The 230,686-nt window shown below is 53.2% G+C and carries 213 protein-coding genes, 4 tRNA genes, 3 rRNA genes and 1 riboswitch (2 of these 221 cut by a window edge); of the genes, 77 read left to right on the top strand and 143 right to left on the bottom strand.

What is annotated here, in order from left to right:
• The 5 genes from LG301_RS07115 to LG301_RS07095 form a co-directional block, all read right to left on the bottom strand.
• Nucleotides 1-732, bottom strand: the 5' portion of a protein-coding gene (locus LG301_RS07115) for an OmpA family protein (RefSeq protein WP_404474640.1). Its footprint begins 138 nt before the window's first position; 732 of the gene's 870 nt are visible here — the first part of the coding sequence; it begins with the start codon at nt 730-732; the stop codon falls past the left edge of the window.
• 302 nt (nt 733-1,034) lie between these two features.
• The gene (locus LG301_RS07110) at nt 1,035-1,502 is read right to left on the bottom strand and encodes a DUF2489 domain-containing protein (RefSeq protein ID WP_404474638.1); all 468 of its coding nucleotides are present in this window, start codon (nt 1,500-1,502) and stop codon (nt 1,035-1,037) included.
• 87 nt (nt 1,503-1,589) lie between these two features.
• The gene (locus LG301_RS07105; protein ID WP_404474636.1) at nt 1,590-2,633 is read right to left on the bottom strand and encodes a heme A synthase; all 1,044 of its coding nucleotides are present in this window, start codon (nt 2,631-2,633) and stop codon (nt 1,590-1,592) included.
• A gap of 34 nt (nt 2,634-2,667) precedes the next feature.
• Nucleotides 2,668-3,177: a hypothetical protein gene (locus LG301_RS07100; RefSeq protein WP_404474635.1), complete on the bottom strand. Its 510-nt coding sequence runs from the start codon at nt 3,175-3,177 to the stop codon at nt 2,668-2,670.
• Between the two features lie 15 nt (nt 3,178-3,192).
• The gene (locus tag LG301_RS07095) at nt 3,193-3,882 is read right to left on the bottom strand and encodes an SURF1 family protein (protein WP_404474633.1); all 690 of its coding nucleotides are present in this window, start codon (nt 3,880-3,882) and stop codon (nt 3,193-3,195) included.
• Here LG301_RS07095 and LG301_RS07090 point away from each other — a divergent pair.
• The gene (locus LG301_RS07090) at nt 3,881-4,072 is read left to right on the top strand and encodes a DUF2909 domain-containing protein (RefSeq protein WP_404474632.1); all 192 of its coding nucleotides are present in this window, start codon (nt 3,881-3,883) and stop codon (nt 4,070-4,072) included. The two genes, LG301_RS07095 and LG301_RS07090, sit on opposite strands and share 2 nt — an antisense overlap.
• A gap of 3 nt (nt 4,073-4,075) precedes the next feature.
• On the opposite strand, the gene LG301_RS07085 is transcribed toward LG301_RS07090, so the two are convergent.
• The 5 genes from LG301_RS07085 to LG301_RS07065 all read right to left on the bottom strand — a co-directional run bounded on the left by LG301_RS07085 (nt 4,076) and on the right by LG301_RS07065 (nt 8,659).
• Nucleotides 4,076-4,936: a cytochrome c oxidase subunit 3 gene (locus LG301_RS07085; RefSeq protein WP_404474631.1), complete on the bottom strand. Its 861-nt coding sequence runs from the start codon at nt 4,934-4,936 to the stop codon at nt 4,076-4,078.
• A complete protein-coding gene (locus tag LG301_RS07080) occupies nt 4,933-5,523 on the bottom strand; it encodes a cytochrome c oxidase assembly protein (RefSeq protein ID WP_404474629.1) in 591 nt (196 codons plus the stop codon). Before LG301_RS07080 ends, LG301_RS07085 begins: the two co-directional genes overlap by 4 nt.
• A 27-nt stretch (nt 5,524-5,550) precedes the next feature.
• On the bottom strand, nt 5,551-7,194 hold the full coding sequence (gene ctaD, locus LG301_RS07075; protein ID WP_273681861.1) for a cytochrome c oxidase subunit I: 1,644 nt from the start codon (nt 7,192-7,194) through the stop codon (nt 5,551-5,553).
• 51 nt (nt 7,195-7,245) lie between these two features.
• The gene (gene coxB / locus LG301_RS07070; protein WP_137094075.1) at nt 7,246-8,361 is read right to left on the bottom strand and encodes a cytochrome c oxidase subunit II; all 1,116 of its coding nucleotides are present in this window, start codon (nt 8,359-8,361) and stop codon (nt 7,246-7,248) included.
• A 124-nt stretch (nt 8,362-8,485) separates the two neighbouring features.
• Nucleotides 8,486-8,659: a DUF2970 domain-containing protein gene (locus tag LG301_RS07065; protein ID WP_404474627.1), complete on the bottom strand. Its 174-nt coding sequence runs from the start codon at nt 8,657-8,659 to the stop codon at nt 8,486-8,488.
• 132 nt (nt 8,660-8,791) lie between these two features.
• On the opposite strand from LG301_RS07065, the gene LG301_RS07060 reads away from it, so the two are divergent.
• The 3 genes from LG301_RS07060 to LG301_RS07050 all read left to right on the top strand — a co-directional run bounded on the left by LG301_RS07060 (nt 8,792) and on the right by LG301_RS07050 (nt 12,279).
• On the top strand, nt 8,792-9,151 hold the full coding sequence (locus LG301_RS07060; RefSeq protein WP_404474625.1) for a hypothetical protein: 360 nt from the start codon (nt 8,792-8,794) through the stop codon (nt 9,149-9,151).
• Nucleotides 9,152-9,239: 88 nt separating this feature from the next.
• Nucleotides 9,240-9,446, top strand: coding sequence for a hypothetical protein (locus LG301_RS07055; RefSeq protein ID WP_404474623.1), 207 nt, complete (start codon nt 9,240-9,242; stop codon nt 9,444-9,446).
• Between the two features lie 115 nt (nt 9,447-9,561).
• Entirely contained in the window at nt 9,562-12,279 is a 2,718-nt protein-coding gene (locus tag LG301_RS07050) for a cation-translocating P-type ATPase (protein WP_404474621.1), read from the top strand.
• Here LG301_RS07050 and hrpB read toward each other — a convergent pair.
• The 7 genes from hrpB to LG301_RS07015 form a co-directional block, all read right to left on the bottom strand.
• Nucleotides 12,276-14,405, bottom strand: coding sequence for an ATP-dependent helicase HrpB (gene hrpB, locus LG301_RS07045; protein WP_404474619.1), 2,130 nt, complete (start codon nt 14,403-14,405; stop codon nt 12,276-12,278). The genes LG301_RS07050 and hrpB overlap by 4 nt on opposite strands.
• 313 nt (nt 14,406-14,718) lie before the next feature.
• On the bottom strand, nt 14,719-15,378 hold the full coding sequence (locus LG301_RS07040; protein WP_404474617.1) for a TetR family transcriptional regulator C-terminal domain-containing protein: 660 nt from the start codon (nt 15,376-15,378) through the stop codon (nt 14,719-14,721).
• Nucleotides 15,379-15,843: 465 nt separating this feature from the next.
• Nucleotides 15,844-15,959, bottom strand: a 5S ribosomal RNA gene (gene rrf, locus LG301_RS07035).
• A 132-nt stretch (nt 15,960-16,091) separates the two neighbouring features.
• A 23S ribosomal RNA gene (locus LG301_RS07030) occupies nt 16,092-18,982 on the bottom strand.
• Nucleotides 18,983-19,213: 231 nt separating this feature from the next.
• A tRNA-Ala gene (locus LG301_RS07025) sits at nt 19,214-19,289 on the bottom strand.
• A gap of 111 nt (nt 19,290-19,400) precedes the next feature.
• Nucleotides 19,401-19,477 (bottom strand) — tRNA-Ile (locus tag LG301_RS07020).
• 86 nt (nt 19,478-19,563) lie between these two features.
• A 16S ribosomal RNA gene (locus tag LG301_RS07015) occupies nt 19,564-21,096 on the bottom strand.
• The 16S, 23S and 5S rRNA genes sit together here with 2 tRNA genes alongside, the layout of an rRNA operon.
• A gap of 908 nt (nt 21,097-22,004) precedes the next feature.
• On the opposite strand from LG301_RS07015, the gene LG301_RS07010 reads away from it, so the two are divergent.
• Complete coding sequence (locus tag LG301_RS07010; protein WP_404474615.1) at nt 22,005-22,994, top strand: cytochrome-c peroxidase; 990 nt, start codon at nt 22,005-22,007, stop codon at nt 22,992-22,994.
• A 66-nt stretch (nt 22,995-23,060) separates the two neighbouring features.
• On the opposite strand, the gene LG301_RS07005 is transcribed toward LG301_RS07010, so the two are convergent.
• The 6 genes from LG301_RS07005 to LG301_RS06980 all read right to left on the bottom strand — a co-directional run bounded on the left by LG301_RS07005 (nt 23,061) and on the right by LG301_RS06980 (nt 31,063).
• Nucleotides 23,061-24,053 (bottom strand): adenosine deaminase, encoded by a 993-nt coding sequence (locus tag LG301_RS07005; RefSeq protein WP_404474613.1) that lies wholly within the window; start codon nt 24,051-24,053, stop codon nt 23,061-23,063.
• Nucleotides 24,054-24,073: 20 nt separating this feature from the next.
• Complete coding sequence (gene cydC / locus LG301_RS07000; protein WP_404474611.1) at nt 24,074-25,795, bottom strand: thiol reductant ABC exporter subunit CydC; 1,722 nt, start codon at nt 25,793-25,795, stop codon at nt 24,074-24,076.
• The gene (gene cydD / locus LG301_RS06995) at nt 25,792-27,468 is read right to left on the bottom strand and encodes a thiol reductant ABC exporter subunit CydD (RefSeq protein WP_404474609.1); all 1,677 of its coding nucleotides are present in this window, start codon (nt 27,466-27,468) and stop codon (nt 25,792-25,794) included. Before cydD ends, cydC begins: the two co-directional genes overlap by 4 nt.
• 4 nt (nt 27,469-27,472) lie before the next feature.
• Nucleotides 27,473-28,474, bottom strand: coding sequence for a cytochrome d ubiquinol oxidase subunit II (gene cydB, locus LG301_RS06990; protein WP_404474607.1), 1,002 nt, complete (start codon nt 28,472-28,474; stop codon nt 27,473-27,475).
• 2 nt (nt 28,475-28,476) lie between these two features.
• Complete coding sequence (locus LG301_RS06985) at nt 28,477-29,892, bottom strand: cytochrome ubiquinol oxidase subunit I (protein WP_404474604.1); 1,416 nt, start codon at nt 29,890-29,892, stop codon at nt 28,477-28,479.
• 196 nt (nt 29,893-30,088) lie between these two features.
• Nucleotides 30,089-31,063: a calcium/sodium antiporter gene (locus LG301_RS06980; protein ID WP_404474603.1), complete on the bottom strand. Its 975-nt coding sequence runs from the start codon at nt 31,061-31,063 to the stop codon at nt 30,089-30,091.
• 150 nt (nt 31,064-31,213) lie between these two features.
• Between LG301_RS06980 and LG301_RS06975 the strand changes: the two genes are divergently transcribed.
• From LG301_RS06975 to LG301_RS06935, 9 genes are all read left to right on the top strand, one after another.
• Nucleotides 31,214-32,575 carry a PqiA/YebS family transporter subunit gene (locus tag LG301_RS06975; protein WP_404474601.1) on the top strand — a complete coding sequence of 454 codons (1,362 nt, stop codon included), beginning with the start codon at nt 31,214-31,216 and terminating at the stop codon, nt 32,573-32,575.
• Entirely contained in the window at nt 32,568-34,253 is a 1,686-nt protein-coding gene (pqiB, locus tag LG301_RS06970) for an intermembrane transport protein PqiB (RefSeq protein WP_404474599.1), read from the top strand. The genes LG301_RS06975 and pqiB overlap by 8 nt, the downstream gene beginning before the upstream one ends.
• A 12-nt stretch (nt 34,254-34,265) precedes the next feature.
• Nucleotides 34,266-34,853 carry a membrane integrity-associated transporter subunit PqiC gene (locus LG301_RS06965; protein ID WP_404474597.1) on the top strand — a complete coding sequence of 196 codons (588 nt, stop codon included), beginning with the start codon at nt 34,266-34,268 and terminating at the stop codon, nt 34,851-34,853.
• A 110-nt stretch (nt 34,854-34,963) separates the two neighbouring features.
• Nucleotides 34,964-35,434, top strand: a complete 471-nt coding sequence (locus tag LG301_RS06960) for a helix-hairpin-helix domain-containing protein (RefSeq protein ID WP_404474595.1) — start codon at nt 34,964-34,966, stop codon at nt 35,432-35,434.
• A 263-nt stretch (nt 35,435-35,697) separates the two neighbouring features.
• Nucleotides 35,698-36,951 (top strand): DEAD/DEAH box helicase, encoded by a 1,254-nt coding sequence (locus LG301_RS06955; protein WP_404474593.1) that lies wholly within the window; start codon nt 35,698-35,700, stop codon nt 36,949-36,951.
• A 77-nt stretch (nt 36,952-37,028) separates the two neighbouring features.
• A complete protein-coding gene (locus LG301_RS06950; protein ID WP_404474592.1) occupies nt 37,029-37,532 on the top strand; it encodes a hypothetical protein in 504 nt (167 codons plus the stop codon).
• Nucleotides 37,533-37,541: 9 nt separating this feature from the next.
• A complete protein-coding gene (locus LG301_RS06945; RefSeq protein WP_404474590.1) occupies nt 37,542-38,741 on the top strand; it encodes an MFS transporter in 1,200 nt (399 codons plus the stop codon).
• A gap of 95 nt (nt 38,742-38,836) precedes the next feature.
• Complete coding sequence (locus LG301_RS06940; protein WP_404475199.1) at nt 38,837-39,880, top strand: asparaginase; 1,044 nt, start codon at nt 38,837-38,839, stop codon at nt 39,878-39,880.
• 85 nt (nt 39,881-39,965) lie between these two features.
• Nucleotides 39,966-40,205: a DUF2789 domain-containing protein gene (locus tag LG301_RS06935; RefSeq protein ID WP_404474589.1), complete on the top strand. Its 240-nt coding sequence runs from the start codon at nt 39,966-39,968 to the stop codon at nt 40,203-40,205.
• A 41-nt stretch (nt 40,206-40,246) separates the two neighbouring features.
• Here the strand turns inward: LG301_RS06935 and LG301_RS06930 are convergent, their stop codons facing one another.
• Both LG301_RS06930 and LG301_RS06925 read right to left on the bottom strand, forming a co-directional pair.
• Entirely contained in the window at nt 40,247-40,912 is a 666-nt protein-coding gene (locus LG301_RS06930; protein WP_404474587.1) for a TVP38/TMEM64 family protein, read from the bottom strand.
• On the bottom strand, nt 40,905-41,321 hold the full coding sequence (locus tag LG301_RS06925; RefSeq protein WP_263069112.1) for an SRPBCC family protein: 417 nt from the start codon (nt 41,319-41,321) through the stop codon (nt 40,905-40,907). The genes LG301_RS06930 and LG301_RS06925 overlap by 8 nt, the downstream gene beginning before the upstream one ends.
• Before the next feature lie 203 nt (nt 41,322-41,524).
• On the opposite strand from LG301_RS06925, the gene queC reads away from it, so the two are divergent.
• From queC to LG301_RS06905, 4 genes are read left to right on the top strand one after another with little or no spacing between them, the layout of a single operon-like run.
• The gene (gene queC / locus LG301_RS06920; protein ID WP_404474585.1) at nt 41,525-42,235 is read left to right on the top strand and encodes a 7-cyano-7-deazaguanine synthase QueC; all 711 of its coding nucleotides are present in this window, start codon (nt 41,525-41,527) and stop codon (nt 42,233-42,235) included.
• Nucleotides 42,235-42,879: a 7-carboxy-7-deazaguanine synthase gene (gene queE / locus LG301_RS06915; RefSeq protein ID WP_404474583.1), complete on the top strand. Its 645-nt coding sequence runs from the start codon at nt 42,235-42,237 to the stop codon at nt 42,877-42,879. The genes queC and queE overlap by 1 nt, the downstream gene beginning before the upstream one ends.
• The gene (locus tag LG301_RS06910) at nt 42,879-43,712 is read left to right on the top strand and encodes a 6-carboxytetrahydropterin synthase (RefSeq protein ID WP_404474581.1); all 834 of its coding nucleotides are present in this window, start codon (nt 42,879-42,881) and stop codon (nt 43,710-43,712) included. The genes queE and LG301_RS06910 overlap by 1 nt, the downstream gene beginning before the upstream one ends.
• Nucleotides 43,709-43,990, top strand: coding sequence for a YkgJ family cysteine cluster protein (locus LG301_RS06905; RefSeq protein ID WP_404474579.1), 282 nt, complete (start codon nt 43,709-43,711; stop codon nt 43,988-43,990). Before LG301_RS06910 ends, LG301_RS06905 begins: the two co-directional genes overlap by 4 nt.
• A gap of 28 nt (nt 43,991-44,018) precedes the next feature.
• Here LG301_RS06905 and LG301_RS06900 read toward each other — a convergent pair whose 3' ends face one another.
• Nucleotides 44,019-47,915, bottom strand: coding sequence for an AAA family ATPase (locus LG301_RS06900; protein WP_404474578.1), 3,897 nt, complete (start codon nt 47,913-47,915; stop codon nt 44,019-44,021).
• A gap of 31 nt (nt 47,916-47,946) precedes the next feature.
• Nucleotides 47,947-48,603, bottom strand: a complete 657-nt coding sequence (locus LG301_RS06895; RefSeq protein ID WP_404474576.1) for a tRNA-(ms[2]io[6]A)-hydroxylase — start codon at nt 48,601-48,603, stop codon at nt 47,947-47,949.
• A 520-nt stretch (nt 48,604-49,123) separates the two neighbouring features.
• Between LG301_RS06895 and acnB the strand changes: the two genes are divergently transcribed.
• The 3 genes from acnB to LG301_RS06880 all read left to right on the top strand — a co-directional run bounded on the left by acnB (nt 49,124) and on the right by LG301_RS06880 (nt 54,364).
• Complete coding sequence (acnB, locus tag LG301_RS06890) at nt 49,124-51,727, top strand: bifunctional aconitate hydratase 2/2-methylisocitrate dehydratase (protein WP_404474575.1); 2,604 nt, start codon at nt 49,124-49,126, stop codon at nt 51,725-51,727.
• Nucleotides 51,728-51,919: 192 nt separating this feature from the next.
• Entirely contained in the window at nt 51,920-52,414 is a 495-nt protein-coding gene (gene rraA / locus LG301_RS06885; protein WP_404474574.1) for a ribonuclease E activity regulator RraA, read from the top strand.
• 63 nt (nt 52,415-52,477) lie between these two features.
• Nucleotides 52,478-54,364 (top strand): glycerophosphodiester phosphodiesterase family protein, encoded by a 1,887-nt coding sequence (locus LG301_RS06880; RefSeq protein WP_404475197.1) that lies wholly within the window; start codon nt 52,478-52,480, stop codon nt 54,362-54,364.
• A 75-nt stretch (nt 54,365-54,439) separates the two neighbouring features.
• Here LG301_RS06880 and ggt read toward each other — a convergent pair whose 3' ends face one another.
• Both ggt and ppsA read right to left on the bottom strand, forming a co-directional pair.
• Complete coding sequence (gene ggt / locus LG301_RS06875) at nt 54,440-56,230, bottom strand: gamma-glutamyltransferase (protein WP_404474573.1); 1,791 nt, start codon at nt 56,228-56,230, stop codon at nt 54,440-54,442.
• Nucleotides 56,231-56,454: 224 nt separating this feature from the next.
• Nucleotides 56,455-58,839, bottom strand: a complete 2,385-nt coding sequence (gene ppsA / locus LG301_RS06870; RefSeq protein WP_404474571.1) for a phosphoenolpyruvate synthase — start codon at nt 58,837-58,839, stop codon at nt 56,455-56,457.
• Nucleotides 58,840-59,128: 289 nt separating this feature from the next.
• On the opposite strand from ppsA, the gene LG301_RS06865 reads away from it, so the two are divergent.
• Nucleotides 59,129-59,962 carry a pyruvate, water dikinase regulatory protein gene (locus LG301_RS06865; protein WP_404474570.1) on the top strand — a complete coding sequence of 278 codons (834 nt, stop codon included), beginning with the start codon at nt 59,129-59,131 and terminating at the stop codon, nt 59,960-59,962.
• Between the two features lie 13 nt (nt 59,963-59,975).
• Here LG301_RS06865 and LG301_RS06860 read toward each other — a convergent pair whose 3' ends face one another.
• The 4 genes from LG301_RS06860 to LG301_RS06845 are packed head-to-tail and all read right to left on the bottom strand — an operon-like array spanning nt 59,976 to nt 62,881.
• The gene (locus LG301_RS06860) at nt 59,976-60,554 is read right to left on the bottom strand and encodes a hypoxanthine-guanine phosphoribosyltransferase (protein ID WP_263069130.1); all 579 of its coding nucleotides are present in this window, start codon (nt 60,552-60,554) and stop codon (nt 59,976-59,978) included.
• A gap of 57 nt (nt 60,555-60,611) precedes the next feature.
• Nucleotides 60,612-61,622, bottom strand: coding sequence for a beta-N-acetylhexosaminidase (nagZ, locus tag LG301_RS06855; protein WP_404474569.1), 1,011 nt, complete (start codon nt 61,620-61,622; stop codon nt 60,612-60,614).
• Between the two features lie 40 nt (nt 61,623-61,662).
• Nucleotides 61,663-62,226, bottom strand: coding sequence for a L,D-transpeptidase family protein (locus tag LG301_RS06850; protein ID WP_404474567.1), 564 nt, complete (start codon nt 62,224-62,226; stop codon nt 61,663-61,665).
• The gene (locus LG301_RS06845; protein ID WP_404474565.1) at nt 62,204-62,881 is read right to left on the bottom strand and encodes a TetR/AcrR family transcriptional regulator; all 678 of its coding nucleotides are present in this window, start codon (nt 62,879-62,881) and stop codon (nt 62,204-62,206) included. The genes LG301_RS06850 and LG301_RS06845 overlap by 23 nt, the downstream gene beginning before the upstream one ends.
• A gap of 271 nt (nt 62,882-63,152) precedes the next feature.
• On the opposite strand from LG301_RS06845, the gene lexA reads away from it, so the two are divergent.
• Nucleotides 63,153-63,833, top strand: coding sequence for a transcriptional repressor LexA (gene lexA, locus LG301_RS06840; RefSeq protein ID WP_404474563.1), 681 nt, complete (start codon nt 63,153-63,155; stop codon nt 63,831-63,833).
• 36 nt (nt 63,834-63,869) lie between these two features.
• Here the strand turns inward: lexA and LG301_RS06835 are convergent, their stop codons facing one another.
• Nucleotides 63,870-64,541 (bottom strand): energy-coupling factor ABC transporter permease, encoded by a 672-nt coding sequence (locus tag LG301_RS06835; protein WP_404474561.1) that lies wholly within the window; start codon nt 64,539-64,541, stop codon nt 63,870-63,872.
• 18 nt (nt 64,542-64,559) lie between these two features.
• The gene (gene purU / locus LG301_RS06830; protein ID WP_404474560.1) at nt 64,560-65,414 is read right to left on the bottom strand and encodes a formyltetrahydrofolate deformylase; all 855 of its coding nucleotides are present in this window, start codon (nt 65,412-65,414) and stop codon (nt 64,560-64,562) included.
• Nucleotides 65,415-65,754: 340 nt separating this feature from the next.
• On the opposite strand from purU, the gene LG301_RS06825 reads away from it, so the two are divergent.
• Nucleotides 65,755-67,356: a ribonuclease J gene (locus tag LG301_RS06825; RefSeq protein WP_404475195.1), complete on the top strand. Its 1,602-nt coding sequence runs from the start codon at nt 65,755-65,757 to the stop codon at nt 67,354-67,356.
• Here the strand turns inward: LG301_RS06825 and moaE are convergent.
• The 10 genes from moaE to LG301_RS06775 form a co-directional block, all read right to left on the bottom strand.
• Complete coding sequence (moaE, locus tag LG301_RS06820; protein WP_404474558.1) at nt 67,353-67,832, bottom strand: molybdopterin synthase catalytic subunit MoaE; 480 nt, start codon at nt 67,830-67,832, stop codon at nt 67,353-67,355. The genes LG301_RS06825 and moaE overlap by 4 nt on opposite strands.
• A gap of 4 nt (nt 67,833-67,836) precedes the next feature.
• Nucleotides 67,837-68,634, bottom strand: coding sequence for a cyclic pyranopterin monophosphate synthase MoaC (moaC, locus tag LG301_RS06815; protein WP_404474557.1), 798 nt, complete (start codon nt 68,632-68,634; stop codon nt 67,837-67,839).
• Between the two features lie 13 nt (nt 68,635-68,647).
• Entirely contained in the window at nt 68,648-69,199 is a 552-nt protein-coding gene (gene mobB, locus LG301_RS06810; protein WP_404474555.1) for a molybdopterin-guanine dinucleotide biosynthesis protein B, read from the bottom strand.
• Nucleotides 69,200-69,236: 37 nt separating this feature from the next.
• A complete protein-coding gene (locus tag LG301_RS06805) occupies nt 69,237-70,466 on the bottom strand; it encodes a uracil-xanthine permease family protein (RefSeq protein ID WP_404474553.1) in 1,230 nt (409 codons plus the stop codon).
• An 89-nt stretch (nt 70,467-70,555) separates the two neighbouring features.
• The gene (upp, locus tag LG301_RS06800) at nt 70,556-71,185 is read right to left on the bottom strand and encodes a uracil phosphoribosyltransferase (RefSeq protein ID WP_404474551.1); all 630 of its coding nucleotides are present in this window, start codon (nt 71,183-71,185) and stop codon (nt 70,556-70,558) included.
• 97 nt (nt 71,186-71,282) lie between these two features.
• Nucleotides 71,283-71,966: a uracil-DNA glycosylase gene (gene ung, locus LG301_RS06795; protein WP_404474549.1), complete on the bottom strand. Its 684-nt coding sequence runs from the start codon at nt 71,964-71,966 to the stop codon at nt 71,283-71,285.
• Nucleotide 71,967: 1 nt separating this feature from the next.
• Nucleotides 71,968-72,447 carry a xanthine phosphoribosyltransferase gene (gene gpt, locus LG301_RS06790; RefSeq protein ID WP_009723428.1) on the bottom strand — a complete coding sequence of 160 codons (480 nt, stop codon included), beginning with the start codon at nt 72,445-72,447 and terminating at the stop codon, nt 71,968-71,970.
• 8 nt (nt 72,448-72,455) lie between these two features.
• The gene (locus LG301_RS06785; protein WP_263069155.1) at nt 72,456-73,001 is read right to left on the bottom strand and encodes an adenine phosphoribosyltransferase; all 546 of its coding nucleotides are present in this window, start codon (nt 72,999-73,001) and stop codon (nt 72,456-72,458) included.
• Nucleotides 73,002-73,034: 33 nt separating this feature from the next.
• Nucleotides 73,035-74,333 (bottom strand): NCS2 family permease, encoded by a 1,299-nt coding sequence (locus LG301_RS06780; protein ID WP_404474547.1) that lies wholly within the window; start codon nt 74,331-74,333, stop codon nt 73,035-73,037.
• Between the two features lie 197 nt (nt 74,334-74,530).
• Nucleotides 74,531-75,157: a riboflavin synthase subunit alpha gene (locus LG301_RS06775; protein ID WP_404474545.1), complete on the bottom strand. Its 627-nt coding sequence runs from the start codon at nt 75,155-75,157 to the stop codon at nt 74,531-74,533.
• 461 nt (nt 75,158-75,618) lie between these two features.
• Here LG301_RS06775 and LG301_RS06770 point away from each other — a divergent pair, with 461 nt between their 5' ends.
• The 4 genes from LG301_RS06770 (at nt 75,619) to LG301_RS06755 (ending at nt 78,756) form a co-directional block, all read left to right on the top strand.
• Nucleotides 75,619-76,662, top strand: coding sequence for a methionine ABC transporter ATP-binding protein (locus LG301_RS06770; protein ID WP_404474543.1), 1,044 nt, complete (start codon nt 75,619-75,621; stop codon nt 76,660-76,662).
• Nucleotides 76,643-77,296, top strand: coding sequence for a methionine ABC transporter permease (locus LG301_RS06765; protein WP_263069161.1), 654 nt, complete (start codon nt 76,643-76,645; stop codon nt 77,294-77,296). The genes LG301_RS06770 and LG301_RS06765 overlap by 20 nt, the downstream gene beginning before the upstream one ends.
• 114 nt (nt 77,297-77,410) lie before the next feature.
• The gene (locus tag LG301_RS06760) at nt 77,411-78,202 is read left to right on the top strand and encodes a MetQ/NlpA family ABC transporter substrate-binding protein (RefSeq protein ID WP_404474541.1); all 792 of its coding nucleotides are present in this window, start codon (nt 77,411-77,413) and stop codon (nt 78,200-78,202) included.
• Between the two features lie 80 nt (nt 78,203-78,282).
• A complete protein-coding gene (locus LG301_RS06755; protein ID WP_404474539.1) occupies nt 78,283-78,756 on the top strand; it encodes a GAF domain-containing protein in 474 nt (157 codons plus the stop codon).
• A 45-nt stretch (nt 78,757-78,801) separates the two neighbouring features.
• Here LG301_RS06755 and LG301_RS06750 read toward each other — a convergent pair.
• Nucleotides 78,802-78,878: transfer RNA gene (locus tag LG301_RS06750), tRNA-Val, on the bottom strand.
• A 36-nt stretch (nt 78,879-78,914) separates the two neighbouring features.
• Nucleotides 78,915-78,991 (bottom strand) — tRNA-Val (locus LG301_RS06745).
• A gap of 182 nt (nt 78,992-79,173) precedes the next feature.
• Here LG301_RS06745 and LG301_RS06740 point away from each other — a divergent pair.
• Entirely contained in the window at nt 79,174-80,244 is a 1,071-nt protein-coding gene (locus LG301_RS06740) for an endonuclease/exonuclease/phosphatase family protein (RefSeq protein ID WP_404474537.1), read from the top strand.
• 31 nt (nt 80,245-80,275) lie between these two features.
• On the opposite strand, the gene LG301_RS06735 is transcribed toward LG301_RS06740, so the two are convergent.
• Nucleotides 80,276-81,652, bottom strand: a complete 1,377-nt coding sequence (locus LG301_RS06735) for a class II fumarate hydratase (protein WP_404474535.1) — start codon at nt 81,650-81,652, stop codon at nt 80,276-80,278.
• 348 nt (nt 81,653-82,000) lie between these two features.
• Between LG301_RS06735 and LG301_RS06730 the strand changes: the two genes are divergently transcribed.
• Nucleotides 82,001-82,375, top strand: coding sequence for a phasin family protein (locus LG301_RS06730; RefSeq protein ID WP_263069255.1), 375 nt, complete (start codon nt 82,001-82,003; stop codon nt 82,373-82,375).
• Between the two features lie 75 nt (nt 82,376-82,450).
• Here the strand turns inward: LG301_RS06730 and hda are convergent, their stop codons facing one another.
• A complete protein-coding gene (hda, locus tag LG301_RS06725; RefSeq protein ID WP_404474533.1) occupies nt 82,451-83,155 on the bottom strand; it encodes a DnaA regulatory inactivator Hda in 705 nt (234 codons plus the stop codon).
• Nucleotides 83,152-84,264 carry an AI-2E family transporter gene (locus LG301_RS06720; protein ID WP_404474531.1) on the bottom strand — a complete coding sequence of 371 codons (1,113 nt, stop codon included), beginning with the start codon at nt 84,262-84,264 and terminating at the stop codon, nt 83,152-83,154. The genes hda and LG301_RS06720 overlap by 4 nt, the downstream gene beginning before the upstream one ends.
• 200 nt (nt 84,265-84,464) lie before the next feature.
• Between LG301_RS06720 and purM the strand changes: the two genes are divergently transcribed.
• Both purM and purN read left to right on the top strand, forming a co-directional pair.
• Entirely contained in the window at nt 84,465-85,532 is a 1,068-nt protein-coding gene (gene purM, locus LG301_RS06715) for a phosphoribosylformylglycinamidine cyclo-ligase (protein ID WP_404474529.1), read from the top strand.
• Nucleotides 85,529-86,287, top strand: coding sequence for a phosphoribosylglycinamide formyltransferase (gene purN, locus LG301_RS06710; RefSeq protein WP_404474527.1), 759 nt, complete (start codon nt 85,529-85,531; stop codon nt 86,285-86,287). Before purM ends, purN begins: the two co-directional genes overlap by 4 nt.
• A 79-nt stretch (nt 86,288-86,366) precedes the next feature.
• Here purN and dcd read toward each other — a convergent pair whose 3' ends face one another.
• From dcd to cobA, 4 genes are all read right to left on the bottom strand, one after another.
• Nucleotides 86,367-86,933 (bottom strand): dCTP deaminase, encoded by a 567-nt coding sequence (gene dcd / locus LG301_RS06705; RefSeq protein ID WP_009723443.1) that lies wholly within the window; start codon nt 86,931-86,933, stop codon nt 86,367-86,369.
• Nucleotides 86,934-86,944: 11 nt separating this feature from the next.
• Entirely contained in the window at nt 86,945-87,745 is an 801-nt protein-coding gene (apbC, locus tag LG301_RS06700) for an iron-sulfur cluster carrier protein ApbC (RefSeq protein ID WP_404474525.1), read from the bottom strand.
• 154 nt (nt 87,746-87,899) lie between these two features.
• A complete protein-coding gene (locus tag LG301_RS06695) occupies nt 87,900-89,024 on the bottom strand; it encodes a kinesin (RefSeq protein WP_404474524.1) in 1,125 nt (374 codons plus the stop codon).
• Between the two features lie 171 nt (nt 89,025-89,195).
• A complete protein-coding gene (gene cobA, locus LG301_RS06690; protein WP_404474523.1) occupies nt 89,196-90,029 on the bottom strand; it encodes a uroporphyrinogen-III C-methyltransferase in 834 nt (277 codons plus the stop codon).
• Nucleotides 90,030-90,333: 304 nt separating this feature from the next.
• On the opposite strand from cobA, the gene LG301_RS06685 reads away from it, so the two are divergent.
• The 4 genes from LG301_RS06685 to LG301_RS06670 all read left to right on the top strand — a co-directional run bounded on the left by LG301_RS06685 (nt 90,334) and on the right by LG301_RS06670 (nt 94,507).
• A complete protein-coding gene (locus LG301_RS06685; protein WP_404474521.1) occupies nt 90,334-91,233 on the top strand; it encodes a GGDEF domain-containing protein in 900 nt (299 codons plus the stop codon).
• Between the two features lie 26 nt (nt 91,234-91,259).
• Nucleotides 91,260-91,598: a 4a-hydroxytetrahydrobiopterin dehydratase gene (locus LG301_RS06680; protein ID WP_404474519.1), complete on the top strand. Its 339-nt coding sequence runs from the start codon at nt 91,260-91,262 to the stop codon at nt 91,596-91,598.
• Nucleotides 91,599-92,789, top strand: a complete 1,191-nt coding sequence (locus LG301_RS06675) for an aromatic amino acid transaminase (RefSeq protein ID WP_404474517.1) — start codon at nt 91,599-91,601, stop codon at nt 92,787-92,789.
• A gap of 233 nt (nt 92,790-93,022) precedes the next feature.
• The gene (locus LG301_RS06670) at nt 93,023-94,507 is read left to right on the top strand and encodes an NCS2 family permease (protein ID WP_404474515.1); all 1,485 of its coding nucleotides are present in this window, start codon (nt 93,023-93,025) and stop codon (nt 94,505-94,507) included.
• 8 nt (nt 94,508-94,515) lie between these two features.
• Here LG301_RS06670 and LG301_RS06665 read toward each other — a convergent pair whose 3' ends face one another.
• From LG301_RS06665 to leuC, 18 genes are all read right to left on the bottom strand, one after another.
• Nucleotides 94,516-95,868: an MATE family efflux transporter gene (locus LG301_RS06665; protein ID WP_404474513.1), complete on the bottom strand. Its 1,353-nt coding sequence runs from the start codon at nt 95,866-95,868 to the stop codon at nt 94,516-94,518.
• A gap of 99 nt (nt 95,869-95,967) precedes the next feature.
• On the bottom strand, nt 95,968-96,552 hold the full coding sequence (locus LG301_RS06660; RefSeq protein WP_404474512.1) for a YceI family protein: 585 nt from the start codon (nt 96,550-96,552) through the stop codon (nt 95,968-95,970).
• 85 nt (nt 96,553-96,637) lie between these two features.
• The gene (locus tag LG301_RS06655; protein ID WP_404474510.1) at nt 96,638-97,201 is read right to left on the bottom strand and encodes a cytochrome b; all 564 of its coding nucleotides are present in this window, start codon (nt 97,199-97,201) and stop codon (nt 96,638-96,640) included.
• Nucleotides 97,202-97,432: 231 nt separating this feature from the next.
• Nucleotides 97,433-98,632: an O-succinylhomoserine sulfhydrylase gene (locus LG301_RS06650; RefSeq protein ID WP_404474509.1), complete on the bottom strand. Its 1,200-nt coding sequence runs from the start codon at nt 98,630-98,632 to the stop codon at nt 97,433-97,435.
• Between the two features lie 35 nt (nt 98,633-98,667).
• Complete coding sequence (purF, locus tag LG301_RS06645) at nt 98,668-100,188, bottom strand: amidophosphoribosyltransferase (protein WP_404474508.1); 1,521 nt, start codon at nt 100,186-100,188, stop codon at nt 98,668-98,670.
• 131 nt (nt 100,189-100,319) lie between these two features.
• The gene (locus LG301_RS06640; protein ID WP_404474506.1) at nt 100,320-100,904 is read right to left on the bottom strand and encodes a CvpA family protein; all 585 of its coding nucleotides are present in this window, start codon (nt 100,902-100,904) and stop codon (nt 100,320-100,322) included.
• 3 nt (nt 100,905-100,907) lie between these two features.
• A complete protein-coding gene (locus LG301_RS06635; RefSeq protein ID WP_404474504.1) occupies nt 100,908-101,588 on the bottom strand; it encodes an SPOR domain-containing protein in 681 nt (226 codons plus the stop codon).
• Nucleotides 101,589-101,630: 42 nt separating this feature from the next.
• Nucleotides 101,631-102,971 carry a bifunctional tetrahydrofolate synthase/dihydrofolate synthase gene (gene folC, locus LG301_RS06630; protein ID WP_404474502.1) on the bottom strand — a complete coding sequence of 447 codons (1,341 nt, stop codon included), beginning with the start codon at nt 102,969-102,971 and terminating at the stop codon, nt 101,631-101,633.
• The gene (gene accD / locus LG301_RS06625; protein ID WP_404474500.1) at nt 102,964-103,971 is read right to left on the bottom strand and encodes an acetyl-CoA carboxylase, carboxyltransferase subunit beta; all 1,008 of its coding nucleotides are present in this window, start codon (nt 103,969-103,971) and stop codon (nt 102,964-102,966) included. Before accD ends, folC begins: the two co-directional genes overlap by 8 nt.
• Nucleotides 103,972-104,065: 94 nt before the next feature.
• The gene (gene trpA, locus LG301_RS06620) at nt 104,066-104,869 is read right to left on the bottom strand and encodes a tryptophan synthase subunit alpha (RefSeq protein WP_404474498.1); all 804 of its coding nucleotides are present in this window, start codon (nt 104,867-104,869) and stop codon (nt 104,066-104,068) included.
• A gap of 8 nt (nt 104,870-104,877) precedes the next feature.
• The gene (trpB, locus tag LG301_RS06615) at nt 104,878-106,116 is read right to left on the bottom strand and encodes a tryptophan synthase subunit beta (protein ID WP_404474496.1); all 1,239 of its coding nucleotides are present in this window, start codon (nt 106,114-106,116) and stop codon (nt 104,878-104,880) included.
• Between the two features lie 86 nt (nt 106,117-106,202).
• The gene (locus LG301_RS06610; RefSeq protein WP_404474494.1) at nt 106,203-106,835 is read right to left on the bottom strand and encodes a phosphoribosylanthranilate isomerase; all 633 of its coding nucleotides are present in this window, start codon (nt 106,833-106,835) and stop codon (nt 106,203-106,205) included.
• On the bottom strand, nt 106,832-107,770 hold the full coding sequence (gene truA, locus LG301_RS06605; protein ID WP_404474492.1) for a tRNA pseudouridine(38-40) synthase TruA: 939 nt from the start codon (nt 107,768-107,770) through the stop codon (nt 106,832-106,834). Before truA ends, LG301_RS06610 begins: the two co-directional genes overlap by 4 nt.
• A 29-nt stretch (nt 107,771-107,799) precedes the next feature.
• Entirely contained in the window at nt 107,800-109,800 is a 2,001-nt protein-coding gene (locus LG301_RS06600) for a FimV/HubP family polar landmark protein (RefSeq protein WP_404474489.1), read from the bottom strand.
• A gap of 228 nt (nt 109,801-110,028) precedes the next feature.
• On the bottom strand, nt 110,029-111,141 hold the full coding sequence (gene asd, locus LG301_RS06595; RefSeq protein WP_404474487.1) for an aspartate-semialdehyde dehydrogenase: 1,113 nt from the start codon (nt 111,139-111,141) through the stop codon (nt 110,029-110,031).
• Nucleotides 111,142-111,275: 134 nt separating this feature from the next.
• Nucleotides 111,276-112,358 carry a 3-isopropylmalate dehydrogenase gene (gene leuB / locus LG301_RS06590; RefSeq protein WP_404474485.1) on the bottom strand — a complete coding sequence of 361 codons (1,083 nt, stop codon included), beginning with the start codon at nt 112,356-112,358 and terminating at the stop codon, nt 111,276-111,278.
• A gap of 30 nt (nt 112,359-112,388) precedes the next feature.
• On the bottom strand, nt 112,389-113,036 hold the full coding sequence (leuD, locus tag LG301_RS06585; RefSeq protein WP_404345544.1) for a 3-isopropylmalate dehydratase small subunit: 648 nt from the start codon (nt 113,034-113,036) through the stop codon (nt 112,389-112,391).
• A gap of 3 nt (nt 113,037-113,039) precedes the next feature.
• The gene (gene leuC, locus LG301_RS06580) at nt 113,040-114,491 is read right to left on the bottom strand and encodes a 3-isopropylmalate dehydratase large subunit (RefSeq protein ID WP_404474483.1); all 1,452 of its coding nucleotides are present in this window, start codon (nt 114,489-114,491) and stop codon (nt 113,040-113,042) included.
• Between the two features lie 159 nt (nt 114,492-114,650).
• Between leuC and LG301_RS06575 the strand changes: the two genes are divergently transcribed.
• Nucleotides 114,651-115,535, top strand: coding sequence for a LysR family transcriptional regulator (locus tag LG301_RS06575; RefSeq protein ID WP_404474481.1), 885 nt, complete (start codon nt 114,651-114,653; stop codon nt 115,533-115,535).
• 14 nt (nt 115,536-115,549) lie between these two features.
• Here LG301_RS06575 and LG301_RS06570 read toward each other — a convergent pair whose 3' ends face one another.
• Nucleotides 115,550-116,239 carry an NAD(P)H-binding protein gene (locus LG301_RS06570; RefSeq protein WP_404474479.1) on the bottom strand — a complete coding sequence of 230 codons (690 nt, stop codon included), beginning with the start codon at nt 116,237-116,239 and terminating at the stop codon, nt 115,550-115,552.
• Between the two features lie 108 nt (nt 116,240-116,347).
• On the opposite strand from LG301_RS06570, the gene LG301_RS06565 reads away from it, so the two are divergent.
• The gene (locus LG301_RS06565; protein WP_404474477.1) at nt 116,348-116,569 is read left to right on the top strand and encodes a hypothetical protein; all 222 of its coding nucleotides are present in this window, start codon (nt 116,348-116,350) and stop codon (nt 116,567-116,569) included.
• A complete protein-coding gene (locus LG301_RS06560; protein ID WP_404474476.1) occupies nt 116,535-116,849 on the top strand; it encodes a type II toxin-antitoxin system RelE/ParE family toxin in 315 nt (104 codons plus the stop codon). Before LG301_RS06565 ends, LG301_RS06560 begins: the two co-directional genes overlap by 35 nt.
• A gap of 40 nt (nt 116,850-116,889) precedes the next feature.
• Here LG301_RS06560 and LG301_RS06555 read toward each other — a convergent pair whose 3' ends face one another.
• From LG301_RS06555 to LG301_RS06540, 4 genes are all read right to left on the bottom strand, one after another.
• Nucleotides 116,890-117,300: a thiol-disulfide oxidoreductase DCC family protein gene (locus tag LG301_RS06555; RefSeq protein ID WP_404474474.1), complete on the bottom strand. Its 411-nt coding sequence runs from the start codon at nt 117,298-117,300 to the stop codon at nt 116,890-116,892.
• A 42-nt stretch (nt 117,301-117,342) separates the two neighbouring features.
• Nucleotides 117,343-117,744 (bottom strand): GFA family protein, encoded by a 402-nt coding sequence (locus LG301_RS06550; RefSeq protein ID WP_404474472.1) that lies wholly within the window; start codon nt 117,742-117,744, stop codon nt 117,343-117,345.
• Between the two features lie 106 nt (nt 117,745-117,850).
• On the bottom strand, nt 117,851-118,876 hold the full coding sequence (locus LG301_RS06545) for a Kiwa anti-phage protein KwaB-like domain-containing protein (protein ID WP_404474470.1): 1,026 nt from the start codon (nt 118,874-118,876) through the stop codon (nt 117,851-117,853).
• Complete coding sequence (locus LG301_RS06540; RefSeq protein WP_404474468.1) at nt 118,873-119,502, bottom strand: hypothetical protein; 630 nt, start codon at nt 119,500-119,502, stop codon at nt 118,873-118,875. The genes LG301_RS06545 and LG301_RS06540 overlap by 4 nt, the downstream gene beginning before the upstream one ends.
• A gap of 584 nt (nt 119,503-120,086) precedes the next feature.
• Between LG301_RS06540 and LG301_RS06535 the strand changes: the two genes are divergently transcribed.
• Entirely contained in the window at nt 120,087-121,400 is a 1,314-nt protein-coding gene (locus LG301_RS06535) for a hypothetical protein (protein WP_404474466.1), read from the top strand.
• A 4-nt stretch (nt 121,401-121,404) separates the two neighbouring features.
• Here the strand turns inward: LG301_RS06535 and LG301_RS06530 are convergent, their stop codons facing one another.
• Nucleotides 121,405-121,923 (bottom strand): zinc ribbon-containing protein, encoded by a 519-nt coding sequence (locus LG301_RS06530; RefSeq protein ID WP_404474464.1) that lies wholly within the window; start codon nt 121,921-121,923, stop codon nt 121,405-121,407.
• A 164-nt stretch (nt 121,924-122,087) separates the two neighbouring features.
• Between LG301_RS06530 and leuS the strand changes: the two genes are divergently transcribed.
• The 7 genes from leuS (at nt 122,088) to LG301_RS06495 (ending at nt 129,560) form a co-directional block, all read left to right on the top strand.
• The gene (gene leuS / locus LG301_RS06525) at nt 122,088-124,673 is read left to right on the top strand and encodes a leucine--tRNA ligase (protein ID WP_404474462.1); all 2,586 of its coding nucleotides are present in this window, start codon (nt 122,088-122,090) and stop codon (nt 124,671-124,673) included.
• The gene (lptE, locus tag LG301_RS06520; RefSeq protein ID WP_404474460.1) at nt 124,670-125,179 is read left to right on the top strand and encodes an LPS assembly lipoprotein LptE; all 510 of its coding nucleotides are present in this window, start codon (nt 124,670-124,672) and stop codon (nt 125,177-125,179) included. Before leuS ends, lptE begins: the two co-directional genes overlap by 4 nt.
• The gene (gene holA / locus LG301_RS06515) at nt 125,176-126,243 is read left to right on the top strand and encodes a DNA polymerase III subunit delta (protein WP_404474458.1); all 1,068 of its coding nucleotides are present in this window, start codon (nt 125,176-125,178) and stop codon (nt 126,241-126,243) included. The genes lptE and holA overlap by 4 nt, the downstream gene beginning before the upstream one ends.
• A 97-nt stretch (nt 126,244-126,340) precedes the next feature.
• On the top strand, nt 126,341-126,739 hold the full coding sequence (locus LG301_RS06510; RefSeq protein ID WP_404474456.1) for a PA2779 family protein: 399 nt from the start codon (nt 126,341-126,343) through the stop codon (nt 126,737-126,739).
• A 10-nt stretch (nt 126,740-126,749) separates the two neighbouring features.
• Complete coding sequence (locus LG301_RS06505) at nt 126,750-127,709, top strand: PA2778 family cysteine peptidase (protein WP_404474454.1); 960 nt, start codon at nt 126,750-126,752, stop codon at nt 127,707-127,709.
• Nucleotides 127,710-127,848: 139 nt separating this feature from the next.
• A complete protein-coding gene (locus LG301_RS06500; protein WP_404474452.1) occupies nt 127,849-128,400 on the top strand; it encodes a hypothetical protein in 552 nt (183 codons plus the stop codon).
• On the top strand, nt 128,397-129,560 hold the full coding sequence (locus LG301_RS06495; RefSeq protein WP_404474450.1) for a diguanylate cyclase: 1,164 nt from the start codon (nt 128,397-128,399) through the stop codon (nt 129,558-129,560). The genes LG301_RS06500 and LG301_RS06495 overlap by 4 nt, the downstream gene beginning before the upstream one ends.
• A gap of 17 nt (nt 129,561-129,577) precedes the next feature.
• On the opposite strand, the gene sthA is transcribed toward LG301_RS06495, so the two are convergent.
• From sthA to LG301_RS06450, 9 genes are all read right to left on the bottom strand, one after another.
• Nucleotides 129,578-130,969, bottom strand: coding sequence for a Si-specific NAD(P)(+) transhydrogenase (gene sthA / locus LG301_RS06490; protein ID WP_263069325.1), 1,392 nt, complete (start codon nt 130,967-130,969; stop codon nt 129,578-129,580).
• Nucleotides 130,970-131,075: 106 nt separating this feature from the next.
• Complete coding sequence (gene nqrM / locus LG301_RS06485; protein ID WP_263069326.1) at nt 131,076-131,330, bottom strand: (Na+)-NQR maturation NqrM; 255 nt, start codon at nt 131,328-131,330, stop codon at nt 131,076-131,078.
• 169 nt (nt 131,331-131,499) lie between these two features.
• Complete coding sequence (gene nqrF, locus LG301_RS06480; protein ID WP_404474447.1) at nt 131,500-132,732, bottom strand: NADH:ubiquinone reductase (Na(+)-transporting) subunit F; 1,233 nt, start codon at nt 132,730-132,732, stop codon at nt 131,500-131,502.
• A 69-nt stretch (nt 132,733-132,801) separates the two neighbouring features.
• On the bottom strand, nt 132,802-133,419 hold the full coding sequence (nqrE, locus tag LG301_RS06475; RefSeq protein WP_009723509.1) for an NADH:ubiquinone reductase (Na(+)-transporting) subunit E: 618 nt from the start codon (nt 133,417-133,419) through the stop codon (nt 132,802-132,804).
• Nucleotide 133,420: 1 nt separating this feature from the next.
• Nucleotides 133,421-134,089 carry an NADH:ubiquinone reductase (Na(+)-transporting) subunit D gene (locus LG301_RS06470; protein WP_404474445.1) on the bottom strand — a complete coding sequence of 223 codons (669 nt, stop codon included), beginning with the start codon at nt 134,087-134,089 and terminating at the stop codon, nt 133,421-133,423.
• A 2-nt stretch (nt 134,090-134,091) separates the two neighbouring features.
• The gene (locus LG301_RS06465) at nt 134,092-134,913 is read right to left on the bottom strand and encodes a Na(+)-translocating NADH-quinone reductase subunit C (protein WP_404474443.1); all 822 of its coding nucleotides are present in this window, start codon (nt 134,911-134,913) and stop codon (nt 134,092-134,094) included.
• The gene (locus LG301_RS06460) at nt 134,913-136,139 is read right to left on the bottom strand and encodes an NADH:ubiquinone reductase (Na(+)-transporting) subunit B (RefSeq protein ID WP_404474441.1); all 1,227 of its coding nucleotides are present in this window, start codon (nt 136,137-136,139) and stop codon (nt 134,913-134,915) included. Before LG301_RS06460 ends, LG301_RS06465 begins: the two co-directional genes overlap by 1 nt.
• Complete coding sequence (locus LG301_RS06455) at nt 136,139-137,488, bottom strand: Na(+)-translocating NADH-quinone reductase subunit A (RefSeq protein ID WP_404474439.1); 1,350 nt, start codon at nt 137,486-137,488, stop codon at nt 136,139-136,141. The genes LG301_RS06460 and LG301_RS06455 overlap by 1 nt, the downstream gene beginning before the upstream one ends.
• 335 nt (nt 137,489-137,823) lie before the next feature.
• Nucleotides 137,824-139,287 carry a glyceraldehyde-3-phosphate dehydrogenase gene (locus LG301_RS06450; RefSeq protein ID WP_404474437.1) on the bottom strand — a complete coding sequence of 488 codons (1,464 nt, stop codon included), beginning with the start codon at nt 139,285-139,287 and terminating at the stop codon, nt 137,824-137,826.
• Between the two features lie 276 nt (nt 139,288-139,563).
• Here LG301_RS06450 and mfd point away from each other — a divergent pair, with 276 nt between their 5' ends.
• Nucleotides 139,564-143,013: a transcription-repair coupling factor gene (mfd, locus tag LG301_RS06445; protein WP_404475193.1), complete on the top strand. Its 3,450-nt coding sequence runs from the start codon at nt 139,564-139,566 to the stop codon at nt 143,011-143,013.
• Nucleotides 143,014-143,161: 148 nt separating this feature from the next.
• Complete coding sequence (locus LG301_RS06440) at nt 143,162-144,298, top strand: L,D-transpeptidase family protein (RefSeq protein WP_404474435.1); 1,137 nt, start codon at nt 143,162-143,164, stop codon at nt 144,296-144,298.
• Between the two features lie 101 nt (nt 144,299-144,399).
• On the opposite strand, the gene LG301_RS06435 is transcribed toward LG301_RS06440, so the two are convergent.
• The 6 genes from LG301_RS06435 to LG301_RS06410 form a co-directional block, all read right to left on the bottom strand.
• Nucleotides 144,400-144,663 (bottom strand): Lpp/OprI family alanine-zipper lipoprotein, encoded by a 264-nt coding sequence (locus LG301_RS06435; protein ID WP_018917296.1) that lies wholly within the window; start codon nt 144,661-144,663, stop codon nt 144,400-144,402.
• 224 nt (nt 144,664-144,887) lie between these two features.
• Nucleotides 144,888-145,517, bottom strand: a complete 630-nt coding sequence (locus LG301_RS06430; RefSeq protein WP_404474434.1) for a murein L,D-transpeptidase family protein — start codon at nt 145,515-145,517, stop codon at nt 144,888-144,890.
• A 153-nt stretch (nt 145,518-145,670) separates the two neighbouring features.
• A complete protein-coding gene (locus LG301_RS06425; RefSeq protein ID WP_404474432.1) occupies nt 145,671-146,135 on the bottom strand; it encodes a 2-hydroxyacyl-CoA dehydratase in 465 nt (154 codons plus the stop codon).
• 108 nt (nt 146,136-146,243) lie between these two features.
• Nucleotides 146,244-146,705: a DUF6586 family protein gene (locus LG301_RS06420; RefSeq protein WP_404474430.1), complete on the bottom strand. Its 462-nt coding sequence runs from the start codon at nt 146,703-146,705 to the stop codon at nt 146,244-146,246.
• Nucleotides 146,702-149,329, bottom strand: coding sequence for a type I DNA topoisomerase (topA, locus tag LG301_RS06415; RefSeq protein ID WP_404474428.1), 2,628 nt, complete (start codon nt 149,327-149,329; stop codon nt 146,702-146,704). Before topA ends, LG301_RS06420 begins: the two co-directional genes overlap by 4 nt.
• A 308-nt stretch (nt 149,330-149,637) precedes the next feature.
• A complete protein-coding gene (locus LG301_RS06410) occupies nt 149,638-152,184 on the bottom strand; it encodes a DUF3141 domain-containing protein (protein WP_404474426.1) in 2,547 nt (848 codons plus the stop codon).
• 363 nt (nt 152,185-152,547) lie between these two features.
• On the opposite strand from LG301_RS06410, the gene LG301_RS06405 reads away from it, so the two are divergent.
• Both LG301_RS06405 and lipA read left to right on the top strand, forming a co-directional pair.
• Entirely contained in the window at nt 152,548-153,534 is a 987-nt protein-coding gene (locus LG301_RS06405; RefSeq protein ID WP_404474424.1) for a LysR family transcriptional regulator, read from the top strand.
• Nucleotides 153,535-153,685: 151 nt separating this feature from the next.
• A complete protein-coding gene (lipA, locus tag LG301_RS06400; RefSeq protein WP_404474422.1) occupies nt 153,686-154,738 on the top strand; it encodes a lipoyl synthase in 1,053 nt (350 codons plus the stop codon).
• Between the two features lie 89 nt (nt 154,739-154,827).
• Here the strand turns inward: lipA and lipB are convergent, their stop codons facing one another.
• The 11 genes from lipB to LG301_RS06345 all read right to left on the bottom strand — a co-directional run bounded on the left by lipB (nt 154,828) and on the right by LG301_RS06345 (nt 165,308).
• Nucleotides 154,828-155,475, bottom strand: coding sequence for a lipoyl(octanoyl) transferase LipB (lipB, locus tag LG301_RS06395; RefSeq protein ID WP_404474420.1), 648 nt, complete (start codon nt 155,473-155,475; stop codon nt 154,828-154,830).
• 2 nt (nt 155,476-155,477) lie between these two features.
• Nucleotides 155,478-155,789, bottom strand: coding sequence for a YbeD family protein (locus LG301_RS06390; RefSeq protein WP_404474418.1), 312 nt, complete (start codon nt 155,787-155,789; stop codon nt 155,478-155,480).
• A gap of 100 nt (nt 155,790-155,889) precedes the next feature.
• Nucleotides 155,890-157,089: a D-alanyl-D-alanine carboxypeptidase family protein gene (locus tag LG301_RS06385; RefSeq protein WP_404474417.1), complete on the bottom strand. Its 1,200-nt coding sequence runs from the start codon at nt 157,087-157,089 to the stop codon at nt 155,890-155,892.
• Between the two features lie 70 nt (nt 157,090-157,159).
• A complete protein-coding gene (locus tag LG301_RS06380; RefSeq protein WP_404474415.1) occupies nt 157,160-158,155 on the bottom strand; it encodes a septal ring lytic transglycosylase RlpA family protein in 996 nt (331 codons plus the stop codon).
• A complete protein-coding gene (gene mltB, locus LG301_RS06375) occupies nt 158,152-159,174 on the bottom strand; it encodes a lytic murein transglycosylase B (protein ID WP_404474413.1) in 1,023 nt (340 codons plus the stop codon). The genes LG301_RS06380 and mltB overlap by 4 nt, the downstream gene beginning before the upstream one ends.
• Nucleotides 159,175-159,213: 39 nt before the next feature.
• The gene (gene rodA / locus LG301_RS06370; RefSeq protein ID WP_404474411.1) at nt 159,214-160,377 is read right to left on the bottom strand and encodes a rod shape-determining protein RodA; all 1,164 of its coding nucleotides are present in this window, start codon (nt 160,375-160,377) and stop codon (nt 159,214-159,216) included.
• A complete protein-coding gene (gene mrdA, locus LG301_RS06365; RefSeq protein ID WP_404474409.1) occupies nt 160,377-162,284 on the bottom strand; it encodes a penicillin-binding protein 2 in 1,908 nt (635 codons plus the stop codon). Before mrdA ends, rodA begins: the two co-directional genes overlap by 1 nt.
• A 71-nt stretch (nt 162,285-162,355) precedes the next feature.
• Complete coding sequence (rlmH, locus tag LG301_RS06360) at nt 162,356-162,823, bottom strand: 23S rRNA (pseudouridine(1915)-N(3))-methyltransferase RlmH (RefSeq protein ID WP_404474407.1); 468 nt, start codon at nt 162,821-162,823, stop codon at nt 162,356-162,358.
• Entirely contained in the window at nt 162,820-163,206 is a 387-nt protein-coding gene (gene rsfS / locus LG301_RS06355; RefSeq protein ID WP_404474405.1) for a ribosome silencing factor, read from the bottom strand. The genes rlmH and rsfS overlap by 4 nt, the downstream gene beginning before the upstream one ends.
• A 141-nt stretch (nt 163,207-163,347) precedes the next feature.
• Nucleotides 163,348-164,004: a nicotinate-nucleotide adenylyltransferase gene (nadD, locus tag LG301_RS06350; protein WP_404474403.1), complete on the bottom strand. Its 657-nt coding sequence runs from the start codon at nt 164,002-164,004 to the stop codon at nt 163,348-163,350.
• Entirely contained in the window at nt 164,001-165,308 is a 1,308-nt protein-coding gene (locus tag LG301_RS06345) for a glutamate-5-semialdehyde dehydrogenase (RefSeq protein ID WP_404474401.1), read from the bottom strand. The genes nadD and LG301_RS06345 overlap by 4 nt, the downstream gene beginning before the upstream one ends.
• Before the next feature lie 230 nt (nt 165,309-165,538).
• On the opposite strand from LG301_RS06345, the gene LG301_RS06340 reads away from it, so the two are divergent.
• The 3 genes from LG301_RS06340 to LG301_RS06330 are packed head-to-tail and all read left to right on the top strand — an operon-like array spanning nt 165,539 to nt 168,742.
• Complete coding sequence (locus LG301_RS06340) at nt 165,539-166,393, top strand: hypothetical protein (protein ID WP_404474399.1); 855 nt, start codon at nt 165,539-165,541, stop codon at nt 166,391-166,393.
• Nucleotides 166,390-167,322: a diguanylate cyclase domain-containing protein gene (locus LG301_RS06335; protein WP_404474397.1), complete on the top strand. Its 933-nt coding sequence runs from the start codon at nt 166,390-166,392 to the stop codon at nt 167,320-167,322. The genes LG301_RS06340 and LG301_RS06335 overlap by 4 nt, the downstream gene beginning before the upstream one ends.
• 22 nt (nt 167,323-167,344) lie before the next feature.
• The gene (locus tag LG301_RS06330; protein ID WP_404474395.1) at nt 167,345-168,742 is read left to right on the top strand and encodes a bifunctional DedA family/phosphatase PAP2 family protein; all 1,398 of its coding nucleotides are present in this window, start codon (nt 167,345-167,347) and stop codon (nt 168,740-168,742) included.
• Here LG301_RS06330 and LG301_RS06325 read toward each other — a convergent pair.
• Genes LG301_RS06325 through mpl form a run of 3 tightly spaced genes read right to left on the bottom strand, consistent with a single transcriptional unit; the run spans nt 168,739 to nt 171,424 of the window.
• Nucleotides 168,739-169,359: a LysE family translocator gene (locus LG301_RS06325; RefSeq protein WP_404474393.1), complete on the bottom strand. Its 621-nt coding sequence runs from the start codon at nt 169,357-169,359 to the stop codon at nt 168,739-168,741. The two genes, LG301_RS06330 and LG301_RS06325, sit on opposite strands and share 4 nt — an antisense overlap.
• A gap of 5 nt (nt 169,360-169,364) precedes the next feature.
• Nucleotides 169,365-170,033 (bottom strand): flavin prenyltransferase UbiX, encoded by a 669-nt coding sequence (locus tag LG301_RS06320; protein ID WP_404475191.1) that lies wholly within the window; start codon nt 170,031-170,033, stop codon nt 169,365-169,367.
• 14 nt (nt 170,034-170,047) lie between these two features.
• Entirely contained in the window at nt 170,048-171,424 is a 1,377-nt protein-coding gene (gene mpl / locus LG301_RS06315) for a UDP-N-acetylmuramate:L-alanyl-gamma-D-glutamyl-meso-diaminopimelate ligase (protein ID WP_404474391.1), read from the bottom strand.
• 223 nt (nt 171,425-171,647) lie between these two features.
• Between mpl and LG301_RS06310 the strand changes: the two genes are divergently transcribed.
• The 8 genes from LG301_RS06310 (at nt 171,648) to pepQ (ending at nt 180,466) form a co-directional block, all read left to right on the top strand.
• On the top strand, nt 171,648-172,034 hold the full coding sequence (locus tag LG301_RS06310; RefSeq protein WP_404474389.1) for a glutaredoxin family protein: 387 nt from the start codon (nt 171,648-171,650) through the stop codon (nt 172,032-172,034).
• 274 nt (nt 172,035-172,308) lie between these two features.
• Nucleotides 172,309-173,889 (top strand): ABC transporter substrate-binding protein, encoded by a 1,581-nt coding sequence (locus LG301_RS06305; protein ID WP_404474387.1) that lies wholly within the window; start codon nt 172,309-172,311, stop codon nt 173,887-173,889.
• Nucleotides 173,890-174,098: 209 nt separating this feature from the next.
• The gene (locus LG301_RS06300) at nt 174,099-175,148 is read left to right on the top strand and encodes an ABC transporter permease (RefSeq protein ID WP_404474384.1); all 1,050 of its coding nucleotides are present in this window, start codon (nt 174,099-174,101) and stop codon (nt 175,146-175,148) included.
• A complete protein-coding gene (locus tag LG301_RS06295) occupies nt 175,145-176,101 on the top strand; it encodes an ABC transporter permease (protein WP_404474383.1) in 957 nt (318 codons plus the stop codon). The genes LG301_RS06300 and LG301_RS06295 overlap by 4 nt, the downstream gene beginning before the upstream one ends.
• A 7-nt stretch (nt 176,102-176,108) precedes the next feature.
• Entirely contained in the window at nt 176,109-177,125 is a 1,017-nt protein-coding gene (locus LG301_RS06290; protein ID WP_404474380.1) for an ABC transporter ATP-binding protein, read from the top strand.
• Nucleotides 177,122-178,186: an ABC transporter ATP-binding protein gene (locus tag LG301_RS06285; protein WP_404474378.1), complete on the top strand. Its 1,065-nt coding sequence runs from the start codon at nt 177,122-177,124 to the stop codon at nt 178,184-178,186. Before LG301_RS06290 ends, LG301_RS06285 begins: the two co-directional genes overlap by 4 nt.
• A gap of 49 nt (nt 178,187-178,235) precedes the next feature.
• On the top strand, nt 178,236-179,147 hold the full coding sequence (locus tag LG301_RS06280; protein ID WP_404474376.1) for a LysR family transcriptional regulator: 912 nt from the start codon (nt 178,236-178,238) through the stop codon (nt 179,145-179,147).
• Between the two features lie 14 nt (nt 179,148-179,161).
• Nucleotides 179,162-180,466, top strand: a complete 1,305-nt coding sequence (pepQ, locus tag LG301_RS06275) for a Xaa-Pro dipeptidase (RefSeq protein WP_404474374.1) — start codon at nt 179,162-179,164, stop codon at nt 180,464-180,466.
• Nucleotides 180,467-180,574: 108 nt separating this feature from the next.
• Here pepQ and LG301_RS06270 read toward each other — a convergent pair whose 3' ends face one another.
• The 3 genes from LG301_RS06270 to LG301_RS06260 all read right to left on the bottom strand — a co-directional run bounded on the left by LG301_RS06270 (nt 180,575) and on the right by LG301_RS06260 (nt 184,610).
• Complete coding sequence (locus LG301_RS06270; RefSeq protein ID WP_404474372.1) at nt 180,575-181,183, bottom strand: OmpW family protein; 609 nt, start codon at nt 181,181-181,183, stop codon at nt 180,575-180,577.
• A 516-nt stretch (nt 181,184-181,699) separates the two neighbouring features.
• Nucleotides 181,700-182,764, bottom strand: a complete 1,065-nt coding sequence (locus tag LG301_RS06265; protein WP_404474371.1) for a 2,3-butanediol dehydrogenase — start codon at nt 182,762-182,764, stop codon at nt 181,700-181,702.
• A 31-nt stretch (nt 182,765-182,795) separates the two neighbouring features.
• Nucleotides 182,796-184,610: an NAD(P)/FAD-dependent oxidoreductase gene (locus LG301_RS06260; protein WP_404474370.1), complete on the bottom strand. Its 1,815-nt coding sequence runs from the start codon at nt 184,608-184,610 to the stop codon at nt 182,796-182,798.
• A gap of 293 nt (nt 184,611-184,903) precedes the next feature.
• Between LG301_RS06260 and LG301_RS06255 the strand changes: the two genes are divergently transcribed.
• From LG301_RS06255 to LG301_RS06245, 3 genes are all read left to right on the top strand, one after another.
• A complete protein-coding gene (locus LG301_RS06255) occupies nt 184,904-186,889 on the top strand; it encodes a sigma-54-dependent Fis family transcriptional regulator (RefSeq protein ID WP_404474368.1) in 1,986 nt (661 codons plus the stop codon).
• A gap of 105 nt (nt 186,890-186,994) precedes the next feature.
• The gene (locus LG301_RS06250) at nt 186,995-187,849 is read left to right on the top strand and encodes an AAA family ATPase (protein WP_404474366.1); all 855 of its coding nucleotides are present in this window, start codon (nt 186,995-186,997) and stop codon (nt 187,847-187,849) included.
• Between the two features lie 3 nt (nt 187,850-187,852).
• Entirely contained in the window at nt 187,853-189,031 is a 1,179-nt protein-coding gene (locus LG301_RS06245; protein ID WP_404474364.1) for a VWA domain-containing protein, read from the top strand.
• 71 nt (nt 189,032-189,102) lie between these two features.
• Here LG301_RS06245 and LG301_RS06240 read toward each other — a convergent pair whose 3' ends face one another.
• The 3 genes from LG301_RS06240 to LG301_RS06230 form a co-directional block, all read right to left on the bottom strand.
• Nucleotides 189,103-189,633 (bottom strand): cytochrome b, encoded by a 531-nt coding sequence (locus LG301_RS06240; RefSeq protein ID WP_404474362.1) that lies wholly within the window; start codon nt 189,631-189,633, stop codon nt 189,103-189,105.
• 195 nt (nt 189,634-189,828) lie between these two features.
• Entirely contained in the window at nt 189,829-191,229 is a 1,401-nt protein-coding gene (locus LG301_RS06235; RefSeq protein ID WP_404474361.1) for a xanthine/uracil/vitamin C permease, read from the bottom strand.
• A gap of 321 nt (nt 191,230-191,550) precedes the next feature.
• On the bottom strand, nt 191,551-192,108 hold the full coding sequence (locus LG301_RS06230; RefSeq protein WP_404474360.1) for a hypothetical protein: 558 nt from the start codon (nt 192,106-192,108) through the stop codon (nt 191,551-191,553).
• A 175-nt stretch (nt 192,109-192,283) separates the two neighbouring features.
• Here LG301_RS06230 and LG301_RS06225 point away from each other — a divergent pair, with 175 nt between their 5' ends.
• A complete protein-coding gene (locus LG301_RS06225; protein WP_404474358.1) occupies nt 192,284-192,688 on the top strand; it encodes a RidA family protein in 405 nt (134 codons plus the stop codon).
• A gap of 8 nt (nt 192,689-192,696) precedes the next feature.
• Here the strand turns inward: LG301_RS06225 and LG301_RS06220 are convergent, their stop codons facing one another.
• Entirely contained in the window at nt 192,697-194,142 is a 1,446-nt protein-coding gene (locus tag LG301_RS06220; RefSeq protein WP_404474356.1) for a cobyric acid synthase, read from the bottom strand.
• A gap of 10 nt (nt 194,143-194,152) precedes the next feature.
• On the bottom strand, nt 194,153-196,339 hold the full coding sequence (locus LG301_RS06215; protein ID WP_404474354.1) for a S8 family serine peptidase: 2,187 nt from the start codon (nt 196,337-196,339) through the stop codon (nt 194,153-194,155).
• 460 nt (nt 196,340-196,799) lie between these two features.
• Between LG301_RS06215 and LG301_RS06210 the strand changes: the two genes are divergently transcribed.
• Nucleotides 196,800-197,720: a glutaminase gene (locus LG301_RS06210; RefSeq protein ID WP_404474352.1), complete on the top strand. Its 921-nt coding sequence runs from the start codon at nt 196,800-196,802 to the stop codon at nt 197,718-197,720.
• Here LG301_RS06210 and LG301_RS06205 read toward each other — a convergent pair.
• On the bottom strand, nt 197,717-198,571 hold the full coding sequence (locus tag LG301_RS06205; RefSeq protein WP_404474350.1) for a methylated-DNA--[protein]-cysteine S-methyltransferase: 855 nt from the start codon (nt 198,569-198,571) through the stop codon (nt 197,717-197,719). The two genes, LG301_RS06210 and LG301_RS06205, sit on opposite strands and share 4 nt — an antisense overlap.
• Nucleotides 198,572-198,739: 168 nt before the next feature.
• Here LG301_RS06205 and LG301_RS06200 point away from each other — a divergent pair, with 168 nt between their 5' ends.
• Nucleotides 198,740-199,333: a LysE family translocator gene (locus tag LG301_RS06200; RefSeq protein ID WP_290675262.1), complete on the top strand. Its 594-nt coding sequence runs from the start codon at nt 198,740-198,742 to the stop codon at nt 199,331-199,333.
• Here LG301_RS06200 and LG301_RS06195 read toward each other — a convergent pair.
• Nucleotides 199,319-200,149: a helix-turn-helix domain-containing protein gene (locus LG301_RS06195; RefSeq protein WP_404474348.1), complete on the bottom strand. Its 831-nt coding sequence runs from the start codon at nt 200,147-200,149 to the stop codon at nt 199,319-199,321. The two genes, LG301_RS06200 and LG301_RS06195, sit on opposite strands and share 15 nt — an antisense overlap.
• A 199-nt stretch (nt 200,150-200,348) precedes the next feature.
• Here LG301_RS06195 and LG301_RS06190 point away from each other — a divergent pair, with 199 nt between their 5' ends.
• Together LG301_RS06190 and LG301_RS06185 are read left to right on the top strand one after the other, a co-directional pair.
• Nucleotides 200,349-201,167, top strand: a complete 819-nt coding sequence (locus LG301_RS06190; RefSeq protein ID WP_404474346.1) for a DUF1206 domain-containing protein — start codon at nt 200,349-200,351, stop codon at nt 201,165-201,167.
• A gap of 12 nt (nt 201,168-201,179) precedes the next feature.
• The gene (locus LG301_RS06185) at nt 201,180-201,785 is read left to right on the top strand and encodes a YqaA family protein (protein ID WP_404474344.1); all 606 of its coding nucleotides are present in this window, start codon (nt 201,180-201,182) and stop codon (nt 201,783-201,785) included.
• A 43-nt stretch (nt 201,786-201,828) separates the two neighbouring features.
• On the opposite strand, the gene LG301_RS06180 is transcribed toward LG301_RS06185, so the two are convergent.
• Entirely contained in the window at nt 201,829-202,314 is a 486-nt protein-coding gene (locus tag LG301_RS06180; RefSeq protein ID WP_404474342.1) for an Lrp/AsnC family transcriptional regulator, read from the bottom strand.
• Nucleotides 202,315-202,455: 141 nt separating this feature from the next.
• On the opposite strand from LG301_RS06180, the gene LG301_RS06175 reads away from it, so the two are divergent.
• On the top strand, nt 202,456-203,067 hold the full coding sequence (locus LG301_RS06175; RefSeq protein ID WP_404474340.1) for a LysE family translocator: 612 nt from the start codon (nt 202,456-202,458) through the stop codon (nt 203,065-203,067).
• Between the two features lie 64 nt (nt 203,068-203,131).
• Here LG301_RS06175 and LG301_RS06170 read toward each other — a convergent pair whose 3' ends face one another.
• Both LG301_RS06170 and LG301_RS06165 read right to left on the bottom strand, forming a co-directional pair.
• Complete coding sequence (locus LG301_RS06170; RefSeq protein ID WP_404474338.1) at nt 203,132-203,920, bottom strand: slipin family protein; 789 nt, start codon at nt 203,918-203,920, stop codon at nt 203,132-203,134.
• A gap of 29 nt (nt 203,921-203,949) precedes the next feature.
• On the bottom strand, nt 203,950-205,317 hold the full coding sequence (locus tag LG301_RS06165; RefSeq protein WP_404474336.1) for a nodulation protein NfeD: 1,368 nt from the start codon (nt 205,315-205,317) through the stop codon (nt 203,950-203,952).
• Nucleotides 205,318-205,583: 266 nt separating this feature from the next.
• Between LG301_RS06165 and LG301_RS06160 the strand changes: the two genes are divergently transcribed.
• Nucleotides 205,584-206,225 (top strand): alternative oxidase, encoded by a 642-nt coding sequence (locus LG301_RS06160; protein WP_404474334.1) that lies wholly within the window; start codon nt 205,584-205,586, stop codon nt 206,223-206,225.
• A gap of 186 nt (nt 206,226-206,411) precedes the next feature.
• Here LG301_RS06160 and LG301_RS06155 read toward each other — a convergent pair whose 3' ends face one another.
• Nucleotides 206,412-206,819 (bottom strand): DUF4019 domain-containing protein, encoded by a 408-nt coding sequence (locus tag LG301_RS06155; protein ID WP_404474332.1) that lies wholly within the window; start codon nt 206,817-206,819, stop codon nt 206,412-206,414.
• A gap of 158 nt (nt 206,820-206,977) precedes the next feature.
• Here LG301_RS06155 and LG301_RS06150 point away from each other — a divergent pair, with 158 nt between their 5' ends.
• Nucleotides 206,978-207,733 (top strand): class I SAM-dependent DNA methyltransferase, encoded by a 756-nt coding sequence (locus LG301_RS06150; protein WP_404474330.1) that lies wholly within the window; start codon nt 206,978-206,980, stop codon nt 207,731-207,733.
• On the opposite strand, the gene LG301_RS06145 is transcribed toward LG301_RS06150, so the two are convergent.
• On the bottom strand, nt 207,730-208,200 hold the full coding sequence (locus LG301_RS06145; RefSeq protein WP_188640221.1) for a DUF1456 family protein: 471 nt from the start codon (nt 208,198-208,200) through the stop codon (nt 207,730-207,732). The genes LG301_RS06150 and LG301_RS06145 overlap by 4 nt on opposite strands.
• A gap of 10 nt (nt 208,201-208,210) precedes the next feature.
• Entirely contained in the window at nt 208,211-208,633 is a 423-nt protein-coding gene (locus tag LG301_RS06140) for a tetratricopeptide repeat protein (RefSeq protein WP_404474328.1), read from the bottom strand.
• 231 nt (nt 208,634-208,864) lie between these two features.
• Between LG301_RS06140 and LG301_RS06135 the strand changes: the two genes are divergently transcribed.
• Nucleotides 208,865-210,064, top strand: coding sequence for a DEAD/DEAH box helicase (locus LG301_RS06135; RefSeq protein ID WP_404474326.1), 1,200 nt, complete (start codon nt 208,865-208,867; stop codon nt 210,062-210,064).
• 49 nt (nt 210,065-210,113) lie between these two features.
• Here the strand turns inward: LG301_RS06135 and rho are convergent, their stop codons facing one another.
• The 5 genes from rho to LG301_RS06110 all read right to left on the bottom strand — a co-directional run bounded on the left by rho (nt 210,114) and on the right by LG301_RS06110 (nt 214,713).
• Nucleotides 210,114-211,070: a transcription termination factor Rho gene (gene rho, locus LG301_RS06130; protein ID WP_404474325.1), complete on the bottom strand. Its 957-nt coding sequence runs from the start codon at nt 211,068-211,070 to the stop codon at nt 210,114-210,116.
• Nucleotides 211,071-211,455: 385 nt separating this feature from the next.
• A complete protein-coding gene (locus LG301_RS06125) occupies nt 211,456-213,345 on the bottom strand; it encodes an AAA family ATPase (protein WP_404474323.1) in 1,890 nt (629 codons plus the stop codon).
• Complete coding sequence (locus LG301_RS06120; RefSeq protein ID WP_404474321.1) at nt 213,342-213,857, bottom strand: ABC-three component system middle component 5; 516 nt, start codon at nt 213,855-213,857, stop codon at nt 213,342-213,344. The genes LG301_RS06125 and LG301_RS06120 overlap by 4 nt, the downstream gene beginning before the upstream one ends.
• The gene (locus LG301_RS06115; RefSeq protein WP_404474319.1) at nt 213,851-214,390 is read right to left on the bottom strand and encodes an ABC-three component system protein; all 540 of its coding nucleotides are present in this window, start codon (nt 214,388-214,390) and stop codon (nt 213,851-213,853) included. Before LG301_RS06115 ends, LG301_RS06120 begins: the two co-directional genes overlap by 7 nt.
• Nucleotides 214,391-214,392: 2 nt before the next feature.
• On the bottom strand, nt 214,393-214,713 hold the full coding sequence (locus tag LG301_RS06110; RefSeq protein WP_404474317.1) for a hypothetical protein: 321 nt from the start codon (nt 214,711-214,713) through the stop codon (nt 214,393-214,395).
• 311 nt (nt 214,714-215,024) lie between these two features.
• Here LG301_RS06110 and LG301_RS06105 point away from each other — a divergent pair, with 311 nt between their 5' ends.
• On the top strand, nt 215,025-215,153 hold the full coding sequence (locus LG301_RS06105; RefSeq protein WP_404474316.1) for a hypothetical protein: 129 nt from the start codon (nt 215,025-215,027) through the stop codon (nt 215,151-215,153).
• A gap of 105 nt (nt 215,154-215,258) precedes the next feature.
• Here the strand turns inward: LG301_RS06105 and cobO are convergent, their stop codons facing one another.
• The 7 genes from cobO to LG301_RS06070 form a co-directional block, all read right to left on the bottom strand.
• On the bottom strand, nt 215,259-215,870 hold the full coding sequence (gene cobO, locus LG301_RS06100; protein ID WP_281996987.1) for a cob(I)yrinic acid a,c-diamide adenosyltransferase: 612 nt from the start codon (nt 215,868-215,870) through the stop codon (nt 215,259-215,261).
• Nucleotides 215,871-215,889: 19 nt separating this feature from the next.
• Nucleotides 215,890-216,330 (bottom strand): YtoQ family protein, encoded by a 441-nt coding sequence (locus LG301_RS06095; RefSeq protein WP_263069450.1) that lies wholly within the window; start codon nt 216,328-216,330, stop codon nt 215,890-215,892.
• Nucleotides 216,331-216,413: 83 nt separating this feature from the next.
• Nucleotides 216,414-217,727 carry a cobyrinate a,c-diamide synthase gene (locus LG301_RS06090; RefSeq protein ID WP_404474314.1) on the bottom strand — a complete coding sequence of 438 codons (1,314 nt, stop codon included), beginning with the start codon at nt 217,725-217,727 and terminating at the stop codon, nt 216,414-216,416.
• A gap of 1 nt (nt 217,728) precedes the next feature.
• A complete protein-coding gene (locus LG301_RS06085) occupies nt 217,729-218,532 on the bottom strand; it encodes an ABC transporter ATP-binding protein (protein WP_404474312.1) in 804 nt (267 codons plus the stop codon).
• Nucleotides 218,532-219,455, bottom strand: coding sequence for a FecCD family ABC transporter permease (locus LG301_RS06080; RefSeq protein ID WP_404475190.1), 924 nt, complete (start codon nt 219,453-219,455; stop codon nt 218,532-218,534). The genes LG301_RS06085 and LG301_RS06080 overlap by 1 nt, the downstream gene beginning before the upstream one ends.
• 47 nt (nt 219,456-219,502) lie before the next feature.
• Nucleotides 219,503-220,393 (bottom strand): cobalamin-binding protein, encoded by an 891-nt coding sequence (locus LG301_RS06075; RefSeq protein ID WP_404475188.1) that lies wholly within the window; start codon nt 220,391-220,393, stop codon nt 219,503-219,505.
• 13 nt (nt 220,394-220,406) lie between these two features.
• Nucleotides 220,407-222,221 (bottom strand): TonB-dependent receptor domain-containing protein, encoded by a 1,815-nt coding sequence (locus tag LG301_RS06070; protein WP_404474310.1) that lies wholly within the window; start codon nt 222,219-222,221, stop codon nt 220,407-220,409.
• A 141-nt stretch (nt 222,222-222,362) separates the two neighbouring features.
• Nucleotides 222,363-222,612: riboswitch (cobalamin riboswitch) on the bottom strand.
• Nucleotides 222,613-222,686: 74 nt separating this feature from the next.
• Between LG301_RS06070 and LG301_RS06065 the strand changes: the two genes are divergently transcribed.
• On the top strand, nt 222,687-223,304 hold the full coding sequence (locus tag LG301_RS06065; protein ID WP_404474308.1) for a hypothetical protein: 618 nt from the start codon (nt 222,687-222,689) through the stop codon (nt 223,302-223,304).
• 5 nt (nt 223,305-223,309) lie between these two features.
• Here the strand turns inward: LG301_RS06065 and LG301_RS06060 are convergent, their stop codons facing one another.
• Genes LG301_RS06060 through cobT form a run of 8 tightly spaced genes read right to left on the bottom strand, consistent with a single transcriptional unit; the run spans nt 223,310 to nt 229,502 of the window.
• Nucleotides 223,310-223,735, bottom strand: a complete 426-nt coding sequence (locus LG301_RS06060) for a bifunctional adenosylcobinamide kinase/adenosylcobinamide-phosphate guanylyltransferase (protein WP_404474306.1) — start codon at nt 223,733-223,735, stop codon at nt 223,310-223,312.
• On the bottom strand, nt 223,687-224,340 hold the full coding sequence (locus LG301_RS06055) for a histidine phosphatase family protein (RefSeq protein ID WP_404474305.1): 654 nt from the start codon (nt 224,338-224,340) through the stop codon (nt 223,687-223,689). The genes LG301_RS06060 and LG301_RS06055 overlap by 49 nt, the downstream gene beginning before the upstream one ends.
• Complete coding sequence (gene cobS / locus LG301_RS06050; RefSeq protein WP_404474303.1) at nt 224,277-225,047, bottom strand: adenosylcobinamide-GDP ribazoletransferase; 771 nt, start codon at nt 225,045-225,047, stop codon at nt 224,277-224,279. Before cobS ends, LG301_RS06055 begins: the two co-directional genes overlap by 64 nt.
• On the bottom strand, nt 225,044-225,598 hold the full coding sequence (locus LG301_RS06045; protein WP_404474301.1) for a bifunctional adenosylcobinamide kinase/adenosylcobinamide-phosphate guanylyltransferase: 555 nt from the start codon (nt 225,596-225,598) through the stop codon (nt 225,044-225,046). Before LG301_RS06045 ends, cobS begins: the two co-directional genes overlap by 4 nt.
• Nucleotides 225,582-226,718: a threonine-phosphate decarboxylase CobD gene (gene cobD, locus LG301_RS06040; RefSeq protein ID WP_404474300.1), complete on the bottom strand. Its 1,137-nt coding sequence runs from the start codon at nt 226,716-226,718 to the stop codon at nt 225,582-225,584. The genes LG301_RS06045 and cobD overlap by 17 nt, the downstream gene beginning before the upstream one ends.
• Complete coding sequence (gene cbiB / locus LG301_RS06035; RefSeq protein WP_404474298.1) at nt 226,715-227,716, bottom strand: adenosylcobinamide-phosphate synthase CbiB; 1,002 nt, start codon at nt 227,714-227,716, stop codon at nt 226,715-226,717. Before cbiB ends, cobD begins: the two co-directional genes overlap by 4 nt.
• Nucleotides 227,710-228,426: an adenosylcobinamide amidohydrolase gene (locus LG301_RS06030; RefSeq protein WP_404474296.1), complete on the bottom strand. Its 717-nt coding sequence runs from the start codon at nt 228,424-228,426 to the stop codon at nt 227,710-227,712. Before LG301_RS06030 ends, cbiB begins: the two co-directional genes overlap by 7 nt.
• Nucleotides 228,423-229,502 (bottom strand): nicotinate-nucleotide--dimethylbenzimidazole phosphoribosyltransferase, encoded by a 1,080-nt coding sequence (gene cobT, locus LG301_RS06025; protein WP_404474294.1) that lies wholly within the window; start codon nt 229,500-229,502, stop codon nt 228,423-228,425. The genes LG301_RS06030 and cobT overlap by 4 nt, the downstream gene beginning before the upstream one ends.
• A gap of 273 nt (nt 229,503-229,775) precedes the next feature.
• On the opposite strand from cobT, the gene edd reads away from it, so the two are divergent.
• On the top strand, nt 229,776-230,686 hold the start of the coding sequence (gene edd, locus LG301_RS06020; RefSeq protein WP_404474293.1) for a phosphogluconate dehydratase. Its footprint extends 979 nt past the window's final position; 911 of the gene's 1,890 nt are visible here — the first part of the coding sequence; the start codon lies at nt 229,776-229,778; its stop codon lies beyond the right edge, outside the window.

Raw genomic sequence — 230,686 nt, 5'->3', positions numbered from 1 at the left:
AGCAACTGATTCAGCACGACGCTGAGAAAGGTTCTGGTTGTACTCTGCAGAGCCGCGCGCGTCAGTGTGACCCTCAATGCTTACACGAACGTCAGGGTTATTGACCAGACGCTCGGCAACACCGTTAAGTACTTGTTGGGCGTTAGCTGTGAGTTGAGCAGAGTCAAATTCAAAGTTAACGTCACGCAGGACTAGGCTATCTGGGCAGCCCAGCGCGTTAACCTCAACGCCTGCAGGCGTATTCGGGCACTGGTCACGATAATCCGGAACGCCGTCATTATCAGAATCCAGCGGGCAACCGCGCGCATCTACTTCCACGCCAGCCGGGGTGCCTGGGCACTGATCACGGTAATCCGGCACACCGTCGCCATCGGAGTCCAGCGGGCAGCCTTGCGCATCAACAGCTACACCAGCAGGCACTTCGCCATAGCTTGGGCATTGCGGTGCAACAGGCTCGGGAGTGCGGTCAGCACACAGTAAACCGCCAATAGCAGCACCTGCAGCAGCACCTGTAGCCGCACCACTTTCTTCATCGGAGCTACCACTGGTGGCGTAACCAATGCTGCCACCGATTAAACTGCCAGCTAAACCACAAACCGCTGGGTGCTGGTACCAGCTACGGTCACTGCTAGCGCTAGCCTGCCCAGATGTCTGGGTGGCCGAGCTGGCGCAGCCTGATAAACCTACTACCAGGGCAGAACCGACTAGCAAGCCAGTTGTTGATTTTTTCATGCAAGACTCCTTCTTGATCCAATGCTGAAATGGTCACACGACCAATTCTATCCAATGCTTCTTATTGCGAGAGCATCCTTTTTTCGCCTGCTCAGTATAATGGCGATATAAAACCAACGCTCTGATACTGAACGGTTTGCCTATGATTAACGTTTAGACGCTAGAAGGCAACAATACGAAGATACCAACATCTTGCTAATACCCACTGTTTCAGCATAGCAAAAAGGGCACAGTAAGCGGCAAAAATAGCTCGAACTGTCTCAAAATAGGTATTATTTAACGCTTATTGAGCCCATGCGGCGTTAGTGAAGAGACGCAGGCCCTTTGGAACGCCACTTAATAACCTCTGCTGCTGCTGCTAATACTGCAGGGCGCATTTCATCTTCAACGATCAAACGCTCTTTATCTTCCTGCATCCTCTCCCGAGGGGAAAGCTCCTTCCGAGCAGAGTGGGTTTTCAAGTGCTGAGTACGCTGGTATACCTCAGCAAATGCTTGAAATTCTGGGCGCTCGGTTAAGCTTGGATCGATAATCTCAAGTAACACCTTGCATCGCCAAGAGGCTTCCGTTATGTCTACCTGCTCTTGAACCAGCGCGCTCACAACATAGTCCAGGTTCTCTAAACTGTTTTGGTGCGCGCGACGATCTTCGTCCACTCGATAGGCTTCTCGCCTTTTCACCTCTTTACGTAGGCTAAAAGCATAAGCAGCAAGGCCTACAATGATCGCAACGCCTACCACAAGCAAGATTAACGACGTAGCGGTATCCATAGCACTCCTCAGATAGGCACATAGAATAATTTAACGATAATTGTACACCCTAAAACCATCGTCACACCAATGCCACACACTTTTAATTCACCGTTCGGCGGTAACTGCCGTCAATGAGTGCTGAACAGGCACCGCATCATACCCCTGCCGCCATCGCCACCACGCCCAACCAACGCTTAGTGTCAGCACCACAGCGCCAGCAGTATGCAATAAAGCAAGCCACAAAGGCAGCCAAAGGAGGACATTGGCAATCCCTAACACTACCTGTACGACATAAGCACCCACGACAACCGCTAGCGCGCGCCCAACAAACACTAAACGGCGATACCGCCACCAAAGCACCATTAATACTACGCCTAAAAACAAGGCCCCAATACGGTGGACTACTTGTATCGCGGTACGTGCATCGGCGTGCAACTGACCATGTAAATAGTTAGGCCCGACGGTCTGGGTTAAATGAAATCCTTCGCTGAGATCCATCTCTGGCCACCATTGCGCATTGCAGGTAGGAAATCCTTGGCAGGCAATGCCTGCGTAGTTGCTTGTCACCCAGCCACCAAGTGCTAGCTGCAGCACCAGCAAACCGATCGATGCTGCCCACAATAAATTAACTGGCTGACGCGCTAACATCATATTCTTCAATGAATGACGAACACGCAAATAAAGCCAGAAAAACAGCATTAACACACTCAGCCCACCCAGGAGATGCAAGGTGACCACCTGCGGCCATAACTTCAATGTTACCGTAAATGCGCCAAAGGCACCCTGAATCAGAATAACCACGAGTAACGCCACGCTTACGCGCCAGGGGTAACCTGGGCGGTGACGCAGAGACCAGCCCAACGCAACAACACTAATAACTATTAGCCCTAAAAAACTTGCCACGTAGCGGTGCGCCATCTCCACCCACGCTTTAAAAGGCTCAAGGGGCACATCGGGATGACGCAAAGCGGCATGCTCACTATCAGGAACCAGCAACCGTCCGTAGCAGCCGGGCCAATCGGGGCAGCCCAAACCGGCATCCACTAAACGTGTCCAAGCGCCCACTAAGATGACTAAAGCGGTCAACAACGTTCCTGCCAAGGTGAGGTGCGCCAGCAAGCGTAATCGCTGATCTAATGCGTCTTGCATTCTATTTCCTTACGGCCCCGGGTGCCGACCAGTATTAATGATGGTTTACCTTGAACAAATGCCTTATGTCATCAAGGATATCGCTTGCGTTAGCTTGCTCATTAAACGCTAATGCTGGCACTCCCATTGGGTCCATTAACCAAATAACGCTTTCATTGCGCCATGCTGGCGGTTGTTGCCACTGATTAACCTGCTCTCCCGGCAGAGCTTGAATAGCGCCACCTATTCGCAATCGCTGTAATCGTGGCGCTTCGCGTCCCAAAGCCCGGTGAAGGCGCCACAGCTCATCTTTACGCTTTTCACAATTAACCGTACATTCAAACGCCAGCGTCCAAACGTCATTTGAGCTCTCTAACGGATCGACCAACGCCCACTCATATAAATTGGGCGCCATCACTTCTACTTCGCCATGGGCGGTATGTTGGTTTGGAATGCCGACACCCCACTTAACCATTCCCCATGCAGCCGCCATAGGCGCAGCAAATAAAACAAAAATCATGATTAATTTAAGCCGCTGATAATGAATCGCTTGAACCCGCAGCATTGTCTAATCCTCTTATTATTGTAAGCGATCTTTGCGCATACGATAGCCGCCTAATAACATCACAACGAACGCTGCCAATGTTAATCCCCACCACTGAAAAGCGTAGCCAACGTGCCGACTGGGAGGCATAACATTAGCCTTCCACCAAGGTAAAAAAACACCTTCTCCTTCCACAGCATGTAACCATCCCTGATAACTAAATGGCGCTAGCGTCTTTTCCCACGGTGCCAAGCTCATTTGCTGTAGACGAATGCCTTCTTGATTATCTCCATATAACGGCCCACCAGGACGAGCGGTTTGCCATTCACCCAATATTTCAACATTGCCACCAGGCGTTTGGGCATGAGGAGCGCTGCGGTCTGGACCTGTTTCCATAAAACCACGCTGTATTAACCAAAGCTGCCCATGTATGTCACGGAAAGGCGTAAGCACAGCTACCCCCAGACGACGCTCTAAGACACGGTTGTCTAAAAAAAGCGTATGCTGCGGAAGATACTCTCCTGCTAATCGCACCATTGCGCCATCCTGCGGCATCTCTTGGGGCGCTGTTAACGCAGGAGCTGCTGCACGAGCAGCCAACAAAACACGCTTGTCATTAGCCCGCTCCCACTGCCATAGTCCTAAAAAAAGGCCTAATGTGACTAATAACCCCCAAAAAACACCCCATGCGTAGAAGCGCCTTAACCAGACTGAGGTAGATATCATGTGGTTACAATTTCTTATTGCCCTAGTGTTTATCGCCATGGTGATTAGCCTTGCGGCAGGTGCCGGTTTTTTACTGCGAGACGATGCCACTTCAAAACGATTGCTGATTTCACTGAAGTGGCGCGTTGCCCTGGCATGCATTCTTATGGCAATGTTGGTATTCGGTTTTTGGTCAGGTGAACTGGGCTAACGACTACAAAACGTAAACAAAAATAAACAGCCCAACCCATATCACGTCTACAAAATGCCAATACCAGCATGACGCTTCGAAACCAAAATGATGATCGTTAGCAAAATGGCCTTTACATATTCGGACGAGAATACAGACTAAGATGATCGTGCCGATAATGACATGCAAGCCATGAAAGCCCGTCAGAATAAAGAAAGTCGCGCCGAAAATACCGGCTTCTAGCGTAATACCATAGTGATAATAGGCTTCGTAATACTCGACCCCTTGGATGACGATAAAACAGCATCCCAACAAGACCGTGCCTGCAAGCCAGTTTCGACAGGTAATACGCTCACCAAGCTTTAACGCTTCATGCGCCACCGTTAACGTGATGCTTGAAGTGATAAGTATCAGTGTATTAACAAGCGGCAACTGCCAGGGACTAAAGACTTGGTCGGGGCCTAATACCGAAGAATCGGGCGGGTTAAGAAGAGGCCAATGAGAGACAAACTCTGGCCATAGCAGCGCAGAAACACCTTTTGCACCTTCCCCTCCCAACCAAGGGATAGCGAATGACCTAACGTAAAATAGCGCACCAAAGAAGGCCGCAAAAAACATCAGTTCAGAGAAGATGAACCACCCCATTCCCCACCTGAATGAGCGATCCATCTGTGTATCGTACAACCCACTCATAGATTCGTGAATCACATCTCTGAACCAGAGCCCCATCACTGCGACAACACCAATTACGCCTATCAGCATCAAAGACGTACCAGTGCTATAAACTAGCTGGGAGCCCGCCCCAACCATCATGACACCCAATGCTAAAGAGCCTAGAACGGGCCATTTGCTAGTTGCCGGAACATAGTAGCTGCCGCCGCTCATATCTTATCCCCCACGCTATTGTTGTTATTCATTGAGGAATCCAATGCCATGTTATGCACTGGATACAGGGTATATACCAGCGTGATAGTGTTAATATCCTCCGGTAAATCACGCGCCAACTGAAACACCAGCGGAATGGTTAAACGCTCCCCCCCCTGTAGCTGCTGCTCTTGGAAACAGAAACAGCTAACTTTTCGTAAGTGGGTAGTCGCATTTGAGGGTGAGACACTTGGAATGGCTCTTCCCCAGCTTTCTTCAGCGCTATTATTAGAAAAAGTAAAGTCTACTTCAGCGGTTTGCCCAGGATGTACGCGCATTTGACGCGTTGCGACGCTCATTTGCCAGGGTAAGCCAGCACTGCCCCGAGTAATAAACTGCACCGTGATATAGCGCGACTGATCAACCTCCTCGTGGATGATAGCTTGAGCAGTGGTATCTACCTTGCCGTTAATCCCTGTAACACGACAGAACACGTCATAAAGAGGTACAAGTGCAAACGCAAATGCAAACATACCCATTAACACCGCAAGCGATCGAATGACGGTGCGCCGCACACCCGCGTCCCTGACGACTTCATATTCAGACATATCACTCCCCTTGCCTTATATGAGGCATTATTCGCCGTGTTGTGCACGGTGAAACACGGGAGGCGTTTCGAAGGTATGCAATGGCGCCGGACTAGGGACACTCCACTCAAGATCTTCTGCGCCCTCCCATGCCTTAGCAGGCGCTTTTTTACCCCCTCGGACACACAGCACCACCACCAGCACAAAAATGAGCTGCGAAACCCCGAAGAAAAAGGCACCAATGCTTGAAACGAGGTTAAAGTCTGCGAACTGGAGCGCATAATCGGGGATACGACGTGGCATTCCGGCAAGACCAGCAAAATGCATGGGGAAAAACGTCAGGTTCACGCCCACGATCGAACACCAGAAATGACACTGCGCTAACCGCTCGTGAGGGTAATGCCCCGTCCATTTGGGTAACCAGTAATAAACCCCGGCCATAATGGCAAAGATGGCTCCTGGCACTAGCACATAGTGGAAATGAGCTACCACAAAGTAAGTATCGTGGTATTGAAAGTCGGCAGGAGCAATCGCCAACATAAGCCCCGAGAAGCCACCGATAGTGAATAGAACGACAAAGGCCAGTGCAAACAGCATGGGCGGCTCAAAACTGATTGAGCCTCGAAACAGTGTGGTGATCCAATTAAAGACTTTGACCCCTGTTGGCACTGCAATCAGCATTGTGGAGTACATGAAAAACAGCTCAGCGGCTAATGGCAAGCCAACCACAAACATATGGTGCGCCCACACTAAAAACGACAGTAGCGCAATGGCAGCCGTGGCATAGACCATGGAGGCATAGCCAAACAGGCGTTTACGAGCAAACGTCGGAATGATGGCAGACACAATCCCGAACGCAGGCAGTATCATGATGTAAACTTCGGGATGCCCAAAAAACCAAAAAAGATGCTGAAACAGGACTGGATCTCCTCCTCCTGCTGCATCGAAGAAACTAGTACCAAAGTTGATATCCATTAACATCATGGTAATGACCCCGGCTAGAACGGGCATGACCGCAATCAGTAAGAAAGCCGTGATTAGCCAGGTCCAAACAAACAGCGGCATATCCATCATGCGCATCCCAGGCGCACGCATATTGAGGATGGTCGCGATAATGTTAATAGCACCTAAGATGGAGCTAATACCCGCGATGTGGAGGGCTAGAATAAAAAAGGTAGTTGAAGGCGGAGCATAAGTCGTTGATAGCGGTGCATAGAACGTCCAGCCAAAATTTGGCCCCCCTCCCGGCATCAAAAGCGTGGAAAGTAGCAGCGTAAACGCAATGGGCAGCAGCCAGAAGCTAAAGTTGTTTAGCCGAGGAAGTGCCATGTCTGGTGCGCCAATTTGCAGGGGAATCATCCAATTAGCCAAACCAGTAAACGCAGGCATTACTGCGGCAAAGACCATGATTAATCCATGCATCGTGGTCATTTGGTTGAAAAACTCAGGCTCTACCAGCTGCAAGCCAGGCTGGAATAATTCTGCTCGAACCACAAGCGCAAAGATACCCCCAATAAAAAACATGGTTAATGAAAAGATAAGATACAAAGAGCCAATCTCTTTGTGATTAGTCGTAAGTAGCCAACGCATTATCCCACTCGGGGCCGTGTGATTTGGATGAGAAGCCTGTCCATCTGCCGCTGTGGTAGAGCTATGCTGCAATGAGTGTTGAGGAGGTAGTTTGGGCGCCATAAATCTCTCCGCCTACTTTATTGTTGTGATATCCGATTAACCCGCATGCCTTTAATCAACCAGCCTTTCTGCAATGGATGCAGGCTGAATCACATCCCCCGTGTCATTACCCCACGCATTCCGCGTGTAGGTAACTACAGCAGCAATCTCCACGGGATTTAGCGTATTGCGAAATGCTGGCATAGCAGCGCCCGACACACCGTTCAAAATACGGTCAATATGCCAGTCTAAGTCATTAACTAACTGCTCATTATTGGCAAGCGCCGGGAAGGCAGGCGGTGTGCCTTGGCCGTCGGCCTGATGGCATGAGGCACATATAGCGCGATACACAGGCTCTCCTCGCGCCATTAGCTCATCAAACTCCCACTCCCGATCCACCCCCATCGCTTCTTGCTCTGCTGCCTCTTTGCGCTCCGTTAGCCATGTCTCAAACTCTTCCTCCTCTACAGCGTGCACCACGATCGGCATAAAGCCATGGTTGACCCCACACAGTTCCGCACATTGGCCTCGGTAAATGCCCGGCTCATTAATTTGCACCCAATTCTCATTAATAAAGCCAGGAATTGTATCCTGCTTGACGGCAAGCTCCGGTACCCACCATGAGTGAATAACGTCATCCGAGGTCATGAGAAATCGTACTTTTCGGTTAATGGGAAGTACCAGCGGCTCATCTACATCAAGTAAATAGTGCTCATCACGGGTTGAGTCTCCATCAATTTGCTCCCAAGGCGTACTCATACTGGAGTTAAACGCCACCTCCTCACCGAGATACTCATAGCGCCAACGCCATTGCTGGCCGATGATCATGACATCCAGTTCAGCCTCAGAGGCGTCATACATATTTTTTAACGTCGCCGTGGCGGGTACTGCCATGCCGACTAGAATCAACACTGGTATGGCTGTCCAAAGCACTTCTACTTTGGTGTTTTCGTGAAAATGCGCCGATTTAGCGCCTTGTGAGTTCCGGTAACGGAACAAGGAGTAGAACATCACTCCAAACACGATTAGTCCAATGACCACACATATCCAAAAAATGGTCATGTGCAGCCCGTAAATCTCTTGACTAATCTCCGTCACACCAACGGGCATATTCCACCCGCTAGTTTGCGCTAGGGCAGTACTGGACATTGAACCTAGGGGCAACAGCCATCGCCAGGGTGAGTGCATCGTTACCTCCTTATTATTGTTGTTATTTATGCGTTTTTAATTGGGGTGAGATGATGTGATAAGACTCAGTATAGAAAACATGTGCGATACGTCACGGGCTACCGTGCAAAAGCTGTCAACGCTTTCATTGTGCCGCCATATTAGCTACGGCCACGAGCGCCAATACAAAAATTAGGGTTACGGCGATGGCCGCCACAATAAAGGCGATAGGCTTCTTGCTGGTGAAGTCTTTTTGGCGCTGGGAATCACTCTGGACGCCAATGAGTGCAGCTAGAATCGATTTGATAACCGACCACATAGAGTATCTCCTGCGAAGGGATGAATTTCGTTTCGAAAACGGCACGATTATGCTGCAGTTAGCTATAGTTCAAGGTAGGCAACTTTCAAAAATTATGCCGCTCAGTTTCCACGATTAAAAAAGGAGCTCACTATGGCGACTAACGATACAACCCCGTCCATGCCATGGATGGACAGTACACAGCCCATGCAGGCTTGGTGGCATCAATACTGTCTTTTAAGCGCAATGCCCATGATCCGGCTTCAAATCGCCTGGCTAGAAAACGTGACTCAGACGATGCAGATGGAGGCGCAACTCTTTCAAGCTCTCGCTAAAAGTAGTGAAAAACTAACGCTTTGTCTGACCGACAATCCGCACCAATGTAATGCGGCGGAGCTAACGGAACACTACCATGAGATGGTTAAGACGCTCACCGATGCCAACATGGAACGACTAACAAACGTTTCACAACTTTCCCATGAGTTTCGCCGCTGCCTATGGGAGGAGATCTAGCAATTTACAATTACGCACGTTGCGCCCTATAGTGCCGCTCACTGTTTACTTCAACACGCAGCAGCAACCTCAGGTTATGGAGCCAACTATGCCCAAGTGTCGTAAATTTCGTATGTCTATTCCTTTTATCACTTTAGGGTTGTTGTTGCCTTTAACAGCCTGCACCACTTATACGTGGCCAGACGGCTCGCAAGAAACTGTGCTGGGTGTCGTTCCAGAGGACGACAACCAGCGCTATGAAGAGAGACAGGCAGAGGGCGTTCGCTATCGTCTACCAGGCGATATCCCTGAATAACGTTTCGTTTATCTAGCCTTCCACCATCACACGTAAGCCTTGCCCTCAGTCACTGCACTGCAGCATATCTTTCCTTATACTGTAGCTTGTATTGACACATCACCGGGGGCACGGAATGGCCAAAACACCACTGACGAATGAAACCACTGCTGCATGGCACAGCACTGGTGCAGACGAAGCGATATCATCACTACAATCAAGCACAGCCGGCTTATCCAGCCAAGAAGCTGAATCGCGGCTGAAAACCCATGGCCCTAATAGGCTTCAGCAAGAACAGGCGCGGCCCTGGTACCGGCGCTTTGTAGATCAATTTAATAACATCCTTATGCTTATCCTGATTGTCGCAGCAACTGCCAGTGCTCTGCTGGGGCATCATTTGGATGCCGCTGCCATCCTTGGGGTGGTAGTGATCATTGCGTTAATTGGATTCATTCAAGAAGGTAAAGCTGAGCAGGCCATTCAAAGCATACGCAATATGCTTTCCCCCCAAGCCACAGTGCTACGCAATGGGCAGCGAACGGTTGTCGACGCAGAAACAGTCGTTCCTGGTGATGTGGTACTGATTGAGAGCGGCGATCGCGTGCCTGCTGATCTCAGGTTGATAGAAGTGAAGCGTTTTTGCACTGATGAGGCAGCGCTCACTGGCGAGTCAATACCGGTTGATAAACATATCCTTCCCGTGTCTGCCAACGCCGATTTGGCCGAACGTAGCTCAATGGCTTATGCAAGCACCATTGTGGTTCAAGGCACTGCAAAAGGGTTAGTCGTCGCAACAGGAACCCAGACAGAAATTGGTAAGATTTCCGAGCTAGTCCGCGGTGTTGAGCAACTTAAAACGCCGTTGCTGCGCCAGCTGGATCGTGCGGGTAGCATGCTCGCATTTTTTATATTAGGCGCCGCTGCACTTACTGCAGCCGTGGGAAGTTTTGTTCACAACCAACCTCTCGATGAAATGTTTATGGCTGCAGTGGGCTTGGCGGTAGCTGCCATACCAGAAGGTTTACCCGCCATTGTGACGATTAGTCTCGCTCTCGGCGTTCAGCGCATGGCGAAACGAAAAGCAATTATTCGGCGCCTTCCAGCGGTTGAAACCCTTGGTTCAATTTCGACTATTTTTTCCGATAAAACCGGCACACTCACTCGCAACGAGATGACAGCCACGGCTATTTGGGTAGGTGACGCTCAATACGCCATTGAGGGTACCGGCTTTACCCCCGAAGGCAACATTCGGCCAATAGCGGCTGACTCTCAGTCACAGCCCTCCTCTATTGTTACTGAAGATCATCCAGCATTAAGCCACTTTCTAACGGTAGCTTCACTTTGCAATGACGCAGAACTTTCCCAAAGTGGCGATGCGCACTATGTTGTCGGCGACCCAACGGAAGGAGCTCTTATTGTGGCTGCTGCTAAAGCAGGGTTGGAAATTCAACCTCTTCGCGAGCGCCACCCACGGCTTGATGCGATTCCTTTCGAGTCTGAACATAAATACATGGCAACGGTGAACGAGCTTGATGGTAGTCATAGAGTCTTAGTGAAAGGCGCTCCAGATCGGCTACTTGAAATGTCGAGCCATACGTTGAGCCAAGAAGGGCTAACACCTATCGATCGCCGACAGTGGGAAGAGCGGATTGAAGAACTCTCCTCCCAGGGATTGAGAGTTCTAGCCATCGCAGAGAAGGCGTCAGTCGACTCACCGTCGCTTGATCATCAACACATTCAGCAGGACCTCACCTTTTTAGGCATCATCGGCTTACTCGACCCACCGCGGGAAGAGGCTATCAACGCGGTAAGAGAGTGTCTGCGAGCCGGCATTCGTCCTGTCATGATTACCGGAGACCATGCTGCCACTGCACTTTCCATCGCGAAGCAACTAGGTTTTTCACAGACAGGGCGTGTTGTTACCGGTCGCGAAATCGAAGCCATGAGTGATTCGCAGCTTGAAGAAATAATTACGGATGTCGACGTATTTGCCCGCGCTTCGCCTGAACACAAGTTAAGGCTGGTTAAAGCTATGCAGGCAAAAGGCGGTATATGCGCGATGACAGGGGATGGGGTCAATGATGGCCCAGCGCTTAAGCGTGCTGATGTCGGCGTGGCAATGGGCATTCAAGGCACAGAGGCTGCGAAAGATGCCTCGGAAATGGTGCTCGCAGACGATAACTTTGCCACGATTGTGAATGCGATTGCGGAAGGCAGAAAAGTCTACGACAACATTCGTAAAACGATCACGTTCATCTTGCCTACCAATGGTGCGCAAGGCTTAGCCATCATGGTGGCGGTGCTGGCGGGTACTAACCTGCCGATCACACCGCTTCAAGCGCTCTGGGTCAACATGGTGGTCGCTACTACCCTCGGCTTAGCTCTTGCCTTCGAAGAGAGTGAGCAAGACCTGATGCAGCGCCAACCGCGAGACCCAAAAGCGGCGCTACTCGATATGTTTCTACTGTGGCGAGTCATCTTTGTCTCATTGCTGCTGCTGGGCGGTGTCTTCAGCGTTTTTAGCTGGATTTTAGCCCAGGAAGAAAGCATTGAATTAGCGCGCACGGCCGCCGTCAATATGCTGGTGGTTGGTAGCGCTGCCTATTTAATTAATAGCCGCTTTTTGATTAACAGCACGCTCTCCTTCCACGGCATTTTTAGTAGCCGCATGGTTTGGTCGGCGATTGGCGCTATTATGCTTCTGCAGCTGGCATTCACCTACTGGTCAGTAATGCAGGCTATTTTTGCCAGCGAAGCCTTACATCTGCAACATTGGTTAGCTATTTTGCTGTTAAGTCTCGTCATCTATGCATTAGTTGAAATAGAAAAGGCGGTATGGCGCCGCTTGCGTTAATGCGTTGAGCCACTGCCCTGCTTTGTCTTGGCAGTGGCGTTTGCAGCTAGCGGATCATTCGGCCAAGGGTGCTTCGGATACCGGCCACGCATCTCCTTACGCACCTCTGGGTAGCCATTCAGCCAAAAACTGCGCAAATCTTGAGTCACTTGTAGCGGTCTTTTTGCTGGCGAAAGAAGATAGACGAGCACTACAACATATCCTCTGGCAACAGTAGGAGAGTCTTGCCATCCAAACGCTTCTTGCAGCTTAAGCGCTAGTACTGGCGGGCAGTCATCTAGGCAGGGGGCGTAATCAAGCCTTACCTGACGGCCACTAGGCACAGGCAGCGACTTAGGCGCTAATTGATCAAAAGCAGCCTGCTCTTCCCATGTCAACGATGCCCATAAATGCGTATGAAAAGGCATTTTTTCTAGCTGGCTCATGCGCACCATACCCACTAGATAAGGTGAGAGCCATGTATCTAGCGCACTCATCAACGCTTCATCTGACCAGTCTGGCCACTGATTTGGAAAAAGACGATGGAGCAGCGCCATGCGGCCCTGCAGCTGCTTCACCTCTTTTGTGAACACTATCTCTGGACGTTGTTTCAGCTCTATGAACAAAGCGCGCTGAACAGCCTCCGCGGGAAGCTCTGTAAGTGGACGAGAGGCTAACACCAGCTCTCCATGGCACTGAACGGTTTCGCCAACAAGCCTGCGTTGGGATTCTGACCAATAGATCCGTTCCATCCACCGTTGTGTGCCTGGGAAAAAATGAGTCAATGTTGCTAATGTCATCGACTCTGCCAAGTAAATAGCAGCCTCGCTAGAAGCACTTTCAAGGCTCACTGCTACAAGGTAAGAGGCGTTTGCCAGAGAATGGCCGCTTGGCAACGTGGCTGTTTTTCCATTCGCCAATTTAAACCGGCCGAGTGTTATAAGTTGACCGACGCGATCCGGATAAGCCAGTGCCAGTAACGTGCCCAGAGCCTCATAGCTAACATTACGAGGTAACGTCGTTCCTGCGACTCTAACCAAACGTTCAGCCTCCTTTTGCCACTGAGGGTAACGCGAAGGCTGTGCAAATCGCGGTGCTAAAGCCTCTTGTAAAGGGCCATTTACACGCTCTCTACTCTCTAATAATGCTGCCACTCCACAGGCTAATGGCAGCGCATTGAGTAAAGAAGATTTTTCCAACATAACGGCTGATCGCGGCTCAACCGGCCATCGTGCACTCTGCGTACCCAGCGGCGTAAGCTTGGCTGTAGAGTCAATGATGCCCAGCTGTTCAAGCAGCGCCTGGCCACTTTGCCAAGCGCCCTTTGGCGGCGGAGTCACCCATGCCAGCGCATCCGGTGACTGAACGCCCCAGATCGCAACTTCAAGTACCAGTCTCGATAAATCGGCCTGGGCTATTTCTGGCTCACCATAGGCAACCAGCGGCTGTTCTTTTGGCCATAGCCGAAAACATATGCCTGGCTGCTGCCGTCCAGCCCTTCCTCTGCGCTGGTCAGCGCTGGCGCGATTGACACGCCGTGTAGTTAAACGGGTAAGCCCTGTGCGCGGCTCAAACAGCGGTACTCGCTCTAGACCAGCATCGATTACTACATTGACCCCGTTTACGGTCACACTAGATTCTGCAATAGCGGTGGACACAATCACACGCTGGCATATGGCATGGGGCTGCAAAGCAGCTTTCTGCGCCTCAATGGGCATTCGGCCATGTAATGCACGAACCTCAATATCAGCTATGCCGCTCTCCAGCGCCTGCACTAACCGAACAATCTCAGCCACGCCAGGTAAGATCACCAACACATCGCGGGTATCAGCCAACGCCAGGGCTTCATTGACTACTCGATACGCGGCCATTTCTAACGACTCGCTGTCACGTTTAGGTCGATACTGCGTGTCAACAGGGAATTCTCGCCCGCTGCTCTCAATGACAGGAGTGTCGTATCCCAACACGTTTTTTAAAGCAACGACATCCAGCGTCGCAGACATCACAATCAGCCGCAGGTCTTCGCGAATGCTTTGCTGTATATCCAGCGCAAACGTTAGGCCAAGATCTGCTTCAAGACTGCGCTCGTGAAACTCATCAAAAATAATGCCCGCCACACCTTCAAGGAGCGGGTCATCCTGCAACATGCGTGAGTAACCACTTCTAAGCGGGTTTGTGTACTCACTTTACTGTCACCGCGCATGCGATAACCAATCGTCTGGCCGACCGACTCATTAAGCTGTTCTGCCATATAGCTTGCTGCTAACCGCGCCGCAACACGTCGTGGTTCTAGCAACAAAAGCTTTTGACCCTGCGCCCACGGGCTGCTAAGTAGCGTTACTGGTACACAAGTAGTTTTACCCGCTCCCGGCTGAGCAACCAAAATTAGTCGGTTGCAATCCTCTAATGCGAGCTGCACAGAGGCTAGGTGAGGCTCAATAGGCAAGGTAGACATGATCATTACACGGGGATATTGCTAGACGAGGGTGATTGCCGAATGCCACAACCTTTTAAAATAACCTGCTCTAAAAACTGAGAAATCGACTCAATATCCGCTTCACTAAGTGCATGTTGTCCTAATATACCGCTTACTTGAGCACTATATTCTGTGTAATGCTGGGTAGATGACCAAATCAGAAATATCAGCCAGCGGGGATCAACATCATCCATCTTACCCTGTGACGACCACTGGCGAATAATCGCCGCTCGTGAAGCTACCCACTCTTTTAATTCACCCGACAAGTAGTCACTTAGAAAAGGGGCGCCGGCCAAAATTTCCGCAGCGAATAGTTTTGAACCTTCAGGATAGCTTTGTCCAAGCAGCATTTTTGTGCGAATGAACTCACTCAACACCTGCGCCGGGTCGCTTTCAGGGGTAATATCTTCAAGAACTGCATTCCAGCGACTCATCATACGATTTAGCAATCGTACATAAAGCGCCTGCTTGCTCCCCATGTAGTACAAGATATTGGCTTTGGGCAAACCTGCTTGATCAGCAATCGCCTGAAGGCTCGCGCCGCGGTAACCGTGCTGAGAGAACACCTGTTCTGCAGCACTTAAAATGCTTTGCTCAATGCGGTCACGACTGGCATTTTCGTGATTAGCGGTCTCAGCCGACATGGAGATAGCTCCTGAAATTTTTTAAGGATCGTTGGCATAGATAAAACACCATACTGCACCAGATTGGAAACGCGGTCTGCCAAGCACTTACAAAGCCGCGCTGGAACACGTTTTTAAGAAATACTCACTTTCATCAGGTGCATACAACTTACCGAAGAGTTTAAATCAATGAGCGATAACATCTACATAGGAGATAATACTTTTTAGCAACGCTTTCTCGTCAGATGGTGTTGCAATGGCATGTTCTTCTCTTATGTCGCAACTGCTCTTTAACCTACCCGCTTCTCAGTTATTCTCAACGTATCAACCACTACATAATGCTTAGAAAAAGTTATTTCGTCTTGATAGTACTACACAAAGAGTTATGCATTAGAGATACAAATAACCATCCTATGACTGTTAGATATTTTTTCTAGGCAATAAAAAGCCCCGAGCACGTTGTGCTCGGGGCGTTTCTTAATAAGTGCCTGACGATGACCTACTCTCGCATGGGGAGACCCCACACTACCATCGGCGCTAAGCGGTTTCACTGCTGAGTTCGGCAAGGGATCAGGTGGTTCACGCTCGCTATGGTCGTCAGGCGTAACGGGTAATGTACATCATGCTGGGCGTCATTGACGTGTTTTGTGATCGTCTCTTGTCAGCAAGCGCTTTGGCTCACTGCTGCGTATCCGGTTTTCGTTATCACTGCGACCAGACCCCTTGGGTGTTATAGGGTCAAGCCTCACGGGCCATTAGTACACGTTAGCTCAACGCCTTGCAGCGCTTCCACACCGTGCCTATCAACCAGCTGGTCTCGCTGGGCCCTTTAGGAGGATCAAGTCCTCGGGGATGTCTCATCTTGAAGGGGGCTTCCCGCTTAGATGCTTTCAGCGGTTATCCTGTCCGACCATAGCTACCCGGCAATGCCACTGGCGTGACAACCGGAACACCAGAGGGTCGTCCACTCCGGTCCTCTCGTACTAGGAGCAGCTCTTCTCAAACATCCAACGCCCACGGCAGATAGGGACCGAACTGTCTCACGACGTTCTAAACCCAGCTCGCGTACCACTTTAAATGGCGAACAGCCATACCCTTGGGACCGACTTCAGCCCCAGGATGTGATGAGCCGACATCGAGGTGCCAAACACCGCCGTCGATGTGAACTCTTGGGCGGTATCAGCCTGTTATCCCCGGAGTACCTTTTATCCGTTGAGCGATGGCCCTTCCATACAGAACCACCGGATCACTAGAACCTGCTTTCGCACCTGCTCGACGTGTCTGTCTCGCAGTCAAGCACCCTTATGCTCTTGCACTCATTGCACGATGTCCGACCGTGCTGAGGGTACCTTCGTGCTCCTCCGTTACTCTTTGGGAGGAGACCGCCCCAGTCAAACTACCCACCACACACTGTCCTCGATCCGGATAACGGACCTGAGTGAGAACGCCAATGATGCCAGGCTGGTATTTCAAGGTTGGCTCCACCCGAACTGGCGTCCGGGTTTCAAAGCCTCCCAGCTATCCTACACAGGCAACATCAGCGTCCAGTGTGAAGCTATAGTAAAGGTTCACGGGGTCTTTCCGTCTAGCCGCGGGTACACCGCATCTTCACGGCGATTTCAATTTCACTGAGTCTCGGGTGGAGACAGCGTGGCCATCATTACGCCATTCGTGCAGGTCGGAACTTACCCGACAAGGAATTTCGCTACCTTAGGACCGTTATAGTTACGGCCGCCGTTTACCGGGGCTTCAATCAAGAGCTTCGTCCGAGGACTAACACCATCATTTAACCTTCCGGCACCGGGCAGGCGTCACACCCTATACGTCCTCTTACGAGTTAGCAGAGTGCTGTGTTTTTACTAAACAGTTGCAGCCACCTGGTATCTTCGACCGGTTCGGGCTTAGAGAGCAAGTCTCATCACCCTACGCCGGCGTGCCTTCTCCCGAAGTTACGGCACCATTTTGCCTAGTTCCTTCACCCGAGTTCTCTCAAGCGCCTTGGGATTCTCACCCTGACCACCTGTGTCGGTTTGGGGTACGGTCGCACATGATCTGAAGCTTAGAGGCTTTTCCTGGAAGCGTGGCATCAGTGACTTCCTGACCGTGGTCAGTTCATCTCGTGTCTCGGCTTTAAGGTGCCGGATTTTCCTAGCACCTCGGCCTACTCACTTTCACCAGGACAACCAACGCCTGGCTCACCTAGCCTTCTCCGTCCCCCCATCGCAATCATGTCCGGTACGGGAATATTGACCCGTTTCCCATCGACTACGCCTTTCGGCCTCGCCTTAGGGGCCGACTCACTCTGCTCCGATTAGCGTCGAACAGAAACCCTTGGTCTTCCGGCGAGGGAGTTTTTCACTCCCTTTATCGTTACTCATGTCAGCATTCGCACTCGTGATACCTCCAGCGAACTTCTCAATTCACCTTCATCGGCTTACACGACGCTCCTCTACCGCTCATCCATAGGATGAACCCGTAGCTTCGGTACCTGGTTTAGCCCCGTTACATCTTCCGCGCAGGCCGACTCGACTAGTGAGCTATTACGCTTTCTTTAAAGGATGGCTGCTTCTAAGCCAACCTCCTAGCTGTCTGAGCCTTCCCACATCGTTTCCCACTTAACCAGGATTTGGGGACCTTAGCTGACGGTCTGGGTTGTTTCCCTTTTCACGACGGACGTTAGCACCCGCCGTGTGTCTCCCACGCTCATACTCGCCGGTATTCGGAGTTTGCCTCGGGTTGGTAAGTCGGGATGACCCCCTAGCCGAAACAGTGCTCTACCCCCGGCGGTAATACGTGAGGCGCTACCTAAATAGCTTTCGAGGAGAACCAGCTATCTCCGAGCTTGATTAGCCTTTCACTCCGATCCACAAGTCATCCAAATCTTTTTCAACAGATCCTGGTTCGGGCCTCCAGTTGATGTTACTCAACCTTCACCCTGCTCATGGATAGATCGCTCGGTTTCGGGTCTATATCCAGCGACTGTGTCGCCCAGTTAAGACTCGGTTTCCCTACGGCTCCCCTAAACGGTTAACCTCGCCACTGAATATAAGTCGCTGACCCATTATACAAAAGGTACGCAGTCACAGAACAAGTCTGCTCCTACTGCTTGTACGCACACGGTTTCAGGATCTATTTCACTCCCCTCTCCGGGGTTCTTTTCGCCTTTCCCTCACGGTACTGGTTCACTATCGGTCAGCCAGGAGTATTTAGCCTTGGAGGATGGTCCCCCCGTCTTCAGTCAAGGTTTCTCGTGCCCCGACCTACTCGATTTCACATACGCAGATTTTCGACTACGGGGCTATCACCCGCTACGGCCGTGCTTCCCAGCACGTTCGTCTAATCAGTTGCATGCTTAAGGGCTGCTCCCCGTTCGCTCGCCGCTACTAGGGGAATCTCGGTTGATTTCTTTTCCTCAGGGTACTTAGATGTTTCAGTTCCCCTGGTTCGCCTCCTACACCTATATATTCAGTGCAGGATACTCAGCTTATGCTGAGTGGGTTTCCCCATTCAGAAATGCCCGGGTCACAGGTTGTTTGCCACCTCGCCGAGCCTTATCGCAGGCTACCACGTCTTTCATCGCCTCTGGCTGCCTAGGCATCCACCGTGTGCGCTTCATTGCTTGACCCTATAACCCGAAGGAGTCTGGTATCTCGCAATGATAACGATTGCCGGATACGCTTGAGACGTATCACAAAACAATTACGTATAAACACTTCAAAGAAATGTTTATGTCAGCATGATATACATTGTTAAAGAGCAGCTGTTCAATGAACAGTGATAAGAAGACGTTTAACGTCGTGCTTATCAATGGTCACGAAACAATCACAAACGGGTATTATACTTCACGTTAAGACAATGGTGGAGCCAAGCGGGATCGAACCGCTGACCTCCTGCGTGCAAGGCAGGCGCTCTCCCAGCTGAGCTATGGCCCCATTGTTTTTGCTGACCTTACCTCTTGCCATTAATTTCTGTGAGAAAAGCCAAGATGCAGCAACGTATAGCCTGCTATACGAGGAGCATTTTAACGCAGTATCACAGGAATTTGGTGGGTCTGGGCAGACTTGAACTGCCGACCTCACCCTTATCAGGGGTGCGCTCTAACCAACTGAGCTACAGACCCAAGAGGGGATCGTGCTTAAACCGTTTGCTCTACTATCTGATCAGGTAATTCATTGTGAGCGCTTACCGCGAGAGTGATGCATCGTTTAAGGAGGTGATCCAGCCGCAGGTTCCCCTACGGCTACCTTGTTACGACTTCACCCCAGTCATGAACCACACCGTGGTGATCGCCCTCTTGCGTTAGGCTAACCACTTCTGGTGCAGTCCACTCCCATGGTGTGACGGGCGGTGTGTACAAGGCCCGGGAACGTATTCACCGTGACATTCTGATTCACGATTACTAGCGATTCCGACTTCACGGAGTCGAGTTGCAGACTCCGATCCGGACTGAGACCGGCTTTTCGGGATTAGCTCACTCTCGCGAGTTGGCAACCCTTTGTACCGGCCATTGTAGCACGTGTGTAGCCCTACTCGTAAGGGCCATGATGACTTGACGTCGTCCCCACCTTCCTCCGGTTTGTCACCGGCAGTCTCCTTAGAGTTCCCACCATTACGTGCTGGCAAATAAGGACAAGGGTTGCGCTCGTTACGGGACTTAACCCAACATTTCACAACACGAGCTGACGACAGCCATGCAGCACCTGTCTCTGCGTTCCCGAAGGCACCAAGTGATCTCTCACAAGTTCGCAGGATGTCAAGAGTAGGTAAGGTTCTTCGCGTTGCATCGAATTAAACCACATGCTCCACCGCTTGTGCGGGCCCCCGTCAATTCATTTGAGTTTTAACCTTGCGGCCGTACTCCCCAGGCGGTCGACTTATCGCGTTAACTTCGCCACAAAGTGCGCTAGGCACCCAACGGCTGGTCGACATCGTTTACGGCGTGGACTACCAGGGTATCTAATCCTGTTTGCTACCCACGCTTTCGCACCTCAGTGTCAGTGTCAGTCCAGAAGGCCGCCTTCGCCACTGGTATTCCTCCCGATCTCTACGCATTTCACCGCTACACCGGGAATTCTACCTTCCTCTCCTGCACTCTAGCTTGACAGTTCCGGATGCCGTTCCCAGGTTGAGCCCGGGGCTTTCACAACCGGCTTATCAAGCCACCTACGCGCGCTTTACGCCCAGTAATTCCGATTAACGCTTGCACCCTCCGTATTACCGCGGCTGCTGGCACGGAGTTAGCCGGTGCTTCTTCTGCGAGTGATGTCTTTCCTAATGGGTATTAACCACTAGGCGTTCTTCCTCGCTGAAAGTGCTTTACAACCCGAGGGCCTTCTTCACACACGCGGCATGGCTGGATCAGGCTTGCGCCCATTGTCCAATATTCCCCACTGCTGCCTCCCGTAGGAGTTCGGGCCGTGTCTCAGTCCCGATGTGGCTGATCATCCTCTCAGACCAGCTACGGATCGTTGCCTTGGTGAGCCTTTACCTCACCAACTAGCTAATCCGACATAGGCTCATCCAATAGCGGGAGCCGAAGCCCCCTTTCTCCCGTAGGACGTATGCGGTATTAGCCTGGGTTTCCCCAGGTTATCCCCCACTACCGGGCAGATTCCTATGCATTACTCACCCGTCCGCCGCTCGTCAGCATCTAGCAAGCTAGATCTGTTACCGCTCGACTTGCATGTGTTAGGCCTGCCGCCAGCGTTCAATCTGAGCCATGATCAAACTCTTCAGTTTAAAATCATTGTGATGCTTACTCGTCACCCGAAGGTAACAAAAGCGCATCAAACTTGGCTCAAGGTTCAAACGAATTCATTCAAACTTTCGTTCTCATGACCGCTTGCCTTGATATTTGGTGATTTATCACCCTCATCGGCAAGCGCCCACATGAATTACCTGATCAAATTGTTAAAGAGCTTTCGAAGGCTGCTGCCGTTCGATGTGTGCATATCATACCGGTATTTTTTCTCTGGTCAAGCACATAGCCCAGTTTTTATTACTCGTTTTTACTGACGATGAACCCATGCATCAACGAGCCGTAAAAAGACCACAGCCTACTGCGAGCCTTCATCATCCCCAGCCAGCGCGTCAGCCGAAACGCTGGGCTAAAAGCTATCGTTGCAAAAAATAGCGACAACCCTGGCACAACAGTCCCGCTGTTAACACGCTTAGGCGGAAAAACGATTTTGGCTGTGCACTCACTGCCATAAATTACTCACTGCTCCTCAATAATGTTTTTGAAGATCCATATATTTAGAGAGATAAGCCGCTTATTCACTATGACCTTTGGACATCAGAGTGTCTTGACGCCCTGGCTCGCCGACTCTTCGCTCACTAGCCTGCGGCCAGGTAGATATTGATAACGCGGCATACGCTCACGTGCTGTTAAAGCAGCGAAATCACATTTTCAAACAGGGAATCTCACGTCTCTTTGCCTATCCCCCTCCAGCCCACAACAAATCTTAAGTTTGAGTAATATTTGCGACAAACATTGACCCAGCGCAAGCCGTCCTATTACTCGCCTATTACAATCGATTGAAAATAAGTAATTAAAGCACCTACTTTTATTAAGGGTAGATTAGCGAGCGGTAAGACTAGCCAATATAAGTGCTATTTAGAGTGCTACTCAAGCAGGGGGATCATCCATGAAAATGACGCAAAAAATTCTGCCCAGCATTATTGCCAGCGCAGCTTTAATATCCACTAGCACCGTCGTTGCAGAAGACGGCTTTGAGGATTACCGAGCCCGTTTTGAGGCGCTGCCATATTTACCGCCTATTCCCGAAAGCAACTCACTTAGCGAAGAAAAAGTTGAGCTGGGTAATATGCTGTTTTTTGAACCGCGAATCTCATCTAGTGGCGTCATTAGCTGCGCTACTTGCCATAACCCGGCGCTGGGCTGGGCTGACCGCATTCCTCGTGCAGTGGGCCATGATGGACAGGTAGGAGAGCGCAACACCCCAACCGTGCTGAACAGTGGTTTTTTTGAAGCACAGTTCTGGGATGGCCGTGAACCAGATCTTGAAGGGCAAGCGCTTGGCCCTATCGAAGCCGATGTCGAAATGGCGATGGATCTTGAAATGGCACTGGAACGCTTAACGGACTTTGATTTCTACCAGGAAAAATTTGCTGAAGCCTATCCTGACGACGAAGATCCAATCAGTGCCGACAACCTAGCCAAAGCGCTTGCATCCTTCCAGCGCACACTTAATACACCAAATTCGCCGTTTGACCGCTACTTACGAGGCGACCTAAGCGCCATTAGCGATCAAGCAAAGGATGGCATGGCAGCGTTTGTAAACAATGGCTGTATCGCTTGTCACAGTGGACCAGCGCTGACGGATAGCCGTTTCCATGCAATCCAGGTGCCAGGCTCTACAGACCTAGGCCGCTACGTAGTGACAGGGGAAGAGAGCGACAAGTACCGTTTTAAAACACCTACGCTTAGAAACGTCGCCGTTACCTACCCCTATATGAACAACGGTGCTACTGAAACGCTAGAGCAAGCAGTCGCCACTATGGGAGAAGAGATGTTAGGCCGCGAATTTGATGATGCTACGATTAACGATATCACTGCGTTTTTGCATACGCTCACAGGTGAAATGCCTGACTTTGAGATTCCCGCACTACCCTAGTGCTGACAAGATCATTAACGACACAGCTGCCGGCCTCGCGCCGGCAGTTGCTTCAATGCACATGGTTTATGCGTTCGCTAAACGCTGCATCAATACTTCACGGCGCGTCTCCGTCGTGAATGCTTCTTCGATCGCATGACGGTTTAACGTACGAAAAACATCTTCGCCCCAGCCAAATGCTTCAGCACAAGCTAAGTGGTTAGTAAGTAAACCACCCCCAAAATACGCTGGATCATCTGAACTGATCGTCACTTTTAACCCTTCCGATAGCAACCTAGGGAGCGGGTGGTCGCTTAATTGTTCAACCACTTTTAGGCTAACATTTGAAAGTGGACAGACGGTTAGTACCGTTTGCTGCTCTCGAAGGCGCTGAATTACAGCGTCGCTCTCCAAACAGCGCACGCCATGATCAATACGCTGCACATCAAGCACATCGAGCGCCTCAACAATATAGCTGGCGGGGCCTTCTTCACCCGCATGAGCTACACGCACTAAACCGACATCCTTCGCACGTGCAAAGAGTGTTTGAAACTTGGAGGGTGGGTTATCACGCTCCGCACTGTCTAGACCAATCGCGTCAAGAAACTTCCAGTAAGGAGCAGCCTGCTCAAAAACGTGCAAGGCTTCATCCTCTGGACGATCCCGAAGGAATGCCATGATCATACCGACAGACAAATCTAGCGACTCTTCAGCATCATCTTTAGCTTGCAACAGTCCCGCCATCACAACTTCAAGCGGTACGCCGCGCTGCAAGTGCGCTTGTGGGTCAAAGTGCATATCGATATGCACCACACCCTCTTCTCTTGCTCGTTTAAAGTAATCCATCGCCAAATCATAAAAGTCCTGCTTATTGCGCAGGACATTCATGCCCTGGTAATAAAGATTTAAAAATCCCTGTAGATCATCAAACTGATAAGCCGCTTTGACGTCTTCAATCGTTGCATAAGGCAGCTTAATATTATTCCGCTGCGCAAGCTCAAACATGAGCTCAGGCTCAAGGGAGCCTTCAATATGCAGATGTAGCTCTACTTTTGGCAGCTGGCGTAAAAATTTATGCATATCGAACTCCTGTAGATCGCTTAAGTCACTGAGCTATTGATGCCAGTATCAGTAATTAGCTGACCTTCAGCAAGCCGCCAGTAATATTCAACTCCCGGCAATAACGCTGCATCGTCTATTTGGTGGATAAAATAAATCACTGTTTTTTGGTGAAGCCACTGATCTAAAGCACGCGCTATGTGCCGTGCCGTTTCTGCATCCACACCAGCAAAAGGTTCATCCAGCAACACTACGCTTGGGCTACGCAAAAACAAGCGCGCCAAGGCCACCCGTCGTGCTTGACCACCGGAAAGCTGCTGCCCTTTTTCACCTACCGGAGTTGCCAGCTGTTGTGGTTGTCGCTGTGCCCAGTCGCCTAATGCTACTTGATCCAACGCATTCCATAGCTGCTCATCACTTGCGTTGGGATTAGCAATGCGTAGATTCTCTGCCAATGAGCCATCGAAAAGGTCCACTTGTTGAGACAACATCGCGAAACAGGCTGCACGGCTATCTTCTGTCAGTTCAGAGGGAGCAACACCTGCTAAGCTGACATCACCCGTAGATGGCGACACACGCCCCATTAGCAGCTGTGCAAGTGTTGATTTACCAGCGCCAGAGATGCCTGTGATCACTGCCCGCTTGGCTGCTGGAAGCTCCAATGAAACATCTTTTAAAGCAGGCTCAAGCATGTTGGGATAGCAATACGAAACGCCATTAACGCAAAGTGAATAAGTTTGGTGCTCGTCAGAAAGGACGGTTGACGACGGACTAACGGTATTCGCCGCTAACATGTTCAACCGCTGAACCGCCGCATAGCTTGCCCCTAGCTTAATAAAAGCTGCCGGCAACAGGTTAAATGCTTCATTGATACCCAAAATGATCAACACAACCATCACCATAATTGGCCCGTTGACGCGCCCTTCAACCAAAGCAGTGCTGGCAAGCCACAATACGGCTAATAACAACATGCCGGTCACGAGGGAAACCAATGCACTACCTAACGCCGATTTAAGCGCTAAGCGCCGGTGATTAGCGGCAGCGTACGCTTCATGGTGAGCAATCTTCTGCTGGTGCCAAGCACTCGTGCCGTAACTCATCAGCTCTGAGGAAGCTTGAACTTGATCAAGCACTAAGTGGCGTAGCTCTCTTTGATCGGTAACCTGCTGGTGACTGTTGAAAAATCCAAACCACGCATAGCCCAACGTAATAACCAGCCATAGCAGCCCCAATGAGAAAGCAACCACCAGCGCAACGCCCGGCAACCAAATAGCGATAAAAGCTGACACGGCGAGTAAGCACAACAGCGCAACAAGCGGCGGAATCAGAAGGCGAAGATAAAAGTTATCCAGAGTATCGATATCTGCCGTTAAGCGGCTTAACCAGTCGCTAGCGCGACGGCGACGTAAACTGGCATCGTCAAGGCGCGTCAAATATCCGAACACCCGAAAACGTAGATCCGCCAGCAGCGTTAATACCGTATTGTGGTTATAAAGACGCTCTACGTAACGTGCAACCGTCCGTAACAAGGCGAAAAAGCGAATACCGCCACCGGGCACATAAATATCTAAAGAAGACGGCAGCCCTGCCGCTAATGCGATACCCGCCAGGGCACAGGAAGCTATAAACCACCCCGATAAGCCGAGAAGAGAGAGGCCTGCGAGCAGGGTAATCCAGACCAGCAGAGCGCCAAGCAAAAAGCGTTGACGGCGGCGCAACAAGAGAGCAAGCCAGGGCTTGAACTCACGATAGATAGACTTCATGCGGCCACCTCATCGAGCTTACCTGCTTTACATACGAAGTGCCGAGTAGCCACATTAACGATGGCGGGGTGATGCGTTGCAATCACCAGCGTTTTTCCCTCTCTAGCCCACCCAAGTAGCGCCTGAATGACGACCTTTTCCGTTGAAGCGTCCAAATTCGCCGTCGGCTCATCCAGGACTATTAGCGGCGCTGTACTTAAATAAACACGGGCAAGGGCAAGACGTTGAGCCTGCCCCCCCGAAAGGCCAACCCCCCGCTCACCAATCATGCTTTCAAGCCCGGCAGGTAATGCCCCGAGTAATGCGGTTAACCCAGCCCTGTGCAACGCCGCCACCATCGCTGACTCACTCACGTCTGGATTAGCTAACCTAAGGTTGTCGGCCATACTGCCTTGAATAATGCACGGATTTTGGTCAAGCCACGCCACGTTTGATGACCGACGGCGATACTCCCCACTGGCTGGTGCCATAAACCCTGCTAAAACGGCTAACAACGACGATTTACCGCTCCCCGACGCCCCAGTGATGGCCACAACATCACCATTAACAATGCTCAAATTCACACCTTGCAGTGCAGGTTCTCGCCCGGCATATCCCACACTCACACCGGCTAACTCGCACTCTACGCCTTGCGCCTGGGGTACCGCTATATAATGAGGCACCAACGGTGGCTCATTCAAAATTGCAACAATACTTTCCGCAGCCCCTAACGCTGCCGCACGATCATGATAGTGCTGGGAAAGCGTGCGCAGAGGTTGAAAGAATTCAGGCGCCAGGAGCAGCACTGCCAAACCACTGAACAGTGTAAGCGATGGTGAAGGACCGTAATCGATATAGCCCAGCAAACCAAAACCTACATACATAGCAACAACCGCAATCGCGACAGACGCAAAGAACTCAAGCACTGCAGAAGATAGAAACGCCAGCCGCAACGTGCGCATACTTAAACGGCGATACTCATCTGTGGCATACCACACCGCTTGCTGCGCGGAGCGAGTGTGACCAAAAAGCTGCAACGTCGTCATGCCACGCACACGATCAATAAAATGCGCGGATAAGCGTGAAACTGCCGCAAACTGGTCTCGATTCAGACGCTCAGCCCCCATGCCTACCAGCGCCATAAATAACGGGATAAGCGGCGCCGAAAGGAGCAGGAAAATAGCGACTAAATAATCGAGCCACCCCACCACGCAGGCTATTAGCAGCGGCAAAGCCACCACAATACGCAACTGGGGGTAAAAGCGGGCGAAGTAACCATCCAGTGCATCAATGTGTTCCACGGCCTGAGTAGCCAACGCGCCACTTTGACGCTGAGTCAACCAAACAGGCCCAAGCTTCGCGATGTTCGCTAACAGCTCGGCTCTAGCAAACTGACGAATTCGAAGGCTTGCCTCAGCACTTAATGCTTCTTGCCCCCAAAGGAAAAGAGAGCGAAGCACTACCGCTAAGGCCAACCCGCCAAATAGTGGCAAGAGTTCCGTGAGCGAACGGTGATGAATCACTAGCTGGTCAACGAACCAGGCTAGCCCCACTACCAGCGCCATGGTTTGAATACCGGCTAGAACACCGCAAACGGCTGCCCCCGCTAGCCGGTGGCGCTCTCGTTGAGCGAGTATTTTCAGCCAGTAGCGCGGCGCAATATGTGGCGTTTCACTTTGATCACGATCAGGCATAGGGCTAGTGGTACCCATCACCCACCCTTACCTTGCCGCGGAACACCCAATACGTCCATGCGGTATAAGTGAGAATGATAGGAATAACAAACACCACACCTACCAACAGAAATAGCTGAGACTCAGGCGCCGAGGCAGCGTCCCAAATTGTCAGGTCTGGGGGAACAATAACCGGCCATTTACTAACAATAAGGCCCAGGTAAGTAAATACGTAAATACCTATTGTGGCGATAAACGGAACACTCTCCTTTCGCTGCTTAACCGCCCGATAGACCGTAAAGGCACACAGCAGCGCAAGTACCGGGAACACCCAGATTATTTGTAAATGACCAAACCAACGCTCCCAAACCGCGGGGTCAACAAAGGGGGTCCATAAACTAATAATCGCAAATACGCCCAGCACAAGAGCTAGCAGTAAGGGCGTTATCTTATACGCCCACTCCTGAATGTGGTCTTCGGACTTTAAGATCAGCCACGTGGCGCCCAGCAGTGCATAGCCCGCCATCAAGCCTAAGCCCGTTACAACCGAAAATGGGGTGAGCCAGTCAAAGGCACCGCCGACAAAGGCGAAATTTTCAACGCGAAACCCTTGGATATATGCCCCCACCACAGCTCCTTGGGCAAAAGCGGCAACCGCCGATCCCCAGCAGAACGCCCTATTCCACCAGCGGCGGTTACGACGTGACTTAAAACGAAACTCAAAGGCTACACCGCGAAAAATCAGGCCTGCCAGCATCAGAAAAACCCCAATGTAGAGCGCTGGCAAGAACACCGAATACACCAGTGGAAATGCGCCTAATAAACCCGCCCCACCTAATACTAACCAAGTTTCGTTGCCGTCCCATACAGGCGCCACAGAGTTCATCATAACGTCCCGGGCATCTTCGTCTGGGGCGAAGGGATAGAGTATCCCTAGTCCTAAATCAAACCCATCCATTAAGACGTACATCATGATGCCAAAGCCGATGATGAACGCCCATATTAGCGTTAAATCAAACATTTCCATGTTTAGCTCCTAACCGGATCTACGTCATCGTCAAAGGGTGTATGGGCAGCAGACATGGGGCGCATAGGCCGTTGAAAATTTTCACCTGCTGTTTCACGCTCTTCTTCCGGCAGCATGCCATTGCGTACCACTCGCGTGAGGTAGTAGATACCCGCGTAAAACACCACACCATAGACCAATACGTAGCCAATCAAGGTAAATAGTGCCATCGGGCCTGTTAGCGACGGGGTAACCCCCTCAGCGTGGGTCATCATGCCATACACTAACCAAGGCGAACGGCCTGATTCGGTGACTACCCACCCGGCCAAAACCGCGACAAAAGGCATCGCAATCATGCCCGTTAACGCCTTTAGGAAGACGGCATTGTGATAAATGCCTCCTTTACGACGCAAGATTAAGCCCGCAAACGCCACGGCAATCATTAATAAGCCAATACCCACCATCACGCGGAACGCCCAAAAAACAATGACTACCGGCGGCTGCTCATCAGGTGAGGCTTCTGAAATGCCCGGCACCTCGCCATCTGCTGAATGGGTCAAAATAATGCTCGCCAAATTAGGGATTCCCAAGGCAAAGCGGTTGGTTTGCGCCTCTTGGTCGGGGATAGCAAATAACAGAAGCGGTACATTGGTGGATGTTTCCCAATTCCCTTCCATCGCCGCCACTTTAGTCGGCTGGTGCTCTAGTGTATTTAAGCCATGATAATCACCAACGACAGCTTGAGCGGGCGCCAGGAACAGTAACAGCCACAGGCACATCGAAAGTGCTCGGCGGTTCGCCTCTGGGTCGCGATTTCTCAATAAAAACCACGCGCTAACCCCAGCAACAACAAATCCGCCGGTAAGGAAAGATGCCATGGCCATATGGGCAAAGCGGTAGGGAAAAGAGGGGTTAAAGATAGCTTCCATCCATGACACGACATGGAAGCGGTTATCAATCAGTTCGACTCCTGCCGGCGTGTGCATCCAGCTGTTGGCGGACAGAATCCAAAATGATGAGATAAAGGTGCCAATGGCCACCATAATTGCGGCAAACAGATGCACACCCTGCGGCACTTTTCCTCGACCAAACAGCAATACCCCAAGGAAAGCCGCTTCCAAGAAGAAGGCCGTAACCACCTCATAGCTGAGTACAGGCCCCAAAAAGTTAGATGCTGCCTGGGAGAAGTTGCTCCAGTTCGTTCCGAATTGGAACGACATCACAATACCCGATACTACCCCCATGCCAAACACCACAGCGAAGACCTTTGTCCAAAACAGCGACAAACGGTCCCAAGCTGGGTTCTTGGTTTTAAAATAGAGGCCGTGAAGCAAGGCAATATACGAGGCTAAGCCTATGGTAAACACAGGGAATATAGCGTGAAACGATACAACAAAGGCGAACTGTATCCGCGATAACACCAGGGGGTCGAGTTCCATTACACTCTCCTAAGACCTGAACAATTATCCCATCAAAGGGGTCACACAAGCTTAGTTGAGCCGAGGTGGCACTGCATTTTAGTTATAAGCACTAAGCTTATTCTCTTACTTCCGGTTATCTTACAGGTTCGACAATAGCTATACAGAGAAAGTTTGCCGCTGAACTGTGTCGCATTGACGCAGAGATAAAAACACGTCAGCTAGCGACAACGATACTCACCATATAGCCCGTATATGCAAGAAATAGCGCCAGCAAAAAACCGCCTTCAAACCGGTTAATCCGACGAGGGCGACCGCGCCAGGAGAATGCAAAGAGCACCATCAACAGCGTCATACCCGTCATAACGCTCCAATCGCGCACCAGCACCTCACGCCCCGCTTCAATGGGGTGAATAACCCCAGCCAGCCCCACGACTGCTAAGCTGTTGAATAAATTGGAACCTACGACGTTACCTAGCACCATATCGTGCTCTTTGCGACGCAGTGCACTAATAGAAGATGCCAACTCTGGCAGCGAAGTGCCTATTGCAACCACCGTCAAACCGATAATCAGATCACTGACACCAAAACCCACGGCGATCTCAACCGCTCCCCATACCAATAGACGAGAACTCACAATCAAAAGAATTAAACCCACCAGTGTCCACATAAGCGCTTTGCCACGGGACATAGGCTTACTATCCAACGTCTCTGCAACCTCTTTCACCAGCGGATCATCCGCTTGACTGCGAGAGCGAACGACACTCACGCCGATGAAGAGCACTAGCGCGACCAGCAATACCAGAGCCTCCCAGCGTGAAATCCATCCATCAAACAGCATGACACCGGTTAAAAGCATGACGGCAATTAATAACGGCATCTCTTTACGAATGACGTCTGAATGCACTGCCAATGGCGCAATAAGCGCTACAAAACCCAACACTAGACCGATATTGGCAATATTTGAGCCATACGCATTGCCTACCGCTAACCCCGGATTTCCCTGCATAGCGGCCAGTACCGACACGGTCATTTCAGGCGCAGACGTCCCAAAGCCGATCACAAGCATGCCAATCAGCAATGGAGAAAGCCCAAGCCAGCGTGATGTGGCTGCGGCACCATCAATAAATTTCTCGGCACTCCAAATAAGTAAGATCAACCCCACCAACACAGCCAGATAAGCAAGCAACATTTCAGTTCCTTAATGTCGTAATGTTAGGCACTATCGCGAGTGCATCCTTGTCCAACGCTACACGTGCGTCAAGTAGAGTTTATGCATCGGTTTGACAGCCCGGCCCACCATCGTATTAGCTTTAACTACTTAATGCATTGAGAGTTCCTGTTGACCCAAAGCCCTTTAAAAAGACGCCCGTTGCCGGTTAATACGCCGCTCGTCGACCGTTCGCCGCCTGAAATACGCGTTCAGCGTAGGCGGCTGCGCGCTTGCCATGAGTGTGACTGGGTGTCCGCCCTCCCCCCCCTTAAGTCTGGCGAGAAAGCCACTTGTCCGCGCTGTTCTCATGTACTGGTGAAGCGTAATCGTTATCCTGCCCAGCGCAGCATGGCATTAGCACTCGCTTCACTTATTGCCCTTCTCATCGCGATATCGTTTCCTTTTGTCAGCTTTAACCTAGGAGGCGTGGGCAATCGAATTGAGCTGTCGCAGACCGCGACGACATTGATTACCTTTCATCAACCCGTTGTCGCCATTGCGGTCATCATGACGATTGTCGTGCTACCAGCGATTTATTTGGTGGGTGTTATTTGGCTTCAATATGGGCTTTTACGCGCCAAGCCCATGCCCTTCAGCCGAGATATAGCGCGCTCTCTTGCCCATCTAACTCCTTGGATGATGGCTGATGTCTTTATCATCGGCGCGCTAGTGAGCCTTATTAAAATCGCAGGCATGGCGCAAATTGAGCTGGGTATCTCTTTTTGGTCGTTCTGCATTTTTGCAGTGTTATTACTCAAGACGTCACAGTCCCTTGATGCCGACTGGATGTGGTTTTCGCTGGAGGGCGAACCCCTAGCGCCTGAAGGAACAAAAACCGGCACCACTGGCGCAAGCCAAAGCGTCACCGGGTGCCCTACCTGTGGATTAGTCAATCGCCTTTCATCACAAAGCAAAAACCGGTGTATACGCTGCCATGAGAAGCTTCATCAGCGCTTACCTCACAGCTTACAACGCACCTGGGCACTGCTTTTTGCCGCCACCATTATGTATATCCCGGCTAACGTCTACCCCATCATGACGACCACCAGTCTAGGTCACACAACACCATCCACCATTATTGGCGGGGTAGTGCAGTTGCTACAAATGGGCTCCTGGCCGGTGGCAGCGGTTATCTTTATTGCGAGCGTCATTGTACCGGTAGGTAAGCTAGTCGCCTTGGCATGGCTCTGCCTTGTGATAAAGCGCAGCAACGAACTGAACGCCCAAAGCCGTACCAGGCTTTACAGGCTGACCGAATTTATCGGCCGCTGGTCAATGGTCGATGTGTTTGTCGTCGCCATCTTAGTTGCCCTAATAAGGGCTGGCTCATTAATGTCCATTACCCCCGGACCAGCTGCATTAGCCTTTGGAGCCGTGGTAGTGTTCACCATGTTAGCGGCCATAACCTTTGACCCACGCTTGATCTGGGATGCCCCACCACCCCGCTCTGCTCGCCGTAAAACGGCCACCAAGGAACCTGTTGATGGCTAATAATTCAACCCCGCAACAAAGACCAACACCGCCAGAAGAGAATAACTTGCATAGAGCGAAGTCTTCGCCTCAAACCAGGCTTTCGCCTATCTGGATTGTGCCCATTGTCGCTGTCATTATTGGAATGTGGCTGGTATACGACAACTACTCAAGCCGCGGCATGCTGGTCACGCTCAATATGGAAAATGCCGAGGGCATTGAGGCGGGCAGTACATTAATTCGTAGCCGTAACGTTGAAATAGGCCGGGTACAAAGCGTGCGGTTATCCGACGACCTTTCACACGCGGTATTGACTGCCCGCATTCAACCTGAAGCCGAGGCGATGCTTCGCGAAGACAGTCGTTTTTGGGTCGTCAAACCGCGCATTGGCCGAGAAGGGATCAGTGGCCTTGGCACCGTGCTTTCCGGTGCCTATATTCAGCTTGAGCCAGGCAGATCGGAGGAGCCACGCCGAGAATTTCAGGTCAGCGACGTTCCACCGGTCGCGCCTGCTGGCCAGGCAGGCCTGCAAATCCGCTTAGTCAGCCAGTTGGGCAATTCACTGCGCGTAGGCGACCCGGTCTCTTTCCAAGGCTATACCGTAGGTCGTGTTGAAGACACCCGCTTTGAGCCTGAATCTCGTACTATGCACCATCAGGTCTTCATAGAAGAGCCCTATGCGCAGCTTGTAACGGACAGCACCCGTTTTTGGACCTCCAGCGGCGTTGATTTTCGACTAGATGCTGACGGCGTGCGTGTCAATGTGGAGTCCCTGGAAGCCCTCTTGGGCGGCGGAGTTACCTTCGGCGTTCCCGAAGACCTTCCCATGGGTCGACCGGTAGAAGCCAATGCCAGCTTTAGCCTCTATGCGGATGAAGACAGCGCCCGCGAAGGAACCTTTAACCGCTATCTCGAATACGTGTTACTGGTTGAGGATACGGTACGCGGTCTCTCTAAGGGAGCACCTGTAGAGTTTCGTGGGGTTCGCTTGGGCACCGTTGCTGCGGTTCCCTGGAATTTTACCGCCCCGCAACCCGATTCAAGAGCCCAATTTGCCATACCTGTCCTCATCCGGATTGAACCGCAACGTCTAGGGATTGAAAACGAAGACATCGATTTAGAAATGTGGGAGGAACGCTTTCAGCGTATGTTCGGCATGGGCCTGCGCGCTTCATTAAAAAATGGCAACTTGCTAACAGGCGCTCTCTTTGTGGACCTTAATTTCCAGCGTGATTTAGCAGAACCGTATTTGGCTGAGACCTTCTCAGAACGCACGGTTTTCCCCACCGTGGCAGGCGGTTTCGCACAAATCCAAGCACAGTTAACCAACTTACTGGATAAGCTCAACGCGCTAGAAGTAGAGCCACTGCTCGCTGGCCTGGATCGTAATCTGCAGGTGTCTGAGAGCGTACTCAACGAAGTTCGTGAGGTTACCGCCTCAATGAACCAGCTGTTAAATGACCCAGACACTCAAGCCATTGGTGGCAACCTTAACGCTACACTTGATGAACTACGCAGCACGTTACAAGGCGTTTCGCCCTCATCGCCTGCCTATCAGGAGCTAACCACCGCGATTCAACGCTTAGACCGTTTAATGCGTGACTTACAGCCCCTCACCCGCACCTTAAATGAAAACCCCAGGGCGCTGCTGTTCGATAATCTGGATACCCAGGACCCAATACCCCGTGCTCCACGCTAACAAGGAGTTGTCATGCGCTACCTAGCGAACATTTTACCGCTGCTCAGCCTAAGCCTTTTGCTGTCGGCTTGTGCCAGCAGCGTTACCCCACCCGCTCGTTACATGCTACCCAGTAGCCCGGCGGTAGACGCCCCCGCCCTGCCCCAAGGTACACTGCATGTACGCTCGCTGCGGCTAGCACACTATTTAGACGTTGACGGTATTGTGATGCAGTTAGATGACATTACCCTCCATGAAGCGCGGGAGCACCAATGGGCGGAAAGCCTCGTCCGCCAGCTAGAGCGCTCTCTACGGGCACACCTGGCGCATGAGCTACCTACGATCCAGGTCGTCCGAGAAGAGAGCAATGCATCCAACGCTCTCACGTTGCAACTGGAAATTGACCAGTTCCAGGGCAGATATGATGGCATTGCGGTAGCCAGTGGCCAGTGGCAACTCAGAAGTGCCAGCAATGAATTGCTGGCATTGAAGAGCTTTAACGTTAAAACAGAACTCAATGAAGATGGCTACCCAGCACTCGTGCGCGCGCTCAGCTCCAGCTGGGCTAACAGTGCCGCTCAGATTGCGAACCAGCTGCAACAAGGCAACTATTTTGAATAGCGTCCCCAACGTCCTGTAAACGTGCAAATGCATAACGTTTATTTGGTTTTTTAAAAAACGTTCTTAAACTAAGACTCAGGCTACTTAAAAAACCCGAACAAGGATGCGTTATGAATAGTGACGGCAATACCTTTGACGTTGAGGCGCTGTGCAACCATCTTGCAAGCTTAACGCACTCTCTTGAAGCATGGCTTACAGGTGACTTATCACTCTCGTTACTGGAAAAAGCCCAACACAGCCATGAGGCGCTCACTGACGTGCTCATTACTCAAGGCGTGTCGACTGAGACCCTCGCATCCCTGGAGCGCATCGAACGCTTCATTGCTGAACAAGCTCTTGCACTATACAGCGCGCCCTGTTCTGCCCAGCAGCAAGCACATATTCTCGAAAACTTTACCGGCCCGCTGATGACGCTAGACGGCATTGGACCTGCTACGGCGACACAACTGTTTGACGCGGGTATAGCACACCCCAACCAACTCTTTGAGCTTAACGCCGAGGAAGTGGCGGCATTGCCTTTGCCTGCTGCCAGTCATGCACGGGTTACCACGCTTTATACCCAGCACGTTGACCATCAATAACCGCGTTGCAAGGCGCCGCCAGCCCACATTCGTGATACACTAAAACAATGTATTACCGTTATCTTTCAGCTTCACCCCGTCACCCCCGTAAAAACCTTGCGTCACGCACTGGTTTTTTATGACTAAATAAATATCGTTTGCGGCTGCATACACTGTTTGGCAGACGTTGCTGCCGCGACGGTGAATCACCCTCGCTTTTTGAACATGACGCTTAGCAACCCGCCGCATGCCGGCGTTGCTTGCTAGGTGATTGCGGAGAACGCATGAGCTTTTCTGAACTTGGTCTGCACGATGACCTACTGCGCGCGGTTACCGCGCAGGGCTATACCCAGCCAACCCCTATTCAATTAAAGGCTATCCCCGTTGTATTAGAGGGACGAGACCTACTTGCCAGCGCCCAAACCGGCACGGGTAAAACAGCTGGCTTTACACTGCCTATGCTGCAGCGGCTGGCTAACGGCAAGCGCCCCGCTAAGCGCCAAGTAAGAGCTCTAGTGCTCACGCCAACGCGTGAGTTAGCCGCACAGGTAGGTGAAAGCGTTTCGGCTTACGGCCAACACCTTGCGCTTCGCTCTCACATTATTTTTGGCGGCGTCGGCCAGCAGCCCCAGGTAGATGCCTTAAAAGCAGGCTTGGATGTTTTGGTTGCCACCCCAGGCAGGCTACTGGACCTTCATCAGCAAGGCCATGTCGATTTGTCAGCGGTTGAAATTCTGGTCCTTGATGAAGCCGATCGCATGCTCGACATGGGCTTTATTCATGACATTAAGCGGATACTGCGCCTAGTGCCTAAGAAGCGTCAAAACCTGCTGTTTTCTGCGACGTTTTCTAATGAAATACAGGCACTCGCCCAGCAACTGCTCGATAATCCCGCGCTGATTGAAGTTGCACCGCGCAACACCACAGCCGAAAGAATCGAACAGGCCATTTACCGCGTTGATCGTGACAAAAAGCGCGAATTGCTTGCTCATTTGATCCAGCAGCATAACTGGTTTCAGGTATTGGTATTTACACGCACCAAGCATGGCGCCAACCGCCTAGCAGAACAGCTCTCAAAGCAAGACATTCCTGCGATGGCCATCCATGGCAATAAAAGCCAGGGCGCCAGGACTCGAGCATTAGGCGCTTTCAAAAGTGGGGATCTACAAGTGTTAGTGGCTACCGATATCGCCGCACGCGGGCTGGATATCAATGAGCTTCCTCATGTAGTGAACTTTGACCTGCCAAATGTAGCGGAAGACTATGTGCATCGCATTGGTCGCACGGGGCGTGCCGGCAGTAATGGTGAAGCCATATCATTGGTATGTGTTGATGAGCATGGCTTGCTCAGCGGCATCGAGCGGTTGATCAAGCAGACACTTCCCAAACGTATCGAGCCCGGTTTCGAACCTGACCCCAATGTTAAACCTGAGCCCATAGAAAACGGACGCCGTGGCCAGCGACAACCCCGCGCCAAACGTAAGCCTGACGGGCAGTCCGCGCCGTCAGGCGGCGAACGCCGTCGCGCCCGCCGCTAGCCTGCCGAGAAGGAATATGCGAAGGTTAACGCCTTGCATATTCCGGTATTACCGCTGAATTGATTCATGGAGTGATTATGGCGACGAAGCAACTAATTAATGAATACCGTCAGTGGCTTACCTTTCAGCATCAAGAACAGTTGAGCCGCGAACATCAAGGTATATCACAGCGCCTTGAAGACGCACGCGCTTCTTCGGCACAAGTGCTTCAAGCCTATCGCAGCATGGCAGAAAAGGCATCGATCGAAGGCGCCTGCTACCGTACGCTTTTTTTACGCGAGCGCGACAGCAATGACGCGCTCCCCTGCGAAGGCTGGCTCTTCGTACGGCGTGTACTCAGCGAAGGCAACAGCACGCGGGTGCGTGTGACCCTGCTAGAAACGTTTACCCTTGAAGAGGGCATTATCGCGCCTGGCGATAAACCGGCACGCAAGCTGACCCTCGAAATCTATGATAAATTAGATATTAATAAAGGAATGCGCACCCAGGTTCGGGTAGATTGTTTGGATACTCCTCAAGATTATCACTTCATTACTCTACTCGATGCCGTGCGTGGTGATTTACGCCCACACCTTCAATAAGCACCCGCTATGGTCTCTCGTCGTGCCCTAACGTTCATCTTACTGATGTTCGTAGTTGGGCTTAATTTACGCCCTGCTATGTCGTCGGTTGCGCCGTTGCTCAACCGCTTACAAGAAACCGCCGGTTTAACGCCGGCGGCGGCGGGCATCCTCACCACGTTACCGGTGCTTTTTTTGGGCCTAGCAGCCCCACTTGCACCGCTATTGGCTCACCGGTTTGGCAGTGAACGTGCGTTAAGCGGCGCGCTTTTATTATTAGCCAGTGGACTAACACTGAGGGGGCTACCGCTGCCCGGCAGTCTGTTTATTGGCTCGGCAATGGCGGGCGCCGCAATCGGCATTAGCGGCACGCTGCTGCCCGCCCTAGTGAAACGCGAGCTACCCGAAAGTGCCGACTTACTCACGGGGCTTTACACCATGGCGCTCTGCTTTGGGGGAGCACTGGGTGCTGGCCTTAGCGTTCCGCTTATGCAGTGGCTAGGCAGTTGGCAGTTGAGTTTAATGAGTTGGTCACTGTTGGCGCTTGTGGCACTTATTCTTTGGATCGCAAAAGCCCCCGTGGCCCAGCGCTCAGAACAACCCGCCGCATCAAAAGCCCCGCTCTTACATTTACTGCGCAAACCGCTGACATGGCACGTGATGCTGTTTATGGGCATCCAGTCCTCAATGGCCTATATCGTGTTCGGCTGGCTGCCCACCTTGTTGGTATACCGCGGATATAGTGAAGCAGCGGCGGGCTGGACAATGGCTATTTCCATTATGTGTCAGTTAGGTGCTGCCCTTGCCGCCCCTTGGTTAGCACGCCTGGGTAAAGACCAGCGCCCCGCGCTGCTATTGGTACTGTTCAGCACTGCACTTGGCCTATGGATGCTGCTCATCGCACCGCTTGCCTGGAAGTGGCCGGGTGCAGCACTGCTGGGTATTGGCCAAGGCGGCAGTTTCAGCCTAGCGCTTAGCCTTTTAGTATTGAGAACCGCTACGTCACGTTTAGCCGGTCAGCTATCAGGTCTCGTTCAAGGTGGAGGTTACACCCTTGCAGCCCTTGGGCCATTTGGCGTGGGTTTGATGCTCCAAGCAGGGGCTAACATTGCCGACATCGCTTGGCTACTTATTTTATTGATACTAGTCTGCTGCGGTTTTGCGCTACTCGCTGGCCGTAAACGTCAGCTAGACGATCAATCGGGCGAGCTGTTAGTACATAACAACTAAATGACTCACGATGCTAGCCAGTAACAGCGACTCATGAGTGCAGCCGTCAAACACTTTAGGATAGAACTGTGAGTACGATTTCAACTTTAACGTCTATGGCGCCGACTAAAGATCGCCTGCTGGTTATTTATACCGGTGGCACCATTGGTATGTTGCAACAAGCCAATGGCTTGGCTCCTGGCGGCAATTTTAGTGAACGCTTACACCAGGCATTAAACACGCTTCCCCTGGCACAGCAGCAAAGCCTGCCCGCTTTTGATGTCATCAGCTACGCATCGCTAATTGACTCAAGTACTGCCACGCCGCTTAACTGGCAGCAGTTGGCGAAAGACATCGCCGACAACATAAACGCGTATCGTGGCTTTGTGATTATTCATGGCACGGATACCTTAAGCTGGACAGCGTCCAGCCTTGCCTATCAATTACAGGGAATAGACCGCCCTGTGGTTCTGACAGGCGCCATGCAGCCGCTAGAAGCCTCGAATAGCGACGCGTTAGACAATCTATACGGCGCGTTTCGCTTTGCCGCTCAACCAGCGCTGCAAGAAGTCGCCATCTATTTTGCAAACCGACTGTTACGAGGCGCGCGCTCCGTTAAGCAGCATAGCGAGGCAGCCGATGCCTTCTCCTCGCCCAACTATCCTCTACTTGGCGAACGAATAGGGGAAGACTTTATACACTACCCTAGCCGGGGGCTGGTCCACCAACAGCGTGGCGCTCCGCGATTTGAGCTCGTTGACTATCGGCCACTGGCCCAGGGAGAAGTCGCAAGAGTGATTCTATGGCCTGGCATTAGCCCCTGGCAACTCAAGGCGACGCTGGGAGATTCGCGGTGCAAAGGTGCGCTTATACAGCTATGGGGAGCAGGCAACCTTCCCAGCAACCCAGAACTGCTTGCCCTGATCGCCGAAGCCAGCGGGGAAGGAAAACTGATCGCCGCGATTAGTCAATGTCCGCAAGGAAGCATTCATCTTGGCGCCTATGCAGCGGGCGATGGCCTTGCAGACGCTGGCGTACTATCAGGCGATGATATGACGCCCGAAGCAGCCTACACCAAGCTAGTACATCTGCTTGCGCAGCCGCTCTCGCTAGAAGACCAACGCCACCGCTTCTTAACGCCCCTTGTGGGCGAACGCTAACGCGCCGTTGAGAAAAGAGACTGGCATAGCCGCTCATTCACGCTATGTTTAAGTGTACGTTAACCACTGGAAAGGAAAGCAAAATATGGAACAACCCGTACACCATTTTAGCGAACTTTTTGAGCAGCTCGGCCTACCATCAGACGCTCAATCTATTGAGCGATTTATTCAGCGCCACTCTCCACTACCTGAAGAGATGGCCTTAGCGGATGCTCCCTGCTGGAATGAGGGTCAAGCGGAGTTTTTACGCGAAGCCGTTGATGAGGATGCCGACTGGGCTGAAGTCGTCGACCATTTAGATGCTTCAATGCACAAAAATTCCTAATTTACGGTATTGCATACAGCAGTGTGACATCCAACAGAATGCTAAAACCTTCGCGCCGCTTCAACGCGGCGCCTGAACCAGCTTCCTACCAGCAGTAGTACCGCTAGCGCCAGAAGAGGAAATATAACGTCAAGCTGAAGCGCATTCTCCTCTTCAATCGCTTCCAGCGCGCCATAAATAGCACTGCTGTAAACTGCCCATTTCACCGATAAACCAAGCGCTGCCGCGAGTAAATAACGGCTCAGCGCGATGCGCCGCAAACCGGCTGCAAAGTTGATTACCGAATGGGGAAAGCCCGGCAAGACACGCAGCGCGCACTGGGTAAGAAGATCGCTACGCGCCTCTAACGTGTTCATAACCTTGAGCGTCAATCCTTTTGGGTTCCAGCGGTCGCCCGCGTTCGCCGCTAACAGGTAGGCCCCCCATGCGCCAGCAACACTGCTAATCGTCAACATAAATGTCGCAATCAACGGCGAATAAAAGGGAGCGATTAACCACAGGCCAATGCTGCCTGGCAGCCCGATGGCTAACGTTACCGCCATTGTCACCATGACACCCACGATCACAACAGGATGATGAGACATCGTGGCTGCCCAGCGTTTTACCGCTAGTAGATCTGGGGAGTACCATAACCACACGTAAGCGAACATCGCCACAACCGCGAAGCCAGCGGCCCACCGCCATGAGTAGCGTGTAAAATTATTCATGCAGACGGGCTTCAACCCGTTCGAGTATTTGGCGGCTAACTTTACCAACTAGCGGCTTGGCCGCTTTATTAACCGCTTTTTCCATTAAACGATTACGGATTTCATAGCGTAGCGTTAACTCTACCTTCGTACCTTCGGGCACCGCGCGCAGCTGGTAGCGTCCCTGATTCTTGACCCCTTCCAAGGACTCCCATGCCAACACATGAGGAGGCTGAATCTCTGTCACTTCCACATCGAACGACCAGTCCATTCCGACCGCCCGCACATGCCAGCGGTAACGGTCGTTGCCAAGCGTATCGATTGAGCGAATTAGGTCAGAGTAGTCCGCAAAATCTTCAACACGACGCAATAACTCAAATACACGCTCTGGGGACGCTTTGATAATCTCACTATGTTCTATGGTGGCCATGAGCTTGTCTCTAACAGCTGGAATAAATAGCTTAACATGCCAAACCATACCGACATACTCAACGACATAGCACCCCCCAAAGCTTCTCTACTGGTCATAACACACCACATTGCGTACACTGCCGCACTTCCGGACCGGACCCCGGAACACTGCCTTGCCAAGCGGCAAGCACACGATAAATTCTCCGACAATGAGCATCTTGTATGTCACCTACCGCTACACATGGCGCTAGCGCGTCAACCACCGTCGTGATCTACTCAGGCGGTATGGACTCCTACACTGTACTGCACCGCGCCTTAAAAGAAGGCCTCACCGTTCATGCTCTCTCGTTTGATTATGGGCAGCGCCACGCACGAGAATTGATAACAGCACAGAACGTATGCCAACAGCTAAAAGTGCCTCATCAAGTCGTCGATATACGTGCCATTCACGGTCTGATCGATAACTCAGCACTAACCAACGACACCTTCGCCATGCCAGAAGGCGACTATGCGGCAGACAACCTGCGCGCCACGGTCGTTCCAAACCGCAACATGATCCTCCTCTCGCTTGCTATTGCTAAAGCGGTCAATATTGGTGCCCAACGGGTCGATTATGGCGCCCATGGAGGAGACCACGTCCTCTATCCCGACTGTCGTCCTGAATTTGTTCAGGCAATGAACCACGTGTCTGGTATCGCTAATTTTGAACCCGTCACGATCCACGCCCCTTACCTTCAATCTACCAAGGCGGAGATTTTACGTGACGGGCTCGCTATGGGGCTGGACTATCGCGACACCTGGACCTGCTATGAAGGGCGCGAACTCGCCTGCGGGAAATGTGGAAGCTGTCGCGAACGCTTGGCCGCTTTTGCCGCTAACCAAGCCATCGACCCACTTGCATATACAAACGACGATTCGCAAGAGGTACGCTGATGTACCAGGTGAAAGAGGCGTTTTATACGCTCCAGGGCGAAGGCGCCCAAGCAGGCCGTGCCAGTGTATTTTGCCGCTTCAGCGGCTGTAACCTCTGGTCAGGCCGAGAGATTGACCGTGCTAACGCCCAGTGCACATTTTGCGATACTGACTTTGTCGGCACTAACGGTATTAATGGCGGTAAGTTTGCCACGGCAAACGCTCTGGCCGAGCATATCCATGCACTTTGGCCCCAAAGTACCAGCCGGGCAACGCCCTATGTTGTCTTCACGGGGGGAGAGCCACTTTTACAGCTTAATGCCGAGCTGATAGCAGCATTGCACAGCCGTGGGTTCGACGTGGCAGTGGAAACCAACGGCACCGTCCTTCCTCCGCCAGGTATCGATTGGTTATGCGTTAGCCCCAAGGGCGCTAATCCCCTTGCCGTCACCCAGGGGGACGAGCTAAAGCTGGTTTACCCCCAGCCCGACGCGCCACCAGAAAACTTTACCTCATTAGACTTTGGCCATTTCTTTTTACAGCCTATGGATCGCGGCAGTGAGCAGCTCAATACACAGACGGTTCAATCAACAACCGCTTACTGCATGGCTAATCCACAGTGGCGTCTTTCGCTGCAAACGCACAAAATCGCAGGATTTGAGTAATGTCGCTATTTGTTAACCACCTGACCCATATTGATGTCTCTCTTTGGTGCCCGGAAAAAGGCTTGAAGGGGTGCAGCTGGCAAGTGGATGCCCTACTGGACGGAGAGCTGGGTGAAGACGGTATGCTGTTTGACTTTGGTGAAGTGAAGCCTTGGATCAAACGCACCCTCGACAGTGGCCTAGACCATACACTGCTAATCCCCCTTAAAGCGCAAGGCGTTGAGGTCAGTGAGTGCCCTGAAGGCGTTTGCGTTCGAACGACGACTCCCTACAAACTGGAAGTACGCGGCCCCGCCGAAGCATTTACGCTACTCCCCTGGGAGACGATTACCATTGAAAATGTCGCGGATTTGCTAAGTAGCACTCTCACGTCGCAGCGGCCAGATAACGTGCACTATGTAAAGCTAAGCTTAAGCGATGAAGCAATTGAAGGCGCAGCTTACGGCTATAGCCATGGGCTAAAACGCCACTTAGGTAACTGCCAACGCATTGCCCATGGACATCGCTCACGGCTCTATATCTGGCAAGAGGGTGAACGCCAAACAACACTAGAACAGCACTGGGCCGACTGGTTAGACAACCGTTATTTGCTTGAAGAGGCCGATATCACGCGCCAGGATGACACCACGCTCACCTGCCGCTATATAGCTGCCCAAGGAGAATTTTCACTCACTCTCCCTAAGGCTCGCTGCTGCATATTGCCTAAGCCGACGACCGTCGAAAATATTGCCTCATGGTTAGCCGACCAAATATCCGTACAGAGCGGAAAGTCATCTTCAGTACAGGCATTTGAAGGGATTAACAAAGGCGCGATGGCTGACGTATTAACATGAGCAGTAAGGTCATTGCGAAGCAGCCGGCAGCGTGCCGTATCGGCTGCGGGGCATGCTGCATCGCCCCCTCCATCACATCCCCTATACCGGGGATGCCTCACGGCAAACCCGCTGGGGTGAGATGTGCTCAATTAAGCGAGGACAACCTATGTAAGTTGTTTGGCCATCCCACTCGCCCGGCGGTGTGCAGGCAGTTCGAGTTTGATAGCCAGGTGTGTGGCGAGCACCGCGAACAGGCGATCGCCACACTCACGTGGCTTGAAAAAACAACCGCCTAGATAGCGCGCTTCTTTAAGTAAGCCAACATCAGCTCTCCACACTTGTCGCATGGGAACGACGGTCTAGCAGGCTCATCCAACGCACTAAAACGGGCGCATCGCTGTGGCTAATTTCGCCTAACAAGCACCTAAATGCCTCTCTAGCCTGCTGGTCGCTAGGCGCAATACGCGTTAACCAAAACTCCAGCGCCGCTAACTCCTGGTGACGATTACCGTGCTCGCGAGATTGATGAACCGCCATTTCCGCGAGCGCTTTTACCTCATTGGCTGGATGCCCGAGTAAATCGCGCACTTTAGCCAGCTGGGTAGCAAGCTCAGGCAAAAACAGCGTGGTTCGCTCACGCGCAATAACTAAACACTGATCGAGATAATCCTCAGCCTCAGTCAGCTCTCCAAGCTCAATACAGGCATCTGAGTACCACAACACCGGGCGCTGATAACGATCGCGGCCATTGAGCTCAGCCATTTGATCTAAGCTCTGACGTATTTGCGCCAATCCACCTTGATCGCCTGCCAAGGCACGTTGCCACCCCAGCACACCCTGGGCAGAGATCTGCCAAAGCTGTAAGTCCGGCGTTTCCGTCATTGCCGCCGCACGCTCAGCATGACGTGCAGCAAGGTGCACATGACCCAGCTGGCGATAAAGCGCAGCAGCAAACATTAACGCCATCGCTAACGTGCCAGGATGCCCGATTTTCTCAGCTAGCCGAATAGCGGATGAGACATGCCGTTCAGCACGCTGATAATCTCCCCGCAAACAGAGCGCCCACCCCTGGAAACACGCAGCCGTTACCTGCGGGTGATCTGAGAACGGTAGCCACTCAATCATCATCTGGGCGTTAAGTGGATCGATCTCATCGAGATGGTCGTGGGCCTGCTGAATTCGACCCGCCCAATACTCGCACTGCGCCCTGGCATAGTCGGCCAACCGTTGATAGCGGGGGTCTTCCAAGCGCTCAGCAATATCAGACAGAGTAGATGCCAAAGAAAAAGCATCCGCATGGGCATAGCGCTGGCTACGCCCCACCCATAAACCCCATTTGACGAGGAAAATTTGTTCGAGATCTTCTGGCTCATCAGAGGCTTCACCACACGGGTGACGCAACAGCTCTCGGGCACGCACAAAACTCTCATGCGCAGTTGGCGAGCCATGCCCCTCAAGCGCGAAAGCAGCCTGTCCACGCACCGTCAGCAGACTCACTTCCCGCTCTACTGGGTGTTCTACATGGCGCAGACTCGCTAACCCAAAATCTGCCATACGCAGCGCCGTTCGATTGGCGCTCACTTTTAACGCCTCGCGAGCGGCGAGCTCAAAGTAACGAGCGCCACGGGCATAGTGACCGCTGCGGCGCAAATGCGTAGCGAAGTCGCCAGGATGCCTACTAATCCACACCGGGAAGCGCTCTTCAATCAGCGTTACCACTTGCTGGTGTAACTTAACCCGAACATCTCTAGGGCATGAAAGGTAGGCGGCCTCCTGAAGAAGCTGATGACTAAACTGGAACTCGTGTTCACCGCTCTCTTTTTCAACGGACTCAATAATTTCCAGCCGTCGCATATGCTCAACGGCCTGGGTAAGACGCGCCTTGTCCCAACCGCTACACTCAAGCAAAAAGTCCAACCTAAACCGCTTACCTAGCACTGCTGCCACATGGGCTATTTCGCGGTCGCTTTCAAGTTGATCGATACGGCTAGCCAAAAGGCCTAATAATCCCTTGGGCAACTCGTCGAACTGCACGCTGCGACCTTCCCGGCGATCCATATCCAAACGGCGGCAAATTTCTTGCATATACAGCGGCACGCCATCGCAACGCTCAATAATTTGATTGCGCAACCGCGGGCTTAAGTGAATTCTATAGCGTCTTGAAAGTTGAGACAGCAAGCGAGATGACTGCAGTGCATCCAGTTTACTGAGCGAAATTTGCTGGTCCCAATGTAGCTTCACAGGGAGGGGCTCACGGCCGTGGTGACTCGCCACCAGCATAAAGGCCGTGTTGATAGGCAACCGCGCCTGAAGCCCTGCCAATACTTTAAAGGAGGGTTCATCTAGCCACTGCAGGTCATCAATCATCAGCACCAGCGTTTTAGCCCCAGACTGCTGATCGACTAAGCGGTGCAGCAGACGAACTACCAGCTCGACGGCTTCACCATTTTGGGTAAGCTGAGTAATCTCCTGGACATCTCGGACACCAAGCGCCTCTTCAAGCAATTGCTGGCGCTGCTCGTCCAAGGGTTCTATTTCCAGCTGAGCCTGTAACTGACGGATAGCGTCGCAGGTGGGCGCTGCTTCTAAGAACCACGCCACTAAGGTACGTGCAACGCCATAAGGTTCCAGCACCGAAAGGCGCGTGGTGGGTTGCCAACAGATAGCGGCATCGCGGCTAAGCTCTAACTGACGAAACCCCACCATCAACGCGGATTTCCCCATTCCTGAAGCGCCACGTACCAGCACACTCTGACGTAACCCAATACCGGCCCGAGCGAGGGCATCGCGCAACGTACGCAGCGAGGTCTCGCGGCCCACTAGACTTGGCGGCAATGCATCACGACCGCCCTCATTTTGGCCTAACACCAGGGCGCGTAGACGCACACGGCCATCGCTGGCGACCAAGCGCGACACAAGCCTAGGCTGAAGATCAAGCGCAGGCGGCATATGCTGGCTCGACTCTTGGGAAATGACTAGCTCACTACCTTCTGCTGCGCTCATCAGCTCCAAGGAAACCTGAGTAACCTGGCCAAGTGGATCTGCTAGTTGGCGCTCAGGCAGGTACACAACGCGACCACTATGAAGCCCTGCAGCCAGTTCAAACTTGGGCGGTTCGCCCTCTCCGGTCCAGTGCCGTGCCGACTCCTGTGGCAGCGCTTGGCGGCAGTGCTCATATAGAGCCACAAGCTCGGCCAGCTGGTGCGCAGGCCCATGAGTACCAAAACAGGCGAGCCCCAAGCCACCCGTTGCTCCCGGCAACCAGAATCCCCCTAGATGGTGACACTGCTGCTCTAACCAGCGTAGTAGTTCAAGTTGCAGCGCTAAGCAGTTGCGCGTTGCAGCACGCTCTTGCCAATCCCCTTGTAGCCTTAGGCGGATCGCCATGACAGAGAGCTGACGCAGCTCAATCTCATCTTCCCTAAGCGGCTTGCTATCCGCTGCTAACGCGCGAGAAAACGCCCCCTGAGGGCTCATCGCACGCGGGTCATGATGGCCGTCTGACCAGTAAGTGGCTAACTGTAAGAAGCTCGGTTCGGGCTGCTGTCCAGAAAGGGCCAGGAGCTGCAAATAACTGTTGAATTGCTCATGAGCCGCCGCCATTTGATTCTTTTCAGCCAGCTGGCGCACTAAACGCTCGTGGAAAGGCCCATAGCCTGAAAAGCGACTGACCAATCCTTCTAGCATGGGATCAGGCACATCGGCATGGGCTTCTAACACCTGCTCAGCAAAGCGAATCACGCGTTGACGCCACTCATTTCTTACCTGAACCAGCCAGCGCTGGAACTCACTACAGTTAGCAAGCTGCAGCTCTTCAATCAAATCGCCTTGATAACACGCCATTACCGCCTCGAGCGTGGCTAAATCCCGCGGCCCTTCCAACAGTTGCTGTAATTCGTGTAGATCCACCTGCCAATGGTTGGGCAGCTGGAAAGCGATCGTTTGGCGAGATACGTTCAGCACGTGCTCAGCATTATCGCCCATGGACTGACGAAGACAGTGCAGCGCGTGGCGCAGATTGGTTCTGCCGGATGAGAGACCTTGGTCGGGCCAAAGCAATTCAGCAAGCGCAGCGCGATTAACCGGCTGGCGGTGCAACAACAAATAAACCAAAAGGGCTTTAACTTTGTCGTAGCTGAAATGTGTCAGCACATCTTCGCCTTGGGTTAGCGAAAAGTGGCCAAAAAGAGTCAGCTGGTCTGTCGGTTGAGCATCGCGCATGATACACATCCTGCCTGAGGCTAGCGGTGGCTTAAGCTGGCACGCCACTATGAAAACGAAAAGCCGTATCTGGCGAAGTTATCAGCTCCGCTTCACGCGCCACGAAAAAGGCGATTCGATCATCTAACGAATCATCAGTTTGCTGCCGTGCAAGCAATAAATAATCTTCAAAATGGCGCCCTTCCGACTTCACTAGCGTACGGTAAAAGCGCGCTAGCTCTGCATCTAGATATGGAATTAGACGAGCAAAACGCTCACAGCTACGCGCTTCTATTAATGCACCAATGATAAGTACGTCAATTAGCCGTTCAGGGTCGTTGCTGCGTAAATGCTTGCGCAACCCTTCAGCATAGCGAGACGCAGTGAGGTGCTGATAGGCCACGCCCCGTTTTTCCATCAACCCTACCACCTGCTCGAAATGCAGCAGCTCTTCACGGGCAAGTTGTGACATTTTACTGAGCAAAACGGGCTGATCGACATAACGATAGAGCAAGCTCATTGCCGTAGAAGCCGCTTTCTTTTCGCATTGCGCATGGTCAATTAGCAGCGTTTCGGGATTCGCTAACGCCCACTGTAGCCACACATCCGGCGTTGGGCATGCCAGAAAAGATTCAAGACTTTCCGGCAATAGATCATCTGCTTGTAGCCCATGATCCACCGGTTTCAGCGCACTTAGTTGTATCGACATAACACCATTACCAATTTCTTATCACACTATTGTACAACATATTAACGCCACATGGCGTTGTTCCCTTTATAACCGCGTGTGTTTTAACGCCAAATAACAACAGGAAAAGAGGTTATCAGCCGCTATTGAGCGAACCACACGCACGCTTATTTGCGACGTTATTTGCCCAAATGGTGCGACTTTTTCAGCACGCTTTTCACTTCATCAGCAGAAGGTATGGTAACGCGACAGCACCATAATCACACCCGCACGTGGCATGATTCACTCTCCGTAGGTAAAAAACTTACAGTGTATTGGCCTAAAATTTTAAATCGGCCCGTTCAAGAAACTAAATATCAGCTCATCAACATAAAGTACAACGCGCCCAGCCGCTTGTCTCCTTAACATTGTCGACAGTTTGCCGTAGAATCTCAGCCATCCACCAGACGCTGTTTGTCAAGCGTATGTCATGTGTACGGGCGTATATTCAATACCGTGTGAGTATGCGTTCGCCACCACTAGAAGATGAGAGGGCCCCAACGTGCTTGAAGCTTACCGCCAACATGTCGAGGAACGCGCTGCTGAGGGCGTCCCGCCCAAGCCCCTAAATGCTGAGCAAGTCGCTTCCTTAATTGAGCTGCTGAAAAATCCGCCAGCGGGTGAAGAAGAAGTCATTCTTGACTTGATCACCAACCGTGTGCCGCCAGGCGTTGATGAAGCTGCTTATGTTAAAGCAGGTTTCTTAACCGCGATTGCCAAAGGGGAAGCTACCTCTCCGCTAATCGACAAAATTCACGCCGTCAAACTTCTCGGCACCATGCAAGGCGGTTACAACATCGTCTCTATGGTTGAGCTGCTGGACAATGAAGAGCTGGCTCGTGAAGCTGGTGAGCAGCTCAAGCACACCCTGCTGATGTTTGATGCCTTCCACGATGTTGAAGAGCGCGCTAAAAACGGCAACGCCGTTGCTAAAGACGTGATTCAATCCTGGGCTGACGCAGAGTGGTTCCTTTCCAAGCCTGCTTTAGAAGAAAAAATCACGCTGACGGTGTTCAAGGTACCGGGCGAAACCAATACCGATGACCTCTCCCCCGCCCCGGATGCGTGGTCGCGCCCTGATATTCCGCTGCATGCTAACGCAATGCTCAAAAATGAGCGCGAAGGCATCGAGCCGGAAGTCCAAGGCACCACGGGTCCGCTGAAGCAGATCGAAGACGTCAAAGCGAAAGGCTTCCCAGTTGCCTACGTGGGCGACGTCGTTGGTACCGGCTCTTCGCGTAAGTCAGCCACTAACTCCGTACTCTGGTTCTTCGGCGACGACATTCCTTACGTCCCGAACAAGCGCGCTGGCGGCTTCTGCTTCGGCGGCAAAATTGCGCCTATCTTCTTTAATACGATGGAAGATTCCGGTGCGCTGCCGGTAGAAATGGACGTTTCCAAGCTGGAAATGGGCGATGTCATCGACGTTTACCCCTACGCAGGCAAAGTGTGTAAGCACGGCACTGACGAAGTCGTTTCTACTTTTGAGCTGAAAACACAGTTAATTCTGGATGAAGTACGTGCAGGTGGCCGTATTCCGCTGATCATCGGTCGCGGACTCACCGGCAAAGCGCGTGAATCATTAGGTCTTGAGCCATCCGACGTATTCCGCCTGCCTGACCAGCCAAAAGACACCGGCAAAGGCTTTACGCTCGCTCAGAAAATGGTCGGTAAGGCGTGCGGTTTGGACGGCGTGCGTCCAGGCATGTACTGCGAACCCAAAATGACCACGGTTGGTTCTCAGGACACCACGGGGCCAATGACGCGTGATGAGCTAAAAGACTTGGCGTGCCTGGGCTTCCAAGCCGATCTGGTTATGCAGTCTTTCTGCCATACTGCGGCTTACCCCAAGCCGGTTGACGTTGATACGCACCACACTCTGCCCGACTTCATTATGAACCGCGGCGGCGTATCACTGCGCCCCGGTGATGGCATCATTCACAGCTGGCTTAACCGCATGCTGCTGCCTGACACCGTAGGCACCGGGGGTGATTCCCACACCCGTTTCCCGCTGGGCATCTCGTTCCCAGCCGGTTCAGGCTTGGTAGCATTCGCCGCAGCCACCGGCGTTATGCCGCTGGATATGCCGGAGTCTGTACTGGTGCGCTTTAAAGGCGAACGCCAGCCAGGCGTTACCCTGCGCGACCTGGTTCACGCTATCCCGCTTTATGCCATTAAAAAGGGTCTTCTCACCGTTGAAAAATCCGGTAAGAAAAACGCTTTCTCTGGCCGCGTACTAGAAATTGAAGGCCTTGAAGAGCTGACCGTTGAGCAAGCTTTTGAGCTTTCTGATGCGTCTGCCGAGCGTAGCGCTGCGGGTTGTACCATTACGCTGTCTGAAGAGAGCGTTACTGAATACCTGAAATCCAACATCACACTGTTGAAGTGGATGATTGCGAATGGTTACGGCGACGAGCGTACCATTAGCCGCCGCATCGAAGGTATGGAAGCATGGCTTGCTAACCCGAGCCTGATGCGTGCTGATAAAGATGCAGAATACGCCGAGGTTATTGAAATCGACCTCAGCGAGATTAAAGAGCCGGTGCTTTGCGCCCCGAACGACCCAGACGATGCGCGCTTATTGTCTGACGTTGCGGGCCAGAAGATCGATGAAGTGTTCATCGGCTCGTGCATGACCAACATCGGTCACTTCCGCGCTGCCGGTAAGCTGCTTGAGAAACAGCCCGCAGGCAGCCTGAAGACCCGTCTATGGCTGGCGCCGCCCACCAAGATGGACCAGCACCAGCTGACCGAAGAGGGTTACTACGGCATTTATGGCCGTGCAGGTGCCCGCATGGAAATGCCGGGATGTTCATTGTGTATGGGTAACCAGGCACGCGTTGCTGCGAAAAGCACCGTGGTGTCTACGTCTACACGTAACTTCCCGAACCGTTTAGGCGATGGTGCCAATGTCTACCTCGCCTCGGCGGAACTGGCAGCGGTCGCCGCTGTAGAAGGCCGCCTACCAAGCGTTGAAGAGTACCAGCGCTACATGAGCGAATTTGACGCTATGGCGGGAGAGATATATCGTTACATGAACTTCCACGAAATCGAGGAGTATCAAAAAATCGCCTCGAACGTGATTCCGGTTGCCCAAGAAGCTTAAGATCCTTGTTGCAACCGATCTATCGCCGATGCTCGCACCATCGCAGAACAGGTAACAACTACCTTTTTCTGAGTCGATGACCGAACGCCCCGCCCTGCTTACAGGTCGGGGCGTTTTTTATCGCTGAGTCTGTCGCCAAGCCTTAACAAGCAATTTATTAACAAGCTAACTATTGATAGAAAGGAGCATATAATGTCCGCAACAACGATCGTGACCCCGGATTTATGCGATGCCTATCCTGACGTAACTGTTCTTGAACCTATGTTTGCCAACTTTGGCGGCGTCGACAGCTTTTATGGCCCTATTCGCACGGTGAAATGCTTTGAAGATAACTCCATGGTGAAGCAGGCCGTAGCCGAACCTGGCGAGGGCGCGGTGCTAGTCGTTGATGCAGGAGGCTCACATCGTTGTGCCATGCTAGGTGACATGCTGGCCGAGCAAGCCGCTAAAAACGGTTGGGCAGGCGTTGTCATGTTTGGCTGTGTGCGGGATGTCGATATCTTGGCAACGCTGCCCTTGGGAGTACAGGCAATGGGTAGTCATCCACGAAAAAGTGAAAAACGCGGTGAAGGCCAGCGAGATATTGCCGTGACCTTTGCTGGTGCCACCCTGCGACCAGGCCAATGGCTCTATGCTGATAATAACGGCATTATTATTGCGGAGAAGGCGCTCGACCTAGCTGAATAGCGTACCTTGCCAGGCGTGGCAGATAGTGCCACCCTGGTGTCTCACTTTGACATTTTTGTGACCATGCAGCCGTTAAATCAATTAGGTTACGCGTTATTAAAAACCCTTCGTGATCATCTTCGTCCTCTGATTGCGTATCATCTACTCTTTACACTACTCGCCACCGCGCTCTTGGTGCCCTTGATTGCATGGGCGGCTCGGGCCGTGCTGGCTCAGCTTAATCGTGTGGTGATTACTAATGATGCGCTGATTAGCTTGCTGTTTAGCCCTTTAGGCTTAATAGCTATGCTGGTGGGGCTTGGATTTACCTTCTTGCTGATCTATTGGCAGCAAGCAGGGATGTTAATGGTGGCCGTAAAGCCTAAAGACAATCACTACCAGCTTGCGTTTGAAGCACTGTGGCACTGCACAAGACGTTTACACGCCCTAGCCGGCTTAGTCGTCTTACAAGTCGGTACGCATCTACTGCTACTAGCTCCTTTTATGGCTGGCCTTGCTTGGTTGTATGATTTTTGGCTGAGTGGGTTCGACCTCTACTACTTGCAGAAGGCACGCCCCCCGGCATTTTGGTACTTTATAGTCAGTGCGCTTCCTTTGTTAGTTGGCTGGGTAGCCCTTGCCGCATGGCTCTACTTGCGCTGGCTGCTGGCCCTGCCACTAGTCGCGCTAGAGCGCTATAGCCCCTACCAGGCGCTCAAACGAAGCGTTGTATTAACCCGTGGATGGCACCGCTCTATCGGCATAGCGGTATTGACCCTCTTGGCCATTATTATTGGCCTACCTTTCATTGCTACCTGGCTGTTTGACCTGGTCTTTACGCCTCTTCTTTGGTGGTTACCTGAACGTAGCGCGGTACTCATTCCCGCGATGCTTGCGTATTTAACAGGCTATATATTAGTAACACTTACCCTTACTTTTTTAGGTATAGCTACCAACGCACTGCTGTCTGGCTGCCTCTATTTACAGCTAGCGTATCGCGAAGAGCGCCCCTCTCCTCGTTCTGAACAAGCACATCCGGGACGCTGGGCCTGGGCAATCGAACTCAGCGTGATATTAATAGCGGCACTTCAAGCTTGGTGGATTCTCAATAGCTTCGAGATAAGGGATCAAGTAACAGTTATTGCCCATCGTGGCAGCTCCATGGTGGCCCCGGAAAACACTCTGGCTGCTGTAGAGCAAGCATTAACAGACCGCGCTGACTATGTGGAGCTTGATGTACGCCTTAGCGCTGACAATCATGTGCTGCTCTACCATGACCGCACTCTAGCGCGCTTAACCGGAGATTCCCGCGAATTCGGCGATTTAACGCGAGAAGAGCTAAGCCATTTCGACGTGGGCAGTTGGTTTGGCGATGCCTATCAAAATGAAAAAATTGCAGGCTTGGATGAAACCCTGGCGCTAGTACGCGGCCGGGCAGGTTTGATGATTGATATGAAACCCATACCCGGCCAAGAGCGGGCGCTGGCTCGCGCTGTATTGGAAACCTTGGACGCAGAAACGGATATTCGATACCACTGCTGGGCCTCTCAAGAGAGCACATTAATGGCGGTCGCTAACTGCGGGTTACCCAACGCCCTGATGGATATGCGTATAGCCACTATGTCGCCAGACACGGTTAGCTATATCCAACAGCAGACCCCCGAACTACGAGTCACGCTGCTCGCCCAGCTGATACTGCCCGGCAATCTTGATCGCCGAAGCTTTGATGCACTAGGACTCAGGCATAACCGCATAAATCGACGGGAAATCAGCCTAGCCGCGCATTACGGTTACGAAATACACGCATGGACGGTTAATGATACTGCGCGCATGTCGACGTTAATTGATCTCGATGTTGATGCCATCATTACCGACTATCCCAATCGGCTGCGTGCCTTAATGGAAGAGCGCCGCACGTTAAGCGACGGTGGGCTTATGCTCGTGAAACTACGTAATTGGCTGCGAGAGTAGCTGGGGGTAACGAACCACCCAGCTAGCGCTCTACAAGCGGCGGCCTTAAACCGCCGTTTATTCTCTAACTTCCCATTAATCTCCCATCACCACCCCTTCTCGGCGAGGATCTGCACCTCCAAATAACGTTCCGTCGTCTAAGCGCATAATCGCCTGCAGACCACTAGTTAGCTCTCGCTCAGTAACCGTATGCCCGCGCTCGCGTAAATCCTCTATCGTTTCGGCAGGAAAGCGCCCTTGCTCAACAAACACATCGCCACCTAAGGTAATCGCATGAGGTAAATTCAGCGCGGCTTGCGCGTTTTGCCCCCAGTCACGCATGGCCACAAGCGTACGGGCCGTATAATGAATAATAGCGGCCCCGCCGGGGGAGCCTAAACTGGCGACTAACTCGCCGCTCTCTTGGTCAAAAACCAGCGTCGGGGCCATGCTAGAGCGGGGACGCTTACCCGGCTCAACGCGGTTAGCCACCCGTTCTCCATCAATTTCAGGCACGAATGAGAAATCAGTTAGCTCGTTATTGAGCATATAACCGCCGGGAAGCCCCGTCCCACCGTCAGCCAGCATCCGTGAGCCAAAGGCCTGCTCTATAGAGGTTGTCATCGCAATGGCATTACCTTCTGCATCGACAATACTCATATGGCTAGTGCCATACTCGGGCTGCTCAGGCTGGCTTGCAAAGCTAACCGTTTGCTCTCCTGGATTACCCGGCTCAGCGCTGTCGCCCATACTTTCTGACTCAATTAAGGCACTACGACTGGCAAGATATTCCGGCGCTAACATTGATGACCAGTCGCCCCCAGGTGCCTCGACAAATGTGGGATCAGCGATATAACGACCACGATCTGCGAACGCTAAGCGAGACGATTCCAAAAACTGGTGCAACCAGCCGCTGCTGGCAGCAGCATTATCTAACGGGGCTTCTAAGAGAGGCTGTTGATCCAGCATGCCTAGAATCTGCATGACGGTGATATGCCCAGAGGAAGGCGGAGGAAAACCGCATACCTCCCACTGCTGCCAAGGCGTGCACAAAGGCTCACGCTCTAACGCCTGATACTCGCTTAAATCATCGAGCGTCATTGCACCAGGGCGTGCAGGGTGCGTTTGGACACGACTGACTAAGTTTTCAGCAATATCGCCCTCGTACAGCGCTACGCTCCCTTCGCTGGCAATGCGCTGTAAAATAGCCGCTAAGGCGGGGTTCGTCAGTGTCTCTCCTATCGCGATAGGCTCGCCGCTGGCATCGTAATAATAGGCCTTTGCGATCGCATCCTGGCGCAGCGCTTCATCGTTAGCCAAGCTGGTATGCAGACGTTGACTCACGGCAAAGCCCTCCTCAGCCAAGGTAATGGCCGGCTTAAAAAGCACCTCCCACGGAAGCTGACCATGCTCTGCATGAGCTTTTTCAAGCATTTTAAGCGTGCCCGGCACCCCGACGGAAAGGCCACTTGCCACGGCATCCATAAAAGCAAGCGGTTTGCCATCCTCTATAAATAGCTCACCGGTAACCGCTGCGGGGGCCGTTTCTCGGCCATCGTAAGCCTGAACGCGTGCGCCATCGTAGTGCATCAGAAAAGCACCGCCACCGATCCCGCTGGACTGAGGCTCCACCAAGGTAAGCACCATCTGAACCGCCACCGCTGCGTCAACGGCATTGCCACCTGCTCTTAATACTTGATAACCCGCATCGGTTGCCAACGGGTTGGCTGCAGCCACTGCAAAAGACGATGTCGCCCAACCCGGCTTTTCTTCGTATCCTGAACCCACCTCAGGTGTCACAGAGGGAGCTTCGTAGCTAAACCCATAGCTATACAGCGGCAATAGCAATAAACCTGTTAGCGTCACATTTGACTTAATGAACGACATAACTTTACTCCCTGTTAAAACGTCTGGCAGCCCCCGATCAGCACCTTGTGTTTTGCATACCCCTATCTACTTTGATACCGCAAGTACTATGCGTGCCGCGTAGTATTTTAAGCCAGAACACTGAAACGGCTTGCTGTCCAAACCACTAATGAATAGTAGCCTATTAAACGCCTGCGCCCGGCACAATGGCCGGGCGCAGCAGCACTTAGCAGGTTTAGTGGCGTCTAAGCAATCGTTTCTCCCGCCAGCATAAACCACGTCTCCAGTACCGCATCAGGATTTAAAGAAACGGAATCAATACCCTGTTCCATCAACCATTTGGCTAAATCAGGGTGGTCCGAAGGCCCTTGCCCACAAATGCCTACGTATTTTCCTTGCGCTTTACACGCTTGAATGGCCATAGCAAGCAGCTTTTTAACGGCAGGATTCCGTTCATCAAATAGGTGCGCCACAATGCCTGAGTCACGATCCAGACCCAGAGTTAGCTGCGTAAGGTCGTTTGAGCCTATGGAGAACCCGTCAAAGTACTCGAGAAACTCATCAGCCAACAGCGCGTTAGCAGGCAGCTCGCACATCATGATGACTTTGAGGCCATCGGGATTCTCGGGCCCGCCCCGCTTCAGCCCATTAGCGGCGAGCAGCTCAACCACTTCACGCGCCTCATCAGGTGTACGTACAAAGGGCACCATGATTTCGACGTTGTCGAAGCCCATCTCTTCACGCACACGCTTTAGCGCCCGACACTCCAGCTCAAAGCAGGGGCGGAAAGCCTCTGAAATGTAACGAGACGCCCCCCGGAAACCGAGCATGGGGTTCTCTTCGCCAGGCTCATACAGCTTGCCGCCGATAAGATTTTCGTACTCATTCGATTTAAAATCCGACAGCCGCACAATTACCCGCTGAGGATGGAACGCCGCTGCTAGCGTCGAAATACCCTCCACCAGCTTATCAACGTAGAAGCTGACAGGGTCTGCGTAGCCAGCCGTGCGCAAGTCAATGACTTGCTGAAGATCAGCAGGCAACGTGTCGTACTCAAGCAGCGCTTTAGGGTGCACGCCGATCATACGGTTGATAATAAACTCAAGTCGGGCTAGGCCCACACCCGCATGGGGCAGGCTAGCAAAGCCAAAAGCGCGATCTGGATTACCGACGTTCATCATAATCTTAAAGGGAATTTCTGGCATGGCGTCGACACTCGACACCTTACAGTCAAATGCCAGCAGCCCTTCATACACGTGGCCAGTATCACCCTCGGCACACGACACGGTCACATCGATGCCTTCTCTAAGCTGTGTCGTTGCATCACCACAGCCAACTACAGCCGGAATGCCCAGTTCTCGCGCAATAATCGCCGCGTGACAGGTACGCCCACCGCGATTGGTCACAATGGCCGAGGCGCGCTTCATGATCGGCTCCCAATCCGGATCCGTCATGTCGGTAACAAGGACATCCCCCTCTTGGATTTTGTCCATCTCATCGGGAGTAAGCACAATTTTCACGGCACCGCGGCCAATGCGCTGCCCAATGGCTCGGCCGGTAATCAGCGTGCGTCCTTTCTCGCGCAGGTGGAACCGCTCAAGCTTGCCCCCCTCCTGCTGAGAGACCACGGTTTCAGGGCGTGCCTGAACGATATAGAGCTTGCCATCATCGCCATCAAGCGCCCATTCGATATCCATAGGGCGCTGGTAGTGTTGCTCAATGGTCATCGCCTGACGCGCAAGATCCATCACTTGCGAATCACTAATGCAGAAGCGGCCGCGGTCTTTTAAAGGTACATCTACTGTTTCGACCGATTTGCCTGCACTTGCATCCTGACCATAAACCATTTTAATGAGCTTTGAGCCAAGCGTGCGACGCAACACGGCGGGGCGCCCTGCGGCTAGAGTCGGTTTATGTACATAGAATTCGTCAGGATTGACCGCCCCCTGGACCACCGTTTCACCCAGCCCCCAGGAAGCGGTAACAAAGACCGCGTCACGGTAACCAGACTCAGTGTCTAGGGTAAATAGAACGCCCGATGCACCCGTTTCGGAGCGCACCATTTTTTGCACACCCGCCGACAACGCAACGTTCTCGTGGGCATAGCCCCGGTGTACCCGGTAAGAAATAGCACGGTCGTTAAACAGCGACGCAAAAACTTCATGTACCGCATGTTTGATGTTGTTGAAGCCTTCAATGTTCAGGAAGGTTTCCTGCTGACCCGCAAAGGACGCATCCGGTAAATCTTCGGCCGTGGCCGAACTGCGCACCGCAACTTTTAAATTCGGGTGCTGGTTTTGTAGCTCTTCATAAGCACTGCGCAGTGCTTTTTCAAACGCAGGGGGCAAAGGCGTATCGATAATCCACTGGCGGATCATGCTACCCGCCTTGGCTAGTGCTTTAACGTCATCGACGTCTAAGCGCGCCAAGGTGGCGTTAATGCGGTCATTCAGCCCTTCATGGGATAGAAACTCGCGATAGGCATGCGCGGTTGTGGCAAAACCACCCGGCACCGTCACGCCGACACCCGACAAATTGGAGATCATTTCGCCAAGCGAGGCGTTTTTACCACCCACGCGTTCGACGTCTGCCATGCCAAGCTGATCGAACCACAGAATGTACTCTTCCACGCTACCCCCTCGCTTTTAGACTTCTTGGCGACCAAGCGGCCGACACTGAATGACCGTGCCACCCTAGCACTGCGGCGGGGTATTCGCCATTGGTCTAACAGCGAAGGAGGTGGAGGATTTTTACAACAAAGGCGCTTTAAACGCGCTTTCTGTAGTTAAGAACATGTGCTGAGCGCGCCTGCTTACATCGTCAATAGCAGCAATTGCCCACCAGCCGTTGTGCTGCTTCGCTGCCCAGCTCACAATGGTGACCTTCAATAACGACTTTCATTCTTTGGTGGATTTCAACATGAAGCGGACAGCTTTTTTTATTTCTGACGGTACCGGTATCACCGCTGAAAGCCTTGGGCGTAGCTTGCTTGCGCAGTTCAGCGATATCGACATTGAAATGTTTACCAAGCCCTATATTGATACCGTTGAAAAAGCCCAGGCCCTGGCAGAGATCATTGAGTCCACCGCCATACGCAACGGCCAGCGTCCCATCATTATCGATACGATTGTCGATCAGCAGATTCGCGATGTCATTCGCAAAGCCAGCGGCTTCAAAGTTGATATTTTTTCAACCTTTCTGAAGCCTTTAGAGCAGGAGCTAGAAACCCACTCCTCATACAGTGTGGGTAGAACCCACTCTATCGGTAGCGATGCCGTCTATATGGACCGTATCCACTCGGTGCACTTTGCGCTAGATAATGATGATGGCGCCCGCACCCATCAGTACGATAAAGCAGATATTATCTTGGTCGGCGTATCACGTTGCGGTAAAACGCCAACGTCACTTTATCTAGCGCTTCAGTTTGGCATTCGCGCCGCTAACTACCCACTAACCGAAGATGATCTTGACGAGGATGGCAGCTTAAAGCTACCTAAAGTGCTAGCACCCCATCGCCACAAGCTGTTTGGGTTAACCATTGATGCGCGCAGGCTTGCGGCTATTCGAAACGAACGCCGGCCCAACAGCCGCTACAGCTCGATGGACCAGTGTTTACAGGAAGTGGAACAGGCGGAGTCGCTTTACCGCTCACTGAGCATTCCGTTTATTGATACAACGCGCTTTTCCGTTGAAGAAATTTCCACACGGATGATTGCAGAAACAGGCCTAGCGAGGCGCTTTTCGCCCCGCTAGCCTTCGATCACGCTCACATGCCCTTGGGAGCGAAAATCCCGGGGGCGTTACGCCAGTAACCTTTGTAATCCATGCCAAAGCCAAAGACATAACGATCCGCCACTTCAAGACTGCAGTAGTCGGCTTTCAAGCCCGGCACGGCCTTTCTATCGTGCTGCTTATCGACAAGCACTGCCGTTGTTACACTGGCCGCCTGGGCTTCTTCGCAGTATGCAAGAATGGCTGCCAATGTCGCGCCTTCATCGAGAATGTCATCGACAATTACCACATGCCGACCCGCCATGGGAATTTCCGGCGATACCCGCCAGAATAATTCTCCCCCACGCAGTTCGTTGCGATAACGCGTGGCATGCAAGTAATCCACTTCTAACGGAAAACCTAGCCGGGTTAAAAGATGCCCGGTGGTGATTAACCCGCCATTCATGACACAGTAAAAAACCGGCAATTTATCGCCCAAATCTTTGGTAATCGCCTCAGCCATGCGATCTAAAGCGCGCTCTACTTTTTCCTGAGAAATCAGGCAGTCAGCGTTATCCATCAGCTCACGCATCGAATCTAGCGACTCAAGCGTTTCTTTATCCAATTTGGACATTAAATTACTCCAAAACAACGTAAACAGTAACGGGTTATCTACTTTAAACAGCGATGATTAATTAGCGAGTGCTTCTAATTGGGCATGCGTACGCCGCCACCGGCCTAATGCCGATAGCGCATCGAGGTCGGGTCTAGCGCGCCCATAGCGCAACTTGGCGGGGCGCTTGCTTTGCAAGCCCCGACAAGCATCAACCACCTCAAGCGCGGCGGCTCGATCATTACATACCAACAGCATGTCGCAACCTGCCGTTAAAGCGGCGCTTGCCCGCGCCTTCGGGTCTCCTGCCGCATGGGCTCCCGCCATGCTTAAGTCGTCTGAAAATATGCACCCTTTAAAGCCCAGCGACTCCCTCAGCATGCCAAGCCAGTTTGGCGAGAACCCCGCAGGCCGAGTATCAAACGCGCTATAGATGACGTGGGCAGGCATCACCCCATCAAGCTGGCTTGCAAGCTTTGCAAAAGGCACCAGATCGCGCTGCTTAATTAGTTCCAGAGAGCGGTCATCCACAGGGAGTGCCACGTGGGAGTCCGCAGCAACACCGCCATGGCCGGGAAAGTGTTTACCCACGGCCGCCATTCCAGCATCATGCAAACCTTCAATAAACTTATGGCCTAATGCCGCGACATGGGAGGGATCACTGCTGAAGCTACGGTCGCCAATAACGCTTGAAATCCCGCTCTCTACGTCTAATACCGGAGCGAAACTCATGTCTAGCCCGCAGGCGGCCATCTCCATCCCCAGCAGCCAGCCTGCGTCTTTGGCTAATGCTATACCCGCTTCTTGGTCACTGCAGAATAGGTCGCCAATACGCGCCATGGCGGGCATCCTTGTAACACCTTGTTTTAGCCGCTGAACACGTCCACCTTCTTGGTCGATGGCTAGCAGCAGATCCGTGCGCACCCGCCGGATATCGCTGCATAGCTGACGCGTCTGATAGGCATTCTCTACGTTACGCGCAAACAGGATGACCCCGCCCACCGCAGGCTCCCGCAACAGCTGTTTTTCAGCTTTGGTCAATTGCGGCCCTTCAAGGTCGAGCATGACCGGGCCTAGGGATTGAGTCATTGTGATGGATCCAACAAGGAGGGGTGGCAATTTTAGACGATCAATGAGGCGTGTCAAAATTATCAGAGGCATAAACGCAAGCATCGCCTCCATGCAGCCAAACCGACGTACCGGGTCGTGCAAAATGAAAAACCGCTAACAAATCGTCATTGCGTAATCGAATACAGCCATGAGAGGCAGGCACTCCCATCGGCTGATCCGGCGGCGTACCGTGTAAATAAATATAGCGCCGCTGGGAATCCACCTCACCGCCACGGTTTTTGCCCACTTCTAAACCGCATAGCCATAAAATCCGCGTCAATATCCAGTCACGGGTGGGGTGGGTTTCCGCTAGCTCAGCGGTGTACACCTCACGAGTCCATCGACGGCCGCGAAACACCGCATTTTCTGGCAGGCCATCGCCAATCGCTGCCCGTACATAGTGCCAGCCCTGGGGCGTTTGGCCACTACCCTCCTGCTGGCCGACACCAGCTTCCCCCGTTGAAACAGCGCATTCATGGCTCAGTACTCGCCCCTTCCAACAGCGCAGTTGCTGTCTCTGCGTGTCAATCTCTAGCCAGTTATCGTCTAAAGGCGGTAGCTCAGCTAACGTGGGCGTTCTCATACGATCCTTCTTCTGGCGCAGGGGGTAGCGGTGCATGCATCGCAGCCACCACCACTGGGCGTAAACGTCTTACTAGGTCTCTAACGGTGACCTGCTCGTTATAGTCTTTAGCAGCGATATCGCGCAGTGCATCAAGACCCGACAGGGTGAAAATGACTGTACCTAACATGAAGTGTAGCCGCCAAAAGCGCTCGGCATCAGGTAAATCAGGGGTGGCTTGGCGTACCAGCTCAGTGAAGCGAGTAAAGACATCGCCATACTCCTGCTGAATATAGCGCCGTAGATGCCCTTGCGCCTGGCTGTATGCTAAGCCTAGCAAACGCATGAATACCTTTAAGCTATTCCTCTCTGCAGGCACTGCCAGCACCGTTGATGCCATGGTTTCAAGCAGTACCTCCAACGGTATAGGCGCGCCTTGGTAGCGTGTCTCCAGATCATCTAGCGCGGTATGAAACCGTTGTGAAAAAGGCTCCAGGTACCGCGCAAAAACGGCTTGGATAAGCGCTTTCTTAGAGCCAAAGTGGTAGTTGACCGCCGCTAGGTTAACCCGCGCCTTGCTTGTGATATTGCGCAGCGAGGTTTCGGCAAAACCGCGCTCTGCAAATAGCACCTCTGCGGTATCTAAAATACGCGTTACCGTATCAGACTGCGCCATCGCGCCCTCCAAAAAACAGGTGTTTAAAACATCGCAAAATACTATGTCATTAATTCACTTGTCTCAATCCTTTATGTTCAGTCAATCATTCACCAGCAGCCACTATTTTCCTCAAAAATTCAAACGCTAGGGCTGTTTCTCACTTACATCAGCAAACCCTACATCTAGATAAAGCTCAACCATGTACTGGACAGAGGAACATACTGTATACTTAAACACATACTGATTAGCCGACATGTCGCTACTGTCTTTTCATTTTTTGGAGTTTGTTATGTCGCGTCCACTCACAGCACGTCAGCAGCACGTATTTGATTTCATCGTTAAAACGATGGGTGAATTTGGCTACCCGCCTACGCGGGCAGAAATTGCTAAGGCGCTGGGGTTCCGCTCTCCCAACGCAGCGGAAGAGCACCTGCGCGCGTTAGAACGCAAAGGTGCCATCCGGATTATCCGCAATACATCACGGGGTATCCGCTTGCCTAACCAGGACGCTTCAGAGGTGGCGGAAACTGCCTCACCAACGCCTTCAGCGACCAGTGTAGATACCCAACTCATCGGGCTACCGGTCATTGGAGAGGTCGCTGCAGGTAGCCCTATTTTGGCAGCCGAGCACATTGACCGTTACTGCCCGCTGCCCGCAGAGTATTTCACGCCAAAAGCGGACTACCTGCTGCGCGTACGTGGATTATCGATGAAAGACGTAGGCATTCTGGAAGGTGATTTACTAGCGGTACATCGCACTGATCGCGTTCGCGATGGGCAAATAGTCGTTGCAAGGCTGGAAGATGAAGTCACCGTTAAACGCTTTAAGCGCCAAGGCCATCAAGTGACCCTAGTGGCTGAAAATGCCGACTTTGCCCCGATTGAGATTGATTTACGCACGCAGCATTTAGACATTGAAGGGGTCGGCGTTGGAGTCATACGGGGCGGCAACGGGCAGGCATTAGGTTAGCCCCCAAGCTATGGCTATACGGCCACACCTGCACGCTTATTGAGAATCGATATAGCGGTGGTCATTGAACGTGGCCACCCAGCTAGGATGATAAACCAGCAAAATGCTTAACAGCATGCCGGTTAGAAATGCTTCAGAGGGCATCAGAAGCGGCAGGAACCGAGCATACTCCTGGGCGAGGTAAACCGCCTCAGGATCTGTACCCGCCGCTACAATCAAAAGTACGGTAACGAGCCCAGCCCCCAGCGTGGCTAACGCAGCACCGAAAAAACCGCATGCAAACATAAATATCATCAAGTTATCAGGCAACCGTCGGTCAACCAGGCGCCAAACCACACCAATGATAAACGCGGGCACGATCCCCGTTATCATGACGTTAGCTCCCCAAAGCACCCAATCATTACGCCCTATCACCACCATCGCAATATTGATCATTGCGTTACTTAGAAGCGCCAGCGGAATTCTAAATACCAGGGTCATTAACACAGTAAAAACTAGGTGAAGCGTGAGCCAATCGACCGCTTGAGCACGCAACTGCCACATCAACATGACTGCCAGGGTGGCACCCAACCAGCGATGCTGAAGCGCAATATCACTGCTCAACACTTGCCAGGGGCGCTGCCATATCACCCAGGCCAACACGCCCAGTGATATGAACCAGGTAAGCACCAGCGCCCAGGGTGCGAGAACACTTTGTGCAAATGACATGGAGGCCCCTAACTGTGGTTAACTAAAAACGACCGTCTTATTACCGTGAATCAGCACGCGATCCTCAAGATGCCAACGTAACCCTCTTGCCAACACCGCTTTCTCAACATCTCGGCCAAAACGCACTAAATCAGTCGGTGTGTGGCAGTGGCTTACGCGATGAATATCCTGCTCGATGATAGGCCCTGCATCCAGTTCTTCGGTGACATAATGACACGTGGCCCCAATAAGTTTGACACCTCGCTCGTAAGCTTGGTGATAAGGTTTTGCGCCAGCAAACGAGGGCAGAAAACTATGATGAATATTAATCACTCGCCCAGCATACCGCTCGCACAGCGCAGGGGGGAGGATTTGCATATAGCGAGCTAAGACAACGCAATCAGCGCGTACGCTATCAATTTGTGCCTGCACTTTCTCAAACGATGCCTGCTTGTTTGCCGCATCGACCGGCACATGGTGATAAGGAATGCCGTACCACTCCGTCAGCGAACGCATATCTTCATGGTTAGAAATCACACCCACAATATCGCAATCAAGCTCACCAGCCTGCCAGCGATATAACAAGTCCACTAAGCAGTGCGACTCCCGCGACACCATTAACACAACGCGACGACGCTTTTGGGTATCCATTAACGACCACTGCATATTGAACGCGTCTGCTACGGGTTCAAAAGCAGTGCGTAGCGCCTCAGCAGACATCCCCAGCGAATCCGCTAAAATTTCATAACGCATAAAAAACCGGCCTGTTTCAAGGTCGGAGTGCTGGCTTGCTTCAGTAATTGACCCCCCCTGCTCGGCAATAAAACTGGAAACACGCGCCACAATGCCCACTTGGTCAGGGCAGGAAACAACAAGACGATAATAGTGCGACATAAATAGCTATCTCTTAATAGGTACTTTTAAAAGGGGCTTTGATGGATGCTTTTCTAATAGGTAGTTTTGATTGGCACACGTAACTTATTTCAATGGCACGCTTGCGCTTCATTAGCTGGTGCTATGAGCACCGCTTCCACCGCTCTAGTGTACCGGAAGCCCTCAAGGTAAGCACCGGGCGGAGGTCATGATGATTGTTAGCCGCCCCTGCCTTCCCGTATAGTTAAGGTCTTACTTTTTAGGCTTTTCGTGACTAATGCATCCAACACGCGCTCTACTTCGTCCCCGTCGTCGCCCACCACTGCGCCTGCTTCCGCTGGGCGGGTGCGGTGAAATTGGAATGAATTTGACGCTGTATGGATACGACGATCAATGGATCGCTGTCGACTGCGGCATGATGATTCGTCAAGATTTACCCAATGCCCCTTTGCAAGTGCCGAATACGGATACCCTGGAAACGTTAGGCATCAAGCCGCAGGCACTTTTTATTACCCATGGGCATGAAGATCACATCGGCGCCGTTGCGTGGTTATGGCCTAAGTGGAACTGCCCTATTTATGCAACGCCACTGGCAGCGGGCTTGCTGCGTCTGAAATTTGCAGAGCGTCAGTTAAGCAGTGGGGCTATCCACGTCATTGAGCCGGGCGATGCCATGCAGCACGGGCCATTTACGCTGCGCTACCTATTGCTTACGCACTCCATTCCGGAAAGCTGCGCCATTATGATGATGGCGGGCGAATACCGTGTTCTGCATAGCGGTGACTGGAAGCTGGACCCTGAGCCGTTAATCGGCCCGCCGGTAAATGCGGCGAATTTCCGAGCCTTAGCGCCGATTGATTTGCTAGTGGGCGATTCGACTAACGCCCCAATGCCCGGCCACTCGGGAAGCGAAGGCGATGTGGCCAGAGCACTGGTCAAAACCCTCGAAAAGTGTACCGGCCGCGTTGTGGTCTCATGTTTTGCCAGTAATTTGGCGAGGGTGTTGGCTATCGGCCTTGCCGCCCAACGCTGCGGTCGTCGTGTCAGCCTGATGGGGCGTTCGATGGAGCGTATGGTCAGTGTTGCTAAGGGCTTGGGCTACTTAGATGACTTTCCACCGCTGGTCCCCCCCCACGACCTTGGCTATCTGCCGCCTGATGAAGTCGTGGTGATTGCAACAGGCAGTCAGGGGGAGCCGCGGGCTGCCTTACAGCGCTTAGCCCAGGGACGGCATCCCTTTATGGATTTAGCGCCAGGCGATAGCGTTATTTTTTCCGCCAAGGCAATACCGGGAAACGAGCGGCCCATTGAGCAGCTTAAAAGACGCCTCTCTCAAATCGGCGTGACCCTGTTTGATGAAATGAATCATCCAGAACTGCATGCCACTGGCCACCCTGCCCAGGAAGAGCTGAAAAAGTTCTATCAGTGGGTAAGGCCAAAATCACTCTTGCCCGTGCACGGCGAGGCACGCCACCAAGAGGCGCACCAAGCAATTGCCGCCTCTCTTGGCATCAGCGCCCCGCTGGCACCGACAAACGGTGATATGATCGTTTTTGACAACCAAGGCTTGCGCTGCGAGCAGCGCTACCCGCAACTACCCTGCATTGTTAATCAAAATAGCGTCATACCTCACCCTGGCCTCGACACTTCGTCCTCAAAAGCACGGCGTGGCAGCCTCTTCCTTGCGTTACCCGTCACGGCAAGCGAAACCGGCTGGTGGCGGATAGGCCGCTTAATGCTTGATGCCAGCAGTGCAAGCCCCCTTGACGAAGAGAGCTTTAGCGATTGGCTGGATACTCAGTTAGAGGACATTAAAGCCGACACGCTAGCCGATTTACGCTTGGCGCTTCAGCCACGTCTTATTCAGTGGTTGGCAGACCACTGCCAACATATGCCAGACGTACATTTGCAAATAATGGCTGCCGAAATGCCCTCCGCCGAGGGGCTTAATAGCTCGCCTTAAGGGCCGGGTGCCCAGCGGTCGGCATCCTGCTGATCGCTATGGCGCTCTTTGACCCAGTAAGCCCCCTCACGGGAGTGCTCTTTTTTCCAAAACGGTGCTTGGGTTTTCAAATAATCCATAATGAAATCGCAGGCGTTAAACGCATCTCGTCGATGAGCACTGGCAACGAGCACTCGAACAATCGGGTCGCCTGGCGCTAAATGCCCCACCCGATGAATAATCCGCACGGCTTGCAGTGACCAACGCTCCCACGCCTGCTCGCCAATTTCGGCCAGCGTCCGCTCCGTCATCCCCGGGTAATGCTCAAGCGTTAGCCCCGTCACATCAGGGGTTTCGTTGAAATCCCTTACCAAGCCCGTAAAACTAACGATGGCCCCAATGTCCGTACGCTGTTGAAGCGTTGTCCCATAGCCATAATCCATTGAGAACGGCGCTGACTGTACCTCAACCTTAATATCCAAGACCGCTTCAGCCATAGGGCTAGCCTCCCGTTACTGGCGGAAAGAAGGCAACTTCATCATCATCGGTGATACGCGATGTATCATTGGCCATCACTTGATTGATCGCACAGAGCGCCCGCTGATCAGACAGCACGCTAAAGCGCGTATCCCGCTCGGCTAAAGCAGCTTTCAAACCCGCTACATCTCGGCTCGCCAACTGGTCAAGGTTGATCGTGATATCGCTCTGACCTACTCGCTCACGCAGCTCCGCTAAAAATTTGACTCGCACACAGGGAGACATGCAGCGCTCGCCTAAACGCACCTCACCTGCCGCGCCTTCACCGGTCACAATGGGCGCAGCGGCAGATACACGCTGGTAGTCACCGCGCACACCACCGCGTTTACTCTCAAGTTGAACGGCCTCGATACGCATCTCTTTGTCCACGGCCTTACACATATCGTAAAGCGTTAGACAGGCCACCGAGACCGCGGTAAGCGCCTCCATTTCAACCCCTGTCCGGCCATTGAGCCGACACAGTGCCGACACACTTACCCAGCCGTTGACATGGTCAACGTCAAAGTCAACCGACACTTTAGAAAGCGCCAGCGCATGGCAGAGCGGAATTAGCTCATGGGTCCGTTTTGCTGCCTGAATACCCGCGATTCGTGCCGTTGCCAGCACATCGCCCTTCGGCAGTGCGCCATCACTTAACAGCTGAAGAGTTTCTGGCTGCATCACTATGCGGCCAGAGGCTACCGCTTCGCGGCGCGTTTCATGCTTATCACCGACGTCTACCATATTGGCTTCGCCGTGGGTATTGAGGTGAGTTAGCTGCATAACATTACCTTTTTTAAAAAGCCACGGTGTGAGATTGATCATTCACCCAGCCAATCACCCACTGAGCCACCGCTTCAATGTCATCGAGGTTAAGATGCACGACCGTTGCGCCTAATACCACAGGTGATGGCCCGTTAGTGGCCACCGCCTGCACCCACTCATCGCTTACAATAGCCGAGTCGCCAATCCCCTCACGATAGAGCACAAGCTTGGGGATGGGCCAGGCTTTGAAACCTTCAACGATCACAAGATCAGGCCGATGAGGGGTCATCAATGCCAGCAGTTGGCTCAAGTCGGGTTCTTCTTGACCCGGGGTTTCTTGCATTAAAGCGAAACGTTGCCGGGAAGCAATCAGCATAGGCGCAGCACCGGCTTGGCGCAGCTGATAGCTATCCTTACCGGGCTTATCTATGTCAAAACTGTGGTGGGCATGCTTAATCACGCCCACTACTAACCCATCTGCACGCAAACGCGGTAGCAGCTGGGCTAATAGCGTGGTTTTGCCCGTGCCGCTCCACGCCGCAACGCCTAATACTGGAAACGGGCTATCGATTAAGGTTCTCATTACCGGCACCGTTGTCTTGTCTAGCGTTTCAATAAGGCTATTCACCCTCTTTTTCAGCAGGTAGCAGCCAGTTTAACGCAATGCCCACCAGTGCCGCCAAACTAACGCCTTGCAAGGTAAATTGCCCCCCGCCGAACTGCATCCCACCAATACCAAATACTAAAATTAACGACACGACGACCAAGTTGCGAGCTGCCGTTAGCGACTGACCGGCCCTAACCAGCGTGTTCATCCCTACTACCGCGATAGAGCCAAAGAGGAGCGTCATGATCCCCCCCATCACAGGGCCGGGAATGGTTTGCAAAAATGCGCCCAATTTGGCTACAAATGCCAGAACAATGGCAATAACGGCCGCAACCACCATATAACGAGGATTAAACGCCCGCGTAAGCGTGACGGCACCGGTCACTTCCGAGTAAGTCGTGTTAGGCGGCCCACCCAATAAAGCGGCCGTGGTGGTCGCAAGGCCATCGCCAAGAAGTGTGCGATGCAAGCCGGGTTTTTCTAAATAATTCTTACGGGTTACCGAGCCAATCGCCACCATATCACCAATGTGCTCTACCGCTGGTGCAATCGCCACTGGAATCATGAAAAGAATCGCGGCCCAGTGAAAGCTGGGAGCGGTAAAACTAGGCAGCGCCACCCAAGCCGCATTATGCACCGGGGAAAAATCCACCACGCCCATTATCAATGCCAAGATATACCCCGTGGCAATACCCCCCATGATAGGCACGAGGCGCAGTATTCCACGCCCAAACACTGCTAGCACCAGAGTAACCAATAGGCTTGCCATTGATAGAAAAAGCGCCTGACCATACCCAATATTATCGCTGGTTTCGCCCGTGGCCATGCTCACTGCCACCGGTGCCAAGGCAAGGCCAATCACCATAATCACAGGCCCCACCACCACAGGCGGAAGCAACCGGTGTAGCCAGGCCGTTCCCTTCAAACGTACCGCCTGTGAGATAACCACATACACCAACCCCGCTGCCATCAAGCCCCCCATTGTTGCGGGCACCCCAAAGCTGGCTATCGAGCCTTGAATCGGTGCAATAAACGCAAAAGAGGAGGCGAGAAAAACAGGAACGGTCTGCTTGGTAACGCCATGGAACACAAGCGTTCCCACCCCGGCTGTAAAAAGTGCAACGCTTGGATCCAGGCCCGTTAATAGCGGCACCAACACAAGTGCACCAAACGCTACAAACAGCATTTGCGCACCGGTTAGCAGCGTCTTAGGCCATGACTCAGGATTAGCAGTGTTACTCATTTTAAAGTTCCCAATGATCAATTATGTGTAGTAACGGCCAAAAAAATGCCCCTAACGCAAAGCGCAAGGGGCAATGTAGGTCAGCGCGCTTAGCGCGTTCCAAATATCTTGTCGCCAGCATCTCCCAAGCCGGGCACGATGTAGCCATTCTCATCGAGCCGGTCATCTACTGACGCGGTATAGATCTCAATGTCAGGGTAAGCATCTTGAACCCGCTTAATGCCCTCAGGAGCTGCCACCAATACAATCACCTTCATATGCTCGCAGCCACGTTCACGCAGCATATCCAGAGTGGCAACCATTGAGCCACCGGTCGCTAGCATCGGGTCGATGACAATCGCCATGCGCTCTTCAATATCATTGGCGAATTTGGCAAAGTACGGCACCGGCTGGAGTGTTTCTTCGTCCCTGTAAAGACCCACTACGCTGACTCGGGCACTGGGAATAAGGTCGGTGACACCCTCTAGCATCCCTAAGCCTGCGCGCAGAATAGGAACAATCGTCACTTTTTTACCTTTCAAACGGCGCGTTGCAATCGGCTCATTGTTCCAGCCTTGAATCTCATGATCTTCAAGCTCTAACCCCTTGGTTGCTTCATAGGTCAGAAGCTTTGCCACTTCACCTGCTAGTTCACGGAAGCTCTTGGTGCTTAAATCGGCTTCACGCATCAGTCCCAGTTTGTGTTGAACAAGCGGATGATTAATGGCGTAGACACTCATGGGACTTCCTCACTGCAGGAGTTTCAGGATGACGACCTTCGTCGCATCGACAGGCTTACAAAATTGCGCGCCATTCTACCCGCAACTCACCGTCAGGTTAAGGGGTTTCTGGCAATTGCCATTCAATCGGGGAGCGTCCTTTCTCCACTAGAAATTGATTTGCACGTGAAAAATGCCGATTACCAAAAAAACCGCGATGTGCTGAAAGCGGCGAAGGGTGCGGGGATTCCAACACCAAGTGGCGCGCTTGATCAATTAGGGCCTTCTTCTGACGCGCATGGCTACCCCATAACAGGAACACACACGGCTCTGCATGTCGGCTGACGGTTTCAATCGCGCAATCGGTAAAGTGCTCCCACCCTTTACCACGGTGTGAAGCAGCATTTCCCTGCTCAACCGTTAATGCGGTGTTAAGTAGCAACACACCCTGCTTTGCCCACGGCTCTAAAAAACCGTGACGCACAGGGGTAAACCCCACGTCAGACGCTAGTTCTTTGTAAATATTGACCAAAGAAGGGGGCACCTGGATACCCGGCTGCACCGAAAAACATAACCCATGAGCTTGATTAGGGCCGTGATAAGGATCTTGTCCTAAAATAACCACTTTCACAGAGGCTAAAGGCGTCAGCTCGAACGCACGGAACCAGTGCGATGAGTGCGGGTAAATCACCTTTTTAGCTGATTTTTCTTGAGCCAAGAATGCTTTCAGGGCTGACATATAGTCAGCCTGAAATTCTTGCCCAAGCCATTGATTCCAATCGTCGGGTAGCGGGTTAGCCATACTACTTCTTCAGCTGATCTGCCAGCGGCTCAACGTAAGCAATGCCCATATCCCAGGGGAACTGAATCCAGCACTGCTGAGCCACTTCGGTAAGGTATTGATCCACCAGCGGGCGACCTTCGGGTTTAGCATACATTGTTACAAAATGCGCCTTCGGCAGCATCTCGCGAACAGCACGAGCGGTTTTACCTGTATCGACCAAGTCATCTACCAGCAACCAACCATCACCGTCATGGTCGACGCCTTTCATAATGTCCAGTCCACCTTGATCCATATGATCATAGCTTTTAATACAAACGGTATCGATCAAGCGGATATTCAACTCACGGGCGATAAGCGCTGCAGGTATTAATCCACCGCGGGTAATCGCAACGATACCCTTGAAATCGCGCTCGATTAATTGATGGCACAACTGACGTACATCACGGTGCAATTGATCCCAGGAAATGGTGAAGTGCTGATGATAGCGTTCGCTGCTCATAGGGGGTGTTACTCGTCTTCGGTGAATGAACATACCGCGAATACGCTATAGCCAGCATCGCGAATTTTCTGGGAACCGCCCAGCTCAGGCAGATCGATGATGGTTGAGGTTTCCACCACGTGCCCACCGGAACGTTGAATTAGATTCGCGGCAGCTAGCATGGTACCGCCAGTGGCAATCAAATCATCCATCAGCAAAATGCGATCGTTTTCCTGAAACGCATCAGAATGAAGCTCCACTTCGGAGTGGCCGTACTCAAGCGTGTACGTTTCACTGATCGTCTTGAAGGGCAGCTTCCCCTTCTTGCGAACGGGAACAAAGCTACAGCCCAACTCGTAGGCCAAGGGCGCACCGATAATAAAGCCACGGGCATCGATAGCCGCGATGGCATCTAAGTTCATTTCCTGGTAGCGATGCACAAAGCTATCGATCAGCTTACGAAAGGCAGCACTATTTTGCAGTAGCGGTGTGATATCACGAAAATTTACGCCCTGCTCTGGCCAGTCAGGAACCGTGCGAATAACGGACTTAATGTAGTCGCCGTAGATGCTCATCGCGTCTCTCATTGATTAAAGATAAAGCGGGTATTAACCCAGGAAAAGAAACTTTGCTGCGAACAGCAGTGCTAGCACTATAACGGCAGGGTTCAAATCGCTGAACCGCCCCGAGAGCACCTTGATCGCCACATAGCTAATAAAACCAAGCGCGATTCCCTCCGCAATTGAGAAAGTTAGCGGCATCGCCAGAGCAGCAATCAGTACAGGCGCCGCATCGGTAGGATCTTCCCAATTGGCGTGGGCTAAGCTGCCCGCCATTAAAACGGCCACATAAAGAAGAGCTCCGGCCGTTGCATAAGCAGGAATAGAACCTGCTAACGGTGCAAAGAAAAGGCTAATCAAAAACAGCAGGCCGACCACAACGGCCGTTAAACCTGTACGGCCACCGGATGCGATACCTGCCGTTGATTCAATGTAGCTGGTGGTTGTGGAAGTACCCAATGCAGCCCCCGCCATAGACGCGGTGCTGTCGGCCATCATGGCGCGACCAATACGCGGCAGTTTGCCATTTTCATCTAACAGCTTGCCGCGATGCGCTACCCCTACCAGCGTACCTGATGTATCAAACAGGTCCACAAACAAGAAGGCAAAAATGACGCTTAGCATGGCCACATCCAGTGCACCCACTAGATCCATTGCCATAAAGGTAGGCGCAATCGAAGGCGGCATCGACATAATGCCGCCGTACTGGTTATGGCCGAACAGCATTGCAAGAACTGTAACCCCTAAAATACCGATCATCACCGCACCCGTCACGCGCAGGTAAGAAAGCGCCGTGATAACAAAAAAGCCCAACAAGGCATACAATGCAGGCGGTTGCGACAGGTCACCCAGCGCCACATAAGTCGCTGGATTGGCGACTACAATACCGGCATTTTTAAGCGCGATCATCGCAAGGAACAGGCCAATACCCGCGGCGATACCTAAACGCAATGAGAGCGGAATTGAGTTAATGATCCATTCACGGACTTTAAAAATACTCAGTAAAAAAAACGCAAAGCCCGAGAAGAACACAGCGCCTAATGCTGCTTCCCAGGTATAGCCCATACCCAGCACCACACCGTAGGTGAAGAAGGCATTCAGCCCCATGCCCGGTGCTTGCGCGATGGGATAGTTTGCCCAAAGCCCCATGACAAAACAGCCAATGGCCGCAGCGACACAGGTCGCAACAAACACCGCGCCGTAATCCATCCCCGCTTCCGAGAGAATGCTCGGATTGACGAAAATGATATAAGCCATTGTAAGAAACGTGGTGAACCCTGCGATCACCTCGGTCTTTACACTGGTCTTCTGCTCGGTGAGCTTGAAGTAGTTGTCCAGAAGTTTCATGTCGTTTTTATCCTTCGCGCTTACGCTGAATGCGTCCCTTGATGCGAGAAAAGCCGCACATACTACCTAAAGGCTCTGCGCGTTGCGAGTGCCCCGTGTGCCGCTAACGTTAGTGAGAATACCCCACCATCTATTATGAATAGCAAACTTCGGGCCATGAGCTAACCGATCGGTCAACGGTAAGACAAAATATTCGACTATCGATGAGTCGCCAACACCCTTTCAACCGTCTCAACAATGACCTGGGTTTGCGGATCAATTTCGATATTCACCCAATCGCCTAACAGCCGATCTTTTAAAACAGTGCGCGCCAGCGTCTCTGGTATCAGGTTGACACTGAACTCAACCCCAGCACCATCGACTGCGGGGCGTACGTCACCTACCGTCAAGCTAATACCGTCAACCCCAATGTACCCCTTCTCAAAAACAAACTTCGCGACTTTCTCAGGTAGTGAAAACCAAAGTCGACGATTGTTGGGCGCTTCTTCTATTGCCACCACATTGGCCATACAAATGATGTGACCCGACATAGAGTGTCCGCCAATCTCATCCCCAAAGCGCGCCGCACGCTCTATGTTGACGCACTGCCCTGGTGCAACTGCACCAAGATTCGTCAAGCGCAACGTTTCACGCATCAGATCAAAGCTGACATTTTCACCGTCTATCTCAGTTACCGTCAGGCAAACACCATTATGAGCTACCGACGCACCGATAGTGAGTCCTTGGCGCAGCGCCTCTGGCAGCGCGACGACATGAGTACGAAACTCTTCCAGTTCTTTAACAGCGACAACTTCAGCCACACCTTGCACGATGCCAGTAAACATATTGCTATGTCCTCTTTCTCTATGTTTTAAAGACAGAACAGGTACTAAAATTTTCGTGCAAGCTTACTACTAATACACAGGCCTTGTGCAGCTAGAAGCTTTGACACAAGCGTTGAAACGGTTTTTTTCTGATAATGAGCCGTTATAACGGCACCGGTCAGAATGAAACACTGGCAAATAGCAGTACATCAGGCAATAAACCTAATCGATAGCATCAAAACATCAAATAGAACGGTACTGATTGACAACCCCTCCATCACTCTTTAGACTTTCGCCGCAAATGTAATGACGCCGATTTGTACCCAGATTGCGGGCGTCCACTGAGCCAACGGCTTGGTGAAGTGCAGCTAAAAGGGTGTGTCCAGCGTTGATGGCCACCCGCAAGGGTGGCCTTTTTTTATTTCCCGCCCTACGCTTGCTCCCTCGCACTCCGTCTTCGGCCTACCAGCAAGGCAGACGCTATGATCGAAATTAGCAACGTTAGTAAAACCTACGGCACTGGCAGTAGTGCCGTCCATGCCCTAAAAGACGTCAATTTAACGATTCCCAAAGGTACTATTCACGGCGTTATTGGCCTTTCAGGCGCAGGCAAATCAACCCTTATTCGCTGCGTGAACCTGCTTGAACGACCAAGCACCGGTAGCGTGTCCGTCGATGGTCAGGAAATGACCCGCCTTAGCCGCGGCGAACTAAACCGTGCCAGACACCGCATCGGCATGATTTTCCAACACTTCAACCTGCTCACAACGCGCACAGTCTTTGATAATGTCGCCCTGCCCCTTGAGTTAATGGGCGAAAGCCGCAGCGCTATAAAGGAGCGCGTATTACCGCTACTGGAGCTAGTGGGCTTATCTGATAAAGCAAAACAGTACCCGGCTCAGCTTTCTGGTGGCCAAAAGCAGCGTGTCGCCATCGCCCGCGCACTGGCCAGCAAACCCAACGTATTACTGTGCGATGAAGCGACCTCGGCGCTTGACCCCCAGACCACCAGCTCGATCCTTGAACTGCTCAGAGAAATTAACCAGCAGCTCGGCATTACCATTTTGCTGATCACGCATGAAATGGAAGTTGTAAAATCCATTTGCCACCGAGTAAGCCTTATCTCCGACGGAGAGTTAGTCGAAGACGCAGAGGTTGGTGACTTCTTCACTGCGCCTAACACCCAGCTAGGCCGAGAGTTTCTGAATGACTTTTTGCAGCTAAGCCCACCCAAAGAGCTGATCGAGCGTTTAAACGACACTCCCAGCGAGCACACACACCCCGTTGTTCGGTTAACCTTTTCTGGCGACGCCGTTTCGACGCCCCTTATTTCACGCTTAGCGCGGGAGTGCAGTGTTGACGTCAGCATACTCCAGGCAAAGGTCGAGTCTATTCAAGACCGCACGCTAGGGCTGATGATCGCCGAACTGCTCGGCAGCCCTGCACAAACTCAGGAAGCAATGGCGTATTTAGAGGCACATCAACTACAGGTAGAGGTATTAGGTCATGTCCAGCGCAATGTTTGATCTTATTTTACAAGCCACGCTGGATACGCTTTACATGGTGGCCATTTCAGGTGTGATCGCCACCCTACTGGGCCTACCGCTTGGCGTCATGCTTTACGTGACTCGCCCTCGGCAAATACTCGCGATGCCCGTACTAAATCAAGTGCTAGGCATTGTTACCAATATTGGCCGCTCCATCCCCTTTATCATTTTGATGGTGGCGATTATCCCGTTCACGCGCATGCTGGTAGGCACTTCTATCGGCATTAATGCCGCCTCAGTGCCGCTGACCATTGCCGCCATCCCTTTTGTGGCGCGCCTAATCGAAGGGGCACTTAACGAAATCTCCCCGGGGCTTATAGAGTCCGCGCAATCAATGGGTGCGACCCCCTGGCAAATCATTACCAAAGTGCTGATTCCTGAAGCAAGGGGCGGCATCATCACAGGGTTAACGATTACCCTAGTGACACTGGTCAGTTACTCTGCCATGGCGGGCGCTGTCGGTGGCGGTGGTCTTGGTGATTTAGGCATTCGCTATGGCTATAACCGCTTCAATCCCACCATTATGTTGATTACCGTTGTTATTCTGGTGGTAATGGTTCAGGGCTTTCAAAGCCTGGGTGACTATTTGGTGCGCAAAAGTGACCGCAAGTGATCATAGCTTGCGCCTTTTATCGCTATAGCCGAATATAACCAAAACGCATTAGAATTTTGTTTCTTATTGCCGCATAATCACATCCAACATCGACTGTGCCACAGGAGTGACACCATGCAAAAACTACTTATCGGCAGCCTGACTGCCTTAGCCCTGGCAGTAAACGTTGCCAACGCAGAAACACGCACTATCAAAATGGGGACGGTCGCAGGCCCAGAAACCGAAGTCATGGAAGTGGCAGCTCGGATTGCGAAAGAAGAGTATGACCTAAACGTAGAGATCATTGAGTTTACCGACTACGTTACCCCTAACGCTGCACTCGCTGATGGCAGCTTAGACGCCAACGCCTACCAGCACGAACCCTACCTACAGGCGATGGTCAATGACCGCGGCTATGACCTTGCCATTGCGGGTTACACCTTTGTTTACCCGATTGGCGCTTACTCTGAAAAATATGACAGCATCGAAGAGCTGCCGGACGGCGCTCAAATTGCACTGCCCAACGACCCGTCTAATGAAGGGCGCGCACTTATTCTGATGCACAATCAGGGCCTAATCACACTGAATGATCCGAGCAACCTGGAAGCCACCCCTATCGATATCGCTGAAAATCCGCGCAACTTCCGTTTCCGCGAAATCGAGGCAGCACAGCTCCCCCGCGTACTACCCGACGTGGACATGGCCTTCATTAACAATACCTTCGCCCAACCGGCTGGCCTGAGCCTTGATGACGCACTCATCAAGGAAGGCCCCGAATCGCCCTACGTCAACTTGATTGCAGTCCGGGGCGGCGATGAAGAGCGCGAAGATATTCGTCAACTGGTTGACGCTTACCAGCGCGATGAAGTCATCGAAAAAGCAGAAGAGCTGTTTAAGGGTGCCGCCGTTCCTGGCTGGATTGAATAAACAGCACAGGCGTGCTTTAGCCATTTCATCAGGCCAGCCTAAGAGCTGGCCTGATCTGTTTAACTGCATGAGGAATTTCTATGCATAGCGTGGATTATGCGCTGCTGAACCGGCAGCTTAACGCCCTGCTAGATACACGTGACTGGCTAACCAACAGCGCACAAACCTGCGCGTTTATCTACCACGCGCTAGATGACTTGAATTGGGTGGGGGTTTATCTCCAGCGCCAGCCCAACCAGCTCTGTCTTGGCCCTTTTCAGGGCAAGCCTGCGTGCCACCCAATCCCCTTCAGCAAAGGCGTGTGCGGAGCTGCAGCTCGCCAACAGGCCACTCAGCGCGTTGATGACGTACACGCTATTGCCGACCATATTGCCTGCGATGCCGACTCACGCTCAGAACTCGTGGTTCCCATCGTGATTGATGGCCACCTTTGGGGTGTCCTTGATTTAGACAGCCCCCAACACGCGCGTTTTAGCCAAGAAGATCAGGCGGGAATTGAGGCACTGGTGGCAACATTTATCCGCCAGACAGACCTACCACGCTTTATCAGCTAACAACAAAAAACCCCATGCTAAGCAGCATGGGGTTTTTTAAGCGTCTGGTAGGACCAGGCGGATTTGAACCGCCGACCTCCACGATGTCAACGTGGCGCTCTAACCAACTGAGCTATGGTCCTAGATATATATCTAAAAATAACGGCATGCAGATAAAATGGTAGGACCAGGCGGATTTGAACCGCCGACCTCCACGATGTCAACGTGGCGCTCTAACCAACTGAGCTATGGTCCTGCTGCACAACGGATGCGTATTCTACGGCTTTATAGCTGAATTGCAAGTAGTTTCCATCTCTTCGAGAGAGGGAAAAAGAAAGCACTCTTGTCAATTGCACGCTCCGATCGACACTTATCTCCACTAACCGCTAAGCTGAACAAAGAACAACCATTGCCAACGGTTAGACCAGGAGGTAAACCTTGCTAGGGCCTTTGCTAGGATGCATCGCCATCTCACTATTACTCTCGACGCTGATTGCCCGCGTTCCCATGCGCTGGTGGTGGGTGCGCAGTTTTGAATTTCCCCGGCTACAAATCGCCATACTGGCGTTGGTATGCGGCTTAGCAAGCCTGTGGCTACTGGACGCAGGACCTTGGCGTATTGTAGCGGTTGCTGTTTCACTCGCTACGCTGATACTGCAACTGCGTTACATCTTGCCGTGGACAAAGCTCTGGCCTGTGCAGGTTCAAACCGCCCATAACGCTCCTGAAGAGCAGATGATTACGCTATTGATCGCCAATGTACTGACTCCAAACCGTCAGTCAAACACGCTCTTGAAGATGATAACCCACCACCAGCCCGATATAATTCTCACGTTAGAGTCGGATCAGTGGTGGCAAGATCAGCTTGACCCAGCCCTCGATGAGCAGTGGCCTCATAGCGTTAAGATCCCTCTGGATAACCTGTATGGCATGCACCTCTATTCACGCCTGGCGCTAAAAGATACCGAGATCAAGTGGCTGATTCAGGACGACATACCCTCGATTCATACCCAAGTCGAACTTAAAAGCGGTCAGCACATTCGCTTATTTGCCGTTCACCCTCGGCCGCCAGCACCCAGTGAAAGCGAAAAGTCGCTATGGCGTGACGCAGAACTTTTATCTATTGGAAAAGAAATCCACCAAACCCCGAAAGCCACGCTTGTCGCCGGCGACCTAAATGATGTCGCCTGGTCTCGCACCACGCGACGCTTTTGCCGCATAGGGGGAATGCTTGACCCGCGTCGCGGTCGCGGCATGTACAGCACGTTCCATGCTAATTACCCTATTTTGCGTTGGCCGCTTGACCACGTTTTTGTGTCAGAACATTTCACTCTGGTAAACATGAAGCGCTTAGACAAGTTTGGATCTGACCACTTCCCTATATTGGCCACCTTCTGCTATCGGCCTTCTCGCCAGGATGAGCATGAGACACCCGATGCCAGCGCAGAAGAGCACCAAGAGGCGAAGGAGACCATTCAACAGGGCAAAGCGGAAACGCAAGAAACGTAGCGGCCAGCCCTGTTAACAGCTTAAAGCGAGGCTATTCTGGTATGCCACCTTTTGTTAGTAGAGCAGGATCTAATAATCGTTCAAGGGTTGCGCGATCCAAGTCAGTTTCTTCTTCTGCGACGTCGATGATGGGCCGCCCAGTCTGATAGGCTATTTTTGCCACTGCCGCCGCCGCGTTATAGCCGATCACACTATTCAATGCAGTCACTAAAATAGGGTTTCGTGCCAGCGCCCCCTGTAAATTATCGTCCCGTACGCTGAATGTGGCGATCGCGCGCTCTGCCAACAGCGTGGCGGTATTACTCATCAATGTGATGGATGTAAGTAGATTTGACGCCACCAACGGCAGCATGACGTTGAGCTGGAAGTTACCACTTTGACCAGCGACCGTTACGGCGGCATCCAGGCCGATGACGTGCGCTGCCGCTTGCGCCGCCGACTCAGGAATCACAGGATTCACCTTACCCGGCATAATGGAGCTACCCGGCTGCAGTGCCTCAAGCTCAATCTCACCCAATCCAGCCAGCGGTCCTGAGTTCATCCAGCGCAAATCGTTAGCGATCTTCATAACCACACACGCCAACCCTTTCAGCTGCCCCGATAACTCCACGGCTGCATCCTGGGATGCCAAACTGGCAAAAAAGCTGTCGTTAGGCACAAAAGGGAGGCCCGTTTGCTGACTTAAGTCGCGAGCCATTAGCTCAGCAAACCCTTCAGGGGCGTTAATCCCGGTGCCCACTGCCGTGCCGCCTTGCGCTAATCGGCAAAGCCTTATCATGGCACTATCAAAACGCTCAATGGCCTGCCCTACTTGGCTCGACCACGCGCCTAGCTCTTGATCCATACGCAGCGGCATGGCGTCCATCAGGTGGGTTCGCCCTGTTTTGACGACATGGGCCAATTCACTCGCCCGACGATCGATTGTTGCCTGCAGCGCGACTAATGCAGGGCGCAGCGTTTCATTGACAGCTATCGCGGCCGACAGATGAATGGCGGTCGGTATAACGTCATTACTCGACTGCCCCATATTCACGTGGTCATTGGGGGTTACTTCGACCCCCTCACGGCTTGCAAGCGTGGCAAGCACTTCATTCACGTTCATGTTGGTCGACGTGCCCGACCCTGTCTGAAAAACATCAATCGGAAAATGTGCGTCATGCTGGCCCTCAATGACCGCCTCAGCAGCGTTTATAATCGCATCCGCACGGCGCTTATCCAGCAAACCTAACTGGCAATTACTGCGCGCAGCGGCAAGCTTTATACGCGCCACAGCATGAATAAAAGCCGAGGGCATGGGGGTATGCGAAACAGGAAAGTTGTTGATAGCACGCTGGGTTTGCGCGCCATAAAGTGCCTTTGCAGGCACTTCAAGCTCGCCCATGCTATCCCGTTCAATACGTGTGTCCATCCTGGCACTCCTTTTAACAACGACATCGCAGACGCCCACTTACATCGCTAACGTCTTGCCTTCCAATGATTGATTAGTGATAACGCTTACCCATACGTTCAAGCCTAGCCCTACCAATGCGTTTGGTAAATTCGTGCGTATCCTCCACTCCTGCAGGGGACTTTCACGTTTTATAGCTTCACCCCACCCACATGTTGCACTGCACAAAAACCCCTGCTATGCTGCAACGCAAGATACAGAGATATCAGCTGCGGTGGATGCTTAACAAAACCGTTGCTGATCAACCAACACTAACGGCAACATCAAACAATGGGCCGACTAGTGAGCAATGGAACAGGAGTGTTTACCATGCAAACATTTAACACCAATGAAATGACTCAGCAGTTCGACAACATGTTTATGGCACCTGTACGCGCCTACATGACCCTAAGCATCGACTACTCTGAGAAAATGCTGAACGCACAGCTAGATGCCAACAAATCCTACGTAGATACCGGTATCGCTCAAATGCGTCAGCTGATGAGCGTTAAAGACGCTAGCGGCTTGCGTAGCTACATGGAAGGCCAGCAGAAAGTGGCTAAAGAACTGGCTGAGCGTGTTAAAGGCGATGCAGATAAAGTCGTTGCTCTTCAGCAAGACTTTTTGCAGAAAGGCCAAAAGCTGACAGAAGATAACGTTAAGCAAGCACAAGCTGCTGCTAGCAAAATGAGCAAAACCGCTTAATTCATTACGGTTATTGACTTGTTTTCATTAAAACGCCCCTGCCAGACAACTGGCAGGGGCGTTTTATATGGTGCTTTACCAATTAAGAGCAGACTTGACGAACGGGATCGTCAATTTACGCTTGGCAGAGAGCGACGCCTGATCCAGCGTCTCAAGGGCACGACACAGCTCCCCCAACTCCCGCGGCCCACGGTGCATAATATAGCGCCCTACATCATCAGGTAGCTGCATCCCGCGTACATTAGCGCGCAGTTTTAACGCCGCCAACCGTTCGTTATCATCCAGGGGGTGCAGATGAAACGTGACTCCCCAGGTAAGCCGTGATGCCAAGTCAGGCAGGGCGACGTCTAATTGACGAGGCGACGTATTAGCGGCAATTACCAAGGCTTTACCTGCATCACGCAGCCGATTAAAGGCATGAAACAGCGCTTCTTCCCAACGCTTTCGCCCTATCACATACTCAAGATCATCAATGGCGACGAGATCCAGGCGCTCAATATCTTCCAGCATTAGCGGGGGAAAGTGCCCCAAGTCCGCCAATGGGAGATAAAGGGCCCGCTTATCTGCATCCGAGGCAGCGTGACACGCCGCCTGTAAAAGATGGCTACGACCACTCCCCGGCGCGCCCCATAAATATAAGAACGGCTCAGTATCAGACTTAAGCTGTCGACTTAAGTACTCTGTTAATGAAGCATTTGCTGGTGAGGCATAGTAATTATTAAACGTCGCGTCGTCCCGCAACCCTACCCCAAGCGGTAGCTGTGCCGGTAATCGGCTCATGGTGACTCCCTTTCGTCGTGACGACCCAGTCCATCGTTGTGATGTTGCTGTTCTATAGGACGTTGCTCGGCATCATAGAGAGAACTGCCTTTATAACGATCTTTAATTTCCCTTAAAAGCACCATAATAACGGCTGCTGCAGGCAGTGCTAATAATACGCCCGTTAGGCCGAAAAGATGCCCACCTGCCAGTACCGCAAAGATAACCGCAACAGGATGCAAACCGATCTTATCGCCTAACAGCTTGGGCTGAAGTATGACACTTTCTGCCGCTTGACCGATACTAAATACCGCAATCACACCCAGCACAGCCCACCACGTATCAAACTGGAAAAGCGCAACGATAAGTGCCACCACTAATCCCACGATAAAGCCCAGGAACGGCACAATACTAACAAGCCCGGACACAACACCAATCAGCAAACCAAAATTAAGCCCCATCAACGTTAGACCAGCCGCATAAATAATACCTAAACACAGCATCACCAGTAACTGGCCACGCAGGAAAGCTGACAGAACCTCATCACAGCGCTTCGCCAGCCGGGAAACATCGTTTGTCCACTGGCGGGGAATCAAGTCAGCAAGGCTAGAGATTAGCCTGTCCCAATCAAGCAATAAATAGAATGTCACCACAGGGATCAAGGCAACGTAGGTAATCCAGGAGACGAAGGCCATACCGGAGCGGCCAATTTGACTTAATGCCTGAGCGGCATAGCTGCCCGCATCCCGCCAGTTTTCAATCAGTGTTTCTCTAACGTTGGATAGCTCACCCCCTAAGTCATAACCTGTCCACTCCTGCACTTGCGGTGCCAGTATATTTTCAACCCAGTTGAAGACACTCGGCAACGCCTCTCCCAGCTGTTTTGTCTGCTGCACCACCAGCGGAATCAAAATTAGCAGACTTAAAATAAGGATCAGCAACAGAACTAAAAATACGCTACTCACCGCCCAAGCCCGATTCATGCCCAGACGCTGGAAATAATTAGTGAGCGGGTCAGCCAAGTAAGCCAAAATTAAACCCGCGATAAATGGCATCAATACCGCATCTAATAAGTAAAGGCAGCCTATCAACACCACCAAAAACACAACGCCCCACCATGAATGTCGCATGCTTTTTATATCCCTCCTGGAAAGATGGTTAGCGCCCCTAGCGTACTGAATAGTAACAAAAGTAGCGTAATGAACATCGGTTAACGCCGCACATCGATGCGGCTTACGTCTCTGGGTGTTACAATCCGTTCCGTTATCGCCCCAGCACTGGCCAATTCGCCAGCACTACCCGTACTGCTATAGGCTTCACAGGATCTGTCATGACCGATACCTCCACTTCTCAGGCTACTCCTTCACTCAGCTATAAAGACGCAGGTGTCGATATTGATGCCGGCAACGCGCTGGTTGACCGCATCAAACACGTTGCCAAACGCACGACACGCCCTGAAGTTATGGGTGGCCTTGGCGGGTTTGGCGCACTGTGTGAGCTTCCCGCCGGTTATAAGCAGCCCGTACTCGTATCAGGTACAGATGGCGTCGGCACCAAGCTGCGCCTTGCCATGGATCTGGGCAAACACGACACTATCGGCATTGACTTGGTCGCTATGTGTGTAAACGATTTGATCGTTGCCGGCGCTGAACCGCTGCTCTTCCTGGACTACTATGCCACGGGTAAGCTGGATGTGGATATCGCTGCGGATGTCGTGACCGGGATTGGCGCTGGTTGCGAACAGGCGGGTTGCGCACTCGTCGGCGGCGAAACTGCCGAAATGCCTGGCATGTACGAAGGCAATGACTACGACTTAGCGGGCTTCTGCGTGGGCGTTGTTGAAAAGGCCGATATTTTAGACGGCAGCAAGGTAGCCGAAGGCGATGTGCTGCTGGGACTGGCCTCTTCCGGCCCGCACTCCAACGGTTATTCGCTGATTCGCAAAATTCTCGACGTTAGCAACACATCACTCAACGAGACGGTGGATGGTCAGCCCCTTGGCGACGCATTAATGGCGCCAACCCGTATTTATGTGAAGTCGCTGCTGTCGATGATGCGCGGCACGGATATTCCCGTTCACGCGCTCTCCCATATCACGGGAGGTGGTTTATTGGAAAATATTCCCCGCGTCCTGCCGGACACCCTCGCCGCCCACGTTGATCTCTCTACTTGGCAGCGCCCAGAAGTATTCAACTGGCTGCAAGCTAAGGGCAATGTTAGCGAAACGGAAATGCACCGCGTGCTGAACTGTGGCATCGGCATGGTTGTCGTCGTGCCCCAAGCCCAGGCTGAAAACGCCATGGCACACCTGCAAGCCCAGGGCGAGACCGTTTATCAAATTGGTCAGATTGTGCAGCGCCAGGAGGAAGCCGTCGTATTGGAGAACCTTCGCGCATGAGCAGCACCGACCACACTAGCGAACCGTTCAACGACACCATCAACGACATGACGCCTGAACCAACAGCGGCGCGACGTATTGTGGTGTTGATTTCCGGCAGTGGCAGTAACTTACAAGCGCTGATTGATGCACAACATCATGACCGACTTGGTGGCGAAATCGTCGCTGTTATTTCCAACGAGCCAGATGCTTATGGCTTGAAGCGCGCCTTGGAAGCGGGCATTGAAGCTGTTGCGCTACCGCATCGTGAATATGACAGCCGCGATGCGTATGACGGAGCGCTGATAAAAGTCATCGAACGCCATGAGCCTGACTTAATTGTTTTAGCTGGCTTTATGCGCATTCTAACGCCACGCTTTGTGCAGCGTTTTTTAGGCAAAATGCTCAACATCCACCCCTCTTTGCTGCCAGCTTATCAGGGGCTAAACACCCACGCTCGGGCATTGGCAGACGGTGCCAAACAGCATGGATGTAGCGTGCATTTTGTCACTGAAGAACTGGATGGCGGGCCTGTTGTGCTGCAAGCAGAACTGAACGTCACGAGTGACGATAGCGTGGAGACGCTAAAAGAGAAGGTTCACGCGCGTGAACACCTCATCTTCCCCATTGCCGTCCAATGGTTTTTGCAAGGGCGCCTTCAATATAGCGCTGAACACGCCACGATGGATGGCCATCCACTTCCGCCCTATGGGATGCGCCTTTCCCATACAGATGCAGCAGAAGAGCTAGACGAAGAAGTGGACGAAAACACCTAAACGTCGTTGGTTTGACCATAAAAAAACGCCTTACCGCATTCGCGCGTAAGGCGTTTTTCGTTTAGCTTGCGAGCGAATACTAAGTGCGAGGCAAGGTCACGCCGCGCTGCCCCATGTATTTGCCACCACGATCTTTATACGACGTTTCACAGACCTCGTCAGATTCAAGGAACAGCATCTGAGCTACCCCCTCATGCGCATAAATCTTGGCCGGCAGATTCGTCGTATTTGAGAACTCAAGGGTCACGTGCCCCTCCCACTCTGGCTCAAGGGGCGTTACATTGACAATAATGCCGCAGCGCGCGTAGGTGGATTTTCCAAGGCAAATCGTCAGCACACTGCGCGGAATACGAAAATACTCAACCGTACGGGCAAGTGCGAACGAATTCGGCGGAATAATACACACATCGCCCTTAATATCGACAAAACTTTTGTCATCAAACGCTTTAGGGTCGACAATAGCAGAGTGTATGTTGGTAAATACTTTAAATTCATCAGCACAGCGGACGTCATAGCCGTAGCTCGACGTGCCATAAGAAATAACACGCTGATCATTTACATAGCGCACCTGCTCAGCTTCAAACGGTTCAATCATGGCATCGCTTTGCGCCATGCGACGAATCCATTTATCAGATTTAATGCTCATTTGTTACGTTATCACTCGCTAAATGAAATAGTCGGGCCGCCGCTTTGGCTGGCACTTACCGATTGCGCCACCTGTTTGGCAATATCTGCAAAGGTGAGGCTCACTGAGCTATCAGGCTCTGAGATTACGCTGGGCCGACCAGAATCAGCTAACTCACGAATAGATAGGGTTAGCGGTAACCGTCCTAGGACTGCCGTATCGTACTCTTCTGCGATGCGCTCACCGCCTCCCGTACCAAAAATGGCCGCTTCATGACCGCACTTTTCACAGTGGTAAAGGCTCATGTTCTCTACAACCCCCAGCACTGGTACGTTAACCTTGCGGAACATCTCGATGCCTTTACGGGCATCCAGCAGCGCAATGTCTTGGGGCGTAGTGACAATCACAGCGCCGGCAACAGGCACTTTTTGTGCCAGTGTCAATTGTATATCGCCGGTGCCTGGCGGCATATCAATCAGCAAGAAATCCAGATTATCCCACTGAGTTTGTGTCAGCATTTGCTGAAACGCGCCTACCACCATGGGGCCACGCCATACCATTGCCTCACGGGTGTTAACCATAAAAGCCATCGACATCGCTTGAAGCCCGTGCGCCTCTAGCGGCAGAAACTTGTTGTCATCTGTCGCCTGCGGCCTTACCCCTTCCTTAACCCCCAGCATTTGCGCTTGGCTTGGGCCATAAATATCGGCATCCAGTACACCCACACGATAGCCCTGAGCCGAAAGCGCAAGTGCTAAATTAACCGTCACGGTCGATTTTCCGACCCCACCTTTTCCTGATGCCACTGCTACTATATGTTTTACACCGTCCATCAATGGCACTCCTATCTTTTTGCGACCGATCATTCCGTGGTTCGAATGATACTCCTAGGCGACCTATTTCTAAACCAACATATAAAAGCGGATGCAGGGGTTGCCTACATCCGCTTCTTTGCGCGAGCCATCAACACACGCTTACGTGTATTGATCAGTTGCTGCTCTGTTGATCCTGATCTTCTGAACTGGCGTCTTCAGCTTGCTCTGTACCATTTTCATCAGCGCTATCACTCTGCTCATCAGCCAAGGTAGGTACCTCGTCATTTGCCGTATCACTTACATGTAAACGGCTCTCCAACGACGATAGCTCTTCACGCCAATCAGCCAGCTGGGCTTCCAACCGTGCAAGCTGCTCTTCACGAGCTTCAATGTCACTTTCAACATTCGCCACTTCTTCACGGCCAATATCTAGCGCAACCATGAGATCATCCATCTCGGTACGCACTTGGTCGAGGCTCCGCTGCTCCTCTTCACGCAGCTCAGTTAACGAATCAACCTCGCGTTGCAACTCATCGCGCTCGCTCGTAATGGCATCGCGTTCGCTGTTTAAGCTCTCCAGCTCACTTTGAACGGATGAAATTTCTTCCTCAATACTGGCCAGCTGTTCATTAGCGTCACTCACCTGAGACTCTACGCCCGACAGCTCTTCTTGGGCAGCATTAAGCTCTTCGACGGCTTCCTGGCGCTCTTGTTCAGCTTGTTGACGGGCTGACTCGGCTTCCTGACGGGCTTCTTCGGCGCTTTGACGAGCTTCTTCTACTTCCTGACGAGCAGACTCAGCTTCATCACGCGCGCTGACCACTTGATCACGCTCTTCTTTCAGCGCTTCCAGCTCAGCTTCAGCGCTCTCTACTTGTTCGCTTAGCGTATCAACTTCCTGCTGAAGCGCGTCACGCTGGGCTTCTAGCTCTTCAAGACGCGATTGCACCGCACTGGTATCACGCTGCGCCGTCTCAAGCTCACTTGCCGTTTGGGCCTGCTGCTCTTCCAGCGTCGCCATTTCTTCACGCATTGCGTTCAAGTCGGTTTCCGCTTGCTCCACTTCTGCAATACGTTGGCTAAGTTGATTATTCTCTTGCTCAACGTTAGCTAGCTGGCCTTCTAAGGTCTCAACCCGCTCCTGCCGAGTGCCTGCGTTAGATTGCGCCATAATGGCCCAAATAACCGCAATCGCGGCGATGCCTGCAATGCCTTTGACACGGTTATCTTTAAACAGGGTTTTCATGTCCGCTTTGTTGGCCGGTGATTGATGATCCGAGTGGTTTGCTTCTGACATACTGCGTCCCTCTCTTTTTTTACAGGCTACCGATTTCAGCAGCGGTAATGGACATTTACAGCGCGTTCACTATGAAAAGCATCCTTACTAGCATACACAGCTGACAGCATCTAGCCAGTCGATGCGCAAACTCAATCGTCCATAACGACGAGGCAGCCCGTATAAAGGTAGCTACTCAAGAGCGCTAGTCGTATGCTTACCTTCATCAAAGCCTACCGCACAGCCCTGCTGAGACTCAAACCATGCAAGCGTTTCATGCAACTGCACAACACCACCTATCACCAATAAGGTTGGAGGTTTAATCTCTCCGGCGTGAAACGTCTGGGGCAGCTGCTGCAGAGAACCGATATGGGTCTTCTGTTGCTGAGTTGTCCCCTGCTCAATCAGTGCTAATGGTGTTGAAGGCTCCAGGCCATGTTTGATCAGCGCTTGGCAAATAGTGACTAAATTGCTCAACCCCATATAAAACACTAACGTCTGGCCGGGCTGTGCCAAGGTAGGCCAGTCCAGCGTATTCTCACCCTGTTGCAAATGACCGGTAACGAAACGCACCGACTGCGCATGATCACGGTGGGTTAAGGGAATGCCCGCGTATGCGGTACACCCAGAGGCTGCCGTAATACCGGGAATTACCTCAACTTTAATCTGGGCAGCTACTAGCGCCTCAAGCTCCTCCCCGCCACGTCCAAAAATAAACGGATCCCCCCCTTTCAGGCGCACCACTTGCTTTCCTTGCTGCGCCCAGGCAACTAATGCTTGATTAATATCGCTCTGAGGCACGCTGTGGGAAGAACGCGCCTTACCCACATAAAAGCGAGCTGCCTGAGCAGGCAGCATCGCCAATATTTCGCTGCTTACTAGCCGATCGTAAAGCACCACCTCTGCAGATTGGAGGCGTTTGTATGCTTTAAGGGTCAATAGCTCCGGATCACCTGGGCCAGCTCCCACCAAACTGACCATACCCTCGTGCTTGCTCGCACGGGCTTTATGGATGCTTGCCTCCATAGCTTCCCTGCTGCCCTCAGGATTAACAGCATGTGCATTCACAACGTTCAAGGGGAAACTCCAGCTATAAAAAAACAAATTTATATGCGAAAAAGTAATAAAATTTGCGCCAACGTGCCAATACTTCTCTGTTCAGTGCTTATATCCTGAACGATTAAAAACATTGGGCTATAAAAAATAAACTTTTAAGACGAATAAATTATCAAAAACCGCACAATTGTAAGCAATGGCTTACATCTTTGCTTTGCGTTTAGAGCTAACCTATCTGATTAATTTAAATAGACATTTTCTTGGAGATTCACGCATGCCCGTGGATGACGTCATTTCTGCACCCCAGAGTGCCGATCTCCTGATCCCTTTGATACCTGGGGTCGTTTTTCAGTTTCACCGTTCTCACTCCGGGAAAATGCGTTTTTCGTACCTGGAAGGCGGCGGCGAATCGCTACAACATATCGACCGACAGCAATTAACAGCAGATGCCAATCCGCTTATCAAACAGCTGACCGATAGCGATTATCCCAAAATCATGTCAGCCATAGAACGCTCAGCCAGATGGATGCTGCCACTTTCAACGCGCTTTCGGCTACCTTTTCCCAAAGATAAGCCACGCTGGATTGCCGTCAGTGCAAAGCCTGCATCAGCCGCAGATGGCGTTATCTGGAGTGGGATCATGATGGATATTACCGAGCAAGTCTCGGAAGAGCAGCGACTGCGAAGGCTATGCGATACGGACCCGTTGACCAGCCTACCCAACCGACGAAAATTGATGCTACATCTTAACCACTTATCGTCGCTCAGTGCCCGACACGGCACCCCTTTTTCAATAATGATTGCAGACATTGACCACTTTAAGCAGATTAATGACCGCTGGGGGCACTTAGAAGGTGACAGCATACTGAAACAACTGGCTACGCGAGCTCAGGCTTTATTGCGCTGTGAAGACATGGTCGCCAGGCTAGGTGGTGAAGAGTTTATGGTCGTGTTGCCGCTTACCCCGCTGCAACAATGCCATAAGCTTGCTAACCGCTTACGCGATGCGATTGCCAACTATGATTTCGGCATCGGTGCTGGACAAGTAACGCTCAGTATTGGCGTAGCCGAATATCGCTGCGGAGAACCGCTCGATAGCTTAATTACAAGGGCCGACCAAGCCTTATACAGCGCTAAAGATATTGGCCGCGACTGCGTCTGCCTTCTACCCTAAGGAGAGGAAATCAACCGGAGTACATCATGTCGAATCTCTCCCAAACGTCTTGCGAACCCTGTGGTGGCGATGCCGCACCGCTCTCTCCCCAAGCGTGCCAACAGCATCTTCAGGCACTTCCAGAGTGGCAGATTGTGGAGCACGATGGCATCATGAAGCTAACGAAACCCTTTTCGTTTCGTAATTTTGCTGATGCGCTTGCGTTTACCCAGCGCGTTGGCGATTTAGCAGAGCAGGCTGGGCATCACCCTGTGATTGTTACCCAATGGGGTAGTACCACCGTTACATGGTGGTCCCATGAAATCAAAGGCCTGCATCTTAATGACTTCATTCTTGCCGCCAGAACCGACGAGGTAGCCGAATAAATGTTTGAGCATATTGAGCGAGTCCCTGGAGATGCCATTCTCGGGCTGATCGAAGCTTTCAAAAAAGATACCAATCCACAAAAGGTTGACCTAGGGGTTGGTGTATACCGCGATGATGCAGGCAACACCCCGGTCATGCGCGCTGTCAAAGAAGCTGAAGCTCGCCTGCTCAAGAATGAAACCACCAAAACCTACATTGGTTCTCACGGTGCCCCTGCCTATGGGGAAGCCGTTCTTCCCATGGTGCTGGGTGAAGACTCACCGGTACTAAAAAGCAAGCGTGCCAGCGCCACTCAATCTCCTGGTGGTACCGGCGCGCTGCGTTTAGCGGCTGACTTTGTGGCAAGCCAGTTACCTGGCAAAGGCATTTGGGTAAGCGACCCTACTTGGCCAAATCATCACGGTATCTTTACCGCTGCGGGCATTGAACTGCATAAGTATCCGTATGTTGACGCTGACAACCGCCTTGATTTCGACGGTATGCTGGCTGCGCTGAAAAAAATCCCGGAAGGCGATGTCGTAGTACTGCACGCATGCTGCCACAACCCTACTGGCTTTGACCTCTCTAAAGAGCAGTGGCAGGAAGTGTTGGCCGTGTTGCGCGAGCGTCAGCTGTTACCGCTGGTTGATTTTGCCTACCAAGGGTTTGGGCAAGGACTAGACGAAGACGCTTATGGCGTACGTCTACTGGCGGAAAACTTAGATGAAGTCATCATCACAAGCTCCTGCTCAAAAAACTTTGGCATTTATTGCGAGCGTACTGGCTGCTTAATTACAGTAGCCAAAGATAACGAACAGATGGAAAACGTGCGTTCTCAAATCGCTATTGTCGCTCGTGAAAATTACTCTAACCCCCCCGCTCATGGCGGCGCCATCGTTAGCGAAATTCTTCACGATGCTGAACTGACCGCTATGTGGCGTGATGAGCTCACCGAAATGCGCGACCGTATTAACACCTTACGTCGTGACTTTGTCGAAGCTCTCAAGCCTTACGGACTAGATCAGAAGTATGCCTGTGTGGCGGAACAGCAGGGCATGTTCTCCTACACCGGTTTAACACCCGAGCAGGTAGACCGCCTACGCGATGAGTTTGGTATTTATATGGTGCGTTCAGGACGAGCCAACGTGGCAGGTTTCTCCCATGAGAACCTTCCCTACCTGGCCAAGGCCATTGCAGCCGTTAACGAATAATCGCTAACGCCCGCCCTACCACGCCCAGGCCTGCCGCCTGGGCGTTTTCTTTTGTATTTTACAATCTTACCCCCTGAATTCTAAGCCATAACTTGTGTACAATTGCGCGCTTGCCGCCAGAGCCTGGGGCGCCCGTGCGGCGTTCTGTGCAAAGCAACGCTTGACCGATTAGTCAAAACTTCGGCAAACTCAGCGTAGCCTTGCATACAACCACTATAACCAAGAGGCCTAACATGGCGGCTGCCAGCACCCACTATCCGTGGTACAAAAAAGAAGATACCGACGCGTTCTTCGCACTATTTCAAAACAATATTGCCAACTTCGTTATCATTGCCATTACGATGTTAGGAATGGGCTTCCCCAGCTCCATCGTTTATGGACAGGTTCTCCCTGGTGCCGCCATTGCAGTCATGGTTGGCAACTTTTATTACGCGTGGAGCGCTTCGCGTCTTGCCCGCAAAGAGAACCGTAGTGATGTTACGGCGCTCTCCTACGGCATCTCAACACCGGTCATGTTTGTGTTTCTGTTTGGCGTATTGCTCCCAGCCAAACAGTTAACTGGCGATGCTGAACTCGCCTGGAAAGTAGCGGTTGCAGCCTGTTTTATCAGCGGGGCGATTGAAGCGTTGATTAGCGTTATTGGCCGCTGGGTGCAGTATCATTTGCCACGTGCGGCAATGCTTGGCGCCGTCGCTGGGGTGGCACTCACCTTTATCGCTGGCGAGATGCTGTTTAAAACGTTAGAAATGCCGGTCATCGGCCTTGTGGTACTCGGCATTATCATCGTAGGTTTGGTGGCCCGCGTCAGCATGCCCTTCAAGTTGCCGACATCACTGTTTGCCATTGTAGTGGGTACCGTCATGGCCTACCTGATTGGCGACGCAGACAGCGGACGCTTTAGCGATGCTTTCACGCATCTAGGCTTTTATCCGTTACTCCCCAACCTCGCTTGGTTCGAAGGACTTGGCCTGCTGTTTACTGGCATGCTGGCCGTTTTAACCGTGGTGCTGCCCATTACGCTCTATAACGCTATTGAAACGATGAATAATGTCGAAGCCATGGAAGCGGCAGGCGACAAATACGATGTGCGAGAGTGCCAAGCGGTGGATGGCGCGGGCACCATGATCGGCGCGCTGTTTGGAGGGGTATTTCCCACGACGGTCTATATTGCAACCGTCGGCGCTAAATGGATGGGCGCTGGCCGGGGGTATAGCATTTTAAACGGCGCCGTCTACGCGCTGGCGACGATGTTTGGCCTGATTGCCGCCCTCGCCGCTATTATTCCCGTGTCCGTCGTCGCACCTATTTTAGTATTTGTCGGCATGTCGATGATTGCCACCGCCTTCCAAGCCAACGATACGCGCTACTATCCGGCTATTGCACTGGCGATGCTACCCTATTTCGCCAACTACGTGATGACGCGCTTTAATCGGGGTGCAGGCGAAGTAGTCAGCGATATTTCCAGTGCCATTGTGGTGATGGGCCAGGGTGCTATGTTTATGGCTATTTTCTTAGGCGCCATGACCGTTTCTGCTATCGACCATCAGTTTCGTCGCGCAGCTGCCTTTGCGTTAATTGCCGCTGGGTTCTCGTTTGTAGGCCTGATGCATGCACCTGAGTTAGCTTTTAACGCAGCACCTGAATTTGTAATGGGTTATTTAGCGATGGCGCTCTTGTTTGCTTATTTCTCTTTCCAAGAAGCTCCCCACTCTAAATAGCACGACCATTAAGAGGTATATCCCGCCTGCCGGTGCGGGCGGGATAAGATACGCCGAAGCAATACCCAGGCGACGATACCTGCAGCTATATTACCCAACGCTGCACCGGCGGCTAACCCAACCCACCCGTATAAGTAAGCGCCTAACCACAAGCAGGGCAGATAGCAGATAAAAAGCCGCGCACTTGAAAGTAGCATGGCACGCAGCGGCCACCCCAGCGCGTTACCGGCTGACACAACTAACATGCAAACGCCAAGGGCCGCGTAGCTTGGCAGCAAAAAGCGGATGACCATCGCCAACTCATCCTGCACTTCAGGATTCCCCGCCAAAGCCATTGCCACCCAGGGTGACGCCAATGCCAATAACACACCCAAGCTAAGCTGCCATATAACAGCCACTTTTATCGCTAGGCGCATCAATTGTTGAATCTGCGCCCAATCCCCAGCGCCATAGCACCGCCCAAGCCACGGCGGCAGCGACATTGTCATCGCTAAAATCACCATTAAAGAGAGCGTTTCTAAACGGCTAGCCAGCCCCCAAGCGGCAACATAGGTATCTCCCAGGCCAGCCACCGCTGTAATAGCAAGCATGGCAGCTAGGGGTGGCATTAGCTGGCTCACCATGGCTGGCGCTGCAATACCCGTAAATAGCCGCCAAGAGCGACGACACTCCTGCCAAATATCCTTGCTTGTTAACCACTGACAGCGCGCAAGGGTGCTACTTGTCAATAAAAGCCCAACGGAAAAAGCGATGGCCGTTGCCCACGCCGCCCCAGGCAGCCCTAAGCCAGACCAAGGGCCAACCCCGAAAATAAGCAGCGGATCAAGCGCAAGGTTAATCAGACTGCTTAACACCATCATTTTACCGGGGGTACGAGTGTCGCCGTGGGCGCGGAACACGCTATAAATAAAATACAGCAGCGCCCCCAGCCACGCTGAAAATAACTGAGGCCCCCAGTAACTACGAATATATTCCAGGGCGATTTCATCGGCGCCTAGCAGCCTAAAAACAGGTACTTGAATCAGCCATAAAGCGACAACCAACGCACCAATAACCGCACCGCCAGCGATGAGGACCAAACTACTTAGCCGTTTAGCTCGCGCTTGCTCACCCGCCCCCAGTGCCCTGGAAATAAGCGCGGCGATGGCAATCCCCATCCCCACCTGGATACCAATGATCAAAAAAGAGAGCGGGAAGGTAAACGACTGCGCGGCAAGCGGCGATGTGCCCAAACGTGCAATAAACGCACTGTCTACAAGTTGAAAACCCAATAGCGCCAGCACACCAATCGCCATCGGCCAGGTTTGCCGCCATAGGGTTATAGCCAACTCACGCTGTTGCATTGTTGCTGCCAAACACATGCCCCTGTTCGATAAAAATGATAAGAAAACTGCTAGCGCAGCGCATACAAAAGCGCCACTGCCCCCATTGGGGCAGTGGCGCTTCCCGTTAAGCGAAACTTACTGACGAATGCCTTCAAACGTCACGTAAAGCTCCAACTCATGCATCATCTCAGGAAAATCGCTCATGTCGATGCCGAAATCACTCAGCGTCAACATCGTGCGGCCTTCAAAACCTGCACGGTAGTTGCCCCAAGGATCGTCACCTTCGCCCATTAACGTAACCGGCATTTCGATTTCTTGGGTTTCACCATGCAGCGTTAAGTCACCCGTTACCACACCTTCGTTATCGCCGGTTGATTCAAAACCCGTCGATGTAAAGGTTGCGGTTGGATATTCGCTCGCGTCCAGAAAATCACTGCTTAGGAAGTGGCGATCACGCTCAGCGTGATTAGTGTTAAGGCTGTTAACCTGCACTTCCATCTCAACCGATGAAGCATCCAGGTCGTCTGCATCGTAATAGAACTGACCGTCAAACTCCTCAAACGTACCCAGAATATAGGAGAAGCCTAAATGGTTAATTTTAAACTGTACAAAAGCGTGCTGGCCTTCGATATCAATCTGATAATCCGCAGCCTGCGCCTGGCTTAGTGGCACCAGCGCAGCCGCAGCGATGGCAGTAGCAACAGCAGTTTTCTTCAACATATTACCTGTCTCCTCTCTTTCCTTAAGAATAACTACGGCAGGAACGCCCTACCCTAGCAACGTAAAAACTGAATCGCTAAGCTGATTAATGAGCATTATTTTTTGAACGATGGCTCGGGTTAATCATTCGCACTAGGGTAGCATGGCGATCAAGCCAATGATGCTTGAAAGCGGCAAGCGCATGTCCAGCGGCTATCAGCATTAACGCAAGCGCACTGTACCAATGAATATCACCCGCCAGACTAGCTTGATTGGGCAATCCATGCAGTAACGCAGGCATTTCAAACCAACCAAATACACTGATTCCCCTGCCATTAGCGGTAGAAATCAAATAGCCGCTGACCATCACAATAAGTAATAATAAATAAAGTGCGATGTGCCCAGCGTGAGCCGCAAATCTTTCAATGCGACTCCCTTCTGCCTTAGGTGTTGGTTGCACTAAACGCCAAGCAATACGTAGCGCCGTCGCCAGTAATAGCAAGATACCAATAGAGCGGTGAACCCATGGCCCTTGGTTATACCACGGATCATAGTAGCCTAGCCCCGTCATCCACCACCCTAAAATAAATAGGCCGATGATAGTAAGGGCGCTCAACCAATGAAATAGAATACTGATGACACCCCAACCATGTTGCGTGTTCCGCCACATTTGACTTAACCCCGTCTCAAACCACTAATATGATAGTTTGCCTGTTGATGCCTTACTAATACGTTTATTTACTTTTTATTAATATTAGAAGCATAACGGATATGACAAAAAAAGACCGCTGAAAAAAGCAGAATACTTCATTCGTAAAAACCGTTGATAGCCGGAAACCGGGGTGAAACGCCAATAAAAAACCGGCCAACGACGGCCGGTTTAATTCATCAATTAAAACAGCTAGCGAGTTTCAAGAGCATCCAAACCACGCGCTAGATCACGCTGGATATCCGCCTGACTCTCCAAGCCAACCGCTACGCGGACAAGCCCGGGAGTAATTCCCGCAGCCACTTTCTGATCCTCCGAAAGACGTCCGTGGGTCGTGGTAGCCGGGTGGGTAATCGTGGTTTTAACATCTCCCAAATTACCGGTAATAGACAGCATGCGCGTGGCGTCTATCACTTGCCACGCCCCCGCTTGCCCTCCCTTCACTTCAAAGCCCAACACTGCCCCAAAGCCTCGCTGCTGTTGCTTAGCAAGCGCATGCTGCGGGTGCGCTTCCAAACCGCTGTAGTAAACCTTATTTACAGCCGGGTGCTGGTCCAGCCAGCGCGCCAGCGTCATGGCATTCTCGCAGTGGGCGTTCATACGTAGCGAGAGGGTTTCCAGCCCTTTGGTAAAAATCCAGGCGTTAAAGGGACTCATGCACGGGCCACAGGTACGTACAACGCCAAATACCTCTTCTAGCACGTCATGCTTACCCACTACCGCGCCACCAACCGCACGCCCCTGGCCATCCAAATACTTGGTCGCCGAGTGAATCACCAAGTCGGCGCCAAGCGCTATGGGCTGTTGCAAGGCAGGTGTTAAAAAGCAGTTATCAATCGCCAGCAATGCCCCGCAGCGTTTGGCGAGCGCTGCCAGTGCCGGAATATCCGCCACTTCCGACAAAGGGTTAGAGGGCGTTTCCGCAAACAGCAGCTTGGTCGCTGGGCTGACAGCCTCCTCCCAAGCGGCGATGTTAGATAGCTCAACGTAGCGAGTGGTAATGCCAAATTTACCTAAGTATTTATCAAACAGGCTTACGGTCGAGCCAAACAAAGAGCGGGAAGCAACGATTTCATCCCCAGCGGATAACAGTGCAAGCGCCGTCGAAAGGATGGCCGACATCCCCGAGCTGGTCGCGACACAGCGCTCCCCACCTTCCAGCGCCGCTAAACGACGCTCAAAGGTGTGCACCGTGGGATTGGTAAAGCGGGAATAGACGTTGCCTGCCTCCTGCCCGCCAAACTTACGCGCCGCTTCCGCAGCGCTTTCGTAAACAAAGCTAGAGGTTGGAAAAATCGGTTCCGAATGCTCTTGCTCAAACGTTCGCTGGTGGCCTGCGCGAATCGCTAAGGTCTCTAACGACCACTCATCCTGCTGGCTATCATCGTGCATGGCTTAGCCCCTTGGTAAAGAGATCATATACGTGGCTAGTCGTCAAAATCATCGTCTTGGTTATGCATGTCTACCAAGGCATGGTCACCCGCACTTTGATCTTTTGCCGAATCGCTGCGACTGGCTTCCAAAATGGCTAAATAAGCATCATCGATGTCGCCGGTTATGTAGTTGCCGTCGAATACTGAGCAGTCAAACGTTTCCATTTCAGGATTAACTTCCCGGCAGGCGTCTTTCAAGTCTTCCAGGTCTTGGTAGAAAATTCGATCAGCACCAATCAGTTGGCCAACTTCCTCTTCTGTACGACCATGGGCAATCAGCTCCGAGGCCACCGGCATATCAATGCCGTACACGTTGGGGTAACGCACCGGCGGCGCCGCGGAGGCAAAGTAGACGTTCTGGGCGCCCGCATCCCGCGCCATCTGGATAATCTGCTTACAGGTGGTGCCACGCACAATGGAGTCGTCGACCAGCAGAACATTCTTACCTCTGAACTCAACATCAATGGCATTGAGCTTCTGGCGTACCGACTTTTTACGCTGGGTTTGGCCCGGCATAATAAAGGTGCGGCCAATATAGCGATTCTTCATAAACCCTTCACGATAGGTCACCCCAAGGTGCTGGGCCATTTCCAGGGCAGAGGTGCGTGATGTGTCGGGGATAGGAATCACCACGTCGATGTCGTGATCGGGCCACTCATTAAGAATACGATCGCCAAGCTTGCGGCCCATTTGCATGCGCGTGCCATAAACATACGCGCCATCCAGCAGCGAATCAGGGCGCGCCAGGTAAACATGCTCAAAAATGCACGAGTGCAGCTGCGGACGATCTGCACATACCTGGGTATGCACCTGCCCTTGCATATCGACAAAAATCGCTTCGCCTGGCGCCAGATCACGCTCCAGCTCAAAACCACCCACGTCTAGCGCCACAGATTCAGAGGCAATCATTACCTCTTGGCCGTTATCATCTTGACGCGTACCGAACACCACTGGGCGAATGCCAAAGGGGTCACGGAATGCCACCATACCAAAGCCATTGATAATCGCGACCGCCGCGTAGCCGCCTTTGCAGCGCCGGTGCACTCTACGAACCGCATCAAAAATATCTTCTGCTTCTAGATGAAGCCCCTGCTTGCCTAGCTCATGGGCAAAAACATTAAGCAAAACTTCAGAATCTGAGCTGGTGTTGATATGACGCAAATCGGTAGAGAAAAGCTCCTGCTTTAGCTGCTCGGAGTTGGTCAAATTTCCGTTGTGCGCGAGCGCGATGCCATAGGGAGAGTTGACGTAGAACGGCTGGGATTCTGCTTCGCTTGAAGAACCTGCGGTGGGATAACGTACGTGCCCAATGCCCAGGTTACCTTTAAGACGAGCCATGTGCCGGGTGTGAAATACATCACGCACCAGCCCATTGCTTTTGCGCAGTAAGAAGCGTCCCTCGCTCCAAGTCATCATGCCGGCAGCGTCCTGGCCCCGATGCTGAAGTACGGTCAGGGCATCGTAGATTCCCTGATTTACCGCCTGCTTGGCCAGAAGGCCCACAATACCGCACATTCCAGTTACCTCGCTTTAATGCCATGGCTTACCGGGGCAAGCCCGTACGTTCATCAACTTATATGCACCCGCGCCGTATACAGCAGCACAGGCGCTTCTTTAAAAAGGGTTACCGCTAAACAATGCGAAGGCTACTCGTCATCCGCAGGAAGGCCAAGGCGCTGCTCGGCAGGCGTCTGCCTGGTACGGATATCTGGAAGCGATATATCTCGCAACGACTCAGGCGCCTGGGGAAGTTCTCGCTCCCATTGATCTAATTGGCTAACGGCCCAATCTCTAAGCTCAATAAATGTTGGCCGCAGCGTCGCCTCCTGCCATGCCTGAAGTCCACTGAGTGGCGTAAGGGTAATCAAGACAGTGGCGATCAATAGTATAACCGCGCCCCGCGCAACACCGAAGGCTGCCCCTGCAAAGCGATTTAGCAACCCCATGCCTACCCACTCAACGGCCGCATGCACCAGGCGAATAACAATGCCGCATAACAAAATGACTGCAAAAATCACCAAGATAAATGCCAGCACTAAGCGAGCATCAAAGCTTTCAATGAAGCCGCTCATCAACTCGGCGACCGGTTCGGCAAGCACGCGCGCCACCATCAGTGCCACCACCCATGCGGCAAGGCCTAATGCCTCTCTCACAAAACCACGGACAAAGCCTGCCAGCATGGAAAGCGCTAGCACTGCCAGAAAAAGCGCATCTATCCACGTAAGCGTCATTACTTAATCTCTAACTCTAACTAGCAAGCCCTGAACATTGGCACGCTGTTTAATCAGCGCCATGGCGGTTTCGCCATCGTCAGAGGTGGCATAGGGGCCAACGTAAACGGTAGTGAGGTTATTATCTCGCTCCCGCCGGTAGGTAGTAAAACCCTCTTCAGACAGCTGCTCGCTTAGACGCTGGGCATTGGACACGTCACCGAAACTGCCTACCTGGATGGCCCATTCACCCTGCTGGGTAACCGCAGGCGCTGACGAGGCTGAAGAAGCGTTACTAGAAGTGCGACTGTTACTGGCCATTAATTCAGCAATCGGGTCACTGTCAGGCTGACGCTCTTCCACAGGTTCTTGAGACGCTGAAGCGGCTTCACTGGGCGGGGCGGCTTCACTGGGTGGGGCTACTTCGCCTGTGTCCGGCTGACGCGGCTCAGCCACAATAGGCGTGTTGATAACCGAAGACTCCTCTTCCTGTGGCGCAGAAGCAGGCAAAGGAGTAATGGTGGACGGCATCTCAGGTGCAGGAACATCCTGACGCACGACTTGAACAGGCTGTTCAATAACGAACGTCGGCTGTGGCCGCTCTTCCCGTGGAGCAGGGTCACTCATCAGCCACGGCACAATGATCGCCAGTAGCGCGAGCAAAATCACAATACCACTGATGCGTTCCGTTTTACCGTATTTCATATCCTTCTCCATCAGGCTAAGCGGGCACCACGGTTAGGCCTGTTAAGCTTGCGGCAGCGGGTTTGCCAACAGCGCCGCCACGGTAAAAAACGACCCCGTCGCCAACACGCGATCCTGGGGAGTAAGCCGTTCAGCAATGGCGGACACGCCCTCTTCTGGGGAGGCCGCACAATAATGCACCTGCCCACCTCGCGAGGTAATGCGCTCCGCTAATTCAGCCGCTGGGCGCCCGCGTTCCCCTTCAAGGGTAACGCATACCCAATCGGTAATTCGTGGCATCAGCGCATCAATCACGCCGTCGGCATCTTTATCGTTCAACATACCGATTAACGCCCACTGTCTACCGCCTGCCAGGGGCATGGGGAGCCGACGAGCTAGATACTCCGCGGCATGGGGGTTATGACCGACATCCAGGCACCACTGACCCTGCCACTGCATACGCCCTGGCAGCCTGACTGTTTTCAGCGCCTCGCGACAGTGGCTGATGGACAACCGCACACCGCAAACCGCCAACGCCTGTAGAGCGGTAGCGGCATTATCAATTGGAAGCCCCGGATCAGGAAGCCCATCGAATGAAACGGCCTCCCCCTTCGCGGTTAAACCGTGCCAGCTCCATGCAGCGCCAGCATCTGTTGTTCGCCGATGAGAGCTTGCATCCGGCACTTGCTTGCCGGTGCTATCTTCATTACTGGGGCTAAACGCTGCGTGGTGAAACGCAGACCCTAACCGGTAAACCGGTGCAGATATATTATCCGCCGTTTCAGCAACGCTTGACGGCAGTGCCTGACTGCCCAGCACGGCGGGCTTCAACGGTCGGAAAATACCCGCTTTCTCGCGGCCAATTTGATCAATATCTGTGCCTAAAAAATGGGCATGATCTTGGGCAATCGTCGTTACCACACCTACATCAGCATCAATGATATTCACCGCATCCAAGCGCCCACCTAAGCCTACCTCCAGTAGCGCTACGTCGAGATTAGCTTGGGCCAAGCACCACAGCGCACAAAGCGTACCGGCTTCAAAATACGTTAGGCTAATAGCCGGCGACTGCAGCCTAGCGGACTCTACTTGCTGAAAACCCGTGACTAACAGCGAATCTTGAGCGTCTTGCCCATCAATAGTGACGCGTTCGTTGTAGCGTAACAGGTGAGGAGACGTGTAGGTGCCCGTCCGCAGGCCATGGGCACGAGCAATGGCATCCATCATGGCAAGGGTCGACCCCTTGCCATTGGTACCTGCAACCGTAATGACACGCGGCGCGATAGGGCTTTCTAGCAGCCCCATACGCTTAGCCACCTGCGATACGCGCTCCAGCCCCATATCGATTCCTACGGGATGCAGCGTTTCAAGGTGATGTAGCCACTCAGCTAAAGACTTAGGCATTGCGTGTCGCGTCATCGCTCTTGGATGAACTGGGTTCGCTATTCGCCTCCTTGGGGGCGTCAGCCGCTTCTGCCACACGCTCTTCATCTAACAGCGGTTCAACGATTTCAACATCGTCAAGCGCACCCGCTTCCACAACCGACGCGCTATTGTGAGTGAGTTTACGCAGCACGCTTCCCACGCGGTCACGCATCTCATGGCGATGGACAATCATATCTACCGTGCCGTGCTCTAACAGAAACTCACTGCGCTGGAACCCTTCGGGCAGGGTTTCACGCACGGTTTGCTCGATAACTCGCGGACCAGCAAAACCAATCAGTGCGTTAGGTTCGGCAATATTAAGATCACCCAGCATCGCAAGCGACGCCGATACGCCACCAAACACGGGATCCGTTAACACAGAGATGTACGGCACACCTTCCTGCTTGAGCTTTTCAAGCGCTGCCGAGGTCTTAGCCATTTGCATTAGCGAAAACAGCGCTTCTTGCATACGCGCGCCGCCTGAGGCAGCAAAACAGACCAGCGGAATACGCGCTTCCAGAGCCACTGTCGCCGCGCGAACGAATTTCTCGCCGACCACTGCGCCCATCGAGCCGCCCATAAACGTAAACTCAAAGGCCACAGCGACCACGGGCAAACCATCCAGCTCACCGCGCATGGCTACCAGGGCGTCTTTTTCGCCAGTGTCTTTCTGCGCGGCCACAAGACGGTCTTTGTACTTCTTGGAGTCACGGAATTTGAGGCGGTCGTTCGGCTCAATCTCAGCGGCGATCTCTTCACGACCCTGTTTATCCAGGAACCAATCCAGGCGCTTGCGGGCTGTCAAGCGTAAGTGATGCTCACACTTGGGGCATACGCTGTGATGTTTCTCTAACTCGGGAAGGTAGAGAACAGCCTCACACTTGGGACATTTACGCCAGAGGCCATCGGGCACGCTGGCACGACGGTCTTTACGCTGGATACGCCCCATGGAGGGCACGATTTTATCTAACCAGCTCATATCAAAAAGGCTTCCATATATACGTCAATGCCTGGCACCGCCAAGCTTGATGAGTGTCGTCAGTCAATTCAGTGTAGACGATGAGGGAACGCGCTTAGGCATCCATCGCGGTGCGCATTTCAGCCAATACGCTTTTAAGCTGTCCGGCGATGGTTTCAGGTGCATCAACGCTGTCAGCGATGCGGTTAACCAGCGCGCTGCCTACGATGACGCCGTCGGCCACTTTCGCCACTTCCGCGGCTGTCACGCCATCGCGAATGCCGAAGCCAACGCATAGCGGTAAGTCGGTCATTTCACGCAGCGGTGCTAGGTGATTCGCCACATCCTCGGCATTTAGCGTCGCCGCACCGGTAACGCCTTTAAGCGAAACATAATATAGGTAGCCCTCACCGTGGGCGCATATTGTAGCGGCACGAGCATGGGAAGTGGTAGGCGCAACCAGGAAAATCGCCGCTAAATCACGCGCCTTTAACAGTGGGCCAAACTCTTCAGCCTCTTCTGGCGGCATGTCGACCACCAGCACCCCATCAACCCCTACGCTGGCTGCTTTGTCAGCGAACACGTCGTAGCCGATGCGCTCAATAGGGTTTAGGTACCCCATTAAGACAACGGGCGTCGTGGTATCGGCTTGACGAAATTCAGCCACCATCTCAAGCAGGTCGACTAAACGAGTGCCCTGCTTCAGCGCCCGTTCACAGGCTTTTTGAATGACCGGGCCGTCGGCCATCGGGTCTGAAAACGGCACGCCAAGTTCAATAACATCAGCACCCGCCTCAACCAAGGCATGCATAAAGCCAACGGTGTATTGCGGGGCAGGATCACCTGCCGTGATATAGGGAATCAACGCCTTGCGGCCCTGCTGTTTTAACTCTGAAAAACGCTGGTCAATACGATTCATGCTTGCCCTTAAAACTCAATGCCGTCGATGTTAGCCACGGTCATGATGTCTTTATCACCACGACCCGAGAGGTTGACCACAATATGCTGGTCAGGGCGCATTGTGGGAGCTAACACTTTCGCGTGCGCCAGCGCATGGGCAGACTCAAGTGCTGGCATAATGCCTTCCATGTGAGTGAGCTCACGAAACGCTTCTAGCACTTCTTTATCGTTTGCCGCCACATAGTTAACCCGGCCAACGTCTTTCCAGAGCGCATGCTCCGGGCCAACGCCTGGGTAGTCCAGCCCGGCAGAAATGGAGTGGGTGTCTGATACCTGGCCCGCTTCATCAGACATCAAGTAGGTACGGTTACCGTGTAATACGCCTCGCGGGGCGTTAGAGGAGAGCGGCGCTGCATGGCGACCTGTCTCGACCCCATCGCCACCGGCTTCCACGCCGTACATCGCGACCGCGTCATCTTCCACGAACGGGTAGAAAAGCCCCAAAGCATTTGAGCCACCGCCCACACAGGCGATGAGCGCGTCGGGCAAGCGGCCAATTTGCGCCAATGATTGTTGGCGCGCCTCACGGCCAACCACTGAATTGAAATCCCGCACCAGCTGCGGATACGGGTGGGGGCCAGCGACGGTACCAATGATGTAAAACGTGTTATCAACGTTGGTTACCCAGTCGCGCAGCGCTTCGTTCATGGCATCTTTGAGCGTACGCGTGCCGGACTCCACCGGAATAACCCGCGCGCCCAAAAGACGCATACGGTAAACGTTCAGCTTCTGACGCTGAACATCGGCAGCGCCCATATACACATCGCACTCAAGGCCCAAGCGCGCCGCAACGGTAGCCGTGGCAACACCGTGCTGACCAGCGCCGGTTTCCGCAATCACGCGCGGTTTCCCGGTTTTTTTAGCCAGTAACGCTTGGCCGATCGTGTTGTTAACTTTGTGGGCGCCGGTGTGGTTCAGGTCTTCACGCTTTAACCAAATCTGCGCGCCGCCTAGCGACTGTGACCAACGCTCTGCGTGATAAAGCGGTGATGGACGCCCGACATAGTGGGCTAGATCACGGTCAAACTCTGCCTGAAAGGCTGGGTCATCGCGCAGACTCAAGTAAGTCTGCTCAAGCTCTTCCAGAGCAAAGCTCAAGGTTTCTGACACAAACCGGCCGCCGTAGGGGCCAAAATGACCACGGGCATCCGGCATTCGGGTCAGGTCGCTGAACTTGGTTTCAGATACTGAGACAGTCACAGGCATACCTCACAAGATCGCCAGAACAGGCAAATAATGAATGAACTAACGTTGACGATGGCCGCCTATCAGGCGACCACACAATGTACTTATTAAGCGCTGGCTAATGACACGTGCTTAACAAAAGACGCCATTAACGCGACGCTTTTAACGCCGGGCGACGCCTCAATACCGCCTGAGACATCAACCGCGTAAGGCGTAACTTGATCAATGGCCGCACCAATGTTCTCAGCCGTTAACCCACCGGCGAGGATAACAGGTTTTTCCAGGGCTGCGGGGATTCTAGACCAATCAAACGTCTCCCCAGTTCCGCCCGGCACCCCAGGGCTGTAGGCATCTAACAGCAGTGCCTGAGCCTGCGAATACTCCGCCGCTGCGCGATGAAGGTCGATGCCGTCGCGCATGCGCAGGGCCTTAATCCAAGGCCGATCAAACTGCTGGCAAAATGAGGCTGGCTCATCTCCGTGAAACTGAATCACATCCAAATAGGGCAGGCACTGCTCGATCAGTTCAACGGGCTGGTTAACAAAGAGCCCTACCCGCGTCGCAAAGGCAGGCACCTGCAGTGAAAGTGCCCGCAGCTTTTCCGGTGTAATGCCGCGAGCACTCTTAGGCCACATGACAAAGCCCAGCGCATCAACACCGAGCAACGCGGCTTGCTCAACATCCTGCGCCCGGGTGAGGCCGCAAAACTTGATCCGCGTACGTGCATAATGAGTCTTCACGGGGTTGTCTCCTGCTGCTCCGATGCGGCTTTATTCTTGAAAGTAAGCTTTCGCCTCGCGGCAATGCGCGGATTATCCGGAAGCGGCCGCTCGCCCGTCCACTCTCCGGTAAACGCCAGCAGGTTGGGGCCTAGCGGCTCTTTGGGCAGCGCAAAACGCTCGTCATAAATCGAATCAACAAAATGCAGCCCGCAGGCAGGGGCAGTGACATCCCCTTTTCGGCGATTCTTCAGCGCCAGAAGGCGCTCAATATGCCCTTCATCCTGCGCGCCGCGACCTACGCTTGCCAACGCACCCGCGATATTGCGAATCATATGATGTAAAAACGCATTGCCCTGAATATCAATCACCACGATGGGTCCATAGCGCTTCACTTCCACAAAATGCATTTGCCGCCAAGGTGTTTTCGACTGACAGCCTGCTGCGCGGAAACTGCTGAAATCGTGTTCGCCCACTAATGCCTGCGCTGCCCGATGCATCGCCTCGGCATCCAACGGGTCACGGCACCACGTCACGTTAGCGCGCTCCAGAACGGGGCGGCTAATTTGGTTCAAGAAAATATAGCGATAGCGGCGGCCCAACGCCCCTAGGCGTGAGTGAAAGTCATCTGACACTGGCTTTACCCAGCGTACTGCTACATCCCTGGGAAGGTTCGTATTGGCACCGAAAATCCAGGCTTTTTCAGAGCGCTGAACCGGCGGGTCAAAATGAATGACCTGACGCGTGGCATGTACACCAGAGTCCGTGCGCCCGCTGGCGTGAATTTGAATCGGCGCACCCGCCACCTTCGCTAAGGCATCTTCTACCGATGCCTGAACCGAAGCCGCGTGTTTTAAACGTTGGAAGCCACAAAAGCGCGAGCCATCGTACTCAATGCCCATCGCAAGGCGGCCAGCCAGCGGTTGTGTTTCATCAAAGTGATAGAACAGCGTCATTAAGCCACGTCATTTAGAGAGGTTAAAAGTTAGCTATTATCCCGACGTCGCGGCTCGAATGCCACCTCTTCGATTTCCCACTCATCTTCGGGCACTCGCCGCGTGTGATTCGTTCTCTTAGGCGAGGTTGTCGTGCCACTGTTCAGCCCATCGTTATAAGCGCCCTCCTCACCCGTTTCCTCTTGTTTTAGTGATGGGGGGTTATAGTCAATGTAGTAATCCAGTGGCTGAGAGCGCTGATCCTCATCAGGCGGCGACATCTCGTCCTCCACGCGCTCCTTTGGGCTTTCCTGCTCATCGGCATGGGATAAGTCATCGAGCGCACTGGTTTCCTGTTTCACCGTCGAAGGCGCCAGTGACAACTGCTCTTGGCTATCCGGTTTATGCTGCTGACGCTGTGCAGCTAATCCCGATGCTTGACTGCGTGTAAACACGTCATCGTCGTCCGCTTCCCACTCTTTTGGTGCTTCGCTGTCACTAACCGTTGGCGGCGGCTCATTTGGCGCAGCCATGCCGGACTTCATTACCGGCGCCTCATCAAACGCTGCGGCCTCTAACTCTGGCTCAGCAGCCTGCGATTCAAAAGGGGCTGAAGCCGCAGGCGGGAAATCAGTAACCGGCTCTGCATTAGCGGGCTCGGCGAGAGGGGCCTCTGCTTGGCGCGACTCATTAGGGGCAGCATGGGTAGGCTCCGCGACATGCGGCTCCGTGCGCCCTGAGGCTGTCGCAGCAGACGCCGGCGGAGGCGTTACGGAACGCGCGGTTACCGGTGCATCTTCCCACTGACGCTCTCGGCGCTTGCGCGACCAGACCAACCCTGCCAACAACAGCACGAGGGCAGCACTGGCCAGCGGCCACCGATACTCAGCCAGCGGCGCTAACACACTCCCCTGATTGGCAGTAGGTTCAGGTGAAGCGCCCTGGCCTTGCTCACGCCCCGCGCCTACCAAAGGCCCCGTTGCGACGGCATTAGCCGCGCGGCTCTCCTGCTGAGAGGCATTCAGCGCCTCGGTTAACGCAGCAACCTCCTGGCGTAGTTCAGCCAGCTCTATACGCAGCTGGGCTCGCTCTTCAAGCACTTGTTGGAGCATGGCTTGGCTTTCAGCCAGCTGCTCTATGACGTCCTCTAAGGTAAGGCCAGCCAGCGCGCTTTCAGGATTTTGCGCCTGCTCAGCATCAAGTGGCTCTGCCGCTGACTCTGCGGCAGAAGCGCTATCACCGGCGGCCTGATCCGGCTCTTCCTGCGCGATTTCTGCCGCCGCTTCGGCAGGCGGCGACTGATTTGTCCGCCGCATTGCTTGTACCGCACGCGCTGCCTCACCGGGAGAGCGTGCCATCACCTGCTCCCGGCTCGGCACCGCCAACGTTTGGCCAGCGCGCAGGCTATTGATATTGCCAGAGGGAAAAACGCTCGGATTAGCATCAACCAGCGCCACTATCATCTGCTGTACGCTAGCATTATCTGGCTTAACCCGGTCGGCCACACTCCACAGCGTATCGCCGCTTGCCACATAAGCGGTGTTATTCGCTGTGGCAGTGCTACCGCCGCTTGGCACGCCAGGGGCTGCAGAAGCGGCAGGCGGGCGATTGGGTAGAGCGATTTCCTGCTGCTCACGCGATGGACTGCGTGCATTCACCATGTTGGGCGGGTCAAATAGCAGGGTAAATGCTCGGCTGGCTTCCCCCTCGGGGGAGTCGATCGTTAGTAAAACATCGAGCCAAGGATCATCAACCGCCTGCGAAGAGCTAAGGACCAACTGGCGTCCATCAGCCTGCTCACGCAGTTGGACGCGCAGCGATGAAGCCAGCGGCGTCCACTCTAACCCTGCTGCTGTAAAATCCGCTTCATCAGCAACGGAGACTCGCAGTTCGTCCAACGCATATTGGCTAGCGTCTAGTACCGGCACGGTCGCGTTCAAGGGTGCATTCATCGGTGAACTCACCGACGCCGGGCCTAAACCGACGGCCAGCGCCAGCGAACTAACGGCACTAAGCGGTAGCCACAATAACCATGTGTGCGTCTGTTTCATTCGAGCCCCTGCTGCCTGCGCACTTAAGCGATGCAATCGCATCTAACTGAGCGCGATCATCATTATGTTTGGGTTCTTTTTATCATAACTTACCGTTCATACACATACTTTCGGTAGGTTGGCATATGACCTTTCTACACCGTAGCGGCAAAAAAGAAGGGAAGCTGCGGACAGCTTCCCATCGTGAACTACGTTCGCGCTACTAAGAAAACCAGCGCATAGTCGCTTTTACTGCTCGCGCAGAATCTTCAGCATGCGCTTGAGCGGCTCGGCAGCGCCCCACAGCAGCTGGTCACCCACGCTGAACGCCGATAGGTACTCACCGCCCATATTGAGCTTGCGCAGGCGGCCTACCGGTACTTGCAGCGTGCCCGTGGCAGCGGCAGGCGTTAAACCGGCAATGGTGGCGTCTTTATCGTTGGGGATCAGCTTGACCCACTCGTTATGCTTGGCGATACGCTCTTCAATCTCATCCAGCGGCACATCTTGCTTCAGCTTGATGGTGAACGCCTGGCTGTGAGAGCGCATGGCACCGATGCGTACACAAAGGCCATCAATGGGAATCGGGTTATTCTCAAGCCCCAGAATCTTGTTGGTCTCAACGCTGCCCTTCCACTCTTCACGGCTCTGGCCGTTATCGAGTTTAGTGTCAATCCACGGCAGAAGGCTGCCTGCCAAGGGAGCAGCAAAGTTATCAGTGGGGAAGTCGCCGCTGCGCATCGCCTCGGTAACCTTACGGTCGATATCGAGAATCGCGCTAGAGGTGTCTTTTAGCTCTTCGCCTACGCTATCACGCAGCTGACCCATCTGGTTCAGCAGCTCACGCATGTGCTTGGCACCGGAGCCAGACGCCGCCTGGTAGGTCATGGAGGTCATCCACTCGACCATGTTGGCTTCAAACAAGCCACCCAAGCCCATCAGCATCAGGCTAACGGTGCAGTTACCGCCTACAAACGTTTTCGCACCCTTGGCAAGCTGGGCGTCGATAACGTTGCGGTTTACCGGATCAAGAATAATGGTCGCTTCATCTTCCATACGCAGCGTGCTGGCAGCGTCAATCCAGTAGCCTTTCCAGCCGGCTTCGCGCAGATCTTTGTAAACCGGCTTGGTGTAATCACCGCCTTGGCAGGTAATCACTACGTCAAGGGCCTTCAGCGCCTCGATATCAAACGCGTCTTTCAGCGGAGGTACGTCCACGCCGATGTCGGGCCCTGGCTGGCCTACTTGGGAAGTGGTGAAAAACACCGGCTCAATGCCGTTAAAATCACCGTCTTCCTGCATGCGCTGCATCAGCACTGAGCCCACCATGCCACGCCATCCTACGAAACCGACTTTCAACATGTGAAGTCCTCCAACTAAGAATGAGAGCTACATTATACACAAATATTAGACACAACGTCGGCCACCCCCGAGGGCGGCCGACTGGGCTGTACAACTAAGCGCTGAATCGAATCAACGAGTTAACGCGTTTCTAATCACTGCGCGCTGGCAAATGCGGCGAGCACCGCATCGCCCATCTCCACGGTGGAGACACGACGCGTGCCTTCTGATGCGATGTCAGCGGTGCGCAGGCCGTCATCCAGCACGCGGCCTACGGCGGCTTCAATACGCTCGGCCATCGCTGTTTCATTCAGCGAGTAGCGCAGCATCATCGCCACAGAAAGCATCATCGCCAGCGGGTTCGCGATGTTTTGGCCCGCGATGTCCGGCGCGCTGCCGTGGCACGGCTCGTACATACCCTGCCCGCTTTCGTTAAGCGAGGCAGACGGCAGCATACCGATGGAGCCAGTGAGCATGGCGGCGGCATCTGACAAGATATCGCCAAACATGTTGCCGGTCACTACCACATCGAACTGCTTCGGTGCGCGCACAAGCTGCATGGCAGCATTATCCACGTACATGTGAGAAAGCTCGACGTCCGGATACTCAGGCGCTAAGCGCTCCATCACTTCACGCCACAGAATGGTGACTTCCAGCACGTTGGCTTTATCTACCGAACAGAGCTTTTTGCCCCGCTTTTGAGCCATTTCAAAGGCAACGCGGCCAATGCGCTCAATTTCGCTTTCGGAGTAGATATAGGTGTTAAACCCAACGCGCTCGCCGTTACGCACTTCGATACCGCGGGGTTGGCCGAAGTAGATGCCGCCAGTCAGCTCGCGCACAATCATAATATCCAGCCCGGCCACCAGTTCAGGCTTGAGGCTTGAAGCGCTTGCCAACTGCGGGTAGAGCATCGCCGGGCGCAGGTTGCCGAACAGGCCCAGGTTCTTACGCAGCCCCAGCAGACCTTTTTCAGGGCGCTTGGAAAGGTCTTCAAGCTTATCCCACTTGGGGCCACCCACCGCGCCTAACAGAATAGCGCTAGCAGCTTTGGCTTTTTCCAGAGTTTCAGCGGGCAGCGGCTCGCCGTGGACGTCGTAGGCAGAACCACCTACCAAACCCTCTTCTACTTCAATATCCAAGCCCGCTTCTTGGCAGGCTTTCAACAAACGCGCCGCCTGGGCCGCGATTTCCGGGCCGATACCATCACCGGGCAGCAGTAACACTTTATGAGTCATGCTCAATCCTTAGCACTTATAATTGAATACTTAAGCAGGCTGACGGAACAGCCAAGGGCGCTGCTGACGGTGCTTCTCTTCAAAGCTGCGAATGGCGTCTTCGTCTTGCAGAGTGATGCCGATATCGTCCAGGCCGTTGAGCAGGCAGTGCTTACGGAACTCATCCACGTCGAACTCAAGAATCTCGCCACTGGGCGTAATCACCCGCTGGTGCTCAAGATCCACATCAAGCTGATAGCCTTCATTGGCTTCCACCTCGGCAAACAGGCGATCCACTTCTTCTTCCGCCAGCGTGACCAGCAGAATGCCGTTTTTAAACGCGTTGTTGTAGAAAATATCGGCAAAGCTAGGCGCAATCACGACTTTAAAACCGAAATCTTCCAGCGCCCAAGGGGCGTGCTCGCGGGAGCTGCCGCAGCCGAAGTTACGGCGCGCCAGCAGCACTTCAGCTCCCTGGTAGCGCGGTTGGTTCAATACAAACTCGTTGTTCAACGGGCGCTGGGAGCAGTCCTGGCCCGGCTGGCCTTCGTCTAAGTAGCGCAGCTCATCAAACAGGTTCACGCCGAAACCGGTACGTTTGATAGATTTCAAAAACTGCTTCGGAATGATCAGGTCGGTATCGACATTAGCGCGATCTAACGGTGCGACCACGCCTTCAAAACGTTCGAACTTTTTCATGGCTTAGGCCTCCTGCGCGTGGGTAGCGTCGTTAGCGGGTAAGGTACGTACATCAACAAAGTGGCCGGCAATCGCCGCCGCCGCTGCCATGGCAGGGCTAACCAAGTGGGTACGACCGCCGTAGCCCTGGCGACCCTCGAAGTTACGGTTAGAGGTAGACGCACAGTGCTCACCCGCGCCCAGCTTATCGGCGTTCATGGCCAAACACATGGAGCAACCCGGCTCGCGCCACTCAAAGCCCGCCTCAACAAAGATTTTGTCCAAGCCTTCCGCCTCCGCTTGGCGCTTCACCAAACCGGAACCCGGCACCACCATGGCCAGCTTGATGGAATCGGCCACTTTATTGCCTTTGGCGACTTTGGCCGCTTCGCGCAGGTCTTCAATGCGCGAGTTGGTGCAGGAGCCGATAAAGACTTTATCCAACTTGATATCGGTAATCTTCTGGTTCGCCTGCAGGCCCATGTACTCCAACGCGCGGGCGTGGCTGCGCTGAACGGTTTCATCCAGGGCGGCTTGCGGGTCCGGCACTTGGCCTGAAATACCGGTGACCATTTCCGGGCTGGTGCCCCAGCTCACCTGCGGCTCGATCTCTTCGGCTTTCAGCGTGACTACTTTATCGAAGTTAGCATCCGCATCGGACACCAGGTTGCGCCAATCCGCAACGGCGGCTTCCCACTGCGCTTCCGTAGGTGCGAAGGGGCGTTTGGCGAGGTAATTGATGGTGGTGTCGTCGACCGCGATCAGGCCCACGCGAGCACCGGCTTCAATCGCCATGTTGCACACGGTCATACGGCCTTCCATGGAGAGCGACTCGATGGCACTGCCCGCAAACTCGATGGCGTAGCCTGTGCCGCCTGCGGTGCCAATTTTGCCGATAATCGCCAGCACCACGTCTTTGGCGGTCACGCCCAAACCCAGCTCGCCTTCCACGCGCACCTGCATATTTTTCATCTTCTGCGCCAGCAAGCACTGGGTGGCCAATACATGCTCCACTTCCGAGGTGCCGATACCGTGAGCCAAGGCACCAAATGCGCCGTGGGTGGCGGTGTGGGAGTCACCGCAGACTACGGTCATACCGGGAAGTGTTGCGCCCTGCTCGGGGCCTACGACGTGCACGATGCCCTGGCGCGGGTCGTTGATTTTGAACTCTTCGATCCCGTACTCGACACAGTTATCATCCAGGGTTTGTACCTGAATCAGCGACACCGGGTCTTTAATCCCGCTGTTGCCTTCGGCACGCTCCTTTGTGGTGGTCGGCACGTTGTGGTCCGGCGTTGCCAGGTTGGCATCCAAACGCCAGGGCTTACGCTTAGCCAAACGCAGGCCTTCAAACGCCTGTGGCGAGGTCACTTCGTGGAGCAGCTGGCGGTCGATGTAAATAAGCGCCGTGCCGTCATCGCGCTGTTTCACCAAGTGCTGGTTCCAGAGTTTGTCGTAAAGGGTTTGACCTGACATATGGCTCTCCTGGGCAGTGCCCTGCTAGTTCGGTGTGGCAGCCTCTGCGTGCTGCTTAATGATCAATGGCTAGGAGTGTTACGCGACTCGCGCATAAAAGCAATTCATGTTATTCATACTTTAGATTCCAAACAGGAATACATATTCAGGGAGTCACTCGTGGATACTCAAAGCCTGCAAGCGTTTTTGGCAGTTGCCGAAGCCCAAAGTTTCTCCCGCGCCGCCGAGCAGCTCCATCTCACGCAGCCTGCGGTAAGCAAACGCATTGCCACGCTGGAAGACTTGCTCGGCACGCGGCTTTTCGACCGCATTGGCAGGCGCATCGCCCTAACCGAAGCGGGCAACCTTCTGCTACCTCGCGCCCAGCGCATTCTGTTTACCGTGGAAGACAGCCGCCGAGCGCTGGCCAACCTTTCCGGCCAAGTGGGCGGTAAGCTAACGCTTGCTACCAGCCACCACATTGGCCTGCACCGGCTACCGCCACTGTTAAAGCAGTACACCCAGCGCCACCCCGAAGTCGCGCTAGACCTGCATTTCCTGGATTCCGAACTGGCTTACCAGGGCGTGATGGACGGCACGCTGGAAATGGCGATTGTGACCCTCGCCCCGCACCCCATTGAGCAGCTTCAGGTGGTAGAACTATGGCGGGACCGGCTCTGCTTTGTGTGCGCCGCCGACCACCCTTTAGCCGAGCGCGCTCGCCAACACGCCAAGGCGCTTAGCTTACAGGAGCTGTGCGATTTCCACTGCGTGCTGCCCGGCGCTAAAACCTTCACCCGCACGCTGATTGGCCAGCGCTTTGAGGAAGCTGGCCTGACCCTGCCCGTGAGTATGTCGACCAACTATTTGGAGACGCTGAAGATGATGTGCGGTGTGGGGTTAGGCTGGAGCCTACTGCCCGAAAAAATGATCGACAGCGAGCTAGTTGAACTAAGCGTAGACACTGCCCCCATCCACCGGCCTTTGGGCTACCTTGTTCACACCAACCGCACGCTGTCTAACGCGGCGAAAAAGATGATTGAGGAATTGGAAAACACCCGCTAAGTGCCGCCCACTGATTAATGCTTAGCGGGTTCGCGCTGATGCATTTGGGCATTGGTTAACACGAATGAAGCCTTTTCGCTCGCACCACCCAACGCCGCATTCATCATCGCCGCCGCTACACGGCTTACCTCAATCGGACGCACCGAGCGCGGCAACACGTGCGCCGCCGGGGCCAGCAACGCACTCGCCCACTTCTCCGCCAGTCGGCCATCATCAGGCCGCCCCAATAGCAGCGAAGGCCGCACAAAAAATACGCAGGGCAACCCCAGCGCCTGAATATCCTGCTCCACCTCGCCTTTCACCTGGTTATAAAATATTTTGGAATGTGCATTGGCCCCGTGGGCAGTCACCACGCCGAGCCTACTCACCCCCGCCGCTTTACACGCCCGCGCAAACGCCAGCACCAACCCATAATCCACACGGCGAAACGCCTCTTTACTCCCCGCCTGCTTTTTCGTGGTGCCAAACGCCACAAAGGCTACGGCACCTGCGGGCATACACTCCGCGGCTTGGGCTTCTAACTGTTCAAAATCGAGCAGCGCAGGCTGGATTTTGGAAACGATAGCGTTGGGAAATTCACGGGTAAGATCCAGCTCACGGCGAGTAATCACGATGACGCTTTCCACTTCATCCCGCCGGGCAAGCTGAGTAACGAGCTGCTGACCAATAGCGCCAGTGGCACCAAGAACGATGGCAGTGGGCATGGGTGACCTCAGAGAAATGGTGAAGACTTGACCTAGTGAAAATGAAGCGACTTGCTACCTCTGTAGCGTCACGCTACAATTTTTCTCAGGACTACACAGGAGCTAATCATGTCAACTTCGAGCATACGCCTAGATCAAGAACTGGTGGATAAAGCCGCTATTATGGCGAAAGCATTACACCGCACAACACCTAAGCAAATAGAGCACTGGGCAAAAATCGGCGAGATGATGGAAGACAATCCAGATTTATCTTATGACTTTGTCCGCCAAGCTATCATCGCACAGGCAGAACGAGATGCTGGAAAGCTGGAGGCCTACGATTTTGGTTAGAGCCACTAGCGTATTACAGACACCTACATTCAAAAAAGCGGTGAAAAAGCTAAAGCCCAACCAAAAAAAAGACCTTGATTCTGCCATTAAAGAGCTGATAGCTGATCCCTTTATCGGAGAACAGAAAAAAGGTGACTTGGCCTTCTTGCGAGTATATAAATTCAAAATGAACAGGCAGCTGACTTTATTGGGCTATAGCTTTAACGATGGTGCTCTTGTGCTTGAACTGATGGCGCTAGGTTCACACGAAAACTTCTACCGCGATATCAAACGGCAGTAGCGTGCGGTAACGAGCGATTAGCACAGCCCGGCATAGCAAGCTATGTATCAACACCCATAAACCGAGACTTCACGTCCTCTGTCGGCACCATGCAAGCATCCCGCTTTCCAAAAAGCTTATAGCGATTCCGAGCGAACAATTTATAAGCCGCGTCTCTGATCGGCCTGGGCACTACCTTGAATGCATAACAGAACCGCCACGGCCCTTTTAGCTCTTTGGCAATCTCAAGGGCCGCATCTGAAAGGACGTAACACTCACCAGCTTTGATAAGCACCAAGGTGTCCATACCCACATCGGGGACGTTTAAACGCTCCGTTAGCTCCTGCGCCAACTCGCTCTGCATTGGGGTGAATGCAAAAACGCCCTTGGGGTCTCGCTTGATGATGAAATTCACTGCACCATTGCAGAAGTTGCAAACACCATCGAATATGACGATATGGGGGTTGTTCATAGGCTCCGTGTCTCGCTGATCGCTTGGTCATGCACGCTTAGTTTACTCTGGAAGCCCCTCGAACTCTGGCACGTCGCTCATCGCCTCCTCCCAAGCTGCCCTTCTCGATGTGAAGATATGCGCTGTTGGTAGCACAGAGACCTCCGTATCCAAACACCCAGCAGGAATGGCGAGCAGACCGGCCTCTTGAAAGCTTGGCAGTGCTGAACCACATAACTTACAGAAACTTTTCTTGTGGCGAGTGCTGGGAAGCGTATAGGTAGTCACAGAGTCTGAGCCTGACAACCAAGTTAATTTGGCTGACTTTGAAAATAAATTGGCTGCATAAGCAGACCCGGTGTCTTTTTGGCAATACTGACAATGACAAAGGTAAAGGCTGTCGAGGTCACCTTGCACTTCAAATTTTGTATTGCCACACAGGCAAGAACCAAAATAATCGGCCATCAGTTTTCGCTCTGTTGCTTGCGGCTTGGGCGTGTATAAAGTCTAAATTAAGCGGCGCCGAGTAGCAGCGCAGCGTAGCTTTTTGTGGTCCGAGTTTATGGCATTGTTATGCATTACTTTCTACGGGAGCAATAATTTGTCCGCTATTGGTGCCATAGTACTTTCCACTCACCACACCTTGCTTATAATAGTCATTTAAAAGTTTCACAAAGTAACTAACATCATCTGCGTTCTCGAGAACCACTTTTCCATCAGCGGACAACTTTAGCTCCCTTCCTTCAAATGTATGTAACGCATCTTTCATTTTAGTTATCTCATCATTATCAAACGAATTGTGAGTGCCCTTTTTTCCGATATTCGATAGCGTTTTTAACAACGAGCGTTTCTCTTTGATAGCGGCTTCTAGTAGCTCAACCCCTTCAACCAACTCTGTTCTAGCAATCGTTTCAATGACACCTGTGGCCGCTTCCGTAAACTCTTCTTCAAGCCCTACTATTTGTTCAAACCCCTTTTTCCTTAGGATTAAGAATTCTTCATTGCTATACAAACAATCAAGCTTATCATCGAAGCTAATAGTTTCCGTTATTACGGCCTTTAGTTCGGCATCATCTGTATCAAATAAAGCGGAAATTCGCTCTAGTTTTGTTCTTGGTTCATCAGTAGCCACCTTTCCTTTGGATGCTTTTCTAAAGGTATATACTGTCTTCTCTCCATGATTGAATCGTATAGAGTATGCCCACAAATCATTTTTTATTTCGGAAAGTGAAGCAATGCTTGGGCAATTACCTTGGAGCATTTGATTGCTAATAACATCAGAAAAGGAAAGGGCATTATTCAAGGCATAGGTGTAAATCTTATCCCCTAGGTCGTCCCCAATTACTGCATACTCTTCTAGTTCATAATCATCATCCCCAACCATTCTGCCTATTTGCTTCTTCGCGATACCAACAAAGAACTCATTTAGATCTTTTGACAAGTCCACTGTACGAGCCTGAAAGCTATACTTATCTATGACTTTAGCGGTCTTTTTAACACCGTCTTTTATGTGCCGCGTGATCATGTATAACTTTACTGAGACGGCATCTTCGTTAATTATTTCCAGTGCTTCGGTTAACTTATGCTTAGCGCTCACGACTCCCCTCCAAGATCCGTTGAAAAGTATAGGCGATGACCAAGCCTCTTTAGCTTGACATGATCATGTTCTTCTAAATATTTATCTCTTGACAGGATCATTCCTTTTTTCTTCTTTTCCGTACCATGCTCGATGTATTCGATTTGATAAAGCGAATACCACATGCTGATCGTTGGATTAATTAATAGCATTGATGAGTTTGTATATATCAGGAATGTAACCACAAGAAGTACCGATACTGACAAAACACTTATAGGGTCTGATAAATCTTGAAACACGAATGGTATTACATAGGTAAATAAATACGAAATGGATTCACTGTTTTTGTTTTCTATGTCGATTATCGTGACAGCATCACCGCTTAATTGTGCGCGTCTACTTACGTTTCTGATTAAAAGCCAAAGCCCAATTAAACCAAGTAGACTGGCAGTCGTAAGAACAGATACCGCCCCAAAGTACTTTACAAAACGAAAAACAGATTCTGAGTCTAGGCCGCCCCACCTAAGATATTCACTGTATTTATACAGTTGCTGAATTATCAGAATCAGGAAGAGTGGCACATATGACACTAAGAAAAGAGCCAATCGTGCCCCGCCCTTTAGCCCTTGTCGTCTAGTATCTACCATCAGCCCTTGTCCTTATTGATTTGCATAACAGTGGTTATATAGCCCGCTACATAACCCCAATAACTGAGCGATCACAGTCATTGATGTTATACAGCCCCAAAACCACCTAGCCCATTTATTTTAAATAACATTCCCTTGGCTAAGGCTACATATCCGCTATTATCGCGCCCGCTCATTTTGCCCGCTTAATCATACTCTATTCATAAAATTTGCTTAGGTCACGTGCCTAGCGAAAATTTTTCGCGGCCTGCGTGGCGGTATCGGCACCGCGTTGCGGTGCTTCGCGGGTGCCTCACTTCGTTCGTTACGCCGCGCTACGGGATCGGTGGCGTTATCGTTGGCTTGGTGGCTTTATCATCGCGCGCTGAAGCGCCCTCCCACACCGGCCATTTATCACTCCTACCATCTCCTACATCTTCCATCTCCTACATCTTCCATCTCTCACACCTTCCATCTTTCAACTCTGTCACCTCCCACATCTGCCATCTATCACACCTTTCATCTCACTGACCCCGTCGCTTCTTGCTACTGGCCTTCTCTCGCAAACCCGATTAGCCTGCTAACTCAACCAGTAAGGGATTGAGATGCAAGAGACAACGACGCAACAGCGCTTGGCGGGGGTTTTGATTCTGCTCGGGCTGTTGGCACAAATTATTGGTTTTACCGGCGCGGTGCCGACCGCGCAGGCGGTGAGCTATTTGTTGTGGGCGGCAGTGGCGCTGCTGTGGCGGGATATTCCCAAGCGTTCGCGCCTTCAGTCTGGGGTGTTGATGGCGCTAGGTCTGTTAATGCTGGTGGTAGCGCAAACGGTGTATGGCGTGGCGGTGCGCTGGCCTGCCGTGCTGCAGGGCAATGTGTTTGTGGTCAGCATGCTGGTAGGCGTGAGCTTTATTTCGCTGATGGGCACCCAGGGCAATAAGCGCCCGCCCGGTAAACGGGTAACAGGGGCGGATGGGGTGCTGCGTACCTGGCTGGGGGTGCATTTTCTCGGCACGATTTTAAATCTTTCCACGGTGTTTATGGTGGGCGACCGCTTGGCCCGCCGTGCGCCGTTAACCACACCGCAACTATTGGCGCTGAACCGGGGGCTTTCTAGCGCGGCATTGTGGTCGCCCTTCTTTGCCTCTATGGCGGTGGTGATCGCGCTGGTGCCTTCGGTGCAGTATGTCCAGATTGCCGTGGTGGGTTTTCCTATCGCCATGCTCTCAGGGCTATTAACCACACTAGAACTGCGGCGGCGGTTTGATTTAACCGAGGTGGATGGCTTTTCGCTTTCGCCCCGTAGCCTGCTCATGCCTGCAGGCATGGCGGCGCTGGTGATGCTGTTTCACTTCTGGATCACGCCGTCGCTTACTATCGTCAGCATTATTACCTTTTTACTGCCGGGGGTGGCGCTGCTGAGCAACCTGCGGGAAGGCCCGCGTTTTACCCTGCGGCGCCTGTGTCAGCATACCGTTACTCGCCTGCCTGCCATGCGCGGGGAAATCTCGCTGTTTTTAGCGGCGGGGTTATTAACACTGGGGCTTTCAACGCTGGTAACAGCGGCGGCAGGCGATGAGTGGACGCTGTTTGCCCGCTTTGGCACGTGGCAGGCCATGGTCAGTTTTGCGGCTATTACGCTGAGCGCGCTGGTGGGGCTTCACCCGATTATTGGGGTGTCGGTGTTGGCGTCGGTGCTTAATCTGAACGGCGCTGAACAGACCCTGTTTGCCTTTGTGGCACTTAGCGCCTGGGCGGTGGGCACCAGCGTGGGGCCGCTTTCGGGTATTAACCTGTCGTTGCAGGGGCGTTACGGGGTCAGCGGTTATCAGATGATGAAAAATAACCTGCCTTACGCGGCGATGATGAGCCTGCTCTCGCTGGGCGCGATCGCAGGCTTGAGCGTTTGGCTAGGTTAGATGCTTAGGTTTCGACGATTTTGCTCGGAAAGCGGTAGAAGTAGCGGTGGCCGCACTGGTGGCAGGGTTCTATCCGCGCGACATCGTTAAACATGACCTGAGCATCGCAGTGGGTGCAGGCCATTAAGCCCGGGGCGGCGATTTCGCCTTCGCAGTAGTCGGCGCGGGCGGCTTCTAGGTCATCCTCGAAACGTTCGCGGTCTACCACGCTACGGTCGGCAATGGAAAGCAGCGATTCCGCGACCCGGCGGGAAAGCTGGTCGATGTCGATTCCTAGCCAGCTGGCAACCTGCTTGCCGGTATCCGCCATGTAGTAGCGCATGTCTTTCAGGTCGCGCTCTACCCAGGCACGCAGCAGCGCCAGCTCGTCTTTGGTGTACTCCTCAAGCTCAGCTTCAAAGGCAACGGCGTTGTCTAAGTCCTTTTGTAGGTTGTCCCAGGTGAGCTCGTTGGCGCCATCCTGCATGCGTTCCAATAGGCGCTCGTAGCCTTCGCGAAGGCGGTGATCATTGTGTTTTTCCATGGGTCCTCTCCTTTTGTTGCCACAGGTGATGCCTATCATCGGCTAGCCGTTCAAGGATACACCCGCATAGGATACAATCGACGCTACTTATCTGACACCCGTCATCTACTATTCACTTTGCGCCCTGAACAGGGGCGAATTATCCCAAGGCATTGAAAACACCGATGGACGCACAATACAGCCCCCGTGAGATCGAACGTGACGCTCAACAGTACTGGGACAAACACCAGTGCTTTAAAGCCGTAGAGGACGCCAACCGCGAAAAGTTCTACTGCCTATCCATGTTCCCCTACCCCAGCGGCAAGCTGCACATGGGCCACGTGCGTAACTACACTATCGGCGACGTTGTCTCACGTTTCCAGCGCATGCAGGGTAAAAATGTCATGCAGCCCATGGGCTGGGACGCGTTCGGTATGCCGGCGGAGAATGCCGCGATCCAAAACCAGGTGCCGCCCGCCAAGTGGACCTACCAAAACATCGATTACATGCGCAACCAGCTGAAGGCATTGGGTTTTGCCTACGACTGGAGCCGCGAGTTCGCCACCTGCGATACCAGCTACTACCGCTGGGAGCAGTGGTTCTTCACCAAGCTGGTCGAAAAAGGCTTGGTGTACAAGAAAATGTCCACGGTGAACTGGGACCCGGTCGACCAAACCGTACTCGCCAATGAGCAGGTCATTGACGGCTGCGGCTGGCGTTCTGGCGCGCCGGTTGAGCGCAAAGAAATCCCGCTGTGGTTCTTGAAAATTACCGACTACGCCGATGAACTGCTGGCGGACTTGGAAAACGTCGAGTGGCCAGAGCAGGTCAAAACCATGCAGCGCAACTGGATTGGTAAATCCCGTGGCGTTGAGATGACCTTTGATATTCAGGCGGAAGACGGCAGCGCCTGCGAGCCGCTGGCGGTGTACACCACCCGCCCGGATACGCTGATGGGCGTGACCTACGTGGCCGTGGCCGCTGGCCATCCGCTGGCCAAACAGGCCGCTGCGCACAACAGCGAATTGGCGGCGTTCTGCGACGAGTGCGCCAAAGGCGGCACCTCTGAAGCGGAAATGGCCACCAAAGAGAAGCTGGGCATGCTCACTGGTCACAAAGCCATTCACCCGTTAAGCGGTGAAGAGGTGCCGGTGTTCGTGGCTAACTTCGTACTCATGGAGTTCGGCACCGGCGCGGTCATGGCGGTGCCCGCCCACGACCAGCGCGACTGGGAATTTGCCACCAAGTACGGCGTTGAGCTGAAGCCCGTCGTGGCCGATGAGCACGGCAACTCGCCGGATATCTCCGAAGGCGCATTTGTCGAGCACGGCACGCTGATTAACTCCGGCGAGTTTGACGGCCTGGAATTCCAGGCGGCATTTGATGCCATTGCCGCCAAACTGGCCGAGCTGGGCCGTGGCGAAGTAAAAACCAACTACCGCCTGCGCGACTGGGGCATTGCCCGCCAGCGCTACTGGGGCGCGCCGATTCCGGTGAAGTACGGCCCGGAAGGCCAAACCGTGCCGCTCTCTGATGACGAGCTGCCCGTGGCGCTGCCCATGGAAGTCACCGTGGATGCTTCCGGCTCGCCGCTGAAGAAGATGCCGGAATTCTCCGAGCTGGGCGATGGCTGGGTGCGTGAAACGGACACCTTCGACACCTTTATGGAATCCTCCTGGTATTTCGCCCGCTTCTGCTGTGCGGATAACCACGAAGCCATGCTGGATGAACGCGCTAACTACTGGCTGCCGGTGGATCTCTACATTGGCGGTATCGAACACGCCATTCTGCACCTGCTCTACGCCCGCTTCTTCCACAAGCTGCTGCGCGACTTCGGCATGGTCGATTCCGACGAGCCGTTCCAGCAGCTGCTCACCCAGGGCATGGTGATCGCGGAAACCTTCTATCGTTTTAAAGATAACGGCGGCAAAGAGTGGTTTAACCCCGCCGATGTGGAAGTGAAACGCGATGAAAAAGGCCGCCCGCTGAGCGCCATTTTATTGAGCGATGGTCAGCCCGTTGAGATGGGCGGCATCGAGAAGATGTCCAAGTCAAAAAACAACGGCGTGGACCCGCAGTCGATGATCGACAAGTTCGGTGCCGACACCGTGCGCCTATTTATGATGTTTGCTGCACCGCCTGAGCAGTCGCTTGAGTGGTCAGACTCTGGCGTTGAAGGCGCGCACCGCTTCTTGAAACGGATTTGGCGTCAGGTTACCGAGCATTTAGCCGCGGGCACGCCTGGTACGCTGAACGTGGATGCGTTGAACGACGACCAAAAAGCGCTACGCCGTAAAACCCACGAGACTATCAAGAAAGCCAGCGACGACATTGGCCGCCGCACCACCTTCAACACCGCCATTGCCGCTGTCATGGAACTTTCCAACGCGGTGGCTAAGTTTGACGACACGTCGGAACTGGGCCTTGCGGTTAGCCGAGAAGCGCTGGAAGCCTGCGTACTGCTGCTGGCGCCGATTACCCCGCACCTGTGCCACACCCTGTGGCAGCAGTTGGGCCATGAGCAGCCCGCCATTGAAGCCCAGTGGCCAACAGTAGACGAAGCCGCCCTAACCCGCGATAGCATCGAGCTGGTGGTTCAGGTGAACGGTAAACTGCGCGCCCGCCTTGAAGCGCCAGCCAGCGCCGATAAAGCCGCCATCGAGCAACTGGCGATGGAAAACGAAAACGTCCAGCGCCATTTGGAAGGTAAAACGGTACGTAAAGTGATCGTGGTGCCCGGCAAGCTGGTTAATATTGTGGTGAGCGGATGAAGCAAACCAACGTACTAACGCGCCGTCGTTTTCTGGCCACAAGCACCGCCTTCGCGGCGGTGCTGCTTAGCGGCTGCGGGTTTCGCCTACGCGGCACGGAATCGATGCCTCAACTGCCGCCGCTAAGCATTGAGGGCGATGAGAATAGCGCCCTCGCTCAGCAGCTTCGCACGCGGCTACAGCAGCTAGGCACAGAGGTACGCCCCGGCGCCCCCTGGCGGGTAACGCTGGGGACGCCTGCCCTTCAAGATAGGCGCATTGGCGGGGAAAGCCGCTCCAGCCGCGAGCACGAGCTAACGCTCAGTACCACGCTCTCGGTTCAGCAGCGGACAACCAACGCCTACGCACTGAACAACGCCGCGCTTTCCACCCGCACGCAAATTCGCGTCAATGATGACGACCTGCTAAACCGGGAGACGCTGTTCCAAGAGGCCGAGCAAGCGCTCACCCGCCAACTGGCTCAGCGTATTGTGGAACGCCTTGCCAACCTTGAGGCGCTGAGGTGAAGGTATTTGCCGACCAGCTGCCTGCTGCACTGGCCAAAAAACTGCCCAAAGCGGTGATTGTAGCGGGCGACGAGCCGCTACAGCACCGCGATGCCTGCGATGCAGTGCGCGCCGCCGCCCGCCAAGCGGGTATTGAAGAGCGCGAAGTGCTGGATGTAGAGCCTAACTTTGCCTGGGGGCGGCTCTTGGAAACCGCTAGCAACCTTTCGCTGTTTGCGACCAGCAAACTGTTAGAGCTGCGCTTAGGCACCCAAAAGTTAGGGCAAGAAGGCAGTAAGGCGCTGGCTCAGTACGCGGAAATGATGGATGGCAGCGATGACCTACTCTTGGTCAGCATGGGCAAGGTGGATGCTAAGCAGCAGAAAAGCGCCTGGTTCAAAGCACTAGATAAGCAGGGAATTTTTGTTCCCGTGTGGCCGGTCGATGCTTCACGGCTGGGTTACTGGCTGCGAGACCGAGCCTCGCTGCACGGCCTGCAAATTGACCTGGAAGCCGCTCGGCTGCTGGGCGAGCGCACCGAAGGTAATCTACTGGCGGCTGACCAGGAGCTGCAAAAGCTGGCGCTCATTCACCCGCCCAACACCCGGCTTAACGTCGAGAGCATTGCGCAAGGTGTTGAAGATAGCACCCGTTTTGATGTCTTCAACCTGGCGGATGCGTGCTTAAAAGGCGAGCCTAGCCGCGCTTCGCGCATTGTGAACGGCCTGAAAAGCGAAGGCGTGGAAGCACCGATTGTATTGTGGGCACTGACCCGTGAACTGCGCACGCTGCTGTCGCTGCATCAGCATTTGGATCAGGGCCAAAGCTTTGAGCACGCCTGCAAAACCCAAAAGCCGATGATTTTTGATAAGCGCCGCCCGGCCTACCAAAAAGCCATTAGCCGCCTTTCCATGAAGCGGTTGCATAAGCTGCTGCTGATGGCACAGCGCCTGGATTTAGCGGTCAAAGGGGCTTCTCATGTCCCCCTGTGGCCGGGGCTACACGATCTCGCCATGACCATGGCAGGGGCAAAAGGCATTCTTGCCGAAACGCCTTGGACTTACCGCATTAGTGCAAATAATTAGCACTTTGCCATTTGGCCTTAAACCCCAAGTCATTTATTTCTATACTATTGGTCCAAGCCATAAAAACCGTTCCCTGACGAGTCTAAGGATGAAGACGATGAAAACAGTGCGAGCTTACCTTTCGATGCTACTGATTGCCGCTTTAGTGATCACTAGCCTACCCGTTGCGGCGGCCCCAACGGCACCGCACTCTATGGACTTAGTGACGACGCAATCTGCTTTATCTGCTGACCGTGCCGGTGCCGACCGCGAGCGTATTTATAACGTTCTGGCGCGAGCCGATGTGCAAGACCAGCTGCTAAAGCAGGGTGTGGATCCTGCCGATGTTGAAGCGCGTGTTGCCGCTTTAAGCGATACTGAGGCCCAGCAAATGGCTGAACAACTGGAGCAGCTGCCTGCCGGCGCCGGTGTTATTGGCGCTCTGTTTGCCGTGTTTATCATTCTGCTGATTACCGATATTCTCGGTCTGACCGACGTTTATCCGTTTACTCGCTAAGATGCATAGCATGATCACACTGCGTCTAAACGCCCGCTCTGCGGGCGTTTTACTGTTAAGCCTGCTGCTGCTTCTACTCGCTGGCTGCGCCCGTAGCCCGGTGCTACTTGAGAGCACCAAAGCAGACCTCACCCCACAAACCGAACTGACCGCAGTGCCGTTTTTCGCTCAAACCGAATACCAATGCGGCCCTGCCACCCTGGCCATGGTGCTGAACCATCAAGGCGCGGATGCCACCCTTGATGAACTTATTCCTCAAGTGTTTTTGCCAGGGCGTGACGGCAGCGTGCAGCCGGAAATGCTGGCCACGGTGCGCCGTTACAAGCGGTTGGCAATTCCCATTCGTGGCACCATGGATACGTTGCTATCGCACCTGGATGCTGGCGACCCAGTGGTGGTCATGCAGAACCTCGCCCTGCCCGCCTTCCCCATGTGGCACTACGCGGTAGCCATTGGCTTTGATTTGCCCAACGAGACGCTGATACTACGCAGTGGAGAAATTGAGCGCCACGCTATGCCGTTCAGCCGTTTTGATGCCACCTGGGCACGTGCTGAACGCTGGGGGTTTGTGGTGAGCGAACCGGGCAACCTGCCAACAGGCGTTACCGCTCGCAATACCTTAGAAGCCATTAGCGCTTACGAAGAACTGCATGGCAGTCAAGCGGCGCTCAGTAGCTGGCAAGCCTTTGACAAACGCTTCCCGACTAACGCACTGGGTCAGTTTGCTTTAGGCAATGCGCTATACGCCGATGAACAGCCCGAAGCAGCTCTTGCCGCATTTGAATCGGCTACGCAGTTAGATCCCACGATGGGTGCCGCATGGCTCAACCTGGCGATTCTACAGTTGCAGCAAGAGAACAGCGCCGCCGCCAGGGAATCGCTGCGCCAAGCCGCATCATTAGAGGGCGAATGGCAGCCGCAGGCTATCAACGCATTGAAAGCTCTAAGTCCTTCATTTCCTGAGAACTAAGTAGATAAGGTGAGTCTTTACGCTTAATCATTCTTTAAAATCATTCTTAGAAAGGATGGCAATCGCAACAAACTTTGTTTAAGTTTGACTATATACCTCTAACCGCATGGTCAAACTTGGCACCCAATGGAGCCTACTTATGTCTGTCAGCTCGCGCGTGGCACAGATTCAATGGTTTCGTTTTGCTCTTTTCGCAGGCTGTATTAGCTTACTCACCTATGGAATGCAGCCTTCATCTCTATATGCGGGTGGCGTCATTACCACGAGCCAGTACCCTCCTTCTCAAAACCAAAAGCTCGTGATGCTTGTCACTCACGGCTACGACCAACACTGGCTATCCCTCGCCGATATTGAAACGCTGCCTCTTTTCGATATTGAAATGACGCACCCTGAAGGACTTAGCGGTATTTTCACAGGGGTGTGGCTAAATGACGTTATCGAGCAGCAGGGTATAGCCGCTGATCAACGTGTCCGTCTCATTGCGCTAGATAATTATTCAACGTTTCTCGATGGGGAAGAGCGCGCACAAACACGCTATCTTTTAGTGACACGGCTTGATGGTGAACCCATTGCGATTGATAAAATGGGGCCATTAATGCTCATTGCCCCTGATAATCTTGCAGCGGTACGCGCTGGAACAATGCCACTAACTCGCTGGATCTGGTCTATCAAAGAGTTACGACAGCAATGAAAACGCCTCGCCGCCACTCCATCCCCTGGCGATTGGCCACGATGCTGGCGGTTGGTGTTAGCGTTTGTGCCTTATTGATTGCGAGCTACGTTTATAACGCACGGCAGCAGCTTGGTGCCGACTATACGGCGCTGGTTGGGGATATTGTGCGCGCCCAACAGAGTATCCCTCATCTACAAATTGCCCTGGAAGGCTTTATAAACCAGCCCGAAGGGATTCATCTACGTCAAATTAACCATAGTGTATGGCTGTCTCGCCAATATCTGAATCACGTGAAAAACGGTTTAGCACAATACCCGCAGCTCTCTCGGCGCGCCGACTACTTAACCGCTGATTTGGAAGCGCTGCCTGATCAATTCGATGCGCTGGAGGAGAGTGCCCAAAGCGCGGTGGATACACCTACCCAACTCGTGAAGCTTCAGCGCATCGCCAATGATTTAGAAGCCAATATGGCATGGATATATTTTGAGCTTAATGACGTCGTAAGTACCGCTGCTGGGCAGCAGCGTTTGGTCATGCAGCGCCTTTCGATTGCCGTTGGTTTACTTGTATCGATGGTCATGCTGATCGCGCTGATACTCCTCTTCGCCGTTGTTCGCTTACAAAACCAAAGAAGCACGCTCAAAAAGCTAATGCTCACCGACGAACTAACGGGGCTTTATAATCGTCGTCATTTTGTAAAAACAGCGCACGGCCAGCTAGCCAATGCCCAGCGTCAGCAGCAGCCACTAAGTTTTTTACTGATCGACTTGGACTACTTTAAACAGGTAAACGACTCGCTTGGCCACCCGGTGGGCGACGAAGTGCTGCGCATAATCAGTGCCTGTATGGAACAGCTTAAACGCCAAGGCGATACGCTTGCCCGTATTGGCGGTGAAGAGTTTTGCCTTCTGATGCCCAACACATCTCACCAAGCCGCCTTGCGGGTAGCGGAAAGAATCCGTCATGACGTTGCCCATCTATCCTTCCGCCACCTTGCTGAACTGAATGAGCAGACCGTTAGCATTGGCGTTACCTGCGCTCCCAAAGGCAACCTCACCTTCGAGCAGATGTACTCGCTGGCCGACCAAGCGTTATACAGTGCCAAAGATAGGGGGCGTAATAGAGTTGAGAGCCTGCTGCCCCCTGAGCCAGCGCCGCACCATGCGGCGCTGAGCTAAACGGTAACTAAACGGGCTTAAAAAACGCGATTTAAGCCATTTTGTGCGGCCACCCGGTAAGCTTCTGCCATGGTCGGGTAATTGAACGTCGTATTAACAAAATATTTTAATGAATTGGCCTCTCCCTCCTGCTGCATAATCGCCTGGCCGATATGCAAAATTTCTGACGCTTGGTCGCCAAAACAGTGAATGCCGAGTATCTCCAACGTATCCTGATGGAAGAGAATTTTCAGCATGCCCACCGTATCACCGGTAATCTGCGCACGCGCGGTATCCTTAAAAAACGCCTTGCCTACTTCGTAGGGTATTTTGGCTTCGGTTAACTCGCGCTCATTGGGGCCAAAGGAGCTGATTTCAGGAATGGTATAAATACCGGTGGGTACATCGCTAACAAAGCGATACTCCTTTTCCAACAGCTCATTACAGGAGTTTAAGCCCTGATCATAGGCAGCACTGGCAAGACTGGGCCAGCCAATTACATCCCCCGCAGCATAAATCGTCGGAATCTCCGTGCGGTAGTGCTCGTCTACACTGAGCTGGCCACGGCTGTTGGCCTCTAAACCGATGTTTTCAAGCCCTAAGCTGTCGGTGTTACCGGTGCGCCCATTAGCCCATAAAAAGGCATCCGCACGGATTTTTTTACCGGACTTTAAGTAAACAACAACGCCGGATTCGTCCCCTTCAACGCTCGCATACTCTTCATTGTGGCGAATTAAAACGCCATGTTTGCGTAGGTGGTACGACAACGCATCGCTGATCTCATCATCCAGGAAGGAAAGCAGACTATCGCGATTATTAATCAAATCTACCTTAACGCCCAATCCCGAAAAGATGGAGGCGTATTCACACCCGATAACACCGGCGCCAAAAATCACCAGCGTGCGGGGCGTATGAGAGAGGCTTAGAATCGTATCAGAACAGTAAATACGCGGATGACGGAAGTTAATATCGGCCGGACGGTAGGGTCGCGAACCCGTGGCGATCACGATTTTTTTGGCGACCAGCTCCTCCATTCCTTCCTGGCGATCCCTCACCAGCACTGTATGGTCATCTTTGAAACGAGCTACACCGTGGAACAGGTCGATACGGTTACGCGCATAAAACGTTGTACGCATCTCAACCTGCTTATCAATGGTGCTGCGCGAACGCTCCATTACCTTAGGAAACGAAAACCAGCGAGGTTCACCAATATCACGAAACATACGGTTGGTGTTGAACGCCATGATCTGCTTGACTTGATGGCGCAGTGCTTTTGACGGGATTGTGCCCCAATGAGTGCAGTTGCCACCCACCTGGGCCTGTTTCTCAACAATTGCCACGCGCATGCCGTGTTTCGCAGCGTTGATCGCCGCGCTTTCCCCGGCGGGGCCAGTACCAATAACCACAACATCGTAATTGTGAACCGCCATACGCTTTGGATCTCCTTGTACCTTTTACATCATTTACCAGCACATACGTAAACGCCCGCGATTAAGCGAGCGTTTAATGTCATTGAACATGTGGCATCGTTAACGTTTAGCGACGTGTGGCGTCATAGCCAAGATCCGCCCCACGGCTTTCATCGCTACGGCGGCGCACGCTTCCGCGCTTGCGGTTCTCTTCTTCGCACACTTCATCTTTGCCGCCACAGATATCACAGCCCTCTTTAAGACCAAGCTGATTTAAGCCACCGCAAGAGCCTGCAATGGGCTTACGGCCCATCAAGACCCCAACCGCCATGGCGGTCATTACTAACGCCATAAAACCAAAGACCAGTAGCCAAATTGCCATATTACTCTCCCGACATTGCATTAACTGCTCACCTGCCGACAACGCTAAAGCCAGTAAGTGCCGTAGATTATGTGCTTATTGTACCTCAGCTACTCCAAAAATGATCAGGCATAAAACAAACGGGGCTGACCCAAAGGCCAGCCCCGCATGCAGATCATATACCGGGTTATTAACCGCCGAAGTCATCCAGCAGAATATTTTCCGGCTCAACGCCCATATCAAGCAGTAGCTTAATAACAGACGCATTCATCATGGGCGGCCCACACATGTAGTACTCACAATCTTCAGGCGCGGGGTGATCCTTCAGATAGTTTTCGTACAGCACGTTATGGATAAAGCCTGTCGGCCCTTCCCAGTTATCTTCTGGCTGCGGATCCGAAAGGGCTAGGTGCCACTCAAAGTTCGGGAACTCTTCTGCCAACTGGTCGTACTCTTCGTTATAGAAGGTTTCACGCCAAGAGCGCGCACCGTACCAGAACGAGATTTTACGATCAGACTTCAGACGCTTGAGCTGGTCGAAGATGTGGCTGCGCATCGGCGCCATACCCGCACCACCGCCGATGAAGATCATTTCAGCGTCAGTGTCTCTGGCAAAGAACTCACCAAACGGCCCCATTACGGTTACCTTGTCACCCGGTTTCAGGTTAAAGACATAGGTAGACATAAGGCCCGGCGGATGATCAGTACCCGGAGGCGGCGTTGCAATACGGATATTAAACTTGAGGAGGCCTTTCTCTTCCGGGTAGTTCGCCATGGAGTAGGCGCGGATGACTTCCTCATCGTTCTTATGGGAAATTTTGTAGAGGTCAAACTTTTCCCAGTCGCCACGATACTCTTCCTCGATATCAAAATCGGAGAACTTAATATCGTAAGGCGGTGCTACCAGCTGAACGTAACCACCGGCACGGAAGGCAACTTCTTCACCTTCAGGCAGCTTCAGGTTCAGCTCTTTGATAAACGTAGCGACGTTAGGGTTCGCAGTAACCTCTGTTTCCCACTTCTTAACGCCAAAGACCTCTTCAGGCACTTCAACTTTCATGTCCTGCTTTACGGGTACTTGGCAAGAAAGACGCCAGCCGTCTTTCTTCTCACGCATGGTAAAGTGTGACTCTTCAGTGGGCAGAATAGAACCGCCGCCCTCTTCTACCCGGCACTTACACTGGGCACACGAGCCGCCGCCACCACAGGCAGAGGAAAGAAAAATACCGTTGGCAGCTAGCGTATTTAACAGCTTGCCACCCGCCTGAGTCGTCAAGGTGTGCTCGGGGTCGCCGTTGACTTCAATCGTCACGTCCCCGCTACTCACTAGCTTGCTGCGCGCTGCCAGAATGATCGCCGTTAAGCTAATAACGATGACCGTGAACATGACAACACCGAGCAAGATGACTGATGTATCAACCATGTCGGTTTCCTATTGCTGAGGGTTTTCTGTACCTCGGCAGCCTAAGCTGCCGAGAAAAACCAGCTCCGATTAAAGCTGAATGCCTGAGAAAGACATAAAGCCCAGAGACATTAAGCCAACGGTGATAAACGTGATGCCAAGCCCCTGCAAACCGCCAGGCACGTCACTGTACTTCAGCTTCTCACGGATACCGGCCAGGGCAGTAATTGCCAACGCCCAACCAACACCGGAGCCGAAACCGTAGATAACGGACTCACCGAAGTTATAGTTACGCTCAACCATGAACAGTACACCACCAAGGATGGCGCAGTTTACGGTAATTAGCGGGAGGAACACGCCTAGAGCGTTGTACAGCGCAGGCACGTACTTATCCAGGAACATTTCGAGGATCTGTACTAAAGCGGCAATAACACCGATGTAGCTCAATAGACCCAGGAACGAAAGGTCAATGTTCTCCGCACCACTGATTCCAGTCCAGGAAAGTGCACCTTCAGCAAGAAGAAGGTTAAACACCAGGTTGTTAACGGGTACTGAAATCGTTAGTACCACGATAACGGCGATACCCAAACCAAAAGCAGCAGATACCTTCTTTGATACCGCTAGGAACGTACACATCCCCAAGAAGAAGGCCAGCGCCAAGTTCTCAACAAATACCGAAGCAACGAAAAGGCTTAAATAGTGTTCCATGTTACACGGCCTCCTTCGGCTTGGTGTTGTGCTTCATTTTGAACTCGTTATCTTCCACCTGCTCCGGGTTCACTGAACGCAGTACCCAGATCAGCAGACCAATGATAAAGAAGGCAGAGGGCGGCAGAAGCATCATGCCGTTAGGCACGTACCAGCCACCGTTTTGTACCGTGGGCAGAATAGTAAAACCGAATACGCTACCAGCACCCAGCAGCTCACGGAAGAAACCGACCACCATCAGGACAAAGCCATAGCCTAAACCATTACCGATGCCATCGAGGAACGACATGCCCGGCGAATTGGTCATCGCAAAGCCTTCCGCACGACCCATTACGATACAGTTAGTGATGATTAGACCCACAAATACCGACAGCTGCTTAGACATTTCATAAGCGTAAGCTTTGAGAATCTGGTCAACCACAATAACCAGCGACGCAATAATCGTCATCTGCACAATGATACGAATCGAAGAAGGAATATGATTCCGGATCAACGAGACGAACAAATTCGAAAAAGCCGTTACAAAGATTACCGCTAGCGCCATGACCAGCGACACGCTCATACTGGTCGTTACCGCCAAGGCAGAACAAATACCCAAAATCTGAAGCGCTATGGGGTTGTTCTTAAAAATGGGCGCCGTTAAGACGCTTTTTGCGTTTGCATCCGCCATGATCAGGCCCCCTCAACGTCGTCGAAGTTGGTGTCGGTATCTTCGGCGTCTTCTGGCTCAGTTCCGCTACGGAACTTCGCCAAATACGAGCCGAAACCTTCTTCGCTGAACCAGAACTGCAGCATGTTAGTCACGCCGTTACTTGTCAGCGTTGCACCCGATAGCGCATCAACCTCATACTCGTTGCTCGCGCCGCCTTTGGTCAGGTGAATTTCCGGTGAGAGGTCGCCCTCTTCATCGTAAATCTTTTTACCTTCCCACTGAGCTTGCCAGCGCGGATTGTTCACCTCAGCACCAAGACCCGGCGTTTCGCTATGGTCGTAGTAGGTGATACTTACGATGGTGTTGCCATCTCCTTCAACCGCGAGAAAGCCCATCATGCGACCCCAAAGTCCTTGACCACGAATGGGTAGAACAATTTGGTCAGGGTTTTCAGCATCGCCGACGAGGTAAACAGTCGCGTAGTTCTCAACGCGAGACAGGCCCGCAATGTCACGATCACCGGAAAGCGTGCGACCCGTCGCCGGGTCACGAGACGCTTCAAAACCATCGAAGGTGTCGGGGTCGAACTGATCGCTATATTCACCCGTGTCCAGCTCTACCACACGCGCGGTGATTTGGGTGCGGAACGCATCCTCAACATCCATTCCGGGTTCGTAAAGCCGAGCCACGTTAAGAATATTGGTTTTACGATCTAGCTCCTGGTTTAACTGCTGCGCAGGGCGCAGCGCTACAGCAGCTGTCGACACAATTACCGAGCACACAATGCACAGCGAAAATGCAACGATCAGGACTTTCTTGATGGAGTTGTTACCTTGTGCCATTAGGCAGTCTCCTCGGCCGGAACGCCAGTCCGCTTAAGACGGCGCTTAATATTGGCCTGGACGAACATGTGGTCAATCAGCGGCGCAAACAGGTTAGCAAACAAGATGGCCAGCATGATGCCTTCCGGGAAGGCCGGGTTGACTACGCGAATCAGCACGGTCATCACACCAATTAGCGCACCAAACACGAAGCGCCCTTGGTTGGTCATGGAAGCAGACACAGGATCTGTTGCCATAAACACCATACCGAATGCAAAACCACCAATCACTAGATGCCAGTACCACGGCATATCGAACATTGGGTTGCTGTCAGAGCCGATAATGTTGAACAGGGTGCTGGTAATTACCATACCCAGGAACACACCTAGCATGATCCGCCACGAAGCAATTCGGGTCCACAGCAGTACCGCGGCGCCGATAAAGATCGCCAGCGTTGACACCTCACCCACTGACCCCGGCACAAAGCCTAAGAAGGCGTCCCACCAAGTGAAGGTGTTCGTCAAGGCAGTCATACCGTCTTGGAACGCCATTGAGAGTGCAGTCGCCCCGGTATAACCGTCAGCGGCCACCCACACTGCATCACCAGAAATTTGCGCTGGATACGCAAAGTAAAGGAATGCACGGCCAGTTAACGCAGGGTTTAAGAAGTTTTTACCCGTACCGCCAAAGATCTCTTTGCCGATAACGACACCAAAGGTGATACCCAAGGCAACCTGCCACAGCGGAATCGTTGCAGGCAGAATCAGCGCGAACAGTACGGAGGTCACGAAGAAGCCTTCGTTCACTTCATGGCCGCGCTTGATGGCAAACATAACTTCCCAGAAGCCACCTACCGCGAATGTCACGAGGTAGATAGGTAAGAAGTACGTAGCACCCAGCACAAAGTTGGCCCACAGGCTGCTGGGGTCATGCCCACCGGCCAGGGTCATCATAATGGCTTCGCGCCAACCGCCCATCGAGGCGTAGCCCGCTTCAATGGCAGTATTGGCTTGCCAACCTGCATTCCACATGCCAAAGAACATTGCCGGGAAGGTACACATCCAGACAGTGATCATGATGCGCTTGAGGTCAATACCGTCGCGCACGTGGGCAGTGGTCTTTGCCACACTGGGCGGTGAGTAGAAAACGGTATCTATCGCTTCATAGAGCGGGTAGAACTTTTCGTACTTACCACCTTTGTGGAAGTGCGGCTCGAAATTATCGAGTGTTTGTCGAATACCCATCATCAGGCCTCTTTCTCGATCATGGTGAGATTGTCACGCAGGATAGGGCCGTACTCGTATTTGCCAGGGCACACATACGTGCAAAGCGCCAAATCTTCTTCGTCTAACTCAAGACACCCAAGTTGCATGGCAACTTCAATGTCGCCCACGATCAGCGAACGCAACAGCTGCGTTGGCATTACATCCAAAGGCATAATGGTCTCATACGCGCCTACCGGCACCATGGCACGTTCAGAGCCATTGGTTGATGTCGTCGGTGCGTAATTATGCAGGCCTTTAAGCTTAGAAATATAAATGCCAAGTACTGAGTGACGGTTCGCGCCAGGAGATAGCCATCCCATAAAGGTGCGCTTGTTGCCTTCTTCCAGCATGCTCACCTGATTATGGAAACGCCCCAGGAAGGTCAGCTTACCCTCGGCGGCAAAGCCCGAGAATACAGAACCTGAAATTACACGGGTGTCTTCCGGTTTGATAACTTCACCTGCGAAGAGTTCATCGGTGCTGGCGCCCACACGGGTACGCAGCAAACGAGGATTCTCCGCACGCGGGCCACCCACCGCTATAACACGGGTCATATCGAGCTGCCCTTCAACAAACAGCTTGCCGAACGCGATCACGTCCTGATAGCCGATGTGCCACACTTTTTTGTGCAGTGCGACAGGCGAAAGGTGGTGGATATGCGTCCCTACTAAGCCCGCAGGATGCGGCCCAGCAAAACTTTCCGTTGTTACACCGCTAACATCACTTCCTGGCAGGGAAGCGTCAGCACCCGTGCACAGAAAAACGTTGCCCTCGGTCAGGCGGGTTAGCACCTTGAGGCCGTCTTCAAATGCTTGGGCATTTTCGTTGATGATTAAGGCGGGGTCAGCGCTTAGCGGATGCGTATCCACAGCGGTGACAAAGATATCGGAAGGTGTACTGTCGATAGCTGGCGTACGTGAGAACGGACGGGTGCGCAAGGCAGTCCAGAGTCCAGACTCAACCAGCTGGTCGACAACGACCTGACGCTCTAGCTGTCCTAAAGCACCACGATCATGAGACGCGAATGTCATCGCTTCTTCATGTTCATCGACTTTAATTACGACAGACAGTAAACGACGTTTTTCGCCACGGTTAATTGCTACAACTTCACCGCTGGCGGGCGCTGTAAAGCGTACACCATCAATTTTCTTATCGGTGAAGAGCAATTGGCCTAGTTTGACCTTATCCCCTTCCTGAACTTCCATCGTTGGCTTCATGCCAACGTAGTCGGTGCCCAGGATTGCCACGTGGCGCACACGCCGCGCATCTTCAATACGCTGCTCGGGCGCTCCCGTGATGGGGAGATCCAGGCCTTTTTTGACTTCGATCATAGTCTCGCCCAGTTGATGGATCGGATATACGAAGGTAAGGGGTTCGAATGCTTATTTTCTGCTCAGTGAATTCTTGTTTTTCTGTTCAGATTGTTACCAGTCAGGCCCAAGCACGCTTGAACCACCCCGAAAAATCTAACGTATTATAAAGATAAGCGCGGCCAATGACCACATCCCTGAGGGCCTCCAAAGGTGCTATATGCTTTTCAGGTAGGTTTGTTTCTGATAACAAAACGCCACCCGAAGGTGGCGTTGATAGCAATAGCTTAAAGAGCGAGCAAAACCGTGCTCTTTCCTTTCCTGTCAAGGGAAAGCGCTTATGCTGGGCGTACTTATCAACCTACTTGACGAGGCAGCTTCACGAATTGCACATTCGACATTTGCTGAAGAATCCGAATGACCTGGCAGCTATAACCAAACTCGTTATCGTACCAAACATAAACGACAGCATGGTTACCGTTAGCAATGGTCGCTTTAGCATCCACGATGCCCGCATGGCGGTTGCCAACAAAATCAGAGGAAACCACTTCCGCTGAGTCAACAAAATCGATCTGCTTCTGATAGGCCGAATCAATCGACATACGACGCAGGTAGTCGTTCAGCGCTTCCGCATCGGTGCCTTTCTCTAGCGTGAGGTTCAAAATCGCCATGGAAACGTTGGGCGTTGGCACACGAATGGCATTGCCCGTCAGCTTACCTTCAAGCTCCGGCAGCGCTTTAGCGACTGCTTTTGCCGCGCCCGTCTCGGTCAACACCATGTTAAGGGCTGCGCTACGGCCACGTCGGTCGCCCTTATGGTAGTTATCGATCAGGTTTTGGTCGTTGGTGTAAGCATGCACCGTTTCAACATGACCGGTTACCACGCCGTACTCATCGTTGAGCACTTTAAGCACAGGCACAATGGCATTAGTGGTACAAGACGCCGCCGAAACGATGCGGTCTTGATCACTAATGGTATTGTGGTTAATCCCGAAGACAATATTTTTAATATCGCCTTTGCCCGGTGCCGTGAGTAGCGCCTTAGCTGCACCTTTACACTCCAGGTGCTGACCTAGACCGGCCTCATCACGCCAAATACCCGTATTGTCTACGATCACCGCATTATTAATGTCATACGCGGTGTAATCGATTTCACTGGGCGAATCAGCATAGATTACTTGTACGACGTTACCGTTTACGATGAGCGTACGCGCATCAACATCAATTGAAATGGTGCCTTCGAAGGGCCCATGAACGGAGTCGCGGCGGAGCAAGCTGGCACGCTTTTCAAGATCCTTGGCAACATCGCCACGGCCACGTACCACAATTGCACGCAGGCGCAATAAATTGCCGCCACCCGCCTTTTCAACCAACACGCGGGCCAGCAAACGGCCAATGCGCCCAAAGCCATAAAGCACGACGTCTTGCGGCTCGCCAGTGCTTGCGCCTGGCGTATAGCCATTGATGATGCCGCTTAACTCATCGCGAAGAAAAGCGTCCAGGTCGCCACCATTTTGGCGCTTAAAATTGACAGCCAACTTACCCACATCTACATGTGCAGGCCCTAGATTTAGCTCACTCATCGCTTTAACGATGGGGAACGTATCTTCCACAGACAGCTCAGTACCTTCGATCTTACGCACAAAGCGATGATCTTTAAGAATACGAATAACCGACCGTTTGATCAGCGAACGTCCGAACATGGTGGCAACAACGTTGTTCTGACGATATAGCTGTCCGACAAGCGGAATCATCTGCTCTGCCAAGGCTTCGTTGTGTTGCCAATCCTGAAAAACGTTTTCGAGAGCTTGCTGACTCACGTGCGGCCTCATTGGGTAGTGAAAACAGGGTCATAAAGAAAAAAACCAGTGTGCATTATCCTGGGCTTAAGGCTCAGTAGCAATCAAAGGTTAGTCGCACAGCATGTAGGGGGATTACAGAACTCGGCCGCTGACTACAAACTCCCAATAATAGCGAAGCATTTAAACGCACCGGCTGGGCATCACCACTCACACTGACCCATCAGGGTCTCTAACTAAAAGTATCGATCGTGTATGATTCAGATTCCGTTTCATCGCAAAAACGATACCGTACCTATGCCTTCTTTCTCTCTGCTCGAACCGCCCCAGCCTCAAGGGACTCGCGACACGCTCTATCTAACAGCGCCGCCGGGCAGTGCGACTGCCCTGGCACTCGCCCAGATAGCATCCAGCGCGCCACTGCTGGTCATTACCCCCAGCACCGCCAGCGCCCAGCGCCTGGAGCAAGATTTAGCGTTCTATAGCACCGTACCTGTTCTCCCCTTCCCGGACTGGGAAACACTGCCATACGACAGTTTTTCACCCCACCAGGATATTATTTCTGCGCGCTTACGCACTCTTAAGCAGCTTCAGGATGGGGTACGCGGAATTGTACTGGTTCCCATCAACACATTAATGCAACGCTTGCCGCCGGTAGAATACATCGCCGGCAGGGTGATGACGTTACAAACAGGCGCCAAGCTTAATCGTGAAACGTTTAGGGAATCGCTCTCCCGAGCGGGCTATCGTGCGGTGGAAACCGTGTATGAGCCAGGTGAGTACGCCATGCGCGGTGCGATTATCGACCTTTTTGCCATGGGTATGGATGAACCCATTCGTATAGACCTGTTTGATGATGAAATTGATACGCTGCGTCATTTCGACCCAGGCAACCAGCGCTCCACCGACAAACTAGATCGTCTTGAGCTGCTTCCGGCCCACGAATACTCATTAAGCCGTAGTGCCATTGCCTGCTTTAGAGAACAGTTTGAAACCCTGTTTGACGTCGATCCACGTCAAAGCCCACTTTATAACGACGCGCTTAAGGGAATACCTTCACCGGGTCTTGAGCACTATCTACCGCTATTCTTCGAACAAACCGCATCGCTGTTTGACCATGTGACTGACGACACACGCATAGCGCTGCTGCCCGATGTATACCCGGCAGCCGAGCAGCACTGGCAAGCTATCGAATCACGTTACGACAACCTTGGGGTTGACCCAACACGGCCTTTAATACCGCCCCATCGTGCGTTCTTTCCCGTCAGCGAGGTCTTCTCAGCGATAAAAGCGTGTCCTCGCATAGAGCTTACCGAAGAGGAGGCGCATCGCCACGCGCTAACACCCAACGCACAAGCACTGCCTTCTTTGGCGATTAATGCGCGAGCAAAGCAGCCGCTTAGCGCGCTAAGCGACTTTTTGAACTCTCAGCCCCAGACGCGGATTCTCTTTGCGGCTGAATCCAGAGGGCGCAGAGAAGCGCTAGAGGAAATTCTAGCGCCACTGCAACTGCAGCTGCCCCACGCGGAAAGCTTCCACGCCTTCCTACACAGCCAGCACACAATGGCCATCACGGAAAGCCAAGTCGGCAGCGGGCTATGGCTTACTGAACCTAATGTCGCAGTCATCAGCGAAACAGAGCTGTTTGGCGACGTGGTGCGCCAAAGCCGCCGCCGAGAAAAAGCGACTGATGATAACGAATTGGCGGTTCGGCACTTATCAGAACTAAAGGAAGGCGCCCCCGTTGTTCACCAAGCCCATGGCGTTGGCCGCTACATAGGACTCGAAACGCTAGAGGCAGGCGGGCAAGCCAACGAGTTTTTGGCGCTCTCTTATGCCGATGGCGCAAAGCTCTATGTCCCTGTGGATAGCCTGCATCTAATTTCACGCTACAGCGGGGCAGACGATGAACTCGCCCCCCTGCACAAGCTAGGCTCTGATCAGTGGGAAAAAGCACGCCGCAAAGCCGCTGAAAAAATCCGCGATACGGCGGCCGAGCTGCTCGATATTTACGCCCGTCGCGAAGCCCAACAAGGCGTTGTGTATGACATGCCGGCTGACGAATACAGCCGCTTTTCAGCCAGTTTCCCGTTTGAAGAAACCCCAGACCAGCAGGCCGCTATTGAGGCGGTCATCAGCGATATGACCTCCCCTCAACCCATGGATCGCGTGGTATGTGGTGACGTCGGCTTTGGCAAAACCGAAGTCGCTATGCGCGCAGCGTTTTTGGCCGTGCAGTCGGGCCGTCAGGTAGTGGTATTGGTACCCACTACGCTGCTGGCCCGCCAACACTTTGAAAACTTCCGCGACCGCTTTGCTGATACCGCTGTCAATATCAGCCTGATTTCTCGCTTTACAGCGGGAAAAGAGATGACCCAAACGCTAGAAAGCATTAAAGAGGGTCGCACAGATATTGTCATAGGCACCCATAAGCTGCTTTCAAAAAGCGTTAAGCTACCTAAAATGGGGCTTTTGATTATTGATGAAGAGCACCGCTTTGGGGTTGCTCAAAAGGAAAAGCTCAAGACGCTGCGCGCAGAAATCGATATTTTGACGCTGACTGCCACGCCTATTCCGCGCACCTTAAACATGGCGATGAGCGGCATTCGCGACCTTTCGATTATCGCCACCCCCCCGGCCCGCCGCCTGTCGGTCAAAACGTTTGTACAGCAACGCGACGACAGCATTATTAAAGAAGCGCTCTTACGCGAAATTCTTCGTGGCGGCCAAGTCTATTTTCTCCATAACGAAGTCAAAACCATTGAGAATGCTGCCGAAAAGATCCGAGAGCTAATACCGGAAGCCCGCGTCGCCGTCGCCCACGGCCAGCTGCCTGAACGCAGCCTAGAGCGGGTAATGTCAGACTTCTACCATCGGCGATTTAACGTGCTGGTGTGCTCCACGATTATAGAAACGGGCATTGACGTACCCAGCGCTAACACCATTTTAATCGAGCGCGCCGATAAATTTGGTTTGGCACAGCTGCATCAGCTCAGAGGCCGCGTAGGTCGCAGCCACCACCAAGCCTATGCCTACCTGCTAACACCGCCCCCGAAGGCGATGACAAGAGACGCCGTTAAGCGCCTAGAGGCGATCAGTGCCTCTGATGATCTAGGCGCTGGCTTTACCCTGGCAAGTCACGACATGGAAATACGCGGCGCCGGCGAGCTGCTAGGTGATGAGCAGAGCGGCCAGATGGAAACGATTGGCTACACGCTGTATATGGAAATGCTCGACCGCGCCGTAAAAGCCATTCGTGCGGGCAAAACCCCTAATATCGACGCCCCCTTTAATAACGGCGTGGAAATTAGCCTTAATTTACCGGCCTTAATACCCGACGACTACATTCATGACGTACAACAGCGGCTCGTGATGTATAAGCGTATTGCCAACACTCAAAGCGACGCTGAACTCAAAGAGCTTCAGGTAGAGCTGATCGACCGGTTTGGCCTGCTTCCTGCCCCGTTAAAAAACTTAATCCGGCAAACCAAATTACGCCAACGGGCTGAACAGCTTGGCGTAGCGCGCATTGAAGCAGGCGATAGCAAAGGGAGGGTGCTGTTCAACAGCACGACACAGGTAGATCCCTTAACGCTGGTAACACTGATTCAGAAATCTCCTCAGCACTACCGGTTAGATGGCTCAGACACCTTACGATTTGAATTTTCAATGGAAACGATCGAGCAGCGTTTTGAAAAGGTAGAAACTCTATTGACCACACTGAATCAAAAAGTAGCGGCGGCGTAGACCTTGGGGCAAACTTATACCTAAGCAGCATATTGGAAACGCCAAGAAGCCAAAGCGACTTACAAACAGGGGTGTTCCACCCGGGCAACAGCGATTTTGCATTACCTGATTTGCCTTACCTCAACTGCATTCACGATTAGGATTGACCATGAACACTCGCCATCTTTTCAACTTATGGGGCCCTACTAGCCTGGCGGTACTGCTAGCGGCCAGCCTTTCTGGGCCAACCTACGCCCAGTCCTTAGGCGAGCAGCAGAACGCTGACGGTTCCGCGGAGGTTAGTGACATCGCTGTGGTTGCCGCCGAGCAAGTAGAAGATCACCGCGAACTGCCCCGCGGCCATTTTCGTTTACCCGAAAATGGCGATATCGTTGGCGAGTACTACACCATCACCGTTGAGGATCAGGAAGAGACCCTCATCGATATCGCCCGTCGACATAATATCGGCTTCGAAGAGATCCGCATGGCTAACCCAGACGTCAGTTTATGGGTTCCCGGCAAAGGCACAGACGTTGTTATCCCCACTCGCTATATATTGCCACCAGCTCCTCGTGAAGGCGTCGTCATCAACCTTTCTGAACTGCGGCTGTATTACTACCCTGCCGATAATCCCGGCATCGTAGAAACGTATCCCGTAAGCGTTGGCCGCGACGGCTTTGCCACACCAGTAGGCATTACACGCACCACAATTAAGGTGAAAGACCCCGCCTGGGCTCCCCCCGCCTCAATGCGCCGCGAAGCGGCTGCGCGCGGCGAACCAGCCCCCGCCATCGTCCCCCCTGGCCCAGACAACCCCCTTGGCCGTCACGCCATTTTATTAGATATGCCTAGCTATCTCATTCATGGCACTAACCGCCCAGATGGTGTGGGTATGCGCGCTAGCCGCGGCTGCATTCGCATGTATCCGGAAGACATTGAATCACTCTATGAGCGCCTCCCCAGCGGAACTAAAGTAAACTTGATGGACGCCCCTTTTAAGGCCGGCTGGGCGGACGACGGCACGTTATTCGTGCAAACCTTCCCGCAGCTTGAAGAGAATATTGATGACTCTGAGCCGCTGCAGGACGCTTTAGCGCGACTCAACGACTTGGTTCAAGATCAGGTTGATGTTAGCGAAGAGCAAGTGAAACATGCGATCGAAAACCCGGATGGCCGTTTTATAGCGCTTTACGGCCCGCAAGCGCCTGAAGAGGAACCCGAGCAAACACCCCTTAAGCTAGAGGGCTTGCTTGAAGAAGTGGAAGTAGAGGTGAGCACGGCTGTACGCATTGACGGCGAAGCCTAACGTTGTAGCATTATGAACATAAAAAAACCCCGCCGAAGCGGGGTTTTTTCACATCTACAGCAACTACTGAGCCGAATAGATGCTCAGTAGCCCAAGCAGAATTACTTCTGCATGGAGCGCTGGAACATGCGGTTCATTTCTTCACGGTTCTGCTCAGACATCTGCAGAGCAGCTTGCGCGTCACGCTGAGCTTGGTTAGCAGTGTTCAGCGCTTGTGAAGCCATGCTGCGTGCTTCTGCAGCGTCAGCCTGTGCAGATTCTGCAGTCATGCGAACTTCTTCCAGAGCGCTGGTAGAAGCACAACCAGCCAGGATTGCCAGAGAAGCGGCAGCGGCAGTCATCTTCAGAGTAGTCTTCAGAGTCATAGTGTTCTCCTTGAGTCTTCCTTGGGTACTACGTTAAGGGTATGACAAAAAGTAAGGCTAAAATATTAGCTTAAATTTGTCTACCTGCGGTGCAGGTTCTTTACAGCGACCAGTGCTGAGAATAATCTTCTAAGCACACAAGTCAAACGCTGTTTTATAATAGACCACAGCGGTTGTCTATAGCCACTTGCTTAAAACCTCGAACTTCCTTCAACGACATAAGCCTAGCGGATCACCACGCGAGTGCCAACACTTACTAATCCAGCTACTCGCTCGATTTCTTCATTAGTGACTGCCACACACCCTTGTGTCCAGTGGTAGCGGCCATGAATATCTGGGTCTCCCCCACCAATACCATGAATACCAATTGCGCCACCTAAAGCAGTGGTTTGCGGCGGATAGCCATGGCGCCGGTAGTAATCGAAGTAGGCCTCATAATCTTCTTGAGAATAAATACCTTTCTCAAGCGCCATTCGAGCATGCGGTGGCGTAGGATAATCGATCCCTATGAAAATATGCCACTGACTTTGATAATTAAATCGATTGACACGAAACTCACCGAGCGGTGTAACGTTATCGCCACGAACGCGCTGTGTTTTTGCACCCGCACGGCCCAATGAAATTGGCGCAATACGCTCAACCAAGGTATTTCCACGAAAAACGCTCAACGAGGCCTCTTTATCGTCAATAAGCAGCCAAAGCTCATTGCTATGACGTGGGATGTGGGCTCGTGAAAGCAGCGTTTCGATGAGATCCGTTGGCTGATAATCACTTACAGAACTGATGGTCGTTGCGTTGGCAATTACCGGCCAGCTCAGTGCTAGCGCCAAAAATCTGCGGCGGTTTAAAGGCATCGTTATGGCTCTCACTTTAGGCCAGCATTACAGGCCAAATAAGGCATTTATGAGGGCTTTTATACCTTATAAACGCTGCCACTGTCAGCGATTTCACTGCACAAAACCATTTTTTCCTCACGGTGAGTCTCGTCAACTCATTTTTAACGCTGGTTAAATATCTTCAAACTCCTGCATGCTAGTCACTAACTTGCGTGCCTCAGCATTATGCCCTGCTGCTAATGCCTTAAAGAACTCTTCTTCAGGCTCTATTTTAGAGCGTGAGGCACGGTGCTCATAAAGGTCCTGCAAATTACGATGAGACTCTGCTGCAGTTAGCATTATTTCATCCACTGAACCTGCTATCGAGCGATCAGCCAGTGCTTCTAATAAAGGAGGCTGCGGAAAGTCACCGGATTCATCAAACCATAGCTCAAGCACTTCACGCTGATCATTGCCATCGTGGAAAAGCGCTTCCAACCCGGTTTTCATTTTTAACTCGCTAGAGGCGAGGTAGGATAGCGCCATCGCGAGACGTTGATTCTCCGTCTGCTCAGCAGCCTCAGTATACTGGCGCGCCATGCGCGCATGATAGCCAGCCGCCCACTCTATTAAATCTTTGACTTGGTTGTAGCGCATCCGTGTCTCCTCTGTCGTTATCTAAACAGCCTTGGGGCAAATCGGCACATTTCAACAGCTAGTGAATAGCGCCGATTCATTCAACCCCATGCCAGCGACAAGCGCAGCCTACCACTCCTCGCTCGTCTCACGCAGCGAAGCAATCTCTTGCTTGGCGGCTTCTAGGTTTTCCAACAGTTGCTCCGCCAGCGAACGCTGGCTGCCAACGGCAATCATGGCAGGGTTGTGTACGGTACGGCGTGCAGCCCCTTCGTCGCTGTGCAGCTTATCAAGCTGCCCAACCAGCCAGTGAAGCCAGTGTTCAGGCTGGTGCATGGCATCGCGCAGGCGCTGAAGCTCGGCTACATCGGGACCATCGCTGGCAAGCAGCGCGCGCCACTCGTGGTTCGTTAGCCGTGCGTGCTCGGTCACCTCTTTGAGCAGTGACCCCAGTGCCAGCTCGAACAGCGCCAGCGCGCTCTCTTCGATGGCCATTTGGCGGGCTGGGCTGTGCTCGTCATCGCCTACTGGCAAGCCCACCAGCAGTTCGGCTTGATACAGCAGTTGATTGGTGCGGGAACGGGGGCTCACTTGCGCTTATCCTCCACATGCCATTTGCCGCCTTCAAAGGTCGCTTTCCAACCAGTCGCTTTACCCTCTTCGTCGGTCATTACAAACTGCTCTTTATTTTTACGCGAGAAACGGATTTGTGCTGGGCGTCCGTCTGGATCTTCACTCGGCGCTTTCAAAATAAAGTGATACTTCTCTGGCAGTTCGTCGGCGTGGGCCTTCAACTCTTTGACCAGGGGGGGCCGCGTCTCGCGGTTTTTGGGGAACTTGCTGGCTGCCAAGAATAAGCCGCTGGCACCGTCGCGCAGTACATAATGATCATCCACCTTTTGGCACGCCAGTTCCGGCATAGGAATAGGGTCCATCTTGGGCGGCGCCACCTCACCACTTTTCAACAGCTTACGGGTATTTTTACACTCACTATTCGTACAGCCAAAATATTTACCAAAACGGCCAGACTTAAGCTGCATTTCAGAGCCGCACTTATCACATTCAATGATGGGCCCATCGTAACCTTTGATTTTGAACTTACCCGCTTCGATGTCATACCCATCGCAATCGGGGCTATTACCACAGATATGCAGCTTACGCGTTTCATCAATTAGGTAGCTGTCCATCGCCGTACCGCACTTCTCGCAGCGATGTTTGGCACGCAAAGCATTCGTTTCTGCTTCCTCACCGGCATCTTCCGCCACGGCTTCTTCACCTGGAATCAGGTCAATCGTCGTTTTACAGCGCTCTTTAGGTGGCAAGTTATAGCCACTGCAACCAAGGAACACCCCGGTTGACGCCGTACGAATCTGCATTTTACGACCACAGCTTGGGCAGTCGATGTCGGTCGGCACCGGCTGATTGGGACGCATACCGTCTTCACTTTCAGCCTTGCTTAACTCTCCGCGGAACTCTTCGTAAAAAGCATCCAACAACGCTTGCCAGTTACGCTCGCCTTCAGCCACTTCATCTAGGCTATCTTCCATGCGCGCCGTAAAAGAGTAGTCCATAAGGTCAGGGAAGGACTCTTTCAAACGCTCGGTAACGATATCGCCCAGTTTTTCAGCATAAAAACGGCGGCTTTCTAGTTTTACATAACCACGATCCTGAATCGTCGAAATAATAGACGCATAAGTAGATGGTCGGCCAATCCCCTGTTTCTCCAACTCTTTTACCAAACTTGCTTCCGTATAGCGCGGGGCAGGCTTAGTAAAATGCTGCTGGGGATTAAGCGATTCAAGACCCATCGGCGTACCTTTGGGCAAATCTGGCAGGCTTTGATCTTCATTTTTACCGCTGGGCCTCATGACCCGGGTATAGCCGTCAAACTTAAGGACTCGCCCTTTAGCGCGCAGGTCGTAGCCGTCGACTTCTACACTCAACGTGCTGGAAAGGTATTCAGCAGGTGTCATTTGGCACGCCACGAATTGCCGCCAAATAAGCTCGTAGAGGCGTTCTGCGTCTCGCTCCATACCGGAGAGATCCGTTGCTTTGCGTTCTACGCTAGAGGGACGGATCGCCTCATGGGCTTCCTGGGCACTCTCTTTACTGCTGTAACGGTTAGGCGCCTCAGGCAAATAACGCGCTCCATACTCTTCACCAATAAACGAACGAACACTCTCCACTGCATCTTTCGACAGATTCGTAGAGTCAGTACGCATATAGGTTATGTAGCCTGCCTCATAGAGACGCTGGGCCATGGTCATGGTCTTTTTAACCGAAAACCCTAACCTGCCGCTGGCTGCTTGCTGAAGCGTTGAGGTAATGAACGGTGCCGTGGGCTTCGAGCTGGTAGGCTTATCTTCCCGAGAGGTAATGGACAGCTTGGCTTTGCGCAGCTGGGCAATGCGATCCATTGTCTCTTTTTCAGCGGTGGGCCGGAACGGTTTGCCATCCTGGCGGGCCAGCGCAAAACGAACCAGCTCACCTTCAGGTGACACGAGATCCGCGTGGACATCCCAAAACTCTTCGGGAATGAATGCACGAATCTCTCGCTCGCGCTCGACAATGAGACGCACCGCCACCGACTGCACACGACCGGCCGAAAGGCCACGGGCAATTTTGGCCCACAGCAGTGGCGAGAGCATAAAACCTACCACGCGGTCGAGAAAGCGGCGCGCCTGCTGGGCTTCGACACGTGGAATATTGAGCGTCCCAGGTGCTTTAAAGGCATCTTGGATAGCGTTCTTGGTAATTTCGTTAAACACCACGCGCTTGTAGCGGCTGTCATCACCGCCAATCGTCTCACGAAGGTGCCACGCAATCGCCTCCCCTTCGCGGTCCAAATCCGTTGCGAGATACACGGCATCGGCTTTCTCTGCGAGCTTTTTAAGCTCAGCGACCACCTTTTCTTTGCCAGGAAGCACTTCATAGTGAGCTTCCCAACCGTTATCAGGGTCAATGCCCATGCGCCGGATCAACTGGTCGTGGGCCTTGCGCTTCTTATACTCAGCCTTCTCTTCCACGGACATCTTACGCGTTGCCGCGGCCTGGCGAGCGCGCTCCTTCGGGTCGGAGGCTGCCTTACCTGAGCCGCTGGTCGGTAGATCACGTATGTGACCCACGCTCGACTTGACGATGAAATCGTTGCCGAGGTACTTATTTATCGTCTTCGCTTTCGCTGGCGATTCGACGATGACCAGTGACTTGCCCATAGTGCTCCACTTTCCTATTGCTTAGGCTATCCGCCTATGCTCTGAATACGGCGCCGCATCAATTAACATTAGCGACTGCGTGAAAAATGCGCCTACCCTACCCCAGCACTTCGCTAAGCGCTAGTGGCAACCAAGGCGTAGGACACCACACTGAACGTGACGAGGGCGATGCTGATGCCCATAATTTTTTTACCACAAAGTAGCTAGACACTAGACTGCCACTACGTAGACGGCAACCCAAATAGATACAAACAAACAAAACGCCCCTGCTTTTGAGCAGGGGCGTAAGGCGTTATCAGACCCGTTTCTTAACGCTTGCGGGGTGTTTTACGTCGCGAAACAGAGGCGAGTTTTGGCTTTTCTCCCTCGTTAGCCTTTCCCGGCGCTGCCTCCTGCTTATCGTCAGCTGAAGAAGGCACATCATCTGCTGCCGGCGTTAGCTCATCGCTAGTTTTAACAGCGGACTCAGAGGCATCTTCAACATTATGATCAGCCACCTTCAGCTCTTCTTTTTGGGCGGGCTTCTCAGGCACCTCGGCTGCTGATGCTTTTTTAACAGGCGTTGGGGTAGCCGACTGTTTAGCCACAGCAGGTTTGGGTTTTGCTGGACGCGCTTTGTCAAACAGAGCTTTTACCTGATCGAAGCGCTCAGCGGCATGCTCTGACAACTCGCCACTAGCTGCAAACACGTGCTCTAAGTGTTTAACTTGACTATCGATTTCCTCATTACTTTGCCCTTTGAGAAGATCCGGCAATGTATTGAGCGCCTGCGCACGATCCATTTTTAGGATAAAGAACTGCTCACGCACCAAGCGTTTAAAATCAAAAAGAGACGTGGTCGGCTCAAGCTCGGCGCGAGAAGCGCGTAGCCGCTTAAAGTTACGCTCATCCGTAGCTGGCGCGCCGCCTAGCACATAAATAATCGAGCGCATGGCAGCTTCATGAGCACCGCCGTGGGAGAACTTTTCACGCAGCTCATTTTTGCGGCTCTCAAGAAAACGCCTGTGTTCAGGCTCTGCGCCGGGACGACGACGATGCACATGCGCATCCCCATACAAGCCAACCGCCGCCTGCAGCAGCGGCTGACCATAAATGTCCATAAATAGGCGTTCAGTCGAGCTGTCGCGCAGATCGCGCCAAGCATTTAGCCCCGCCGTAATTTGGTCAGAAGTCATCGTCTCCAGGGCTTTGAAGAGGTTATCCTGACCTATCTCCTGGCGATTGCGGCGAACGGTTTCTGCCATTACCGGTAATGGCACCGTTAATGGATTGCGATCAGAAAGCAGCTTGTAACCCAGACGAATCGGGTGCATGCGGCGAGTCCAGCGCGCCGCTTCCGGCGTCATTACCGCACGTAACCAAGGCTGCATAAAGAGACGGTAAAAACCTAGATTTATCTCTGAAATGCGGGCAACCGTTGCGAAACGCCGATCGTCCTCGGGCTTATGCATCACGTCACGATCTAACTCTTCAAAGTTACGCGGAGTAAACTCTAGCAGGTAATCCCGCTCGATCAGCTCAGCATCGTCGCGCTCACTGGCATGGGATACCGTCGTTTCGTAAAGCCCTGGGGGCATTACATCGATGTAGTCCATGTTCGCTGTAAACTCTGAGTGCTCTTTACGAGAGACACTGCCAGAAACGAAGATTCCAAGATGCCCAGTGGTATCATGCAGGCAGTACACAATGGTCTGCTCGTTAGCGATGATATCTTCTTCGCCTTCGTACAGATCACGAATCCAGCCAAGCGCTTGAGGAGGCGGCGTAATGTCATCGCCGCGTGAACAAAACACGACAACCGGGGAGCGAACGTTGCGCAAGTCAATACGACGCCCATCCCGAGTGACGAGCTGCGCCGTAGAAAGACGGTTTCCAACGAAGAGGTTATCCACGATGTACTGAATTTCTTCGCCACCTAAAACTACGTGACCGCCCCACCAGCGTTCAAACTCTAGATACCGCTCTTTTTCGGTATCGATATTGGAATAGAGGTGGAACTGTTTTTTCCAATACGTATTTGCCGGGTTGAGGCGCTCAAAATTTTGCACCAACCACGCGCCATCAAAGAGGCCGTTACCTAAATCACTAGTTAACGCCGTAATCCAGCTTCCTCCGGTCATGCCGCCGGTATAACGCATAGGCGCCTTACCGTGCTCGCCTGCCCAGTATGAGAGCGGCGCGCCAGCTATTAAAATAGGGCCAAATACGTCTGGCTCTAACGCAGCGGCCATCATTATTTGCCAACCTGCCTGACAATTGCCTACCACCATCGGCTTTTCAACCGTATCAGGGTGTAACGCAATAACGTGACGCAGGAAGGCAATCTCTGCTTCAACCACGTCTTCAACGGTTTGCCCAGGCTCGGGGAAAGGTAAAAACCCAATAAAATAGCAAGGGTGGCCTGCTTTTAAGGCGACTCCAAGCTCACTATCCGGCTTGAAGCCGCCGATGCCAGGGCCGTGCCCAGCGCGCGGGTCTACGACTACGAAGGGCCGCTTCTGGGGGTCAATTTGTGTATTGGCAGGGGGAAGAACACGCAAAAGTTCGTAGTTCGTTGGATGGGGCAGCGTGCGCCCATCGAGCAATACCTCAGTATCGAAACCAAGCACATTGGGCTTGGTTTGCTCCATATGTTCTAGGTATTGATTGCCGCGCTCACGCATCGTATCCCAATAGAGAATGTTGCGCTCAACACTATCGCGCCAGTAAGACATGGCGGCACGCCCAAATCCAAAAGGATCAATGACGCTAGCAAGGGCTTCCCCGCCGGGTAGCGCTGTTAAATCATTCGTTGCTCCTGACCAAGCGTTACTGAGCCCTTGGCCAGGTAATAAAGGATTAGCGAGAAAGTTCATAGATCCTCCCATTGGATTGATGCGGGGCATCAATCCCGAAGCAATGATGCTGCAATGCAATATAGTTTAGGCTACTCTGCGCTTGACGTCGATGACTCCCTTAATCTATTCACACAACAGTCTATTCACACAGCAAAGCGCTAAAGACGGCTGACGGCTTCAGTGGTAGCATCACCTTACTAGCACAGTAGTTAAAAGCTGCCTTTTATTAAAAAATGCTTTCATAAGCGCTTTCTACTGCGCTCTTAATAGCTGCCACGTATAGCTAAGCACACGGCAGCGGCTGCAAAATAATAGAGTTACTGGGCAACTTATTGTCACAGCGGTCATGATCGCTGGAGGGTGTTACCGAGAGGTTGTTTTATGTCGTCCCCTACGCTGCTAAACCGCCTGACCTTTCGTCAACTCCAAGTATTTCAGGAAGTGCATCGCCAGCGCTCCTACTCCCGTGCGGCTGAGCAGCTCGGCCTTACCCAACCCGCCGTTAGCGCCCAGATTCGCCAGCTTGAGCAGGCAGTCGGTCAACCGCTGTTTAAATACGCGGGCAAAACCCTACATGTATTGCCCGCAGCAGACACGTTGGCACTTTCCACGCGGGAAATTATTGGACAGCTGTCACGGCTGCAGATGAACCTTTCAGACATCAACGGCAAAATTAGCGGCGAACTTAACATTACGGCGGTTTCGTCCGCCCAATATGTTGTCCCGTTTTTACTTGCTCGCTTTCGAGCGCGCTACCCTGATGTTCGGATACGCTTAAAAGTGTGTAACCGTAGCCAAGCGCTTGAGAGGCTTGCGCAGCAGAAAGATGACGTAGTGATTATGGCGATGGTGCCTGACAACGACGACTTAGTGGTGATGCCTCTTTTAGATAATGAGCTAATCGCTGTGGTGTGGCCCGATCACCCGCTACTTCACTCCTCGGCACCCTCTCTCGCGGACTTTGCCCGCCACTACGTTTTAATGCGCGAGCCGGGGTCAGGGGTACGCAATGCGTTTGAACAGCTGGCAGCTGACCAAGAAGTAGGGCTACCCCATCGGATAGAGCTAGGCAGCAATGAAGCGATTAAACAAGGCATCATGGCTCACTTGGGCATCGCCGTACTCCCTCGCTTAGCCGTTCAGCTTGAGTTGGAGCAGGGCCTACTCGCATCGCTAGCGCTGCCCAGCTTTCCTATCCGCCGATCTTGGTGTGCCGTTCACCGTCGCGACCACTTCCCAACGCCCGTTGCCGAACTCTTTTTACGCTTCACTCGAGAACATCTCGATGAGTATCGGCGCTACTTTCAAACACCTTCAAGCCCGCTGCCTAGCCACGGTGTTTCGTGCCTGCCTATGCTGCCTGTATAGACAGCGTCTAGCGCGTGCCAAGAGTGTCTTGTTCTCTATGAGATATGTTACATTACCCTACTACCTACGTATGATTTAGCGTATCCAGGGCTGGGTCAGTGCTAACGCAAGCGTGATACTGCCCTGCCGCACAGTAGAGAGGCTCTTTTCTATGAGCAATAACCCCTCACAGCGCGTGCCCAGCGGTGAAAAATTCCGCAACGAACACGGCATGTCGGTAATCAAGGATGGCATGAAGCAGCGCAAAGCGCAGGTGGATGCCCCGTCTCTTGAGCGCAAACCCAAGTGGTTACGCGCTCAGATTCCTGGTGGCGAGCGCTTTGAAGCCGTTAAGAAAAATGTCGCTACGCACCGCCTCAGCACCGTATGTGCCGAGTCGCATTGCCCCAACATGGGTGAGTGCTGGAGCAACGGCACCGCTACCATTATGTTGATGGGTTCAGTATGCACCCGCGCGTGCCGCTTTTGTGCGGTTGACACGGGCAACCCGAAAGGCTGGCTGGACACAGAAGAACCTGAAAACACCGCCAAGTCCGTTGAGTTGATGGGGCTGCGCTATATTGTACTTACCTCCGTTGACCGCGATGACTTGGACGACGGCGGTGCGACGCATTATGCCAACTGCATTCGGGCTATTAAGGCGCGCACGCCCGAGGTAGTAGTAGAAGCGTTAACTCCCGACTTTGATGGGCAAAAAGATGCCATTGAACGGGTAGTCGATTCTGGACTTGAGGTGTTTGCGCAGAATGTCGAAACAGTTGAGCGTCTAACCCAAAAAGTACGTGACCCACGCGCGGGCTATCGCAAAACGTTAGATGTTCTGGCCCATGCCAAGCAGCATCGACCGGATATTATTACCAAAACCAGCTTGATGCTTGGCTTAGGTGAGACTGACGACGAGATATTACAAACCTTCGATGATTTGCGTGAGATTGGCGTCGATATCGTAACGCTTGGTCAATACCTGCGCCCGACCAAAAATCACTTGGCCGTAGAGCGCTGGGTAACCCCAGAAGAGTTTGATCGCTACCGTGAACTTGGCCTAGAAAAGGGCTTCATGGAAGTGCCGTCAGGGCCTTTGGTACGCTCTAGCTATCGTGCTGACCGCGTATTTGAGAAAAACAACCTTGGCCTTGCCTCACCGGCCGCCGTGCCTGGTCAAGAAACTGACACCAGTCGCATTCCCGCCTTGAACGTCGGCTGATCAAGCCAATGCCGCTGTAAATAAGAGACTACTTCCTTTATTTACAGCGGCACCTCTTCTGCTGATACCGTCATGTTACGGGTCAACCATTATGCGATATTGACAAGGTCTCGCTTTAGCTCTGCCGCCAACGCGAACGCTAATTGCTCTCCCACCTTTTGATTGTCAGGCGTGATCGCTACCAAATCTGCTAGACGGGTTACCGGCATACCGGCATAACCACAGGGATTGATACGCGCAAAAGGGGATAAATCTGCATCTACGTTGAGTGCGACGCCGTGATAGCTAGCCCCGCGCCTAATGCGCAATCCCAGCGAAGCAATCTTTGCCTCCCCTGCCGCCGTATCAACATATACACCGGGAGCGTCTGGCCGAGCGCGCGCACTCACGCCATACTCGCTCAGTACGGCAATCACTGATTTTTCAAGAGCGGTAACCAAATCACGGACACCAATCTTGCCCCGTCGAATATCTAACAGTGGGTAGAGCACTACCTGACCTGGGCCGTGGTAAGTAACTTGGCCACCACGGTCCGTCTGCACCACCGGTATATCACCCGTCATTAGCAAGTGCTCCGGCTTCCCTGCCTGCCCCTGGGTAAAAACAGGGTCGTGCTCAACGAGCCAAAACTGATCGGCCGTTGCTTCACTGCGCGTGTCGGTGAGTGACCGCATTGATTCCCATACGGGCAAGTAAGCACTGCGACCAAGGCGGTGCAGTTGGATGGGCGCTTTCATTGCTACACCACCATATGCACACGGCCAGTGGCTTTTAGGTCGTCAAATAACTGACTAAGCTGCTGCTCGCCGGTTGCTTTGATCACAATGCGCACCGACTGAAAACGCCCATTGCGACTATCCACTACCTGGATGATGCTCTCATCAAAGCCGGGAGCATGCCTATGCACCACTTGACACACACACGCGGCAAAGTCTTCAGCCGCATCGCCGACTACTTTTAACGAGTAATCACAAGGAAAGGTAATTTTCGGGGGCGCGCTGGCGGCTGGCTGCCGCAAATCACGAAGCCCTTTTTTCGCGTCCTGTTTCATAATCTACCTTCAATTACCAAATAACAGAGCGGGCTGAGTTCATGCGACCGTTCCCCAGCCCTCTAACGTTTGTGCCGTTGATCAGCGAACACCAAATGGACTAGCTGGTGAAATTACTCACTAACCCGCTGAAAAAGCGTCTAACCTGATCAAACAATCGCTTAAACAGCCCACCCTCTTCAACATTCTCAAGGGCTATGAGTTGACGCTCACCCACCATTTCCTCGCCAAGATACACTTCTAAGGTACCCACCTCATCGCCTACTGCCACAGGCGCTTGAAGATCCTGCTTAAGGTTAAGACGCGCGCGCAGCTCTTCATTGCGGTTACGCGGCAGTGTCATGAAAACTTCTTCGTTAACCCCTACGCGCAGTTCGTTAACGTCGCCACCCCATACCCGCGGCGTTGCAAGCACCGCGCCACGCTCATAAAGCTTCATGGTTTCATAAAAGCGAAACCCGTAGCTGAGCAGTTTCTGCGTCTCTTGAGCACGCGCTTCTTCTGAATTAGTGCCCATTACAACGGATACCAGGCGCATATCATCACGCTTAGCTGAGGCTACCAAGCCGTAACCCGCTTCCGTTGTCCAACCGGTTTTCAAGCCATCAACGGTGGGGTCGCGCCATAGCAATCGGTTACGGTTTGGCTGGTCGATGCCACTGAATGAGAAGGTGCGCTGGGAATAGATCTCATAGTGCTCGGGATAGTCGTTAATAATGTATTGTGAAAGCAGCGCCATATCGCGGGCACTTGAGTAGTGATTATCACCCGGCAGCCCGGTGGCATTTTGAAAGTTTGTATTATGCATACCTAACCGCGTGGCATGCTGGTTCATCAAATCTGCAAAGGGCGCTTCGCCGCCGGCCAAGTGTTCGGCCATGGCCACACTGGCATCGTTACCTGAGACGATAATGATGCCATGCAGTAGATCATCGACTGATACGCGATCACCTACTTCAATAAACATTTTAGAGCCACCGGTGCGCCATGCTCTCTCGCTAATGTTCACCATGTCGGTAAGGCTAATAGTGCCTCGATCCAGTTCACGCTCGACAAGGTAAGCCGTCATTAGTTTAGTAAGGCTCGCCGGCGGCAAACGCTCGTCTGAGTTATGCTCGGCAAGTACCCGGCCGCTGTGGGCATCCATCAATATCCAGGAACTCGCCGCAAGCTGAGGCGCAGAAGGAATAATCGTCTGCGGCTGAGGAACTGATTGGGCCAACGCAGGTAGCGCGACAACTGTCATTGCCGCAAATAAGCAGAGCTGTGCTGAACGACGAAACGACATTACTATATTCATGACTAACTTCTCACTACATGGAAAGTAACGTGACTGAGCACGTTATTTAGGTTCAATAAAAAAAGGCGACTTATTTAACAACAAACACTTGCGGGAACCCTGCATGGCGTAATGCTTCACGCGCTTGCGCCTCTTGGGCAGGGATCACCGGCCCTACTTGCACACGATGAACATCCGCATCACTCATTACGCGTACCGCGTGTGAAAGCTCCCCCTGTAATCGACGCTGTAGCTGCTCAGCTCCCTCTGCACTTCCTAACGCCGCAATTTGCAGGTAGACCGCATTGCCCTGCACAGACTCTCCAGATACTTGGGGTTGAGCAGAGGAACGCCGCGGTGTGGCATCTGATGTGGTGGTCGCTGTGGCTGTTGCTGCTTGCACCGTTGTCGAACTGGCTGCTGGCGCACCACTCCCATCTCGCTCTGCAAGCCACTGGGCAGGGTCAATGGCTTCTACGCGGACCTGACCTGTGCCATTCTCTAGAAACCCTAAACGTGCAGCCGCGGCATAGGACAGGTCGATTTCACGATCACTGTGGAATGGCCCGCGATCATTCACTCGAACAATAACCGATTCCCCATTATTCAAACTGGTGACTCGGGCAAAAGTTGGCAATGGTAAGGAACGGTGAGCCGCCGACATTTTATACATGTCGTAAATCTCGCCGTTGGACGTAGCATAACCATGGAATTTCTCACCATACCAAGAGGCGGTTCCCTGCCGAGTGTAGCCTTTTGCATCGGGCAACACGCTGTAGGTTTCTCCCCACACTTCATAGGTTGGCCGATTACCTGCCCGCGATAGAGGCTCAACACGCGGCTCCGCATCTGGAACTGTACTAACATCCGGTGGCTCAAGCGGGTAAGCATCGCCGGTCATTGCGTAACGCCCACCGCTGCTGCCCGCATTGCTTGAACTACTCGCACTACCCGGCGCTGAAGCATTTTCGCTAAGAGGGGTACCGACACTGGCACGCTGGGCTTCTTGGCTAGCACAGCCGCTTATTAGGGCCACAATAGCGACAGCACCTGCCACGCCTCGGGCATCTGCTAACACTTTGTTCATCCTTGATCCTCAATCCGCTGCTCGATAGCGTCGGATAATTCTGCCACCGCCATCGCATAGAGATGGCTATGGTTGTATCGAGTAATAACGTAGAAATTATACTCACCCAACCGGTAGAGGTTGCTGCCGTCGGCAAGCTCTAACACCAACGGAACGACCTGAAGCGTTGGTTCAAGGGCAACCCCAGGCTCAATACCCGCGCTTGTTGCCTCCGCTACGGTAACTGTCGGTGAACGTGTTTGATTAAATGTCAGCCCCTCTGGTGGTGACGTGGGGCCACTCGCTGGGTGATAAATCGCACTATCACGCTGCCAACCATGCTCAGCAAAATAATTGGCCACGCTGCCTATCGCATCAACAGGGTTTTCCCATAAATCGCGAATACCGTCACCGTCGAAATCAACGGCATAGGCCTGATAACTGGTGGGAATAAATTGCGGATAGCCCATCGCTCCGGCATAGGAGCCATACAGCGATGTTGGTTCAACACGCTGCTCGTGAGCAATCTGCAGAAAGGCAGCTAGCTCACCGCGGAAGAAATCACCCCGCACCGGATGGTGAAATGCCAGTGTGGCCAGCGAGTCGAGCACTCGATGGCGACCTTTATGGCGCCCATAATAGGTTTCCACACCAATAATGGCAGCAATGACCTCGCTAGGAACGCCATAGACCTCTTCAGCGCGAGCGAGCGTATCCACATGCTCTTGAACAAAAGCAGCCCCCTCTTCAATGCGCTGCTCGGTCATGAATATGGCGCTGTACTCATGCCAGCTTAAGCGACGTTCAGCCGCACCCTCCATAGCATCTAGCACACCCTGGTTAAACTTCGCTTGATTGAAGGTTTCGGTTAACCAGGCCTCTGGTAACCCTTCAGCCATTAATTCATCAACCAATTGCTGGGTACGCTCGTGGTTCTGCGGGTTAAAATGCGCTTGCTCCTCAGCCCATACGGCAGGGGTCGAGCATGCCATTACGACAGCCATCAAGTAACTACCTGCGTTGTTTCGGGCCCTATTCATTAACTCACCACTCCTGTGAAAACCATCATGCTTCAACCCTCAGCGCGGTAACAAGCGACGATGCGCATGAATCGACATGAGAATACCGAACCCAGCCAATAAGGTCACGCTTGAGGTGCCACCGAAACTCACCAAAGGCAGCGGCACACCCACCACTGGCAGAATCCCGCTGACCATACCGACATTAACGAAAACATAAATGAAAAACGTCAGGATAATGCTGCCCGCCACTAACCGCCCAAAGGTATCCTGAGAAGCAGTGGCTAGCCACAAACCTCGCCCCACTATCATGACATAGAGCGCTAACAGCAATAACATCCCCACAAGACCAAACTCTTCGCCCAACACTGCAATAATGAAATCCGTATGGCGCTCGGGAAGAAATTCAAGCTGAGACTGAGTGCCATCCAGCCAGCCTTTTCCCCATAATCCACCGCTACCAATCGCCGTAGTGGACTGAATAATATTCCAGCCTGAACCTAACGGATCACTTTCTGGGTCGAGAAACGTCAGCACCCGTTGGCGCTGATAGTTATGCATGTTCATCCACAGAAGCGGCAACCCGGCCGCCATCAGCGCCCCGATAGCGCCAATCAAGCGCCAAGAAAGGCCTGCCAACAGCACCACAATAATCGCCGCGCTGGCGACAAGTAACGAGGTGCCCAAATCAGGCTGAATAGCCGTCAGCACGACAGGCACCCCGATAATGATAGCGCACACCGCAATATCGCGTAGGCGGGGGGGTAGCTGGCAGCGGTTCAGGTACGCGGCCACCATCAATGGCACAGCGAGCTTCATCATTTCAGAAGGTTGAAAACGAATAACCCCAGGGATGACCAACCAACGCTTAGCCCCCATACCCACATCGCCAACGAGCTCTACCGCAAGCAGCATGGCGAGCCCTACCCCATAGGCAACCGGCGCCCAGCGTAGAAACGTTGAGGGCGAGAACTGCGCAATAATCACCATACCGGTCAGAGCAATTCCGAACCGGACAGCTTGAGCAATGACCGTTTCAATACGCTGACCCGATGCACTGTAGAGAACAAACAGCCCGGCTACCATTAACATCAGCAGCATGCCTATCAACCAAGGGTCGAGATGAATGCGCTCCCAGATGCTTTTGCGTCGCGCAATACCGCTACTGGGAGGCCGGACAGGGTAGCGGCGAAAAGAACGAGAGAGCATTTCCCAAACTGCCATTAGTTGCCCTCCACCCTGGCGGTATCTTCTTCTAGCACTTCACGCACTTCATCCACTTCTGGAGCGCTCTCTTTTAGTAGCCAGGCATCGGTCATTGCTCGTGCAAGGTGGGCCGCATGGGTACTGCCCCCACCCGCATTTTCTACAATCACTGATACTGCAATTTGCGGGTCTTCAAGCGGCGCAAACGCCATAAAAAGCGCGTGGTCGCGTAGACGCTCTTCAAGCTCCTCTGCGTTGTAACGCTGATCTTGCCCCAGCGAAAACACCTGTGCAGTTCCCGACTTACCTCCCATTCGGTAATCAAGCCCCACCCCAGTACGCCGAGCGGTGCCTTCACTACCGGTGAGCACTTTTTCCATGCCGCTAAAGACCCGATTCCACCAGGTGTCGTTATCCAGCTCAATATTTGGCAACGTATCCGGAAGATCTCGGGGTAACGGCTGCTCACCTACTTCTCGAACAAGCCGGGGTTTTACCCACTGCCCCCGATTCGCCAAGACAGCCGTCGCACTGGCTAACTGCAGTGGGGTCACCTGCCAATACCCCTGACCAATACCCACCGAGAGCGTTTCCCCCGGATACCAGGGCTGGTTAAAACGGGCACGTTTCCAGTCGCGCGACGGCATCAACCCCGTGCTTTCACCTTGCACATCATGGGCAACTCGCTGCCCAAAACCGAAGTTGCTCATCTGCTCATGCAGCTTGTCGATACCCAGGTCGTGCGCCAGCGAATAGTAGTAAGTGTTGTTGGAAACAGCGATCGAGCGCTCCATATCAACCCGCCCATGCCCCCAGCGCAGCCAGTTGCGGTAGCGCCGAGTGTCGTTGGGTAATTGATAAAATCCCGGATCACTGATCGTGCTGTCAGGAGTAATCGCCCCCTCCACTAAGCCCGCGAGAGCAAGGAACGGCTTGATGGTGGAGCCAGGCGGATAGTGCCCTCGGATAGCGCGATTAAATAACGGCAAATCAAGATCTTCTTGCAGCGCCCGATACGAGGGAACATCGATACCGGTTACGAACTGATTACTATCAAAACCAGGCGTTGACACCATCGCCAGAATTTCTCCAGTATCCGGCACCACCGCCACAATCGAACCGCGTCGTCCATCCATCAGCTCGTAGGCCAACATCTGCAGCGATTTGTCTAATGTGAGAGTCAGGTTTTCACCGGGAACGGGGTCGGTACGCCCAAGCTCCCTTAACACGCGGCCGCGAGCATTGGTTTCTACTTTGCGTAATCCGGCTTGGCCGTGGAGCTGAGCTTCATAAAACCGCTCTACACCGGTTTTACCAATAAAGTGTGTACCGGCATACCGACCGGTATCCAAAGACTGCATTTCATCAGCATTAATGCGCCCCACATACCCTAACGCATGCGCCATCACCTCTGCATCGGGGTAGTAACGCAGCAGCTGGGCTTCTACTTCAACACCGGGTAACCGGTGACGATTTACCGCTAAGCGAGCAATTTGGTTTTCGCTTAAGTCACTCATCAAGAGCGCTGGCTGGAACGGACGCTGGCGCTGGCGCGAGCGAACATTAAACGCATCGATTTCTTCTTCGGGTAGTTCTAGAAGTTCCACTAGCAGCGCCAGCGTGTCGTCTAAATCGTCGACACGCTCACGCACGAGTGTCAGGTTGTAGGTAGGGCGATTTTCAGCAAGCAGGATACCGTTACGGTCATAGATAAGCCCTCGGGTGGGCGGCAACGGCTCAACACGCACGCGGTTTTTTTCTGAGCGAGTGCTGTAAAGATCATGTTGAGTAATCTGCAAATAGGCAAGACGCCCTGTCAGTAAGCTGGTCAACACAATAACAACCAGTACGGCAAGCAGCGCCCTCATACGGAAAATACGCAGCTCTTGCTCGGAGTTTTTTAGCGTATCAAGGCGCTGGGGCATGGCAACAGATGACTCTCAAATCTAACAAACGACGCAACGGTAGCCATGGTGATGGCCCGATTTTCGCACGCCTAGCGATGATAGGGATGACCAATTAACAGCGTCCACGCACGGTACAACTGCTCGGCGAGCATGATGCGCACCAGCGGATGCGGTAGCGTAAGCGCAGAAAGCGACCAAGATTTGTCCGCCAACGCGGAAAGCGAAGGCTCCAAACCATCCGGGCCACCCACAAGAAGTACAACATCTCGCCCCGTCATGCGCCAAGCATCGGCCTCCTGGGCCAGCTGCTCGGTACTCCACGTTTTGCCTTTCACCTCTAACGCCACGATATACTCGTCACCACGCAGCTTTTCACGGATACGCTGAGCTTCTTGGGCACGCGCTTTGGCGATATCGGCATTTTTGCCCCGTTGCCCAAGGGGGATCTCTTCAATTTCTAAATTGAAGTCGCGAGGCAACCGTTTGCGGTAGGTTTCAACGCCTTCTTCTACCCATCCAGGCATTTTCGTTCCCACCGCTAACAGCCGTATTCTCATGGCATAGTGACCCGCTCTTCTAGGCGTTTGAGCGATTCACCAATCGCACCAGCGTCGTTCGGCAGGTCTGCCCATAGCCGCTCAAGGTCATACAGCGCGCGCGCTTCGGGCAGCATGATGTGAACTACGATGTCGCCCAAGTCCACCAGCACCCAATCCGAGTTATCGCCACCTTCTACACCGCGGGGCTTAAGACCGGACGCTTTGGCTTTTTCAACAACGTTTTGGGCAAGCGCGGAGACGTGACGTGTTGAGGTTCCGCTGGCAATCACCATGAGATCGGTGACTTCGGTTAGCTTAGAAACATCCAGCTGGGTAATATCGCGTGCTTTTAGCTCTTCTAGCGCGTCAATCGCTAGGATTTTCAGTGTATCGATGTGCATGGCTCCTGAAGGCAACCCCTTGTGATAAGGCTAAGTAGTAAGGCTAGAAATAAAAACGGCTGTTAGCTGTGCGTTAAAGCCAGTATCAATCTGCCGCCGTTAAGCGGGCCATTGTAACGGCTTCTTTGATGACTGCCAGCGCTATTCGTGCGTTTGATAAAACCCCTGTTGCAAAATACTCTGCTCCACTGCTTCCGGGAGCAGATAACGCACGCTCTCCCCTGATTTTAGGCGCTCTCTTACGTAAGTCGCAGAAATCGCCATCATTGAGGGCAGCGTGAGCGATAACATTGAACCGCAAGGGCGCCGCATGAGCGCTGCCACACTATCGACTTCACGATTGCCCACCAGTTCCTTCAGAGCTAAAGGCCAAGGCGTTTGATAGCCGGGCCGGGCGATCACTACAAGGTGCGCCAAGGTAAATATATCGTCCGCTTTGCGCCACTTTGTTAGCCGTAAAAACGCATCAAAGCCAATAATCATGGCTAGCGGCACGTCTTCGCCGTACTCCGTGCGCAGCTCAGCGAGTGTATCAACGCTGTAGGAAGGCCCTTCCCGACGCAGCTCGCGCCCATCGGCAATAATGCCTGGCGTATCGGCTATACCTTTCTTGAGTAGCTCTAAGCGCTGCTCGGGCGGCACCTGCGGCGTATCTCGCAGAGGAGGCTGAGGCGCGGGAATCATATGTAGCCAATCCAGCCCCAACGCCTCGCGCACCTCCACCGCACTGCGCAAATGACCCAAATGAACGGGGTCAAAGGTTCCGCCCAGCATGCCGACCTTTAACGTATGACTCATTGACGAACCTGACCATCCCCGAACACGACGTACTTTTGTGTTGTCAGCCCTTGCAGTCCAACGGGTCCCCTTGCATGCAGCTTGTCGGTGGATATGCCAATTTCTGCCCCGAGTCCATACTCGAAGCCGTCCGCAAAGCGGGTAGACGCATTGACAATTACTGAACTGGAATCCACTTCTGCCATGAAGCGGCGGGCAAGCGAGTAGTCCTGGGTCACGATTGCATCCGTATGGTGAGATCCGTATTTCTCAATATGCTCAATCGCCTCGTCCATACCCTCAACTACCTTGATCGCCAATACGGGAGCCAAATACTCCGCATGCCAGTCCTCTTCTGTCGCCTCAAGCGCTTGCGGCAGCAATGCCCGCGTGCGCTCGCATCCACGAAGCTCTACTTCGTACTGAGCGTAGGCACGCGCTAGCTCGGGCAATACGATATCGGCAATCGGTGCATCCACCAATAAGGTCTCCATGGTGTTGCACGTTCCGTAGCGATGGGTTTTAGCGTTAACAGCGATGGCCATTGCTTTTGCTGGGTCAGCCGTTGTGTCAATGTACACATGACAAACACCGTCTAAGTGCTTAATAACAGGCACTTTCGCCTCACGGGAGATACGCTCAATCAACGATTTACCGCCACGGGGAATAATCACATCAACATACTCAGGCATACTGATCATCGCACCTACCGCAGCGCGGTCGGTGGTCGCCACTACCTGAACAGCCCCCGCAGAAAACCCTACATCCGCTAAGCCTTGCTGAATACAGTGGCTAATAGCGGCGTTGGAGGCGCTCGCTTCTGAACCTCCACGAAGTAAACAGGCATTGCCAGATTTTAAGCAAAGGCTCGCCGCTTCAAGGGTGACATTAGGCCGCGATTCATAAATGATCCCCACCACACCCAGCGGCACGCGCATCTTACCTACTTGAATGCCACTGGGACGATAATTCATCTCGTCGATTTCACCCACAGGATCCGCTAGTCCGGCCACCTGGCGCAGCCCTTCAATCATAGCGTCTATTCGGCTATCGGAAAGCGCTAGGCGATCCAGCAATGCAGGGTCTAAACCGTTTTGCTGACCGCGCTGCATATCAAGCGCATTTGCTTCTAAAAGCACCGTTCTAGAGGCTGCTAGGCGTGCTGCCATTGCTTCAAGCGCCCGGTTTTTTAGGCCGGTATCTGCGCGACGCAGTTCGACAGCAGCTGCCCGGGCACCCTGCCCAAGCGCCTGCATATAAGCGGGCACATCCCCAGCAGCCAAGTGGCGTTGGGCTTGATCCTGGAACGTGGTAGAACCGCTCATATTGTCTCCCTGAGTAGTGACATAACAAGTAGGATGGTTGTCAGCAAATACTATGTGTAATGGTTGTATAGAAGCTATGGTGCCCGTGGCACTAAATGCTTAACGGTATCTTACGCCATTTGGGCGTTATACTGGGGTATGAGATCTTAATTTTGACACGGCAGCGTTATCAAACAGCACTTCAATACCGTGAATAAGCCTCCGTTATTAAGGGTGAATAGTAAGCCACCATGCAAAGTAAGTACAAAATACGCCTACTGAGAGCTAACTTATTCGCCGCCGCTGTGGTGCTGGCACTCTGGACGCCTGCTGCTCCACCGGTTGCCGCGCTAGTACTGTGGCTTTCGGTCGGATGGCTTTTCATCACCGCACTGCTGTTAGATTTTAGCCACCGACGAGCCAGGGGGTTCCCCTGGCAAATGCTGGCTGGCGGCTTGCTACTTTGCTTAATTGCCGCTGCACCCGAACGCCACAGCATGCTGATATGGGTTTTCGCAGCGGTTTGCATGCTGCCACAGAAGCCTATGGCTATTGCCTTCAATGCCAGCGCCGCCCTGTTAAGCTGGATCATGATCGCTCCCTTTCTTAGCAGGCCAGAATGGTTATTGCTTCTATCGTCACTCACAATTTTAGGGTTATTAGCCGTCTCGCGGACACGCCAACTGATTGATATAAATGGTGCGATCCAGCAGCGCTTACGGCTCATCCCGGGGCTGAACTTATGGGCGGGCGAGCAACTGCTGCGCGACCTCGCCCGGGAGCAAATACGCTCTGAACGTGAGGCAATTTACGCTGAAATAATCGTCATAAACGTCAAACGTCACCAGCTCTGGGCCTCAGCACAAAAACTCTGCGAACTCACTTATGACTTTGAAAACGTATACCGGCTAAATGGTACGACGTTAGTTTTATTACTACTGTCTCGCTCGCCAAAGGAGGGAGCGCAACGCCGAGAGCTGATTTGCAGCGCTTTACCTGAGAAGCTGCTCTACCACCACTCACCGCTGATGGATGTGGAGCTTTCAACGCTTACCTTAGAAACGCTGCATACGTTGCCTGCACAGACGCTTGGGAGTACGCCATGACGGAGCATCAGTTATCAGGGCGGTTAATGACTCTAGCCTATAGTGGCAGTGTTTTCATGATGGCGGCTTATACATTGTGGCTATACGCCATGGGCGACTACCGCGACCTGTTAATCCCCATGTTTGTTACCCTGCTGCTTCTCACCGCACTGCTGATGCACTACAGCCAGGATTTGGCCCCCGCCATACCACGCATCATTTTACTCGTAAGCACTTATGTTGTGGTTTTAGCCGCCCTATATTATCAACCCAGCACACCGCTTATCTGGGTGGGCTTACCGATTACCGCCTCTTTTTTGCTGTTGCCACTTTGGGGCGCACTTTTATTAAACATAGTTTGTTCGCCGATTTGGTGGCTTCTACCCAGCGCAAATGACATCACCCCCTCCGTTGTGCTGGGCTATTCAGCCCTTATCTTACTCTCAGCACTCCCCCCTTGGGAGCATGCCCGCAGGCGGGCACTACTCAGAGCAACAGATCCAAACGACAGCGACTGCAACGCTTATCATATCGACACCCTAAAAGAGCGCCTACACAATGAGTATCAGCGCGCAGCGATGCTTAACAAGCGTTTGGCCGTGCTGGTACTCCACTTACCACAGCTGGACATGGCAGAAGAGCAGTTTGGGCAGCGCGCCCAGCTGGCACTGCTAGGCACGCTCTGTAGCGAGGTTAATAGCCGCTGTCGTGACCATGATTTGCTAGGCCGAGCAGGCAACGCCACCTTTTGGCTGGTGCTTCCAGACACGAGTGAAAGCGGTGCTTTATTAGTTCGCGAACGGCTGCAGCGCGCATTATCACGCTGCGTGCTCGTTGAAACAGGACATTTAGATACGCGTATTAGCGTGTGTTTGCCGTGCCAGGGCGAGAGCTTTGAACGTTATGTACAGCGCTTGGAAGCGCGAGCACAGGCATTAGTTGACGCCTAACCCTTTATCTATGGAGCTCCCTTTGTCTCTGGCTGATTCACTCTTTGCGATTTCGATGTCGCCCACCATACTGCTGGCACTGGTCTTGCTCATCGCGCTGGTCGAATCTTTAGCGCTGGTAGGTTTATTGGTTCCTGGAGTGGTATTGATCACGGCAGCCGCTTCGGTTGCCGGGCACCAGTCCCTTGGCCTGCCCTGGCTTGTCGGCGCTGCGTTCATTGGTGCCGTGCTAGGCGATGGTATTAGCTATAAGTTGGGCTACCATCACCGCGAGCAGGTGACTCAGCGCTGGCCGCTGGTACACCACCCCGAATGGTTAGGTCGTGGTGCGCGCTTCTTTGAACGCTATGGGATCTATTCGGTATTTATTGGCCGCTTTGTAGGGCCGGTTCGTCCTATTATTCCGTTAATTGCAGGTATGATGCGCATGCCCGCTCGCACGTTTTTATGGGCCAATGTTGCATCGGCAACGCTATGGGCGCCTGCTTATGTGTTGCCGGGCTATTTATTGGGCCGTACCTGGCAGCAGCGGCTTGACTTGCCACCTAATGTGGAAGCTGCCGCCATGATGATGGCTGCTAGCATAGTGGTGCTGGCAGTCATATTTTCATGGGGAAGAGCGCAGGTGGGCCGCCACGGCTGGGCGTACTTGGCCATTGCAAAAGTTATTCGCCGCACTCCTTTCATGCGCAGGCCATGGCTTTCGATGAGCCGATCCGGCGAGGTACCCCTCGCATCGCTTCTGCTGCTTGTGGTGGCGCTAGCCAGCGTTTCTGCCTGGACCCTACTGGTCATGCAGCATAACGGCCCCTTGATTATCGACCTCCAGGCCCAACGGCTGTTCAGATGGCTAAGCAATGACGCGCTGGTTACCTCTAGTCTAGTACTAGCAGACATTGGGGATACGCTCGGCATTGCCGCCCTCCTTACGCCCTGGGGGCTGTGGCTTTTGGTACACAAGCGCTGGGATGCCTTTTGCCACTGGGGCGCCGCGGTGGGGGGCATTGCCCTACTAAACACCTTGGGCAAGGCTGTTTTTGGACGTGAACGGCCTTTTACCCCTGATCACCTAACGGGTTCACTCGCTTACCCTAGCGCTCACACCTCTACATCGGTAGTGGTGATCGGGCTTGCCGCCGCTTTTCTAGTGGCCGGACTGCCGCGTAGACGGCACGTTTGGGTGTATTGGTTAGCCATTATTCTGGCCACCACGATGGCACTATCCCGCTTAGTGATAGGCGTGCACTGGTTAAGTGACTTGATTGGAGGCGCGCTGCTTGGCTTGGTAGTGTGCGCGCTGGTCAGGCTGAGCTGGCAACGGCGCTACCGAGCGCCCTTGCCGCCCTGCCCGCGGCTACTGCTCGGCAGCGCATCGCTCATGTTAGTCACTTTGCGTGTCATCTACATGCCAGCTTTTTAACCCAGCGCCAACCAAGCGCCTACCCCCAACATCAGCGTCCCCGCAATGCGGTTAAGTAATCGCACGTTGCCGCTTTTACCCAACACTTTTCGCAGCGTTTTCCCGCCCGTTGCGTAAACCAGCATGCTGACAAACTCAATGCTAAGAATAACTGCAATTAGCACGCTAAGCTGAGGCGCTAGAGGGCGGCTGCTATCTAAAAACGGTGGCAGCAATACCATAAAAAACGCCCAGCCTTTAGGGTTTGCAACCGCGGTGACAAGCCCCTGCATGGCCAGTTGCCAACGCCCTGCTGCGGGACCCGCATCCAGTTCACTGGGGATCGCCATGCGTCCCCGAGAGCGCCACATCATAATCCCCAAGTAGGCAAGATACGCACCGCCCGCCCATTTAAAGGCAGTAAACAGCTCGGGCTGGCGAAGCATCAAAGCAGCCACACCCGCGCCAGCAGCGGCTGCCACAAAGCCAACGCCGACTAACTCTCCCACCATCATCCAAAGCGTACGCTTAACACCCTGGGTCATGCCCAATACCATGGCAAGGGTCATACACATGCCCGGCGTAAGCGAAACAAACAAAAACGTTGGCACAAACACTGACAACATGGCCCAGGACATCACCGTTACAAATCCTTATGTTGTGTATCACTGGATGTCGGGTGCGCTTCTCCCCAACGCGGCATCAAGCGGTGGGTAATACCCAACTGATTGAGTATTCGAGCGACAATAAAATCAACAAGGTCTTCAATGGTTTGCGGCTGATGATAAAACCCTGGCGCGGCAGGAAGAATCACTACGCCTAGGCGGCTAAGCGCCAGCATATGCTCTAAGTGAATGGGCGAAAAAGGGCTTTCCCGGGGCACCATTACTAAAGTTCGACGCTCTTTGATAGCGACATCGGCCGCACGCTCGATTAAATTATTGCTAGCGCCAGTGGCCACTGCAGAGAGCGTTCCCGTAGAGCAAGGGCACACCACCATTGCTGAAGGCGCTCCAGACCCTGACGCCACCGGTGCCATCCAGTCTTCACGACCGAAACAGCGGATTTGGCCTGGCTCAGCACCGCTGCGCTGGCTTAGCGCCTCAACTAAACGCGCCGGTTGCGCGGGTAACGAAATATCTGTTTCCGTGGCGATCACCATGTGTGCCGCTTTAGAGATCATCACCCAGACCTCGTGACCTGCTTCTACCAACACATCGATTAAGCGTAAGCCATATTGCGCGCCGGATGCACCGGTTAAGGCCACGGTCACCGGTGGCTTAAAAGTAGAGCTTGGAATATTGGAACTCATCGTTGCCACGCTGGTTACTCCTTAAGAGCTAATGCGGTTAATAGGCGTTCGTGGATACCCTCGAAGCCACCGTTTGACATGACAACAATACGGTCTTGCGGTGATGCTTGGGCGACAACGGCTTCGACCAGCGCCTTGATATCGCTAAATAACTGAGCGCGCTCGCCCTGCTCTGCCACCAACGCGTCCATAGACCAATCCAGACCTGCGGGTTGAAACCAGAACACGGCATCCGCATCGGCAACGCTATCCTTTAAGCGCTCACGCAGAGCGCCTAAGCGCATCGTGTTGGAGCGAGGCTCAATGACGGCCAGCAGGCGGCCCCTGGTGGTGGCCGCGCGTAGGCCTTGTAACGTGGCGGCAATTGCCGTTGGATGATGGGCGAAATCATCGATAACCTGCACCCCACCCACCTCACCGCGCACTTCTTGACGGCGTCGAGGCGTCTGAAAACGTGACAGGGCAGCACAGGCTCGGGGTAAATCAACCCCACAGCGATGCGCCGCCGCCAGCGCTGCTAGCGCATTACGGGCATTATGCTCACCGGTTAACGACCACTCGACAACACCGTCCTCTTCCCCGTTAGCGCCGCGGTAAAGCACCTGAAAGCGACTGCCATCTGGCCGCTCCAAGCTAAGTTGCCACTCGCTGGTAGCAAAGCAGCCAAAGTGCTCAACAGGCGTCCAGGCGCCCATCTTAAGTACCCGCTCCAAGGCAGGCTGCTGGTCGGCCACAAGCAGTTGCCCGTTACCGGGCACTGTGCGCACCAGATGATGAAACTGCCGTTCGATTGCTGCTAGGTCGGGGAAAATATCTGCATGATCAAACTCAAGATTATTCAGCACAGCAATAGCGGGCCGGTAATGCACAAATTTAGAGCGCTTATCAAAAAAAGCCGTGTCGTACTCATCCGCCTCAACCACAAATGGCGCATCGAGGCTACCTAGCTGAGCGGACACACCAAAATTACGTGGCACACCGCCAATTAAAAAACCTGGGGTTTGGCCTGCACTCTCCAGGAGCCATGCCAGCAGACTTGCTGTGGTCGTTTTACCGTGGGTACCGGCAACCGCAATCACTTGCCGATTAGGCAGTACATAGTCGGCAAGCCACTGCGCTCCGGAGGTGTAGTGCAGCTTACTATTCAGTAGCGCCTCCACCTCAGGATTGCCACGAGAGAGCGCATTACCCACCACCACCATATCGATGGTCGCTGACAAATTTTCAGCCCGGTAGCCCTCCATTAGCGTAATCCCTGCCTGTTCAAGCTGGGTGCTCATGGGGGGGTAAACATTAGCATCAGAACCGCTGACCTGGTGCCCCAGCTCTCGCGCGAGCAGCGCCAAGCTACCCATAAAGGTGCCACAAATACCGATAATATGGAGATGCATGGGGTAGTTCCTTATCTTTGCCGTATAAAGGCGACACAACATTTAGAAAATAGCCGCTGAGATTAGCACGCTAAGCCAAACTGCTCATCCCATCATCATTGCGGCTTCACGCCACGGAGCTAGAAAGTGACAAATTCTGCGTATTGTTGCAGGATGCGCCCACCCTGTTAATAAACCACTTACTCATATCGTCTAACCACTAGGCGGGCAAGAGGAACTCACTATGCGCATCCTGATTCGTTACTTTTTTAAAGGCGTTCGGTTTTTGCTGGCGCCAGTCATGCTGATCTCAGAAAAACTGTCTACGCCCAAGTCGGTAGAACGCACCCCAGAAGAGCAGGAGAAGGTGGATCTAGCATGCAAAAGCCTGGCGCTGTATCAATTTCGCACCTGCCCATTTTGTATCAAAGTGCGTAAGGAAATTGCTCGACTGGGGCTGAATATTGAAACAAGAGACGCTCAGTTAGATCCTGAGCATAAAAAAGCCCTGCAAGAAGGCGGCGGAAAAGTGAAAGTCCCCTGCCTGAAAATTACCCATGAAGATGGTCGGCACGAATGGCTTTACGAGTCAGATGCAATTAATCGCTTATTACACCAGCGTTTTGGTTAATAGCCGCTTTAGGCAGGCCAGCCGGCCTGCTTGCTCACCCCCTTTAGCACCAACTTTCGTCTAAGCACCTTGCGCCACCCCGCCGCATTTAGCCATCTCATGCGGCATATGAATGATACGTCTCATTATTTCGATTGTATGACGTAACGGGCACTCTCTATGTTAACTAAAGAGCTTACGAGCTGACCGTGTCTGTTTTACAGGTCACCTATGAATAACAACGTCGTGACCAATGCGTAAAACGAACAATAAACTATCATTCATAGGAACAATTATGACGTTCAAGAAAACGCTACTCGCGTCCGTTATTGGCGCTGCGGTTGCAGGCACTGCCATGCTCCCCATGGCAGCAAGTGCAGAAACACTACGTATTGGCTACTCCGCTGATCCCGAAACTCTCGATTTACATGAGCAGCTTTCTGGCGGCGTACTGCGCTTCTCTCACATGGCATTTGATCCGCTGGTTCGCTGGACTAAGAGTTTTGAGTTTGAACCGCGCTTAGCCACCGAGTGGGAGCAAGTAGACGAAACCACCATGCGCATGACGCTGCGCGAAGGCGTTACCTTCCACTCTGGTAACGAATTCACCGCCAAAGACGTGGTATGGACGATTGAGCGTCTGAAAGAGAGTCCTGACTATCGCGCTATTTTTGAGCCGGTAGCCAGCGCCGAAGCCGTTGACGACTACACCGTTGAGATTGTCACCCACGAGCCTTACCCGCTGCTACTCAACCTCGCTACCTACATCTTCCCGATGGATAGCGAGTTCTACACCGGTGAAACCGAAGGCGGCAACGACAAAGGCGAGATCGTTAAAGCAGGCAACTCCTTTGCTTCACGCAACGTATCCGGTACGGGGCCATTCATGGTGACTGACCGTCGCCAGGGCGTTCGCGTAGATTTTGAGCGCTTTGAAGAGTACTGGGATACCGAAACAGAAGGCAATGTGTCGCGCATTGTGCTGACCCCCATCGCTGAGAACGCCTCACGGGTTGCCGCCCTGCTCTCTGGCGGTGTCGACTTTATTGATGCCGTGCCACCCAATGATCTGGATCGCGTGCGTGGAGCCAATGGCGTTAATCTAATCGAGGTTGATGGTACACGCATTATCGGCTTCCAAATGAACGAAGAGCGCGTCGAAGCTTTCCAAGATGTACGCGTCCGTCAAGCCGTTGATTTGGCTATTAATCAAGAAGGCATTGCCGACCGTTTGATGCGTGGCTTTGCAAATCCAGCAGGGCAATTCTCGCCAGAGGGTTACTCAGGTCATAACCCGGATTTAACGCCACGTTATGACATTGAGCGTGCCAAGGAGCTGATGGCCGAAGCAGGCTATGAAGAGGGCTTCAGCATTGAGATGATTGCCCCCAACAACCGCTACGTGAACGATGCCCAGATCGCCCAAGCGGTGGCCAACATGCTGGCGCAAATCAATATTGATGTTGACCTACGCACGATGCCCCTAGCGCAGTACTGGCCTGAGTACGATACCCGCCAATCCGATATGGCAATGATTGGCTGGCACGCGGATACCGAAGATACCGCTAACTTCTTCCAGTACCTCTCTTTCTGTTTTGATGAGGAAACCGGGGCTGGTCAGTACAACTACGGTGGCTACTGCAACGAAGAGATCGATGCGCTCGTTACGGAAGCCGATAGCGAAACCGACCTTGAAAAACGCAACGAAATGCTGCGTGAAGTAGAAGCCATGCTCTATGAAGACGTTGGCTATATCACACTGCATTGGCAGAACCTTGCCTACGCAGCCGCCGAAGGGGTTGAAATAGAGCCAGTGGTTAACGCGCTTGACTTCCCTTACCTGGGTGACTTGGTGATTAATCGCAGCGACGATTAAGCGCTAAAAGCGCTGATTGATTCAATGCTTAGCATTAAATCAAACGCGTCTCTTCAGCGTTAACAGCCAGCACGTAAACCGCAAGGATGCTTCGCTCCCTAAGTATTTTGGGGGCGAAGCCCTTTTAGTTCACGGTTCAAGGCTGAGAGAACGCTGCTTAACATGCCCCTACTCCCTTTGATGAACCCTTCACATAGGTGGCGTACGCCATGATTGCCTTTTTAATCAAGCGGCTGATGCACGCGATTTTGGTGATGTTTGTCATCAGCGTATTGGCCTTCGCCATCCAGGATAACCTGGGTGACCCCGTACAACAGATGGTTGGCCAGTCAGTGCCTGAAAGCGAGCGCGCAGAAATCCGCGAGCGCTTAGGCCTCAATGACCCCTTTCTGGTGCAGTACGTTCGTTTTGCCAAAAACGCCGTACAAGGTAATTTTGGCTACTCGTACTTCTACCGCGAACCGGCGTTAGAAGTGATTGCCCGTCACTTACCTGCCACTTTAGAGCTGGTATTTGCCGCCACGTTGATTATTGTGCTGTTTTCCGTCCCCATTGGGGTGTATAGCGCTATCAAACCGCGCTCACCGATATCACGCCTGTTTATGGGCATATCGATTATTGGTATTTCGATTCCGGTGTTCTTAACCGCGATCGTACTCATTCAAATCTTCGCTATCGGCGTCACCGTCACGCTGTTCCCTGAAAGTACCGGCTGGGGCGCGTGGCTGAACGCCTTTTTCTCCACCGAAGGCAACATGCCCTCCTTCGGCCGTGGCTATGACCTCGTTAACGTGGTGGGCCACTGGGATACCAACTTGGCGACCTGGAACGGGTTACAGCACTTAGTGCTACCGGCGGTCTCACTGGCCTCGATTATGCTGCCGCTGTTTATCCGCTTGATCCGCGCCGAGATGATGGAAGTCCTTCAATCGGAGTACGTGAAGTACGCCCGTGCTAAAGGGATCTCAATGCGCCGGGTTTATTTTGTCCACGCCCTTAAAAACACCATGCTGCCAGTGATTACCGTCGGCGGCGTACAGATCGGCACCATGGTGGCGTACACCATTTTGACCGAAACCGTTTTCCAATGGCCGGGCATGGGATTGATGTTTTTGGATGCGATCAACCGCGCTGACATACCGCTGATTGTGACGTACCTGATGATTGTCGGCGTGATTTTTGTCGTCACTAACACCATCGTGGATCTGATCTACGGCCTGGTGAACCCCACCGTTAAACTGACTGGGAAGCCCGCATGAGTACACCAACTAACTCCTCCCCCGCGAGCGCTCCACCCAGTCGCTGGGAGCGCGCGCGCGACTCGTATATGTGGTACAGCTTCAAGCGCGACTACACCGCACAACTCTGTTTGGCCGTGTTCGTTTGTATGGTCATTGCCGCTTTTGCCTCACCGCTACTGGCACCGACCGATCCTTACGATCTCGCGCAGATCGATATCATGTCATCGGAGCTGCCGCCCTTTTGGGTTGACGGCGCCGATGAGCGTTACGCGCTAGGTACCGATGCCCAGGGCCGCGATTTGTGGTCGATTGTGCTGTATGGCACCCGCGTCTCACTACTGATTGGTTTCGGTGCCGTTATTCTGCAGGCGCTATTAGGCGTCACGTTTGGCCTAATGGCTGGCTATCTGGGCGGTCGCGTCGACACGATATTGATGCGCCTGGCGGATATTCAGCTCTCTTTCTCGACGCTAATGGTCGCAATCGTGGTGGGTGCCTTGGTCAAAGCGACCATGGGCAGCGCCTTCTATAGCCAGTACGCGGTAATGATGCTGATCCTAATTATTGGCTTGGCTGAATGGCCTCAGTATGCACGCACCGTGCGCGCCTCAGTGCTGGCAGAAAAGAATAAAGAGTACGTTGACGCCGCCCGCGTAATGGGGCTGCGTAGCAAGCGGATTATGTTCCGCCACGTGCTGCCCAATACGATGTCACCGATATTCGTTATCTCTACGGTACAGATCGCCAACGCAATTATCTCAGAAGCGGCGCTGTCGTTTCTGGGGCTGGGAATGCCAGAAACCCACCCTTCGCTTGGCTCTCTGATTAAATCAGGCTTTGACTACATTCAGTCAGGCTCCTGGTGGATCACCCTAATCCCCGGTGCCGTGCTGGTAGTGCTGGTGCTGTCAATCAATCTGCTCGGCGATTGGCTGCGTGATGTCATGAACCCACGACTCTATAAAGGCTGAGGACACCATGGCACTACTTGAAGTGAACAACCTCGATGTACGCTTTGCACTAAGGCAAGGTGATGTACACGCCCTACGTGATATCTGTTTCAGCCTTGAGCGCGGTGAGCGCCTGGGTATTGTCGGCGAGTCCGGCGCGGGCAAGTCGGTTGCCGCGTTTTCGCTGCTCAACTTAATTGCCAAACCGGGCTTTATCGCTGGCGGCACGGTGACCTTTGACGGTCAGGTGCTTAACCACATGTCCGAGCGGGCCTTGCGTAAAGTCCGCGGCAATCGCATTTCGATGATTTTCCAAGATCCAATGATGACCCTGAACCCGGTGCTCTCCATTGGCGAACAGATGGTTGAGTGCTTAAAGGCACACCGGCGTATTTCCTCCAAAGAGGCTCGCGCCATCGCCTTGGACAAACTGCGTCAGGTACAAATACCCTCCCCGGATACGCGCCTGGATCAGTACCCCCATGAGCTTTCCGGCGGGATGCGCCAGCGCATAATTATTGCCATTGCGCTGCTGCTCGACCCGGATATTATTATTGCCGACGAGCCCACCACGGCGCTCGACGTGACCATTCAAGCGGAGATCATGGCGCTGCTGCTGGAACTCTGCGAGCAGCACAATGTGGGGCTTATCCTAATTACCCACGACCTGGGTGTCGTCAGCCAGGTTACCCAGCGCATGCTGGTCATGTATGCGGGTCGAGTCATTGAACAAGGCCCAACGCGGGAGATCATTAATGATCCCCAGCATCCTTATACCCAAGGCTTAATCAACGCCCTGCCGCAGATGGCCACCCCGGGTGAAAAGCTCAATCAGATTCGTGGCAGCATGCCGTCACTCTCTAACCTGCCCAGCGGCTGCGCCTTTCATCCGCGCTGCGATTTCATCAATCGCGCCGATGGCCAGCCTCGCCCCGCCTGCACTCAGCAAGTGCCTGAATTTGTGGAATCTGGCAACTGTCGCGTGGCCTGCCACATGGTGGCTGAAATGCTCGAAGATCGCCGCTTAAAGGAGGACACCCCATGAGTGCGCAGGTAGAAACCCTTGGCGCGACGACGCCCACGCAAAACGAAGAGAGCAGCGAGTCATTGCTGCAAATTCGAGGGCTTAAGAAACGCTTTTCGCTATCCGGCGATTTTTTAGACCAGCTACGTTTTAAAGGCGGCAAACTGATTCGCCACCAAGAATACGTGCATGCCATTAACGGCGTTAATTTAGACATCAAACGCGGTGAAGCGCTCTGCGTAGTGGGTGAGTCGGGCTGTGGCAAATCGACGGTAGCACGAACGGTGATGGGGCTGATTACGCCTTCAGAAGGCGAGATACGCTACGACGGCCAACGCATCGATAACCTGGGTTCGCGCCAGCTACTGCCTTATCGCAAACGCATGCAGATGATTTTCCAGAATCCTTATGCATCGCTAAACCCACGCATGACGATACAGCAAACGCTGGAAGAGCCTCTTCGCCTGCACCACCCAGACTGGAGCCGTGAAAAAATTCTCAGCAAGGTTCAAGACGTTATGGGCTCAGTCGGCATTGACCCTGACTGGGGTAAGCGCTTTGGACACGAGTTTTCTGGCGGTCAGCGCCAGCGCATTGCCATTGCGAGGGCTTTAGCGGTTGACCCTGAATTTATCGTCGCCGATGAGCCTATATCCGCGCTAGATGTCTCCATTCAGGCTCAGGTACTTAACCTATTAATGGATGCCCAGCGCGATCGCAACCTGACTTACCTATTCATTACCCATGATTTAGCCGTGGTGGAACATTTTGGCACCCGGGTAGCGGTAATGTACCTAGGAACGGTATGCGAAGTAGCCACAACGGCGACGCTTTTTGCCAAGCCTCGCCACCCTTATACCCAGGCACTGCTTTCCGCCATTCCGCGCTTGGAAGATGATCGGCCGCAGCACATTCGCCTCACCGGCGAGGTGCCTACCCCGGTCAACTTACCTAGTGGCTGCGTGTTCCATGGTCGCTGCCCCTACGCTAATGCCCGCTGCAAGCAAGAGATTCCCATGTTGCAAACCCAGGATGACGGCACTCGCGTTGCATGCCACGCTGTGGAGGAAGGCCGCCTATGAAGGTGGCCTGCAATAACGCAACTCGCCTGAAAGCACTACGAGGTAAGGCATGGAACTTCGCTGGCTAGAAGACTTTATTGCCCTGGCCAGAACGCGACACTTCTCCCGCGCCGCCGACGAGCAACACGTGACACAGCCCACGTTCTCTCGGCGCATTAAGCTGCTGGAAGAGGAGATGGGCGTCACGCTGATTAATCGGCAAACACTGCCGCTGTCACTCACTCCTGCGGGAGAAGAGTTTCTAACGCTATGCGAACAGGTGACTGACCGTGTTCGCCTAACCCGCGACCGGGTGCGAGAAATCAGCGCTGGGCAGCAGCGGCGAATCATGGTGGCCGCGCCCCAAAGCCTACTGTCACACTTCTTGCCTGAATGGTTAGCCAAAACGGGCTGGCAGGAGCGGATACAACCCTACCTCCGTGCTACCGGATGGGTCGCTAGTGACTACTTTCAGGCACTTGCCAGAGCAGAGTGCGACTTGGCCATGTGTTATTGGCCTATAGAACGCTGCGATTTAGACCTGGACACCAGCGCATGTACCTATCAGGTCATAGGTCACGAGCGCTTGATTCCGGTTACTGGGTTAACTGGCCAAGGAGAGCCTTGCGCTCTTCTACCCGGCACGCGACAACAGCCGACTCCCTGGCTTGCCTACCCCAAGCGCGGCCTGCTGGGCTCCGCTGTAAAAGCCCATCTTGCCCGCATGCCGCAAAGCACCTATTTGACGGCACAGAGTGAAAACCTCTATGCCGCAGGCATTAAAGAGCTCGTACTGCTTGGATACGGCATGAGCTGGCTACCAGAACGCAATGTTGCCGCCGAGCTAGCCCAAGGCACCTTGGTGAGAGCTGGGGATAGCCGCTGGGATGTGCCTATGGAGCTGCGCTTATATCGCTACCAAGGCCAGCATCATGCCGAACTGGATGGGCTATGGAGTGAACTCACTTCACCACGACATTGAAAGGACACCGCGTTATGTCAACCACTCTGTTTAAGTTACAGCAAGACCATTTAGCGCATTTGCAGCGCGCCTATAGCGATATTTTGATAGCACAAGGCATAGACAGCCTGGCTATTTACAGCGGCCATGCCAACGCCCATTTCGCCGATGACCAAACGCCCACATTTCAAGCCTATGGCCACTTTCTGCACTGGGTAGGGCTTGCTGATGTGCAGCATAGCTGGCTAGTTATACAGCCCGGTAAACGTCCGCAGCTTTATCTATATGCCCCGGCGGACTTTTGGCATCTGCCCACTAGCCTTCCTGAAGAGCCCTGGGTAGCCGAGCTTGATATCCACCTTTGCAATGACAAAATCACGCCGCCGCTCACCGGTCGTGCTGCGGTGATTGGCGATGTTCAACACCTAGACACCAACACACAACAAAGCATTCATGCAGAGTATCAGCCCTGCGAACTCATCCACGCACTGGACGAGCTACGGCTGTTCAAAACGCCCTACGAAGTAGCTTGCCTGCGGGAGGCAAACCGCCTCGCGGTCGCCGGACACCAAGCCGCTCAAGCGGCGTTTGTCGGCGCTTCTGGGGAGCTGGATATTCAGCTGGCTTATCTCGGCGCCAGTCGTCAACGTGAATCTGACGTGCCGTATCAAAATATTATTGGTCTCAATAGCCACGCGGGTGTGTTGCACTACCAACACTATGACCTGCACACCCCTAAGCAGCGTCATAGCCTGTTGGTAGACGCAGGTCGCCGCTTTCGCGGTTACTGTGCAGATATGACAAGAACCCACGCCGGCCCTGATGCACCCAGCATTTTTGGCGAGTTAATTACCGCGATGCACGGCCTTAAAGACGTGCTTATTGAGCATATTGCTCCTGGCGTTGAGTTTGTGGCGCTGCATGAGCAAATGCACCGGCGTCTAGGCGAGATGTTAATCGCCCACGATCTCTTCAAAGGCAGCGTAGAAGAAGCGGTTGATAAAGGCGTCACGCGTGCTTTTTGCCCCCACGGACTGGGGCACTCGTTGGGGCTTCAGGTACACGACGTAGCAGGACTGCGCCATCCCGACGGAACACCTGCTCCAGCACCTGAAGATCATCCGGCACTGCGTCTCACCCGAACATTGCGTACAGGTATGGTTGTGACCATTGAGCCTGGACTCTACTTTATCCCGATGTTGCTCGCACCGCTGCGTAACACGTCACTACCGATTAATTGGGAACTGGTAGATGCCTTAACGCCTTGCGGCGGTATTCGCATTGAAGACAACGTGCTTGTTACCGAAAGCGGCTACGATAACCTAACACCAGCGCCGTAATGTTTCAGAAAAAACGCCCGGCGAGTGCCGGGCGCTTTTAGCAAGATGCTGTCGCAATAGGTGCCGAGCAGCTCTTAATCTATTGGCTGTTAACACATGGCCGCATGATTAAAAACGATAAGTCACGCCGCCACCTACGGTAACCGGATCAATATTTACCTTACCAATAGTATCTCCATTGGCATCAATGTCAGCACTCACGTCTGCATAGTTGATAAAGCCGTTAAGCATCATGTTGCGTGTGACTGCTAGGTCGATGCCTGCCTGTCCCACTAGTCCGTAGCTTTCATCAATGTTTAGGCCGGCGGACTCCCCCGAGAAGCGAGTGTAATTTACACCGGCCCCCACGTAGGGCTGAACGTGAGAGTTCAGGCCACCCAACGGGTAGTAGTTAATGATAAAGTTAACAGGCAAGCGGTCGACACTGCCCACGTCGCCCCCAGGTGTAACGTCTAAATCATGCTCGAATTTTTCTGAGCTGTTTAGCTCCATCCCTACCTTGTCAGAAAAGAGGTAGCCAGCACCAAAGGTTAAGCCACGGGCGCTTTGCACATTCAGTGATGCATTACCGACGTTACCGTTACCCGAGCCGGTATCCGTTTGGGCCACACCAATGCGAACGAGTCTATCGCCTGCTTCATAGGCAAACGCCGTTTGTCCCGCCATCAGGGTGCCGGCTGAAATAACGGCAGCAGAAATTAGTGTAATGTTGCGCATTAGGTCAATCCTCTTGCATTCAACCCAGGGGGATGCCGGGAGACCGGCTTCTGCTTATCAATTACTGATACTAGCTAGCTATACAATATATACTATACCTCTGCGTTTAAAATGTTTTGTGTAATTTTAATATAAGTTTTTCCTCAACGCTGTGCTTTAAGCAAGAGCTCAGGGTAATAGGCAAAAAAAAAGTCCCCCGAAGGGGACTAGGTGGAGCACGCCAGCTCACTCGGTGTATCGCAAAACGGACAATTGCCGTAGCGACTTGGCAAAGAAGGGAGAAGGTCTTCTCAAGTGCTTTTAACGATCCCTCTATTCATTTGCCACTCACCTAACATAGTGCGAGCTGCGTGCCATATTTTTAATAACCACCATTAAACAATCACTTAAATCAACGTCATTCTTTTTTCAATGATTTTGAACGCACTGCAACAAACAAAATGCACCAGCACCGCACATTTTTGAGCATCTCTGCTTCACAATGCGTCAAGTGGCGTGATTAACGCCGCTCCTGGTTTAAGGCGTGACGATGATTTTCACCTGCGCCTTGTCATTTAGCAGTGCTTCAAACCCCTCCTCGACAATATCCGCTAGCGGGATACGCTGAGTCACCATATCTTCTGCGCGGAAGTAGCCACGCTGCATGAGCGCCATCACCGCTGGATACACATGGCGATAGGCAATAATCCCTTTCATGGTGCGCTCTTTAATGACGAGATCGTTGGGTTGGAAGCTCGCCTCCCCTTCCCAAATACTCACCACGATCACCTCACCGCCTTCATGAGTGCTGTGCAGTGACTGATTCAGCACGGCCGGAATCCCCGTCACCTCGAACGCCACGTCAACGCCACCGTTGCTCAACGTTTGCAGTTTCTCCACAGCGTCTTCTTGCTGCGGGTCCACTACGATAGCACCCAACGCTTCGGCCTTGGCTTTACGTGAAGGTGCTACCTCAACGGCATAGATGTGAGCGGCACCCGCCGCTTTCAGCGCTTCAATGGTCATTAACCCAATCGGGCCTGCACCAAAGACTGCCGCGCTATCCCCTGCTTTCAAACTGCTTTGGCGCACCGCATGCAAAGCAACCGCCGCTGGTTCTACCAATGCCCCTTGCTCAAAGCTGAGATCATCCGGCAGCTTGTGCACCATGTGCTCCCCCATCACGGTGAACTCCGAGAAGCCACCGCCACCGCCGGAAAGGCCATGGAAGCCTAATAGCGGCGTGAGGTTATAGCGCTCCATTTGATAAGCGCCATCCTTATTGGGCGAAAGAATCGGCTCGATGGCAACGCGATCCCCCACCTTCACCCGTGTTACTTTGTCGCCTACCTCAACCACTTCACCGGCGAATTCATGCCCCATGATAATCGGGGCTTGCTCGCCGCTAATGGGGTGCGGTTTATCAACCGGAATAAAAATCGGCCCGGCAGCGTACTCATGCAAATCGCTGCCACAAATACCGCACGCCGCTACCTTAACCTTTACCTCATGGGGGTCATTAATCGTCGGTATCGGCATTTGCTCAACGCGAAGATCTTTCGCTGCGTACCAAACCGCCGCTTGCATCGTTGACTGGCTCATTCGTTGCTCCTTGGTTCCACACTCTGTGGCTTTATGCTCTGTGATGAACGGGCTGCAGGCCGTAAACAGGGGTGTCTAGCCCTTCCATGCGTGCTTTTAACTGCAGCGCCAAATAACGTGAATAGTGCCGCGACTGGTGTAGGTTGCCGCCATGGAACCACAGCGCCTCTTGCTGAGTGGGTTTCCACATATTGCGCAGCTCGCCTTCCCATGGGCCGGGGTCTTTGGTGGTGTCGGAACCTAATCCCCAGCACTTGCCCACTTTATCGGCCACTTCTTGAGAAATAAGCCGCGCCGCCCAGCCATTCATCGAACCGTAGCCGGTGGCATAGATGATCAGGTCAGCCTCAAGCTCGCTGCCATCCGTCAGCGTGATGGAGTGGGGGTTAATGTGCTCAATACCCACGCCGCTGCGCAGTTTGATATCGCCACTGGCCACTAAGTCGCAGGCGCCTACATCGATGTAATAACCCGAACCGCGGCGCAGATACTTCAAAAACAGCCCCGATTCGTCATCACCGAAATCGAGCATAAAGCCTGCGTTCTCAAGCTTTTGGTAAAACTCGGCGTCGCGCTTTTTAATCGCCTCAAAAGCGGGGCGCTGGAAATCTGGCAGCACCTTGTAAGGAATCGAGGCAAACACTAGATCTGCTTTTTCATGGGTTAGCCCACTTGCTACCGCCTCTTCCGAATAAAGTGGCCCTAACACCTCTTCCATCAGCGAGTCCGATTTCACAATATGGGTCGATGAGCGCTGCAGCATGGTGACATCGGCATCGTGCTCCCATAGCGCAGCGGCAATGTCGTGGGCCGAGTTATTCGAGCCTACGATGACGCACTTTTTACCTTGATAGGCATCCGGCCCCGGGTGCTGGCTAGAGTGCTGCTGCTCGCCTTCAAAGTTCTCCGCCCCTGGAAATTTCGGCACATTGGGCATGCCCGACATGCCAGTCGCCATTACAAGTTGCTTGGGTCGTAACGTAACCTCTTCGCCGTTGCGCTTAACCTTAACCACCCACTCCCCTGCGGCCTCGTCATAACGAGCATTCTGACACTCGGTGGAACTCCAATAATTGAGTTCCATCACTTTTGTGTACATCTCAAGCCAATCACCCACTTTGTCTTTGGGGGCGAATACCGGCCAGTTGTCAGGAAAAGGAATATAGGGAAGGTGGTCGTACCAAACGGGATCATGCAAGCAGAGTGATTTGTAGCGGTTACGCCAGGAATCTCCCGCACGCTCGTTTCGCTCAATGATGATCGTTGGCACACCCAACTGCCTTAGCCGTGCGCCTAAGCCAATACCGCCTTGGCCGCCGCCAATAATCACGCAGTAAGGCTGCTGGGTGTAGCCAAGCTCCGCTTCTTCACGCTGCCGTGACTCTAACCAGGTTTCACGCTGCTTGTTGGCACCGTGCTCAGCCCCTTTCGGGCGATGATGATTGCACTGTTCAGGATAGTCATTCAGCGCTTGCATGGTGGTTAACAACGTCCAGCACTTGCCTTCTTTTAGGCGCAAATAGCCTTTACCGCTGGCAACCGCTGTTTTGAAAGTAAACCACGCATCGTAGATATCGCCATTTTCAGTGGCATCGCCGTCTAACTGCCAATCCGTAGGCTGTGCGTTATTAAGCGTGGCATTGAGCATGGCCTGAATTTCATCTTTGCCTTCGCAGGTTTTTAAATTCCAGGTGAAGGTAAGAAAGTCACGCCAGTAGCACTCGTCTCCAAACAGAGACAACACGCGCTCAATATCCTGGGCCTGGAGGGCCGTATCAAAATCGTGCAGCCACGCTTGAACAGTCGCCGTAGGGGTTTGCGGGTCTCGTGCCGTTATCGTTGACATGGCGGATACTCCATATGCATTTGTTATTGTTGCGTTCACTGTGATGCACTCAATACATAGCAGCCGCCGTGCCAAACCAACCATATAAAAAATAAGCAATTGAAAAATATAAAATTTATTCACATACAGACAAATAGATAAGACAGCGAAAGTGCCGTACACCTGTCACGCCGTTTACAGCTAAACGTTACAGGTGTAACGCACGACTAACGGCGTAAGCAACCCACGTTGACTCTGGGGGCAAAGCGCATAGGCTAAAAGAACAATAACAACAGCGCTCAATGAGTAACGCCATGCTGCATCACACGCCCTTACCCACACGGCTTCAATCTGAACAGCGTCGACATATCGAGCATATTTTTCAGCTCGGTGAAGGGCTAGAGGCTCCCTGCTTGCCTGCCCAGGCCACCATTCGTCGCTCATGGCTGCGATGCCTAAATGACTATCAGCTAGACCCCACTCACCCACGCCCAGCGCGCGTGGTTCCTCAGCAAACGCTGATTGAGCACCGCGAGTCTGTTGACGAGTTACTGCATGTCGCCCGTGCCGGGGTCGATCAGCTTTATGGGCAAATAGCGCAGCTTGGCTACGTACTACTCGTCACCGACCATCGCGGCATTACCGTTGAGTTTCGCGGTGATCCCAACCAGGACCAGCAATTACGCAAAGCAGGCCTCTATCTGGGGGCTGATTGGGATGAACGCTTTGCGGGCACCTGCGCCGTCGGCACCTGTTTACATGATCGCCAGGCCATCATCTGCCACCGCCAGGAGCACTTCGATGCTTCCCATATTTCGCTGACATGCACCGCCGCGCCTATTGCTGACCCTCAGGGTAATGTGATGGCCGTGTTAGATATCTCCGCGCTGCAGTCGCCTACCCAGCACGAAAGCCAGAATTTCAGCCTATCGCTGGTAACGCTTTATGCACGCATGATTGAGGATGCCTATTTTCTTCAGCGCTACCGCGACTGCCTGATGGTGCGTCTAGATACCTCGCGGGAATTCGTGCACGTCAACGGGCGTGGTTTAATCGCTATTGAAGAGAATGGACAGGTGATCGCCGCCAACGCCGTAGGCCGCGAGCTGATCGCCAAACACCAGCACCGCTGGCCACCGTGGTCTGCAAATCACACTCCAATGCTGAGTGAACTATTTGAGTGTGAGATCGCCGATATACTCAGCATTAATAGCGGCACTGATGATCAGCTGCGCGCCTTCCGCGCTCGCGCCAGCAACACCATCCACTTTATTAGCCTACTGGAACCCCGCCGTCCCCGCATGGCTCAACGGGCAACACCCCTTACTTCCGAACTGCCGGAACCCTTAGCTCGGCTGGGTGCCGACGACCCTGCGATGCGCAAAGTACAAAAACTGGCCGACCGCTTGCGTAATGAAGCTAACGTGAACGTGCTGATTAGCGGCGAAACCGGCACTGGTAAAGAGGTGGTTGCACGGGCGCTGCACGAAAGCGGCAACCGAGCCAAACAACCGTTTATTGCCGTCAACTGTGCGGCCATTCCCGAGTCACTGATTGAAAGCGAACTGTTTGGCTACGAACCTGGCGCCTTTACCGGCGGCCGCTCAAAAGGGATGCGCGGGCTTATTCCTCAGGCCCATGGAGGCACGCTGTTTTTAGACGAAATCGGCGATATGCCGTTATCACTACAAACTAGGCTGTTGCGCGTGCTGGCCGAACGGGAAGTGATGCCGCTAGCGGCGAACACACCGGTAAAGATCGATATCCGAGTTATTACGGCCACCCATCGCCATATCGAAGAAATGATCCAGCAAGGGGAATTCCGCGAAGACCTCTATTACCGGTTAAACGGTGCTCAGCTGCGCTTACCCGCGCTACGCGAACGTGCCGATAAACTCTTTGTTATTCGCCGCGTGTTTGAAGACGTCGCCGCCGAACGCGCCACGCAAATATCACCGCGTCTACGCGCAGATGCCATCAGTGCACTACTCGCCTACTCCTGGCCCGGCAATATTCGTCAGCTTAAAAATGCTCTTGCCTTTGCCCTGGCCACCTCGGAAAGCGACGAAATCACCGTTCACGATCTGCCGGAGCAGTGCCTTAGTCAGCGTATTACCCGCAACGCGGTGGCCCAACTTGAAACGAACGCCAGTGAAGCCCTTTCAGGCTCACTTGCCGACCTGCTCAAGCAACACCACTGGAATATCAGCGCGGTTGCCCGCGAGCTGGGCGTTTCACGTCCCACGGTGTACCGGCAAATGCAGCGCCAGGGGATTGTGCCTCCTAACTGGCAGGGCTGATAGCCAATTGCTCTATCCACTAGTTGGCCATGGGGTTTACCCTCACGTACACTTGTTTGAATCTATTTTTAAACAACGCGTTTCGACAAGCCGAGGCACTTCCCCATGGCGTTTGATTCAACCTCTACTTACATCGCAACGGATGCACTCAAACAGGCGGTCAATGCCGCGGTTGTGCTACAGCGTCCGCTACTCATCAAAGGTGAACCCGGTACCGGTAAAACACTGCTGGCCGAGGAACTCGCTGAATCCTTGGGCACGAAGCTGATTACTTGGCATATCAAGTCCAGCACCAAAGCCGCCCAAGGGCTTTATGAGTATGATGCGGTCAGCCGCCTGCGCGATTCACAGCTAGGCGTTGAGGGCGTAGAAAACGTCGGTAACTACATTAAACCCGGCAAACTGTGGGAAGCGTTTACCGCCGATGAACGGGTGGTGCTGCTGATCGATGAAATCGACAAAGCGGATATCGAGTTTCCCAACGACCTGCTGCAAGAGCTGGATCGTATGGAGTTTCATGTGTATGAAACCGGCGAAACCATTCGCGCCGAGCAGCGCCCGATTATCGTAATCACCTCGAATAACGAAAAAGAGCTGCCCGACGCCTTCCTACGTCGCTGCTTTTTCCACTACATTGAGTTCCCCGACCGCGAGACCATGCAGGCGATTGTGGATGTCCACTTTCCGGATATCGCGCCCAGATTGGTCGGCGAAGCCTTGGAGGTATTTTTCGACCTACGTAATGCCCCAGGGCTCAAGAAAAAGCCCTCCACTTCGGAGCTGGTGGATTGGCTTAAGCTACTAATGGCCGACGAACTGGCCCAGGAAGCGCTGTATAACCGCGACCCGGCCAAAGCGTTGCCCCCCATGGCGGGCGCGCTGGTTAAAAACGAGCAGGATACTCATCTGCTAGAACGCCTGGCGTTTATGATGCGTCGCCAAAAGAGTACGGGGCGCTAAGCCATGTTTATTGGTCTGTTTGATGCCCTCAAACGTGCCGGTGTGCCCGTTTCTCTGCGCGAATTGCTCGATCTTCACGCGGTGGTCGAACGTGGCGTCGTGTTTGCCGATATGGAAGCGTTCTATCAAGTGGCGCGTACTGTCATGGTCAAAGACGAGCGCTACTTTGACCGTTTTGACCGCGCCTTTGCCGCCTGGTTTAAAGGCATTGAAGACATAGATTCGGCTATCGAGGCGCTGATTCCCGATGAGTGGCTGCGGCGCGAATTTGAAAAACAGCTCAGCGACGAAGAGAAAGCCAAAATTGAGTCGCTAGGTGGTCTTGAAGAGCTGATTGAGACCTTTAAAAAGCGCCTGGAAGAGCAAAAAGAGCGCCATGCGGGCGGCAACAAGTGGATTGGCACCGGCGGCACCAGCCCCTTTGGTGCCTACGGCTACAACCCAGAAGGCATTCGCATTGGCCAGGATGGCTCCCGTCACCGCCGTGCCACCAAAGTGTGGGATGAGCGACGCTTTCGCGATTACGATGACTCGCTAGAACTCGGCACCCGCAACATCAAAATGGCGCTACGGCGGCTGCGCAAGTTTGCCCGGCAAGGGGCACTTGAAGAGTTCGACGTAGACAGCACCATCCGCGAAACCGCCAAGGATGGCGGGCTACTCAACGTGCAGATGCGCCCAGAGCGCCACAACGCGGTAAAAGTGCTGCTGTTTTTAGATGTGGGCGGCTCTATGGATGACCATATTCGCGTGTGTGAAGAGCTCTTCTCAGCGGCACGCTCAGAGTTCAAACACCTTGAGCACTACTATTTTCATAACTGCTTATACGAAGGCGTTTGGCGCAATAACCAACGCCGCGGTAACGAACGCATTCCCACTATGGATGTATTGCACACCTACGGCGCCGATTATCAGGTCGTGATTGTGGGGGATGCGGCTATGTCACCTTATGAGGTCACCCATCGTGGCGGCAGCGTAGAACACTTTAACGACGAAGCTGGCGGCGTATGGCTTAAGCGCCTAACCGATAAGTTTCCGCGACTGGCGTGGCTTAACCCTATGCCGCCCCGCGCCTGGGAGTACACGTACTCAACTCAGCTGATCCGCGAAATCATTGAAGACCGCATGTACCCGATGACGATGGAAGGCCTAGAAACCGCCATGCGCCAGTTGGCTAAGTAGATAGAGAAGTCTAAAAAAACGCGCCCCGCTTAAGAGCGGAGCGCGCCTCCCCTAAGCAGATAGAAAGCGAACTACACCATACGCTTTAACACATCGTGATTGGTTAGCCTGCGGTGCATCACTGCCATCACGATATGGCCGGTAATCAGCGCTAACATTGCCCAGCCTAGCTCGCCGTGTAGCAAGCCACCGAGGTCTGTCATCCAGGCGATTTTCTCACCCTCAAAGCCCGGCATTAGGTTAATGCCTAAAACGTCTAGCGAACGGCCTGAACCGTATTGGCGGATGAGTGCAATAGTGGGTACTGCAATCATCAAACCATACAGTGCCAAATGACCCAGTTTAGCCATTACACTGATTGACGGGGGACGCCGCGATACGTTTACCAGCGCCCAGACAGCTCGCAAAACAACCAGCACCAGGAGCACAACGCCCAGTTGGCTGTGGGTACCCCATAAAAAAGACTCAAGCGCCGTGCCTTCAAAGAAAACGCGCGCCGCTGCAGTGCTGAACTGCCATACAAACAGCAGTGCCATTCCCCAATGCAGCATCCTACTTACCAAACCATAGCGGGAGTGAGTATCCCTCATTGCCGACCCCATGCTCGTCTACCTCGTAATGAACGGTTAACACGCTTACATTTTACCGGGCTAAGCAGACAACATCGTGACAACAATGCGTATTTTTGTTGCTTAAAATGGAACACCTTGTTGCAACGAAAACCGGCCAGTTTTGCAACCAGCCGGTGTTTAAACAGCCTCTTTTAAACCGATTTTTTAAACCATTACCTTACTGCACTAGCTAACCGGCTTTTCTTCTGCTTCAACGGGCATATCCTCTTCTACGTGAATAGGCTCATCGGCTTCATCTTCCGCATGGCTGCGCGAACGATGCTCAATCATAAAATAGAGAATGACTCCAATACCTAAGCCCCATGCTGCGCCGTGCGTGGCCAACACCACTCCCATAATGCCAGCGACCCCCATGGCCGTTGCGTTCTTGATCTGCTCTACGGCAACCGCAATACACAGATAGCCGGTAATCAGTAGAGTAATCGACAGCGCAATGGGCAGTACCGGGCGGAATAGCGTTACCAGCGGCAGTAAAAACAGCGCCAAAAAGCCCACTATCCAGAACACCGACGCACCCGAATAGATCGTATCCATTGCGCCACGGCCATACCGGTAGCGCTCAGCAATGGTGGCCATCGCACCGGTAAAAAGCGGCCCTGCTAAGCCTGGGTAAGGGGCGAATAGAGAGTGCATCAGGTTTCGCAAGCCGGTAATCAGGTGAACACGATCAACGTTGACCTCGATTTTTTCATCCGGCCGCAAATGGTCCACGCGCTTGATCAAGCTCTGACCCACAATGATGTCACCAAAGGCGATAATGTAAGCGATAATCGCGGTGGGAATAGCCGCCACTAGCAGATCAATACCGGGCGCACCGATGGTAAACGGCAAGTAGGCCCAAATACCGCCAAAGTCAGGAATTGCAATGCCCCACTCCACCGTCGGCATCGGGTATTCCGCTACCCCCCAGCCAATCGCCATAGTGATTAACATCCCGGGCACCATGCCATAGGCGGCAATATTACGCGCCCAGCGGAATTTTTCAGTCAGGTCGCGAAACGAAAGTGAGAACAAGACATAAAGGGTAATTAAACCACCAATACCCAGTGAAATAGGCGTTTCGTACAGCCTTCCGCCAACACTGATTTCGCCACTGATTGCCGCGATACCCGCGCCTAACAAAATGCCCGCCTTGATGGAATCCGGCACGCTGTTGACCAGCTTCGTGCCTAAGCGCGTCACTGCCATAAACAAGAAAATCGCCGTGACCATTAGCTGCAGCGCCACCATCGCGCGGATAGCGTCTGGCCCGGGCTCAAACTGGCCAATAAACAGCAGCACCACGGGAATAGCGGGGGTGATCCACCCCGCCACAAAAGGCACCCCAAGCAGGGGAGGAAGAATAAAACCGATACCACACACCACGACGTATGCAAGCGCTACTTCATAAGGGAGTCCTAAGTACTGCTCTAACAGCGGAATCATCCCCAGCCCGATAACAAACATGACCAGCGCTTGAATGGTCTCAGGTATTTCCCAGCGGAAATGAATAAAAGGCAGGCGAACTTTGAAAGGGCCAACAGGCCAGTAGGGATGTTCTTCCCCATATTTGCGTTTGAGTAGCACAGCGTTTCCTCACGGTGTCTGGTTATTCATTATTAATATCCTTGAGTTTTGTTGTTGTTAGGTACGTGCTTTTTACTCAGCTATTAATCAAGATAACATTCGACCTTTCGTGCATGGCGTTGCCAACAAAACGCCGGACCATGAAACAACGGCAAACGTATAACCGCTTAATAAGCAGCAAATATCACTAAAATCGGCTAAAACTTGTTAAGTTATCGCTTATTTGGAAACAAATCTCCTGCGTCAAACGACGTTGACGTAAACGTTATCTTTTAGTCTTATAAAGAAAAAGCCGCCTGGATTAACCCGGCGGCCTTAGGCTCAAAGCGTGCTAGGGAAGTTATTCAAACCCAGCAGAAACGCTTCCTTAGCGTCAGAAAACGCGCTGGGATCATGCTTAAAACGGCGCAAAATTAGCGCCTCGTCCCACAGCAGCGTAGGCGCTAACTCGTCGAGGCTTTTAGCAGGATGGCGTGCGCCTAAACCAATTCGCTTACCCTCGCCATCAAACCAGCGCTTAAAGCCACACTGCTGATAAAATGCCTCTTCTTCAGTCGTATCCACCTCGACACGCAGCGGTGCCTTTAAGCTAAGCTCGCTGATTAACCGCGCTTTTGAGCCCTGTTTAAACTCACAGGCGTGAGTGACCGTCATCCCCTGACCTGTTTCATCCAGCACTAGTAGGGCAAGGGCTAGTGGTTTACCTTCACCATCAACGCCTGCCATTAAACGTGCCGCCTCTTGGGTAAACAAAACGTTTTTTGTGCCTGTAAAGACCACCAGTGGCGTTAGCCCCGCCTGCTGCCCATACACCTTGGCACATAGTGTAGCCAAGCTCGCATCGCGCTTAGCGCTCTGATTAATATGAACTACCTTCATTACGCTCTCTCTTTGCGCTTGAACGTGACGCCAAAACGACTCTGGCGCGTTTTAAAAGCTCGCCAGCCTAGAGCAAAGGCATCGCAAGCACCACCCCATTAATAAAAGGGAACCACATTCAACAACCATAGTCGCATGAAGGGCGAAACGGCTATTTTGTCGTTAAGGAGAACGAATGCCACAGTTTAATAACGATTCCACGCTTCCCAAGCCCAGCTTTCCTGGCAGCCACATGGTCATTGATGACCACTATGTGTTTATTTCAGGCCTCACCGTTGCCGACATTTCTAACGCACAAGCGACCCTTGGCAACGTCAAAGAGGAAACACAGCTAGTGATGCACAAGCTTGAGCGCATGCTAGAGCAAGAGGGCGGCAGCTTAGCGGATGTGGTGAGAGTCGATATACATTTAGCCGATTTAAAACAGATCAACGCGCTGGACAGTGTCTATGCGGAGTTTTTCAAGCCTGGGCGTTATCCCGCACGCACCTGCACGGAATCACCACACCTTTGCGGCGGTAGCTCTGTAGAAATTACGCTAATGGCGCAGCGACCTAAAAAAGACACCGCAGCGGAATAGCCCTACTATCATTTTAACCATGCCAACACCGCGTCAATATCCAGATGCTCTTCTAGCGTATCGGCCAATCGCTCCAGGGCCTGTTCGCGGTGGGTGTTGTAATCGACGCGCCCTGCTTCGGCTAACCCAAGCTTGGTAAGCAGCGCCTGGCAGGCCTCGGGGTGGTCAAACAAGCCGTGTAAGTATGAGCCCATTACTTGGCTATCTTCGCTGACGGCACCCTCTAGATGGGTGCCTAAATCAAATAGCGGCCTGCTCAAGGCCGGGCCAGCGCTAACGCCATTGTGAATCTCGTACCCCTCAACCTTTGCGCCTTCCGGCACTAGGGCGCCACTAACGTTGCGAAGCTGCTTGCCGGGCACCATCCGGGTGGTAAGTGGTAAAAGCCCCAACCCGGCGATTTTTCCGGGCGCGCCTTCCAGCCCCTCGGGGTCATCCACCCACTCCCCCAGCATTTGAAAGCCGCCGCAAATGCCCAGCAATTTGCCGCCGTAGCGCAAGTGGCGAGTGATCGCTGCGTCCCAGCCCTGGCACTTTAACCAGGCTAAGTCGCTGGCGGTGCTTTTACTGCCGGGAAGTACGATGACATCAGCGGGGGGAATGGGCTGGTCGGGGCCGATAAAGCTAAGCGATACCTGCGGATGCAGGCGCAGCGGGTCGAAATCGGTGTGGTTACTGATACGCGGCAGTGCGGGCACGATGACCTTGAGTGTTTGACTCGCTTTTTCAGCCTGCACGGTGCCGATGCTATCTTCGGCATCCAGCAGCAGCCCTTGTAGATACGGCAGCGTGCCCAGCACCGGCTTTTGAGTGTGCGCTTCCAACCACTCTAGCCCTGGCTCCAGCAGCGCAATATCGCCCCGAAAGCGGTTAATGATAAAGCCTTTGGTGCGGGCCTGTTCGCTGTCACTCAGCAGCGCCAGCGTGCCTACCAGCTGAGCAAACACGCCGCCGCGGTCAATATCGCCCACCAGCAGTACCGGGCAGTCAGCGGCCTCGGCAAAGCCCATATTGGCAATATCGCCTTTGCGCAGGTTGATTTCCGCCGGGCTGCCTGCCCCTTCAGCAATAATCACATCGAACCGCTGCTCTAGGGCTTGCCACGCCGCCATCACGCTCTCTTGGGCCGTACGCTTGAAGGCGTGGTAGTCCAACGCGTCCATGTGGCCATACACCTTGCCACGCAGAATCACTTGGGCACCCCGGTTGGTTTCCGGCTTTAGCAGTACCGGGTTCATATCGCTATGGGGAGTAACGCCCGCCGCCTGGGCCTGTAGCGCGGTGGAGCGGCCAATCTCGCCGCCATCGCTAGTCACCGCACTGTTTAGCGCCATGTTTTGCGGCTTAAACGGGGCCACCGAGATACCCCGGCGCTTGAGAACGCGGCAAAGCCCAGCCACCACGGTGCTTTTACCCGCATCCGAAGTGGTACCTTGAATCATTAATGTGGTCATGACACACCTATTACCAAGCGTAGGTGTAGTTTATCATGGCCGCTGTGTCGCTCGATGCGTCAGCATCGTGGCCCGGCTCTCGGGTATGCAGCAGGTTGAACTGCCACTGGCTGCGCTCACTGGTAGCAAACCCATAGCCCAGCTCGATATCAAGCTGACGGCCAGACGGCTCCAGAGACGCGCTTCGCGTTTCACGCACCACGCTGCCATCCAAGCGGCGCCCTACGGGCACATCGAAGCTCGCCGTGGCGCTGTCTATGCGCAGCGGCTGGCGCAGGGTAAGCGCCCAGCGCTCGGCGCGCTCGCCTTCCCCTTGCCACTGTAGCCCCAGGGCCATTTGCTGAGCACGCATGCCGTCCACACTTGTCATCAGGCCGTTGCCCGACGCGCTGCCCTGCCCCTGCTCAAATTCGACAAAACCACGGAAGCCATCTAATTGCGCCTGCAGGCTAACGCCCGTAAAGCGCATCTGATTATCGTCGCCCAACCCCAGTGCGCCACTACCGCTAGCGCCCAATAGGCCCTGCTGTTCGGTCAACTGGCCAACGTAGCTGTCAATACTCAGCCCTGGGGCAATTTGCCATGCAAGCCCTACGTCCGAGCGCTGCGCCTGATAGTCGCTAGCCGCATCGTCGGCAACACTCCCGGCCCAATGGGACGCCGTCATACTCAGCCGTTCCCCCAAGGCATAGCGGGTTTCCATGCCATCGACGCGCTCGAAGGCCTGGGTGAGCGCCGAGCCCGCCTGGAACGAGATCATTGGCATCACGCCTAGCTCTGCGTAGTTGCCCATCGGGCTAGGCTGGTCGCCCGAAAAACGAAAGGCGCTGAGCTGGGCGTTACCAAAGGTGCCATCGAAACGGCTGGCCAACAGCTCACCGAAGGCCGTGCTGCTGGTAGAAAAACGATAGTTGCCTTCAATAGCCGTCTGAGGAGTGACGTGCGATGGGGAGGCGCTAGCCATCTGCTGCATCTGATCGCGAAGCTGCGTGGCCCGCGTGGTGCGGGGCTGCGTATTGTGCCCTAAATCAATGGCGTAATCTCGCCCCAGCGCGTCAAAGGCCACCACGTTCTCTAACACTCCAGACGCTGCGACCGCATCGCCATAAGCGTCGGAAAGCTGCAGGTAAGAGGCATCAGCTAGCGCACCGCCATCGTCCACTCGCTGGCTTTGGCTGACGAGCAGATCGCCTTCCGGCGCTAAGGCCGCGTCAATATCGGCAATGCCTTGGCCCAAATAGAAGGCGCCACAGTTTAACGTGCCGCTCGCGCCGCAGTTATTCTGCTGAAACAACGCGCTCTGCTGGCTTGCCGTATCTAACAGCCGCTGGCTCGCCTGCTGAGCCGTTAAATGCGGCCACTGGCCCACAATTCCTGCGGCGTACTCTGAAATCCGTGCAGCGGAAATCGACGTGCCCTGGGCGCCAACCTGACGGTTAACGAAGTCGGTTCCAATGGCGCGCGCTTGCAATCGAGCATCGTCCCCTGGGTAGCTACTTGATGGGTGAATATTGCCATTCGCCGTGGTACCGACGGCGATTAGCATCATCTCGTAAAGCCCAGGTTGGCTGGTGTAAATAGGGTTGCCTTGGGTGTCGATAGCGCGGCCGGCATTACCGGCGCTCACCACGTAAATTGCACCTTTACCGCCATTGGCATTAACAACGCGCTGATAGGAGGCCGCTGAGGTCACCCCATTAAAGGAGAGCCTGGGATCGCTGGCCTCTAAGCGGCGGGAAAAACTGGCGTTAATTACCCTGGCACCGCGACTGGCCGCTTCACCAATAGCGTAATCGAGTGCATTACTGAAGGTGTTACCTAGGCTATCTTCTACTTTCAGCAGGTCTAAGCGGGCATTACCCAAATTCCCGCTAGTAATCGCGGAGGAAACGGCGTTGCCGTGCCATTCATCAAAACCGCGAACATCTGACGTGCCGGTATGGACATCTAAGCTTTCAATCACGCGCTCGCTATTAATGATAGCAGCTACATCAAACGCACTATCCGCCACCGCCACTCTTACCAAACCAGGCGAAAGCGGTACCGGAGCTTGGCTGGCCCCCACACCAGAGGAAAAACCGCTGGGCGTATGCATATCCTGGCTGCCACCACCGCCACCGCTGGAGCTACATCCTGATAATGACAGCGTGCTGAGCGCAATCCCTACCGCTAAGAAGAGAGGATGGCGCTCAAACATAATGAACGCCTAGGTATTTAATAAAAGCAAACATGAGATTCGTTACCCGTTTCGATGCAGGGGATGAGATGCCGAAGCATTAAATACTGAGAAAAATAACGAATCAAGTTAATAAAAGTATGAAAATACTCATCAAACAAAAAACACAACAAAATTAAAAACAGCTGATAAATATTATAATAATGGATAAATCTACTAATTAAGCTATAGTTTATTTTAACTATTACTTGTTTAAAAGCGACGAGCCGCTTCTTAAAACAATAAGAAAGAGTGCCACCAAAAATGCCATATCGCGCTTGAATAACTTAGAGGTTATGCCTAGAGCCTATGCGGCGCTTTTTTACATCAATGTCACTCGAAATGGGCATTATGTCGTGTTGAAGGGGCACACATCAGCAGACAGCCTCAGCATTTTCCGCTAGGGTAGCGGCCCCCACGCTGCCATACGACGATGGATTTCATGCAAGAGTTGCTTAACGATATCGCCACCCAACTTGCCCTTGAAACTGAGCGGGGCAAAGTAGCGGACTACATCCCCCAGCTAGCCCATGTCGACCCAAACCAGTTTGCCATTAGCTTGGCCACTATAGACGGCCAGCGCTTTTCTGCAGGCTGCGCCACTACGCCGTTCTCAATTCAGAGTATTTCCAAAGTATTTACACTGACTATCGCTCTGGGCAAATGGGGCGATGGGCTGTGGTCTAAGCTTGGACGCGAGCCTTCTGGCGACCCGTTTAACTCGATTGTTCAGCTAGAGCATGAGGGAGGAAAACCGCGTAACCCGTTCATTAACGCTGGGGCCATTGCGGTAGTGGATGCCATTATGATGGGCCACGAACCCAAAGAGACCCTCGCCGAAATATTGAGCTTTGTACGCTACATTGCTGACGACAACAGTATCTGCTTTGACCATCAGGTTGCAGCTTCGGAAATGCAACACAAAGACCGCAACGCATCGCTTGCCCACTTTATGAAGGCCTTTGGCCATCTACGCCACGATGTCGATAAAGTGCTGGGCACTTACTTCCACCAGTGCGCTATCGCCATGAGCTGCGAGCAGCTTGCTCATGCGGGACTGTTCTTGGCCTCAGACGGCGTTAACCGCCCTAGCAACCTAAGAGTGGTATCACCCCAGCGTGCGCGGCGGATCAACTCGCTAATGATGATGTGCGGCCACTACGATGCATCGGGGGAGTTTGCCTTCCGCGTCGGCCTACCCGGCAAAAGTGGCGTAGGCGGCGGCATTTTAGCGGTTGCCCCTGGTCGCGGCTCGCTGGCCGTATGGTCGCCAGGCTTGGATAAATACGGTAATAGCCTGCTGGGCACACGCGCCCTGGAAATGTTTGTCCAAGACACCGGCTGGTCCGTATTTGGGCACTAGCACAGCGTATGTTCCAGCGGTTTAACGTGCTGGGCGACTTCCCAAGCTTGCACCATCTGTTTTTTCGCTACGCCCCAGCGGTAGCCACCTAGCGCGCCGCTTTGTTGAATCACTCGGTGGCAGGGAATCCATAGCGCGATGGGGTTAGCGCCCACCGCATTGCCCACCGCACGGGAAGATTTCGGCGACCCCAGCGCCTGCGCAACATGGGAGTAGCTGGCAAGCTGCCCATCAGGAATCATCAGCAGCGCTCGCCAAACGTTAATTTGGAAGTTCGTTCCGCTAACGTGCAGCGACAGCGCCCCCGGCGCGGCGTTGTGTTGTGGCTCAAACAGCGCCTCGACCGCATAACGGGTGGCGTCTGGCTGTTGGCGCAACGTGCAGCGAGGCCAATCGGCAGCCAACTGAGCGAGCATCTCCTGCTTCGGTGTGGCGGCAAGAAACCCCATGCGACAAATGCCCCTGGGGGTGGTGGCCACCAGCACTTCCCCAAACGGTGTGGGGTGAATGCCATAAGCAATCTCAACGCCCTGCCCTTGACGCTTAAACTCTCCAGGTGTCACCGCTTCCAGCGTGACAAAATGATCGTAAAGCCGCGAGCCGCCGCTTAGCCCCAGCGCCTGGGCAGTATCGGTAAGGCTCTGGGCAGACGCGATCAGCTGTTTACCCCGCGCCAGTGTCAGCGCCTGCAAAAAGCGCTTGGGGCTCACACCTGCATAGCGGCAAAACAGCCGTTGGAAATGGAACGCGCTCAAATGAACCTGCGCCGCCACTGTTTCCAAACTCGGCTGCTGGGCAGCATTCGCCACCATAAAGGCCATGGCTTTTTCAATCCGGGCGTAGTCGTTCATCGCTTCATTCTCACGGGCCACATTGCGGAGTAGTGCTTATGTACGCTCCAGCTTACCCAGCAAAGGCGCCAAACCCCACCCGAATCTTGCGCAAGTCATGCATCAGTTTTGTGCAATACGCCGACAGCGCTCTCTCGCAAACTGCCACCTCCCTTCAGGAGGAACATTATGAACACATCGCTACTGTTACCCATGTCGGCGTTTGCCCTGGCGGCGTCTATTTCACCAGGGCCAGTTAATATCGTTTGTTTAAGCAGCGGCACCCACTACCCCATTCATAAAGGTTTCATCTTCGTGACGGGGGCGACGCTGGGCTTTCTCGTGCTGTTTCTTGGTATTGGCGCAGGCCTCTACTCGCTGCTAAATGTGATGCCCTGGCTGGAGGAGGCGCTAAAATGGGCAGGTATCGTGTTCTTACTCTATCTAAGCGTTCGTTTGCTCCAGCACGATGGCCATGTAGGGGAACACACCCCACATAAAGCTCCTGGCTTTTTCACTGGGGCTGCCATGCAGTGGCTAAACCCCAAAGCGTGGCTGGCCTCGGCAGCGGGCATTGGCGCGTACACCAATGGTAACGACCCTTATCTGATTGGCCTATTTGCCCTTCTATATCTACCAATCTGTTGGCTTTCCCTGGCAAGCTGGGTTTACGCGGGGGTATTTCTAAAACGCTATATGCACCGCTCCGTGGTGCTACTAACGATCAATCGCTGCCTGGCAGCAGGCTTGGCAGGCAGCGCGTTATTTCTACTTTTTGAATAAGGGTGCGCGGTATTGATTTGGCGTAGCAGCTACCAGCCGCTTGAACGTACGTTGAAAATGGGGCTGATCGTTAAACCCCGCCGTTAGTGCCGCCTCAACAATCGGTTGGCCTTGCCTTAACGCCGCTTGTCCTAGCTGAATGCGTTGGTTGATCAGATAGGCATGAGGCGTTAAGCCATAGTGCTGCTTGAACGAACGAATCAGGTGCCCCGCGCTGTATCCCGTTTGCTGGGATAAATCATCCAGCGAAATATCGCGTGCGCAGTGTTCGTTCAGATAATGCGCCACCTGCGCCAGCAGTTTAGGCGTTGGCGGTTGCGCCAGCGGCGGCTCTTCTGCCAGTTCAATCATCAGTGTCGTTAGATAAGCTGTTAATGCCTGCTGTTTGTGGTCAATCGTGCCTTGCTCATCCAATAAGCAATCGGCCATTACGCAAAACTGGGTATAGAGAAGAGGCTGGCGGATGACCGCCGTGGCGATGTCTTGCCACTCTAAGGAGGGCAGCAGACCAAGTTGATAACGCAGTTCACTCAACCAACAGCTGTCGACATAGAGCATCAAATACGCCCAAGGTTGATCAGCGACTGGGTTGCAGGCATGCACCCAGTGTGGGTTCATCATGACCAAGTCACCGGCGCTAATCTGATGCGATGCATCCCGATATAGAAAGGTGCTGACACCGGCTGTCACCGCCCCCAGCGACCAGTGCGCATGACTATGTGGTGCATAACACACCTGCCGCGCATCCATTATCTTGCGCAGCTCGACATGTGGCATATGCTCATCACGCCAAAAAATAGGCAATACATGATTCATCCGCTTATCGGACTCCCTAATATACTGAAGGCGAATGTCATCGCATTTGGCCCTGCACCGGGTGAACATACCCTTCAAATTGCAGCATAGTCTAAGCTGGACAATAGCACAGCACGCACACAGTATGAGCCGCCAGACAGGCTCTAGATAAGCCAGATTGCATAGGAATTCGCAATGCCATTAACGTCAGGAGGACACTATGGCCAGTCGTATGAATAACCCAGATCACCGTGATGCGATTACCCTGTTTGCTCGCATGGGCTACGCCTCACGGGGCATCGTTTATGTATTGGTGGGTGGCCTTGCCGCTCTGGCAGCCTTTGGGCAAGGCGGCCAAACTGAAGGCAGCCGGGGCGCCTTAGAACGTGTGCTCACCGCCCCATTTGGTAAAATCATGTTATGTATCATTGCTGTCGGTTTAGTCGGCTACGCTATGTGGCGCACGATTCAAGCCGTTAAAGACGCCGACCATCACGGTAATGACGCCAAAGGGTTAGCTATTCGCGCGGGCTTATTGGCAAGTGCTATTACGCATATTCTATTGGCTTTTTTTGCCGCGACGCTGATCTTCCAATTCGCGGGGTCTTCCGGGGATTCAGGCGGTGGCTCACAAGGCATGGCGGGGTGGTTGATGCAGCTGCCTTTTGGGCGCTGGCTGGTGGGGGGAGTTGGCTTAGTCATGATAGGCGTAGGTATTGCCCACGCGTTCAAAGGCTATCAGGCCAAATTCGACAAACACTTTGCGATGCCACCACAAACGCAACGATGGGCTTACCCTATCTGCCGATTCGGCTTAGTGATTCGCGGTCTCGTCTTTTTAATCGTAGGTAGCTTTTTTATCATCGCGGCCTACCAAATTAATCCCAATCAAGCAGGCGGCATAGGGGAAGTCTTCAGCACGCTGCGCAGCCAACCTTTTGGACAGTGGTTGCTGGCCTTTGTCGCCCTAGGGCTCTTTGCGTTTGGTCTCTACAGCCTTTTAGCGGCCGTCTATCGCCGTATAAATACTGAAATGTAGAGAGCCAAACTAATGCTTTCAACAACGCGAACGAAACAGTGGTTCGAGCGTATTAACGGCTCGAAGCACATGCTGTGGCTACTCGGCACGCTCTCTTTTTTAGAAACCATTATTTTGCCAATTCCCATTGAGCTGGTATTGATCCCGCTCATGGCGATGAACAAGCAGCGCATTTGGGCAATAGCCACCGCGACGACCCTTGGCTGTCTGATAGCGTCCATTGTCGGCTATGCCGTGGGTATGGTGCTGTATCAATCCATAGGGACTTGGTTTATTGAATTTATGGGAATGGAGCAAAGCTATCAGGCATTTCAGGACGTCTTTAATCAGTACGGTTTTGCCGCCATTTTGGCGATTGGCATTTTGCCCATTCCATTTCAGGTAGCGATGATTACCGCCGGGCTTTCTGGCTATCCTATTGTGCTCTTTGCCCTAGCGGCGTTCATTGCACGCGGGCTTCGCTATTACGGACTTGCCTGGCTGGTACACCGCTTTGGCCACCGAGTAGAAAGCATGTGGAAGCGCCATGCGCTTAAAACCAGCCTGGCGCTTGGCATGGTGGTTCTGGTGGTGGTTGTCGGGCTTCAGACGCTAGCGGGGGTAGTGATGTCGCGTTAATCGAAAACCAAATATCTCCCGCCCCCACCTTTTGACTGCTCGGCTAGGCCTGATTGCTATTATCCAACGGTAAGGTCCCATACTCTTTTACCGGCTGTATCGCAAAGTTGCTGCGAATATCGCTTACGCCCGGTAAGCGCAGCAACGTCCCCGTTAAAAACGCCTCGTATGCTGCCAAGCTAGGCACGACCACCTGTAGCAGAAAATCAGACTCACCAGACACCAGGTGCGCAGTCACCACTTCCGGCAGTTTGACCACTGCTTCTCGAAAGGCATTGGCCTGCTCTTCATGGTGGCGTTCTACCTTGATGCCTACAAACACCGTTAACTCCAGCCCGACGCTCCGGCGGTCAAGCTCTGCGTGGTAGCCACGAATAATGCCGCTTGCTTCCAAGCGTCGCACTCGGCGTAAACAGGGAGACGGCGACAAATTCACTTTCTCCGCAAGCTCCACATTGGTTAAGCGAGCATCCCCCTGCAGCAACGCAAGAATACGTCGGTCGGTCGCATCTAACTGATCACTTGGCATAAGCAGGTATTTTCCTACTGCTAGTTGGCATAAAACACTAATAACAACATTTTTATGAGTGTAAATGGCAAGAAATCACTCATGCACTTAACGGTATCATGCCTCTTATAAAGCCACCACGTGCATTTAGAGGGAACGGCCATGGAAATCAGTCTTTTTATTAGCGCTTTAGCCATTGTTTACCTGATTCCAGGGCCAGATATGCTGTTAGTGCTGCATACCAGTAGCACGCTGAGCCGCAAACATGGGCTAGCGACAGCGTTAGGCTTAGCCATCGCTCGGGGGCTGCATGTGGCGTTAGCGGGCTTGGGCTTAGCGGCCCTGTTTGTCGCTGCCCCATGGCTTTTTGATACCGTTCGGTACCTTGGCGCTGCCTACTTGGTTTGGGTGGGCGTACAGCTAATTCGTCCCCATCAGGGCGTTGATATCCAACACTCCCACGCATCGCTTACCGGGAGCTATTACCTGGCTTGGAGACGAGGCTTTTTAACCAACCTGCTGAACCCAAAATCGCTGCTTTTTTGTTCGGTGCTATTACCCCAGTTTGTTCACACACAACACGGTGGCGTTGCGCTTCAGTTCACTTTACTGGGGATTGTACTGGTGGGCGTGGGGCTTTTGTATGATGCGCTATATGCCTGTTTGGGCGCACAAATGCAGCGCTGGTTTGCCAACCATCAAAAAAGGCAAACCATACAGCGCTGGGTATTTGGGACACTCATCATCGGCTTTGCCGTGCGGTTAGCATCTTGATAGCCGGCTTGATTAGCCAACGCGCTATGTTTGCACATACTAAGCAGCCAGCTGGCAGCAAGCATTATGCACCGTTTTGTTGATTATCCGGCGCTGACGCCTGATGCTTCGCCTTCATATCTTTAAACGCTTCCATAATGTCCATAGGTAGCGGGAACACAATGGTTGAAGCATTTTTATTGCTCATATCACTCATGGTTTGCAGGTAACGTAGCTGGAGTGCGGCGGAGTTTTCCTGCATCACATTGGCGGCTTCCACGAGTTTTTTCGATGCCTGTAGTTCACCCTCTGCGTGAATTACCTTGGCGCGACGTTCACGTTCCGCCTCTGCTTGGCGAGCAATGGCGCGAATCATACTTTCATCCAGATCGACATGTTTAATCTCAACGTTCGCAACCTTGATGCCCCATGCTTCCGTCTGGGTATCAATGATCTCTTGAATATCATCGTTCAGCTTATCCCGCTCAGAAAGCATCTCATCAAGGTCGTGTTTACCCAGCACGGAGCGAAGAGTCGTTTGCGCCAGCTGGCTGGTCGCCTGGGTAAAGTTCTCTACCTGAATAATCGCCCTCTCAGGGTCGACTACGCGAAAGTACAGCACGGCATTCACTTTTACCGTCACGTTATCTTGAGAGATCACGTCCTGCTCGGGCACATCCATCGTGATGACGCGTAAGTCCACTACTTCCATCTTCTGAACGCCAGGAATCACAATCACCAGCCCTGGCCCTTTCACCTTTTGGTATCGCCCCAGAAAGAACACTACCCCGCGCTTATACTCGGGCAAGATACGGATAGAGGCAGCAAATAGCATTACTACCAACACAACGGGAACAAAATAAGAAAGCATCATTGCACACCTCGTCTAGCCGTTGGTTTTGGTTAATAGGGCGCCACATGGACGGTGAGACCATCAAGCCCCACTACCTTTAAGGTATCTCCTTGCTTAACGGGCACCTCACACACTGCGTTCCACCGCTCTCCGTGCAGGCGCACATGGCCCCGTGTATGAAAGTCTTCTAGCGCCAACGCTTGAGCACCCATAAGCTGCTCTGCCCCCGTGTGTGCGGGGCGCCTGCGTAACGTGGCAAATCGAGTGAGTGTCCACAGCATCAAACTGGCTGAAATCAGCGCTACCCCGCCAATCAGGGGTAACGAAATAGCGAGGTATTCCGCGTCCATCAGCATTACAGAGCCTAAAACAAAGGCGACGACGCCACCCACCCCTAATATGCCAAAACTGGGGAGTAGCGTTTCTCCCACCATGAGCGCCAGCCCCACCACCACCAACGCTAGTCCCGCGTAATTGATAGGCAGTACCTGGAAGGCAAAAAGTGCTAGTAAAAGCGAAATAACGCCGATGGTGCCTGGGAATAGGCTACCGGGACTTGATAGCTCAAAAATGAGCCCGTAAAAGCCAATAATCATCAAAAAGTAGGCAATATTGGGGTTCGTGATCAGCGACAACAGCTGGGTACGCCAATCTGGATCAAAACGCTCGACGATCAGATTTTCTGTCGCTAACGTCATCTCTCCTTGCTCCATTACCACCGTCATGCCGTCCAGCTGCGCTAAGAGGTCATCGATGTCTCGTGTGACGACATCGATCACATTTTGCTCCAGTGCTTGGTTAGCCGTGAGGTTAACCGCATCACGAACCGCCTCTTCTGCCCACTCAGCATTACGCCCATGACGCTCTGCCAAGCCACGAATAAAGCTAACGGCGTCCTCCAGCACCTTTCGCTCCATCGCAGTGCCTTCACGCTCTGCCGTATTTGAGGCGTCGTCGTTTTCTTCCGCATTATCCTCACTGCCCGGCAAGCCCGAGCCACCCATTTGTACCGGGGTGGCTGAGCCTAAATGGGTCGAAGGCGCCATAGCTGCCACGTGGCTACCGTACAATAGATAAGTGCCAGCGCTTGCCGCGCGTGCGCCGCTGGGGGACACATACATGGCCACGGGGATCTCGGAATTAAGCATGGCTTGAATCATGTCGCGGGTCGTTTCAACCAGCCCGCCGGGAGTATTAAGCTCAACAATCACCAGCTGACTATCGTGCTCTTCAGCGCGACGAAGCCCCCGCTCAAAATAGTCTTTTGTGGCTGGGCCAATGGCACCCTCAACATTAAGCACTAACGCGCTAGCACCGCTGCTTTGCGCCGCTGCCTGCCACGTAAATGACAATGCCGTCATCATTACGCCCACCAGCATTACCCACAGCCAATGCGATTTGAGAGGAAAGGCGTGCATATTCGCTCCCGCGCTTCGCGCCAGTGTCTAAGTCCTACAACAGTGACCTCTACAGCACCACTTGGCTTCACAAAACCTGTACAACTCCTAGAAACCAAAAAGCAGCTGTTAATATCAAAACCTCTTGTTAACGTAGCAACCCCTGGGTGTGCTCGCCATAAAATAAGCAAAAGTAAGCACTAACTCTTGCATTGTTTACCCTTCCTGCGTGAACCAGACTCTTATACAGAAGTCGTACCACTAGAACATTTCAGATAAGGAAGATAATGATGCGCACCACTAACGACCGTTCAACCGAAAGTGATACAAAGCAGACCCACTATCAACCACGCGGACTTTCTGACCGCATTGCTTATCGGTTAGTACGCTTCATGCGCTTTTTTGCAGATGCGTTTTTTGCAGGCCGCTATGGCCATCGAGCGGTCATTTTAGAAACGGTGGCCGCGGTGCCCGGCATGGTCGGAGGCGCCATCCAGCATTTACATGCCCTGCGGCGTATTAAAGATGACGACGGCTGGATTCGTACGCTGCTGGATGAAGCTGAAAATGAGCGTATGCACTTAATGACGTTTATCAAAGTGGCCAAACCCAACCGCTTTGAGCGTTTCATTATTATGTTGGCGCAAGGTATTTTCTTTAACCTGTTTTTCTTGCTTTACCTCTGCTCCAGCAAAACCGCCCACCGAGTAGTGGGTTACTTAGAAGAGGAAGCCGTTTATAGCTATACCGAGTACCTAGAGGGAATTGATCGCGGCGAATACGAAAACATCCCTGCTCCGCAAATCGCTATCGACTACTGGAACTTGCCGCAGGATGCCCGGCTGCGTGAGGTGGTGGTTGCGGTAAGGGCTGATGAAGCAGGCCACCGTGACACCAACCATGATTTTGCTGATCAGCTCTCTCAATAACTTTTTCAATAACTTGCTCAATAACTTGCTCAATAACTTGCTCAATAACTTTCTCGATAACTCTTCCAATAGCGCTGTCTAGGCAGTTCTATTTCAATCGTAGTACTCAGTCACTTCCACTACTGGTTGAGTTGGCGCCGCTGGTTCGGCGGCACTGTTGTATCTTCCGCCACGTCTGCCCTGTCCTTATTCAATATAATAGCCGCTCACGCGCCACGTACCGTTTTCAAGATGGGGCGTTACTACCTCCATTACCCTGGGATTGTTTTCAAAACGCGTTTGAAACGTAAATTCCTTATAGTCCCCCTGCGGTGCGCCGGGCATCGACGTGTACTGCGACACGCGCACGCGACGCCGCGCTTGCGCTGCGCCAAGATCCCGCCGCGACAGCGAAATAGTGCGCTGAAGCATAGCCGAGGAAAGTGGTGCTTTTAACAGCGGCGATGCATCTTCCCACGCCTGCTGGTATTCACCGTTATCTACCGCCGCTAACCACGCCAGCACCGCCGCTTCAGCCGCCTGCACAGAAGCCTTGGCATAAGTCGGAAGAGTGAGCAGTAGAGTAGTAAGACAAAGGGCACGTAATTTGCGCATAGCGGACTCTTGTGGCGACGTTAGGATTTACTACATTAAGGTGTTATCGGGAAGTAGACAGATTTCTTTAGCCGTCATCCCGCCCTCACTTCTCAAACCCCAACCGCTCGTTTACTATGCGCCACCCAATTTATTTCAGCCCTCACCATTAGGCCACTATGTCCGTCAACGCACTCTACACCGACCTTTCTGGCTACTACGATTTGATGTGCGTCGACATCGACTACCAGGCCCAAAGCAACGCCATTCATCGCCTGCACCAAATTTTTGGTAACGCAGGTAAACGCCATCTGGACGTAGCCTGCGGCACCGGCCCTCACGTGCGTCATTTTCTGGATGCTGGCTATACCAGCAGCGGGTTGGACATTAACCAACCGATGCTGGATATCGCCGCCCAACGGTGCCCAGAGGCGCACTTCTCACTGCAGGATATGGGCAGCTTTGAGGTCGACGAACCGCTAGATCTCATCACCTGCTTTCTGTACTCCATCCACTACAGCGATGGCCTAGAGAAACTAAGCGCCTGCATTGCCAGCGCCCACCGTGCTTTGAACGAAGGCGGCGTGTTCTGCTTTAACGCCGTGAACAAGCAGCGCATTAACAACGCGCTATCCGCCAAACATACTGCCCAGCAGGCAGGCGCCACGTTCTCATTCTGTTCAGGCTGGCACTACAGCGGGCAAGGGGCACGGCAGTCGTTACGGCTGAGCATTGAGAAAACAGAGGCAGGCGCAACGCAGGTGTGGAACGACGAGCACCCCATGGTGGCGGTCAGCTTTAGCGAGCTTATCGCCCTGCTGGAGCCTACCTTCGAGGTGCACGTGTTTGAGCATGATTACCAGACCATCACGCCCTGGGATAACGTCTCAGGCAATGCGATCTTCGTGTGTGTGAAGCGCGAGGGCCTTGCTTAGCCTTTATCGTTCGGGCGCAGCTGAAGCTGAATGCCCATCAGGAAATTACGTAGCATTTGGTCTTTACACTCACGGTAGTTCTTATGGCTCGGCTTGCGGAAAAACGCGCTGAGCTCATGGTGGCTTAGCGGCAGCCCCACCTGCTCAAACACTTCCAGCACATCGTCGGCCTTCATGTTCAGCGCAATGCGCAGCTTCTGGAACACCATATTGTTGTTCAGCTGCGATTCTGGCGCAGGCTGCGGGCCTTCACGCTTGCCGCGCTTAAAGCTGATGAAACCGTTCAAGAACGCAGCCAGCTCCCGGTTTTTCATCGTCACGAAGGCGTCGTCTTCGTCTTTCTTCAGCCACGCGGTGACCTGCGGCTGGGTAACGGGCACTTCTGCCAGCGCGAAGATATCCACGATGGTGTTGTCTTTTAAATCAAAGGTGTAGCGGATACGGCGAAAAATATCGTTATTGGTCAAAATCAGATTCCTAACCGGTAGTTAATGTTGCCAGCAGCTCATCAATTTCTGCTTTGAGTTCGTTATCTTCAATAGTGTGGGCACTGGCCTGGGCCTGCTGCAAGCGTTCAATCGCCGCCTGGTTGTCGCCCAGTTCCACTTGCAGTGCCGCCATGGAGAAACCAATCGAGGCAATGTGGTCGTTCAACTGCTTGGCCACCGCTTTATCCAGCGCTTTTTGGTAGATCGGCAGCGCGTCTTCTAGCTCTTCGGTGAAGTCGGCCAGGGTTTCCCACTGCTCCGGGTGGTCTTTCTCGGTGTTCTCGTGCTCGGTGCAGATCGCCTGCAGCTCGGCATACAACGCTTCAAAAGTGGCGCGGTCATCTTTGGCAGCGGCCTTCATCAGCTTTTCGGCGAGTTCGTACACTGCCTTGTAAATTTTGGTGTTAATCATGAACCACTCCCCCTATTGCTCAGTAACAGATGACGCAAAACAGACTGATAACAAACCCGGCAAGCGTGAGCTTCTGGGTGAATGGGGGGATTATACCTTGTGGGGATGGGGGTACGGGGGAAAGGTTGGATGGAAATAAACGCGTAATCGAGCAACGAACGGTTGATTTTACGCTATGCTGCACCACTTTTTATTTTCGACACCCCTTACGACACTCTGTCAGAGCTTCTCATGCCCTTTGCAAAACTAGGCTTATCCAGCCCTCTCGTTCAGGCGATTACCGAACTCGGTTACCAGACGCCAACGCCCATCCAAGAACAAGCGATTCCTGCCATTCTGTCGGGTAAAGACTTAATCGCCACCGCACAAACCGGCACGGGCAAAACCGCCGCCTTTGTGCTGCCGCTGCTGGAACAGTTCAGCAAAGCCGCAGAGCCGCTGCGCGGTAAACGCATTCGTGCGCTGATCCTTGTGCCCACCCGCGAGCTGGCGGTTCAAGTGGAAGCCAGCGTGGCGCAATACGCCAAGCATACCGCGCTCACCTCGATGGCCGCGTATGGCGGCGTGGATACCGCGCCGCAAAAAGAGCGCTTGATCGAAGGGTTGGATATTCTGGTCGCCACACCGGGCAGGCTGCTGGATTTGGCGCATCAGCGTGCGCTGCACTTCGATGAACTGCAAGTCATGGTGCTGGACGAAGCGGACAGAATGGTCGATATGGGCTTTGTCGATGACATCCATAAAATCATCGTGCGCCTGCCGGAGAACCGACAGAACCTGCTGTTCACGGCCACCATGACCAACGACGTGCGCGCCATCGCCCACGCGTTTTCAGACAGCAAAATGACCGACATGGCGGCGAACATCTCCATTACTCCTAACGTGCACGCCGCCGCCACCATCAAACAGTGGCTGATCACAGTCGACAAAGACACCAAGTCCGCCCTGTTGAGCCACCTGATCACCGAGCAAGCGTGGGATCAGGCGCTAATTTTTGTCGAGAAAAAGCACAGCGCGGCCAAGCTAGTGGCTCAGCTGGAAAAGCGCGGTATTCAAGCGGATTCCATCCATGGCGGCAGAAGCCAAGCCATGCGTGAAAAGGTGTTGGATCAGTTCAAATCGGGCGAACTGAAGTACCTGGTAGCTACGGGCGTGGCCGCTCGGGGGTTGGATATTGGCGAACTCAGCCGTGTGGTGAATTACGATTTACCCTTCCAGCCGGAAGAGTACATCCACCGCATTGGCCGCACCGGCCGCGCGGGAGCTACTGGTGAAGCCATCTCGCTGGTCGATATCAGCGACTTTAAAAATCTGTGCGCGATTGAAAGGCGCTTGAAAAACACCATTGAGCGCAAAGAAGTGGAAGGCTTTTCGGTCAAAAAAGCCGTGCCCGCGTCTAATTTGAACCACATTAAAAAAAGCAGCCGTTAAGCGTTCACCAAGAAGCTCACCTTTAAGAATACAAGGGTGAGCTTCACCGCTACTCAGCGGGCGAAAAAGCATCCAACAGCTCAGTATTCGTGGGGTATTTCTCCAACAGCGCAAGCAGCTTCTGCGCGCCTTCGACGGGCTTAAGCGGTGTTAACGCTCTGCGCAGGGTGCGTACTTTTTCAATATCTTTCGCTTCGATCAATAGCTCTTCTCGGCGGGTACTGCTTTTGGCAATATCAATCGCCGGGAAAATTCGCTGATTAGCCACGTCCCGTGATAACACCAGCTCCATATTGCCCGTGCCCTTAAACTCCTCAAAAATCACCTGATCCATACGGCTTCCCGTATCCACCAGCACGGTGGCCAGAATGGTAAGCGAGCCGCCGTTTTCGATCTTTCGCGCCGCGCCAAACAGTTTGCGGGGTATTTCCATCGCCCGAGCATCCAGCCCACCCGACATGGTACGCCCATTGCCCCGCTGCTCGGCATTATGAACCCGAGAAAGCCTGGTGAGTGAATCGATCACGATCATCACATCGTGCCCCTCGCCTGCCTGCTTACGCGCCGTATCCAGCAGCTGATCAGCCATCCGCACATGGTGCGCATAGCTTTCATCGGACGATGAGGCATGCACTTCAGCCGAGACGCTGCGCTTAAAATCGGTCACTTCTTCCGGGCGCTCATCAATCAGCAAGGCATACAGCTTTATCTCCGGGTAAGCCTCTGCCACCGCTTGGCAGATATGCTTTAACAGCGTCGTTTTGCCAGAGCCGGGCGGTGCCACAATCAAGCCCCGCTGCCCCATGCCGATGGGCGTAATCAAATCCATCGCCCGCACGGTAAGTGGCTGATCACTCGGCGCTAAATAGAGGCGTGGGGAGGGATGGATGGCGGTGCCGTTTAGGAAGCGTGTTATGGGGTCGTTGATGGTTTGTTCTTCGACTTCGTTGGTGGGTTTGGTGTCTGTCTGTCTTTTCACCTTCAAGCCTAGTGTTTTTCTCGTCATAATATTGATGGATCGCCTTGAATAAACTGAATTTATAGAATAGCTGCATCATAGCCAGCGACTGGGCGTATCGTTAGGTACTTGGCATGGAAAATGGGTAAGTCTAAATTATGCTCAATCAGATAATACACCGCGTGCGCAAAGGTACTGGGTTGGAGCAGCTCTTAGTAGTAGTTGGTCACCACCATGGCTTTCTGATCGTGGTTATAGGGCTTTAAGCTTGGCATGCTGACCACTCCTCGTCTGTTTTTCCCGATCCTACAAAAACCTAGCCGTCAAAGGGGTTTTCTACAGCCTCAACATAAAGCTGAAACGCTCCGGTTTTCGGTATCGCTTTTGAGCTTTGCTATGTATTTTTAAGGCCATAATGCCAAATATCAATTTTCTAAAACTCTAGTGTATGCATACCTTTTTCATACATTGGTCCTACGCAAAACTTAGTGTCATTTAAATCAGGTGCGATCATTGAAGTTGTGAATATTAACTGGTAATTCTTTTTTAGTTTTTTGCATTCAGAAATAATCAGGTGCTGAAAATTGTGGCTACGCTCATCAACCATCCCTTTATCTTCAATATTATCCATAATCATAAAATTCGGCAATCGCGCATACTTGTCTTCTACTGCATGTAAAAATATAGCTAATCGTATACTGTTTTTCATAATAACCATTGAACTCGCAGAGAATTTACTACGCCCATTAACAAACATTTTATCTTTAGAAAAATCAAAACTTACTTCTTCAACATTATCAAAACTAGGCTCATAACCACCATCTTGAGATAACAAATTTCCAGCGGTGGCTTCAATAGAATCATAAACTAGATTATATCTATCTGCTTGTTGAGCATTTATTGCATCCAGCTTATCTTTAATATTCAGGATGCTTTTATTTATCTTTTCCTTAGTGTTACGCATGGACTCAACTTTGTTAACGTTCTCCCTCCGATCTTCTAGCGCTATCATTTGACTTTTACAAAAACCCATTTCTGAAGATATTTCAGATATTATTGCGTCTTTAGCGTTAACACTTACCTTTAGCTCCTGATATTCAAACCTAGCTTCCTCAATACGTCTAGTTATCCTAGGGAGTTGACTAGCAATAGAATCCATTTCCTCTCGAAATTCGTTAATTAAATCATTACTTTCCCTCAATTGAAAATTCAACTCATTTAACATTTGCACATACGCAACATCACGCTCACCATCTCTTGCTTCTGTTTTACATAAGCAACAACTAGATCGCCCTTGATCAAGGACAGGTTCTAAGCAAGCAGGGCAATATTTAAATTGGATCTCACCCAAAGAAGAGAATGCAACTCTAGATTGCTCCAGCGCCATCTTTCTTTCATTTAAAGAAATGACAAACAGTTCAGTGTCAGTTAGTTCAATCGAAACTTCATATTTGTCTGATTCTAGTTTCTTCTTTCTTTCAAAAAGCTCTTCTATTTCTACTTGTAAAGTTAAAGCCTTTTCTGCTACAAGCTTATCCTCTTCTCCTGAATAATCGTGAAGAACTTCCCTCTTGCGTTTCTTTAAATAACCTACTTTTAGTTCTAACTCAGAAATTTCGTTGTTAAGCGCTTGCTCATTTATCTGTGAAACTTCATTACCAAAAAGCCGATATATTGCATTGAGCTCACCATTAAGCCTTTCGAATTTTTTGTTTTCTGATAGCAAGTCTTGCCTTAAATTGTGGGCTTCAAGATCATCAATACCTAGCAAATAATCGCCAATGGCTCGCCTAAAAGTAGCGTTGTCCCATTCCTTATCCTCTTTTAAGAGCTTGGTAGTTGCTGACAGCTGATCTACATACATAAGGCGGAGAATTTGATGTAGTGTCAAATTCTTTGAGTCATCAGTTTTATGTCTTGGCATGCCCAACAATTCAAATATTTGCTGAGAAAAGCTGTGCCTCTCGTTACTTCGGCGCATTGAGTATTGTGTCCATGCTGCGACCGAGTTTAAAGCATCTTCAAACTTCCCTTCAAAGATATCCATTTTTGCTTGGCCACTTTCAGTAATATCTCTCCTTAAGCAAAAAATATTACCATTCAAAACCACTTCCACAATAACCCAATCACAACTAAGCTGTTCTTTGGTCCATTCAGTTAGAACTGCACCCAATGCATAGGACATCAAATCAACAACAGTTGATTTACCAGTACCATTAACGCCACGTATTATATTGACGCCATTATGAAATTTTTGATTATATACAAAAAACCCAGATTTATTGACAGCAAAGCGACTTACAAGCAGATTAGACTGACTCATACCCCCTCCAAATCATACCTAAACTCCATCAAGCCAGTCCTCATCTTCAACCCTTTTTTTCCGCTAAAGTTAACCAGAGGTAGCTCGTTAGCAATTATTCTAAACCATTCTTCACTTACATTTTTCGCTTCATTTATTGCCACTGAAATACTTTCTGGAAGAATTTCATCAGTTCTTTTTACCTTTTTATCTTTAAAGCTGTCAAAATCAATCAGTTTCTTAGCAAGAAGGTTATGAAGAGCAACACTTTGCAATGACTCCAATTCATGAATAATTCGCTTCGTATTAAGCATTGACTCAAACGGATCTGGAATTTCTTCAATCAATCGTTTATATTCTCTTAACTCTATCGGCAATGGTTTTATTTTTTTTAATAAGTGAGGAAACAGTATATAGAAATCCAACAATCTATAAAGTTCTATGTCTATTTCATCATGAACAGAATGTTCTAGGAGCAACAATGTCCTAAAAACGCAGTGATTGGCATCCTGAAAGGGATGATAAATTAGCATTCTTCCCCCCAAACAAGATGACACTTTCCAGTTAAAAAATAAAGCATTCCATTAACTGTTTCAGACGTAACCGTAATATCAAATCTAACAATTGCTTGATGAATTGGCTTTATTATTTCCTCATATATTAGCTTATCGACTTCATCATTAGATGCCCCATCTATAATTTTAGGGTTAATGCTGTTATACCAAGTTGTATTAATGGCTGACAGTACTTGAATATAGATTTGCTGTTCAGCAATTGACATTTGATTTTTCGCGACTCGCCGAGAAAATTTATTTTTTAGACGTCGTGCTCTCTTAAACAAGTCATTTCTCTCTCCATTTTCAAGCTTCTTCTCTAAACCAATAATTTCTCGATCTGGATGTTTAGTTATTAACTCTGTTAAATCCTCTATTAGGTCGACTAACTTTTCATCACCGCGACAAGCTTTCTTGATCTGTTCAACCGCAGTTTCCAAGTGCGTTAATGAGACGAAATTATTGTCTCCAATATGCTGAGCTTTATCTTGATAGTTTGCACTACTATTCATAACTAAAAATTGTTATCCCCGTTATGCTTGGCTCTATTTCGATAAGTTACTTTAGGACCTTTATAATCTTTTTCTTTATCATCCTCGTCGACCTCACTTTCCTCACTTCTCCTAACAGTTTTATCTTTTTGTTTTAATACAGCCATCAAGAGTACAAAAAAAACAGCTGCAACTATCAAAATAGTCAGCCCAAACATCCTATCACTGCCAAACAGTTCAATTATTTCTTCACTATAAACATGGCTAATAACCAAATGGGCAAGAAAGGCAATAACACCAACTGCTCCTGTTACCTTAATCACGTCTAACCAAGTCTTATCCATAAAAAAACCTATTTCTTTGTAGCTATCAATGATAATTTGGGGCATACGCTATATTTAAAATAACAATATTTTTTCTATAGCAGCCATATAACGCCGGTAAACGTACCCTCGCGTTTTATGACGTTTTCTAGCCAACAGCATTCTCACAATCCGTTGCCTTACAAAATATCAGGCTAACCACTAGGCAGCATATCCAAAATTCGCGTGCCCACTCATTTTTCTCTGTTCCATCATACTCTATTCATAAATTTGGCTTAGGTCACGCAGATTTTTGGGGGATTGTGCTGGATCAACGGGCGGGTGTTTGGTGAGTGCAGCACTTAAGATATTTGATTGCTTATGGCGCGGTAGATGGGCCGCTAGTCGCCGCCTTCGCGCCGGGCCGCCGCTGCGGGTGCCTTTGGGGGTTGGGTGGTGCCATTGATGATGTGGCGTATTAGGGGCGGCTGGCGCCGCCCTCTGCGGGTGCCTTCTTCGCTCCGTTGCTCTCGCTCAGTCGTTACGCCGCGCTACTATTCACCATTTAATAACCGCCCTTCTCACCCTTAAAGCTCAATCCCCTTCTGGGCTTTGATGCCTTGGTCTTTGAAGGCGTGTTTGACCACCTTCATCTCAGTGACAGTGTCGGCAAGGTCGATGAGCTGTTGGGGGGCGTAGCGGCCGGTGACGATGGCGTGCTGCATTTCGGGGCGGGCTTGTAGGTCGTCGAGGACTTGGTCTAGGTCGAGGTACTCGTAGCGTAGGGCGATGTTGAGTTCGTCGAGCAGTACCATGTGGTAGCTGTCGTCTTGGAGCATGCGCTTGGCTTGTTCCCAGGCGGCGTTGGCGGCGGCGACGTCGCGTTCGCGGTCTTGGGTGTCCCAGGTGTAGCCTTCGCCCATTACGTGGTAGTCCACATTAGGCAGGTTGCGGAAGAAGGCCTCTTCGCCGGTGCTGAACGCGCCCTTAATAAACTGCACCACGCCAACTTTCATGCCGTGGCCTAGGGCGCGGGCGAGCATGCCAAAACCGGAGCTGCTTTTGCCTTTGCCGGGGCCGGTGAGCACCAGCAAGATGCCCTGCTCTTTATCGGCGCGGGCAATGCGCTCGTTCATGATTTTTTGCTTGGCCGCCATGCGCTGGGCATGGCGTTCCGGGGTTTTGGCATTTTCGCGCATGGGGTTTCCTTGGAGTAATTTACGCTTTCAGCACGTAGCGCAGGGTTTCCACGACTTGATCGGTGGTGGTGCACCAGGCTTGTGCTTGGGCGTCGACTTCTTTCAGCGGGTGAACAATCTCTTCGCTGTGCAGGGTGATGTAGGGCTTGGCCAGTGCCGCGCAGTAGCCTGCGTCGAAGGCGGCGTTCCACTGCTTGTACTTGTCGCCAAAGCGCACCACCACCAAGTCCGCCTGTTCGATCATCGTACGGGTGCGAATGGCATTCACTTTGGAGGATTGGTGGTCGCGCCAGAAGCCGTTCTCCGGTTTGCCCAGGTGGTCGCCTGCGGCATCAGAGGCGTCGTGGTCAGTGACCGGGGCGGTAAATACGATATCCAACCCAGCGGCGTCTGCGCCACGCTGAATCTCTTCACGCCAGTCGGTGTGAATCTCGCCGGAAAGGTAAACGTAAAAGCTCATGGTGGCTCCTCAATAGTAAATGTGGGTAATTAGCCGCCCTATCATAGCCCACATACACTTTATGAAAAAACATTCCAAAAAAATTACTGGGCCACGATTTGCAGTGTTTGCCCGGTAAAAATATCCGCGACCAGCTTTGGGGCAGAGGGGAAATAGCCGTGGAAATAGCTGGCTACCAGCGCGCCATCACGGTAGATCGGTTCGGCTTCGCTACCGGCCAGTTTGCGGGTGCGGGCCAGCGGTTGCATGGAGGTTTCCAGCAGCGAGTGGTGGTAGGTGTGGCCGCGCAGCTCGCCGCTTTGGGTGTGCAGGCTTTGTAGGCCTAGCGCTGTCAGCTTACCAGCCATTTTGGCGGTGCCAGGCAACAGCCCCATCATCGTGTGGCTTGTGCCTTCGCCGTCTACCAACTGCTCTACACAGCTCATTAGCCCGCCGCACTCGGAAAGTATTGGCTTGCCTGCGCGGTGGTGGGCGCTGATCGCCTCTCGCATAGGTTGATTAGCACTAAAGCGGGCGGCGTGAAGTTCCGGGTAGCCACCGGGCAGCCAGAGGGCATCGCACTCTGGCAGTGCGGAGTCGTTGAGGGGTGAGAAGAAGTGCAGCGTCGCGCCCATCTCTTCTAACACATCTAGATTTGCGCGATAGATAAACGCAAAGGCGTCGTCTTTGGCGATGGCGATACGCACGCCGCTTAGGTACTGCGGTGCGGGCGTGGGGGCGTCGGCGCTCAGCGTTACCCGCTTGGGTAAGCGGCCTAGCCCGGCTTCCTCTAACACTTTAGCGGCGGCATCTAACTGGGCATCCAGGCCGCTCAGCTCGCTGGCTTGCACCAAGCCTAAGTGGCGGTCGGGGATTTTCATGGCCTCGTGGCGGGGAATGGCCCCTAGCAGCGCAATGCCTTCTGGCATGCTCTCATCCAGCAGTTTGCCGTGGCCGGGGCTGCCGATTCGGTTGGCAATCACTTCGTGAATAGCGAGATCCGGGTGGTAGTTGGCAAGCCCCTGGGCCACCGCGCCGAAGGTTTGCGCCATGCCCCAGGCGTCAATCACCGGCAACGCGGGGATGCCTGCCAGAATGGCTAGGTCTGCGCTGGAGGGCGAACCATCAAACAGCCCCATGGAGCCTTCCACTAAAATGACATCAGCCTCTTGGGCGGCTTTCGCCAAGCGCCAGCGACATTCGTGTTCGCCGGTCATCCAGGGATGAAGCTGATACACCGGCTGGCCGGAAGCGATCTCTTGCACCATGGGGTCTAGGTAGTCGGGGCCGTGTTTGAACACCCGCACGGTGCGGCCCGCGTTACGGTGCAGCCGCGCCAGCGCCGCCGTTACCATGGATTTTCCCTGGCCGGAACCGGGGGCGCTGATTAACGCTGCGTGCGCTTCACCTTGCAACATGTCACTTCCTTGAATTAATCGGGTGGTCGGTAAGGGGTGCCTGAATGGGCACAAACACCGGCGCGCCGTCCACTTCTACCGTAGCAAGCCGCTGGCGGTAGAGCCGCTCTAGGGCGCTGGGCACCAGCATAGTGTCCCGCGGCCCCCAGCAGGCTTCACCGCTGGGGTAGAGCAGCAAAATGTGGTCGCACCAGCGGGCGGCTAGATTTAAATCATGCAGGCACATCATTACCGCGCTGCCCTGGGCGGCCTGCTCGGCCATTAGCGCCATCACCGCGCTTTGGTGGTGTAAGTCGAGATGGTTCGTGGGCTCGTCTGCCAGCCAAATCTTCGGCGCTTGGGTGAGCACCGTGGCCATCGCCACCCGCTGGCGTTCGCCGCCGGAGAGCGTGCTCACCAAACGGTCGCGCAAATGCGCCACATCTAACTTTTCCAGTGCCGCTTCAGCTCGGGCGTAGTCGTCGGCCCCTTCCATCTGCCATAAAGAAAGATACGGGTGGCGGCCAATCAACGCGGTCTCCAGCACCGTGGCGGGAAAGCCGTCCAGGCGCTCTTGGAACACTAGGCCAAGTTCACGGGCGATGTGGCGGCGGCGCAGCTGAGTAAGCGGTTTATTGCCTATCAGTACCTGCCCAGAACGGGGGGCGTTTAAACCGGCCAGTGTGTGCAGCAGCGTGGTTTTACCTGCGCCGTTAGGGCCAAGCACACCCCACACCTGCCCTGGTGCAACGGTTAGGTTCAGTACCGTGCCTTCGCTGCGCCCCGGCACGTTGATGATCAGCTCTTGAGTCGCCAGGTGAGTCATCAGCGGCTCCGGTAGAGCAAAAAGAGGAAGGTCGGCACGCCCAGCAGCGCAGTAATCACGCCCACGGGCAGCTGTTCCGGTGCGATCATGGTACGGGCGAGCGTATCTGCCAGCACCAGCAAGGTGCCCCCTGCCAGGGCGCAGGCGGGTAAAATTAAGCGCTGGTCGTTGCCTAGCAGCAGGCGCAGCAGATGCGGCACCACCAAGCCAACAAAACCAATACTACCTGCGGTGGTGACCGCTGCCGCCGTGAGTAGGCTGGCAACGATGTAGATACCCCACTCTAGCGGGCGCACGTCCACCCCCAGCGCGGCCGCCTGCTGAGGGCCACGGGCCAGCACATTCAAGCTTCGCCCAAGCGGTATAAGCACAATGCAAATCGTCAATAAAAGCAGCAGCGGCGGCCAGGGGGTGCGGGCGTAGGAGAGATCGCCCATTAGCCAATACAGCATGCCCGGCAGCCGCTCGGCAGGGCTAAGGGCCAACATCAGGGTAATTACCGCGCCCCAGCCTGCAGCCACTACCACGCCAGTTAACAACAATCGTGAAGGAGTCCAGCCACCGCTGCCGTGGGCAAGGCCAAATACTAAAAAGGTCGAAAACAGCGCACCGGCAAACGCCGAGCCTGAAATCAGCACGCCGCCCACGCCTGCCAGCATGGCCGCCAGCGCACCAATCGATGCCCCGCCGGAAAGCCCCAGCACGTAAGGGTCTGCGAGCGGGTTACGCAGCAGCACCTGCATCAACGCGCCTGCCACGGCCAGAAGCCCACCCACAGCGAAGGCGGAAAGCGCCCTGGGAAGGCGTAAATCAACCACCATGGTGCGCGCCAGTGCATCCCCTTGCCCTTGTGCCACCGCCCACAGCTGGCCAATGGAAAGCTGGGCACTGCCCACCGCTAAGGCGAACAGCATAGCGGCCATGGCAATCAGCACCAGCAGGCCAAGGGGTTGCCACAGGCGCGCGGCCACTATGAGGCCCTGCGCTTTTGGCGGGATTGTTCAAGTTTGTCACACAGAATCTGCGCGCCTTCCAGCAAACGCGGCGTGGGGCGCTGAATAAGGGACGGCGGTACAAAATAGAGACTCTCTTCCGCCACGGCCGTTAGGTTGGAATACTGCTCCCAGTGGGTCAGCCAGTGGCGATTCTCTTCGCCCATGCCCCCGGCAATGATGGCTTCTGGGTTGGCGGCCAGCACGGCTTCGTCATCGAGCCTGGGCACTAACCGCCGCTGATCACCAAACACGTTCTCGCCGCCGCACAGTTGCACTACTTGGCCAATAAGATGCTCGTCATTAACGCTCATCAATGGCTCATCCCACACCTGGTAGAAGGTACGCACCGGCTCGCGTTCAGCGTAGCGCGTGGTTAATTCGGCCATTCCTGCTCTGAAGTCATCGGCAACGGCCTGCCCGGCGGTTTCGGTGCCCGCTAGCCGCGCTAAGCGCTCAATGGTGTAGGCGACGTTTTCAACCGTGCGTGGTTCGATGTAAAACACCGGCATGCCCAATGCTTCTAGCGTTTCTAACTGCTCGGTGGGGTTTCCGGTCACCCACCCGATGACTAAATCTGGCGCTAGCCCGACAAGGGCTTCTAAATCGATGCGCGTATGGCTCCCCACCGACGCAACTTCTTCGGCTTCTGGGGGGTAATCACTGTAGCTCACCACGGCAACGACTTGATCGCCTGCGCCTGCGGCGTAGGTCAGCTCTGTTGCCCCTGGTGAAAGCGTGGCAATACGCCGTGCTGCGTTGTGCAGGCATACTTCGCGGTCACGATCATCCACCACGCAGCGTGAATGGTCGTGGCCCTGGGCGGGTATGGTTATGAGCAAAAACGCGAGGCCCAAGGCCCCGCGCATTAACCCACGTTGGCTACTGGCCAAAGTGAACACTTAAGAATCCTGCTCGGCCTGCGTTGATGTAGTCAGCGCCATCAAAAGAGCGCGTTGTCACGTAGTCTTGATCAAGCGCGTTTTCCAGTGTGACACGAGCGCTCCATAGCGGAGCAAATTGCCAACCTGCGCGTAGATTGACAAGACCATAGCCGCTCAAACGGTCTTGGTTTTGCGCATCACGGTAGCGGTGATTTTGTGCTACCCAAGAGCCTCCCACTGACCAATCGCCCAGCTCGCGGTCTACGTCTAGTCGTAGGCTTTGCGAGGCGCGGTTTTGCAAACGCTTACCGGTCAGCCGATTTTCGGGGTCGGTGTAAGTCACCGCGGCTGCAAGTGTCCAATCGCCGGCTTCCACCCCAGCGGCCAGCTCTGCTCCGCGAATGCGGGTTTCAGGCACGTTAAGTTGAAGCCCTTGGCCCGCAATCAGGTTGTCGATATCGGTTTGGTAAAGCGCGGCGTCCCAGAACCAGCGGTCGAACTGGCCACGCAAGCCAACTTCGATGGTTTCAGAAGTTTCTGGCTCTAAGTCGGGATTACCGGAGTAATAGCCTAGGTCTGGATAATAAAGCTCGTTGAAATCAGGAGCTCTAAAAGCCGTTCCGTAGCTCAAGCGAACTGTATAAGCTTCACTGACATCATAGCCTAGAGCCAAGCTTCCTGTAGTTTCACCACCATAAGCTTGGTTATCATCGTGGCGCAAACTGGCTTGCATCACTACTGGGTTAAAGTCAAAAATTGCCTGACCAAATACGGCATGATTGTCTCTACTTTCTTCTGAAAAAGCGCCAAGCCCCGTATCACTACCGGCTACGCTGTCTTCCACTGACTCGATGCCGATTACAAATTCATGCTTATCCACATTTAAGGTGTTCTGCAACTTAACAGACTGTGTCTTAGTGATGAATTGGCTCGAATAAGCTGGCGTCACAGTCTCGTCACGCGACTCGCTCAATGTAACTCGACTTCTCCAACTTGAAGACCAAGGAATCTCTCCATAAATGCCTGCTACTTGCTGAACAATATCGGATTCACCACCATCAAACTCTGTGTTTCCTACTGCTCTTAGCGCCAACACGCCCGCTTCAGCTCCGTTGTCGAAGATGTGAGAGACTCGCGCCAGCGCTGAAGTGTTTTCGTAGCCTTTGTCGTCACCGTCACGGCGAACCGGCTGCCCGTCGGTCGTAAGATGGCTGCCGGAGAAGCTGTAACGAGTGCCGCCCTCTCTCCCGCTAATGCCCGCACTTAGCCGCTGGGTATTGAACGAGCCACCCCCTACCGAGATGCGTGGTTGTGGGCCTTCTTCCTCACCTTCGGGGGTAAACAGTTGGATAACGCCGCCCATGGCATCGGCGCCGTAAAGGCTGCTACGAGGGCCGCGAACGATTTCTGCTCGGTCGAACATGCGAGGCTCTAAATGCTGCCATGCTGCTCCTCCAGTAGTCGCAGAACGTAAACGAATACCATCAATCAATAAAACGGAGGCATCGTTACTGGTTCCTCGCAAATAGACACTACTGTTTTTACCGAAGCTGCCATTGCTGGAAACATCCACCCCCGGCTGGCCGCGCAGCAGATCGGTAATATTTACGGGGTCTTGGCGACGCAGCGTGGCTTCGTCGATCACCGTGACCGAAGAAAGACTTTCATTGGCGGTGCGTGGCGCCAGCGCTGCAGTGACGACGACGGGGTTTAGCGCGTCAGAGGAAGGAGATGGTGATTGAGCCTGAACAGCCATCGGCAGAGCCGCCAGCGTAAAGGCCGCGAGCGTGGTGGTATGAAAACGATTCAACATGGAAGGTCCCTTGCTCACTGTGCTCACCCGCACAGCGTGTTTTTTTGACCGAGCAGAGGAAAACCAAGGGAACATCGGCAGCGTGAAAACCACCAGCATCACCCTGAGCCGCCCTCCGCGTCTCGGTTTGAAGTGGTTCATTTAGAACCATCACTCTTAGGCCGGTCTCCGGGCTGACGAGCGAAAGGCCGCTTTTCAAAAGCGCGAGCCCTTTCTGAACGACCACCTTCCCATGCGTTAGCACAGTGGCGTCTTATAGCCGTTCTTGTCTCGATCACCGTTGCGGGGGCAGCGTTGGATTCACACAGCTCATTTACAAAGCGATGTTCACCAACTTCCCGTTTAACTGATGGTGTAGGGCACCACCAGCACCTGAGAGTGCGCGTAAGCTAGCAAGTTGCTGTGGGGAGGTCAATTAACAGTGAACTGCTAGAGTGAGGGCAGCGCACCGACAAGGAGATACTTATGGCCGATTCTTCAGTAGCCAATGTGCCGCGCTGGCTAAAGCTGGCCTTTACGCTGTGGATCCTGATATGGGCACCAAGCTACGTCGTGCTGCTGGGTGCGCAAAACTTTTTCTGGCTATGCAATGTAGCGAGCTTTCTGCTGCTGGCGGCACTGTGGAGCGAGCAGCGCACGCTGATGTCGATGCAGTGGCTGGCGGTGGCACTGGTGGGCAGTTTATGGAGCCTGGACGTTGCCACAGCGGCGCTTACAGGCACACATCTTATCGGCGGCACCGAGTATATGTTCGACCCTGAGCACCCGCCCATAGCGAGGGCCATGTCGCTCTACCATGTGGTACTGCCACTGGTGGCAGGCATAGGCGTCGCCAAGCTAGGCTACTCGCGCCGTGCCCTGCGGTGGCAAACGCTGCTGACCTGGATCGTGCTGCCAACGACCTACCTGTTCACCGAAGCCGAGCGCAATATTAACTGGGTGCATGGCCCCTTCGGGCAGCCCCAGGACACCCTCGCTCCACTGCTCTACCTCTTCCTGCTAACACTGGTGTGGCCGCTGGTGATTTACCTGCCTGTGCATCTTTTAATGATCGGCTGGCAGCGCTGGCGGCGCCTGCGGTAAACAGGCTACTTAATTGCCATTACCAAGCCGTGCCTCACATTCCACACCTGCTCGGCTTGGGCGGCCGCGTCTTGATTAAACCAGCCGTTTAGATCGCGCAGGCGGCGCTGTTCGGGTTGCATAGGCACAATCCCACGCCCCACTTCCGTGGTAATGATAATCAGCGGCGCGCTTAACGCATCGGCGCGCTGACAAAGCGTGGCGATATCGCCCTGCCACTGCTGACGCAGGGCATCATGGCCCGTGTTGTTAAGGGCGGCGCCCAGCCACTCAAGCACGCCGGTAATAACCAGCGGCCGTTTAGGCTCAAGCGCTTGCTGGCAATCGCTCAACGGTTGAGCACTATCAAGCGGCCACCAGTAAGCTGCAGGAAAGCGGGCGGTTACAGCGTCGCGCTTTCCTGCGCAGGCACCGCCGATGAAGAGCTGCATTGCCATTCCCCTGTTCCCTGTGCGTTTTGCTGATAAACAAGCTGCCAGCGCCGGCCTTGGGCTTGATGCACAATGCCATCCCAAAAGCCCACGGTTTCAAAACGCCGGCGCAGCTCGCGAATCACCCCGCCGTGGGTGACGGCGAGAATCTTTTGGTGATTTCCCGCATGGGCATTGGCGGCAAGGTCATCGAGCCAGGCATCCAATCGCGCGCGTAGCTGGCCGGAGGACTCGCCGCCGGGAATTTGCAGCTCGCCTACGCTATCAATCCAGGCGCGGTAGTGGGGCAACGCTTTTAATTCGTCGTACACCTTACCCTCGTAGTCGCCAAAATCCAGCTCGCGCAGGCGCGGCTCCAAGCTTACCGCCGTGCCCGGCTTTGCCGCGCGGGACCACGCAAGAGTTTGTTGGCAACGCTGCAAATCGCTTGAGTAGATAGCATCAAAGTGCTCATCGGCCAGCGACTCCCGCAGTGCCAACAGCCCTTCTTCGGCATCTGGAAACAGCAGCGGAATATCTTGCTGGCCTTGATAGCGGCGCTCTAAATTCCAGGCGGTGATACCGTGGCGAACTGCCACCAGCTCCACACTAAGATCATTAACCAAAGCTCTCCTCCTTCAATGGTGGCGCCAACCATATCGCCATTAATCCCGTTAAACAGTCGCAGCAAAAGCCAGCGCATTAGTACCACAAAAACAGTGACCATTAGCCATATCAACACGACGGCAGGCGCCAACAGTACAAGCAACGCCAGTGGCAATAGCGCAAGCGCTACGTCTTTATGGCTAAGCGACTGCTGCCAGCTCCACGCCAAGCCCTTCTGCTGCGCGCAGGGCGTTAGCACCAATAAGGCAACGCCCGCCCAACGCCCTAGCGCGGGCACTATCAACAGCCACCACAAAGGCGCCTGATAGGCCACCAACGCCCACAGCAGCACCGCCTTCCAAGCGAGCAGAAACACCAGCGCCAGCATCCCAAAGCTGCCGATTTGCGGGTCTTTCATGATTTCCCAGCGACGCGCTAACGGCTGGTTGCTGCCTAGCGCATCGGCAATGTCCATGACGCCGTCTAAATGCAGCCCGCCGGAAAGCGCCACCCACACGCTTAATACGGCTAATGCAGTAATGGGCGCGGGTACGTTGTGCATCATGAACGCTATCAGCGCCAGCACGCTGCCTATCATTAACCCCACTAGCGGATAGGCGCGCACGGCCCAGCGCCGGATGTCGGGCGTCCAGGGAACGACGACGGGTATGGGAATACGGGTAAGAAACTGCAGCGCCAGCAAGAGACCTAATAAAGCATTTTTCACCGTGGCAGCTCCTTGTTTCCCTTCCATTCCAGTGCACAGCCCGCGACGACTTCGAGTACGGAATCTGCCTCTGCCGCTACCCAGCGGTGAGCACGCTGAAGAAAGGCCAGATAGCGCCATGTTTCAGTATCGCTGGGCGGCAGCGCTTCATTGATATCGTTAGAAACAATCACTAAATGCACGCGGCGTGCTCGGGCATCAGCAAGTGTCTCTGCCAGCAGCGCTAAACCCTCCTCTTCGCTTAGCTCGCTGGCATACAACACTTGGCTAGCCCATAGCGTTAGGCAGTCCAGCAGTACCGCGCCACCGTCTGGCACGTTAGCAATCGCTTGATCAATACGTAGCGGCGCCTCTAGGGTTCTCCACTGCACGCCCTGCCACTGCGATTGCCTAGATTGACGGTGACGGGCCACTCGTTCGGCCATCTCGTCGTCGTACACATCGGCGGTGGCTAGGTAGTAACAGGGCGAGTTACCTGCAGCGCTTACTACCTGCTGCTCAGCAATCTCACTTTTGCCCGAGCGCGCCCCGCCGCTAACAAACACAATCATTGAGCACCTTTCTCAACACGCTTATAAGCCGTTGATTTGCAGGGGCATCGCGCAGCGCTATGCGCAGCCATTCACCGTTTAGCCCATAAAAATTATGGGTGTGGCGCACCAGCACCCCATGGCGCAGCAAACCTTCAAACAGCGCATCGCTTGTAATGTCCCCCCTGCGCTGCTCAATGCCGGGGCGAATAAGAAAAAAGCAGGCGTGGCTGGGCACAACCTCTAAACCTAGCTGTTTCAGCGCCTGCGCCATGGCCGGGCGCTCGCTGGTTAGCCAATGCGAGGTGGCATTGGCGAACGCTTTATCCGCCAGCAGCGGTGCCACCAATTCAGCCGCAAGGTGGTTGACGCTCCAGGGCGGCTGGTGACTCTCTGCCGTTTGAATCGTCGCCTCACTCGCCAGCAGGTAACCCAGCCGCAGGCCCGGCAGGGTATAAAACTTGGTCATGGAGTGCAGCAGCATCAGATGCGGATAGCGCGTCAGCAAGGGTGCCAGGGAAGCCTTTTGTGGGCTATCGCCCGCCATATCGACAAACGCCTCATCGACCACTACATGACAGCCCATTGACGCCGTGCGCTCCAGCAAGGCTTCCATTGCCGCGCTATCGATAAGCGTAGCGGTAGGGTTATTCGGGCGGCATAGAAATAGCACGTCGATGCCGTCAAGCCCTGCCATTAGTGTGTCTACCTCAAGCGTAAAGTGCGGCGGGCGCAGCGCGATTTCGCTGACGGTGAGCCGGTGGGCGCGGCAGGCGCGGGCATATTCGCCAAAGCTTGGGGTCACTATCGCCGCTCGCTTACCCGCGTGCAGTGCGGCAGCTAGAAAAATAGCCTCTGCACCGCCGTTGGTTAGCAACACCTGCTCAGGCTGAAGCTGATGATGGGCGGCGATGGCCTGCCGGGCAGTGGCGTAGTCCGGCGCGGGGTAGTGCTCAAGGCCTACCAGCTGCTTTGTTAGCCAGCCTCGCACCCAAGCGGGTGGGCCTAGCGGATTAAGATTAGCGCTAAAGTCTTCCACTGGGTGATCTGCGGGCAAAGCAAAATGCGCCAGCAGCGCATCCGCCTGGCCGCCATGCGTGGGCCATGCAGGGCTGTTGCATGCACGACTAGGCGTACTCATAACAGCCCCCGAAGAGTAAGCACCAGCGCAGTGACGCCAACCGCTAGCAGCATAAACAGCAGCCATGCGCCGTGCATTAAACGTACGGTGGCAGTGATATGCGCTAAACGCAGCGGCTCAAGGGATTCGCCTAGCGTGGCGCGATGGGACGCCACGCCCTGGTAGAAATTGGTGCCACCTAACCGCACGCCGAGCAAACGGGCCACCATGGCCTCAGGCCAACCGGCATTGGGGCTTGGGTGGCCCGGCGCATCGCGGCGGGTGCCCTGCAGCGCGCCCTTCCACCGAAGGGGTAAAACACCCGAAATACTCAATAGCAGGCCAGCGAACCATAGACACAGCGCAGTTAAACGCGCGGGAATCCAGTTAGCCACATCGTCCAGCTTGGCAGAGGCAAAGCCAAAATCGCCATAGCGTTGGTTTTTGTAGCCGATCATTGAGTCCAGGGTATTCACCGCCTTGTACGCCAGCGCCAGCGGCGCCCCGCCGATAAGCGCAAAAAACAGCGGCGCGGTGATGCCATCCACGGTATTTTCCGCCACGGTTTCCACCGTGCCCCGGGTAATTTCTGCCTCATCTAAGGTTTGGGTATCACGCCCAACAATCATTCCCAGCGCTTGGCGTGCGGCGGGCAAATCGCCTTTGCTAAGCGGCCCTGCCACTGCCCGGGCCGCATCGCCCAAGCCTTTAATCGCCAGCGTCGTGGAAAGCAGCCAAAGCTCGGCAAGCAACGCCAATCCTGGGTGCAGCTTGGCTAACAATGTGAGAAGCAGCCAGCTAGAGAACCACACGCCGCCAACTAGCGTAATGGTTAAAAAAGTGCCGCTTAACCTACGCTGCTGCGCCGTACCGCGGTTCCAAAGCCGCTCATAGCTGCTAATCGCCCGCCCCATCAGCACCACCGGGTGCGGCAACGAGCGCGGGTCACCGACGATCAAATCGATGACAATCGCAATGGCAACTAGCCCAACGGTTGAGAGTAATAACGGCGTTAGCACGCTGACGCCCTCATTTGTGAAAGCGACAGCGAACCCAACGTTGCTTGGTAAACCGCCTCACCCAGTGCGCGCCCAATGGGGGTGCCAGAACCGGCATAGGGCGTGGTGGCACCACGCTGCGTAGCCGCAATGGAGACGCTATCGGTAGAGGTGCCGGTGGCGGGCGTGCCGCTATAAGGATCTTTTACGCCTATCTGCCGGAGCGCCTGCACTTTGGCTTCTGTGGCACTTAAACAGGCATTAACGAAGGCGCCATCGGTTAAGTGGGCATCTAAGAAAACAAACGTATTGATGGTGCCAACCTTGGGCGCGGTGCGTAGCGCTAAGCGAGGATCGTCCTGGTTTGGAAAGCTAATATCAACGGCGTTGCCCACCCCCGCGGTAACCAGCGCCGTGACGCCGTTGGGTAGTTCACCCAGCGGCCTGCTAACCACACAGGCGCTGTTTAAATGAACGGCGGTCATCATGGCTACCGATGTCAGCGGTAAGTCTTGAGCCAGCAACCACTGGGTTAAATCTTCGTTTGGCGAATGGCCATCGTAGTGCTTATCAACGTGGAAGTTTGCAAAATGACGCACACTGCCAAAACCCTCTCCCACTAACGCGCTGCTCAGCACCCGCAGCGGCATCGCAGAGGTGATCGCTAGGCAGTGCTCGCTGCGGGCAAGCGATAAAGGCTGGCTAAACGGCAGCGTTTCCACCGTGCTCATAACCCTGCTTTCGGGCTAATGCCCGCATCGGCAAATGAGGCCATTTCGTTGAGCATGGCTGCTGCCGCCTGCAGTAGCGGAAAGGCCAGCGCCGCGCCGCTGCCTTCACCCAGGCGCATCCCCAATGAGAGCAGCGGCTTAGCATCAAGCGCTTCTAGCGCTGTGCCGTGGCCCGGCTCGTGAGATCGGTGTCCAAAAATCAGGTAGTCGCGCACTAGCGGGCAAAGGCGGCAGGCCGTGAGTGCTGCCACCGTGGCAATAAAGCCATCCACAATCGCGGGGGTGCGATGCGCCGCCGAGGCTAAGTAAGCCCCAGTCATCGCGGCAATTTCAAGGCCGCCCAATTTGGCGAGTACGTCGAGAGGGTCGTCGGCATTGGCTTGGCGGGCACTAAGTGCACGCTCAATCACCGCGAGCTTATGCGCTAACTGGGCATTATTAATGCCGGTACCGGCTCCAACCACTTGGGCAACGGGTACGCCGGTCAAGGCCGCTAGCATGGCGCTGCTGGCCGTGGTATTGGCAATCCCCATTTCGCCCACAATAATGCAGTTGGCCCCTGCCTTTTTTGCGCGCTCAACCGCCGCCACGCCTTGCTCAATCGCCGCTAAGGCCTCATCGGCGTGCATGGCATCTTCTATCACCATGTTGGCCGTGCCCGCCCGCACTTTAGCCAGGGTAACGCCAGGCAGCGTTAACGTAGATGCGACGCCCACATCGACGATTTCCACATCAGCGCCAATTTGCCGCGCAAATACATTAATGGCAGCGCCACCCTGGGTGAAATTAGCCACCATTTGCGCGGTGACCTCCTGAGGAAACGCGGAAACACCTTCGCTGGCGACTCCATGGTCGGCGGCAAACACCACAACGTGTGGTGGCGTCACGCCAGGCTGAGCACTACCAGTGATGGCGCTTAGCTGAATCGCCAAGGCTTCTAACTCGCCTAAACTCCCGGGGGGTTTGGTCAGCGTATCCAGATAGGCGCGCGTATGTTCAGCAGCGGCGGTATCCACCGCACTGATCCGTGCCAGTAGTACTTGAAGCCGCTGTTTAGCGGTCGGCTCGTTAACCATCGCAATTCTCCACAGGCTGGTGGCGCAGGATAGTAGCAAAAGCAGGACTGCTATACTTGTGCTTTAGCCGCGAAACAGACGCTTACGCACCGCTTTTTATAACATTTCTCAAAGCATCAGGTGCAGCGGCGATAGCAGCCACCCCTTAAGGTAATAAAACTACAAATTAAGCTATAAATAGCGCTTTTATTGCCGTAAAGTCTCTTGTATCGACGCCAAAATATGTAAAATAACTACATAATCGTCACTGTCTCTACCTATGCAGAGGTCTCTATGCCTGGTTCAACACCCGCTACACTCAATCCGACGGTTGCCGAGGTTACCCAACGTATTCGTGAGCGCTCTGCCGAGCGGCGCGCTCTATACGAGCGCCGCATGGCCGACCAGCACAAGCGCGGCGTTCACCGAGGCGAACTCTCCTGCGGCAACCTGGCCCACGGCTTTGCCGCCTGTAGCCCGCAGGAAAAAGATTCCCTGAAGCTGATGAACAGCGCCAACCTGGGGATTATTTCTTCGTACAACGACATGCTCTCGGCCCACCAGCCGTTTGAAACCTTCCCGGAAACCATTAAATCGGCCGCCCGCGCCATGGGCTCTACCGCGCAGTTTGCCGGTGGCGTACCCGCCATGTGCGATGGCGTAACCCAGGGCCAGCCGGGCATGGAACTCTCGCTGTTCTCACGCGATGTGATTGCCATGGCCACCGCCGTGGGTCTTTCACATAACATGTTCGATGCCGCTATTTACCTCGGCGTGTGCGACAAAATCGTACCGGGCCTGTTTATCGGTGCCGCCCGCTTTGGCCATCTGCCCGCCATGTTCGTACCCGCTGGCCCAATGCCCAGCGGCCTGCCGAACAAAGAGAAAGCGCGCATTCGCCAGCTCTACGCCGAAGGTAAAGTAGGCCGCGAGGAGCTGCTGCAAGCGGAGTCCGACTCCTACCACAGCCCCGGCACCTGCACCTTTTACGGCACCGCTAACTCCAACCAGCTGATGATGGAAGTGATGGGCCTGCACCTGCCGGGCACCTCGTTCGTCAATCCTGGCACCGAAATGCGCGAAGCGCTGACCCGCTACGCCACCGAACAGGCCATTCGCAACACTGAGCCCGGCGGCGAGTACCGCCCGTTCTACAAGCAGATCGACGAGCGCGCCATCGTTAACGCCGTCGTTGGCCTGCTGGC

Source organism: Vreelandella venusta, from assembly GCF_044809155.1.
Classification (GTDB): Bacteria; Pseudomonadota; Gammaproteobacteria; order Pseudomonadales; family Halomonadaceae; genus Vreelandella; species Vreelandella venusta_B.
The sequence above is the reverse complement of the archived record's forward strand: the minus strand, read 5'-3'. Positions and strand labels throughout refer to the sequence as shown.

Bases quoted from the DNA above. Each gene is read 5' to 3' on its own strand.
- LG301_RS06665 (WP_404474513.1), bottom strand. From the start codon at position 95,868: ATGTGTTTGGCAGCAACAATGCAACAGCGTGAGTTGGCTATAACCCTA.
- LG301_RS07055 (WP_404474623.1), top strand. From the start codon at position 9,240: ATGCCCAAGTGTCGTAAATTTCGTATGTCTATTCCTTTTATCACTTTA.
- LG301_RS06195 (WP_404474348.1), bottom strand. From the start codon at position 200,149: ATGAATCATGTATTGCCTATTTTTTGGCGTGATGAGCATATGCCACAT.
- LG301_RS07110 (WP_404474638.1), bottom strand. From the start codon at position 1,502: ATGGATACCGCTACGTCGTTAATCTTGCTTGTGGTAGGCGTTGCGATC.
- dcd (WP_009723443.1), bottom strand. From the start codon at position 86,933: ATGAGCATTAAATCTGATAAATGGATTCGTCGCATGGCGCAAAGCGAT.
- LG301_RS06045 (WP_404474301.1), bottom strand. From the start codon at position 225,598: ATGATTGTGTTTGTTAGCGGCGGGGCGCGCTCGGGCAAAAGTGAGATT.
- LG301_RS06165 (WP_404474336.1), bottom strand. From the start codon at position 205,317: ATGCACGCCTTTCCTCTCAAATCGCATTGGCTGTGGGTAATGCTGGTG.
- LG301_RS06470 (WP_404474445.1), bottom strand. From the start codon at position 134,089: ATGGCGGATGCAAACGCAAAAAGCGTCTTAACGGCGCCCATTTTTAAG.
- LG301_RS06900 (WP_404474578.1), bottom strand. From the start codon at position 47,915: ATGCGCGATGCTCAACCGACAGACCAGCTGACTCTTTTTGGCCACTTT.
- LG301_RS06675 (WP_404474517.1), top strand. From the start codon at position 91,599: ATGTTTGAGCATATTGAGCGAGTCCCTGGAGATGCCATTCTCGGGCTG.
- leuD (WP_404345544.1), bottom strand. From the start codon at position 113,036: ATGAAAAAGTTCGAACGTTTTGAAGGCGTGGTCGCACCGTTAGATCGC.
- LG301_RS06220 (WP_404474356.1), bottom strand. From the start codon at position 194,142: ATGACCACATTAATGATTCAAGGTACCACTTCGGATGCGGGTAAAAGC.
- LG301_RS06430 (WP_404474434.1), bottom strand. From the start codon at position 145,517: ATGCCTTTAAACCGCCGCAGATTTTTGGCGCTAGCACTGAGCTGGCCG.
- lexA (WP_404474563.1), top strand. From the start codon at position 63,153: ATGTCGCGTCCACTCACAGCACGTCAGCAGCACGTATTTGATTTCATC.
- hrpB (WP_404474619.1), bottom strand. From the start codon at position 14,405: ATGTTGCAGGATGACCCGCTCCTTGAAGGTGTGGCGGGCATTATTTTT.
- LG301_RS06950 (WP_404474592.1), top strand. From the start codon at position 37,029: ATGGCGACGAAGCAACTAATTAATGAATACCGTCAGTGGCTTACCTTT.
- LG301_RS06720 (WP_404474531.1), bottom strand. From the start codon at position 84,264: ATGCGACATTCATGGTGGGGCGTTGTGTTTTTGGTGGTGTTGATAGGC.
- LG301_RS06655 (WP_404474510.1), bottom strand. From the start codon at position 97,201: ATGTGGCGGAACACGCAACATGGTTGGGGTGTCATCAGTATTCTATTT.
- LG301_RS06125 (WP_404474323.1), bottom strand. From the start codon at position 213,345: ATGAGTCAGTCTAATCTGCTTGTAAGTCGCTTTGCTGTCAATAAATCT.
- LG301_RS06825 (WP_404475195.1), top strand. From the start codon at position 65,755: ATGAATTTGACGCTGTATGGATACGACGATCAATGGATCGCTGTCGAC.
- LG301_RS06240 (WP_404474362.1), bottom strand. From the start codon at position 189,633: ATGGGGTCGGCAATGAGGGATACTCACTCCCGCTATGGTTTGGTAAGT.
- LG301_RS06030 (WP_404474296.1), bottom strand. From the start codon at position 228,426: ATGAGCACGGTGGAAACGCTGCCGTTTAGCCAGCCTTTATCGCTTGCC.
- LG301_RS06320 (WP_404475191.1), bottom strand. From the start codon at position 170,033: ATGAGTTCCAATATTCCAAGCTCTACTTTTAAGCCACCGGTGACCGTG.
- LG301_RS06835 (WP_404474561.1), bottom strand. From the start codon at position 64,541: ATGTCATTTGCACAAAGTGTTCTCGCACCCTGGGCGCTGGTGCTTACC.
- rraA (WP_404474574.1), top strand. From the start codon at position 51,920: ATGTCCGCAACAACGATCGTGACCCCGGATTTATGCGATGCCTATCCT.
- LG301_RS06250 (WP_404474366.1), top strand. From the start codon at position 186,995: ATGGCGTTTGATTCAACCTCTACTTACATCGCAACGGATGCACTCAAA.
- LG301_RS06960 (WP_404474595.1), top strand. From the start codon at position 34,964: ATGAATAGTGACGGCAATACCTTTGACGTTGAGGCGCTGTGCAACCAT.
- LG301_RS06775 (WP_404474545.1), bottom strand. From the start codon at position 75,157: ATGTTTACTGGCATCGTGCAAGGTGTGGCTGAAGTTGTCGCTGTTAAA.
- rho (WP_404474325.1), bottom strand. From the start codon at position 211,070: ATGACGAGAAAAACACTAGGCTTGAAGGTGAAAAGACAGACAGACACC.
- LG301_RS06140 (WP_404474328.1), bottom strand. From the start codon at position 208,633: ATGATTAACACCAAAATTTACAAGGCAGTGTACGAACTCGCCGAAAAG.
- purF (WP_404474508.1), bottom strand. From the start codon at position 100,188: ATGTGCGGTATTGTGGGCCTTCTGGCCAAGCAGGCGGTAAATCAGGGA.
- LG301_RS06510 (WP_404474456.1), top strand. From the start codon at position 126,341: ATGAAAACAGTGCGAGCTTACCTTTCGATGCTACTGATTGCCGCTTTA.
- LG301_RS06225 (WP_404474358.1), top strand. From the start codon at position 192,284: ATGCCACAGTTTAATAACGATTCCACGCTTCCCAAGCCCAGCTTTCCT.
- hda (WP_404474533.1), bottom strand. From the start codon at position 83,155: ATGAGCCGATTACCGGCACAGCTACCGCTTGGGGTAGGGTTGCGGGAC.
- cobA (WP_404474523.1), bottom strand. From the start codon at position 90,029: ATGGAGGCAAGCATCCATAAAGCCCGTGCGAGCAAGCACGAGGGTATG.
- pepQ (WP_404474374.1), top strand. From the start codon at position 179,162: ATGTCAACCACTCTGTTTAAGTTACAGCAAGACCATTTAGCGCATTTG.
- LG301_RS06565 (WP_404474477.1), top strand. From the start codon at position 116,348: ATGTCAACTTCGAGCATACGCCTAGATCAAGAACTGGTGGATAAAGCC.
- LG301_RS06120 (WP_404474321.1), bottom strand. From the start codon at position 213,857: ATGCTAATTTATCATCCCTTTCAGGATGCCAATCACTGCGTTTTTAGG.
- LG301_RS06780 (WP_404474547.1), bottom strand. From the start codon at position 74,333: ATGAAACTTCTGGACAACTACTTCAAGCTCACCGAGCAGAAGACCAGT.
- cydC (WP_404474611.1), bottom strand. From the start codon at position 25,795: ATGAAGTCTATCTATCGTGAGTTCAAGCCCTGGCTTGCTCTCTTGTTG.
- trpB (WP_404474496.1), bottom strand. From the start codon at position 106,116: ATGCCTGTGACTGTCTCAGTATCTGAAACCAAGTTCAGCGACCTGACC.
- LG301_RS06955 (WP_404474593.1), top strand. From the start codon at position 35,698: ATGAGCTTTTCTGAACTTGGTCTGCACGATGACCTACTGCGCGCGGTT.
- LG301_RS06070 (WP_404474310.1), bottom strand. From the start codon at position 222,221: ATGTTGAATCGTTTTCATACCACCACGCTCGCGGCCTTTACGCTGGCG.
- LG301_RS06295 (WP_404474383.1), top strand. From the start codon at position 175,145: ATGAGTACACCAACTAACTCCTCCCCCGCGAGCGCTCCACCCAGTCGC.
- LG301_RS06200 (WP_290675262.1), top strand. From the start codon at position 198,740: ATGAACACATCGCTACTGTTACCCATGTCGGCGTTTGCCCTGGCGGCG.
- cobD (WP_404474300.1), bottom strand. From the start codon at position 226,718: ATGAGTACGCCTAGTCGTGCATGCAACAGCCCTGCATGGCCCACGCAT.
- LG301_RS06440 (WP_404474435.1), top strand. From the start codon at position 143,162: ATGAACACTCGCCATCTTTTCAACTTATGGGGCCCTACTAGCCTGGCG.
- mrdA (WP_404474409.1), bottom strand. From the start codon at position 162,284: ATGCCCCAGCGCCTTGATACGCTAAAAAACTCCGAGCAAGAGCTGCGT.
- cobT (WP_404474294.1), bottom strand. From the start codon at position 229,502: ATGGTTAACGAGCCGACCGCTAAACAGCGGCTTCAAGTACTACTGGCA.
- LG301_RS06260 (WP_404474370.1), bottom strand. From the start codon at position 184,610: ATGTCAACGATAACGGCACGAGACCCGCAAACCCCTACGGCGACTGTT.
- LG301_RS06180 (WP_404474342.1), bottom strand. From the start codon at position 202,314: ATGCCAAGTGATCAGTTAGATGCGACCGACCGACGTATTCTTGCGTTG.
- LG301_RS06860 (WP_263069130.1), bottom strand. From the start codon at position 60,554: ATGTCCAAATTGGATAAAGAAACGCTTGAGTCGCTAGATTCGATGCGT.
- LG301_RS06505 (WP_404474454.1), top strand. From the start codon at position 126,750: ATGATCACACTGCGTCTAAACGCCCGCTCTGCGGGCGTTTTACTGTTA.
- LG301_RS06600 (WP_404474489.1), bottom strand. From the start codon at position 109,800: ATGAAACAGACGCACACATGGTTATTGTGGCTACCGCTTAGTGCCGTT.
- purN (WP_404474527.1), top strand. From the start codon at position 85,529: ATGAGCAGCACCGACCACACTAGCGAACCGTTCAACGACACCATCAAC.
- LG301_RS06905 (WP_404474579.1), top strand. From the start codon at position 43,709: ATGAGCAGTAAGGTCATTGCGAAGCAGCCGGCAGCGTGCCGTATCGGC.
- LG301_RS06210 (WP_404474352.1), top strand. From the start codon at position 196,800: ATGCAAGAGTTGCTTAACGATATCGCCACCCAACTTGCCCTTGAAACT.
- LG301_RS06925 (WP_263069112.1), bottom strand. From the start codon at position 41,321: ATGGCCACCATAGAACATAGTGAGATTATCAAAGCGTCCCCAGAGCGT.
- queC (WP_404474585.1), top strand. From the start codon at position 41,525: ATGTCACCTACCGCTACACATGGCGCTAGCGCGTCAACCACCGTCGTG.
- accD (WP_404474500.1), bottom strand. From the start codon at position 103,971: ATGAGCTGGTTAGATAAAATCGTGCCCTCCATGGGGCGTATCCAGCGT.
- LG301_RS06135 (WP_404474326.1), top strand. From the start codon at position 208,865: ATGCCCTTTGCAAAACTAGGCTTATCCAGCCCTCTCGTTCAGGCGATT.
- rsfS (WP_404474405.1), bottom strand. From the start codon at position 163,206: ATGCACATCGATACACTGAAAATCCTAGCGATTGACGCGCTAGAAGAG.
- LG301_RS06305 (WP_404474387.1), top strand. From the start codon at position 172,309: ATGACGTTCAAGAAAACGCTACTCGCGTCCGTTATTGGCGCTGCGGTT.
- leuB (WP_404474485.1), bottom strand. From the start codon at position 112,358: ATGACTCATAAAGTGTTACTGCTGCCCGGTGATGGTATCGGCCCGGAA.
- folC (WP_404474502.1), bottom strand. From the start codon at position 102,971: ATGCCTAAGTCTTTAGCTGAGTGGCTACATCACCTTGAAACGCTGCAT.
- LG301_RS06985 (WP_404474604.1), bottom strand. From the start codon at position 29,892: ATGGAACTCGACCCCCTGGTGTTATCGCGGATACAGTTCGCCTTTGTT.
- LG301_RS06385 (WP_404474417.1), bottom strand. From the start codon at position 157,089: ATGAATATAGTAATGTCGTTTCGTCGTTCAGCACAGCTCTGCTTATTT.
- LG301_RS06660 (WP_404474512.1), bottom strand. From the start codon at position 96,552: ATGTTGAAGAAAACTGCTGTTGCTACTGCCATCGCTGCGGCTGCGCTG.
- LG301_RS06460 (WP_404474441.1), bottom strand. From the start codon at position 136,139: ATGATGGGTATTCGACAAACACTCGATAATTTCGAGCCGCACTTCCAC.
- trpA (WP_404474498.1), bottom strand. From the start codon at position 104,869: ATGAATCGTATTGACCAGCGTTTTTCAGAGTTAAAACAGCAGGGCCGC.
- LG301_RS06945 (WP_404474590.1), top strand. From the start codon at position 37,542: ATGGTCTCTCGTCGTGCCCTAACGTTCATCTTACTGATGTTCGTAGTT.
- LG301_RS06245 (WP_404474364.1), top strand. From the start codon at position 187,853: ATGTTTATTGGTCTGTTTGATGCCCTCAAACGTGCCGGTGTGCCCGTT.
- asd (WP_404474487.1), bottom strand. From the start codon at position 111,141: ATGTTGAAAGTCGGTTTCGTAGGATGGCGTGGCATGGTGGGCTCAGTG.
- LG301_RS06410 (WP_404474426.1), bottom strand. From the start codon at position 152,184: ATGAACTTTCTCGCTAATCCTTTATTACCTGGCCAAGGGCTCAGTAAC.
- LG301_RS06270 (WP_404474372.1), bottom strand. From the start codon at position 181,183: ATGCGCAACATTACACTAATTTCTGCTGCCGTTATTTCAGCCGGCACC.
- LG301_RS06215 (WP_404474354.1), bottom strand. From the start codon at position 196,339: ATGTTTGAGCGCCATCCTCTCTTCTTAGCGGTAGGGATTGCGCTCAGC.
- LG301_RS06765 (WP_263069161.1), top strand. From the start codon at position 76,643: ATGTCCAGCGCAATGTTTGATCTTATTTTACAAGCCACGCTGGATACG.
- LG301_RS06735 (WP_404474535.1), bottom strand. From the start codon at position 81,652: ATGGACACACGTATTGAACGGGATAGCATGGGCGAGCTTGAAGTGCCT.
- nagZ (WP_404474569.1), bottom strand. From the start codon at position 61,622: ATGACTCAATCCCTAGGCCCGGTCATGCTCGACCTTGAAGGGCCGCAA.
- LG301_RS06175 (WP_404474340.1), top strand. From the start codon at position 202,456: ATGGAAATCAGTCTTTTTATTAGCGCTTTAGCCATTGTTTACCTGATT.
- LG301_RS06190 (WP_404474346.1), top strand. From the start codon at position 200,349: ATGGCCAGTCGTATGAATAACCCAGATCACCGTGATGCGATTACCCTG.
- truA (WP_404474492.1), bottom strand. From the start codon at position 107,770: ATGACGCTGTTCTATCACTTTGATGAAACACAACCGCTGGCTGGCCGC.
- LG301_RS07040 (WP_404474617.1), bottom strand. From the start codon at position 15,378: ATGTCGGCTGAGACCGCTAATCACGAAAATGCCAGTCGTGACCGCATT.
- LG301_RS07050 (WP_404474621.1), top strand. From the start codon at position 9,562: ATGGCCAAAACACCACTGACGAATGAAACCACTGCTGCATGGCACAGC.
- cobO (WP_281996987.1), bottom strand. From the start codon at position 215,870: ATGCGCGAAAATGCCAAAACCCCGGAACGCCATGCCCAGCGCATGGCG.
- LG301_RS06880 (WP_404475197.1), top strand. From the start codon at position 52,478: ATGCAGCCGTTAAATCAATTAGGTTACGCGTTATTAAAAACCCTTCGT.
- LG301_RS06280 (WP_404474376.1), top strand. From the start codon at position 178,236: ATGGAACTTCGCTGGCTAGAAGACTTTATTGCCCTGGCCAGAACGCGA.
- LG301_RS06865 (WP_404474570.1), top strand. From the start codon at position 59,129: ATGAAGCGGACAGCTTTTTTTATTTCTGACGGTACCGGTATCACCGCT.
- ung (WP_404474549.1), bottom strand. From the start codon at position 71,966: ATGGCTAACCCGCTACCCGACGATTGGAATCAATGGCTTGGGCAAGAA.
- apbC (WP_404474525.1), bottom strand. From the start codon at position 87,745: ATGGACGGTGTAAAACATATAGTAGCAGTGGCATCAGGAAAAGGTGGG.
- cydD (WP_404474609.1), bottom strand. From the start codon at position 27,468: ATGCCTGATCGTGATCAAAGTGAAACGCCACATATTGCGCCGCGCTAC.
- LG301_RS06805 (WP_404474553.1), bottom strand. From the start codon at position 70,466: ATGAGTAACACTGCTAATCCTGAGTCATGGCCTAAGACGCTGCTAACC.
- nadD (WP_404474403.1), bottom strand. From the start codon at position 164,004: ATGAGTCATACGTTAAAGGTCGGCATGCTGGGCGGAACCTTTGACCCC.
- pqiB (WP_404474599.1), top strand. From the start codon at position 32,568: ATGGCTAATAATTCAACCCCGCAACAAAGACCAACACCGCCAGAAGAG.
- LG301_RS06090 (WP_404474314.1), bottom strand. From the start codon at position 217,727: ATGTTGCAAGGTGAAGCGCACGCAGCGTTAATCAGCGCCCCCGGTTCC.
- queE (WP_404474583.1), top strand. From the start codon at position 42,235: ATGTACCAGGTGAAAGAGGCGTTTTATACGCTCCAGGGCGAAGGCGCC.
- lipA (WP_404474422.1), top strand. From the start codon at position 153,686: ATGAGCAATAACCCCTCACAGCGCGTGCCCAGCGGTGAAAAATTCCGC.
- LG301_RS06730 (WP_263069255.1), top strand. From the start codon at position 82,001: ATGCAAACATTTAACACCAATGAAATGACTCAGCAGTTCGACAACATG.
- LG301_RS06340 (WP_404474399.1), top strand. From the start codon at position 165,539: ATGCAAAGTAAGTACAAAATACGCCTACTGAGAGCTAACTTATTCGCC.
- coxB (WP_137094075.1), bottom strand. From the start codon at position 8,361: ATGCACTCACCCTGGCGATGGCTGTTGCCCCTAGGTTCAATGTCCAGT.
- LG301_RS06530 (WP_404474464.1), bottom strand. From the start codon at position 121,923: ATGGAAAAACACAATGATCACCGCCTTCGCGAAGGCTACGAGCGCCTA.
- LG301_RS06495 (WP_404474450.1), top strand. From the start codon at position 128,397: ATGAAAACGCCTCGCCGCCACTCCATCCCCTGGCGATTGGCCACGATG.
- rodA (WP_404474411.1), bottom strand. From the start codon at position 160,377: ATGGCAGTTTGGGAAATGCTCTCTCGTTCTTTTCGCCGCTACCCTGTC.
- LG301_RS06170 (WP_404474338.1), bottom strand. From the start codon at position 203,920: ATGATGCTTTCTTATTTTGTTCCCGTTGTGTTGGTAGTAATGCTATTT.
- LG301_RS06465 (WP_404474443.1), bottom strand. From the start codon at position 134,913: ATGGCACAAGGTAACAACTCCATCAAGAAAGTCCTGATCGTTGCATTT.
- LG301_RS06150 (WP_404474330.1), top strand. From the start codon at position 206,978: ATGTCCGTCAACGCACTCTACACCGACCTTTCTGGCTACTACGATTTG.
- LG301_RS06425 (WP_404474432.1), bottom strand. From the start codon at position 146,135: ATGCGCTACAACCAAGTCAAAGATTTAATAGAGTGGGCGGCTGGCTAT.
- LG301_RS07100 (WP_404474635.1), bottom strand. From the start codon at position 3,177: ATGCTGCGGGTTCAAGCGATTCATTATCAGCGGCTTAAATTAATCATG.
- moaE (WP_404474558.1), bottom strand. From the start codon at position 67,832: ATGGCTGAAGCGGTCTTGGATATTAAGGTTGAGGTACAGTCAGCGCCG.
- LG301_RS06550 (WP_404474472.1), bottom strand. From the start codon at position 117,744: ATGGCCGATTATTTTGGTTCTTGCCTGTGTGGCAATACAAAATTTGAA.
- mltB (WP_404474413.1), bottom strand. From the start codon at position 159,174: ATGAATAGGGCCCGAAACAACGCAGGTAGTTACTTGATGGCTGTCGTA.
- LG301_RS06405 (WP_404474424.1), top strand. From the start codon at position 152,548: ATGTCGTCCCCTACGCTGCTAAACCGCCTGACCTTTCGTCAACTCCAA.
- mpl (WP_404474391.1), bottom strand. From the start codon at position 171,424: ATGCATCTCCATATTATCGGTATTTGTGGCACCTTTATGGGTAGCTTG.
- cydB (WP_404474607.1), bottom strand. From the start codon at position 28,474: ATGGAAATGTTTGATTTAACGCTAATATGGGCGTTCATCATCGGCTTT.
- LG301_RS06540 (WP_404474468.1), bottom strand. From the start codon at position 119,502: ATGGTAGATACTAGACGACAAGGGCTAAAGGGCGGGGCACGATTGGCT.
- LG301_RS06695 (WP_404474524.1), bottom strand. From the start codon at position 89,024: ATGTCAGAAGCAAACCACTCGGATCATCAATCACCGGCCAACAAAGCG.
- LG301_RS06290 (WP_404474380.1), top strand. From the start codon at position 176,109: ATGGCACTACTTGAAGTGAACAACCTCGATGTACGCTTTGCACTAAGG.
- LG301_RS06080 (WP_404475190.1), bottom strand. From the start codon at position 219,455: ATGGCCGCTATGCTGTTCGCCTTAGCGGTGGGCAGTGCCCAGCTTTCC.
- LG301_RS07005 (WP_404474613.1), bottom strand. From the start codon at position 24,053: ATGCATAAATTTTTACGCCAGCTGCCAAAAGTAGAGCTACATCTGCAT.
- LG301_RS06345 (WP_404474401.1), bottom strand. From the start codon at position 165,308: ATGAGCGGTTCTACCACGTTCCAGGATCAAGCCCAACGCCACTTGGCT.
- LG301_RS06435 (WP_018917296.1), bottom strand. From the start codon at position 144,663: ATGACTCTGAAGACTACTCTGAAGATGACTGCCGCTGCCGCTTCTCTG.
- lipB (WP_404474420.1), bottom strand. From the start codon at position 155,475: ATGAAAGCGCCCATCCAACTGCACCGCCTTGGTCGCAGTGCTTACTTG.
- lptE (WP_404474460.1), top strand. From the start codon at position 124,670: ATGAAGCAAACCAACGTACTAACGCGCCGTCGTTTTCTGGCCACAAGC.
- LG301_RS06325 (WP_404474393.1), bottom strand. From the start codon at position 169,359: ATGTCCTGGGCCATGTTGTCAGTGTTTGTGCCAACGTTTTTGTTTGTT.
- LG301_RS06390 (WP_404474418.1), bottom strand. From the start codon at position 155,789: ATGAAACAGGACGCGAAAAAAGGGCTTCGTGATTTGCGGCAGCCAGCC.
- purU (WP_404474560.1), bottom strand. From the start codon at position 65,414: ATGTCGCACTATTATCGTCTTGTTGTTTCCTGCCCTGACCAAGTGGGC.
- LG301_RS06455 (WP_404474439.1), bottom strand. From the start codon at position 137,488: ATGATCGAAGTCAAAAAAGGCCTGGATCTCCCCATCACGGGAGCGCCC.
- LG301_RS06570 (WP_404474479.1), bottom strand. From the start codon at position 116,239: ATGCCCACTGCCATCGTTCTTGGTGCCACTGGCGCTATTGGTCAGCAG.
- LG301_RS06085 (WP_404474312.1), bottom strand. From the start codon at position 218,532: ATGACTCACCTGGCGACTCAAGAGCTGATCATCAACGTGCCGGGGCGC.
- LG301_RS06255 (WP_404474368.1), top strand. From the start codon at position 184,904: ATGCTGCATCACACGCCCTTACCCACACGGCTTCAATCTGAACAGCGT.
- LG301_RS06285 (WP_404474378.1), top strand. From the start codon at position 177,122: ATGAGTGCGCAGGTAGAAACCCTTGGCGCGACGACGCCCACGCAAAAC.
- LG301_RS06310 (WP_404474389.1), top strand. From the start codon at position 171,648: ATGCGCATCCTGATTCGTTACTTTTTTAAAGGCGTTCGGTTTTTGCTG.
- LG301_RS06670 (WP_404474515.1), top strand. From the start codon at position 93,023: ATGGCGGCTGCCAGCACCCACTATCCGTGGTACAAAAAAGAAGATACC.
- LG301_RS06335 (WP_404474397.1), top strand. From the start codon at position 166,390: ATGACGGAGCATCAGTTATCAGGGCGGTTAATGACTCTAGCCTATAGT.
- LG301_RS06980 (WP_404474603.1), bottom strand. From the start codon at position 31,063: ATGTTGCTTGCTTATCTGGCTGTGTTGGTGGGGTTGATCTTACTTATT.
- nqrF (WP_404474447.1), bottom strand. From the start codon at position 132,732: ATGGTTGATACATCAGTCATCTTGCTCGGTGTTGTCATGTTCACGGTC.
- LG301_RS06635 (WP_404474504.1), bottom strand. From the start codon at position 101,588: ATGAAATACGGTAAAACGGAACGCATCAGTGGTATTGTGATTTTGCTC.
- LG301_RS07105 (WP_404474636.1), bottom strand. From the start codon at position 2,633: ATGCAAGACGCATTAGATCAGCGATTACGCTTGCTGGCGCACCTCACC.
- LG301_RS06095 (WP_263069450.1), bottom strand. From the start codon at position 216,330: ATGAGCTTTTACGTTTACCTTTCCGGCGAGATTCACACCGACTGGCGT.
- LG301_RS06155 (WP_404474332.1), bottom strand. From the start codon at position 206,819: ATGCGCAAATTACGTGCCCTTTGTCTTACTACTCTACTGCTCACTCTT.
- LG301_RS06160 (WP_404474334.1), top strand. From the start codon at position 205,584: ATGATGCGCACCACTAACGACCGTTCAACCGAAAGTGATACAAAGCAG.
- leuS (WP_404474462.1), top strand. From the start codon at position 122,088: ATGGACGCACAATACAGCCCCCGTGAGATCGAACGTGACGCTCAACAG.
- ggt (WP_404474573.1), bottom strand. From the start codon at position 56,230: ATGTCGTTCATTAAGTCAAATGTGACGCTAACAGGTTTATTGCTATTG.
- LG301_RS06535 (WP_404474466.1), top strand. From the start codon at position 120,087: ATGCAAGAGACAACGACGCAACAGCGCTTGGCGGGGGTTTTGATTCTG.
- purM (WP_404474529.1), top strand. From the start codon at position 84,465: ATGACCGATACCTCCACTTCTCAGGCTACTCCTTCACTCAGCTATAAA.
- LG301_RS06770 (WP_404474543.1), top strand. From the start codon at position 75,619: ATGATCGAAATTAGCAACGTTAGTAAAACCTACGGCACTGGCAGTAGT.
- moaC (WP_404474557.1), bottom strand. From the start codon at position 68,634: ATGCAGCTAACTCACCTCAATACCCACGGCGAAGCCAATATGGTAGAC.
- LG301_RS07095 (WP_404474633.1), bottom strand. From the start codon at position 3,882: ATGATATCTACCTCAGTCTGGTTAAGGCGCTTCTACGCATGGGGTGTT.
- LG301_RS07085 (WP_404474631.1), bottom strand. From the start codon at position 4,936: ATGAGCGGCGGCAGCTACTATGTTCCGGCAACTAGCAAATGGCCCGTT.
- nqrE (WP_009723509.1), bottom strand. From the start codon at position 133,419: ATGGAACACTATTTAAGCCTTTTCGTTGCTTCGGTATTTGTTGAGAAC.
- LG301_RS06555 (WP_404474474.1), bottom strand. From the start codon at position 117,300: ATGAACAACCCCCATATCGTCATATTCGATGGTGTTTGCAACTTCTGC.
- LG301_RS06965 (WP_404474597.1), top strand. From the start codon at position 34,266: ATGCGCTACCTAGCGAACATTTTACCGCTGCTCAGCCTAAGCCTTTTG.
- LG301_RS06850 (WP_404474567.1), bottom strand. From the start codon at position 62,226: ATGAGAACGCCCACGTTAGCTGAGCTACCGCCTTTAGACGATAACTGG.
- LG301_RS06680 (WP_404474519.1), top strand. From the start codon at position 91,260: ATGTCGAATCTCTCCCAAACGTCTTGCGAACCCTGTGGTGGCGATGCC.
- nqrM (WP_263069326.1), bottom strand. From the start codon at position 131,330: ATGGCAATTTGGCTACTGGTCTTTGGTTTTATGGCGTTAGTAATGACC.
- LG301_RS06065 (WP_404474308.1), top strand. From the start codon at position 222,687: ATGGCCGATTCTTCAGTAGCCAATGTGCCGCGCTGGCTAAAGCTGGCC.
- LG301_RS06650 (WP_404474509.1), bottom strand. From the start codon at position 98,632: ATGCACGATGATAGCCAGCAGGATGAGTGGTCGTTAGAGACCTTAGCG.
- LG301_RS07060 (WP_404474625.1), top strand. From the start codon at position 8,792: ATGGCGACTAACGATACAACCCCGTCCATGCCATGGATGGACAGTACA.
- LG301_RS06560 (WP_404474476.1), top strand. From the start codon at position 116,535: ATGCTGGAAAGCTGGAGGCCTACGATTTTGGTTAGAGCCACTAGCGTA.
- LG301_RS06500 (WP_404474452.1), top strand. From the start codon at position 127,849: ATGTCTGTCAGCTCGCGCGTGGCACAGATTCAATGGTTTCGTTTTGCT.
- LG301_RS06115 (WP_404474319.1), bottom strand. From the start codon at position 214,390: ATGAATAGTAGTGCAAACTATCAAGATAAAGCTCAGCATATTGGAGAC.
- LG301_RS06685 (WP_404474521.1), top strand. From the start codon at position 90,334: ATGCCCGTGGATGACGTCATTTCTGCACCCCAGAGTGCCGATCTCCTG.
- LG301_RS06760 (WP_404474541.1), top strand. From the start codon at position 77,411: ATGCAAAAACTACTTATCGGCAGCCTGACTGCCTTAGCCCTGGCAGTA.
- sthA (WP_263069325.1), bottom strand. From the start codon at position 130,969: ATGGCGGTTCACAATTACGATGTTGTGGTTATTGGTACTGGCCCCGCC.
- LG301_RS07010 (WP_404474615.1), top strand. From the start codon at position 22,005: ATGAAAATGACGCAAAAAATTCTGCCCAGCATTATTGCCAGCGCAGCT.
- LG301_RS06185 (WP_404474344.1), top strand. From the start codon at position 201,180: ATGCTTTCAACAACGCGAACGAAACAGTGGTTCGAGCGTATTAACGGC.
- mfd (WP_404475193.1), top strand. From the start codon at position 139,564: ATGCCTTCTTTCTCTCTGCTCGAACCGCCCCAGCCTCAAGGGACTCGC.
- mobB (WP_404474555.1), bottom strand. From the start codon at position 69,199: ATGAGAACCTTAATCGATAGCCCGTTTCCAGTATTAGGCGTTGCGGCG.
- LG301_RS06940 (WP_404475199.1), top strand. From the start codon at position 38,837: ATGGCGCCGACTAAAGATCGCCTGCTGGTTATTTATACCGGTGGCACC.
- LG301_RS06060 (WP_404474306.1), bottom strand. From the start codon at position 223,735: ATGCAGCTCTTCATCGGCGGTGCCTGCGCAGGAAAGCGCGACGCTGTA.
- gpt (WP_009723428.1), bottom strand. From the start codon at position 72,447: ATGAGCAGCGAACGCTATCATCAGCACTTCACCATTTCCTGGGATCAA.
- LG301_RS06930 (WP_404474587.1), bottom strand. From the start codon at position 40,912: ATGAATAATTTTACACGCTACTCATGGCGGTGGGCCGCTGGCTTCGCG.
- LG301_RS06230 (WP_404474360.1), bottom strand. From the start codon at position 192,108: ATGAAGGTAGTTCATATTAATCAGAGCGCTAAGCGCGATGCGAGCTTG.
- rlmH (WP_404474407.1), bottom strand. From the start codon at position 162,823: ATGAGAATACGGCTGTTAGCGGTGGGAACGAAAATGCCTGGATGGGTA.
- LG301_RS06640 (WP_404474506.1), bottom strand. From the start codon at position 100,904: ATGACGCTTACGTGGATAGATGCGCTTTTTCTGGCAGTGCTAGCGCTT.
- ctaD (WP_273681861.1), bottom strand. From the start codon at position 7,194: ATGGCGCCCAAACTACCTCCTCAACACTCATTGCAGCATAGCTCTACC.
- leuC (WP_404474483.1), bottom strand. From the start codon at position 114,491: ATGTCAGGTCAAACCCTTTACGACAAACTCTGGAACCAGCACTTGGTG.
- upp (WP_404474551.1), bottom strand. From the start codon at position 71,185: ATGAGTGTCTACGCCATTAATCATCCGCTTGTTCAACACAAACTGGGA.
- LG301_RS06895 (WP_404474576.1), bottom strand. From the start codon at position 48,603: ATGTCGATACAACTAAGTGCGCTGAAACCGGTGGATCATGGGCTACAA.
- LG301_RS06845 (WP_404474565.1), bottom strand. From the start codon at position 62,881: ATGGCGCAGTCTGATACGGTAACGCGTATTTTAGATACCGCAGAGGTG.
- LG301_RS06910 (WP_404474581.1), top strand. From the start codon at position 42,879: ATGTCGCTATTTGTTAACCACCTGACCCATATTGATGTCTCTCTTTGG.
- LG301_RS07080 (WP_404474629.1), bottom strand. From the start codon at position 5,523: ATGTCTGAATATGAAGTCGTCAGGGACGCGGGTGTGCGGCGCACCGTC.
- LG301_RS06075 (WP_404475188.1), bottom strand. From the start codon at position 220,393: ATGCGCGGGGCCTTGGGCCTCGCGTTTTTGCTCATAACCATACCCGCC.
- LG301_RS06755 (WP_404474539.1), top strand. From the start codon at position 78,283: ATGCATAGCGTGGATTATGCGCTGCTGAACCGGCAGCTTAACGCCCTG.
- LG301_RS06785 (WP_263069155.1), bottom strand. From the start codon at position 73,001: ATGAGCATCTACGGCGACTACATTAAGTCCGTTATTCGCACGGTTCCT.
- LG301_RS06935 (WP_404474589.1), top strand. From the start codon at position 39,966: ATGGAACAACCCGTACACCATTTTAGCGAACTTTTTGAGCAGCTCGGC.
- topA (WP_404474428.1), bottom strand. From the start codon at position 149,329: ATGGGCAAGTCACTGGTCATCGTCGAATCGCCAGCGAAAGCGAAGACG.
- LG301_RS06110 (WP_404474317.1), bottom strand. From the start codon at position 214,713: ATGGATAAGACTTGGTTAGACGTGATTAAGGTAACAGGAGCAGTTGGT.
- LG301_RS06265 (WP_404474371.1), bottom strand. From the start codon at position 182,764: ATGAGCCAGTCAACGATGCAAGCGGCGGTTTGGTACGCAGCGAAAGAT.
- LG301_RS06205 (WP_404474350.1), bottom strand. From the start codon at position 198,571: ATGAACGACTACGCCCGGATTGAAAAAGCCATGGCCTTTATGGTGGCG.
- LG301_RS07090 (WP_404474632.1), top strand. From the start codon at position 3,881: ATGTGGTTACAATTTCTTATTGCCCTAGTGTTTATCGCCATGGTGATT.
- LG301_RS06380 (WP_404474415.1), bottom strand. From the start codon at position 158,155: ATGAACAAAGTGTTAGCAGATGCCCGAGGCGTGGCAGGTGCTGTCGCT.
- LG301_RS06300 (WP_404474384.1), top strand. From the start codon at position 174,099: ATGATTGCCTTTTTAATCAAGCGGCTGATGCACGCGATTTTGGTGATG.
- LG301_RS07065 (WP_404474627.1), bottom strand. From the start codon at position 8,659: ATGTGGTCGGTTATCAAATCGATTCTAGCTGCACTCATTGGCGTCCAG.